This window comes from Pseudomonas sp. B40(2017) (genome assembly GCF_002112855.1).
GTDB lineage: Bacteria > Pseudomonadota > Gammaproteobacteria > Pseudomonadales > Pseudomonadaceae > Aquipseudomonas > Aquipseudomonas pharyngis.
Genome location: NZ_NEIT01000009.1, coordinates 115343 through 311272, shown reverse-complemented (window position 1 = coordinate 311272; position 195930 = coordinate 115343). Strand labels below are relative to the sequence as shown.

Below are 195930 nucleotides of genomic sequence, written 5' to 3'. Positions count from 1 at the left end.
CCGTTACCACCGCCTCCGCCACTACCTCCACCACCGCCGCCACCACCACTTCCCCCATCCTTGGCCAGAACAGTCGACACCCCGGACAGGCTGTCCGGAATCAGTACGGTAGACGCCGACAGGACTGCGCCGATGGCCATTGCGAGCACGAGCTTTTGAATGTGCATATCGTTCTCCGTCTTTGTTGTCTTGGTTGGGAACGTGGATGTGGCTTGTTGCGTGTGATCCGACCCGTTCCCGAGGTCAGTGGATACTCGAAGCCAGTTCGAAGATCGGGATGTACATCAGGATCACGATCACCCCGATCAACAGGCCGATGAAGGTCATGAGCAGCGGTTCGAACAGACGCACGAACCACTCGATCCAGCGGCTGATTTCCTCGTCGTAGAAGTCGGCGCTGCGTTCCATCATTTGCCCGAGGTTGCCGGACTGTTCACCGGCGCGCAGCAGGCGCAGGGACACGGGCGTCACCAGATGATTGAGCTCCAGCGCGGTGGACAGCGACTGCCCCTCGCGCACCCGCTCGCAGGCCTGATCGAGCCGCGCTCGCGAGGCCACGGTGAGCAGGCCGCGCACCATGCCCATGGCGGTCACCAGCGGAATCCCGCCTTGCAGCAGAATCCCCAGCGACCGGTAAAACCGCGCCAGCTCATACATGAAAATCCGCTGGTGCACGGCGGGCAGTTTCTCCACCAGCCGATCCAGCCCACGGCGAAACGCCGGTTGTTTCTGCAGCACGGCGAGGGCGATGACGATCGTCGCCAACAGGCCGAAAAACTCACCCTGATGGGCGTGCAAAAACATGCCGCTGCTCATCAGGATCTGCGACAGCCACGGCAGGTTCGAGCCCAGCCCTTCGAACACCAGGCTGAAGCGCGGCACCACGTAGCCCATCAAAAACAGCACCACACCACCGCCGACCACCAGCAACAGCAGTGGGTAGATCGAAGCGCTGACGATCTTCTGCCGCACCTCGTCCATGCGCTGGCGATAGCTCACGTAACGGCCCAGCGCATCGCCGACCGCGCCGGTCTTCTCGCTGGACTGCACCAGCGCCACGTACAAGGGCGGGAACACCGCCGACAACTGGCCCAGTGCCTGGGAGAAGGATTTGCCCTCGTACAGCAGCCGCACCAGCTCGCTCAAGGTTTTGCGGGCGGCGGGGGCGGTTTCTTTTTCGGCCAGGCTTTCCAGCGCATCGATCAGCGGCAGGCCGGCGTTGAGCAGGGTGGTCAGCTCCTGGCTGAACAGCACCAGGTTGAAGTTCTCACGCTTGCTCAGGCGCAACGAACGCCAGTGGCGCTCGGCATGCAGGCTGACCACGCGCAAGCCCTGATCCTCGGCGATGCGCCGCGCTTCGCTCTGGCCCGGCGCCTCGACGCTCAGCGATACCACCCCGGCCTTGCCCACTGCTTTGAGTTGAAATCGCATGCCGTGTGCTCCGCTTATTGCCAGTTGGTGACTTCGGCATTTTCGCCTTCGCCGCCGGGCTGGCCGTCCTTGCCCATCGAGAGCAGGTCGTACTCGCTGTTTTCGCCGGGATAGCGGTAGGTGTAGCTACGGCCCCACGGATCCTGCGGCAGTTTTTTCTGCAAGTACGGGCCGGTCCATTTGGCTTCGTCGCTCGGTGCGGTCACCAGCGCCTGCAAGCCCTGTTCGGTGGACGGGTAATGGCCGACCTCCAGCCGGTACAGATCCAGCGCCTTGCTCAGGCCTTCGATCTGCGCCTTGGCGACCTTCACTTCGGAACGCCCCAGCTGGGCGAAATATTTGGGCGCGACGATCCCGGCCAACAGGCCGAGCACCACCAGCACCACGAGCAATTCGAGCAGGGTGAAACCGCGTTGGGCACGCGGACGAAAATGCAGCTTCATGATGACCTCCCGTGAGTGGCAGCCGTGTCGCCACAAGGGCTTATGCAATTGCCATGCTCAGCCCCCGATAAATTCGGCGGTCGGGCTGAAGCCCTTGTATTACGGGCTTTTCAAGAGTCGGCACAGTGCTTGCGTACGGCTGATCAACGACGGGTCAGTGGGGCATTTCCCCCAATTTTTCGGGGCCTGTCAGGGGAGGCCCAATGATCCATTCATTCACTGCAGGACTGCTCGGCTGCGTGCTGTCGGTCGGTGCCGCGCAAGCCGATGTCTTCGTTTCCATGGACGCCAAGGGCAGCTACGTGCTGTCGAACGTCCACCGTCCCGGACGCACTTACGAGCGGGTGATCCGCGAAGCCGATGCGCCATTGGTCAGCCTTGACCGGCAACCGCAATTGATCGCCAACCAGCCCTACGCGGAGCTGGTGTCAGCGGCGGCCAGCGCCAATCACCTGCCCGAAGCCTTGCTGCACGCGGTGATCAAGTCCGAATCCAACTACAACCCCGGCGCCACCTCGCCCAAGGGCGCCGGCGGACTGATGCAATTGATGCCCGACACCGCCCGCGAGCTGGGGGTGAAAGACGTCTACGACCCCAAGGCAAACATCCAGGGCGGGGCCAAGTACCTCAAGCGCCTGATGACCCTGTTCGACAACGACATCGCCTTGGCCGTGGCCGCTTACAACGCCGGGCCTGACGCGGTGCTCAGCCGGGGCCGGGTGATCCCGCCGTTCGCCGAAACCCAGCGTTACGTCCCGAGCGTTTTGCGTCAGTACCGGCGCTTGCAGGGGCTGGCGGTTGACGAACCTTTGTAGGTCCAGCCCCGGCTTTCCCCACTATCGGGGCAAACCCAAGGGGCCCGGAAAAGTGGGGAAACGGGTGGGGAATATCCCCCGCATTCTCAAGTGACCTGTGTAACTGATTGAGATGGAAGGCAATTTTTTGTGGCATGCGGATTGCTCTCAGGGCTTTAACGAGAATCGTTCCCTGTGAGCACCCACTACGAGGTTTCCGATCATGGTTGGCATTCACCACGCTCCGCCCCTGTTGAACTGGCTGCTGTTGCTGGTCTCGATGCTCAGCGTCGAACTGGCCAGCGCCGCCGTGCGCTGCGAGCGCAATCTGGTGGCCAATGTGGTCGCCTTCGATCAACCGCTGATGTTCAACCGCCTCGGTGCGCAAAATGCCAACGGCATGATGTACGCCCTGCGCCGCGATGTGGTCGATGAGCACGATGTCTCGCTGGCCTATGGCGGCAGCGCGGTGCCGGGCAAGGTCTCGCTGCGTGCGGACAAGCGTCCACGGCCGTTGGTGCTGCGGGTCGCCGCCGGTGATTGCCTGACGATCAACCTGCAGAACCTGCTCGATTATCAGGCCAACCCGAACAAGCACTTCGAAGGGCCTGAAGGCGAGGAGGGCACCGTGAACCCCGGTGGCGCCGATGCCTTCAAGGTCGACGAGCAGGTCGCCGACCGCCATGTCGGCTTCCAGGTCAACGGCCTGCAAGCGGTGAACAGTATCGATGACATTTCCTCCTACACCGGGCGTAACGCCAACACCCTGGTGCCGCCGGGCGCGAGCCGTTCGTACGTGCTGTACGCCGAGCGCGAAGGGGCGTTTGCCGTCAGCAGCCGTGGCGCGACATTCGGTGGGGAAGGCGCGGCCGGCAACACTGCCAATGGCCTGTTCGGTCAGGTCGTGGTGGTGCCGAAATCGGGACGTACCTATCGCAACACCCTCACCGAAGAAGAAATGCGTCTGGCCACCACCGGCCGTACACCGGCCGGTCACCCCATCGTCGATTACCAGGCCCGCTACCCGCAGCGCGAACCGTGGCTGCGTGAAGGCAAGGCCGGCACGCCGATCATCAGCATGGTCGACGGCAACGAAATCATCTCCAGCGAAAGCGACGCGATCGTCATGGGCAGCAATGCCGATGGCAGTTTTGCCCCCAGCACCTATCCGCTGGAATCGGTGGGCAAACGCAACCCGGCGATCCCCAACCGCCTCGAGCCGTTTCGCGATTTCGCCTCGCAGTTCCAGGACGAAACCGCCGCCACCCAGGCATTCCCCGCCTACTGGGCCGACCCGGTCATGGCCCATGTGCTGGAGCCGACCCGCGACTCGTTCATGATCAACTACGGTTCCGGCGGCATGGGCGCCGAAGTGGTCGCCAACCGCCTCGGCGTGGGGCCGATGCACGATTGCCTGTCGTGCGCATACGAAGAATTCTTCCTCAGCTCGCACACCGTCGGTGACGTGGCGATGCTGGTGGACGTGCCAGCCAATACCGGGCTTGAGAACATCGCCCCTGGCCAGACACCGAGCGCCGATCAGGTTGGCGTCAAGGCCACCATGGCCCTGTATCCGTCGGAGCCGTCGAACGTCAACCACAGCTACATCGGTGACTTCGTCAAATTCCGCAACACCCACAATGGTCACGAGCAGCACATTTTCCACCTGCACGGCCATCAGTGGCTGTTCAACCCCAATGACGACAACTCCGATTACGTCGACGCTCAAGGCATCGGTCCGGGCGCCGGCTATACCTACGAAATCGCCAACGGTGGTTCCGGCAACCGCAACCGGGTGGCCGGCGATGCGATCTATCACTGCCACTTCTACCCGCATTTCGCACAGGGCATGTGGTCGATGTGGCGGGTGCACGATGTGTTCGAAGAAGGCACCCGGCTGGAAGTCTCGCAACAGGGCGCCGATGGTTATCACAGCGAACCTTACGCCCTGCGCAGCGGTAAACCGGCCGCCGGTGCCCGCGCCTTGCCGGATGGCGAGATCATTGCCGGCACGCCGATTCCTGCCGTCGTGCCGCTGCCCGGCAAAGCCATGGCGCCGATGCCGGGCAAAGTGGTGGTGGTGCCGAAAATCGGCGAAACCCTGGTCGCCGGCCACGATGACGACGATGAGGAAGAAGAGGGCGATGACGACGGCGAACACCACGGCGGTAACGGTGGATCGCAAGCCATCGGTTCCCTGGCACTGGTCGATCGCAGCGAAGCCAACCGCAACGCCGACGGCAGCCTGAAAAACCCAGGCTATCCGTTCTGGATCGGCGGCATGGAAAGTTCGGTAGGTCAGCGTCCGCCAACCCCACCGCTGGACATGCTCGACGCCGCCACCGCGCAATCGTTGAAAGCCAGCGGCAAAGCGCTGTGGGCCAACCTCGATCCGAATCAGTCCGGCGGCTGGGACGGCGGCTTGCAGCGTCACACCCTCGACGGGGTGTCGGCCGGAGGCGAGGCGCACACCGTGACCACCTCGCTGGACTTCTCCAAGGAAGTCACCCGCGCCAAACCGATTTACCTGCCCGAAGAGGGCACCGAAGTGGAACAGGCCGCGATGGCGTTCCACGCGAAAAAGGATCACCCAAGCTTTGCCTTACTGCCCGGCAACCAGATCGTGGCCAAGGCCTTCCGCACCAACGGCGCCTTGCCGATTGCCGGCGCGCCGTACTACGAACCGTGCATGGACGACCGGCAAAAACGCCTGACCAGCAGCGCCGGCAGCGGTGAATTCGCCAGCGGCGATCGGCTGGACGGCATGTCCTTCGTCGGCGCCTCGACCTTCACCGCCGACCGCCCGCGCATCTACAAGGCCGCCAACATTCAGTTCGACGCGGTCTACAACAAGGTCGGCTATCACTTCCCGCAAGCGAGGATTCTGGCGCTGTGGGAAGACGCCTGGCCGGTGATCACCAAGCAGCGTCCGCCAGAGCCGCTGGTAATGCGCATGAACACCTTCGACTGCGTGCAATACCAGCAAACCAACCTGGTGCCCGCCACCTACGAGATGGACGACTATCAGGTGCGCACGCCGACCGACGTGATCGGCCAGCACATTCACCTGCCGAAATGGGACCTGACGGCCGCCGACGGTTCCTCCAACGGCTGGAACTACGAGGACGGCGTGCTCTCTCCAGGCGCTGTTCAGGAACGCATTCACGCGATCCGCGAATTCAACCAGTGCGAGAGCAGCGACCCGCGCGACGGCACCCAGGCGTGCCCGAAAGCCAAGGCGCATCCGTTCTTCGGCCAGTTCGGGCGCAGTGACTGGATGGGCGCACGCACGGCCATGCAGCGCTGGTTCGTCGACCCGGTGGTCAACGCCAAGGGCGTGGATCGCGGGCTGGGCACCATCTTCACCCACGACCACCTCGGCCCATCGACTCACCAGCAGATCGGACTGTATGCCACGGTGCTGGCGGAACCGGCCGGTTCCACCTGGTTCCACGCCGAAACCGGCGAGCCTCTGTACAGCGGCGCGCGCCAGGACGGCGGGCCGACTTCGTGGCAGGCGGTGATCAACACCGGCGACCTCGACGGCGACGGCAAGAACGACAGCTTCCGTGAGTTCTTCCTCGAATACAGCGACTTCCAGCACGCCTATGAAGCCGGTGTGTACGTGGGCGCCGGCCCCAACGGCGTGCCTAATCCGCAAGCCTTCCCGGCCACCGCCGACAGCTTCCGCTACGCGATCAATCCGCCGGTGCGCAACAACGCCAGCACCCTGCTCGAAGGCGTGCTGGAAGTGCAGGGCGGTCAGGTGCCGGGTTGCCCGAGCCGGCCTTGCCCGCAAGCGATCTCCGTGGATGATCCGGGCATGTTCGTCGTCAACTATCGCAACGAGCCGCTGGCCCTGCGGGTCTACGATCCGAACAAGGTCGGCCCGGACGGCAAGCGCGGCATGCAGGCCGACGGCCTCGGCGGCGATCTGGCCTATGCCATGCAAAGCCGTACCGACCGGGCGATCCCGGCGATGAATCTGGCGCCGAACCTGGTGACGGCTGCCACCGGCCCGACCGGCGGCACCACGCTGTTCCCGCCGCACATCAACAAGGGCGGCAGCGAGCCGGGCGACCCGTTCACCCCGATGCTGCGTACCTACACCGGCGACAACGTGCGCCTGCGGGTGCATGCCGGCGGCCACGAGGAAGAGCACAACGTCACCCTGCACGGTGTGAAATGGCTGCAGAGCGGTTCCGGTTTCGGCAACAGCTCCAACTCAGGCTGGCGCGCCTCGCAGATGATCGGCATCTCCGAACAGATGGGCTTCATCGCACCGGTGTCGATGCTCTCCAGCTCTGCGGCGACCACCGGTGACTATCTGTACTCGATGGACGCTTCGATCGAAGGCTACTGGAGCGGGATCTGGGGCGTGATGCGCAACTACACGGCCAAACGCAATGACCTGTTCGCCATCCCCAACAACCCGAGTCCGGCCGGCATGCGCAACACCGTGGCGTTCGAAGGCAGCTGCCCACGGATCAGCGCCAACCCCAACGGCATCGGCACCCGGCCGACGGTGCAGCGCAACTATGAAGTGGTGGCGGCGCTGGCCAACGACATCCTCGGCAATTCGCTGGGCCTGAGCATCGGCGATTCGGCCGGGCTCGGTCAGCATGTCGGCGGGCCGCTGAATCCGGCGGGCGGCACCCTGGTGCTGAACTCGCGCACGGTGAGTATCCCGCAGGTCACGGTGACTGATCCGGAAGACGGCGAAACCATCACCATTGGTGGCCAGAGCGGGCCGCTGCATGATCCGACGGCGATCCTGTACGTGCGCAAATCCGACCTCGATCCGGTCAGCGGCAAGCTCAAACCCGGCATTCCGGTCGAACCGCTGGTGCTGCGCGCAGCGGCCGGGGACTGCATCAATATCACCCTGGAGAACCGTCTGCCGAGCGTGATGCCCGACCTGACCCAGACCGCCGTGATGCAGGGCATCGTCAAGCGCGATCGCAACAGCGGCCTGGGCTCGACCACCTTCAGCAACAACCTGATGCGGCCGTCCAGCCACGTGGGGCTGCACGCCCAACTGCTGGCCTACGACATCACCAAATCCGACGGCACCAACGTCGGCGCCAACCCGGTCCAGACCGTCCCGCCCCGGGTGGGCAGCAGCGGCGCCTACCCGACCCGTACCTATCAGTACTACGCCGGGCACCTGGAGCGTGAAGGCAAACCGGTCACGCAACTGGGGCGCAGTGTCGACAACATCAACGCCACGGCCGTGGAGTTCGGTGGCCTGAACTTCACCCCGGCGGATGTGATCAAGCAACCGCAAAAAGGTCTGGGTGGGGCGATGAGCATCCTGCCGATCGGCGCGACCTGGGTCGACGATGCGCGCAAGGTCAACGCCACGGTCACCGCACCGGGGCAGACGACTTACCGCGACTTCGCGATGGTCTGGCACAAGGCGCTGAACACTCGCTGGGCCAATGGCCGGCCGGTCGAAGGCATCGCGGCCGAGGGCTTCGGTGTGCCGACCGATCCGCAGGACAACTCGAGCATGGCGATCAACTACAAGACCGAACCTTTGTGGTACCGCTTCGGCCTCGCCCCGGATGCGCCGTTCGGTCATGCCGATGGCGCGGGTTACGGCGACATGACCAACGCGCACATGGCCTACAGCAATGCGCTGGTGGGGGGCGATCCGCAGACGCCGGTGCTGTATGCCAAACCAGGTCAGCCGTTGCGTACGCACATTCTGATGCCGAGCGGCGGCAGTCGCGGCACGACGTTCCAGCTCGACGGACACGTCTGGTCGCTCAACCCGTTCCAGGCCGAGAAGAGCGACACCGGCGGCTACCCGATGGGCACGCCGGGCGTGGGTTCGGTGCGCTTCGGTTACAACCCGATGTCGATGTACATCGGCGCTCACGAAAGCATCCTGCCGGCGGCGCACTTCAGCTTCATGATCCCGAGCGCCGGGGGCAGCAACGCGATACCGGGGGACTACCTGTTCCGCGATTACGCCGCCTATGGCAACACCTCGGGGCTGTGGGGATTGCTGCGGGTGACCAATGAGCCGGAGCCGGCGCCGCCTGCTCAGTAGGTGCCAATGCGCGACCTGTGGGAACCGGTGAACCCGCTCCCACAGGTGGGGACAGGATTTGTAGGGGAGAGCGACATGAACAGGATCATCAACATCATCGGCGTCTGCCTGCTGGCGATGGCCGGCGCGCTGCTCACGCTGAGCGAGATTGCCCTGGCGCAAACCGGCGCCGGGCAGGTGCTGACCCGCGACGGTGTGTCGATCGCCTTCGATCTGAAGCCGCTGGCCAGCGACGGCCAGCTGCGTGAGGGCGAGTTTGCCGACGTGCAGTTTCGCGTCACCGACGGCGCCTCCGGCCAGCCGTTGTCCGGTGTGGCGCCGGGGGCATGGATCGATCCGCAAGCCGTCGCCGCCGACCAGGCCCAGGGCCGTGACCAGAGCTGCAAGTCGCGGGTCGGCACGTTCCTCAAGTCCAACATCGGCGCGCGGCCGCTGCTCGACCTCAACAGCTATTTCCTGCTGGTGATGAACCGCGATGCCAGTGTTTCGGTGGTTGATCCGTCCGTCTCGGTCGGCGGCATTACCAGCACCCTGGCGCGGATCGAACTCAAGCAATCGCCGATGGACTGGGTCACGCCCAAGGACAACAAAAAGGTCTTCGTGTCGATGCCGACGGCGGGGGAAGTGGCGGTGATCGACAGCGAGCAATTCAAGGTCATCGACTCGGTGGCCGCCGGCAGCCAACCGGTGCGGGTCGCGCTGCAACCGGACGAGCGTCTGCTGTGGGTCGGCAACAACGCGAGCAAGGCTGAAGAGTCCGGGGTCACGGTGATCGACACCCAGAGCCTCAAACCGCTGAAGCACCTGGCGACCGGTCGCGGCCACCACGAAATCACGTTCAGCAAGGACAGCCGTTTCGCCTTCGTCAGCAACCGCGACGACGGCACCCTCAGCGTTATCGACATCGCCAGCCTGAGCCTGCTGCAACAGGTCAAGACCGGCTCCAGCCCGCTGTCGGTGGCCTACTCGCCGCTGTCCGGCGCGGTGTACGTGGCCGATGGCAAGGACGGCACCGTCACGGTGATCGACAGCAACAGCCGCGCCGTCCGCCGGGTGATCAAGCTGCAACAGGGCCTCGGCCCGATGGGCTTCAGCGCCGACGGCCGTTTTGGCGTGGTGCTGAACACGGTGGAAAACCGCGCCACGGTGATCGATGCGGCCAACGATTCGGCGATCCATGATCTGGAAGTCTCGGCCGAACCCTATCAAGTGGTGTTCACCCAGGCCTATGCCTACGTGCGTGGACTGGCTTCGCCGAAAGTCACCATGATCAACCTGTCTTCGCTGGGCGAAGGGCGTCAGCCGATTACCCAGGGTTTCGAAGCCGGGCCGCAGCCGCCACGGCTGGCCGGGGATCTGCCGCTGGCGTCGAGCCTCGCGGTATCGCGCGATGACAACGCGGTGTTCGTGGTCAACCCGGTGGACAACACCACCTATTTCTACGCCGAAGGCATGAACGCGCCGATGTCCGGTTACCCCAACCGCGGGCAGATCGCCCGTGCTGCGCTGGTGATCGACCGCAGCCTGCGCGAAGTGTCGCCGGGGCTCTATAGCGCCCGGGTCAAGCTGCCGGCGGCGGGGCGCTTCGACGTGGCGTTCCTGCTCAACCAGCCGAACATCATTCATTGCTTCAGCGCCCAGGTGGCGTCCGACGGCGTGCCTGAAAAACATGTGGGAGCGCCCAAAGTCGAGTTCCTGCTGGACAAGACCGCCGTGGCCCTCAACGACCCCTACGTGGTGCGCTTTCGCATCGTCCAGGGCAAACAGAAAATCCAGCGCAGCGGCGTGACCGACGTGCAGTTGCGCTACTTCCTCGCCCCGACTTCCCGGCCCCGCGAAGTGGCGGCACTGGAAGTCGCCGACGGCGTGTACGAAGCGCCGGTGACCCTCGACCGCAGCGGCGCCTGGTATCTGCATGTGCGCGCGGCCTCGCTGGGCGCCGGTTTCGACGACAAGACCTTTGCCAGTGTCCGGGTGCTGCCCGGCCAGACTCAGTGACGAGGAAACGACCATGAACCGATTTGCATCCCGTGGCCTGCTGACCCTGTGCCTGTTGGCCGTCGGTATCCAGCAGGCCAGCGCCCACTCGGCGGACGAGCATGCCGGGCACACGGCACCGGCCGCCAACAGCCAGGAGCACGCCCAGGTCAAGTTCGCCGACGTGCCGCTGCTCGACCAGAACGGCAAGACCGTGCACCTGGAACAGGATCTGGTGCACAACAAGATCGTGGTCATGAGTTTCATCTACACCAGTTGCACCACGGTCTGCCCGGTGGTCTCGTCGATCATGGGCAAGGTGCAGAAACAGCTCGGTGCCCGGGTCGGCGCGGAAGTGCAACTGGTGTCGATCAGCATCGATCCGCAGCGCGACGACCCGAAACGCTTGCAGGATTACGCCCGCACCTTCCAGAAAGGCCCGGGCTGGAGCTGGCTCACCGGTTCGCCGCAATCGATCACCGCCACACTCAAGGGCCTCGGCAGTTTCAGCGGCGACTTCAAGAATCACCAGCCGCTGATCCTCGTCGGTGACGGCAACAGTCGCCACTGGACGCGCTATTACGGCTTCACCGATCCGGCACTGCTGGCCAAGGAAGTCGAGAAACTCAGCGGCCTGCGTACCCACGCCAAACACACCGCGATTGCCATGGAGCAACAACCATGAGAACCCTGGACTGGCTCACCCTGACGGTGTGTTTCTGGATTTTCAGCGCCATGGCCCTGGCTCACGAAGGCCACGAACAACCGGCACCGGCAACGACAACGACCAGCGCTGCGCCCGCACCGGCGAAAGGCACCCATGATGCGAAAACCTGGTTCACCGACACGCCGCTGCTGGATCAGAACGGCGACGTCCAGCGTTTCTACAGCGATGCGCTGCACAACCGCGTGGTGCTGCTCAACGTGATCTTCACCAGTTGCAATGACGCCTGCCCGCTGATCACTCGCAAGCTCAAGGAAGTCCGCGAGCTGCTGGGCGACAAGGCCGACGGCATCACCTTCATTTCCCTTACCAGTGATCCGCTGCGCGACACGCCGGCGGTGCTCAAGGCTTACACCTTGAAGCAGGGCGCCGATGACCCTCACTGGCTTTTCCTTACCGGCGACAAGGCGCAGATGGAGCTGGTGCTGGGCCGCATCGGGCAGATCGTGCCGACGCCCGAACAGCACTCGACCCAGTTGATCGTCGGCGATGTGGCCAACAAACGCTGGAGCAAAATCCGTCCCGACGCCCCGGCCGCCGCCATTGCCCAGCGCTTGCAGCTGCTGACAATGCCCGTGGCCGGCCGCTGAGTCCGCGCCATGAGCCTCGGCCGCGTCCTCGCCCTGATCCTGCTCGCTGGCGTCAGCCTCGGCGCGGCGGCGTTGCCGCTGACCGATGAAGAAAGCGCCGGCAAGCGCCTGTACCGCGAAGGCCTGTCCGCCAGCGGCGAGCCGATCATGGCGCGGGTCGGCGCGGCGGATGTATTGCTGCCGGCCACCAGCCTGCCGTGTGCCAACTGCCACGGCGCCGATGGCCTCGGCCGGCCCGAAGGCGGGGTGCGTCCGCCGGAACTGAACTGGTCGCGGCTGACCAGCATTCATGGCCAGCAACAGATCAACGGCCGCAACTATCCGGCCTACACCGACAGCAGTCTGGCGCGGGTGATCCAGCAGGGTCGCGACCCCGGCAACAATCGCCTCGACCCAAGCATGCCGCGCTTCCTGCTGTCGATGAAGGATCAGCGCAACCTCACCGCGTACCTCAAGCGTCTGGCCGATGACCGCGATCCGGGGCTCGATGACCAGACCTTGCACCTGGGCACCTTGCTGCCCAGCCACGGGCCGCTGGCCGAGGAGGGCGCCACCATCGCGGCGGTGCTCAACGGCAGCGTCGCGCGGATCAATCAGGCCGGTGGCATTCACGGCCGGCAGTTGCGCCTGACCGTGGCCGATCCCGGCCCGGATCGCGCCAGTGCCGAACAGGCCCTGCAACGGCTGATCGAGGAAGAGCAAGTTTTCGCCCTGATCGCGCCGCTGGCCCCGGCGCTGGACAGCGAACTGGCGCCGCGCCTTGAGCAGTCCGGCGTGCCGCTGATCGGGGCCATGTCGTTGCTCGGCCCGGTGCAGGCCAGCCCGCAGATTTTCGAACCGCTGCCGGGGCTGCGTGAGCAACTGATCGCGCTGGCCGATTACGCCACCGCAAGCTTGCGGGTGCTGCAAGGGCCGACGCTGATTGCCTATCCCGATGACCCGGCCCAGGTGCTGGCGGCGCAGACCCTTGGCCGCTATCTGCAGGAACACGGCTGGGAAAAAGTCCATCTGCAGGCCTACGACCCGGCGGCGGACAGCTTGCCGCTGGGCTCACGCTCGGTGTTCTACCTGGGCAACGGCGGTGGGTTCAGCCGGCTGGCGGCCGGGTTGCAGAATGCCGGGCAGGTGCCATACCTGTTTGCCGCATCCAGCCAGGTGGCGGGGGATCTGCTGCAAGTGCCGGAGGGTTTTTCCCGGCGGGTGTTTCTGGCGTATCCGTTCGTGCCCAGCGACTGGACCCAGGCCGGGCGCATGGCGCTGACGCTGTTGCGTGAGCATCAAGGCCTCGGCGCCCAGCACGCGGTGCTGCAAGTCGGCGCCTACGCCTCGATGCTGTTGTTCAGCGAAGGCATGAAGCAGGCCGGCCGCGACGCCAGCCGCGAAAAACTGGTGGCGGCGCTTGAAGGCCTGCACGACTTCGACACCGGCCTGACCCCGCGCCTGAGCTTCGGCCCCGGCCGACGATTGGGCCTGAGCGGCGCGCACGTGGTCACCGTTGACTTGCCCGATCAGCGTTTTTATCTGGTCGCTCCCTACAAACCGATTATTGCCACGCCCTGACCGGAGGCCCTGATCATGAAGCTCAAAACCCTGTGTTGGCTGCTGACAGGCTGGTTGTCGGTGGGAATGGCGAACAATGAACCGGTGGCCGCCCGGGTCAACGGCGAGGCGATTTCCGAGTTTCGCCTGGAACGCTTTTTCGCCGAGTACCTGGAGGATCAGGGCCGCGCCGTGGCGAGCATCCGCAATCCCAAGGCCTATAAACAACTGCGTCAGGCCGCGCTGGACACGCTGATCGACAAGGAACTGCTCTGGCAGGAATCGCGCAAGCGCGGGGTGAAAATCGATGAGCAAGCCGTGCGTGAACAGGTCGAACAGACCCGCACCGCCATCGGCGGCACCGACAAATTCCTCCAGCGTTTGCAGGACGCCGGTTTCGATGAGGCCTCGTTCACCGAGTACACCCACCGTGAACTGGCGGCGCAGCGGATGTTTGCCGAGCTGACTAAAGTCCAGGCCCTGGACGAGCAAACGGTGCGGGCGTTTTTTGAGGAGCACCGCGCTGAAATGGGCGCGCCGGAGCAAGTGCAGGCCCGGCACATTCTGATCAAGGTTGCCGGTGATGCCGATGCCGCCACGGTTGAAGCGGCGCGACTACGCTTGATGCAGATGCGTGCGGCTATCGCAGGGGGGCAAACCTTTGCTAGCGTCGCGCAATCGGGATCGGAAGATGTCACCGCCAGCCAGGGCGGGGACCTGGGGTATTTCGCCCGTGGGCAAATGGTGCCGGCCTTCGAAACGGCAGCGTTTGCCCTCAAGCCTGGTGAACTCAGCGAAGCGGTGCGCACGCCGTTCGGCTGGCATTTGATTTTTGTCGAGAACCACAAGGAGGCGGCCGATGTCCCAGAGGAGCAAGGGCTGGAAACAGTCAGGGCGTACCTCGCCCGACAGCAACAGACCCAGGCTCGTCGTCAGGTGCTCGCGCAATTACGGGCAGAGAACAGGATCGAACGAATTGACGACGACTGAAGGTTCCCCCCCAATAGTGGGGAATGGCTTCGATGCCCATTCAGGTGCTTCCCCGTTTCTGGGGAACGGGGTACCGGGACGAGCGGGCATTTCCATTCAATTCAAGGACATGAAGACAAAAAATTACCGGCATTCAGCCTGGCATGAAGTGTGCGTTACCTCTTGTGAGGCGCACTCCAGCAGGTTCGGTTCATTGAATTTCAATTGCCGGCACTTGAGGTTTCAGGGAGTCCACCTTGGTTAACAAAGTACTGGTTGTCGAAGACGAACAGCTGCTTGCACAGAACCTTCAGGATTATCTGTCGGCGCAAGGGCTGGAAGTCCGGATTGCACATGACGGCGCAGAGGGAATCGGCCTGGCCGAGACTTTCGCCCCCGACGTGCTGGTGTTCGATTACCGCTTGCCCGATATGGAAGGGTTCGAGGTGCTCGACGCGGTCCGCCAGAACAGGACGTGTCATTTCGTGCTGATAACGGGTCACCCGACCGCTGAAGTCTGTGAGCGGGCGCGGCAACTGGGGGTCAGTCACATCCTGTTCAAACCGTTTCCACTGGCGGAACTGGCCCGAGCTGTCTGCGACCTTCTGGGGATCCAGCGCGAAGCGAAACCCGGTGCGAGCCCATCAGAAGGCTTTGTCGAACGACGCCAGAGCAGGACCGAGAGCTTCCCGTTGCAGTTGTACGATGGCAGTTGGGTGCTGGCGGACCGCCGACGAAACCGGTCGGAGGTCATGGCACCGGACGACGATCAAATGCTCACCGGGGAGTAATGGCGCGATAGACGTTCCGGCACTCGCCGAATTCGCCTCCCGCGCCGTCAGGGCCTCAAGCCCCGGGTGTTGGAGAGCAAGCCATGGATCGTCTGTCCGTTGTCGTCGAACCGCTGTCGGTCAATCCTCCGCTGGAGGCCCAGACCCCGTCACGCTTTTCCAGTGAGCAACTGGCCCAGGCCCGGGCACGGGCCAGCACTTCCGGGGAACGGGTGCTCGATGCACTGGCCGTGCTCTGCGAACTGGCGCCGATGCCGTTCATTGCCAGCCTCGGCGCCACCCTGCATTACCCGGTGCTCGACACCGACACGCTGTTTCTGGCGACCCCGGTGTTCGACCGGGTCACCCTCGCGCAATGCCTCAAACGTGAATTCATCCTGCTGCGCCATAACGACGAAGTCATCGGCGTGTTCGCCGACCCCTTCGACACCGCGCGCCTGGCCTGGATCGACGAATGCCTGCACGGCGCGCCGCTGTACCTGGTGCACGCCGACGACCTCAAGGCCTATCTGGCCCGCCACGAAGAAAGCTTCCACGCCGTCGAATCGCTCAACGCCCAGGCCGATGCCGGCAGCGAGACCGACACCCTGCAAAGCCTGTCGCTGACCAGCATCAGCGAAGACTCGAGCGTGGTGGTGAAACTGGTCAACTCGACCCTGTACGACGCGCTGAAAATGCACGCCAGCGACATCCACCTCGGCACCACCGGCCAGGGGCTGGTGATCAAGTACCGGATCGACGGCGTGCTGAACAACATCGGCAAGATCCAGGGCAGCGAGTTCGCCGAACAGGTGATCTCGCGGGTCAAGGTCATGGCCGAACTGGACATCGGCGAAAAACGCGTGCCCCAGGACGGTCGCTTCAAGATCGGCATCAGCGGCCGGCAGATCGACTTCCGCGTTTCGATCATGCCAAGCATCTTCGGTGAAGACGCGGTGCTGCGGGTGCTGGACAAACAGGACCTGGCCGACAAGGTCTGCGGCGTGCAACTGCAAGCGCTGGGCTTTGAAGACGAAACCCTGCGCCAACTGCGTCGCCTCGCCGCCGAACCCTACGGCATGGTGCTGGTGACCGGCCCCACCGGCAGCGGCAAGACCACCACGCTGTACGCGATGATCACCGAGATCAACCACGGCGTGGACAAGATCATCACCATCGAAGACCCGGTGGAATATCAGCTGCCCGGCGTGCTGCAAATCCCGGTCAACGAGAAAAAAGGCCTGACCTTCGCCCGTGGCCTGCGCTCGATCCTGCGTCACGACCCGGACAAGATCATGGTCGGCGAGATCCGCGACCCGGACACCGCGCAGATCGCCGTGCAATCGGCGCTCACCGGTCACCTGGTGTTCACCACCATCCACGCCAACAACGTGTTCGACGTGATCGGTCGTTTTACCCAAATGGAAATCGACCCCTACAGCCTGGTCTCGGCGCTCAACGCGATTCTCGCCCAGCGCCTGATCCGGCTGGTGTGCAGCAGTTGCAGCACGCCGGTCAACCCGAGCGATGAAGAACTGCGCGCTTCGGGCCTCGATCCACAGAAAGTCGATCACTACCACTTCGTCCACGGCAAGGGCTGCGGCCACTGCCGGGGCAGCGGTTATCGCGGCCGCACGGCGATTGCCGAGCTGCTGCACCTGGACGACGAACTGCGCCAGATGATCGTCGAGCGCCAACCCATCACCCAGATCAAAGCCCTGGCCTGCGCCCGCGGTTTGCGCCTGTTGCGCGAATCGGCGCTGGAGCTGGTGGAGCACGGTCGGACCACGCTGGAGGAGATCAATCGTGTCACTTTTATCGCGTGATCAATTTATCGCCGTGCTCGGCGCCAGCGGTGTCGGCCTCGGCCAGCGCCGGGGCAGCGACACCCTGTGGCTGGGCAGCGTCGGCTACATCGACGAAGGCTTTCAGAGCTACGCGGTGGCGCTGGACACCCTCGACCGTCTGCTCGGCGAACACACCCGTGCCGGTGCCGAGCTGAGCGTGGTGATCTCCGGCCACTTCAGCCGCTTCTGTCTGGTGCCGTGGAGCGAGCAGATCAGCAGCCCTGAAGAATTGCGCGGCTTCGCCCAACTGTGCTTCGAAGACCTGTTCGGCGCCCCGACCCAACCGTGGAGCCTGGTGCTGTCGGCCGAGCCCGCCGGGCATGACCGGATCGCCAGTGCCTTGCCGCAGGACCTGCTGGAACGCCTGCGCACGCTGGTTACGGGGCGCGGCCTGCGCCTGCGCTCGGTGCAGCCGTACCTGATGACCGCGTTCAACCGCTTCGACAAAAGCCTCGACGCCGGCGACTTCCTGTTCATCGTCGCCGAGCCGCAACGCAGCGTGTTGCTGCTGGCAAGGGAAGGGCGCTGGTCGTCGGTGCGTTCGGTGGGCGGCAGCGACAGCGACGCGGCACTCAGCGCGTTGATCGGTCGCGAACGGCAACTGCAAGCCTCCACCAGCGAACGCGCCTTCAACGTTTATCTGCACGCTCCGGCGCGCCTCGATGCGCAACCGAATGTGGCGGGGGTGCACCTGCGCACCCTCGAAGACGACTCGATGACCGTGCGTGACGCCTTGTACGTCATGTCCCGGGCGGTGGCCTGACATGCGTGCCTTGAACCTCGACTTCCAGCCACGTCCGCGTTCCGGCCCGTTGGGCTGGAGCCTGCTCGGCGGCGGTGTGTTGCTTGCGCTGGTGTGCTTCGGCGTGCAGCAGCACCTCGACGAGCAGGCCGAGCAGCAGCAAGGTCACTTGCAACACACCCAGCGTCAGCTCACCGGCGACAGCGGCAGCAAGACAACGCTGAGCCCGGCGGAAACCCGCGAGCAGGCGCAGAACCTCGCCGAAATGCGCAAGGTCTCGCAGCAACTGCGCCGGCCCTGGGAACGCCTGTTCGCCATGCTCGAAGCCATGCCGCGCGACGACATCGCCTTGCTGACCCTGACCCCGGATGCCCGCAAGGGCCAGGTGCGGATCAGCGCCGAAGCGCGGGATCTGCAAGCGATGCTGGATTTCCACAAACGGCTGGAGGCCAGTGACGAGCTGTCCGACGTGTCGCTGCTGAGCCACGAAATCGTCGTCAAATCGCCGGAGCAACCGGTGCAATTCAACCTGTCGGCGACCTGGGAGATAGGCGATGCGAATCCCTAGACTGATCGTTCACGAATACCTGCAAGGCCTCGGCGTTCCGGGCCTCGCCGGTCTGGCGCTGCTGCTGGTCACGCTGGCCTGGGCACTCGGCGGTTTGCTGCCGGGCTGGCAATCGCTGCAACAACTCAGCCAGCAAACCCGGGAAGCCACCGAATACCTGGCCAAGGTCGAGGACGGCAGCATCGCGCCGCCGGTGGTGCCGCAACGTCAGCTCGATGATTTTCGTAACAAGCTGCCGGCCCAACCGCAAGCCACCGTCGCCATCGATCGCATCTACGCCCTGGCCGCGCAGGAACACATCACCCTGGCGCGCGGCGAATACGCCCTCGGCGTCGATCCCAAGACCCATCTGGCGCGCTACCAGATCCTGTTGCCGGTGCGCGGCAGCTACCCGCAACTGCGCCGCTTCCTGCACGCCTTGCTCGGCCAGTTGCCGGCGGTGGTGGTGGAAGACGTCGAGTTTCAACGCAAGAAGATTGCCGACACCGACCTCAGCGGCCGGATCCGTATGACCCTCTATCTGTCGAGGTCGTGATGGACAGCAAACGCATAAGCGGCTGGTTGGCGTTCTTCGGCGTGGCGGCGGCGCTGGCCTGGTTGCCGGAATATTTCTCGCCAAGCGACGAAGCGGATTCGACCGAAGTCGCCGTGGCCAGCCCGACAAAATCCACCGCCCGTGGCGCCTTGCCCGCCAGCAGCGCCAAGGCGAATGCGGCGCCGATCAAGGACCTGAGCCCGGCCGGCGACCTGTTTGCGAGCAAATCCTGGAAGGCCGCGCCGACCCTGGCGACGGTCACCGAACAAGCGATCAACCCGACCCCGGTGGTGCAAGCCCCGAGCCTGCCACCGGTGCCGTTTCAGTTCGTCGGCAGGCTGCATGACCGCAGCGACCTGCAGGTGTTCTTGCAGGACGGCGAGAAAATCTACGTCGTGCGCAGCGGGGATGTGATCGACGACACCTGGAAGATTGCGGCGATTTCCGATGTGGAACTGAGCCTGGTCTACCTGCCTTTGCATTTGTCGCAGACCTTGTCTGTGGGGAGTACGCAATGAACAGATCCCGTTTGCTGATGAGCCTCGGCCTGTGTGCCGGGCTGGCCGCGTGCAGTTCCGCGCAGGTCGCCAACAAGGAAGCCGCCGACCTGATCGAGCAGGGCCAGTACGAGGCGGGCCTGGCCCGGATCGAGGAAGGCTTGCGGGAAAATCCGCGCGACACCGAGCTGCACCTGCTGCTCAACAGCGGCCGGGCCAAGGCGATCACCGCGCTGCTGACCTCCGGCGACACCGACCGCGCCCGCCGCGATTTCGCCTCGGCCCGCACCGCCTACAGCCGGGTGCTGACCATCGAGCCGAACAACCGCCGCGCCCAGGATGCCCTGCGCCAGCTCGACTACCTGCGCAGCATGGACGAGAAACTTGAGCTGGCCCGTGGCGACCTGCGCCGGGGAGACATCTACGGCGCCGACCGTCAGGTCAAACAGATCCTTGAACTCGACCCGAAAAACGACGGCGCGCTGGAGCTGCAAGGCAACATTCGTCTGGTGCAGAGCCGCAACGTGGTCCAGTACCCGCAACTGCGCACCCGGCTCGATCGCCCGGTGACCCTGGAGTTTCGCGACGCCAACCTCAAGACCATTTTCGAAGTGCTGTCGCAGGTCGCCGGCCTCAATTTCATCTTCGACAAGGACCTGCGTCCGGACATGAAAGCCACGATCTTCGTGCGTGACGTGCGCATCGAAGACGCCGTGCAACTGCTGCTGCAACAGAACCAGCTGCACCAGAAAGTGGTGAACGAAAACACCTTGCTGATCTTTCCGGACTCGCCGCAGAAGCTGAAGGATTATCAAGAGCTGGTGATGCGCACCTTCTACCTGACCAGCATCGACGCCAACACCGCGCTGAACATGATCAAGACCATGCTCAAGACCCGCGACGTGTTCGTCGACGAACGCCTGAACACCCTGACCATGCGCGACACCGAAGACGCCGTGCGCATGGCCGAAAAACTCCTGCAATCACAGGACCAGTCCAACCCCGAAGTGGTGCTGGAAGTGGAAGTGATGGAAGTCGCCACCCAGCGCATTCTCGACCTGGGCCTGCAATGGCCGAACACTTTCGGTGTGATCAACAGCGACGGCACAGGGGTGTCCGTTCTCGATCAACTCAAGGGCATCAACTCCAGCCGGATTTCGATTTCGCCGTCGCCGCAAGCCAAGATCAATGCGCAGGACAACGACATCAACACCCTGGCCAGCCCGGTGATCCGCGTCAGCAACCGCGAACAGGCGCGCATCCACATCGGTCAACGGGTGCCGATCATCAGCGCCACCTCGGTGCCGTCGACTCAGGGCCCGGTGATCACCGAAAGCGTCACCTACCTCGACGTCGGTCTGAAGCTCGAAGTGCAGCCGACCGTGCACCTGAACAACGAAGTGGCGATCAAGATCGCTCTGGAAGTGAGTAACGCCACACCGCTGGAGCCGACCCGCCAAGGGACGATCCCGGTGCAGGTCGATACCCGCAACGCCCAGACTTCCCTGCGCCTGCATGACGGTGAAACCCAGATCCTCGCCGGCCTGATGCGCAACGACCACGGCGCCACCGGCAACAAGATTCCGGGCCTCGGCGACATTCCGGGTCTGGGCCGGTTGTTCGGCAGCAACAAAGACACCATCGGCAAATCGGAGCTGGTGCTGTCGATCACCCCCCGGATCGTGCGCAACCTGCCGTACCAGAGCCCGTCGGACATGGAATTCCCGACCGGCACCGAAACCAGCATGCACATCCAGGCGCCGGACCGCTCGCAGAACTACTCGATGCCAGCGCCTGCCGCGCAGCCTCGTGCAGTCGGTGAATCGGCCGTGGCAACCACTCACGTCACCGTCGAGAAGCCTTGATCATGAACGCCTCCCAACGCGGTTTTACCTTGATCGAAGTCGTGGTGACGCTGGCCCTGATCGGCCTGCTGGCCGGCATGGCCGCACCGCTGACCGAGACCCTGGTACGGCGTGGCAAGGAGCAGGAACTGCGTACCGCGCTGTATCAGATTCGCGATGGCATCGACGCCTACAAGCGTGCCTTCGATGCCGGCTACATCGAGAAATCCCTGAACAGCAGCGGCTATCCGCCGAACCTGAAAGTGCTGGTCGAAGGCGTGCGCGACGTGCGCAGTGCCAAGGGTGCGAAGTTCTACTTTCTGCGCCGGATACCGCGGGATCCGCTGGTGCCGGCCAAACGTGACGACAACGGCGGTTGGGGCCTGCGGGCCTACAACAGTTCGGCCCAGAACCCGCGCGATGGCGAAGACGTGTTCGACGTCTACTCCCTCGCCAGGGGCCGTGGCCTCAACGGCATCGCTTACCGCGAGTGGTGATTCTCATGCGCCGGGAAAAGGGTTTTACCTTGCTCGAGCTGATGGTGGTGATGGCGATCATCGCGACCCTGATGACCATCGCCTTGCCGCGCTACTTCAACAGCCTCGAGGCCTCCAAAGAGACCACGTTGCACCAGAGCCTGTCGGCCATGCGCGAGGCGCTGGATCACTACTACGGCGACACCGGGCGCTATCCCGATTCCATCGAGCAACTGGTGGAGATGCGTTACCTGCGCAACGCGCCGCTGGACCCCATCACCGAGCGCAATGACCAATGGGTGTTGATCGCACCGCCGGACGGTGTGGCGGGCGGCGTCGCCGACATCAAGAGCGGAGCTACCGGGAGGGCGCGTGATGGCAGCCAGTATTCCGAGTGGTAAGCACGTGGAGCAGGGTGGGTTCACCTACCTGGGCGTGCTGTTCCTGATCGTGATCATGGGCATGGGCCTGGCCAGTGCCGGCGAGTTGTGGTCGACCGTGTCGCGCCGCGACCGCGAGAAGCAACTGCTGTGGGTCGGCACCCAGTACGCCCAGGCGCTGCGCAGCTACTACCGCAGTTCGCCGGGTCTGGCGCAGTACCCGAAAGAGCTGGTCGACCTGCTGCAGGACGAACGTTTTCCGGAAGCCCGCCACCATCTGCGTCAGCTCTATCCGGACCCGATCGGCGGCGGCGAATGGGCCCTGCAACGGGGTTTCGACGGACGCATCACCGGCATCAACAGTGCCTCCACCGAGGTGCCGTTGAAGCAGGCGGACTTCCCTTCGCAGTGGTCGGATTTCGAAGGCATGCAGCGTTATTCGGACTGGCAGTTTGTGGCCGAGAAAGCTTTTCTCGACGGCACCAACGGCCCGGCGAAGGGCCAGTCGGCCCTGCCACAGGCGTTGCAGCCATGAGCCGCCACGTGTGGTGCGCGTTGATCCTCGCGGTCGTGGCGTCTTTCGCCAGCGCCAGCGAAGAAGACGAAATGATGGGCTTCATCGTCGACGACACGATCTCGCACATCGGCCACGACTTTTACTACTCGTTCAGCGAACGCCTGCGCGACACCAGCCGGATGGATTTCAACCTGGTGGTGCGCGAGCGCCCCGACGCACGCTGGGGCAGCCTGGTGACCGTCGAATATCAACAACGCCTGGTGTATCGGCGCTTCCTGCCGCCGAACACCGTGGAACTGAAGGACGAGGCCTACGCGGCCGCCGACTCGGTTCGACTGGAGGTCGTCCGGCGCAAGCTGGAAGCCTTGTTGCAGGACACCACCGACCTTGAGAAGGACGAACTATGAACACGACAACGTTCTCACGGCGCAGCGGATTCTGGATCTCGGGGTTGTTGATCGGGCTTGCCAGCGCCGCTGCCGTCCAGGCCACCGAACTGGTCTACACGCCGGTCAACCCGTCGTTCGGCGGCAACCCGCTCAACGGCACCTGGCTGCTCAACAACGCCCAGGCGCAAAACGACCACGACGATCCGGATCTCAAGAAACGCTCGACGGTGGCCGGCACTTCGGCACTTGAACGCTTCACCAGTCAATTGCAGTCGCGGCTGCTGGGGCAACTGCTGGACAACATCTCCACCGGCAACACGGGGAGCCTGTCCACCGACGCTTTTATCGTCAACGTCGTTGATGACTCGGGGGCACTGACGATTGAAGTGACCGACCGGGCGAGCGGCGAAGTTTCCGAAATTCAGGTGAACGGCCTCAACCCATGACGGGATGACGGTTCCGGGGAGCGATGGACATGAAAAAAATAATTGCGCTAGGGCTGATGTTGGCAGCATTACAAGGGTGCAGTCTGCGCGAGCCGATGCCGGCCGAGCAGGACACCGATACCCCGACCCTGACCCCCAGGGCCTCCACTTATTACGACTTGCTGAAAATGCCGCGACCCAAGGGCCGGCTGATGGCGGTGGTGTACGGCTTCCGTGACCAGACCGGGCAGTACAAACCGACGCCGGCCAGCTCCTTTTCCACCAGCGTCACCCAGGGCGCGGCGTCGATGTTGATGGACGCTATGCAGGCCAGCGGCTGGTTTGTGGTGCTTGAGCGTGAAGGGCTGCAGAACCTGCTGACTGAACGCAAGATCATTCGGGCTTCGCAGAAGAAGCCGAATACGCCGGTGAACATTCAGGGTGAGCTGCCACCGTTGCAGGCGGCGAACATGATGCTCGAGGGCGGGATCATCGCTTACGACACCAACGTGCGCAGCGGTGGGGAAGGGGCGCGGTATCTGGGGATCGATCTGTCCCGTGAGTATCGGGTCGATCAGGTCACCGTCAACTTGCGCGCGGTGGATGTTCGCAGCGGGCAGGTGTTGGCGAATGTGATGACCAGCAAGACGATTTATTCGGTGGCGCGCAGTGCGGGGATTTTCAAGTTTATCGAGTTCAAGAAGTTGCTTGAGGCTGAGGTCGGGTATACGACCAATGAGCCGGCGCAGTTGTGTGTGCTTTCGGCGATCGAGGCGGCGGTGGGGCATATGGTGGCGCAGGGGATTGAGCGGCGGTTGTGGCAGGTGGCGGGGGATGCTTCTACGCCTTCGCAGGATGATGTTTTGAATCGGTACCTGACTCAGAACAAGATTGATCCGGATGCGGAGTGAACGTGGCGGCCTTTGGGCCGACCAGGTTCTTTGGTTGTTTTGGGTACATATCCGTTGCTGCGGTAACGGCTTCTTATGGTTTCGCCCTTACGGCGAGTCCCTTTTGGCAAACGCCCCAAAAGGAACCAAAAGGTCTGGGCCCCGGCGTTCGGCCCCTCGCTGGGGCTCGGGGTTCCTTCGCTCCGGGATTCATCCGGGGGCATCGCCTACGGTTTGCTTCGCTGCACCTCCTCTCGATGTGTTTGGCTTCGCCAAACGGTCGCTTCGCTCCCACCCCCGGATGAATCCCTCCACTCAGCCTTCCGATGGGGCCGGCACGTCAAGAGCGGTACTCGACTAACGCTCATTGTTTGGTTTGGTGAGGGCGCAGATTGTGTAGGTGGGTTTGGTTTTGATTTTTTGTTTTGAAAGCTTGAGTTCAACTCGATGGTTCAGGTCGATGTAACTCGAATGAACAACTCGGTCGGCTCCCTCTCCCCCCGGGAGAGGGCTGGGGTGAGGGCCAGCGTCCTAAAGTCTGTTTAAAAACGTGTCTGAATACACCGAACCTTCCCACAAGGTTTTCAGGTTGTCCGTCGGAAGCGCGGGCTCTAGCCTGTTTCGGTCGCTGCCAATTCAGCGATCGGGATTGGAAACCCCGACTAGAACCGAGCGCACAAGCGCTTTTCATAACGTATGCTTGCGCACCTTGAAAAGTGTGCACTCCGTTATGGCGGCTGTGCGCGGGAGACCTTCGGGTCAACCGGGTTCTCCGTTCCCCGGGTTTCCAGCCTGCGTACAGCTGCCACCCCTTCGTTCGGAAACCGAATGGGCCAGCTTCATTTCAGGATCGGAGATTCACCATGTTCAAACCAACACCCAACCCACCCGAAACCGACCCAACCTCCCCATACACCTCCGCCCACTCCAGAAAACTCCACGAAGCCGCCGAACGCGCCCTCGATCATTACCTCTGCCCCGGCGCCCACATCATGGGCAGCGTCAACGAACCCGCCCCGATGTACCTCGCCAACCCGGCCTACAACACGGAATCCCTGCTCGCCAACGCCAGTGAATCCCTGGGCTCTGCCAGCGAAATGCTCAACAACTTCGCCGCCACCCTCGACCCCGCCCACCGCAAGACCGCCCTGGGCATCGCGCAGATCCTCATGCTGGGTGAATTGGCCGTAAATCAAGCCTTGGATCACGTCGAACTGAAGGGCTGATCCAGCACATGCCCAATAAAAAACGCGGCCCAGCAATGGGTCGCGTTTTTCACATTCAAACTGGAGTCACCATGGATCCCCTGATCTCCACAATCGTTTCAGACTTCGAAAGCGAAGAGCAGGCCGCCAGCTACGACCGTTGGTTGCGTGCCAAAGTACAGGCTTCAATCGATGACCCAAGACCCAGCATTCCGAATGAGCAGGTGATGGCGGAAATGTCGGCCCTGATGGAGAACAAACGAAGAAAGCATGAGGCAAGGTAAGTGCTTTGCGTTGGCAAGGTGAAAAGTAGAAAAGCGCAATGCCGATTTTGGCTACGCTACTGCTTCCTGACGGCTAACTATTTTTTGAGGAGCGCATGGACCTTTCACCACCACTGGAAATCGACAGCGCAGCCTATGCAGAATTCTTGGTTCTGTGGGAAATGGGCTCTTTTGATAACCAGCGATTGGGGCAAGCCTTCTACAACCATTTTCGCCTCCATCGGTTAACCGATCAGGCTTTGTTACAGGGGCTGTACGAGGCAGACGGCAAGAAGGCTCGAGCCGCTATAAGTCGTATATTTCATCTCAATTAGCATCAGCCCTTTTGCGCATTGATTCCATCAAGGCGTTTATTTCCTCCATCACTTGCTCATGGGGAATACTCGGACGCGGATCATCGAGAGAGGCCTGTACTTCGGCCCGAAACCAACGGTCATAACTCGCAGCCTGCTCCTCGGGATCAAGATCCGAAACCACCGGGCACAGTGGGTCGAAAGGTATCGCTGTCGTCGCTGTCTGGATGAATTGCATGTTGGCCAAGCTCCATGGGGATCAAGTTGTCCCGGCAAATCCTAGAGCCTGCACTTCCGACGGCCAACCGCCAGAATTCGTCAGAAAACTCCCCGAATTTCTGAAAACGTTCCGTTTTCCGTAGGACGCCACTCAAGCGTCAGCGCAAAAAAAACCGCGACCTCAAGATCGCGGTTTTCCAACACCCAACACTTACTGCTGCAAAACCGTCGCCTGGTTAGCCGACCCAAACTGCTGAATGGTCGCGGTCTGCGTCATCCCGCTCTGATCCACATTGGCAATGTTCCCGGTGCCGCCCTGGGTTACATACGCCACGTTCATGGTGTCCGCCTGTTTCACGGTGATCATGTTGTCGCTGCCGTACAGCTGCGCGGTGTAGGCCTGGTTGCCGGTGCCGGATTGATCGAATTCGGCGCTGTTGCCCGAGCCGTTCGACGAGCCCTGAACCAGGTTGGTGGTGCCGCGCTGGTCGGCGATGAGGATGTTGTCGCTGCCGTTCTGGTCGAAGTACAGCTCGTTGTAGGAATCCGCCTGGCTGACCGTGGTCTTGTTGCCAGTGCCGGTCTGGTGGGTGGTCATGACCTGGCCGATGCCGTCCTGTTTGAAGCTGGCGATGTTGCCGTTGCCGGCCTGGGTGACGGTGGCGCGCTGGCTGCTGCCGAACTGTCCGCCCAGTTGCGGGCCTTTCCAGTTGCTGGCGTAGACCTTGTTGTCGTTGCCCACCGAGGTGGCGTTGAGGGTGTGGCTGTCGCCGTTCTGGTAGGTGAAGTGCACGTTGCCGTTGCCGACCTGGTAGAGCGCCAGGGTCGAGTTGACCGATTCGAACTGGTCGGCATAGATGGCGTTGGTGTTGCCGACCTGAGTGACGGCGGCCGTGTTGTTTTCGCCGAAGCTTTGGTCGACCACGGTTTCGTTGCTGTCGCCGTACTGGTTGACGGTGGCTTGGCTTGCCAGTTGCGAGTCTTGCCAGATTTCGGTGCCGTTGAGGTTGCCGAACTGGTTGATGGTGATGTTGCCGCCGGTGCCGTTGCGCTGGTCGCCGTAGGCGTAGTTGCTTTCGCCGGCCTGGTTGATGCCGATCTGGCCGCCGTTGTGCAGCACTTGTTCGGCGGTGCCGTAGTTGGCGGTGCCGTACTGGGTGATCACCGAGCTGTTGCCGGTGCCTTCGTACAGTTGCTCGATGTTGGCTTCGTTGCTGTCGCCGAACTGGAAGGTCTTGCCTTCGCTGCCGTTCTGCGAGTCTTGATAGACGAACGAGAAGTTGCCGGTGCCTTGCTGTTGTTGCAGGGCCTGGTTGCCGGCGCCGAAACCGAGGGACTGGCTGGCGTGGGCGGTGTTGAAGGCACCGGTCTGTTGTTGGGTGATGGTGCTGTTGTCTTCGAAAAGCTGTTCGGCGTAACCGGCGTTGTAGTCGCCGACCGCGTCCTGGGTGATGACGCTGGTGGCGGTGTCTTGCACGGCGGCGGCGTTGTTGCCCTGGCCCAGTTGGGTCTGCGTGGCGGTGCTGAACGGGGCCTGGGTCTGCTTCACATCAGCGATGTTGGCCGTACCGAACTGGCTCTGGGTGGAAAGGCTGTCGTCGGCCATGGCCTGGGCACTGATCATGACCAGGATGGCGGCGGTGAGGGGCGTCAGTTTGAACATGATGAACTCTCCGATGATTGCAGTGCTTAGCGATATTGCTTGACCGAAACGCTCATGCCGTTGCCCGACTGGGTCACGGCGCTTTGCAGCCCCGTGCCGGCCTGCTCGATGCTGGCGTCGTTGTTGTTGCCGTTTTGCGAAATCTGCGCACGGTTGTGGCTGCCGGTTTGCGTGATGGACGCGGCGTTGCCGGAGCCGTTTTGCGTGATCAGGGCCATCAGGTCGCTGCCTTGTTGCAGGATGTACGCCTCCTGATTGCTGCCCGACTGCACGATCCTGCCCAGCAGCGACTGACCGTTTTGCGACAGCAGCGCGAGGTTGACCTGGCCGTTCTGGTCGATCAGGGCTTGCTGGCCCACGGGAGGCGGCAGTTCGCCGAGATCGGCGCTGTTGGGCGCCAGGTCGTCGTTTTCCATCAGGTCGTCGGCGCGCACGCCCGCACTGACGCACAGGGCGAGCAGGCAAAGCAGGGCGGCGGTCGGCGTGTTCATGGCAAATATCCTCTCGGGCGTTAACCGTTGAGCGTTGCCCCGCCTGCCCGAAAGCAGGCGGGGCACTGGCTCAGAGCGTGGTCACCGACACCGTCCGCACGGTGCCCTGGGACGAACGGATAGTGGCGGTCGGGTTGGCTGATGGCACGACCAGCGTGTTGTTCAGCGTCAGCCGCCAGCGTCCGGTCACCGGTACCGTGGTGGTGCCCAGCGTTACCAGCCCGGTCGGGGTGGTGACCTGCACGGTGATGGTGTTGCCGGTGGTCACCGACGAGGTGCCGGCGAAGTCCCAGTTGAAGCGGCCGCCGGAACGGGCCTGCACGGTCGAAGTGGTGATCGTGAAGGTTTCCGCTGCTGGCCTTGGCGACACTTGCACCGTGACCGTTGCCGGCGTCGACTGGGCGTTGAAGCTGTCCCGGGCGATGTAGGTGAAGGTCGTGGTGAAAGCCGTGGTCACGGTGGCCGGTGGGGTGTAGGTGATCACCGTGCCGTCGGTGCTGACCGTGCCGCGTCCTGCCGGCGGTTGGGTCAGGCTGGCGACGCCCAGCGGCGTGTTGCCTTCCGGATCGGTGTCGTTGGCCAGGACGTTGATCGGGATCGCGACACCCAGCGTGGCGACGCTGTCGGCGACGGCGGTCGGTGGCCGGTTAGGCGCGACGGTCACCGTCACGGTCGCCGGGTTGGCCGAGGCCAGGCCTTTGCTGTCCTGCGCCTTGTAGGTGAAGGTCGTGGTCAACGGTGTCGTCACCACGGCTGGCGGGGTGTAGACCACCGAGGTGGTGCCGCTCAGCGCGACGGTACCCTGGCCGGCTGCCGGTTGAGTCAGCGCGGTAATGGTCAGCGGCACGTTGTTGTCCGGGTCGCTGTCGTTGGTCAGCAGGCTGAGGGTGATCGGCACGCCGAAGCTGGTGCTGCCGGTGTCGGCGTTGGCCAGCGGTGCCTGGTTTTCACCGGTGTCCGGTGCTGCACCGACCACCACCACCGATTCGGTGTCGCTGCCGCCGGCGGCGGATTTCACCGTGACGGTGGCTGGAGGCTGAGTCAGGTCGGCCACGGTGATTTTTTGCAGCGTGCCGGTTTTCGACAGACGTCCGTAGCCTTGGGCAACCATGTCCGGCACCGCGACTTCATCGGTCGAAGTGGCTTCGATCAACAGGCTGTGGTTGGCCCAGCTGTAGCGGGCGGTCTGGATTTTCACCACGTCGGTGAGCTTGGCCGAGACGGCAGTCGGACGGGTCGTGCCGGCCGGGTTGGTCGCGGTCACGACCACCACCGACGGCAGGGTGCCGGTACCCAGACGCTGGCCGAAGAACAGTCCGTTGTTGTCACCCAGCAGACTGGTCTGGCAAGGCGTCGGTGGTGGGCCGGGCAGCAACGCCACGGTTTCGCGGAAGCACAGGGTCGAGCTGCTGTCAGCCTTGGCGAACACCTCGGCACGCACACCGGCCGAGGTCCGGCGATAGGTGGCGCGGTCGATGGCGACTTGGGTTTGCTGACGATTGTCGAGGACCTTGCCGGCAACGGTGAACAGGTTGGTCTGAATCGAGCCGGCGCCCGACGGACCATCGATCCGCAGGAAGTTGGTGTTGAACGGGCTGCCGGTGACCGCTTCGGTGAGGTTCGGGTCGCCGACGAAGGTTTCGACGCCGCCGGTGTCCGGGTTCACTTCGGTATACGGCCCGTTGATGCTGCGCAGGAATGGGCCGATGGCGCCGTTGAGCGCTCCGCTGAAGTTGCCCGGCGCGCCGATGCCGATGTCCTTGGTGATGTTGATTGCCCGCCGGCCCGGTGTGGTGACGTTGACGGTTTCAACGCCGTACGGGTGGGTGATGGTGTAGGTGCCGGCCACGGGTACGTTCACCCGGATGCGGATCCGCGCGAAGCTTTGCTGATCGCCATCGACCGGATTTTCCGAGGCGAACGCCGCTTCGATGCCTGCGACGTAGGCGTCCACACCGAAACCGGCACCGTTGTTGGGGATCGCGGTTTCAGCCAGGAACCAGAAAGCTTCCGGTGGCCAGTTGTCGGGGAACACCATCGGCAGGCTGTCATCGAACACGCCCGGTTCCGGCAGCAGGGTGCACATGTACGCCGGCGGGGTGCTGGCCGGCACCCGGGAACTGGCGGCGCGCGACTGGCAAAGCTCCATCGACAGCTGATTGTTGTCCTGGTACCACATCGGGAATTTCCCGGTGGCGAAGGTGTAGGGGCCGGGATCGACGGCGGCCAGTTGCGCGAACGCACTGCCGGTCAGCGAGATTGTCAGCCCGAGCGCGTTGAGCGCGAAGCGTGGCCACTTGTTCATGATGCCTCCTGATGCGGATCTGGGCATGTGAGCGTTCATTGCACGATGACCACTTCTTCGGTATCGCTGCCGCCGTTGGACGACGTCACCCGAACCTTGGCCGGTGGAATCGGCGTGATCCCGGTGGCCAGGGTTTTCACCGCGCCATCACCGCCCAGCGCACCGATGGTGGCGCCGGTGCCGGAGGTGGCGGTGAGCACCGGTGGCGAGGTTTCGTCACTGGTCGAGGCCACCACGGTCAATTGCCCGGAAGTGAGGCTGTACTCGGCGCGCTGGATCACCACCAGGTCGGTCAGGGTCATGGGCAGGGTGGTCGGTGAACTGGTGGCGATCGCCAGGTGGTTGTCAGCGGTAACCTGCAGCACGGCCGGCAAGGTCGGGTTGACCGCCGATTGCGCGTACCAGCTGCCGGTGCTGTCGGCTTCTGTCATGTTCACCACGGGCGTGCTGCTGGTGATGGCGGCGGTGCCCGGCGCGGGTGGGGCTTTGACGAACACGTCTTGTTGGGCCACTGGTGCGCTTTCGCCGGGCTTGCGCGAGTAGGTGCTGCGCTCGGTGATCAGAGGCGTTGGCCGCACCACTGTCGACAACTTGCCGGACACGGCGAAGGTTGTGCTGCGCAGGTCGATGCCGCCCGGGCCTTCGATGCGTACGTAGTTGGTGTTGAACGGGCTGCCGGTCACGGCTTCGTTGAGGTTCGGATCGCCAACAAACTGTTCGGCCGCGCCGGTCAGCGGATTGGTCTCGGTGTACGGCCCGTTGACGCTGCGCAGGAACGGCCCGATGTCACCCTTGAGCGCGCCGTCGTAGGTTTGCGGGGTACCGATGCCGATGTCGCGGGTCATGTTGATGGCGCGCCGGCCGGGGGTATCGACGGTGAACACATCGACGCCGTACGGGTGAGTGATGACGTAGGTGCCGGCGGTGGGCACGTCGACCCGGATGCGGATTCGGGCGAAGCTGACCTGATCGCCTTCCACCGGTTCTTCGGCGGCGAACGCGGCTTCGATGGCGCTGACGTAAGTCAGGTCGATCCCGCGTGCTGCATCGACGACGGTGGTTTCGCCGGTGAACCAGAACGCTTCATCGGGGAAGTTGGTGGGGAACACGATCGGCTGCGCGTCATCGAACACGCCGGGGGTCGGCAGCAGCGAGCACATGTACGACGGGGCGCCGGGTGTGCTCGGCACGCGGGAGCTGAGCGCTTTGGACAGGCACAGATCCAGGGTGCGACCGTGGCTGTCCTGATACCAGCTGGCGAAACCGCCATTGGCCGGTGTGTAGGGACCCGGATCGACGGCGAACAGAGCGGCCTGGGCAATGCCCTGGGCCAAGGCGCTCACGACCAGGACGGTCGCGGTTTTGGACAGTAAAGGGTGCATGAGTTAATCCCTCTATCGAAGTACCTGCCCCGTGGGGTTGGGTCAGTTGCTGAGGGCTTTACAACTTCCATACCAACGATTGGCCAACCGGCGGCAAACGTCCGTGGCGCAAGGGTTCGAGGCTCGTCGTGGGGGAAAAGGACGCACGCCCGGATAGGGCGACTGTCCCCAGGATTGGGGATTGTGGGGGCATGAACGCCTGGCGGTTTTTCCCTGACCGGGAAATCGGCTGAGTGTGGGGCCGTTCACCCCCCGCATCCGGGCAAACACCCAACCGTGGGCTATAACCCTATAGGGACGTTTCGGGAAGTCGCCGCCATGAACATGCAGTCACAATCGCTACCGGTCGAGGAGGGCAGCCAGCGGCTGAACTCGCGCAAGCAGCCGTTCAACCTGTTGCGCTGGTTTTCATTGATCAGCATGGCGGTGATCGGCACCGTGGCCGTGGCGCTTGGGGCGGTGTCGACACGGTTCGTGATCGAAGAAAGCGTGCAGCGCGATGCCTTGCTGACCGCGCAGTTCATTCAGGCGATTGCGTCGGCGGAAGTGCGCCACGTCTCGATCCCCAATATCCGCACCATGGGCGAGTTGCTCGACCCTCGTCAGGACAACGATTTTCCCGATGTCGACCCGCAGGCCCGAGCCAGCGCCAGAGGTGAGTTTCTTGATCACATCGAGCATTTGCCGGATGTGATCCTCGCCAACATTTATGCGCCGGACCGTACCGTGATCTGGTCGACCAACCCGGCGCTGATCAACACCCGGATTCATGCCGACGAAGACCTCGACCGGGCCTTCGATGAAAAGATCCCGGTCTCGGCCAGCTATCACGACGTCGACAAGGCCCGTGAAGAACAAAAGTTCGTGGTACCGCCGGAATACATCTTCATCGAAAACTACATCCCGCTGTTCGACGCCGAGGGCAAGAACGTCACGGCGATGGTTGAAATCTATAAAGAGCCCAAGGATCTGATCGCCCGCATGGAGCGTGGGCTGACGCTGATCTGGCTGGCCACCGCGCTGGGCGGCGGGCTGATTTACCTGGGGCTGTACTGGATCGTGCGGCGGGCGGCGATTCTGCTGGCGGCCCAGCAAAAACAACTGATCGCCAACGAAACCTTTGTCGCGCTGGGCGAGATGTCCTCGGCGGTAGCCCACAGTCTGCGCAATCCGCTGGCGACCATTCGCTCCAGCGCCGAGCTGGCGTTGGAGTTCGACGCGGGGCCGGCACAGAAGAACATCAAGGACATCATCGGCCAGGTCGACCGCATGTCGAAGTGGGTGCGCGAACTGCTGCAATCGTTGCGACCGCTCAATGACGACCCGGAACCGGTGAACCTGGTGGCGGCGCTGCACGACAGCCTGACGGCGTTCGAGCAGCAGATCGCCAGGGCCGGCGTGCAGGTGGTGTTTCAACCTCAGCAGACGCCGATGGTGCTGAGCCAGCCGGTACAACTCACGCAAATCCTCAACAGCCTGCTGGCCAATGCGCTGGAGGCGATGGACAAGGGCGGCACGCTGACCATCACCCTCGAACCGAGCGACAGCCGTGGCGTGAGCGTCATGCTCAGCGACACCGGCAAAGGCATGAACGAGGAGCAGCGCAGCATGGCGTTCCGGCCGTTCTTCACCACCAAACAGGGCGGCCTCGGCGTGGGGCTGGTGCTGGTCAAACGGATCATGGAGCGCTTCGGCGGCGGCGTGAGCCTGGACAGCCGCGAAGGCGAGGGCACCACCGTTCGTCTGGCGTTTCAGCTCATTCAGTAAATTGGGGTGAACTTTCCCCCAGCAGTGGGTGTCAGGCCCCGGTCATCGGGGAGTGGGGAATGCAACAGCGCGTCCAAGTCCCTGTTACAACTGGAAATGATTTTTTGGCGAGGTAATTGCAAAACACCATCACCCCTTCCTTAGATGAGGCGGCTGATGATGGACAGAGCAACGCATGACCCCAAAAAACTCTTCCTGTTGACGCCACTGAGCGTCTTTCTGATGTTGACCCTCGGCCAGATGACCGGGGTTCGAGCGAGCCCGATCGACGACGAGAATCAGCCGGAAGCGTCCGACCCGTCGGCCTATTACGACGAGCCCGCAGACCGCGCCGGCGCCCTCAACGCCATCCTGACGATGCCCGAGGCTAACGAAGACTCCTTCGATCTGCCCGACGGGGTCAAAGGCACGCGGGACACGACGCGCACGGAAAACATCCTGCCGCCCACCGTCCAGACCAGTTTCAATTACCCCACCAACGGCAAGCCGAGCCCGCTGTACGGTGCCCAGCCGTTCACTCAGCAACTGGTGCTGTTCGAAGAGTTTGGCCCGGAAAAACTCGACCCGACCACACCGGCCGCGCCGTTGAGTTTTCCGCCAGCCGCCATCGGTCCGGCGCCGGCGCAAGACCCGAACAACATCGCCCGCAGCGCGCCTCCCGGCACGGCGCTGGATGCGTTTTTGCGTCAACCGGGGCTCACGCCATTTCCGAGTCAGTTCGCCAACGTGGTTGACCGCAACCCGTGGCAGGCGCAGATCGAACTGTTCCTCAATCGTCACATCGGTTCCTCCGCCGAAGGCCGGCCACCGGGAAAAGGCTGGGCTCATCAGCGCTGGAACGAGTTCTACCCGCAAGTCGCCTACAAGACCGTGCAGACCGGCGCGCGTCTGAACGGTGGCCTGCGTGACAGTCGGCAGATGCACGGTTATGCGGTGGGCGAGTTCGGCCCCGGCGGTCTGTACCACAACGTCGCGGGTGTGCCTGCGACCGATGGCACAGCCAAGGGTGTCGACCCACGGTTCCACCCGGCGATGCCGGTGCAGGACCACAACTCGGTGTGGACCTTCGACGGCACGCTGCCGCCGAAACTGTTGATGGTGCGCTACGGCCAACCGGTGCTGATGCGGCACTACAACGGTTTGCCGATTGATCCTTCCGCCAACCGCGGTTTCGGTCTGCACACCATCACCACCCATGAGCACAACGGCCACGCGCCAGCGGAAAGCGACGGTTATGCCAACGCGTTCTTCTTCCCCGGCCAGTTTTACGACTATCGCTGGCCGATCCAGCTCGCCGGTTACGACAGCATCAACACCAAGGCTGAAGATCCACGCGCCGCATTCCCCTGCGCACCGGGGGAAACCCTGTGGGTCAACGACCTGCAGCCTGCGAAAAAGACCTGCGACCACGGCACCATCAAGATTCGTGGCGACTGGCGCGAAACCATGAGCACCCACTGGTTCCACGACCACATGCTCGATTTCACCGCGCAGAACGTCTACAAGGGCAACGCGGCGATGATGAACTACTACAGCGCCCTGGACCGTGGCAACGAATCGGTGAACGACGGCGTCAACCTGCGTTTCCCCAGCGGCAGCGCCTTGCCGTGGGGCAACCGCGACTACGACGTCAACCTGGTGTTCGCCGACAAGGCCTGGGATCAGCAGGGCCAGTTGTGGTTCAACCCGTTCAACACCGATGGCTTCATCGGCGATCAGGTGCTGGTCAACTGGCAATGGAAACCGACCCTCGACGTGCGGGCCCGCAGTTATCGTTTCCGCCTCCTCAATGGTTCGGTGTCGCGCTACTTCAAGCTTGCGCTGGTGCGTGAAGTCAAAGGCACCAGTGGTGAGTTCCAGGGACCGAGAAACTCCGGCGTGTCGTACAGCCGCGTGCCGTTTCACATGATCGCCAACGACGGCAACATCATGGAACACAGCGTGCCGTTCGACGGCTCGATGGACCTCGATGCCGACGGCGACAAGCAGAACCACAACGCGATCCTGCCGACCCAGGGCATCGCCGAGCGGTTCGACATCATCGTCAACTTCGCGAAAAACGGCATCAAGCCGGGCGACAAGCTGTTCTTCGTCAACCTGCAAGCCCAGGACGACGGTAAAGGCCCGAAAGAAGTGATCCCGCTGGCCGACGTGCTTTCGGAGAAATACCTGGCGGTCATCAAGCAGACCAGCAAAGGCCCGCAATGGGACCGGGGCGACCCGGTAGTGGGCAAGGTCCTGCAACTCAACGTCAAGGCTTATACCGGCCAGGATCTGTCGATGAACCCGGCGGCCTACGAACCGGCCAAACCGGGCAAGGCCGAAGGCATGGTGATGATTCCGCTGAAGATTCACCGCGACAACGCTGCCGACAAGGCGCTGCTGGCCAAGGCCCTGCACCGGACCTTCATCTTCGGCCGCTCCGACGGCACCGATGAAGCGCCGTGGACGATCAAGACCGATGGCGGTTTCGGCTTCCACATGGACCCGCGCCGGTTGAATGCGTCGACCAAACTGGCCAGCGGCCCGACCGACGCCGGAGTCAGCGGCATCGGCACCCTGGAAGTGTGGAACATCAAGGCCGGCGGCACGGGCTGGAGCCATCCGGTACACGTGCACTTCGAGGAGGGGATCATCCTCAGCCGTGGCGGCAAGGCCCCGCCTGAGTGGGAAAAATGGGCGCGCAAGGACGTCTATCGCATCGGCTCCGAAGCCGACGGGCTGGACAGCGTCGAAATGGCGATCAACTTTCGCGAGTTCGCCGGGACTTACATGGAGCACTGTCACAACACCCAGCATGAGGACAACTCGATGCTGCTGCGTTGGGACCTGGAAAAACCCGGGCAACTGCAGTTGATGCCGACGCCGTTGCCGAGCTGGGATGGCGTGCGCTACGTCAACTCTGCCGCGCTGCCAACCTTCCGCACTGGCGACGGCTTCGGCCCGCAAGTGACCGTGAAACCATGAGCCGGGAGGGAGCCGACATGACCCAGCCAACGCCGCGCTCCCGCGCCCTGGGCATGCACCTGATTCTGGTGCTGGTCACCTGCCTGCTCGGCAGTCAGGTGCTCATCGCCCATCAGGCACAGCCCGAAGGCGCCAGTGAATCCGCCACCCCGTGGGGTGGCGACTATTTCCCCAACACCCTGCTGACCGACCAGGACGGTCGGCAGGTGCGCTTTTTCGATGACCTGATCAAAGACAAGGTGGTGGTGATCAACTTCATCTTCACCTCGTGCAGCGACTCCTGCCCGCTGGAAACCGCGCGCCTGCGCCAGGTGCAGAAACTGCTGGGGGACCGGGTCGGGAAAGACATCTTTTTCTACTCGATCACCATCGACCCGTTGAGCGACACCCCCGAAGTGCTCAAGGCCTATGCGCAACGCTTCAAGGTCGGCCCTGGCTGGAAATTCCTCACCGGCGAGTTCGAAGACGTCACCGAGCTGCGCAAGAAACTCGGGCTGTTTATCGAAGGCGTCGACAACGGCCGGACCAAGGATCACAACCTGAGCCTGATCGTCGGTAACCAGAGCACCGGGCGCTGGATGAAAGCCTCGCCGTTCGAGAACCCTTGGATCCTCGCCGACCAGCTCGCCAACACCTTGCAGAACTGGAAGCAGGCCAGCAGCGAAGAAAGCTATGCCGATGCCCCGCAGATTCGTCCGCCGAGCAATGGCGAAGAGCTGTTCCGCACCCGCTGCGCTTCGTGCCACAGCCTCGGCCCGCAGGACGGCGAAGGCATCGGCATGCGCAACATCGGCCCGGACCTGATCGGCGTGACCCGTCAGCGTGACCCGGCCTGGCTCAATCGCTGGATCCGCGAACCGGATCGCGTGCTGGCGGAGAAAGACCCGATCGCGCTGCAACTGTTCGAGCAATACGAGCGCATCCCGATGCCCAATCTGCGCCTGGACGAGGCCTCGGCGCAGTCGATCATCGACTTTCTGAGTGCCGAAACCGAGCGTCAGCATCCGTCGGTGCAGCCCTTGGCCGACGGGGCATTGACGCCAGTAAAACCGGGTTCTGCCAGCGAAACGGTGAGTCGTATGCAGTAGCGGCTAAATAGCATCATTGAACCGTGTGTCACGGTCATTGCCACCTACACTCATTCGAGAGGGCGGCTGTAACCGGCTCGATACCAGAACGCCAGGGCATCCCCATGCAACGACTGGAAGAACAGAAAACATCGGCACCGAACCTCGCGCTGGCGGCCATCAAGAGCTGGGGCGGGCAGTTCAATCTGCTGCGCTGGTTTTCGCTGGCGAGTTTTTTCATCATCGCGGCCGTGGCGCTGGGGCTGGGCTACATCTCCACGCGTTTCGTGGTCACCGAAAGCGTGGAGCGGGACGCGCTGCTCACGGCGCAATTCGTGCAGGCCATCGGCGATGCGGAAATGCGCCACGCCAACATCACGCCGCGGCGGACCATGGGCGAGATGCTCGACCCGCGCCAGGATCACAGCTATCCCGACGTTGATCTGCTGGCTCATGCAATGGCCCGTGCCGAGTTTCTCGATCATGTCGAACACTTGCCCGACGTGTTGCTGGCCACGGTGTATGCCCTGGATCGCACGATCATCTGGTCGACCAATCCTGAGCTGATCAACGTCAGGATCGAAGATGACGACGAACTGGACGAGTCGTTCGAAATGAAAGTGCCGGTGTCCTCCAGCTATCACAAGATCGACGATGAAAAACCCGAGCAGCGGCTGTCCCGCGAACCCAAATACCTGTTCATCGAAAACTACATCCCGATGTTCAACGCCGACAAAAGCAAAGTCATCGCCATGGTCGAGATCTACAAGGAACCGGCGGATCTGGTGGACCGCATCGACCGTGGCTTTGCATCGATCTGGGCCGCGACCATCCTCGGCGGCGCGGTGATTTACCTCGGGTTGTTCTGGATCGTGCGGCGCGCCTCGAGCCTGTTGCAGAGCCAGCAACAGCAGTTGATCAGCAACGAGACCTTTGTCGCTTTGGGCGAGATGTCTTCGGCGGTGGCCCACAGCCTGCGCAACCCGCTGGCTACCATTCGCTCCAGCGCCGAACTGGCCCAGGAAATCGCCAGCCCCGGCGCGCAGCGCAATATCGGCGACATCATCAGCCAGGTCGACCGCATGTCGCGCTGGGTGCGCGAGCTGCTGGTGTCATTGCGCCCGATGAGTGATGACGGCGAGGCGGTGGACCTGCTGGCGGCGGTCGAGGACACCCTGGGAGCATTTGACGCGCTGATCCGGCGCAATGGCGTCGAAGTGCGATTCACGCCACAGAATTGCCCGCCGGTCGTCAGCCAAAAGGTGCTGCTCACGCAAATACTCAATAGCCTGTTTGCCAACGCCCTGGAAGCGATGCCCAGAGGCGGCGTACTCAGTGTCGAGATTGAAACGGCGCAGTCCGGTCAGGTGCGCATGACCCTGAGCGATACCGGCAAAGGCATGAGCGCGCAGCAGCAACAACAGGTGTTCAAACCGTTTTTCACCACCAAGCAGGGCGGCCTCGGGGTCGGCCTGGCGCTGGTCAAAAGAATCATGGAGCGGTTTCAGGGTTCGGTCGTGCTGACCAGCCGCGAGCAGGAAGGAACCCGCGTCAGTCTCAACTTCAGAGTGGCATCGGGAGGGGAATATGGAACACAGCATTCTGCTGGTCGAGGATGACGAACTGTTGGCCGAAAATATTCAGACCTACCTGGAGCGCAAAGACTTCGAGGTGACGGTCTGCCACTCGGCCGAGGACGCGCTGGGGCAACTGGAAAGCTTCATGCCGGACATCGTCCTGACCGACAACTCGCTGCCGGGCATGAGCGGTCACGATCTGATCCAGAAGCTGCGCATCAGCGCGCCGGACCTGAAAGTGATCATGATGACCGGCTACGGCAACGTCGAAGACGCGGTGGTCGCAATGAAGGAGGGCGCCTTTCATTACGTCACCAAACCGGTTGCGCTGCCGGAACTCAAACTGCTGCTGGACAAGGCCCTGGCCACTGAGCGGATGGAGCGCACGCTGTCGTTCTACCAGGAGCGCGAGGCGCAGAAATCCGGGGTGCAGGCGCTGATCGGCGAGTCAGCGCCGATGCTGCATCTGAAGAACACCATCGCTCAGTTGCTCGACGCCGAGCGGCGCATGGCCAACGGCGATCTGCCGCCGGTGCTGGTGGAGGGCGAAACCGGTACCGGCAAGGAGCTGGTGGCCCGCGCGCTGCATTTCGACGGCGCGCGCAGCAAAGGCCCGTTCATTGAATTCAACTGCGCGTCGATTCCGGCCAACCTGGTGGAATCAGAGCTGTTCGGCCACGAAAAAGGTGCGTTCACCGATGCCAAGGACCGCCGGGTCGGGCTGGTGGAAGCCGCTGATGGCGGCACGCTGTTTCTCGATGAGATCGGTGAAATGGATCTGGTGCTCCAGGCCAAGCTGCTGAAGCTGCTGGAGGATCGCACCATTCGCCGGGTCGGTTCGGTGAAGGAGCGCAAGGTCAACCTGCGGGTGATCAGCGCCACCAATTGCAACCTTGAACAGATGGTCCAGCAGGGCAAGTTCCGCCGCGATCTGTTTTTCCGGCTGCGGATCATCTCGATCAAGGTGCCGCGTCTGTACGCCCGTGGCGAAGACATCCTGCTGCTGGCCCGGCACTTCCTCGCCAGTCACGGCAAGCGCTATGGCAAACCGAACCTGCATTTCAGCGATCAGGCCGAAGAACTGCTGCTCAGTTACACCTGGCCGGGCAACGTGCGCGAACTGCGCAACATGCTCGAACAGACCGTGCTGCTGGCGCCGAACGACACCATCGCCGCGCATCAACTGAACGTGTGCATGAGCCTGTGCGATGAGCTGCCACCGCAACATCAGCACGAGGTGCAGCACCCGCACTTCGAACCACGCCCGGCGAGCAACACCGAATCGATGAACCTGCCGGAAGTCGAGCGCGACATGGTGCGCAAGATGCTCGACAAGACCGACTGGAACGTCACCAAATCGGCGCGCCTGTTGGGCCTGAGCCGCGACATGCTGCGCTACCGCATCGAAAAGCTCGGCCTGGCGCGGCCGGACAAGCGTCAGTGGTAAACGGCGGTGCTGCTTGGATTCGGCGGGCTCAGGCATTCGAGCACGCACGTCGGATCCAGCACTTCGTCGTTGACGTAAATGCCGCGCTCGGCATCGTAGGTGCGGATAAACACCCGCACCGTCGCATCGGCCACGGTGGGCAGTTGCGAGTCATGGAATACACGGCGATCCGGGATGACGATGAAATCCTGCGGCGGTGTGTCATCGAACGGCCGGGGCGGCTGGGCCGACAGCGACGGTGGAGCAGGGTGGGCAAAGGGCTGGTCCGCCCCGTAGTAGTTGAAGTTGCTGTCCAGCGCCTGTGCCTGGGTGGCGGCGAGCAGACAGGCGGACAACAGCAGTCGATTGAACATTCCCATGGCAGCACCTGTGGAAGCGGATTTCCCCAAGGCTATTAACTATAGCTGCCCGCCATGCAGGCGTTGGTGCAGGCGTTGTCGGCTTACAAGTTCGCAACAACCTGTAGCGCGAGGCTGAACTAGACTCGGGCCGCTCAATTGTGAGCATCCCCCGGAGTGCGCCATGGAAGTGCCAAACAATAAAAACGCCGTCGAGAGCAATCGTCAGGCGTGGAATGATTCCGCCCGTCATCACCAGGACTCACCCGATTGGCAGGCCTTGCTGACCGAGGTTACGCAGGCGGATTTTTCCTGCCTCGACGACACCCTGCGCGGTTTGCTCGAGCAGGTCGGTGTCGATGGCAAAGACGTCGTGCAACCGGGTTGCAACAACGGCCGCGAAAGCCTGTCACTGTTCGCCCTCGGCGCACGGAGCGTGGTCGGTATCGATCAGTCGAGCGCGTTTCTCGAACAGGCCCGCGAACTGAACAAGCGTTCGCCGCACAACGCCGAATTCATCGATGCCGATATCCATCATTTGCCTGAATCGCTGCGCGGCCGTTTTGACGTTGCACTGATCACCATCGGCGTCCTCAACTGGATGCCCGACATTGGCGAATTCTTGCGCCACGTCGCCTCGACTCTCAAACCGGGCGGACAACTGGTGATCTACGAAACCCACCCGTTCCTGGAAATGGTCGACCCCGAGGCGGAAGACCCGTTTCGTCTTGCCAGCTCGTATTTCCGCGAAGAACCGTTCGTGCAGGAGGAGCCGATCGTCTACGTCGGCAAGGTCGAACAGCCGGCGGCGAAGTCTTACTGGTTCGCACACACCCTGGGCGCGATCTTCACCGCCGCCCTCGAGGCCGGCCTGAACATCACGCACTTCAAGGAATACCCGCACTCGAACCGGGAAGAAGTGTATGACCAGTACCAGAACCGCGAGGCGCAGATGCCGATGTGTTTTACGTGGGTGGGGGTGAAGCGCTGAGGCAGGTACAAGAGGGGGAGGCGAGAGGCGCTGTCTCTTTTTCGGTGAGTCGGATACGGGCTTGCGTCACGTATCCGATTGCTCGACACAACTCTTCGTCGTCACCTTCTGCCAGTACCTGAGAGAGGTACTCACGGATGGCATTCAGATCAACCAGCAGTGCCGTCATTTCAAAATCGGATGTGTTTTGTTCCATCGGTTTGTCTCTGTGTTTCTGCATGAATGTATTTATTCATATGATTGCGGGCAGCCAGATGGAGTCGAAACTGAATGACGCTGATTCCTGTACGAGAGTAGGAAGATTCTGCGGCGCCGTCCCGGCCGCCGCAGTTTAAACCCCTCAAGCCTGCGCAGCCGCCGTCACCACCGGCCGTCCCGGCTTGCGCAGCGGATCGAGGCGTGAGCCCTCATAGCGCGTTTCGCGGAAGAACCGCCATTTGCCGAACAGGCAATAGACGTGGGTGACGCGCCCCTGTTCGTGGTAGCCCATGCGGATGTGCAGTTTCAGCGCCGGGATGTTGTGGGTTTCGCAGACGTCCACCACCTTGTTGCAACCCTGGGCGGCCATGGCTTCCCAGAGGGCGACCTGCACGTCCACCGACAGGCTGCTGCCGAAGTAGGCGCGGATCATTTCACCGCCGAACTCGAAGAACTCGCCGGGTTTGACCGGGAAGGTGCAGCCGTAATAGTGGCGGTCGTGGTAGTCACGAGTGCTGCCCCAGATAAATCCGACCGCATGGCCGTCGGCGTCCAGGTACATGTGCCCGGTGTGGCCCTCGTCGGCCAGTTCGGCCATGGTCTGCACCCGGTCACCGAAGTGTTTGGCGAACGCGCCGGCATTCTGTGCGGTGATGTCGACCTTGCGCAGGCCGTCGTAGGGGCGCAGCTTGTGCGGCGGTACCGGGCTGACCAGGTCGCGCTCCATCCACAACAGCTCCCAATGGAAGAACACGTAGCGTTTCCACAACGTGCCGAAAGTACGGCCCAGGCCTTTTTGCTTGATACGTTCACGCAGCTTTTCAATGACGCTCATGATGCCCTCCGAGGCCGGAGCCCGGGTGTTGTGGATGACGCTGTTGTGGGTATAGATCAAGCCGGCAAGTTCATGTCAAAGCGCCAGCTTTGAAAATATTGCAAGTTGTGTAACGGTTCAGATCGCTTCGGCACCCCGCAAAAAATCCTTGTTCAGATCGGCATAGGAAACCCGTGGAACACCCGTCAGCCGCTGCTCTAGCAAGCGGCTCAGGGACTCTTCGGGTGGCAGATAGGCGTCACCGAAATCCGCCCCGAGCTGGTTCGGATGGGCGACGATTTCCAGCACGCCGTCGGTCGGCGCGGGGGCGTTGCGCAGGTCCACCGGGGTGCAGACGTAATCGACCGTGACCCCGGCCAATCCCTGCAATCGGCGGTTGAGCAACCCCTTGAACAGGCGCTTGGGCAGACTGAGGTTTTGCCCCAGGTTGCGCGCCAGGCGCACGGGCACACCTTGATGGGCGGCGAAGCGCGCGACGATCTCGCCGATCGGCCAGATGTTGTGCACGTGCTGATGCGAATCGAGGTGGCTGGGACGCACGCCGTGATCGACGCAGCGCTGCCACTGCGCCTGCAATTCTTCCTGCACCGCCTCGCGGTCTTCGCGGCTCAGCCACAGGCTGTGGCGAGGCAGGTTGAGGTCGAACACGCCGTGGCTGTCGCAGAAGGTGCGGCGCTCGACAATGGCCCGGCTCAAGGGCCGGCCGTAGGTCAGGTTGAAATGCAGGCCGATCCGGCCCTCCAGCAGCGGCAGCCGGGCCATGGCGCAGGCCGCTTCGAACGCCGGCATGTTGGCCATGGCGGTGGCGGAACTGATGACCCCGGCCTGGAACGCACCGAGGATCACCGCGTTTTCGTTCGGGCTCAGGCCGAAATCGTCAGCGTTGACTATGACTTGGCGAGGCATGTTCGCCCTCCTTGGTGGGGTTGATCACAGGTGTCGCAATGACCGCCGCTTTGGCCGCCGCACGCTTCGCCCGCCATTGTTGCAACGCAGGTTTGAGCCGGTGCCAGGCGCGCAGCCCCAGCCCCAGCAACAGACCGCTCGGGCGCCACGAGTAGAAGCTCCAGCGCCAGTGCTCCAGTTGTCCGGTCATGCGTTCGTGCAGTTGATGGCTGGAGTTTTCCAGGCTGACCCGCGAGGCATCGATCCAGCGCCAGTTGTCGTCCAGCCCCCAGCGAATCCATTCCTCCAGCAACACCCGGCCGCTGCCCAGATCGGCGTATTGCGGCAGGAAGGCGAGGTTGTAATCGTAGAGCCGGCCTTGTTCGAACAGACCGAGCCGATAGCTGATGCAACGTCCGTCCAGTTCCAGCATCACCACGCGCACCCGATCCGAAGCGGCGAGGGCGGTGAAGGCGTTTTCCATGTAGCGGCGGCTGCGGTCGCTGGCAAAGATTCCGACGCCTTCGTCACCTTTCCAGCTGACCGCTTCGACTTCGCTGATGGCCTGCAACAACGGGCCCATGCTGGTCGCGTCGGGCGTGATCCGTCGGACTTCGGCGCCGCACGCGGCAATCCGCTTGCGCGCCCGGCGCAGTTTGTAGCGCGGATCGCCCGAGACTTCCGGGCGGTCAGCCTCGCTGATCAGGTGCACCGGCACCCGGCAGCTCAAGCGACGTTCGCCGGTGGAGCTGTGGGCCATCCATTCGGTGAGCACGCTTTCGGCGCCGACCGGTTCGGTGATTTCATTGAGTTGCAGCAGGGCGTGGGGCACGCGCTGGCGAATCAGTCGCAGGGCCTGGCGCATGTCTTCGGTGTCCAGCCGTGATAACAACGCAAGGCGATCGGCCAGTGGATAACCCAGATGATGCACCACCCGAAACGGCACGCCGAACAACCGCTCACGGCTCGCCACCAGCGGCAGGCACAGGCGCAACTCGTCCGCTTCCCAACCCAGCAATACGTGCAGGCGCTCGTGCGTGTCGAGCGCCTGCTCTGCCGCACACAGCCAGTCGAGGCTGTTGAACGGCGTGTGGTCCGTCACCCGCAGGCGCAGCGCTTCATAGGCCGCCGCCGGGAAGTCGGGTGCGCACAACGAAGTGCGCCATTCGAGTCGCGCCATAGGTTCAGGTCACCGTTGCTGTGACAGGTGGACGGGAAGGTTTGCGCAGTGCCTCCAGGCGCGAGCCGCTGTAGCGGGTTTCGCGGTAGAAGCGCCAGCGGCCGAACAGTTTGTAGATGTTCATGATCCGGCCCTGTTCGGTATAGCCCATGCGCAGGTGCAGCTTGAGCGCCGGGATGTTGTGGAACTCGCAGACGTCGACCACCTTGTCGCAGCCCTGGGCGGCCATGGCTTTCCACAGTTCCAGTTGCAGGTCCACCGACAGTTCGGTGCCCCAATAAGCGCGGGTCAGTTCGCCGCCGAATTCGAAGAACTCGCCGGGTTTCACCGGGAACAGGCAGCCGTAGTAGTGCCGGTCGAAATAGTCTTGAGCGGTGCCCCAGATGAAGGCCACCGCATGGCCCTGATCGTCCAGGTGCATGTGCCCGGTGTGATGTTCCCGGGCCAGTTCGGCCATGGTGCCGACCCGGTCACCGAAGTGGCGGGCGAAGGCGCTGACGTTGCCCGGGGTGATTTTCACCACCCGCAGCGGCGGGTAAGGCTTGAGGCTGTGGGGCGGCACCGGACTGACCAGGTCGCGCTCCATCCACAGCAGTTCCTGATGAGAAAAGACGTAGTGTTTCCAGACCTTTTTCACGGTGGCAGTGAGTCCTTTCTGCCGTAGGTTTTCAGTCAGTTTGCGCAGCATGTTCATGGTCGTTGCTCCTGATGGCGAGTCATCGCGCGGCCAGGGCCCAGCGCGGCCGGACATCAACGGGGCGGTCATGAGGCGCTCCAGCTCAGGGCAAACAGGGTCTGTCCCGGCAGTTCGAAGCGCACGCGGCCGTCCTGGCAGCGAAATGGTGCGTCGCGGCTGCGGTTGTCGGCGCCGAAGTAGCGCAGCGCGCCGTTGTTCAACGGGCATTTGGCGCCCGCCAGGTCGACACGCTGCAAACGCGTGCCCTTGTTCACACCAAGCAAGCCGCGCTGATCATCGCCGGCCATCGCCAGCACATCGACTTCGAACGCATCGTTCTCCAGCCACAGCACGTTGTGCAGCCAGTGCTGCTGGATGAACTGCTGGGCCAGGCCCACCGGTTTCAACTCGAAGCGATCATCGCCCAGCACCCGCAACATGCCTTTGGGGTATTGCGGCTCATCGGCGGCCTGAAACCAGTTGAGCATCGTCAGCAAACCGTCCTGGGAGGCGTTGATCACCACCGAGGCCCACCACAGCGAGGTGAAATGGGTTTCCTGATCGTAGGGGCTCAGGCTCGAGCCGCTGGACAGGTTGGTCTGATCCAGCAGCAAGGCCTTGCGCGGCTGGCCCTTGGCATCGAGGCCGACCAGATCCGCCGCGCGGCGCACGCTGTCGCGGTACACGCGGGTGGCGAGCAGGTCGCGAATCATCCATTCGTGCCAGGCCAGCGCATCGACCTGATCGGCGGATTCACCGAGCAGGCGCCGGGCCCAGTCGATGCCACGCTTGTTCGCCGCGTTATCGGCGAACGGTCCGTTGATCAGCCGTGAACTGGCCGGCATCGCGATGCGCACACCTGCTTTGGCATTGGCCGGATCGCTGCGCACTTGCCGGGCCATGCTGGTGAAGATCGAACGGTATTGCTCGTAGCTCGAGTAATTCAGGTTGGGCTCGTCGGCGAACCCGATGTAGTGCGTGCCTTTGCCGCCCAGCGCCCGGGTGCCGGCGAGCCACGCGTCGAGGCCGCTGTTGCTTTGCACGTCGGCGCGCAGATCGGCCTGACGCTGACTGCCGGCAAGCAAGGTGATGTCCTGACGAATGCCGAACCGGTCCTGATAGACCTGACGAAACGCATCTTCGAAGTGCGGATTTTTTGCCGTCACGTCGACGAACGTGTAGTAACTGGCGGCCGTCGGTTTCAGTGCATCGAGCAACGGATGACTGGCGGGCGGCGGCATCACGTAGGGCAGGGCGATGCCCAGGTCCGGGGTGCGGCCGAGGACTTTGTCGTGCAGGATCAGGCGCGTCTGGCCGTCGTCTTCGCGCAGCGGTTTGAGCTGTTGCGGGGTCTGAGCGAACAGATTGGGCGTGCCGTCGAGCCAGAATGCCGCTTTGCCGCTGCCTTGCAGACGCAGGCGCCAGACCTGCTCGCGCTGACTGACGGGCAGCGCGAGCTGATCGAACTGCCAATAGGCGCGATAGGGTTTGAGCGACAGTGTCAGGGGATGCCCGTCGCCGACCCGCTGCGCTTGCAGGGCGCTGACCCCGCCGTGAAACTTGCCCGCCAATATCGCGTGCTCACCGGCAGCGACCTTGAAATACAGTTCATCGCCATTACGGGTTTCTGCACTGAAATGCACCTTGGCCGGGGCAAACAGCGCCACGGTGGTTTCGTCGTGTTCGACCCGGTAACTGCGGAAGCTGTAGCCGGGGATCTCCAGCTGATAACTCGCGGCGCCCGGCGCCAACGGCCAGCTCTGGCTGCCACGGGTTTCACTGGCCTTGATGAAGCGCTCGCCCTGCAATTGGCCCCGGCCGTCGAGCAGGTAAATGTGCTCTTCGTTGGCCTCCGCCTGCCACGCCGGCGCCCAGCGCACGGTCACCGTGTCGGGGCGATCCGCTTGCAGGTACAGACTGCCGTCGCGAATGTCGCCCCAACGCATAGACGCCGCGAAGGCGTCCAGCGACAGGCCGAGACCGAGCAGCAGGGCCAGGCCTTTCATGCTGCCTTCCGACGCTGCAACATCAGCCACATCGGTGTGAGGTCGCTGGGCAGAATGATCAGGGTTTGCCAAAACGCCACGCCGCTCAGCCGGCAGTACAACACCAGCATCGCCACGGTCACCGCCAGATAGGCAATCGACGAAGCCGCCGCCGCGCCGACGATGCCGTAGGCCGGAATCAGCAGCAGGTTCAGCGCAAGGTTGAGCAGCGCGCCAAGGCCCATCATCAGCGACACCGTGCCGGGGCGGTTCTTGCCGATCAGGTCCAGGCGCAGGATGCTCGCGTAACACAGGCCCAGCAGCCCCGGCAGCAAGGCCAGCAGCGCCGGATACGCCGGCTGGTAGGCGACGCCGAACAGGGTGACGATCAGCCATTCGCCGATCACGGCCATGGTCAGGCAGGCGCCGAGCATTACCGTGGCGGTCAGGCGCAGCGCAAGCGGCGTGACCTTGTCCATGCCTTCGTCCTGTTGCAGCAGGCGTTTCATCAGCGGTGTGGTCACCGCTTCCGGGACGATCAGCAGCAACTCGGCGGCGGCGCTGGCCATCGCGTAATGCCCGAGGGCGGTGCTGCCGAGCAGGGCGCCGATGAACAGGTAATCGGAACGCAGGATCACTTGCTGGAACAGCAGATCCGGGTGGCTGCGCGCACTGAAGCGCAACAGTTCGTTCTGGCTGGCGCGATCCCAATGCAGCTGCAACGGCTGCGCGCGTTTGAGCCACAGCCAGCCGACCAGCACCACCAGACTGATGCCGGCCAGCCAACTGATGAGTGCAGCTTCAAGGGCCGCTTCTTTCCACATCCAAAACAGCGCGAGAAACAGCAACAGCGGCGCCAGGGATTCCACCAGCCGCAAGGCATTGAACGCGACCACGCCGCCGGACGCATTGTGCAAGGTCAGCAGGCCGCTTTTGAGCACGGTCAACGGCACCGCCAGCAGCAACAGCCACGCCAGCAGACCGAGCTGCATCGTCACGTCCAGTTCACTGCCGAACTCGCGCACCAGTGCCACAACCAACAAGGTCAGCAGACCCGCCAGCAGACAACCGAACACCAGCACCTGCGCGAGCAACAAGCCCATCGGTCGTTGCTTGGCGGCCTGATAACCGACCGCCGAATTCAACCCGCCGCTGGTGGCGGCGCTGATCAGATCCGGCAGGGTACTGAGCAAGGCGAACAGACCCCGTTCGCTGGGCCCGAGGATCCGCGCCAGCAGCACATTCCTCAGCAGGCGCAAGGCGATCATTGCCAGTTTGGTGCCCATGCTCAGCGCCAGGTGTTTGAGGTAGTTGCCTCGGCTCATGGCCGCGCTCCACGGTAGATCCGCCACGACAGCAGTTGCGGATTGCGCGCGGTGCGCTGACTGACACCGAATCGCGGCAGGTTCAGCGGATCGCCCGTGCCGCGATAGAGGCCGGTGCCGGTGCCGAGGGCGAACGGGTAATCGTGATTGGCGATCTGTTCGCGCACCCGCTCGTCGTTGTCGCCGTTGGGGTAGCAATACACCGGCAGCGGCCGGTTGCAGCCATTGAGCAGGGCATCGCGGCTGCGGCTGATTTCTTCGCCCAGGCGCACATCGTCAAGGCCGGTGAGGATGGCGTGACTGGCGCCGTGGGGGCCGAAACGCACCAGACCGGAAGACTCCATCGCCCGCACCTGATGCCAGTCCAGTGCCTGGGGCTGCGACTCTTGCGGGCATTCGTCGGTCAGGCGTTCGAGCATCATCGGGTCGAGCGCTTTGAGCCCTTGCAGGTAATGCAACAGGGTCAGACTGCGCCGGTCCACGTCGATGTCATCCAGCAGCACCGGCACGGGATGGTGGATCGACTGCAAATATTCGATCAGGTGCATGCGCGGCTTTTCGCCGTGGCTGCCCCACAGGGTTTCGCCGATGCTTTCCCACCAGAAGCGCTGGCGGCTGCCGATGAAATCGGTGGAGAGAAAAATGCTCGCCGGCACCTGATGTTTCTGCAGCAGCGGGAAGGCGTTGGCGGCGTTGTCGCGCCAGCCGTCGTCGAAGGTCAATGCCACTTGCGGACGCTCGGTGCGCAAGGCATTGGGTTGCAGGATCTCCATCAGCGGCACGCAATCGAAATGCTTGCGCAGCCACACCAGCAAGTGTTCGAAGGCCTTGGGCCCGACGCACAGTTCGTTGCGATGCGGCAGGTCGGCGGCGCGGTCGTTGGACAGCACCCGGTGGAGCATCAGGATCACGCCGGCGCCGTGCAGCTGGTTGCGCCCCACGGACGAGTTGAGATAGAGCCAGCCGCTGGTGCGTTTAATCAGTTGCTTGATCGCCATGGCTCGATCCCTCTCAACGGTTTTGGTCAGGGTTCCACTGGGCATAACGCTGGCCGCGAAGGAACTGCCACAGGCCGATGCTCATGCCCGCCAGTGTCACCAGCAGGAATGCCGCAAGGCGGAACGGCTTGGGCAAGCGGTGTTGCGAATCCAGCAGGCCGGCAATCGCGATGGCATAGCCGACCACTTGCGCGATCAGGCTCAGGCGATAGAAACCGTGCTCGTGCCACAGCCAGAAATTGCTCAGCAGCAGCGGCAGCAACAGGATCGGCGCCAGTCGCCGGATCAACTTGTGGCTGATCAGCGCAATCGAATACAGCCCATGCTTGAACGGATTGAGCAGCTCGCTGCGTTGCGCCAGGCTTTGCAGGCCGCCGACGGTGACCCGCTGGCGCCGGCGGAATTGCTTGTCGGCTTCGTCCACGCCGTGGTCGATCACTTGCGCTTCGGGCACGTAGACGATGCGTTTGAATTTCACCGGTGCGCAGGTGCTGATGAAGAAGTCGTCGTTGACCTCCGCCGGCACGTTCTCGAACAGTTCCCGGCGCAAGGCCAGCAGCGCGCCGTCGGCGGAGACCATGCAGCCGGTACGGTTCTCGACCCGGCGCAACCAGCCCTCGTAGTGCCGATAAAGGCTGTCGCCGATGCTCAGTCCGCCACCGGTGACCGGAATCACCATGTGCCCGGCGCAGGCGCCGACCTGCGGATCGCTCATGGGCGCCAGCAGGTAGCCGAGGGTTTCCCGCGACCATTGGTTGTCAGCGTCGGTAAACACCAGAATGTCGCCCGTAGCCAGCGCCGCGCCGGCATTCAGCGTGGCGGCCTTGCCCTGGCGGGGCAGGTCGAGCACGGTGATTCGCGGGTCGACGACCTTGTGTGCACAAGCCACGGTGTCGTCAGTGGAACCGTCGCTGGCCAGAATGATTTGCAGGGTCGCCGGCTGATAATCCTGGGACAGCAGCGAGCGCAACTTGTGTTCGATGTGCCGCGCCTCGTTGTGGGCGGCGATCACGATGCTGACGTTCAGCGGCGGTGCCGGGCTGTGGCGCCACGCCGGGAACAGCGGCGCGAGCAGCGTCAGCAGCAGCGGGTAGCCGACATAGGCGTAGGCCGGGAGCAGCAGGCACATCCAGAAAATGAATTCAGCCACGGGCAGGCCTCCTGGCGTTCCAATGACACAGACTGAGAATGAAAGCGGCGCCCGCCAGGTGCAGACGCATCCAGTGCAGGCCCCACAGTTGCAGGGTCAGGCAGACGTTGTGGTGCTTGGCGCTCTGACGCACGCTGAGCACCAGCCCCGGCACCAGGGTCAGCATCACCATGATCACGGCGTGGTGGGGAAAGCCGTCGAGCAGCGCGGAGATCGCCAGGAAATCGAGAATCCAGACCAGGATCGACAGCATCGGAAACCGCAACAGGCGCAGGCTGAAACCGTGACTGCGCAGCAGTTGCAGGTGGCTGCCCTGACGCCACAGTTCCTTGCCCATCCACTCGCGCCAGTTCATTTCGTAACCCCAGTGCAGGGCCACGCTTTCATTGATCGAGAGCAGCCGCGCGCCGTGTTCGCGCAGGCGCAGGGTGAATTCCTTGTCTTCGCCGGTGCGCAGGGTTTCGTTGAAACCGCCGACCTTGTCGAACCAGCGCCGGCGCATCAACAGGTTGGAACTGGGCAGCCAGTCGACGACGTGGCTGGTGTGGGTGCTCGGGCGCAAGGTCCGGCGCTGCCAGGCAGTGGCGTACCACGGCGCGGCGGCGGGGGTGTGCAGATCGAGGCCGAAGACGTCGGCCTGGCCGCTGGCTTCGATGTCGAACAATGGGCGCAGCCAGTCTTCCGGCATTTCGATGTCGGCATCGATGAACGCCAGCCATTCCCCGGTGGCAATGGCCGTGCCGCGATTGCGCAGCGCACCGATCAGCAGGCCCGGCATCACCAGTACGTGGGCGCCGAACTGCCGGGCGATCTGCGGCCCTTCGTCACTCGATCCGTTGTCGACGACGATCAGTTCACACTCGACATCCGCCGCGTGCGCCGCTTTTTGCGCGGCCAGCAAGGTGCGACCAATGTGCCGGGCCTCGTTGTACATCGGAATGACGATACTGATCCGGCTCATGTCCTGCTCTCCGTCAGGGGTGCTTGCTCGGCTTTGAGGCGCAAGACGCTGGTCATGGCGAGCATGATCCACACGTATTTCTGATTCGGCGCGCTGAGGAACATCAGGAACAGCGTCAGCGACAGAAAACTCACCCCCAGATGGGTCATCAGATCCGCCTGTTGCCAGTCACGCCGCAACATCCACGCCTTGCGCGCCCGCATCAGGTTGTACAGACCCAGCGCGAGCATGCCGACGAACATCAGGCCGGCAGGAACCCCCAGCTCACTGAAGATTTCCAGGTAGGTGTTATGCGCCCGGCGATACAGGTCGCCGATCTTGCGGTTGGCGGAAAACGCCTTGGCGTAGCCGGTGGTGGCGTAGTGCAGCGGAAAGGTGCCGGGGCCGGAACCGAGCAGCGGGTTCTCGCGGATCATCTGGCCACCGACCACGATGTATGAGGCACGGCGACCGAGGGATTCGTCGTTGTGGCCCTTGGCGCCGGCGCTCAACACGCTGAGGGACTGGATGCGCGCGATGTAACCGGCGGGCATCGCGTAGATCGCCAGCGGAATCACGATCGCCGCGCCGAGCATGGCAAACCCCAGATGACGCGGGCGAATCCGCGCCAGTTGCGCGCGGTAGTGCCAGCAACCGATCACCAGACTCAAGGCCAGCACCACCAGCCCGGAGCGCGATTCGGTCTTGGTCATGCCGCCGAGCAACAGCAGGCAGCAACCGCCCCAGAACAGGCGATGCAACAGGTTCGGGCTGCGGATGACAAGCAATAGTCCCAGCGGAATGGCGAAGGCGATGAGCAGGGCAAAAGCATTGGGGTCTTCGAGCAGGCCGGCGGCGCGGCCCTGATCCTGGAATTTGCTGGAGAACATGGCCATGGCGCAGGTCGTGCTGACGGCCAGGGTCACCAGTCGGGCGAACAGGTCGAGGTTCAGCTCGCGGCCGATCAGCAGGGTGATGACAAACAGAATCAGGCCGACGCTGATTTCCCGCAGATGACCGAGCGACATGCCCATGTCATCGGTGTTGAGCAGGCTCAGAAAGTACAGAACCATGAAGGCGATCAGGAAGCGCCAGATATTGCTGCGCAGGCGATCCGAGGGAATCTGGTGCATCGCCAGTTGCAGCATCAGGATCACCGCCAGCGAAGCGCCGATCAGCTTGCTGCCCGACAGTGAACTGTCCTTGAAGAAACCCTCGAACGGCACCAGGGCGGCGATACCGAGCAGGCCCCAGGTCGGTTTGCGGTACAGCACTGCGAATCCGACCAGGCCGATGACTGCGCCTGGCGCCAGATAGGGCCAGGGACTGGCCAGCAGAGCGATGCAGGCCAGACCCAACAGACTGACGATCGAGAGCGGGAAAATCATGCGCGTGCCTCCCGTGCCGTGCGGATGTACAGCTGCGACCAGCGTTCGGCCAGGGCCTTGAGGTCGTAGCGATCCTGTTGCGTGCGTTTTGCGTTGTCGCGCAGTTGCCGCGCCAAGCCAGGCTCGGACAGCAAGGTGTCGAGCTGGCGGGCGAGGGCGGCGCTGTCGGTGGGGGCCGCAAGCAAACCGTTGTGGCGATGCTCCAGCACGTCGGGAATCCCGCCGACGCCGAACGCCACCACCGGCACCCCGGCCTGCATCGCTTCCAGCAGAATCATCGGCGTACCTTCGGTGCGCGAGCTGATCACCAGCGCATCGAGTTGTTGCCACCAGGGGCGCATGTCGGTCTGGTAACCCGGCAGGCGGATGCGCTGCTGCAAACCGGCGGCGTCGATCCGCGATTGCAAGTCTTCGCGTTCCGGGCCGTCGCCGAGCATCACCGCGTCGAGTTGCGGGTGCTGGTGACACAGCGGGATCAGCGCGTCGAGAAACAGATCCGGGCCTTTCTCACTGCTCAAGCGCCCGACGTAACCGGCGAGCCAGCGTGGTCCTGGGGCATCGCAAGGCAGGGCGGCCGCTGCCGGCAATCCGTTGGGGATCACCTGCAATTTTTCCGCGCGTACGCTGGCCTGACGGTGCAACACCGCGATGCTTTCGGCGACACACACCACCCGATCCACCGACGCCGTGCGGCACAGTTGCAGGCTCAGCCAGGTGTAGAACTTCTGCTTGCGGCTGCGCGGGGTGAAGCCGTGTTGGGTGATGACCAGCGGCAGGCGCAACAGCGTGGCGCCGACCCAACCGAACAACAGTCCCTTGAAATTGTGGGTATTGATTAACGGACGCTCGCTCCGGCGCTGACGCAGGTGCCGCAGCAGGGCAGCGAGCCCTGCGCAGCCTTGTGCGTCGACGCCAGCCTCGCGAAAGCGCGCGATCAGTTCCGGCGGCGCATCGAGGAACAGCACCTGGTGCTGCCCCGGTGTCGCCAGGCAATGATCGAGCAACATCCGCTCGGCCCCGTAGAAGCCGCCGCTGCTGAGCAAATGCATGATCGGCAGGGCGGCGTTCGGGGTGGAGGACGTGTTCAATTGCGCACCCAGTGCACGAAGCTCGGCACGGTCCAGTTCTTGTGCGGATTGCTCGGTTGCGCGTTCTGGTCGTTGATCACCAGCAGCACCGGCAGGCCCAGTTCGTGGCTGATTTGCGCCGGGTGTTTGAAGCGGTGGTCGAAGAACTCACGCACGTAGACCAGTGCAATCGCCAGCAGCAAACCGGTGAACAGCCCGAACGGAATGATCAGCATCGGCTTGGGGAACGCCGGTTCGGTCGGTTCGAACGGCGGGCTCAACACCCGGGCGTTGGACAGGTCATCGCTCAGCGAACGGGTGGTGCTGCTTTCGGCAAAACGCTGGGCGTAGGTCGAGAACGCGGCGTGCAGGGCATCGATCTCGGTGTCCATCTGCCGCAGCTTGCTCTGGGTTTGCTGCAGCTCGTGGATACGGTTCTTGAACTCGGCGATGCGCGCGGTTTTCTGATCGATCACCTGCTGGACCACCGCCAGATCGTTGGTGCGCTCCTGGATGCGGTTGCTCACCACCTTGAGGAACTGCTGGCGAGTGCGGGCAATCTGCTCGCGGGTCAGCAACATCGGTTCACTGCCGGGCTGGAACACTGCCAGATCGTTCATGTAGCGGCTGACCTGGGTGGTCAGTTGCTCGCCCATCTGTTTGATTTCCCGATCCTCGAACGCCACGTTGTCGACCGTGGTGGTGAAGGTGTAGGGGAAGGTGTAGTCGTTGAGTTTGCTGTTACTGGCGGCGGCCAGCGCGGTCTTCAGGTACTCGAGCCAGCGCTGGCTTTGCAGCAGGCGGTCGCGATACAGGTTCAGCGCCTGCTCTTCGGTGTTGATCGCGTTGAGGCGGAAGGTGATTTCCTCCTTCGGATCCGACGCGCCGACACTTTCCAGCAACGCCTGGCGATTGCCTTCCAATCCATCGAGGCGCACCTGATACAGGTGTTTCTTGGTTTCGTAGAACGATTGCGGCAGGTCGATCGACTGCAGCGCCTGACGGCTCACCAGATAGTTCTGCAACAGGGCAGAGACGAAGGTCGTGCCTTGATGCGGATCGGGGAAGCTGTAGATGATCGAGATCACGTTGGAGCCAGGCAGGGTCTCGATTTTCAGGCTGTCTATCGCATCCTGGGTCAGCGCATCGAGCGCGGTGTCGCGCACCGGATCGGTCTCAAGCCCCAGGGTGTTGCGCACGGGGTTGATCACGTACTGGCGCAGCGGCGAACTGATGTAGCGCTTGAACGGCTCGCTCACCAGTTTGCTGAACATGCCCGGTGAAGGCGTGTATTCGCCCTTGTCGCGCAACTCGCTGATGGTCTGACGGATCAGCGCCGGCGAACGCAGGATGTTGCTCTCGGTTTCCATGTCCGCCAGCGATGGCGGGATGAAGGTGGCGTTGTCCACGGTCAGCGACGTGGTGGCGTCGCCCTGTGAAAGTTTTTTCGACTGCACGATCACCTGAGCGGTGATATCGAAGGTCTGCTTGAGCAGCAGCGGCAGCACCAGCGCGATCACTGCAAAGATCAGGAAGACCCGTTTCACCAGTTGCTTGTTGGCGAAGAAGATCCTGAAGAACTCATGCAGGTAGTTTTCCTTTGGGTTCATGTCGGTCACCTGAGCTTCAGTTGCTGTCACTGTCTTTGTTGTCGACGCGGTAGCCGAAGCTGAAGCCCACGCCCTGGAACAGCACCACGTCGGCCAGTTGCCGGGCGAGTTCGCCGGCGCTGGCCAGTTTGGTTTTCGGCACGTACAGCATGTCGTCCGGTTGCAGGTAGGCGATTTGCGGCGCCTCGCCCGACAACGCTTTCTCGACGTCGTACCGCACCGCCTGCACCTGATTGCCGTTGCGCCGCATGATCATCACCGAATCGAGCCGCGCCTTGACGTTGGTGCCGCGGGCCAGGGTCAGTGCCTCAAGCACCGACACCGGCCGACGGATCGGGTAGGAACCCGGCTGGCCGACTTCACCCAGCACATAGATTTCGTTGCCGGCGGTGGACTTGAGCAGCACGTCCACGGTCATGCGGCCCGGCAGTTGCGCGTACTTTTTGTTGAGGAAGGCTTCGAGCTGGTTGACGGTCATGCCTTGCAGCGGCACCGCGCCGATTTCCGGGAAGCTCGCGTAGCCGTCGGTGCCGACAGTGATCTCGCGGCTCATGCCGGTGGCCGGGTGGTTGAGGGCGCTTTTCAGGTTCTGCTCGTTGGTCAGCGGGCTGATGATCTGCACCGTCAACTGATTGCGGTTGGGCTGGAACAACTGTTTGCGTTGATAGGCGCGCTGGATTTCCTGGCGCGCTTCTTCGCTGGTCAGCCCGGCGATTTTCACCGAGGTGTTGGCGCCCGGCAGTTCGATGGTGCCGTCCGGCAGCACCAACTGGTTGCCATTGAGCTGGCTGGCAGCAGTGAAGTTAAGGCCGATCTGGTCCCCCGGCTGCACGCGATAAGCGTCCGAGCCGCTGGTGCTGATGTGGAAGATCACGTCCAGCACATCCTGCGGGCGCAGGGTCTGCTCGACCTTCGGCATGTCGGTGGCCTGGGCGTTGGCCGGGGTAGCGGTGAGAATATTCACCGGCATGTTCTGGGTTTCGGAGGTGCTCGAGCAGCCTGCAAGCGGCAGCATCAGCAGCACAAGAATCCTGGCGTTCATGGCGTCATCCTTTGCGGTTGCTTACAGGTTTTTGTAGAGCCATTTAGGCATGTAGTACTTGCGTCGGTTGAACACGCTGCCGACCACTTTCGCCCCGGCCTGGGTCAAGCGCTGGACCGCCGCCTGGGCAACTTCCCAGCGAGTGTCTTCGGCGCGTACCACGAACACCACGCCGTCGACCTGGGTGCTGATGACCAGCGTGTCGGCCGCCGAATACACCGCGTCGCCGTCGATCACTACAAAGCGGTACTGGCTGCCCAGTTGATCGAGCAACGGGCTCAGACGCTCGGCGGTCAGGTGCTCCAGGGTGCGGATCGGCCGGCCGTTGGGCAGCACGTGGAATGGCAGGCTCGACACCTGCACCACGCAGTCTTGCAACAGCGGCGGGTTGTCCGGGTTGAACAACAGGTCGCGCAGGCCGCGCTCCTTGCTCAGGTTCAGTTGCTGGGTCAGGTTGCTCGCCGACTGGCTGGCGTCGACGTACAACACCTGGCCGCTGCTCATCTGCGCCAGTTGACTGGCCATGGCCAGGGCGCTGGTGGTGGTGCCGGCGCCGGGGTTGGCGGCGGTCAGGAACAGGATCCGCAGATCCAGGTCCAGCACGGTCGAGGTCAGGTTCGACTCGCTGGGGCTGGCGATGCTCAGGCTTTTGTTGGTTGAACCGTCCATTAGCTTGCTCCGTGGCCGCTGAATACTTTGAAGGGGGTTTTCAACAGAATCTTCAGATCAAGCAGTAGGCTCTGCTCGGCGATATAGCTGAGGTCCAACTCAACGCGCTGGTCGAAGTCGATATTGCTGCGTCCGGAGATCTGCCACAGGCCGGTCATGCCGGGGTAGATCGCCAGACGCGCGAGGTGACTGTCCTTGTAGCGGTAGGTGTTGAACGAGGTCGGGCGAGGGCCGACCAGGCGCATGTCGCCGGTCACTACGTTGATCAGGTTGGGCAGCTCGTCGAGGCTGGTGCGCCGCAGGAAGCCGCCAATCCCGGTGATGCGCGGGTCCTGGTCGATCTTGAAGTCGATGGCGTCGGCACCGTGCTTGTTCAGGTGGCGCAGCGACTCTTTGAGCTCTTCGGCGTTGGCGACCATGGTCCGGAACTTGTACATGCCGAACTTGCGGCCGCGATAGCCGGTGCGTTTCTGCACGAACATCACCGGGCCTTTGCTGGTGAACTTGATGGCCAGCGCCAGACCGATCAGCAGCGGCGAAATCATCAGCAGAATCATCAGGGCGCCGAGACAGGCGACCACCCGATTGGTGCGCGACAGTTGCCACGGCCGGCCACCTTCTCGACCGGTCATCCAGCCCTGGCCCTGGCGGTGAATTGCCGCGTCGAGGCGCATTCGCTGTTCCGGATCCATGCGTTTGTCACGCACCAGTTGTTGGATCGGTATACCTTTCTCAAGTCCAGTCATGGAGTCCTCCGCTGATGTTCAGCCGCGAACGGCGCGTGGGCGATAGGCAGTGGGGTAGTAATCGCGGAACCAGGCGACAAACCGCCCCAGTCCCTCATCCAGCTCTATCCGGGGCTGAAACCCGGTGGCCTGGGCCAGGTCGCTGGCCTCGGCGCAGGTATTGAGTACGTCGCCCGGTTGCAGCGGCAGCAGCTCGACCACGGCTTTCTGGCCGAGGTGTTTTTCCAGCAGGGCGAGGTAGGTTTTTAGCGCCACCGGGTGCTGGCCGCCGATGTTGAACAAGCGCCACGGCGCCATGCTGCTGGCCGGGTCGGGTTGTTCGCGGTTCCACTCGGGATTGGCCCGGGGTGCCAGCTCGATCAGGCGTGCGATGCTTTCGATGATGTCGTCGATGTAGGTGAAATCGCGCTGATGCTCGCCGTAGTTGAACAGCTTCAGTGGCGAGCCTTCGCTGATGGCCTTGGCGAACTGGATCGGCGACATGTCCGGCCGGCCCCACGGCCCGTAGACCGTGAAAAAGCGCAGCCCGGTGCAAGCGATGCCGAACAGATGGCTGTAGCTGTGGGCCATCAATTCATTGGCTTTCTTGGTCGCGGCGTACAGCGACAGCGGGTGATTGACGCCGTCCTGCACCGAATACGGTGTGCGCTGGTTGGCGCCGTACACCGAACTGGACGAGGCGTAGATAAGGTGCTCGACCGGGTACTGGCGGCAGCACTCCAGGATGTTGAGGAAACCATCGAGGTTGCTGTGCAGATAGGCCCGTGGATTTTCCAGCGAATAGCGCACCCCGGCCTGCGCCGCGAGGTGCACCACCACTTGTGGTCGTTCACTGCTGAACAGTGCTTGCAGCGCCGACGCGTCGGCCAGATCAATCGTGGCAAGCTGGAAATCTCCAGTCTGCTTGCGCACCCAGTCCACCCGATCGTGCTTGAGCTGCGGATCGTAGTAGCCGTTGAAATTGTCCAGGCCGATCACCTGATGCCCATCGCGCACCAGCCGCAGCACGCAATGAGCACCAATGAACCCGGCCGCACCGGTGACGAGGATTTTCATGGCCGCAACCCGTCAGGCGCGATGTGGCGCAGACCGATGCCGCTGTAGTGCAGGCCGGCGGCTGCGACTTGTTCCGGGTTGTAGAGGTTGCGTCCGTCGATGATGACTTTCGAGCGCAGCTTGCTGGCCAGCAGCTCGAAATCCACCACGCGGAAATTCTTCCACTCGGTGCAGATCACCAACGCGTCGGCGTCTTCCAGGGTGTCGTCGCGGGTGGCGCACAGATGCAGGTCATTACGGTAACCGTAAAGGCGCCGGCACTCGGACATCGCTTCCGGATCGTAGGCCTGCACGCTGGCGCCTTCGGCCCACAGCGCTTCCATCAGATAACGACTCGGGGCTTCGCGCATGTCATCGGTGTTCGGCTTGAACGCCAGGCCCCAGATCGCGATGGATTTGCCGGCCAGGCCTTGAGGGAATTGCGCCCTGAGTTTGCTGAACAGAATGTGCCGTTGCGCGTCATTGACGTCGGTGACGCTGCGCAGCAGTTTCAATGGCATGCCGTTGTGTTCGGCGGTGTGCAGCAGGGCGCGCAGGTCCTTGGGAAAGCACGAGCCACCGAAGCCGCAGCCCGGGTAGATGAAGTGATAGCCGATGCGTGGGTCGGAGCCGATGCCCTTGCGCACCGCTTCGATGTCGGCGCCGAGCAGTTCGGTGAGGTTGGCCAGCTCGTTCATGAAGCTGATGCGGGTGGCGAGCATGGCGTTGGCCGCGTACTTGGTCAGCTCGGCGCTGCGGTTGTCCATGAACATCAGTTTTTCGTGGTTGCGGCAGAACGGCGCGTACAGCTCGCTCATCTGTTCGCGGGCCTGTTCGTCGCGGGTGCCGACGATGATCCGGTCCGGCCGCATGCAGTCGGCGAGGGCGCTGCCTTCCTTGAGAAATTCCGGATTGGACACCACTCGCACCGCCAGACCATTTTTGCCGCGCCGCTGCAGTTCTTCTTCGGCGGTGTGCAGCACCTGATCCGCCGTGCCGACCGGCACCGTGGATTTGATGATCAGCGTGCGATCGTCTTCCATGAAGCTTGCGATCTGCCGCGCCACGTTGAGCACATGGCTGAGGTCGGCGGAGCCGTCTTCGTCGGCTGGCGTACCCACGGCGATGAAGATCAGTTCGGCATGTTCCACCGCATCGCTGGCCTGGGTACTGAATAACAAACGCCCGGCCTTGATGTTTTCTTCCAAAGTTGCCGAAAGACCCGGTTCGCTAATAGGCGGTACCGCCTGTTGCAGTTGTTTAATCTTGTTCGGGTCAATATCGACGCACAATACGCGATGTCCGACATCGGCAAGTGCGGCTGCTTGTATCAGGCCAACATAGCCCGTACCAAATACGCTCACGTCCATATTGGCGTGCCTCGTAAGACGGTGATGGAAGATTGAAAATGGAACTGTCAAAAGGGGTATAGCGCAGCGTGGGAAAAGCGTGTCAGCAAAATGACATGTTGCAAGGGTATAACACCCCCATTTTTGGGGGCGAAAGGCCATCAAGTGCTTGCTGTAGCTGGATTTGTCCCGTTCTTGACGTGTTCGAAGAAAACGATAAACGGTCGTAGGCCACGTATTTCAAGGGTTTTAACGACTTGGGTGTGTCAGATTTGAGTCAACGTTTTTTTGACGCTTTTTGATTATGTCCGACATTTCTTGCGCTTTAATGGCCCGGTGCTAGTGTCAGATTTTGACCGACAAACCCTTGACAACCTCTCGTCGGACGCACTCCGGAATTGCCATGTTTCGATATCTGAAAGAACTGCTTTTAATTATTTATCTATTGCTTTATTCCGAATATTACCTTGACCGTTTAAATGCGATGGGTATCGGTCTGGCAGTACTTCTTTTTGGCGCGATGTTTTTGACGCTGACTTTCGCATTATTACTGACAGCCTATATACGTCAGACTTTCATTCGGCATTTGTTCGCATTAACCCTGTTTGTTTCGGCGGTGTTCTTCGACGTTTACACGAGGGTCACCGCCGATTACCTGACCTATAGCAGTTTTGTCTCACTGGTGTACTCCGGCGGCTTCATCCAGGAAGCGGCGTATCAGTACCGGGGGGCGATCATCCACGGGCTGCTCAACGGGTTGTTGCTGTTGTTCGGGATCGGTCTCAAGCCCCGGCACACGATCCCGGTGCCCAACGCCTTGCGGATCGCTGCGCCGTTGTGCGGTGTGTTGCTGCTCAGCGCCGTACTGTTCGTGCGCGCCGGGGAGGGCGCGCGCGGGTTGCCGATCATGTACACGCCGCTGGCCTATCTGAACCTGTTCGGCTACGAAGCGCTGCACAACACCGTCGGTCCGCGTGAGCCGGTGACCCTGGCGCGCAATGGCCCGGCGGTCGGCCACGACATCGTGCTGATCATCGACGAGAGCATTTCCGGCAATTACCTGGATATCAACGCGCCGTTCGGCGTGCACAGCAACCTCAAGCAGGCCCGTCCCGGCGTCGAGATCTTCAATTACGGCTACGCGGCGTCCATCGCCAATTGCAGCGCCGACACCAACATCACCCTGCGCTACGGCGGCACCCGCGCCGACTACATGCGGATCAACAGCACGCTGCCGTCGATCTGGCAGTACGCGAAAAAGGCCGGCCTGCGCACGGTCTACATCGACGCTCAGCGCACCGGCGGCAACCTGCAGAACCTGATGAACGATGCCGAGAAAAAGGACATCGACGAATTCGTGCAATTCGACCAGACCAGCGTGCGCGACCGCGACATGGCTGCCGCCGCCAAGCTGATCGAACTGCTCAACGACGGTAAACCGCAGCTGGTGCTGATCAACAAGGTCGGCGCGCATTTCCCGGTTCACGACAAATACCCGGACGCCTTCATGGCCTACCGCCCGACCTTGCCCCGCGGGCAGTTCACGGAAGTCGCCGACACCGGTGAACGCACCGGCTTCAACGGCCAGCCGGATGACTGGGTGCTGTATCGCAATGCCTACAAAAACACGGTGCTGTGGAATGTCGGCGAGTTCTTTTCGCGGGTGTTTGCCCAGGCCAATCTGAACAACGCGCTGCTGATCTACACCTCCGACCACGGGCAGGACTTGCACGAACGCGGCAATCCCGGGCTCAACACTCACTGCGGCGGCGACCCGGTGGAGGAAGAAGGGCTGGTGCCGCTGGTAGTGATTCAGGGCGATCAGTTGCAGACACTCGACTGGTCGGCGCAACTGGCGGCGAACAAGGATCGCTCCAGTCACTACAACATCTTCCCGACCCTGTTGCAGTTGATGGGCTACGACCTGCCGGGAATCGAAGCGGTGTACGGCAAACCGTTGAGCGTGGCGACGGCGGATGAATTCACCTTCAACTACCGCTTCAACGCGCGGCTGGGGGCCAAACCCGAGTGGAAACACATCGACCTGAACAGCATCGTGACGCCGGGTGAAGCGCCGACGAGTGTGGCGGTGGGTCAGTAACGCGTCGGTATCCGCTATCCTTGGCCGACACGGATCGATCGGATGGCGGCATGCTCCAGGTTCAAAACGTCTTCAAAAGCTACCTCACCCCGCAAGGCCCGTTGCCGGTGCTGCAAGGCATCGACCTGACGCTCAGGCCCGGCAGCAGTCTGGCGCTGATGGGCGAGTCGGGCAGCGGCAAGAGCACGCTGCTGCACCTGATCGCCGGGCTCGACAAGGTCGACAGCGGCAGCATCAGCAGCGGTGAACATCGGCTGGACCGCATGAACGAGGCGCAACTGGCCAACTGGCGGCGCACCGAAATCGGTCTGGTGTTCCAGCAGTACAACCTGATCGGCAGCCTGCGGATCGAGGACAACCTGGCGTTTCAGGCGCGGCTCGCCGGGCGGCATGACCCGCGCTGGCAGCAGCATCTGGTGCAGCGTCTGGGGCTGGGCGAATTGCTCAAGCGCTATCCCGAACAACTCTCCGGCGGCCAGCAACAGCGGGTCGCGCTCGGTCGGGCGCTGGCGGCGCAACCGAAACTGCTGCTGGCCGACGAGCCCACCGGCAGCCTCGACGAAGCCACCAGCGACGAAGTGCTGCGACTGTTGCTGGAATTGCTCGACGACACACCCACCACCTTGCTGATGGTCACCCACAGTCAGCGCGTGGCCGCGCGGCTGGCGGAGCGCGTGGTGCTGTCCAGCGGTCGGTTGACGTGAAGGTTTTCCGTCACGCGCTGATGGCGCTGCTCAGTCACTGGCGGCGCCATCCGGTACAGTTTTTCAGTGTGCTGACCGGGTTGTGGCTGGCCACCAGCCTGTTGACCGGAGTCGAAGCCCTCAACAGTCAGGCGCGGGACAGTTACGCGCGGGCCAGCCAAATGATCGGCGGCGAACCTCAGGCCAGCCTCAGTACGCCGAACGGCGCAACGTTCCCGCAACAATGGTTCGTTGACCTGCGGCGTCTGGGCTGGCCGGTGTCGCCGGTGCTGCAAGGGCGCTTGACGCTCAAGGACCACGAAAACCAGCGCCTGCAATTGATGGGCATCGAGCCAGTGTCCTTGCCCGGCGACAGTGCAGTGGCCGGGCAGGCGATGCCGATCGAGCGGATTGTCGAATTCTTCACCCCCCCGGGCAGCACCTGGATTTCTCCCGAGACCTTGCGGGCGCTGAACCTCGCCGAGGGCGCGACCCCGGCCAGCGAAACCGGCCAGACGCTGCCGCCGCTGCGGGCGCAAACCGACATGGCCCCCGGCGTGCTGCTGGTGGACATTGGCGCCGCTCAGCGCGTGCTCGAACAACCCGAGCAACTGTCGCGTCTGCTGCTGCCGAAGGATTTTCACGCCGACGTCCCGGCCGCGTTCAAAGGCCAGTTGCAGCTCAAAAGCAGTGGCGAGGAAAACAACCTTGCGCGTCTGACCGAAAGCTTCCACCTCAACCTCAATGCGCTCGGGTTTCTCTCGTTCATTGTCGGTTTGTTCATCGTCCACGCGGCCATCGGTCTGGCGCTTGAACAACGCCGGGGATTGCTGCGCACCTTGAGGGCCTGCGGGGTCAGTGCGCGAATGTTGATCGCTTGCCTGATCGTCGAGCTCGGCGCGTTGGCGTTGATCGGCGGGCTGTTCGGCGTGGTCAGCGGTTATTGGCTGGCGAGCGTGCTGTTGCCGGATGTCGCCGCCAGCCTGCGCGGTCTGTACGGCGCGGAAGTGGCGGGGCAGTTGCGTCTGAGTCCGTGGTGGTGGTTCAGCGGCATCGGCTTGAGTCTGCTCGGTGCGTTACTGGCCGGGGCCAACAGCCTGCTGCGGGCGGCGCGGCTGCCGTTGCTGGCGGTGGCGGATCCGCAAGCCTGGCATCAGCAACATGCGCGCTGGTTGCGGCGTCAGGGTTGGGTGGCCGGCGTGTGTGCGGCGATTGCCTTGGCGGCGCTGGTGTGGGGCAACAGTCTCGCCAGCGGTTTTGTGTTGATGGCGGGGCTGTTGCTCGGCGCGGCGCTGGCGTTGCCGGTGTTGCTCAGTGCGCTGCTCAACGGTTTGCTCGGGCGTAGCCGATCGGTCCTCGGGCAGTGGTTTCTCGCCGATTGCCGCCAGCAATTGCCGGCGCTGAGCCTGGCGTTGATGGCGCTGCTGCTGGCAATGGCGGCGAACATCGGCGCCGGCAGCATGACCGCCGGTTTCCGCCAGACCTTCAACGACTGGCTCGAACAACGGCTCACCGCCGAGCTTTATCTGAATCCGAGCAACCCGGCGCAGGCACGAGAGCTGTCCACCTGGCTCAAACAGCAACCGAGCGTCACCGCGATCATGCCCAACTGGCAGGTTTCGGTGTCGCTGCAAGGCTGGCCGGCGGACGTGTTCGGCATCATCGATCATCCGCACTATCGCCAGCACTGGCCGTTGCTCGAATCTCGGGGTGATGACCCGTGGGCGGCGCTGGCCAAGGACGACGCGGTGATGCTCAGCGAACAACTGGCGCGTCGCTTGAAAGTGACGCCGGGCGATCACCTGACGATTCCCACGCCGGGCGGGTCGTGGTCGCCGCGTATCGTCGGGATCTACGCCGACTACGGCAATCCGAAGGGCCATGTGCTGGTCAACAGCAATCACCTGTTGCGCGGTTGGCCGCAGCTGACGCCGAACCGCTTCAACCTGCGCATCGACCCGCCGAACATCCCGGCGCTGCTCACGGCCTTGCAGGCGCGCTTCCAGCTCGATGACAGCCGGATCGTCGATCAGGCGCGACTCAAGGGCTGGTCGGTGCAAGTCTTCGAACGCACCTTTGCCGCGACCGCCGCGCTGAATAGCCTGACGTTGGCCGTCGCCGGCGTGGCGCTGTTCATCAGCCTGCTGACCCAGAGCCAGAGCCGCCTCGGCCAGCTCGCACCGTTGTGGGCGCTGGGTGTGACGCGGCGGCAATTGATGCTGCTCAACCTCGGGCAAACGTGGCTGTTGGCGCTGCTGACGCTGGTGCTGGCCTTGCCGTTGGGCATCGGTCTGGCGTGGTGTCTGGACGCGGTGATCAACGTGCAGGCCTTTGGCTGGCGTCTGCCGCTGCGGGTGTTTCCATGGCAGTTGCTGCAACTGATGGGGCTGGCGCTGCTGGCGACCTTGCTGGCCTCGGCGTGGCCGCTGTATTCGCTGTACCGCACGCAACCGGCGGACTTGCTGAGGACGTTTGCTCATGAGGACTAGGTTTGCGCTGGTGTTTTTGGCGTTGTTGCTCGGTGGTTGCGACAACCCCACAGCGGAGCAGAAGGGTTTCGCCGGCATGGGCGCTCAGGCGCAGGCGTTTACACCGGTGGTGCCGGGGCGGGTGTTCAGCTTCCCGGCGGATCACGGCGCCCATGACGGCTTTCGCATCGAATGGTGGTACGTGACGGCCAATCTCAAGGATGCGCAGGGCAACGATTTCGGCGTGCAGTGGACGTTATTCCGCAGCGCCCTGAACGCCTCGCCGCAGCAACCGGGCTGGGCCAACCAGACGATCTGGCTCGGGCACGCGGCAGTGACCTCGGCCAGCGTCCACCACGCCGCCGAGCGTTACGCCCGTGGCGGCGTCGGGCAGGCCGGGGTGCGTGCGGCGCCGTTCGAGGCGTGGATCGATGACTGGCGTTTCGTCAGTCAGGCGAGCGATCCGCTGGCCGACCTGCAACTCAGCGCCCGGGACAAGAACTTCAGCTACCAGCTGCGCCTGACCTCCAGCCGCCCGCTGGTGCTGCAGGGCGACAAGGGTTTCAGCCAGAAATCCGAACAGGGCCAGGCGTCGTATTACTACAGCCAGCCGTTTTTCCAGGCCAGCGGCACCCTGCAGATCGGCGGTCAGACCTACACCGTCAACGGCCCGGCCTGGCTCGACCGCGAATGGAGCAGCCAGCCGCTGACCGCCAATCAGACGGGCTGGGACTGGTTCTCCCTGCATCTGGACGGCGGCGAACACGTCATGCTGTACCGCATGCGCCAGAAGGAAGGGGCGCCGTACCTGACCGGCACGTGGATTGCCGCCGATGGCCAGACCGAAACCCTGCACGCCGAGCAGATCAAGCTGACCCCGCAAGGCACTGCGAAGGTCGCCGGCCGTTCGATGCCGGTGCGCTGGTCGATCGACATTCCGCAAAAAAACCTGCAGATCACCCTCGATGCAATCAACCCCGACGCCTGGATGAACCTGCGCATTCCGTATTGGGAAGGGCCGGTGCGCCTGAGCGGCAATCGGGGCGGGCAGGGCTATCTGGAAATGACCGGGTACTGATTCCGCGCACCATGCCTGCGAAGGAATCGATTGGAACTCTGTCCATGATGCCCCCTCTACCGAGGAACATGGCCGAGGATCCGATCCATGAGCGAGGAACTGAAATCTCCAGACCTGACGACCTGGCAGCAAATGTTTGACGATCAGACGTACTGGCAACAATCCCCGGATGCCCATTACTTCGATCTGCAGCGCATCGCTGACGATTTGCTCGGCCAAGGTGCCATCGATCTTGAGCAGTGGCAGATTCTCAGAGCCAAGGCCGATGACCTGCACAAGGACTCGCCCGCCATGAACGTCGTGCGGGAACTCGACGACCCCGAAGCCTGAGGAGGCCTGGAATGAACACTGTCCCTGATAACGAGCACCCCGACGAACCTCGTCCGCCGGGTGAAACCGAGCGCGACAACGACGCACTGCGTCCCACCGATCCCAAACAGCGGCAGAGCTCCGGGAAAGGCCCCGCCAGTGGCGAGTCCACCGCGCAGGACACCGCGCAACGATCGCGGAACAAACCCTGAAGGGCGTCTATGCTCAGTGGCACATCCGTCGCTGACCACGTTGGCGATGGGTGCTGCCATCCATCACAGGGAATGTACCGCTTATGAAGCTCCAAGCACTGACGCACGCCATAGCACTTGCCACCGTCCTTTCTACGGCCAGCCTTTCGGCGATGGCCGCCGATATCCCGCTGTCGGCCGCTGTCGAGGCCGACCGGGTCACCACCAAAGTGCTGGCGGTTGACCCGGCCAATCATCAAGTGGTCCTGGAAGGCGCGGAAGGTCGCCAGGTGCACATTCAGCTCAGCGACAAGGCGAAAAACCTCGGTAATTTGAAAGTGGGCGATCTGGTACAGATCGAAGTGACCCGCTCTGTGGCCGCTTATCTGGACACCGACGTGGATAAAGGTCTGCCAGGCTCCACCGAGCGCACCGGTGAACTGCGCAACGCCGTGGGCAGCAGCAACCCCGGTGGCGAGGCCTTCCGCCAAGTTCAGGTGCAACTGAAAATCACCAAAATTGATTTGGCGACAAACCAGGTGACCCTGGAAAACCCGTCGGGCCAGTCGAAAAACCTCAACGTCGAAAAGCCTGAGATTCAGGCCAAACTGAAAGATTTGAAAGTCGGGCAAAGCGTCGTGGTCACTTACACCGATGTATTAAAAGTGACCAGTCAGCATGAAAGTTGAGTATTGACTCTACAGAATGGCTGCTCTTGTACAAGTAATTGTATGAGAACAGTCATATGAAGTATTCGAGGTGGTGATGTCAGAAAGTTTGTCGGGAAATATCGACGAATATTTTCTTTAACTTTTCAGTACATAAATTTCATGTTGAAGCAGGACGACATATCCGCCAATTTCCATTAAAATCCTTCGCGTTCGCCCAGTGTCAGGGCTCTTTACCGGTGCATGGATTGCCAGGCCATTACACTGGGCGAACACCTCCTCGGAGTGGAGGCCAAAGAATTCAGATGCAAAAAGGGCGACTTTGAAGTCGCCCTTTTTTATTGTCTTACGATTTGGCGGGTCGCATGCCCTGTTGTAACTGAAGGCGCTTGAGCGTTTCCTGATACATGGTGGTGCGGCGGTGCTGTTTGCCGTATCCACCGATCGCGGCCACGGTGCCGGCCTGGATGTGATCCAGGTAGCGGAAGATCGTCCGCGGCGAGAGGCATTTGATGCCGTAGCCAAGGCTGCTTAAACGATCCTGCAGCGTGTATCCCGGGACCCGGTCGTCCATCGAAAAATGCAGCCCGTGAGCCTTGATCAACCGAGCATTCCACAAGGTGCAGAAGCTTTTCAGGTGAGTTTCCCGGTAGGGTTTTGGATCTCGGGACGGCAACCCGAAATGCTGTTTTGCCCGGCGGAAATAGTGTTTGAAATAACGAGAAGACAAACGCCAAGTGTCTCTAAGGACGCCTCGATCCAATTGTTCGACGCAACCGACCGCCGCTGTATCCAAAGATTGCATGCACTCATTCATCATCATCGAAAAGACAGTACTGTCAAAAACGAAAGTATCGGTGTGCAGCAAAAACAGGTAATCGGTTTCAACTTTCGCAAGTGCCAGATCAAGTGCCTTGCCATGAGCAATATGCCCCGCTTCCTTGCCGGGAGAAGGGCGCTCGATCAAGTTGATCCAGTCCAGAGACCGCAAGTAAATCAGGCTTTCATCGGCGGAATCGTTGTCCACCACCCACACTGGAATTTGATGCTCCTTGACGTATTGCTGGAGAAACTCCAGGCACATCCGGGTTATTTCCGGCGTCTTGTAATTGACCAATACAAGACTGAAGGCGGGCAGTTGTTTAGAGGTGGAATCGATCGCACTCATGGTCCGGGCTCACTTCAAGTTGAAGGGTTCTGCTGACGGCAATCAGCACACAGAACCGCTGCTTTGTGGCCCGGATGGTAGGGACGCAACCTTAGTTCAAGCTTAATTTCTAAGCGCCCGGGCCGGGCGACTTGTTACGGCTTGCGACGCAGGTGAGGCGCTTGGCGATCAAGCGCGGTTCCACGGTAAGATGCGCCGCCCTTTCAAGCTCAAGGAAGACAACGGCCCGCGCCGTTCGCCAAGGATGAAACCACTTTCCCTCTACCACCCGGCCCTTTACTGGCTGCGCGTGTGGCAAAAAAGACTGTTCCGCCACATCGCCTGGCACTGCTCGAGCAAACGCTACGCGCGGCCTGCCACGACGTCCGAGCGCTTGCCTTACCGCTACCTCAAACACACCTCAAAACTGATCCGCAAACTCGGCGACTCCGACCTCGCGCTGCAACACAACAAAGTCATCAACCTCAAACTCGCCGTCGCCGCCATCGATGGCGTCACCATCGCCCCCGGCGAATATTTCTCCTTCTGCCGCCTCGTCGGCCGCCCGACCCGCCAACGCGGCTACGTCGAAGGTATGGAACTCTCATTCGGCGAAGCCCGCACCGGCATCGGCGGCGGCATCTGCCAACTCAGCAACCTCATCCACTGGATGGCCATTCACTCACCGCTGGTCGTCATCGAACGCGCCAACCACAGCTTCGACCCCTTCCCGGACGACGGCCGCGTCCTGCCATTCGGATCCGGCGCGGCGATCTTCTACAACTACATCGACCTGGTACTGCACAACCCGACGGATCGCAGCTTTCAGCTGACGTTGAAGGTCGGGGAGACGCAGCTGGAGGGGGAGTTGTTGTGTGATCGGGAGCGGGCTTATCGGTATCACGTGTTTGAAGTGGGGCATCGGTTTGTGCGGGAGGGGGAGCGGGTGTATCGGGAGAATGAGATTTGGCGGGAGGTGAGGGAGAAGGGGCAGGTGGGGGCGTTGGTGGAGAGGGAGCGGTTGTATGGGAATCGGGTGGTGGTTAAGTATGAGGTTTTGGAGGAGATGATTGAGGGCGGATAGCGGTGATGTTGTTTTGGTCAGTTGGTTTACTCCATATATCCGAAGCGTTTATCGATACTAGCTTTCCAGATTTTTCAATATGTTCTCTAGCGCGATTTTGAACTCTTCCCAGTTTTGGCTTTTTCACAATGAGTCGGATTTTGCCAGTCTTGATTGCGGATTATAGAGATTACAAAGGAACCGTATATGCTGAATTCTGGATACCATCCGATATCGAGTATTTTGCCGCATGGGAAGATCGATTGGACAAAAGGGAAAGATGTATTTTCAATTTTAATCAGCAAAAAATAGATCTGTCCTCTTTGGATTAGAAAAATAAATAAGTTTCCTCTGGTTATAGGCCTCGTTGGTGAACTCAGTTACGAAAGTAGAGCTCGTCGATCTGCCGTCGTCGAATCGATAAATACTCTTCCCAGACTTTCGGAAAGTCTTCGTCGCGGGTGAGGGGGAAGGTCAGGTAAATGTGTTTACCACTAACGCTAATATACTGCCTCGTCCGTTTGAATGCGGGTTGCTCGTGAACTGATACACTCTCATCATAACCATCGTGGCGCTGCTGGATGCTGATCCGGTGCGGAGCAATCATTCCTCGTGAAAAGTCGATGACCCAACTGCTGTCCACTGCAGTGGTGAGGTAACCGTACACGCCACTATCGGATAAGCGAATACACGATCTAGCGTGTACGCCCTCATCATCGTTTACCAGTACGATTTGGTCGTTGAAATAATTGATGCGGCTTTGATTAGGACCTGTTAGCAGAAGACCCCAACCCTCTGCTCCCATATGGAACTCACCTGTATTGTTAAATTCTGCAATCCAGTCATTCGATAGGATGATTTTGTGTCTGCTCATATTGAGTATTTTAGTTACTTTAGTGGGTTCAAAAAAAATGGGGAATTTGTTTCTTCAAAGGAAAATGAATCTGTCTTTTTAGTTGTTTAGTTCTGTGAAGGATGGATTTGTTAACTTTGGTTGTGTTAGAGGTTGGTGATGTTGTCTGGGCCTCCACTGTTGATAAGTATATTGATCCGACGATTGAAGAGTTCAAGCTCTTCAGGAGTGTTGTAGGTCGTAACTGCTTTTTTGAGAAAGGATATTGTTGCCGAGATTGTTTGTTTATCATTGTTGTCAGCGTCTCGGATCAGATCGAATCCATCCTTCGAAAGATGGGGGTGCTTGGTTCTTAAGTAGTAATAGCAGCCGATGTTCTCAAGAAGGTCGTGTGCATCGGCTATCGTAAGTTCTACAGTGCTTAGATACGAGCTAAATGCGTTTTTCAGCACATTTGTGGAGTTATTCAGTGATTTTAAAAATACGCTCGAATCCTGCCAGTTTCTGATATGTAGCTGAGTTCCCCAGTCGGGGTCTCTCGTGAAATACTCTCCTTTGCCCCTAAAATAATCTGGGAACTCGTGTTTGCTTAGCGCAATTTCAAAGTTGCTCGTCATTGTGCGCACTTAGTTTTTCATATGAAAAGGGGGAAGATTTATTTTTGCTAAAGAAAATAAATCTATTCCCTTTGGATTAGGTTTGTCGCTACTCTTTGTATGTGAATGTGCCTCTGAAAGTGATTTCTTTGCCTCGGATTACGCGGGCTGGTGGATTGCCTTGAAAAGTGAAGTCGTATATTGCAATAAGAGTGTCTATTGTTTGATTGGTAGGCTGAATATTCTTTGATTTTATGTCTGAGGATATATCGGAGTCGTAAGAAAAGCCTTTAATTGCGCTCTCGAGAGAGTTGGTGTTTTCGACTTTGTCGGCTTCGATAAAATCATTATCTATAAAGCCAAGTGAAAACGCATTTGTGAACTCGCATCCAAGCGAGTCTCCATCTTCTGAATATGCCGGCAACATTATTTCCTGGAGTGTTGACGGCTCCCAACCAGTTTTTGCAGTCCAGATTGAGACTGTTTTTGTTTCTACCATTTTTTGTGCCTTAATTTTTGAGACCTGAAGGAAGGGAGTCAACGCCACCGTCTAGTCTTCTGCCAGCCCATTCATTGAGTCCTTGGCGGAACTCGCCATAATCTTTCGAATTGTCAATTACTTTAAGTATTTCATTGTGTGCTTTTGTAGACCCTTTGCCTCCATGATGACCAGTAGGGTTTACAAATTTCACGTCACTAATTGCGGTCCGTAGCTCATATATCTGTTCAGCACTCACGCCCCAGCGCTTAAATGTGTCAGCTCTCGAAACCATGTGCCACTCATGCATTCCTCCCGGGTATCTCAGCCGATCTTTAATGGCGTTTTTATAAGCTTCATTGGACCAAACAGTGTCGAACTCATCAGGTGTAAGCTCGTTGAACCATTTGTTGAACGCTCCATCTTTAACACTGGGGACGCTGCCTCCAGGTACCAGTTCATCCAAGGTTTTGACAGGGGCAGTGCAGTTTGGACCGCCTGGACATACTACAGGAGTAGTGTCCAAGCCTAATGGGTCAACCCAGCCCGTAGGGTTAGGTACATACCTGTAGTTGTTCAACCCACCCGCAAGCTTGATCGGATCCGGTGTCAAAAAACGCGCTGTGCTCGGATTGTAGTAGCGGTGCCGGTTGTAATGTAACCCCGTCTCGGCGTCGAAGTACTGACCCTGAAAGCGCAGCGGGTTGTCGATTTCGCTGACATCCAGTGCCGCAAGGTTGCCATAGGCGCGGTATTTTGCCGACCACATGATCTCGCCGCTGTAGTCGGTGAGTTCCTGCGGAGTGCCGAGGTGGTCGAGTTGATAGTAGAACGGCGTGGCCTTTAGTGGACCCTCGCCGTCGAGCATCGCCAAGGGGCGGAAGCTGCCGGGTTCGTAGATGTAGCTGCGATAGCGGTTGTCGGCACTTTCGGCAATCAGACGTTCGCCTTGCCACAGGAATTCGGTGGTATGGCTGTCGACGGTCTTTTCGATGCGGCGGCCGAAGGCATCGTATTTGTACGACGCCGTACTGCCTCCCGGCAGGCTTACGCCGATCAGACGATGTTGGCAGTCATACCGGTATTCAGTGACGAGTTTCTGGTTAGCGCCGCGCCGCTCGCGGATCAGGTTGCCGTAGGCGTCGTAGTCGTAGTGGCGGTCGCCCTGCATCAGCAGGCGGTTGCCTTTGACGTTGGCCAGGTTGGCAACGGGCATGTCGGTCTGACCGAGCAGGTTACCCGCCGGGTCATGGGCGAAGCTTTCGGGTGTTGCGCCACGTACGTTGATCAGTCGATCCAGCGGATCGTAGTGGTAGCTGCGATTGCCTTTACGGCTGTCGTCGATGCCGGCGAGGTTACCGTTGGCGTCGTAGTTGTAGCGACGCTGGAACAGGTTTTTGTCGCGTTGACTGACGCTGTGCGCTTGCAGGCGACCTTGTTCGTCGTATTGATATTGGCTGAGCAGCAGACCTTGCTGACGTTGCTGTTCACGACCGGCACTGAACTGGTGGGAAGTCAGGCGTGTGCCGTTGAGGTCGATACTGCTCAGATGCCCGCCAGGTTGGTGGCGATAATCGAGTGTGCTGCCATCCGGCAGGCGGCAGTGATTGAGCTGTCCGACGCTGTCGTATTCGTAACGCGTGGTGCCCCAGCCCTGATGCTCGGTGATCAGCCGATCCTGCACATCATATTCATAAGCTAGCGGCCAATGACCATCGTCCACGTTGACCAGGCGGCCAAGTGCATCGTAGTTGTAGTGAATTTCCTCGCCGTCGGGCAGGGTCTTCACCAGTAGTCGGCCAGCGGCGTCGCGCTGGTACTCGGTGACAAGTTCGCTGCCGTCGTCGCCGAATTCGGTTTTCTTCAGCAGCTTGCCGTTGAGGTCGTACTCGTAGGCAGTGCGGCGTCCGTCGAAACCGGTTTCCTGCTGGATCAGCCCGTTCGAGTAGTAATCCAGCTGATAGTGTTCGCCGCGTTCGTTTTCGATGTCGGTGAGCAGCAGGCGTGCGTTGTCATAGCGATAACGCAGTTGACTGCCGTCGGGGTTGATACGACGGCTGACCAGGTGCAGGTTATCGGCATACTCGTAACGGGTTACGCGGCCCAGTTCATCGCGTTCAGCCGTGACGCGACCGTACGGGTTGTAGGTAAACGCGCGCGTGGCACCACCGGGCAGGGTGATCTGTGCCAGACGGTTTGCAGCATCCCACTGGTAGTGGGTGATTGCACCGGTTTCAGCCTGACGTGTGATCTGCCGACCGAGCGCGTCGTAGCGATATTTGCGTTGACCGCCGTCGGGCAGGCGCTCCTCCAGCAACTGGCCGAGGTTATTCCAGCCCAGTTGATGACGGCTGCCATCAGGGTGTCTGATTTCCAGCAAACGTCCTTGGCGATCGTAGCTGTAGTGGGTCGAGTTTCCATCTGGATCAATTTGTTCGGTGATATCGCCCTGGTCGTTACGCCAGTAGATCCATTTGGCCGGGCCACGATTAACCACACGGACGTAGCCGTGGTAGTACTCGTAGGAGGTCGGCATGTCTTCCGGCGGGATGATCGCGACCAGTCGACCGGCCTCGTTGTATTGGTATTCAGTGACTGCGCCGAGTGGATCCTTTTCGGCGATTAACCTACCTTGATCGTCGTAAGCCTTGAGGTGTTCCGCGCCATCCGGATCGACCTTGGCGACGAGTCGAGCCTTGTCATCGTGGGTGTAGACCTCTTCGCTGCCATCTGCGTTGGTAACCGTGACGCTACCTTTGTCATCCCACGCGTAGTGCGCGTCCATTTGCGAGAAGCTGGCCCAGTGATGGATGCAGCGCGCTGACTTGCCTTCCTTTTCCCATTCCCAGTAGAAGCTGGCGCCACCGGCGAGTTGCCGCTCGAGAATGACGTTCTGTTCGTTGTAGGCGTAACGCTCCGACTCGCCGGCAGCGTTCGTGGCTTTGATCAGGCGTTGTTGAGCATCGTACGTGTAAGTGACCAGCGTCTGGACGGTGCTCCATGCATCTTCCAGATTGTCTGCCGGAACGAATTGCTGATAGTCGATGGCGACAATGTGTTTGCGGTCGTACCGAACCAGAAGTGCTCGACCGGCCCCGTTATCCACGCGCTTGATTCGACCGTGGATGTCACGGGTGATGTGCAGGCGATTGTCGTAGTTGTCGCTGATGGCGATCAGCGTCGCGCCTTTGCTGTTGAAGCAGAAGTGATAGAACTGCTTGCGTTCACCAGCCTGTGTGAGGATAAGTTCGGAAGGGTCGTTGCCGATGAAGATCGCGGCTTCCGAAAGGCTGTTGGTGATTGCCGGACGCTGCTCGCTCGGCATAGGAAAAGTCGTGACACGGTTTTCGTGGTCGGTCCAGATGACTTCATCGCCATTGATGTCCACCCGTTGGGCGAGGGCATGGCTCCAGCCAAAGCCGAGGCCGCAATCCATTTCCGCCGCACTGGTGCGATAGAGACGCGTCCAGGTGAAGGGCAGTAAACCGCCGAGTTCGCCGTCGGTAATAGTCAACAGTTCTTCACCCGTCACCATCGAAACCGGGCAGCCATTGGTGCAGGTTTTCTTCGCGCAGGTGGCGCTTTTGTCGTCAGGTGTCTTCGATTGATCAGGAGCGTCGTCGATCTTTTCCTTTGGCTCAAGCGAGGTTTGTTTCTGCTTTTTGTCCCGTGGAAACGAGGAGGCGTCCTTGACCTCTTGTTTCGGTGTGTCTGAAGTTTTCGGCAGCGGGCCTTTGGCTGGTTGCTCCGCTACCTGGCTCTTCGGTGCGGCTTTGCCTGGTTGGGGTTTGGGCTTGGGCGCTTCAGTGGCGGCTTCGTCGATCTTCAATGCTGCCGTTTTGGCAGGCTTCATCGGCACATTCTTGGCGCTGGCGATGATTGGTTTCGACACCTCCGCATGAGCGGGCAGGGCGTGTTTGTTGCTGAGTGTCATCAGAGTAGAAGCAAGATCATCCAGGTACTTGATCGCTTCACCCGATTTGACCGTGGACAGGACTTTCGTCCCTGCTCTTACAGCCAGTCCGGCACCACCCGTCAGGCAGATACCCACCAGTACGTTGATCAGAAACTCCGAAGCAATCGCCGTCATAACGTCGACGATGACCTGCGGCGGAAGCATGCCGACCCATGCCACAATCGCCGAGACATAGATGAACATCAGCGGCTCGTCGCTGAGGATCAGCAACCCTGAAGCGATGGACTCTTTCGACGCGGCATAGAGCTTGTCGATTTCGATGTCCGACAGATACTTTTTGAGTTTTGCGTAGTTTTTTCGCGGATTAGCGAGCAGCTCGAACAGGCTTTTGATGTCGTCCCACAGACGAAGCAGAGCTTTCTCAAAACCATCCAGTGCCCGTTTAAGCAAAATGACCGAACGCCCGGCGCGATCTGCCGCCGAGTAGCTGGCCCATTGCGGCTGAAACTTGCTCGACCATTCGCTTTGCAGCCAGCTGTCAAGTTTTCCGATAACGCCTTGATAGGAGTCATAGAGCGCTTTGACGTCGTTCTGCGAGACATTGGGAAAGAACGTGATGCGATAGGTCTGCCCCTTCTTGCAACCTTCAACCACCTTGATACCGCTTGGGCCTATCATGGTTTCGATGACCGGTCCGGTAACGTCGTCGTAGAAGGTGCCCTTGGTCACTGGCTCCAGTTTTACTGGAGTATTGCCAATAGGGACGAATCGCGCTGACTCGAACATGTGGATCAGCGTGAAATCACCCACCAGTGGGCAGGTTGCATAGGTTTCCACTGCGCCGGTTTTGGTCTTGCGTTTAGTGACACTGACTTCGTTGCCGACCTTGAAGGTCTGGTCGACATCCAGCGCCCAGCCCGTCCAGAAACCGTCAGCCCAGTCCTTGTAATCGCTCAGGCAGTTTTTGAAGTCTTTGAGAATCAGGTTCACGTCAGGTGTTTTGGCGTCCAGCACACGCAGGACCAATGTACCAATCGGGGTATTCATGACGTGACTTCCTTTGTCAGCTCAGCAGCAAGACGCTCTGCCATTTCTTCTGTATTTGGGTTTTGGCGTACGAAGCGCTCGACCTTTCTACGCAGGTTGGCTTCGGGAAATTCGAAGTACAGCTCCGGACAATCCTCTGATAGCCACTGCATCAGGTTCTCGACTACGGTGGTGTGATCCTTTTTTGCGAGGAGATCCAAGAGCGTTTGAGGCACTTCCCACCAAGGCCACTCTTTTGCAGGCTGCACTGCTCTTCGGCCCACTTCAACGCTTTTGCCATTGATCAGATATCGCTCGAATACCGGTAAAACTTCTCCGGTGGCGGGACCAAGCGCCTCAATGATCGGGTAGATATGCCGACCATCCCAAAATCGAAAAAATACTTCCGTGGCATCCGGCATACGCACTTGGGTCAGGCTACGTAAATGTTCCATTACCAGGTCTGGATCGCAGGTAGACACGGCGAGCCATCCCCAATCCAATGCGTCAGTTTCAGCAATCCACGACAAGAATTCAGCGTTCGGGGTGATTTCTGCGAGGTACGGCATCACCGGTTTCCAATCGGCGTACGGTGTTCCGCTCCAGATAGGTAGAAGTTGCGGAGCCGTATCATGCTGATAAAAGGGCTTGAGTGGCTCTGCATCGCTCGCGGCGCTGATGACCAGATACAGCCGCTCGTCTTTCTGCAACGGCTGTTGTGCCAGCCAATCCTTGGGTGTCAGTCGATTAGATGGCACAGGCACCTGCCTTGCATTTTTCGCACTCTTCGCAGAACGGCGCATTACGTTTGAGGGTGTTGATTTGTGCCGGGGTCAGGACAGCGCCAGCCTTGTCGGCATCCGCCTGCTTCAACACGCCCGGCAGCAGTGGGGCGGCGCCGGTGCCGCTGCCCGGTCCACCACCGGAGTTGATGTTGATCGCCGGCCCGCTCATGGTCACGCCGCCGCCATCGATCTTGATGAAGCTGCCACCGCCGACCAGCGTCAGTTCGGCCCCGGCTTCCAGCACCACCTTCATCCCGCTGCTGAGGTGAATTTCCTGGCCGGCGTCGATGAATTGCCCGGTGCCGATCTTGATGTGCTGGTTCACGCCCACGGTCAGGTGGTCGTTGGCCCGTGCTTCGACTTTGCGGTCTTCGTAAACCGTGTGGTGTTCTTCGGCCTTGAATTCCGTGTAGCTGTTTTTTTCCACGACGTCGTGGCGTTCGTTGCCGACGCGGATTTTCTGGTCGTGTTCGATGTTCTCGTCCCAGTCGCGCTGGGCGTGGAGGAAGATCTGTTCCTGGCCTTTCTTGTCTTCGATGCGCAGTTCGTTGAAGCCGCCGCCACCCATCGAGCTCAGGGTCTTGAAGGTGGTGCGGGTCTTGTTCGCCGGCAGGGCGTAGGGGACGGTGTTTTCCTTGTGGTACAGGCAGCCGCTGATCAGCGGCTGGTCGGGGTCGCCTTCAAGGAATGTCACCAGCACTTCCATGCCGATGCGCGGGATGGCGATGCCGCCGTACTGGGCGCCGGCCCAGGCGCTGGAGACGCGCAGCCAGCAGCTGGTCTTGTCGTCGGCCTGGCCGTCGCGGTCCCAGTGGAACTGGACTTTGACGCGGCCGTATTCGTCGCAGTGGATTTCTTCGCCTTTTGGGCCGGTAACCACGGCGCTCTGGCTGCCGAGGATGCGCGGTTTCGGGTGGCGTAGGGGCGGGCGGTTCGGCACGTCCCACGGGGTGGCCTGAAAGCGGTTGCGGTAGCCCTGATGGAAATCGTCTTTCAGCGCGGTGGTGTCGCTGGTGACCGACTCTTCCAGCACCTGCGGCTGCTTGCCTTCGTGCAGGACTTCGGTGAGCAGCCACAGGTCATTCCACTTGGCCTTCGGGTGTTCTTTGAGTGCGAGGAAATGGCCGCTGACCAGCAACGGCTGATCGCTCTTGCCTTCGGCGAGCTGGAAGTCGCTGCGATGGCGTTCGAGGGCGCGTTTGGCCAGGTGCTTGCCGCGCTCGCGGTCGACGAAACGGCCCGGGTAATCGTAGTCCTCGAGGTCGGGCAGGGCGTCGCCGCGGTTTTCGCTTTCCAGCGTCAGGCGCGGTTTTTCGAAGTCGTAGTCGCGGCGGGTGGTGCGGCTGGTGCGGGTTTCCAGGCGCAGGTCGAAGCGTTTGATCACCGGGTTGCTGGCGACCATGCCGGAGTCCTGCTGATAGGCCACCGGCGCCAGTTTCTTGAACACCGTCTGGTCATCGCCGAACACCAGTTTGTGGCCCGTGGCGCTGTGCTGGAAGTGGTAGTGAATGCCTTCTTCTTCGCACAGGCGCTGGATGAAATGCAGGTCCGATTCGTCGTACTGCACGCAGTAGATGCGATCGGGGTAGATCGAACCGGTCTGGAACGCGTAGGCGTTGCCCTGGATGCCGTGTTCTTCGAGGACCTTGCCGATGATTTTCGGCACGCTGAGGTTCTGGAAGATTCGCTGGTTGATCCGGTGCGCGAGATACGCCAGTTGCGGGCGCAGGGTCACGGAGTAGCGCGTCAGGCGCTTGCCGGAATCGCCTTGCGCGGCGCGGTAGATCAAGCCGTGAATGCCGCTGCCGTCGGGCGACAGCTGCAGGAAGGCCGGTTTGTGCAGCAGGGTTTCGAGGTCCAGCGACGGCTGCTCACTGACCAGCTCCACCTCGAACACAAAAGGCTGGCTGATGGCTTCCCGACCGGTGAGGGTAAACACCTGGAAATCGGCGGAAAGACCTTCGATGGTCAGGGCAAAGTGGGTTTCATTGGCCGGCGCGAACATCCCTTGTTCCTCGTGCTGTACAGCGGCGTTCGTCGACCGTTAACGATCGACGAACGCGAAATTCTGGAGGGGCGTAAACAACATCGACCAGCAGAGCTGGCCGATGCTTGTAACGATCAGCCGTAATTAAACGACTGGAGCACGCCAGTCATCGGAACCCGAAGTACCGGATACTTCGTGGGTCCAGGTGATTTTGCGGTAGGTGAACTGCACTTCTTCCAGGTGGGTGAAGTGGGCGTTCGATGGATCCTGGCAGTTGTGCATCTTGTTGTTGATGGCGACGATGATCGCGTCTTCCAGTTTGGTGGTGTAGTAGTGCTCTTGGGTACCTTGAGCCGAAGTGCGGTACCACTGGATAACGATTTCGCTCATGCGCTCGCCCGAGGTCAGGGCAGCTTGCAGCAGTGGCGAAGCCTTGTCGTAGACCTTGGTGATGATCACTGGCTTGTGAACGCGCTGACCGGTTGGCTGACCGGATTGCGGGTCACGCGGGATGATCACGTCGTGGCTGAAAGCCTGAACCATAACCTGGTCTTCGTGGCCTTCCTGGTAGGTGTTGCCAACGGAGTCGGCGGTGAAGGCGCCGGCAGTGATCAGGCCTTGTTTTTCGCCGGTAACCGACATGTACGCTGGTGTTGCCATGGGATGCTCTCCTTGCGGATAAAGTTAGGGTGCCCGGGAGGCGAAATCGCCCGGTGGGTGCCTGACTGTTATCAAGGAGCGTGCCAGCTTTTGCCACGTCCCCGGGAGCCGGGGACTTCACCGCTCTGCATCGCGGGTTTGAGCCTTTTTTGATCAGCCAGGTAGCTCAAAGTGCGCAAGAAGTTGCGCAGTACTGCGCAACTTCTTGCGCACTTGGCTGGAGGCCTTGAAACACATGGCCTCCAGCGGAATCGGTGAGCATTTTTACGAAACGAGTGCGCAACTTCTTGCGCAGTATGGCCAATCGCCGCTTTTCACGCGGATCGGGCAATTGCAGTGAGGCATTCCTCAATCGAACGTTGCTGGGTTTCGGCATACAGGCCCAACTCATCAATGGTCGAACGCCCCAGGGCCAACTCGAACGCCTGTCGATTGGAATGCTCGCCATAGTGTGTCTGCGCCGCGTCCCCCAGGTTCGACTGAAAAATCCCTGCCGCACTGACTGGCAGGAAATCTTCGTACACCAGCGGTTCGGCTTTCACATAGCCGTCGCGTAATAACCCTTGCAGCGAAGCATCAGCGGGACGACTCGCCGCCAGCCCTTTGTCTGTCAGGAAATACCGGAAATACGCCAATTCCTGCTCACGCATGCCCTCGAGACTGTCAGGGAATTCGCTGAAGTGCCGGGCCATCAGCGCGTTGTAGCGTGAGGCGTTGGCTTCGTTGGGGAAATCGCCCAGTTCATCGCGTGCCGCGTTCAGCAGCCGGTCGTACAACGCACGGCCCTTGGGGGTCAGCGCCGCGCCACGCTGTTCGATTTCGCCGAAGCGGGCGCTGTGGCTGCCGCGGGTTTGCGTCTGGTCGGTGAAGGTGATCGGCTCGTCCAGCGCCTTGAAACTGGTCTGACGCAACAGGATCGGATGCTGCCGACGCGGCGGGCCTTCGATCACCGCTTTGGGCGTGATGCCGTGCAGCGGCATCTGCGCCTGGACGATGTCGATGTCCAGCGTGCGTGGGGTCAGGTGGTTGATGTGCGGGCCCTTGAACGCGACGACATCGGCGATCAGGCGATGCTGGGCGCTGAGGGTCTGGTATTGCGCGGCAGTGACGGTGGCGCTGTGGTGCCAGCGAAAAGTCTCCAGCGCTTGCAGGACAAATTCCCCGGCCTCGGACTCATTCAGGCCGCCAGCAGATTCAGCCTGTTCGATCAGCCTTAGCGCCGATGGCGTAAAGATCGAACGCTTATCCAGCACCGATTGCGCGAAGGCCCGCAGCTCGGGGTCTTCAATCAATTCCAGTCGCAACAACGAAGTGAACACCCGGAACGGGCTGACCTGCAGCGCATCTTCATGCACCGCCCGGAACGCCGTGGAATGCACCGGCACCCCGGCAGGGGTGAGGTCGTAATAGCCCACCGGTTGCATGCCCATCACTGCGAACAAACGGGCGAGGGTGGCCAGTTCAGTGGCGGTGCCGACGCGGATGGCGCCGTGGCGCTCCATGTCCAGCCGTTCGATTTCGCCGGTGCTGTGCAGTTGACTGGCGACTTGCGGCTCGCGTGCCAGCACGTCGCGGTTGGTCTGTTCCACCAGTTCCATCAACGCGCCGTACAGTGGCACTTCTTCGCGGTACATGTCGGACATCGCTTTGGAGAAGCGCTGGCGGATCAGGTCGGGGCTGACGAAAGGCTGCACGGTCATGAAAAAAATTCCTGGCACGGTCACGTAAAGGATGTCGGAAAAGATCGCAGCCTTCGCCAACGCGGGCAAACGAAGAATCCTACGAACTTCATTCTGCCAACGACTGACCATTTACCTGTCCTGGCGCGAGTTTTCCCCCAGAAACTCCCGATACAGACGTGCCGTGTTCGACGGCTGTTCGACCATCGGCATATGGCCGACGCCGTCCCAGACATCGACCCGCAGATTGCTGATGCCTTTGCTCCACACCGGTACGCTGCTGACGTCGATCAACCGGTCCTTGCGGCCCCAGAGCAGCAGCGCCGGGCATTTGATGTCCGGCAGTTTCGGTTCCATCGGCGGGCTGGCGCGAAAATCCCGGAAGATCTCTTCCAGTTCGTCGCGGCATTGTTCGTAGCGCTGGGCGATCGCGTCGAGCACCAGACCGGGCACCCACGGTGGCGAGGCCATGGTCATGGCATAGAAACGTCGGAATTCTTCCCGGGAATTGATCAGAAACGGATTGTGCCCACGGGCCAGGTGGCGCTCCATGTCGCTGGGCTCGGGCGCTGTGACACCCGCCGGGTCGATCAGCGCCACCGAAGCAATGCGATCCGGGTAGGTCGCTGCCAGCCACGCGGCGATGTAGCCGCCCATGGAGTTGCCGATCACGTGGACTTTCTCGACCCCGCAGACATCGAGCAACTGGATCATACGCTTGGCCTGCACCGGAATGTCGTAGCCACCGCCGGCCTTGAAGCCGGTTTCGCCGTGGCCGGCCAGGTCCGGGATGATTACCCGGTACTGCCCGACAAAGTGCCGGGCGAAGCGCAGCCACAGGTTTTTTTCAGCGCTGTAGCCGTGCAGCATCAAAATGCTGCTCGACGCTTCATAAGGCCCGCCTTGCCAGGTCGACACGGTCATTTCGGCAATCGGCACTTCAATCTTGTGCAACCGGTACAGCCTGGCCTCCAGGGCCGCGCTCAGATCGTAGAGCCAGTGGCCGACCGCCGGGTAACTCAACCAGCTCCAGGCCACGAAAACCGCGAGGGCGACAAACAGCAAAAGCATCGTGGGTCTTCCTTGTTCAAGACAGAATGTGGTCGGCCGGTTTCAGCGCCCGGGTCAACCGGTGGTAGCTGAAACTGAAGCCGGGGAACATCGCGATCACATGACCGCTTTTGCTTTGATACCAACTGTGGCAGCCGCCGGTTTTCCAGACCGTGCGCTCCATCTCCCGGTGAATCATCTGAGTGTAGGTACGTTCTGCTTCGGGGCGAACCTCGATGCTGCGCAGACCATTGGCCTGCAAGGTGCGGATGCAGTCGAGGATGTAGTTCATCTGCGATTCGATGATGAACAGCGCCGAGGTGTGGCCGATGCCGGTGTTCGGCCCGGTGACGATAAACAGGTTGGGAAAGTCCGGCAGGCTGGTGCCGAGGTAGGCGCGCGGGTACTGCGCCCAGACATCGCGCAGTTGCACGGCGTTTTTTCCGCTGACCGGGTAGGAAATCACGCCGTCGGTGGCGTCGTAACCGGTCGACCAGACGATCAGATCGACGTCGATGTGCTGGCCATCGGTGGTGACGATGCCGGTTTCATCGAGGCCGGCGATGCCTTGCTCGCGGCTGTGCAACGTGACGTTGGGCCGGGTCAGCGCCGGGTAATAGGTGCTCGAAAGCAATACTCGTTTGCAGCCGATGGTGAAGTCCGGTGTCAGTTTTTTCCGCAACTCGGGGTCAGTCACCTGGCGTTTGAGAAACTTCAGGGCCTGGCTCTGCACCATGTGAATCGCCGGTTTCGAATATTTGAAGGCGATAACCCGGGTTTCGAACTGCCAGTAGATCATCCAGCGCAGCAGCTTGTAGGCCGGTTTCAGACCCAGCAGCCAGCGCTGGAATCGCCCGAACGTACGATCGGCACGGGGCAGCACCCAATGCGCTGTGCGCTGAAACACATGCAATTGGGCGACCTTCGGTGCAATGGCCGGAATCACCTGAGCCGCACTGGCACCGCTGCCGACAATCGCCACGCGTTTACCGTGATAGTCGTAGCTGTGATCCCAATTGTTTGTATGAAAGGTCTTGCCCTGAAAGCGATCCTGGCCGGGAAAGTGTGGGATAACCGGCTGGCTCAGCGGCCCGGTGGCATTGATCAGGAACTGCGCATAAAAAGTGCCTTTGGTGCCGGTGTGTACGGCCCAGCGTTTTTCTGCGTCGTCCCATTCGACGCGCTCGACGTTGGCCTGCAGTTCCACTCGGTCGCGCAGGCCAAACCGCTCGACCACATGGTCGGTGTAGCGGTGCAGTTCCGCCTGTTCGGCGAACATCTGCGTCCAGCGGTAAGGCGCAAACGACAGGGAATACAGCGGCGACGGCACATCCACCGCCGCGCCGGGGTAGGTGTTCTGGCACCAGGTGCCGCCGAAGAAGTCGCGGCGCTCCAGCAAGCGAAAGTCGTCGATACCGGCCTTGAGCAGGTTGACCGCCGCGCACTGGCCGCCAAAACCGCTGCCGATGATCAACACTTGATAGGTCTGCATGGGCCTCCTTCTTAGAGTCTTTTTTCCATTTTCTTCCTTTCATGTATAGCCAATCATTTGCTCGCCGTGTGGTGCTGATGACGGGGTATTCGGCCCGCTGGCCGGTGATGGCTATTTGACGTTGCCCTGATAGACTCCCAATACATCGGGTCTGCGGTCTGCGCAGTGCCGTCGAGTGGTCGAGGCCCCTATGGGAAGAACGGGAGGAAAGGGACTTTCACTGGCCAGGAGGCTCTATACATCGCGAATCCTCGGGCTGGTTCTGGGGCTTTTGTGCGTGAGCGTCGCGATGTATCCACTCGATCCGCCGGCCTGGGTCTGGGCGGTGATGCTGTTCAACGGCCTGGTCTGGCCGCACCTCGCGTATCAATGGGCGCGCCGGGCGAAGGTTCCGTACCACGCCGAACACCGTAATTTGTTGATCGACGCCTTTCTCGGTGGCTTCTGGGTCGCCGCCATGCACTTCAATCCCTTGCCCAGTGCCACGACCATTTCGATGATGGCGATGAACAACGTCGCCATCGGCGGCCTGCGTTTTCTGCTGGCCGGCGCGGCGGCGCAGTTGCTTGGCGTCGGCGTCGGGCTGGTGGTATTTGCCCCCGCGTTCGTCCCGATGACCACGTCGGCACAGCTCTTTGCCTGTCTTCCTTTGTTGATGCTGTATCCGCTGGCGCTGGGCTGGATCTGCTTTCGCCAGGCCTACACCCTCGGCTTGCATAAACGCGAATTGCTGGCCCTGAGCCGCACCGACAGCCTCACCGGTCTGCTCAATCACGGCGCCTGGAAGGATCAACTGGAAGTCGAGTTTCAACGCTGCAAACGCCAGCAGAGCGGTGCGGCGATTGCGCTGATCGACATCGACCATTTCAAGGCGATCAACGACACCTACGGCCATGTGGCCGGCGATATCGTCCTGCGCCAGCTGAGCAAGATGCTCAAGCAGAACCTGCGCATGGCCGATGTGGCGGGGCGCTACGGCGGTGACGAATTTTGCGTGATCCTGCCGGACTTGCCGCTGTTCAATGCGGTGCAGGCGATGGAAGCCTTGCGTGAGCGTTTTTCCTTTCTGGTGTACGAACAGAACCCGGCGCTGAAAGTCAGCCTGAGCATCGGTCTGGCGGCACTCGATCCGGCCCAAGGCGACGCGACACGCTGGCTCGATGACGCCGACCAGGCGCTGTACGAAGCCAAGGCCGGCGGGCGTAACCGGGTGATTTGCTGCAGCGACGACAAGCCGCGGCGCGAGGTATTCGATTCGGTTTGAACGGGTCGGGTGTCGCATCCGGGATGGAGCCTTGGGGCGATGTCAGGTACGGTTCAGTACCCGACACGAAACAAGGATTGATTCATGACGTTCAAATTCCGTCGTTCTCTGCTGGCTGGCCTGTCCCTCACTTTTGCAGCCTCCGGTGTCTTTGCCGAACCGCACAAACAAGTGCTGGCCGATGCCGAGCAATACAAGCCCGAAGCCCTGAAGTTGCTCGAGCGCCTGGTCAATATCGACTCCGGTTCAGGGTATGAGCCGGGGCTCAAGCAAGTCAGCGACATCGCCATCGACGAGCTGAAAAAGCTCGGCGCCACCATCGAGCTGGTGCCCAATACGCCGGAAAAAACCAACCACGTGCTCGCCACGCTCAAAGGCACCGGCAAGGCGAAAATCCTGCTGATGGCGCATATGGACACGGTGTTCAAGGAAGGCTCCGCCGCCGAGCGACCATTCCACATCAAGGACGGCCGCGCCTACGGGCCGGGCGTGATGGACGACAAGGGCGGGATCGTCGCCGGCATCTACGCGCTGAAAATTCTGAAGAACCTCGACTTCAAGGACTACGCGCAAATTACCTTCCTGCTCGATGCCAGCGAAGAAACCGGCTCGGACGTCGCCACCGACCTGATCAAGAAAACCGCCAAACTCCACGACGTCACCCTCAACCTTGAACCGGGCCGTCCGGCCGATGGTCTGGTGGTGTGGCGCAAGGGCAGCGCCACGGCGCTGGTCGAGGTCAAGGGCAAGGCGGCTCACGCCGGCGTCGCGCCGGAACTGGGGCGCAACGCGGCGATGGAGGCGGCGCACCAGATCCTGCAACTCGGCAAACTCGGCGACGAAGCCAGGAAAACCACCATCAACTTCACCGTGCTCAAGGCCGGTGATCGCACCAACGTGATCCCGGATCAGGCCACGGCCAAGGCTGACGTGCGGGCGGCGGTGCCGGAAGAGTTCGACCGGATCGAGAAGGATCTGGCGCGGGTGTCGCAGGACAAGTTGATCCCCGATACCGAAGTGAAGACCTCGCTGCAACGCGGCTTGCCACCGATGCCGCAGACGGCGGAGTCGGATCGGTTGATGGCGATGGCGCAAGGGATTTACGGCGAAATCGGCCGCAAGTTGACCGAAGAAGGCAGCGGCGGGGCGGCGGATGCGAGCCTGTCGGCCGGGGTAGGGACGCCGACGCTGGACGGGTTCGGGATTGTCGGCGGCAACATTCATACGCCGGAGGAATACGCGGAGGTGGAGAGCGTGGCGCCGCGGATTTATCTGTTGTCGCGGATGATTATGGAATTGGCTAAGGGGCGGTGAGCCGGTCGGTGGAGTAGCGGAGTTGGCGGGGTGTCAGGCAGATTTCTCCCTCACCCCAGCCCTCCCGAAACGTCGGACCGCCCGGAGGGAGAGGGAGCTGACCGAGGTGTCTTGCGCTATACATCGACCTGAAACACCGAGTCGATTATGGATTCAGCGCAAATCTTTCACGTCGGTGTATCTCACCAATATCCCCCAATCGGTCCCCTCTACCTCTGGGAGAGGGCTAGGGTGAGGGCCAGATATCACGCCGAACACTGCCATCAAAACTAGCCCACATATTTCCAAGACCTTTCCTACAACGTACCCTGTTGCCGCGTTTCAGTATCGACCCCTATAGTTCGGGCTCGCGGAAAACTCCGCGAACGACCTTGGCCGGTCGATACAGGAACGTACAGTTGTCCAACATATTCAGCGATGTTCGCCTGAGTTGTTGTGTTTTGGCGGCTGTGCGTGGGACACCTTCGGGTGTGCCGGTTCCTGTATCCGGTCGGCCAACCCGCGTACGGCTGCCACCCTCTTCGTTTGGCCGCGAATGGTGATAGCCCTAATTACAGGAGTTACACCAATGTCGGATCAAATAATCCCCCGTTACCTCCCCATCGACACCTACGACGCCGAATCCCCGGTGCTCTTCATCAATACCCAAAAAGAACTGAGCGACATGGCCGCGTGTGCGATGCACCGTTTTGTGGTCGTGCGCGATCTGGCGGACACCTTTTCCAGTCTCGACCTCAAGGGCATTTCCGATTGTGATCTGACGCGCATTACCAGCGCAGTGCATCTGTTGATGCGAGAGGGATGCGCCATTCTGAACGTGATTCAGACGCGGGCATTACAGCGGGAGGAAGGCTTCAAGACCGCGGTCTAGCGGTTTCGCGGCGGGCGCCATGCGAGTGGACTCGTGATGGCGTCGGGCCGCTCTGCCTCTTTGTAGCGTGGTGCGAGGTTACTCTTTGACGCTCATGTATTCCTTGGCCCAGAGGATGTATTCCTCAGGCTGGGTGTAGGTGTGGGTCAGTTCGGTGGCGCTCAGGTCGGAAGCCTGGGTGAAGATCTGGCGTTGTTCGCGCAGGCTGTCGTAGGTCGCCTTGATCGCTGCGAAGTAGGCACCGTGGCCGTCGATGGTCACGCGCACACCCAGTTCGGCCAGGCGTTTGTCGTCGCGCAGCGCCGGGTTGCCGTAGGTCACCAGCATCAGCGGGACGGTCAGGTGTTCGGCGATCTGCTCGAGCTGATCGAAGTCCTGAATACCCACCATGCAGATACCGTCGGCACCGGCGGCCTGGTACTGCTTGGTGCGGCTGATGATTTCCTGGTTCGGCAGGATGCCGGCGTTGGTCCGGGCGATGATCGCCATTTCCGAATCGACCCGGGCTTCCAGTGCCGCGCGGATCTTGCCGACGCCTTCGGCGACGGTGATCAGGTCGGTGGATTTGCGGCCGAATTGTGCTGGCAGCAGGGTGTCTTCGATGGTCAGCGCGGCGACGCCGGCGCGTTCCAGTTCAACGATGGTGCGCATCACGTTGAGGGCGTTGCCGTAGCCGTGGTCGGCGTCGGCGATCACCGGCAATTGGGCGACGCGGCCGATGCGCGTGGCCTGCTCAGCGAATTCGCTGAGGGTGATCAGGGCAAAGTCCGGAGCGCCCAGCACCTGCAACGAGGCGACCGAGCCGCCGAGAATCCCTACTTCAAAACCCAGGTCAGCGGCGATACGGGCAGACATCGGATCGAACACCGAGGCGGTGTGATAGCAGGTGTCGGAAGCCAGCAGCTGACGGAAGTTACGGCGCAAATCTTGATGAGAAAGCCTGGTCATACGAGTTCCACCAATACAAAGGAATGGAAAGGCTTGAGCAAAGGTGTCAACGCCGAAGGTGAAAAGGCTATCACGCCAATGGGTCAAGGATCATGACGAATTAACGAGGAAGTTAACCAGGAAAAACCTGTTCAGGCGCTTTCTCTCCAGGAATCTGCGCTCAGGCCGCCACCGCCTGCTGCTGTCGATTGGGCAACGGCACTGCCCGCACCGAGTTGCCCGGTTGCAATTGCAGGCGTTTGGCGGTCAGGCGGTCGATCACCAGACTGCTGCCGACCCGGCGTCCCGCCGCCACGGTGATGCGGCAGTTTTCCAGGCGCCGGTTGTGGATCAGCCACAGGGGCGCCTGATCGTCCGGCGTGCCGATGCTCAGGGTCAGTTCCAGGCTGTCGCGCACCGTGCGGATGCTGCGGATCGGCGCCTCGATGACCGGGCCGCCGTCAAATATGTCGATATAGCCTTTATGGGCAAAACCCTCGGCCTGGAGGATTTTCAGCGCCGGCTCGGTGTTGGGGTGGGCCTGGCCGATCACGGCCTGGGCCTGTTCGGTGAGCAGGCAGGTGTACAGCGGCTGGCGCGGCATCAGTTCGGCGATGAAGGCTTTATTGCCGAGCCCGGACAGGTGGTCGGCGTGGCTGAAGTCCATCTGGAAGAAGTGCCGGCCCAGACTGTCCCAGAACGGCGAACAGCCTTGCTCGTCGGCACTGCCGCGCAGTTCGGCGATCATTTTTTCGCCGAACAGGTGCGGGAATTCGGCAACAAACAGCAAACGCCCCAGCGATAGCAGACGTCCATTGCTGCCGTGGCGCTGGTCGTGGCGCAGGAACAGCGAGCACAGTTCCGATTGGCCGGTCAGTTCATTGTTGAGGAACAGCGTCGGAATCTGCCGCTGAATACCCAGGTCCGGCGCCGAGCTGACGGTCAGCCCGACCCGATAGTTGTACCACGGCTCACGCAGGCCGACGGCCCCGGCCAGGGCACTGACGCCGACCACGCGCTGTTCGTCGTCTTCAAGCACGAACAGGTAATCGGCATCGGCCCGCTCGACCTGTTCGGCGAAGGCGCGCTGTGCCCAGCGTACCCGGTGGGCCAGGCGATCTTCGTTGGCGGGCAGGGTGGTGAACCCCGGCCCGGCCTGTTGCACCAGCGTCATCAACGCTGGCAGGTCGCTGACTTGAACCGGACGGACAATCATGCTGCAACTCCTTTTGCGCGCCTGCTCGGGCACTGTCGTTGGGTAGGGGCGCGATTCACAGGGCGATTACCCGGATCGTGTGGCCAGCGCTGACATTCAACGCCGCACTGATCGCCGGCGTAAGCGCCAAGGGCTGACCGGGCTGGAAATCCAGCTCGGCAACCACTGCCCGAAAGCCATGCAGAGCATCGTTGCTCACCAGATAGCGTCCGCGAGCATCGATCAGGGGTTCTTCCTCAACCGTAACTGTCTGGCTCTGCGCGATCGAACGGATGTTGGCGGTGCGTGCATATAAGGTCGGGCCGGCATCGAACAGGTCGATGTAGCTGTTGGTTTCAAAACCTTCGCGCTCGAGGATGTCGAAGGCTTCCTGGCCGTCCGGGTGAATGCGGCCGATGCAGTCCTGCGCCGCTTGCGGCAGCATTGGCACGTAGATCGGGTATTGCGGCATCAGCTCGGCGAGAAACGTACGGCTCTGCAAGCCGCACAGGCGTTCGGCCTCGACGTAGGGCAGGTCGAAGAAATGTTTGCCCAGCGCATCCCAGAACGGTGAATGCCCTTGCTCGTCGCTGTAACCGACGATTTCGGTGATCACCGCTTCGGCAAAACGTGGCGCGTGGGCGGCGATGAACAGCAGGCGTGCCCGCGACAGCAATTCGGAAAACGGCGTGCGCACCAGCGCCGCGTCGATGTGAAAACCGCGCAGTAGCGTATGCCCGCTCAGGTCGTGACACAGCGACAGCGCCGGCACGCCGTGCTCGATGTTCAGCTCCCGCGAGGCGCTGGTGAAGTGGCGGTTGCGCAGGCTGTAAAACGGCTCGTTGAAACCTGCGGTGGCGAGAATTTCCGAACAGCCGACCAGTCGATGGCTGTCGATGTCTTCCAGCACGAAGAAGTAGTTCTCCGGGCCTTGAGCCGCCGCATCGCTGTCGAACGAGGCGCAGGACGCGGCGATTTTTTCGCCCAGGCGTTCGCTGTCGTCCGGCAGGGATGTGACGCCCACCAGGCTGTCGCGCGCCAATTGTTGCAATTGAGGCAGGTCGTTTGGCTCGACTGGACGTAAGACCAGCATGGATGCACTCCTGTATCAAAAGGTTCGGCCCATTCGCCGAACCTGACTATCACTGTCGGTTTCCACGCGTTAAAGCGGCGGTCGCCTGATTTGTTGTCAGACGCCGCTCTTTTTCTTGTCAGCCATTGCTCGGGTCAGGCAGCGCGGTACTGGCGCCGAGCTTGTTCAGGAAGAACAGGTACACCAGACCCAGTGCGATCCAGATCAGGCCGAGTTTCTGGGCATCGACGCCCATGTTGTACATGATGGCCGCGACGATGATGAAGCCGATCACCGGGCAGATCAGGTGACGGATCACCTGGCCGGATTTCTGTCGGCGCCAGTAGTAGTTGATCACCGTCAGGTGCAGCAGCATGAAGCCGCTCAGTGCGCCGAAGTTGACCAGCGAAGTCAGGGTGTCCACCGAATTGATGAACAGGTAGCAGATCACCAGCGACAGCACGGCCACCAGATAAATGCTCAGGTACGGCGTGTTGTGTTTCGGATGCACCTTGGCCAGCACTTTCGGCAACTTGCCGTCGCGGGCCATGCCGAACAGCAGGCGCGAGACCGCCGCTTGCGAAGTGATTGCCACCGCCACGCCCCAGGCCAGGGCCGTGGCCACGCCGGTCAAGGTCGCGAGCCAGCTGCCAGCGGCGATTTCGGCGATTTCATAGAACGCGGTGTCGGCGGACTTGAAGCCCATGCCCGCTGCCAGATCGGTCGCGATCCAGGTTTGCGCAACGAAAATCACACCCATCACCACCAGGGTGATCAGCGCCGCTTTGCCGACGCTGCGGCCCGGATCGCCCTTGATCTCTTCGGCAAGGGTGGAAATCGCATCGAAACCGAGGAACGACAGCACCGCAATCGACACCGCTTGCATCAGCAGGGCGAAGTTGAAGGTTTCCGGGTGATACAGCGGCGCCAGGGTCAATTGACCGTTGCCGCCACCGTTGTGCAGGGCGTTCCAGGCGTAGAACAGGAAAATTCCCAGGACAACAAGCTGCGCCAGCAGGAACACAATGTTCATGCGAGCGGTAAAGGTGATGCCACGCAGGTTGACGAAGGTCGCGCTGACCAGAAAGGCCAGAATGAAACCGACTTTCGGGATGTCCGGGTAGAGGTGGTTGAGCGCCATCGCCGCGTAGACGTAAAGCAGCGGCGGAATCAGCAGGTAATCGAGCAGCATCAGCCAGCCGGCGATGAAGCCGACGTGTTGATTCAGGCCCCGTTGCGCGTAGGAATACACCGATCCGGCAATCGGAAAGGCTCGGGCCATGCTGCCGTAGCTGAGCGCGGTGAAGACCATCGCCACCATGCCGATGATGTATGCCAGAGGCACCATCCCCGGTGCCTCGGCGTTGACGTAGCCATACACGCCGAACGGGGCGATGGGGATCATGAAGATCATCCCGTACACCACCAGATCGGTCAGTGTCAGGCTACGTTTCAACTCCTGTTTGTAGCCGAACTCTTCTATTTCCATGAAGCGCAACTCCTTGTCAGCCAATCGGTCGTTTTAGTTGTTATATCGGTCCGTCGTTTACAGCATCAGCAGTGGTTACAACATTTTTTACAGCAGTGGTGCCAGATAATTCGCCCAGCGAGCAACCGCTTCCGGGCTGCGCAGAAGGTCGTTGCGCACTTCGATCAACACCGAATCGAGGCCCCGGGCATCGCCATGCACCGGCACGGTCATGTCGCCCAGCGGGTCGATCCTGTACGGCTGGTTGCCGGCGACTTTCAGCGGATGTCGCTCCAGACCGTCGAGCATCCGTTGGGCATAGGCCCGGGCCTGACCGAACAGCACGCCGACTTCCAGCTCCCGCGGCTGGCCGTAATACACCGGGGTGAAACTGTGAATCCCTACCACCCGCACCGGTCGACCTTCGGTCAGACGTGCATCGATCAGTTGTTGCAGGCGCGTGTGAAACGGCTTGAACAGGCACTGGCGACGGTATTCGCGGGTGGCCTCGTCGAGCTCGCGGTTGCCCGGCACCTGGTAGATCTCGCTCTGCGCCGGGATGCTGTCGGGCGCATGCCGGGGGCGATTGAGGTCGATCAGCAGGCGCGAATAGTTGGCGCTCAATAGCGTGGCCCCCAATTGCTCCGACAGTTGCTCGGCCAGCGCCAGGGCGCCGATGTCCCAGGCAATGTGTTCGCGCGCCGCCGTATCAGCCAGGCCCAGATTGTTCAGGGCCTCGGGGATGTAGCGGCTGGCGTGTTCGCACACCAGAATCAGCGGGTGCGTCGAATCTTCACGGCTCAGGTTGTAGACCGGTCGGGTGTACAACCCAAGCTCAACGGATTCAGTACAGGCGTGCATAGTGCTCACAAAGATCAGCGGGCGAGAGCTGTTCCGTCAGCGCCAGTTCCTCGGTTTTAAGGGCGAAAAAAGTATCGAGCAACGCGCTTGGCAGCGCTTCGACCAGCGCTTCACTGCGACGCAGGCAATCCAGTGCCTGGGCCAGGGAGGCGGGCAGGGCAACGATGCCCCGGGCCTTGCGTTGTTCGTCGTTGAGTGAATCGGGGATTTCATCGGTGATCGCGTTCAGCGCCAGACGCTGCTCGATGCCCAGGCGTCCGGCGATCAGCAGCGCAGCCATTGCCAGATGCGGTGAGGCGGTGGCGTCCATGGCGCGGAATTCCAGGTTGTATTGCTTCGCCACGGGCTTGTTGCCCACGCTCACGGTCGGGCAGATGCGCAGCGCCGCTTCGCGATTCTGCTGGCCGAGGCAGGCGTAGGACGCGCTCCAGTGATGCGGTTGCAAACGCTCATACGACACCGGCGTCGGTGCAGTGAACGCACACAGCGCCGGCAAGTAATGCAGCACGCCCGCCGCCCAGTGCTGGCCGAGGGTCGACAGGCCATTGCTGGTGCCGGCGTCGTAGAGCATCGGCTGACCCGCCAGATCGAGCAGGCTGATGTGCAGGTGCACGCCGTTGCACACCGCGTCGGCAGCGGTTTTTGGCGCAAAGCTCAGATCCAGACCCATCTGCCGGGCGATTTCGCGGGTGATCTCGCGCACGTTCACCGCGCGATCGGCTGCCGCCACGCCGAGGGTCGGGCGGCAGGTGATTTCGTATTGGTGCTTGCCGTATTCGGGCAGGAACATTTCCGGCTCGACGCCACCGGCGCGCAAAGCGCTGAGCAGCCAGCCGCCGAATTCGGCGCCCTGGCGCTGGGCTTCGAGCGAGAACGCCAGATGTTCGGCAAACCCGGCGTGCAGGTTGAATTCGTGTTCGAACGCGGCGTTGATCTGCAGGCCAAGCTCATCGCGGTAGCGCTCGACCTCGTTGCGCAACAGCGTGCGCGGGCAGGCCGCCCATGGCCGGCCATCGGTCTCGCGGATGTCGCCATGAATGAAATCCAGCGCCGGCGCTGCGGCGTCCGGGCCGTTGCCGACGGTGACGCGGCTGGCCAGATCGGGAATCAGCCGCAGATCGCCATAAGCGCCCCACGGGCTGGTCGAAGCGATGATGTCCTGCGGCGTCAGCGCGCTGTTGGCCGGCACCCAGCCACAACCGGCGGCCTGATAGTGCTCCAGCTCATCGGTGGGAAACGAGCGGCCACGGGTGACGCCGATCAGGTCGGTGGTGACGATGGTGGTCATCGGCAACGGCGACAGGCGTTCGCTCATGGCTGCATCTCCTGCAACCGGCCGAGCACAGTGTCGGTGTCGGTGATCCAGCAGTAGCCCTTGATCGCGTTCAGGCAGGCGTCGTGGCGTGCTTCGGTCCAGGTCGCGCAGGCGTCTGCCACCAGTGTGACGAGGTAGCCACGGTCGGCGGCATCGCGCACGGCCATGTCGACGCATTGGTCGGTGACGATGCCGGCGATGATCAGGTGACGGGTTTCCAGATTGCGCAGCACGTAGTCGATGTTGGTCGAGTTAAAGACCCCGGACGAAGTCTTCGGCAGCACGATTTCGTTTTCTGCCGGGGTCAGTTCAGCGATGACCTGTGCCTGCGGGCTGCCCTTGGGCAGGTGCATGTCCGACAGCTTGTGATCCAGCGAGCGGTCGCGGCCGTCGGCGGTCAGGCTTTCGATCAGGGTGTGCAGCACGTTCTGTCGAGCGTCGCGGAAGGCCTTGAGCAGGCGGACTTGATTGGGCACCACTTGCGAGCGCGTGCGGTTGAGGAAGTACGCGGCGTCCGGGCCTTCGAGGTGCGGGTCGAACTGCGGCTCGAGCCAGGCACGCTGCATGTCGACCAGCAACAGGGCGGTGTGGTCGGTGACAAACGGCAGGTCCCGTGGCGAGCGATGGGGAAGGCTGAACATCCTTATTTATCCTCCAGCAAGTGGGTGTCGAAGTCGTTGCGCAGGGCATCGATGCCTTCCAGGCGATCGGCCAGGTCCGGGCAGCGCAAGGTCAGGCAAGCGATCAGTGCTTCAACCTGAGCCAGCGCCGGGACCATGGTGTCGAACGGCGAGGCCGACTCCACCGGGGCGCTGATGATCATGTCGGCCAGTTCGCGCAGCGGCGAGGCATAGATGTCGGTGAACAGCACGACGCGAGCATTGTTGTTTTTCGCGGCGCTGGCCACGCGCAAGGCCTGGGTCTGGTAACGGCGATAGTCGAACACCAGCACCACATCCTGACGTTGCAGGTCGAACAGGCGGTCCGGCAGTTGCGCGTTGTCTTCCAGTGCAAAGCAACCGGGACGCAGCAAGCGCAAATGATTGAGCAGGTAAGTCGCCATCAGACTGCTGAAGCGTCCGCCGAAGCAGTACACCTGGTGCCGGGTGTCGAGCAGCCAGTCGGCGAGAATGCGCACATCTTCCGGTTGGGTCAGGGCCTGGGTTTCAGCCAGTAAATTGTGGCTGTGAGCCAGATAGTGACTCCAGGCGTCGTCCTTGTTCTGATGCGAGCGCGGCTGCAACAGGGTACGCGGCGAGCGCAGGCGATGGTCCATGTCGCTGAGCAGGGCGTCCTGGAATTCGGCGTAACCACCGAAGCCGAGTTTTTTCACCAGCCGCACGATGGTCGGATCGCTGACGCCGGCATGTTCGGCCAGGCGCGCCATCGGGCCAAGCCCGTTGCGTGGATACTGATCGAGCAAGGCGCGAACGACTTTGCGCTCCGACGGCGTCAGGTCAAGGCCGGGGTCGGTGATCAGGTCTCTGAGAGGGGGCATCCGGGCTCCTGCTGGATGGGGTGTTGAATTCGCTTCACAATCCGTTAAAACAGTATTTATGTAACTGACGCTACATGTCTAGCGAATTTTTCGCCGTTTAAACCAAGCCCCAAAATGGGGCGGGAAGCCCGTAACGCAAGGGTTACACGGATGTCGATCAGTCTTGTAGTCCATTGCCCATCGTGGTGTCAGACATTGCCGCTTTCATACGCTCGAGTCGCCCAATCGACTTGCCCGAGGCCTCCCGCTTTACGGCACAATTGCCGCTCTATCCGCGATTGCGCCGATGACCGTCCTGTCTTCCAGCCGAGTGATTCCCCGTGCAGACCACCCGTTTGACATTGATCTGCCATGCCAGAACCGTCGCACAAAAATTGGCGTGTTTTCCTACGAACGAACCTGTTGAAGAAACGGCGCTGGCGTCCTGCTCGCTGGCTTCGCGCTTCGACTCAGCTTCGCGCCTGATTTGCGGCCCGGAACTGCGCACTCGCCAGACGGCGTCGTGGTTTGGCCGTGAAGCGCACATTCATCAGGCCCTGCGTGATTGCGATTGGGGACGCTGGCAAGGTCAGTCGATCAAGGATTTGCAACGGAACGAACCCGAGGCCTTGCAAGCCTGGCTCGACGATCCGCACGCCGCCCCCCATGGCGGTGAGTCGGTGGCGCAGTTGCGTGAGCGGGTCGCCGCGTGGCTGGTTTCACTGCAAGCCACCCCAGGGCACGTGGTGGCGGTTACCCATCCGTTCGTGATTCGTGCTGCATTGATGCAGGTCGTGCAGGGCGAGGCGTTTCACAGCCTTGATGTCGAGCCGCTGGCGGCGGTTGATCTGCGGTTTACCGGGCGCTGGCGGCTACGCTTGTCCGGCATGAATCTGGAAGGAGCAGAGCAATGAAGCGATTGCTGGTGATCGGCATCGGTGCCGGCAACCCGGACTACATCACGATGCAGGCGGTGAAAGCGCTGAATCGGGTGGACGTGTTTTTCCTGATGGACAAAGGCCAGAGCAAGGACAAGCTGATCGACCTGCGGCGAGAAATCTGCGAACGCTACATCACCGATCGTACGTACCGTTTCGCCGAAGCCCACAGCCCGGAGCGCGAGCGCGGCGATGTGGACTACAACGTCAGCGTCGATGATCTGAACCGCGCCAAGCAACAAACCTTCGAGCGGCTGATCAATGACGAATTGTCTGAGGGGCAGTGCGGCGGTTTTCTGGTGTGGGGCGATCCTGCGTTGTACGACAGCACGATTCGGATCCTGCAGGCGATTCTGGCCTCGGGGCGATGTGCGTTTGAATTCGAGGTCATTCCCGGCATCACCAGCGTTCAGGCCTTGGCGGCGCAACACAAGGTGCCGTTGAACACCATCGGCCGCTCGATTGAGATCACCACCGGTCGACGCCTGGCAGCGGGGCAGGTGAGTGACACCGACAGCCTGGTGGTGATGCTTGATGCTGAAGATTCCTACCACCAAGTGGCAGATCAGGAGGCAGAGATTTACTGGGGCGCCTACCTCGGCACGCCGGACGAAATCCTCATCCATGGCAAGCTCAACGACGTTGCCGATGAAATCGAGCGGGTGCGCAAGGCCGCGCGGGCCGAGCATGGCTGGATCATGGACACTTATCTGTTGCGCAAGTCTTGATCTCTCGACCAAAGCGTTCGCGATACACCGACGGCGGCACCCCGACCACGCTGCGAAACGCCACACGAAAGCTTTCCACCGAGCGATAACCGCAGCGCAAGGCGATCTGCTCGGTGTTCTGCGGCGTGCTTTCCAGCAATTCCCGGGCTCGGGCCAGACGTTCGTGTTGCAACCAGGCCTTGGGTGACTGGCCGCTGGCTTCGCTGAATTTGCGCAGGAAGGTGCGTTCGCTCATCGCCGCTTCGCTGGCCAGATCGCGCACCTCCAGCGGTTCGTGCAGGCGCTCGCGGGCCCACTGCATCACACGCGACAGATCGCTGCGCGGGGTCGGGCTGACCGGCGTCGGAATGAATTGCGCCTGACCGCCGGTACGTTGCGGCGACATCACCAGCCGTCGCGCCACCGAGTTGGCGATCTGGGTGCCGAAGTCTCGCGCCACCAGATGCAGGCAGGCGTCGATCCCCGCTGCACTGCCGGCCGAGGTAATCAATTGGCCGGAATCGACGTAAAGCACGTCCGGGTCGACATCAATGGTCGGGAAGCGCTCGGCCAGCTCCGAGGTGTAGCGCCAGTGGGTGGTAGCGCCGTGACCGTCGAGCAGGCCGCTGGCCGCCAGAACAAACACGCCTGAGCAGATCGACAGCAACCGGGCGCCGCGTGAATGGGCGTCACGCAACGCTTCAAGCAAGGCTTCCGGCACCGGCGCATTTCGGTCGCGCCAGCCGGGAATGATGATGGTCCGCGCATCCGCCAACAATTCCAGACCACCGTCCGCCAGCACCTGAATCCCGCCCATCGCGCGCATCGGCCCTTGATCGACCGCCGCAATGCAGTGCGCGTACCACGGGAAATCGAACTCCGGCCGGGCCAGGCCAAAGATCTCCACGGCGATGCCGAACTCGAATGTGCAGAGGCCGTCGTAGGCCAGAATCGCGACCAATCCAGGTGAATCAGGCATTTGGCGGAAAATTCCCGGTGAGTGTCTTGTGCGCCACTGTAGCGACAAGCGGCGGCTCGATAAAGTCTGTTCATCCCCACCGACAACGGAGTGATTCAACATGCCCAGCCTGGTTCGCGAGATTCCTGCAGCGCCTTCGGCCATTGCCCTGATGCATTTCAGCAACCGTCTGACCTTCGAAACCGATTGTTCCGACGTCTTCAGCAGCCAGCAGGCCGGCGAAGTCGACTTTGTGCTGGTGGACGTGCGCGGGCCGCTGGCCTTCGAGCGTGGACATGTCCCCGGGGCGATCAATATTCCCGGGCGTTTGCTGACGGCGGAAGGGTTGGTGGACTACTCGAAAAACACACTTTTCGTGGTTTATTGTGCCGGTCCCCACTGCAATGGTGCCAACAAGGCTGCGGTGAAGCTGGCGGCGTTGGGTTATCCGGTCAAAGAGATGATCGGCGGGGTGACCGGGTGGCTGGATGAAGGCTTTCAGTTGAGTGTCGCGACACCGCGCGTCGCCACCGCGCCGATCGCCTGCGATTGCTGATCGCCGGAGGGTTGCCGCTTCGGCGGCAGCTTTTGTCGGCTTTGTCCTACAACCCTTTGCACCGCTCTGGCGCACACTTTTCCCATGTGATGGCACTCGCCGATTTTCTGTAAGTATTTGTCGCTTAAAAACAATTTGCCCCGTGCGCGCCGCCATAGACTGCCGGCCACGTCGGTTTCTTTGTGCTGCACAGCCCAAGGCCGAACCTGACAATCGAAAGCTGCCAATAAAAGCCTCCGCACACGGGAGTAATAAATGAAAAAGCTGGTTATGTTCGGTGCCCTGGCACTGTCGATGTTGTCCCTGACCGCCGTGGCCGAAGACGCCAAACCGATCCGTATCGGTATCGAAGCCGGTTACCCGCCATTCTCGATGAAAACCCCTGACGGCAAACTGGCCGGTTTCGACGTGGACATCGGCGATGCGCTGTGTGAGCAGATGAAAGTCAAATGCACCTGGGTCGAGCAAGAGTTCGACGGCCTGATCCCGGCGCTGAAAGTGAAGAAGATCGACGCGATCCTGTCCTCGATGACCATCACTGACGACCGCAAGAAAAACGTCGATTTCACCATCAAGTACTACCACACCCCGGCGCGCTTCGTGATGAAGGCCGGTTCCGGCGTGAAAGACCCGCTGGTCGAGCTCAAAGGCAAGAAAGTCGGCGTGTTGCGTGCCAGTACCCACGACCGCTACGCCACCGAAGTGCTGGTGCCGGCCGGTATCGAGCTGGTGCGTTACGGCTCGCAGCAGGAAGCCAACCTGGACATGGTCTCCGGTCGTATCGACGCAATGCTGGCCGACTCGGTCAACCTGAGCGACGGCTTCCTGAAAACCGACGCCGGCAAAGGCTTCGAATTCGTCGGCCCGACCTACGAAGACGCCAAGTACTTCGGCGGCGGCGCCGGTATCGCAGTGCGTAAAGGCGATTCCGCGCTGGCGGAGAAATTCAACGCCGCCATCAACGAAATCCGCGCCAACGGCAAGTACAAGCAAGTGCAGGACAAGTACTTCGACTTTGACGTGTACGGCCATTAATACGCCGTAGAAAAAAGTGGCCCCGTTTGCGCGGTGGCCACTTTTTTTTCGCCCCTGATTTATCCTGTCAGCACATTTTCATTGCGGTCATTGCCCCGGCAGCGACCACAGAATTTCCGGAGTTTCCCATGCAACGCATCGATCATCTTCTGCCCTGGAGCCACCTGGGCAGCGAACGTTCCCTGAGCGTGTTCCGTTACGGCGCCGGCCCGCGCAAGGTTTACATCCAGGCCAGCCTGCACGCCGATGAACTACCGGGCATGCGCACCGCATGGGAACTGAAAAAACGCCTGGCCGAGCTGGAGGGCAACGGCCAGTTGCGAGGTGTGATCGAACTGGTGCCGGTGGCCAACCCGATCGGTCTCGATCAGCACCTGCAAGGCAGCCACATGGGGCGTTTCGAGCTGGGCAGCGGCAAGAACTTCAACCGCTCCTTCGTTGAACTCAGTGCGCCGGTGGCCGAGCGGATCGGCGATCAGTTGGGCAGCGATGCCGAAGCCAACATCACGCTGATCCGCCAGACCATGGGTCAGGTACTCGACGAACTGCCGGCCCCGGCATCGCAACTGGAAGCGCTGCACCGACTGTTGCTGCGCCACGCCTGTGAGGCCGACATCACCCTCGACCTGCATTGCGATTTCGACGCGGCGATTCATATTTACGCCTTGCCGCAACACTGGCCGCAGTGGCAATCCCTGGCCGCTCGACTGAAAGCTGGCGTGGCGCTGTTGTGTGAAGATTCCGGTGGCAACTCGTTCGATGAGTCCTGCTCCACACCGTGGCTGCGCCTGGCACGTATGTTCCCGGGCGCGGCGATTCCACCGGCCAACCTCGCCACCACCCTGGAACTGGGCAGTATGGGCGACACCCGCGTCGATCAGGCTCAGGCCAATTGCGAGGCGATCCTCGGCTTCTTGGCCGAGCAGGGCTTCATCAGCGGCGAATGGCCGAAAGCGCCGGACGAATGCTGCGAAGGCATGCCGTTCGAAGGAACCGAGTATCTGTTCGCCCCGCACCATGGCGTGGTGAGTTTCCTGCGCAATGCTGGGGAATGGGTCGAGCGCGGCGATGCGCTGTTTGAAGTGGTCGATCCGCTGAACGACCGCGTGACCACCGTGCGCGCCGGCACCAGCGGCTTGTTGTTCGCCATCGATCGCGGGCGCTACACCCAGCCGGGCATCTGGCAGGCGAAAGTGGCGGGGCGCGAGCCGATTCGGGTGGGCAAGCTGAGCAACGACTGATATCCCGTCCTCCCGATCACAGTGTTAGGCTCTGCCCCGAACCCTGCACTGTGTGAAGGAAGGCTTATGTTGAAGGTGTTTGCGCTGTTGACGCTGCTGGCGTCCACTGCCGTCCAGGCTCAGACCTCGCTGCAAAACGATCTGCCGCTCAACTACCTGGCCCAGGTGCACCCGGACGCCGAACAGCGTCCGCTGGTGATTTTCCTGCATGGCTATGGCAGCAACGAAGCAGACTTGATCGGTATGAAATTTCAGCTGCCCCAGCAGTACAACTACCTGTCGGTGCAGGCACCGATGGCGTTGGGAGAAGGGCGTTTCCAGTGGTTTCGCAAGAAAGGCGAAGGCGCCTACAACGGCGAGACCGATGATCTGAAGGTCAGCAGCCAGAAACTGCGGGCCTTTATCGCCGCTGCGGCGCAGAAATATCACGCCCAACCGGAGAAGGTGTACCTGATCGGTTTCAGCCAGGGCGCGATGATGACCTACGAGGTCGGACTGCGGCAGCCGGCGGCGGTGGGTGGCATCGCGGCGTTGAGCGGGCGGCTGTTGCCGGTGCTCAAGAGCGAGCTGAAGTCAGAGCAACAGCATCCGCCGCTGGACATCTTCATCGGCCACGGCACGGCGGATGACCGTGTGCCTTACAGCGGTGCCACCGAGGCCGATGCGTTGTTGCAGAAGCTGTCGTACAAACCGCAATTTCATGCCTATCCCGGCGTCGGCCACAGCATCAGTGCGGCCGAGCTTCGGGATTTGAACGACTGGTTGCAGCAACTCAATCCCTGAGCATCACTTTTCCTTGAGGATGGTTTTCACCAGCGCTTCGTGACCGCTCTTGTCGCTGGCCCGGGAAATCACCTGGACCAGCGCCATACGCGTGCCGGAACCGGCCAGCAATGTGGTGTTGAGGGTCTGGCCGCCGCCCTGGGTGGCGGTGCTGTCGACCTGACGCAGACCGAGGCCATTGCCTTTCTGGGTCAGGCTCTTTTCGCTGAGCTTATTGAAGTCCGGCAGGGCTTTGCGCTGGGCGTCGATGAAGTCGGACACCGTGCCGTCGAGGAACGCACTGTCGTTGTCCTTGACGTTGTTGCCTTCGGGAATCTGGTTTTCGGCGGTGATGACCACGGTCTTTGTCGTTTGGTTGGTGTACATCGTGCCCTTGGCACCGGTCGGGCCGGCGGGCAGAGGGTCGGCGACAAAGCCTTTGGGCAGGACAAAACTGAATTTGCCGTCGAGCATCGAGACTTTCTCGGTGACAGCCTTCTCTTTGGCCTTGGCTGCCTGAGCATTGATGGCGCCGAAACCGGCCACCGCCGCCAGCAACAGGACGACGGCTTTCTTGCTAAGCAATGACATTCGAATCTCCGAGGGATGGGTCGCGCTTGGGCGGCGATCATCCCATGGAGGGTGCCTGGCACTCCAGCGCGGTTTGTCCGGTCGGGTTCAGTTCGGCGATGGCGCCGGCGCCGGTTTGGCCAACAGCTGCCGAGTGACGCCGAGCATCGCCACCGAAACGGCCACCGCCACCACGAAACCGCCGAAGCCCAGGTTCGGAACGGTCAGCGCCAACACCAGACAAAACGCCGAAAACGAATACATCCCCGTCGCCGTCGCGCGCAACAACGCGGCGGTAAACGCTGGGCCACGGGTCTGTTGGGAAAACACCGCCATCACACTGCCCAACACCGGAAACACCGCGAGCAGACCGCTCCAGCGTTCGCCGACGGTGCTGGCCAGCATCGTCACCACCAGCGTGAGCGCGGCCCCGGCGATCATCCGCCAGACCAGTTTGTCCGATTTCGGCGCCGGACCCCTGACCACCGGTTGCACCTTGGGAAACAGGTACGGCGCGGAAAGTAGGGCGGTCGCAGCAGCGGCGACCGAGAAGGGTAACGACGCCGGAGTCAGCGACAGAATCAGCGCCAGCACGGCCCAGACCGATAAAGAAACTATCAATGCCAGCGGCCAGTTCGCCCGCTGCGCCACCTGCGCATAAGTGACACAAAACGCGATCATCGCAAACATGGCCGACAGCGCCGCGACCGCCGATTGCGCGGCAAACGCCGGCCCTTGCTCGATGGCGAGGAAAAACAGAATCGGCCCGACCACCACCGGCAATCCCGACAGCCACCCGGCGACGCTGGGGCCCCAGCGCTTGCCCGCGAGGGAAATCAGCAGCAGGAAACCGGGAATCAGCAGCAGTTTGAGGATCAGCACGCAGGTGTCTCCGTCGGGTCAATGAGGGCCACGTTAGCATTGTCATTAGCGGATTGCTGCATATGCATGCAATAAATGTATACAAAATCATGGGTGTGATTGCCGACTATGCTCTGGGTATCAGGGTTTACCGGAGTCGATGCCGCGATGAGCAGTACACCGAAGGTGTTGCGTGGATGCTGCGGGATAGGCTTGTGGGCGTTGTTGCTGACCCCCACCTGGGCCAGTTGGCAAGACGTGGTGCCCGGTGCGCAAATCATTGGCACCGGCGATTTCAGCATTTTCGGTTTCGACGTTTACAACGCCCGGTTGTGGAGCGCCGCGCGTCCATTGGCCGATGGTCAGCCCTTCGCCCTGGAGCTGATCTACCGGCGCAGCGTGTCCCGCGAAGATTTGGTCAAAGCCAGCGTCGACGAGATCAAACGCCTGGCAGGCTCCTCCATCAGTTCTGCGCAACTGGCGGTGTGGCAGGCCCAGATGCAGCAATCGTTCGTCGACGTGCAGGCCGGCACGCGGATCACCGGGGTGTATCTGCCGGGGCAGGGCGCGCGGTTCTTTGTTGGCCAACAGTTGCAGCACGAGATCAACGACCCGTTGTTCGCCCAGGCTTTTTTCAACATCTGGCTGGATCCACGCACGCGCAATCCCGAACTGCGCCGGCAATTGCTGGGTACTGCCCAACCTTGAACGCAGCACATCGGCGCTTGGGCCTGCCGACTGAAACGTCTAAGCTGCGCCTTTCGACTTGTTTCTGGATGTGTTTGTGAAGTTCAGCTTGCCCAAAATCGCCACGGCGCCGTTCTGCCCGCCGGAAGTGGCCGGAAGTGTCCCGGTCGATCCCAACGCCTCGTTCTTCAAACGCGTGCTGCGCTTTGCCGGCCCCGGTTTGCTGGTGTCGATCGGCTACATGGATCCGGGCAACTGGGCCACCGCCATCGAGGCCGGTTCGCGTTTCGGTTACAGCTTGCTGTTCGTGGTGTTGCTGGCGAGTCTGGCGGGCATGGTTGTGCAATGCCTGTGCTCGCGGCTGGGCATCGCCACCGGGCGCGATCTGGCGCAGCTTTCCCGCGAACGCTACAGCACTCCGACGGCGCGGCTGCAATGGGTGCTGGCGGAAATCTCGATCATCGCCACTGACCTTGCGGAAGTACTCGGCTGTGCGCTGGCATTTCACCTGTTGCTCGGCTGTTCGCTGACGTTCGGCATCGCCCTGACCGCATTCGATACGTTGCTGGTGTTGGCCCTGCAAAACCGCGGTTTCCGCCGGCTGGAAGCGATCATGCTGGTGCTGGTGGGCACTATCGGCGCGTGTTTCTTCGTTGAATTGCTGTTGATCAAACCGTACTGGCCGGACGTCGCCCAAGGCTTCAAACCCTCACTGTCGGCGATCAGCGATGCCGCGCCGTTGTACCTGGCCATCGGCATCCTTGGCGCCACGGTGATGCCGCACAACCTGTACCTGCACACCTCGATCGTGCAGACACGGCTGATCGGCAAGGATCTGGCCAGCAAGCAGGACGCGGTAAAACTGGCGCGTATCGACACCATCGGTTCGCTGGCGCTGGCGTTGTTGGTCAACGCGGCGATCCTGATTCTCGCGGCGGCCGCCTTTCATCAGTCCGGACACACCGACGTGGTCGACATCCAGGACGCCTATCACTTGCTCGATCCGCTGGTGGGCGGCGCGCTGGCCAGTGTGCTGTTCGGCGTGGCGCTGCTGGCTTCGGGGCAGAGTTCGACCTTCACCGGCACCATCGCCGGGCAAGTGATCATGGAAGGCTATCTGAACCTGCGGATCCCTTGCTGGCAGCGACGTCTGATCACCCGTGGGCTGGCGCTGATCCCGGCGTTCATTGGCGTGTGGCTGATGGGCGACGGCGCGGTGGGCAAGTTGCTGGTGTTGAGCCAAGTGGTGCTGAGCCTGCAATTGCCGTTTGCGCTGTATCCGCTGATTCGCATGACCAACGACAAACAACTGATGGGGCCGTTTGTGAATCGGTTGCCAACCAAGGTTCTCGCGTGGGGATTGTTTGTGGTGATCAGCGGCGCGAATGCGTGGCTGATTCTGCAGCTAGCGGCCTAGCGGCCAAACGCTTCGACCACAAAATCAATGAACACCCGGGTCTTGGCCGGCAGCAAGGTACGGCTCGGGTAGTACAGCGAAATCGCGCCGGCATCGCATTGCCAGTCGGGCAACAGTCGCACCAGTTCACCGCGTTCGATCTGCGCGCTGACATCGGGCAGCACCAGCATCGTCACGCCTAAGCCCAGCAGCGCAGCCTTGCGCATGGCCATCGGGTCATTCAGGACGATGTTCGGGTTGAGCAGGGCGCTGGCCTGTTCGCCGGCTTCGTTGTGCATCTGCCATTGGCGCAGGCGCCCGGTGCGCAGGCCGCGCATGACGATGCCGTGGTGATCGGCGAGATCGGCCGGATGTCGCGGCAGTGTGCGGCCCGCCAGATACGCCGGCGACGCCACCGCCAGCACTTCGGCGGACGACAATGGCCGGGCGACCACGCCGGGCGTCAGCTCGAATCCGCCACCAATCGCCACGTCGTAGCCCTCGGCGATCAAGTCCACTTGGCGGTTCTCGAAATGCCATTCCGGGCGAATCAGCGGATAACGCGCCAGAAACTCTGGCAGCAGCGGCAGCATGTGATCGATGCCGAATGTCGGCGGCAGGCTGATCTTGAGCACACCCGCCGGTTCGCCGCGCTCGGTCGCCACCGTGGCAATCGCTGCCTGCAAGGCGTCGAGGTTGCCGCCGATGCTCGCCAGAAAACCTTCACCGGCCTCAGTCAGCGACAGCTTGCGGGTCGAGCGCTGAAACAGCCGCACGCCGAGGTTGCGCTCAAGGATCGCCACGTTGCGACTGACCGCCGCCGGAGTCAGCGCCAGTAACCGAGCGGCGGCGGAGAAGCTGCCGGTCTCGGCGCTGCGGACGAAGGATTCGAGATTGGCGAGGGTTTCCATGGATTTCGACCTGATAGTGATACTTGAAGATCATTCAAGGCATTACCGGCTAATCAAGTGGGAATGGCAAGCGCAAGATTCGTTTCGAGTCTTACCCCACTTTGAGGAGAACACCATGAGCACTATCGGAATCATCGGCGCTGGCGCCATCGGTTCAGCGTTTGCCAAAGCCTTGTCGCGTCAGGGCATCCCGTTGGTCATCGCCAACAGTCGCGGGCCGGAGACCCTGGCTGAACTGGTCGCAGAACTCGGCCCGACTGCCCGTGCCGTTACCCGTGAAGAAGCGGCGGCCCAGGACATCGTGCTGGTCGCGGTGAACTGGTCGAAACTGCCGACGGCACTGGCCGGGCTGCCGGACTTCGGCGGGCGGATCGTCATCGACGCCAACAACTCGATTGAAGCGCCATCGTTCAAACCGGTGGACTTGCAGGGTCGACCTTCCAGCGAAGTGTTCGCCGAGTGGGTGCCGGGCGCGCGGGTGGTCAAGGCGTTCAACCATTTGCTGGCGCGTTTGCTGGAAGCGGATCCGGCGTCGGAGGGCGGCAAGCGTGTGTTGTTCCTGTCCGGGGATGATGCGCAGGCCAAGGCTGAAGTGGGTGCGCTGATCGATCAGCTCGGCTTCTTCGGTATCGATCTGGGCGAATTGAGCGTGGGCGCGCGGCTGTTGCAGTTCCCGGGCGGGCCGTTGCCGGTGCTGAATCTGGTGAAGTTCGCCTGACGGTCGGGCAAAAAAATACCCGGTGCGACGTGAGTCGTACCGGGTTTGTTGCCAACGGGCCATGGATGTCGTGGATCCACTGCCCGCTGTTGAACCTCTTTGCGCTTACGCGCGTTCCAGCGCCAGGGCCACGCCTTGGCCGCCGCCGATGCACAGGGTCGCGAGACCCTTTTTCGCATCACGCTTGATCATTTCGTGCAGCAACGTCACCAGCACACGGCAGCCCGACGCACCGATCGGGTGACCGAGGGCGATGGCGCCGCCGTTGACGTTGACCTTATCCAGATCCCATTGCAGATCCTTGGCCACCGCCAGCGATTGCGCGGCGAAGGCTTCGTTGGCTTCGATCAGGTCGAGTTGGCCGATGCTCCAGCCAGCCTTGTCCAGGCAGCGGCGAGTGGCGGAAACCGGGCCAATGCCCATGATCGCCGGGTCGACGCCGGCGTTGGCGTAGGCGGCGATTTTCGCCAGGACCGGCAGGCCCAGGGCCTTGGCTTTTTCGGCGCTCATCAAAATGACCGCAGCTGCGCCGTCGTTCAGCGACGAAGCGTTGCCGGCGGTGACGCTGCCGTCCTTCTTGAAGGCCGGACGCAGTTTGGCCAGGGATTCGGCGGTGGTGTCGCCGCGTGGTTGCTCGTCGACCTTGAATGCCAGCGGATCGCCTTTGCGCTGCGGGATCAGGATCGGGGTGATTTCATCGACAAAACGACCGGCCTCGATGGCTGCGGAGGCTTTCTTTTGCGACGCGGCAGCGAAGGCGTCTTGCTGTTCGCGGCTGATCTCGTATTTCTCGACCAGATTCTCGGCGGTGATGCCCATATGGTAATCGTTGAACGCATCCCACAGGCCATCGCTGATCATGGTGTCGACGATTTGTGCGTGACCCATGCGCAGACCGGTGCGCGCGCCCGGCATCACATAGTTGGCCAAGCTCATGTTTTCCTGGCCTCCGGCGATGATCACGTCCGCGTCGCCGCAACGGATCGCCTGGGCGCCGAGGTGCAGGGCCTTGAGGCCCGAACCGCAGACCTTGTTCAAAGTCATGGCCGGTACGGCGTGGGGCAGGCCGGCCTTGATCGCCGACTGGCGCGCCGGGTTCTGGCCGGCGCCGGCGGTCAGCACCTGGCCCATGATCACTTCATCGACCTGAGCACCGTCCAGGCCGGTCTGCTCAAGCAACTGGCGGATGACCGCTGCGCCCAGATCCACGGCGGAGACAGTGGCCAGCGAACCCTGGAAACTGCCGATCGCGGTACGCGTGGCGGCAACAATGACGACGTCTTGCATTTTCGAATTCCTCACTCGGCAGCGAACTGCATTTCTGGTACGTGATCCGGGACGATCAGCTTACCAGCGGTTTTGGCGACGATTTCCTCGACGCTGACGCCAGGTGCGCGTTCCTTGAGGACAAAAGCGCCATTTTCGATTTCCAGGTAGGCGAGGTCGGTCAGCACGCGCTTGATGCAACCGGCGCCGGTCAGCGGCAGGCTGCACTGGCTCAGCAACTTGGACTCACCGTCCTTGGACGCGTGGGTCATGATAACGATGATGTTGTCGGCGCCGGCCACCAGGTCCATCGCGCCGCCCATGCCCTTGACCAGTTTGCCGGGGATCATCCACGAGGCGATGTTGCCTTGCACGTCCACTTCGAAGGCGCCCAGCACGGTCAGGTCGACGTGGCCGCCGCGGATCATTGCGAAGGATTCGGCCGAGGAAAAGATCGAAGCGCCGATCCGTGCGGTCACGGTTTGTTTGCCGGCGTTGATCATGTCGGCGTCGATGGTGTCTTCAGTCGGAAAAGGGCCCATGCCGAGCAGGCCGTTTTCCGATTGCAGCATGACTTCCATGCCTTCGGGGATGTAGTTGGCGACCAGGGTCGGAATGCCGATGCCGAGGTTCACGTAGTAGCCGTCCTGCATTTCGCGGGCGACGCGTTGAGCCATTTGTTCGCGGGAAAGTGCCATGTTCTTGTTCTCCGTCAGCCTGGATTATTTGCGGATGGTGCGTTGTTCGATGCGTTTTTCGAACGTGCCGCAAATGACCCGGTCGACGTAGATGCCGGGCGTGTGGATGTGTGCCGGATCCAGCTCGCCGGGTTCGACGATTTCTTCGACTTCGACCACGGTGATCTTGCCGGCGGTGGCGGCCAGCGGGTTGAAGTTCTGCGCGGTGTGGCGGTAGATGACGTTGCCGAAGTGGTCGGCTTTCCAGCCTTTGACGATGGCGAAGTCGCCGGTGATGGATTCTTCCATCAGGTACTTGCGACCGTGGAATTCACGCACTTCCTTGCCTTCGGCGACCGGGGTGCCGACGCCAGTGGCGGTGAAGAACGCCGGAATACCGGCGCCGCCGGCGCGCATTTTTTCGGCGAGGGTGCCTTGCGGGGTCAGGACGACTTCGATGTCGCCTTTGAGCAGTTGCTCTTCGAACAGTTTGTTTTCGCCGACGTAGGAGGCGACCACCTTGCTGATCTGGCGGTCGGTCAGCAGCACGCCGAGGCCGAAGCCATCGACGCCGCAGTTGTTGGAGACGACGGTGAGGTCGCGGGTGCCCTTGCGCTTGATCTCGGCGATCAGGTTTTCCGGAATGCCGCACAGGCCGAAGCCGCCGGCGATCACGGTCATGCCGTCTTCAAGACCTGCCATGGCTTCCTCGTAGGAATACACGCGCTTGTCGAAACCTGCCATATGCACCTCTTTTATTGTTTGTCGGGCGGCTGGCTAGCCGAATGGCTGGAGTGTCGCGCTGAAGGATATATTTGTTAAGTTGATTTTTAAGGTTGATTGATTGATAAAGCTCATTAAATGTCCGCCTTGGTCGGCGGACGGATGTTCAGCTTAGTCCGTCGAGTAACACAACCATGACCATCAAGCAGATCCGCGCCTTTCTCGCCGTGGCCCAGAGCCTGAGCTTCGCCGTGGCCTGCGAGCGTCTGCACCTGTCGCAGTCGGCACTGAGCCTGACCATCAAGGCGCTGGAAGAAGGCCTGGGCGGGCGCCTGTTCAGTCGCAACACGCGCAACGTGGCGCTGACCCCGGAAGGCGAATCGCTGCTGCCGCTGGCCCGGCGCCTGATCGCCGATTGGGACAACGCCGAAGACGAAATGCGCCAGCGCTTCAGCCTGCAGCGCGGGCGGGTGACGCTGGCGGCGATGCCGTCGTTTGCCGGCAACCTGCTGCCGCCGATTCTCAAGACCTTCCGCGCGCGTTATCCGAACGTCAACGTCACGGTCAACGACGTGATCAACGAGCAAGTGCTGGAAATGGTCCGTGACCGCCAGGTCGAACTCGGCGTGGCCTTCGAGCCGATGCAGAACACCTCGCTGACGTTCACGCCGCTTTACCGTGATCGTTTCGTCGCCGTGGTGCCGCAGGATTCGCCGCTGGCTGATCGCAGTGACATTGATTGGCAGACCTTGCTGCAGGAGCCGTTCATCACCCTGCAACGACCGTCCACGGTGCGTGTGATGCTGGAAGAACACTTGCAGGCTCGAGGGATGAAACTGCCGGTGGAATTTGAAAGCCATCAACTGGCGACGGTCGGGCGGATGGTGGCGAGCGGGCTGGGCGTCAGTGCGGTGCCAGCCTTGTGTGCCGGGCAGATGCGCGAACTGGGTGCGCATTGCCTGACCTTGCACGAACCGGTGGTGGAGCGTGCGATTGGCGTGCTGACGGATCCGGGGAATGAATTGTCGGCGGCGGCGCAGGCGCTTTTTGACATTCTCAGGGCTGAGGACTTTGAGTGTCAGTGAGTCCGCTACCCCCTCACCCCAACCCTCCCGAAACGTCGGACCGCCCCCAAGGGGGCGAGGGGGAAAGGAAGCCGATCTTCATGCTTTCCGAAACCTGAGTTCGACTCGATATTTCAGGTCGGTGTAACTCGAATATTCAACTCGGTCAGTTCCCTCTCCCTCCGGGAGAGGGCTAGGGTGAGGGCGAGGATCTCAAGCCTGCCGCCAACAGCGGCAACAACGCCTCACAAGAGCCCTCAATCTTCAAATCCAGCAACTCATCCGCCCGCGTCTTCCCCAGGTTGATCGCAATCAGCGGCTTGCCCCGATCCGCAATCACCCGGCACAGGCGAAACGCCGAATACGCCATCAGCGACGAACCGACCACCAGCATCCCGGCGGCATTTTCCGCCAGCGCCATGGCCCGCGCCGCCGTCGGCTGTGCCACGTTCTCCCCAAAAAACACCACGTCCGGTTTCATCCGCTCGCCTGCGCAATGCGGGCAATGCGGCACCTGAAAGCGCGCCTCGAAAGCCGGATCGAGCAGGGTGTCTCCGTCCGGTGCCTGCACAGCATCGACGCCCGCCAAATACGGGTTCTGCGTTTCCATAAGTTGCTGAATCGAATCCCGCTCGCTGCGCTGACCGCAATCCAGACACAGCACCCGGTGCAGGCTGCCGTGCAGTTCGATGACGTCGTGACTGCCGGCCTGATCATGCAGGGTGTCGACATTTTGGGTAATCAAACCGCCGATCCGGCCGTGGCTTTGCAGACTGGCCAGCGCCTCATGGGCGGCGTTCGGCTGCGCCTGACGTACACGCGGCCAGCCGAGCATGGCCCGGGCCCAATAGCGCCGACGCGACTCCGGGGCGGCGAGGAATTCCTGGTACATCATTGGCTGCCGGCCACGGCGCACACCGTCGCTGTCGCGGTAATCCGGAATGCCCGACGGCGTACTGATGCCGGCGCCGGTCAGCACAATAAAGTCGCCATCGGCCATGATTTGTTGCAGAGAGTCGAGCGGTTCGGGGAGGGGACGGTCGAGCATGATCAGCGCTCCGCAGGCTGTAAGTGCCTTGCAGGTTAGCACCGACAGACGCCTCTTTTCAGAGGCGTCCGCTGCCCGGCGGTTACTTGCGTGCCTCCAGGATCAGGTTGAACGGCGTCTGCGTCGCCCGTCGGAAGTGTTTGAAGCCCGCTTCGGTAAATACCTTGCGCAGGCGCAACTCGCCGGCCTGCGCACCGAGGCCTAGGCCCACTTCCTGGGACAGCGAATTTGGTGTGCAGATGAACGTTGACGCTGCATAAAACAAGCGCCCGACCGGTGTGATGTTTTCGTCCAGGGTGTCGTTGGCAAACGGCTCGACCAGCAGCACCGTGCCGTCGTCTTTCAGGGATTCAAAGGCGTGTTTGGCAGCGCCGACCGGATCGCCCATGTCGTGCAGGCAGTCGAAATAGCAGATCAGGTCATAGTCATCGCCGGGGTAGCTTTTCGCCGTGCCCTGGAAGAACCGCGCGCGACTGCTGACGCCGCCTTCTTCGGCCCGTTGGGTGGCGACGGTGATCGAAGGCGCGTGATAGTCGTAGCCGACGAATCGCGAGTTGGGATAGGCCTGGGCCATGATTACCGTGGATGCACCGTGACCGCAGCCGATGTCAGCGACCTTGGCGCCTGCTTCGAGTTTGGCCACCACGCCGTCCAGCGCCGGCAGCCACTCGGCGATCAAATGCCCCTTGTAACCGGGACGAAAGAAGCGCTCGGTACCGGTGAACATGCACGGATGGTGATCGCCCCAGGGCAGGGCGCCGTTGCCGCGCATGGCTTTGACCAGTTTGTCCTTGTCATGGAAAAACGACGCCACCACGCCAAGCCCGCCGGCCACGTACACCGGCGAGTCTTCCTTGGCCAGGGCCAGCGCCTGTTCTTCCGGCAGACGGAATTTGCCGTCGAGGTGTTCCATGTAGCCGGACGCCGCATGGGCGCTCAGCCATTCGCGCACCAGTCGCGGGTTGCAGGTGGTTTTTGCAGCGAGGGATTCAGGGCTGATCGGCTGACTGTCGGCCATTGCCCGATAGAGGCCGAGTTCTTCGCCGACAATGACATTGGCCAGCATCGCCGCGCCGCCCATGTCGTTGACCAGTTTGCCCATGAATTCGTTGAGTCTGGCCTCGTCCATTTCATGTGCTCCATTGACAGGATCACAGTCCGGTGGCGTTGGGTGTCGAGGCATTCACCACCGGGCGGTGGTCGTGGAAACGGGCAGGGCGACACTGCTGTCCTGCGTCCCCCTCGACTGGGTACTGATTGAGTCTAGCCGCTGTTGGCGCCGGTGGGAGCGGGCTGCGTGGATTTCGAGGCTTGTATCGTTGTGTATCGCGACGGTGCGTGGATACACAGACCGACCATTGCAGCGTTGGCCGGACACAGCGCCGATACAAACCTGCGTTGAACTGAGCCGCCCAGCCTGCCAACGAGGTGATTTCCATGAGCGCTCCCATTCAGCTGTCCGTCGAACGGCTGCACGTCAACCAGTACACCAACGGCCTGATCGGCCCAGGCCAGACGATGCGCGGCCCGCTGGCCGACGGCGGCACGCTGGTCACGGGGACGCCGCCGGGGTGCTGGGGGCCGATGATCACGCCGTCATTCGAGGGCGGCCATGAAGTGACGCAACCGGTGTACATCGAAGGCGCCGAGGTCGGCGATGCGGTAGCGATCAAGATCAAACGCATGCAGGTCACGTCCCACGCCACGTCGTCAGGAGTGATGAGTTTTGTTGAAGGGCGATATCACGGCGATCCGTTCGTCGCCAAATACTGCAGCCAGTGCGGCACCGAACACCCGGCGAGCCATGTGGAGGGGATCGGCGAGGAGGCGATTCGCTGCAACCATTGCGGCGCCGAAGTCAGTGCGTTTCGCTTCAGCCACGGTTACGTGATCGTGTTCGACGCCGAGCATCAGGTCAGCCTGACGGTCAACCAGGACGTGGCGGATCGACTGGCCGGCAAGGCGTCGCAAATGTCCGCATTGCCGGAAATGGCGGCGCAGCACTCGATTCTGTCCCTGGCACGCGCCGACATGCCCGGCGTGGCGGCTCACATGCGGCCGTTTCTCGGCAACATCGGCACCACTCCGTCGCGGGATCTGCCGGACTCGCACAACTGCGCCGATTTCGGCCAGTACCTGATCGGCGCCCCGCACCGCTTCGGCATGACCCGCGAAGAACTGCACGCGGCCAAGACCGACGGCCACATGGACACCAACTCGATCCGCGAGGGTTGCGTGCTGATCTGTCCGGTCAAGGTGCCGGGCGCCGGGGTGTACATGGGCGACATGCACGCGCAGCAGGGCAACGGCGAAATCGCCGGCCACGCCACCGATTGCTCGGGGGAAACCGAGGTACAGGTGCATGTGATCAAGGGCCTGACTCTGGAAGGGCCGATCCTGCTGCAGAACCTCGATGATCTGCCACCGATGGCCCGGCCGATGAACGCCGAGCAACTGCGCCATGTCCGCGAACTCGGCGCCCGGTGGGGTCAGCACGACATTCAGGCCACCGGGCCGATCACCTTCATCGGCAGCGGTGAAAACCTCAACGTCGCGGTGGAGAACGGCCTGCAACGGGCCGCCGCCGTCACCGGCCTGCCATACGATGAAGTGCTCAACCGCGCGACCATCAACGGTTCGATCGACATCAGCCGTTTGCCTGGCACGGTGCGGGTAACGTTCCTGTGCCCGATGGACGTGCTCGATCGCCTCGGCATTGGCGACCTGGTCCGCGAGAAGTACGACCTCGCGTAACTCGCCGCTCACCAAGACGGCAGCGGGTCTGTATCCCACTGTGTACAGACCCGCCGCCGATACAAAACCCGCCACTTCCCGCGCATTGCCCACACAGCCGCGATACACCCTGCGGTTTAACTGAGCCTGTCAGTCGCCACGCCCGGCGACTCCTCAGCAGAGATCTTGCCCATGCAGATTCCCCACCCCACCTTGCAGGCCAGCGTCGGGCTCGGCCTGCGTCGCGGCCTGATGAAAGACCTGCAAGCCGCGCGCACCGGCGATTTCGACTTTCTGGAAGTGGCGCCGGAAAACTGGATCGGCGTCGGCGGTGCCCATGGCGCCGCGCTGCGCGGGCTGGCCGAGCGCTATCCGTTGTCCTGCCACGGGTTGTCGTTGTCGCTCGGTGGCTCGGCGCCGCTGGACGTCGGTTTTCTCCGGGAAGTGCGGACCTTTCTCGATCATCACAAAGTGCCGCTGTATAGCGAACACCTGAGCTATTGCAGCGACGACGGTCATCTCTATGACCTGCTGCCGTTGCCGTTCACCGAAGAGGCGGTGCACCACGTCGCCGCACGGATCCGCCAGGCCCAGGACATTCTCGGCCGGCGCCTGGCGGTGGAAAACGTTTCCTACTACGCCGCGCCCCGGCAGGACATGGACGAAGTGACCTTCACCAACGCCGTGTTGCGCGAGGCCGATTGCGATCTGCTGCTGGACGTCAACAACGTCTACGTCAACTCGATCAACCACGGTTTCGATCCGCAGACGTTCCTGGCCGCCATCGAGCCGGGCCGGGTGGTCGGGATGCACGTGGCTGGGCACTTTGACGAGTCCGACACGCTGAAGATCGACACCCATGGCGCCTCGGTCAAACCGGTGGTCTGGTCGTTGCTGGCCGACGCTTATGCCCGATTCGGCGCACAGCCGACGTTGCTGGAGCGGGATTTCAATTTCCCGGCGTTCTCTGAACTGGTGGCCGAGCTGCAAACCATTCGCCGTCTGCAAATCGAAGGAGGACCGCGTGGATAATCTTCTGCTGCAACAACAGGCGTTGACCCGCTACCTGCGCGATCCAGAGCATGAAATGCCGCCGGCCGACATGAACGCGGCGCGGGTCAATGTCTATCGCGATCTGGTGTTCAACAACGTCTCGCAACTGCTGAGCGGTACGTTTCCGGTGCTGATCCGGATCATCGGCCAGGAACGCTGGCGCACATTGATTCGTGGCTTTCTGCGGGACTATCGGGCGCAGACGCCGAAATTCGGCGAGATCGCCGAGGAGTTTGTCGGTTACCTCGCCTCGGAACCGGCCGTGTTGAGCGAGGGTGACTGGCCGGCGTTCCTGGTGGAGCTGGCGCATTACGAGTGGGTGGAAATGGTGTTGCAGCAGTCCGACGCCGAGCCCTTGCCTGCGAGTGATCCGGCGCAGTTGCTGGAGCGGCCGTTGCAGGTTTCGGCACTCGCCTGGCCGTTGGCGTACACCTGGCCGGTGCAGATGCTCGGGCCTGACCATCAACCGTCTACACCACCGGCCCAGCCAACGTTGTTGCTGGTAAGGCGTGCGGTAGATTTCAGTGTGAAGTTTTCCGAGCTGAGCCCGTTGGCCTGGCGGTTGTTGCAGCGCATTGGCGAGTTCCCTGCGCTGAACGGTCGTGAACAACTGGAAGGGCTGGCGATGGAGGCGGGTTTGCCGGTAACGGCATCGTTCATGGACAGTGGTTTGGCGTTGTTGCGGCAGATGCATGAGGACGGTGTGTTAGGCATTACCTGATCTCACAAACACGACAAATCACATGTGGGAGCGAGCCTGCTCGCGATGACGGTCTGCCAGCCAATGAAGAAGTTGTCTGGACTGACGCCATCGCGAGCAGGCTCGCTCCCACAGGAATTTATGTTTGCTTTAGGTGTGCAGGGGCAGCTTCAGTTCAGCACACAACCCGCCACCGTCACGATTGCTCAGCGTCAGCGAACCGCCCAGCGCCAGCGCCAGTTGCTGGGCAATCGCCAGCCCCAGCCCGGTGCCGCCGGTGCTGCGGTTGCGTGAGTTTTCCACGCGGTAGAACGGCTCCATCACCTGGGCCAGCTCTTCTTCGGCGATGCCCGGGCCGCGATCCATGACCTTGATCGAGAGGCTGCTCTTGTCGCGTTGAATCAGCAGCTCGGCAGCGCCGGCGAACTTCAGCGCGTTGTCGGTCAGGTTGACCAGCACCCGGCGCAAGGCGTGGGGGCGGGTGTCGATGACCGCCTCACTCTTGCCGCTCAATTGCACTTCCTTGCCCATGTCCTGATAGTCGAACACCAGGCTGTCGAGGAACGAATCCAGATTGGTTCGTCGGCTTTCCTCGGTCGAGCCGTGGATGCTGCGGGCATAGGCCACACCTTCGCGCACCAGATGTTCCATCTCGCCGAGGTCGTTCCACAGTTTGTCTTTCTCGGCCGAATCGTCCATGAACTCCGCCCGCAGTTTCATGCGGGTGATCGGGGTTTGCAGGTCGTGGGAGATTGCCGCGAGCAGTTGCATGCGCTCTTTCAGGTACGCGGCGATGCGCGCCTGCATCGAGTTGAAGGCGCGGGCGGCGTAGGCCACTTCGTTCGGGCCTTTTTCGTCGAGGTTGATCGGGTGGGCGTTGGGGTCGAGGGTTTCCACGGCGTTGGCGAGGCGGGTGAGGGGGCGGATGGCGATGCGCACCGCCAGCCAGGTGCAGGCAAGCATCAGCGCCAGTTGCCCGAGCAATACCACCGGCAGCCATGGCGACAGCGGCACCATCGACGGGCGCACATCGATGGTCACCGGGCTGCCGTCGCTCAGGCGCAGGTGGCCCTGAAAGTGTTTTTTCGGGCCGGGAATATCGGTGAACGTCAGCGGATAGGCCTCGCCAATTGCATCGGTAATCGAGGTGACGGCAATCGGTACGTCCTGCGGATCCAGCGGTGTGCCCGGTTCGCCTTCGCTCAGCAGATAGCCGTAATTCTTGCGAGCCAGGCGTTTGAGCCACATCGGGCGCTCTTCGGCGGGCAGGCGGTCGAGGATGGCAATCGAGGTCGAGACGTCGGTTTCGAGGTTGCCGAGCATGGTGTTCTTCGCGCTTTCGTAGCGCTCGTAATATTGCGCGCCGAACGACAGCGCCTGAGCGAGGATCAGGCCGATCAGGAAAATCAGCGACAAGCGGGAGGCGAGGGTGCGCGGCCAGCGCAGGGCGACATTCATGCGGGGGCTCCGAGGACTTCGACCGGCAGCGAGAACACATAGCCTTCGCTGCGCACGGTCTTGATGTAGGCCGGTTCGCGGGCGTCATCCAGCAGGCGCTGGCGCAGACGGCTGACCAGCAGATCGATGGATCGGTCGAACAGATCGGCGTCGCGGCCCTGGGTCAGATTCAGCAATTGATCGCGGCTCAGCACCCGTTGCGGATGGTCGAGGAAAACCCGCAACAAACGGTACTCCGCGCCACTGAGCGCGACCATGGTGCCGTCCTTGTCCAGCAGATGCCGGGCGGAGGTGTCGAGCTGCCAGCGACCGAATGCCAGCAGCCGGCCGCTTTCGGTGACCACCAGATTCGGCGGCAGCATCCGGGTGCGGCGCAGCACGGCATTGATCCGCGCCAGCAGTTCGCGGGCGGCGAAGGGTTTGGTCAGGTAGTCGTCGGCGCCCATTTCCAGACCGAGGATGCGGTCGGTTTCATCATTGCGCGCGGTGAGCATCAGGATCGGCGTGGCCTTGTGTTTGCCCGAGCGCAATTCGCGGCACAGCAGCAGGCCGTCGTCGCCGGGCATCATGATGTCGAGCACGATCAGGTCGACGGTGTTGGCTTCCAGAAAACTGCGCATCTGCCGGCCATCGGCAACCACCGTGGTGCGCAGGCCGTTTTTCTTCAGGTAATTGCCGACCAGTTCGCGAATCTCGCGGTCGTCGTCGACGATCAGGATGTGATCGACATGTTCCATGGGGCCAAACCTCAATCAAAGGGGATTGCCGGGCAGTCTATCGAGCCTGCGCGAGGCCGCCTGCCTGCCTTTGTATTGCAGTGTATCCAGCGCTGTGACGGATACACGCCGACGCAAAAAGCGGATTTTTACAGGGTTTTGTATCGCTGTGTATCCCGGGCGCGCGCGGATACGTAGCGATTTATACACGGCATTTGCCGACACATGCGCGATACCTCGCGAGCTTTAAATGAGCTCCATCGAGGCACACACAGAACGCCTCGGCCCACTCAACGATTCAACCATTGAAGCCCCGAGGAAAACGCCATGAACACCAAGACCAAATCGATCGCTGCCGCTTGCCTGTTTGCCGCTCTGAACATCTGCACCCTGTCGGCCCGCGCCGAAGCCGATGTCACCCCGCAAACCTACTCCTACGGCAGCCACCTGGACATCCAGAAAGTGGTGTCGCTGAAACAGGACAACTCGATGACCTGCGGCATCGTCGACGCCCGCCTGACCTACCTCGACTCGGCCGGCAAGACCCAGGTGCTCGACTACCGCAAATTCGCCGACGGCTGCAACGAAGACAACTGATTACCTACCTCTATAAAAGGAACATCGCCATGAACAACGTATCGCGCTATCTGACCGCTGTTGCCTTCTCCCTCGCCGGCGTCGCGGCCCACGCCAACGCTGCCGTCGAACAGAACAGCTGTGGCAGCAGCACCTGCTTCCAACTGGCTCCGGTGGCCAAGCCGGGCAGCGAAGGTTTGATCGCCGCCGACGGCGCCAGCCGCACACCACAAGGCCAAACACTGGCTGCCGACGGCTCCAGCCGCACGCCACAGGGCCAGACACTGGCCGCCGACGGCTCCAGCCGTACGCCGCAAGGCCAGACGCTGGCCGAGAACGGTGCCAGCCGTACGCCGCAAAGCCAATGGCTGGATAACCAGACGGCTTGAGGATTGAAGGGGGGCTGCCCGTAACGGTCAGCCCCCGATCCAGTCGACAGACCACCCCTCATTCAAAAGGTGAACCTCATGTTTCTCATCGCTTTCCTGGGCGGTCTGTTGACTGTCCTCAGTCCGTGCATTCTGCCGGTGGTGCCGTTTCTGTTCGCCGGAGCCGACCGCACCCGTTCTTCGATCCTGCTGACTCTCGGCGGCATGGCCCTGACCTTTGCCCTGATCTCCAGCCTGGCGGTGGTCAGCAGCGAGTGGGTGATCGAGGCCAGCAACACCGGTCGCCACATTGCGCTGGCGGTAATGGTGCTGTTTGCGCTGTCGCTGATTTCCGCGCGCATCGGTGACTGGCTGGCGCGGCCCTTTGTGCTGCTGGGCAATCGCCTCGACCCCGACGCCCGGAAAAAGACCGGGCCCATGGCGTCGATCATGATCGGTGTCGCCACCGGTCTGCTGTGGGCGCCGTGCGCCGGTCCGATCCTCGGCGTGATCCTCACCGGTGCCATGCTGCAAGGCGCCAACGCCCAAACCAGCCTGTTGCTGCTGGCCTACGGCGCGGGCAGCGCGCTGTCGCTGGGAACGCTGATCTTCGCCGGTCGCGGTCTGGTCAACCGACTGAAACCGTCGATTCCTTTCACTGGCTGGTTCCGCCGCGGCGCGGGTGTTGCGGTGCTGGCGACGGCGGCGGTGATCGCCACCGGTACCGACAACGTGCTGCTGGCCAATACCTCGTCCCAAGGCGTGGCATCGGTCGAGAAAAGCGTGCTGGAGAACGTGCCGAAAGTGGTGGACTACTTCGTCAGCAAAGTCCGTGCAGACTCGACTGAAGACGAGGCGGGCAAAGGCGCGATGCCGTCGCTGTCCGGTGCGGTGCAATGGCTGAACTCGCCGGAACTGACAGCCGAGTCCCTGCGCGGCAAAGTGGTGCTGGTGGACTTCTGGACGTATGACTGCATCAACTGCCAGCACACCCTGCCGTACGTCAAAGAGTGGGAGAAGAAGTACGGCAAGGACGGCCTGGTGGTGATCGGTGTGCACACCCCGGAATACGGCTATGAGCGGATCATCGACAACGTCAAGGATCAGGTGAAGAAGCTCGGCATCACCTACCCGGTAGCCATCGACAACAACTACGCGATCTGGCGCAACTTCGATAACCAGTACTGGCCGGCGCATTATCTGGTCGACGCCAAGGGGCAGGTGCGTTACACCCACTTTGGCGAAGGCAGTTACCAGGCGCAGGAGCAGATGATTCAGCAGCTGCTCAAAGAGGCCAAGGCGCCTGCTGCGTAAACCGCGAAACTCAATGGCTCACAGGTCGCGCACCATGAGCCATTGTTCGTTACCCCAGGCGTGAAAACGCTCCAGCACCGTCCAGCCGCGTTTGGCGTAATAGTCCTGTTTGCTCTGGGTGTGCAGATAGAAACGCGGCAGGCCCCGTTTTTTCGCCTCCTCAGCAATTCCCTCGATCAGCCTTGCTGCCAGACCCTGACCGCGTGATTCGGGGCTGACCAGCACACAGGCCAGCCACGGTCCGAGATCCGGTCGAAGGGCCAGATCCGCCCGGGCCAGTGCCGCACCGCCCAGCAGTCGATCCCCGTCCAGCGCAATCAGGCAACGCCAGTCGCCATTGGTCTGGCCCTCGGCAAATTCGCGCTGCCATTCGGCCAAAGGTTGCTCGGCATATTCGTAGTGAAACTGGCGGTGGATCCACGCCGCGTAAGTGTCGCTGTGCTGCAGGTGATCGGCGAGCCATTCGAGGCGCAAGGACATGATCGAATTCCGTTCCGGTGAGGGCCTGCATGAGAGCCGATCAGCCGGTGCGCTGGCAACCCCCCGACAGTGTTTCGGGGCCTTTACAAAATCCCGCCATTCATCGGCCAATGCCCGGTTTTACGGGCTCTCCGGACGATTGGCAGGGACGCCGGACAGCGCCCGCGCGATAGTGGGCGAGCAGGGCCGCCAACGGCTCTGCCATCCATAAAAAGAATGCGAGGTTGCCATGCCGAAGTTCGTGATTGAACGCGAGATTCCAGGAGCCGGAAAGCTATCGGAGCAAGAACTCAAGGCCGTATCGCAAACGTCCTGCAACGTGCTGCGTGAACTCGGGCCAGAGGTGCAGTGGCTGCAGAGTTATGTGACTGCCGACAAGATCTATTGCGTGTACATCGCACCCAACGAGGAACTGGTGCGCGAACACGCAAGGCAAGGGGGATTTCCGGCCAACAGCGTGTCCCGGGTGACGAGCATCATCGACCCGACGACCGCCGAGTGACGCTTGACCCTTCTGCCGTGGAGCACCCATTCATGAGTACCCCCATTGATCTCACTGCCCTGAAGGAACGCCAGAAAGTCGCCTGGGCCAGTGGCGACTACGCCGTGATCGGCACCACGCTGCAAATCGTCGGCGAAACCCTCGCCGAAGCCTGCGACCTGCGCTGCGATGAAGAAGTGCTGGATGTCGCCGCCGGCAACGGCAATGCCACGCTCGCGGCGGCACGCCGTGGTTGTCTGGTGACGTCCACCGACTATGTCGCGGCGTTGCTGGAACGCGGCCAGGACCGGGCGCGCGCCGAGCATCTGGAGGTGACCTTTCAGGTCGCCGATGCCGAAGCGCTGCCGTTTGCCGATTCCAGTTTCGATGTGGTGCTGTCGACCTTCGGCGTGATGTTCGCCCCGGATCAGGCGAAAGCGGCCAAGGAGCTGGCGCGGGTCTGTCGCCGGGGCGGACGGATCGGCCTGGCCAACTGGACGCCGGAAGGCTTCGTCGGCCAGATGTTCAAGACCCTCGGCCGCTACCTACCACCGCCACCCGTTGCGCAACCGCCCTCGAACTGGGGCGCGGAAGCCTGGCTGCATTCGCATTTCGACGATCGCCAGTTTCAGTTGCAGGTGACTCGGCGCCACTTCAACTTCCGCTATCGCTCGGCGGCGCATTTCATTGATGTGTTTCGCCACTGGTACGGCCCGGTACACAAGGCGTTCGCGGCGTTGCCGCCGGAGAGCGGGCAGGCGCTGGAAACAGACCTGACGCTACTGATCGACGGGCTGAACCGCGCGGGGGCGGAATCGATGGTGGTGCCGAGCGAGTATCTGGAGGTGGTCATCACTAAACGCTGAGCGTCATGCAAAACAACTGTGGGAGCGAGCAGGTTCGCTCCCACAGGGATCCCGACAGGGCTTCTATTTCAGATGCGCGCTGTCAAACCACTCCAGCGCGGTGCGCCAGATGCAGATGCCGAGGAAGTATGCCGACGCCAGCAACCACAAGCCCATCACCAGCGGGTTGATCACCGGGTGATTCAGCACCAGCGACAGGCTGCACAACAGCCAGATCGCCGTCACCGCAATGTTGATCGGCATGAACCGGCGTACCCGAAACGGGTGCAGGAACTTCATGCGGGTCACGGTCAGCAGCGCCAGGCCAATCACCGTCAGGAAGGTGAGCCACGGCCCCGGATCGATGATGTACAGACACAACGCAACCACGTTCCAGGCGGCGGGGAAACCGACGAAATAGTTGTCCTTGCTCTTCATGTTGACGTTGCAGAAGCAGAACAACGACGACACCAGAATCAGCGACACGGTCAGCAGCAGGGTGTAGTCGGGCAGGGGAATGTAGCGATAGATGAACAGCGCCGGGATGAACACGTAGGTCAGGTAGTCGATCACCAGATCGAGGATCGATCCGTCGAAACTCGGCAGCACCGACTGCACGTTGACCTTGCGCGCCAGCGCTCCGTCGAGGCCGTCGACGATCAGCGCCACGCCCAGCCACATCAGGCAGTGGATCGGCTGGTTTTCCAGCAGGGCAAGGGTGGCCAGGAAGGCGGTGACCACGCCGGTCGCGGTGAAACCATGGGCGCCCCAGGCCTTGAGCCTGGCGATGTGGACGGTCGATATCACGAAGGCGTTCTCCAGAAAATGCAGCAAGCCGCGTAAACCCTTGGGCAGCAAGGGTGGCGACCAACCGGGTCGGGTTGCAGCTATCGACCGGTCGGGCCGGGTCAAGGTTCACCCATTCTTGAAGATTAGCTGGCCCTGAAAAAAATTCCCCGACAGGGCCGGGGCATTTTTATGTGACATCGGTAACCGTCAGAGCGCGGCTTCCGGGTTGCGGCCGAACACCCGGTTGTATTCAGCCTTGGCGGTCTGCTCGGTGAACTCGCCTGACCACTTCGACACCACCACTGTGGCCACGCTGTTGCCGATGGTGTTGCAGGTGGCGATGGCCATCGACATGAAGCGGTAGACGCCGAACAACAGCGCCAGACCTTCCACCGGCAGGACGCCAATCGCTGTGACGGTCGCGGCAAACACCACGAAGCTGCCACCGGATACCGCCGCCGCGCCTTTGGAGGTCACCAGCATGATCGCGATGGTTCCCAGTTGTTGCTCCCAGCTCATCGGCACACCGTAGGCATTGGCGATGAACAGTACGCACAACGACATGTAAATGGACGTGCCGTCGAGGTTGAAGGCATAACCGGTGGGCAGTACCAGGCCGACGCTCTGTTTCGAGCAGCCGAACTTCTCGAGTTTTTGCAGCAGACGCGGCAGGGCGCTTTCCGATGAAGCGGTGCCGAGTACGATGAAAATCTCATCCTTGATGTACTTGAGGAACCGCCACAGGCTGAACCCGGAAATACGGCAGACCGCACCCAGTACGACAAAGATGAAAAACGCCACGCCGACGTAAAACATCAGCACCAGATTGGCCAGTGACATCAGCACCGCCGAGCCGTTGCTGCCAACCGCGTACGCCACCGAACCGAACGCACCGAGCGGGGCGAACTTCATGATCAGGTTGATGAACTCGAAGAAGCACTCCGAGACCCGGCTCAGACCATCCTCGATCACGCTGCGGCGTTCCGGTTTCAGCGCCAACAGGGCGAAGCCGAACAGCACCGAAATCACCAGCACTTGCAGCAATTGGCCGCCGGCAAAGGCGCCGACGAAGTTGTCCGGGAAAATCCCGTAGATGAAGTCCATGGTCGACGCCGGGGCATGGCCCTTGGCGACGGCGGCACTGGCGGCTGCGGCAGTGGCGCTGCTCGGGTGAGCGTCGTGCATGCCGGAGCCGATATTCAGCAGGTTGCCCCAGAGCAGGCCGATGGCCAGAGCGATGGTCGATACCACTTCAAAGTAGATCAACGCACGCAGGCCGACTTTGCCCACGCGTTTGATGTCGCCGGCCGAGGCGATGCCGTGGACCACGGTGAAAAACACCAGCGGGGCGACAGCGGTCTTGATCAGCTTGAGGAAGATGTCGCCGAGAATCTTGAAGCTGGCCGCCAGTTCCGGTGCGAGGAAGCCGAAGGCAATCCCCAGCAGCATGGCGGCGATCACCTGAAAGGTCAGGTCTTTGTACAGCGGTTTCTTGTCGGGGGTGGTCATGTCTGCGGTCTCGTTGTTGTTATTGGCGAGCGATGGGCAGAGGGCTCGCGCGCGGCGAGCCCGGTGAGGATCAGCGTTTGACCGAACCCTCACGCGCCAGGGCGATGTCGACCATCTGCGGTGCAAGGCCGATGTAGTTGGCCGGATCGGTCAGGCGCTTGAGTTCCTCGACATCCAGTTGCGCGGTGGCCTCACCCTGGGCCAGCAGCGCGTCGAGCAGGCTGGTGCCCTGATCGTTGGCCATGCGGCAGGCGGCGTAGACCACGTCATGCGCAACCTGACGACCGAGTGCCGGCGCCAGCCCCATCATTACGGCTTCGGCGACGATCAGGCCCTGGGTCATGTCGAGGTTTTTACGCATGCGCTCGGTGCGCACTTCGAGGCCAGCGAGCATGAATTTCGCCTGACCCAGCGAGGCAGCGCTGAGCGCGAAGGCTTCCGGGATGGCGATCCATTCGGCTTGCCATGGGCCGGTGGAGCGCTCGAAGTCCTGAATCATCGCGTCGAGCATCAGACCCGCCTGCTGGCGTACGCCTTTGGCAGCGGCATACATTAGCTCGCAGGAAATCGGATTGCGCTTTTGCGGCATGGTGCTGCTGGCGCCACGGCCCTTGACGAAGGGTTCGTACACTTCGCCCAGTTCGCTGGTCATCATCATCATGACGTCGAGGGCAATCTTGCCCAGCGAGCCGGTGACCAGACCGAGGAAGTTCAGGGTCTCCGCCAGACCATCGCGGGCGACGTGCCAGGTGGCTTGCGGCACGCCCAGACCCAGTTCGGCCATCAGCGCTTCCTGCACTTCCAGGCCTTTGTCGCCAAGGGAGGCGAGGGTGCCCGCCGCACCGGCGAACTGGCCGATTTCCACCCGTGGACGCAGCTCCACCAGACGTTCGGCGTGGCGGTCGAACATGCTCAGCCACACCGCGCACTTGTAGCCGAAGGTGATCGGCAGCGCGTGTTGCAAATGCGTGCGGCCGGCCATCGGCGCGTCGCGATAGCGCTTGGCAAGGTCGGCGAGCAAGCCGCGCACCGCTTGAATGTCGCGTTCGACGATGGCCAGCGCAGCGCGGACTTGCAGGACGACCGCAGTGTCCATGATGTCCTGGGTGGTCGCGCCCCAGTGCACGTAACGGCCGGCTTCACCGCAGGTTTTCGACAGTTGCTCCACCAGCGGCAGGATCGGGTAGCCGACGATTTCGGTCTCGTGCTGCATCAGTGCCAGATCGAGCGAGGCATAGGTTGCCAGCTCGGCAATCTGCTCGGCGGCAGCCGCCGGGATCACGCCGCAGCGCGCTTCGGCCCGGGCCAGGGCGACTTCCACTTCGATGTAGCGTTCGATCAGGGCTTGGTCGGAAAACACGCTGCGCATCTCGGCGGTGCCGAACATGTCGCGGAACAGGGCGGAGTCGAAGACAGTGCTGGACATGAGGGAATCCTGAATATGTTTGTTATTGATCGGACATATATATTATGTCCGTACATAATTCTTGCGCCCTCGCTGATACACTGTCAACTCGCTTAACCATCGGGACTGATGAAAGGTATGAACACGCGCTATGCGGTCGTTGCAAAAGATTTGATGGAGGGCATCTCCAGCGGTCGCTATCCGCTCGGATCGTTGCTGCCGACCGAGTTCGAACTGTGCGAGCTGTACGACGTGAGCCGGCACACTGTGCGGGCGGCCATTACGCAGTTGCAGAATCAGGGGCTGGTCTCGCGGCGCAAGCGGGTCGGCACCCGCGTCGAGTCGATCTCGCCCAAGGGCGGGTACTCGCAGTCGCTGGCCTCGGTGTCCGACCTGGTGCACCTGGCGGAAACCCAGATGCGCAGCATTCAGAACGTCTCCCGTTTTGTCGCCGACATTGCCCAGGCCCGACGCCTGGGCATGGAGCCGGGGGAGCATTATTTTTGCGTGTCGAGCATTCGCGTCGACGAGGAGAACCGGCGGGCGCCGCTGTGCTGGACCGACGTCTACGCGCAGGAAACCTATGCCGAAGTCATCGAGCTGGCTGAACAGCATCCGGACGAACTGATCGCCGCCCTGATCGAGCGCCATTTCGGCCGGCACATCGACGTAGTCGACCAGCAGGTGCGCGCGGTGTTGCTGAGTCCGGAGATCGCCAAAAGCCTCAACGCCGAAGCCGGGTCGCCGGGGCTGAACATCATTCGCCAGTACCGTGACGAGGACGGCGCCCTGATGGTGGTATCGGAAACCACGCACCCCGAAGACCGCTTCACGCTGGTGACACAGATGCGCCGGGAAAAGAGTCCGGGTTGATGCCCGGCGTCAGCCCAACGGTGCTGGCACATCGCATCAGGAGGACTATCGTTGCCTGACGCAGTCATACCCCTTTGCCTGAGGACGACGTCATGAACACCAGCGATCTGCTCGAACAACTGCTGCGGGGCCAGACCTCGGCGGGACAACAAGGTGGCGCGTCGGCCGGCGGGGGAGCGGGTGGGCTTGGCGGGTTGCTCGGCGGTCTGCTGGGCGGCGGCAGTGGCGGCGGTTCTGCTGCCGGAGGGCTGGGCGGCCTGGGCGGGCTGCTCGGCGGATTGCTCGGCGGTGCCGGGGCACTGGGTGGCGGTACGCAGCGTCGTTCCGGCGGCACCAACTACGCGGCGCTGGCTTCGCTGGGCATGATGGCTTTCCAGGCGTATCAAGCCTGGCAACGCAGCCAGGCGTCCGCCGCGCCGCAGCAAACGCCGCAAACCGCAGACCTGCTGTCCGGCCCGCAAGTCGAAGAGCACAGCCACGCCGTCCTGCGGGCGTTGATCGCGGCGGCCAAGGCTGACGGGCGGATCGACGAGTCGGAAAAACACCTGATCAGCAGCGAAATCGGCAGGCACACCGACGACCCGAACCTGCAGCAATGGCTCGACGACGAGGTCGCCAAACCGCTGGATCCCACCGAAGTGGCGCAGGCGGCGCAGAACGATCCGGCCATGGCCGCCGAGATGTACCTGGCCAGTGTGATGCTGGTGGACGATCAGCAGGACGCCGAGCGCAATTATCTGGATGAACTGGCGGCGGCGTTGCAGATCGACCCCGAGTTGCAGGTTCACCTCGAACAGCAGGCCAAAGGCACGGCCTGACCCTCTCACCTCACAGCCTTCGACCGTTCCGTTCAAGCAAGGAGCGAGCCGAAGGCTCCGTCCGTCAGGGCAATTTTCAAGCCGATTGAATTTTTGACGCGCCAAGCCTCTCTGCTGCATTAGAGGCGAGTGACTGAGCGTCCTGCCAATCGATCGAGAATATTGCCATGACTGTCCTGACTCACCTGCAAGCTGCCCCCGCCCCATCGCGTCCGCTCGATTCTCTGGGTGGGTTGCGGCGTATCCATGAAGCACTTTTATCCGATGAACATCCGCAGCCGCTGGCGCGCGCCTTTCTGGAAGATCACCTGCTGCAAGCCGCGCAGTTGGAGGATGAGCTGCCATCGGACCCCGCGCAGTGGCATGCCTGGGTGGCCGAGCACTGTGCCGATGTCGCCCGGCAATACGCCGACTACCTGCAACAACGCAAGGCTGGAGGCTCGCGGCAGTTCTTCAGTTGCAAGGCTCATGCGCTGTATTTCCTGCAAGCGGTGGCGCCGACCAAACTGGTCGATGGCGCCTGGCTCTACGGCTTGCTCGGACAGTGGCGCGATCCGCGTTTCAGCAGCCTGATCAGCACTTATCTGGAAGAACTGGGCGAGGGCAATCCGGCGCAGAACCACGTCGTGATCTACCGCCAGCTGCTCGCCGAACAGGGCCTCGAGCCCAGCAGTCCACTGCCCGACGAACGCTATCTGCAAGGCGCGCTGCAATTGGCCCTGGGTGCCGGCGGCATGGATTTTTTGCCGGAGGTGATCGGTTACAACCTTGGCTACGAACAACTGCCCTTACACCTGTTGATCAGCAGTTACGAGCTCAGTGAACTGGGGATCGATCCTTACTACTTCACTCTGCACGTGACCATCGACAATGCCAGCACCGGTCATGCGCAAAAAGCCGTTCAGGCCGTTCTGGATCTGCTGCCTCTGGAGGCTGATCGCCGCGATTTCCTGCGCCGGGTATCGCTGGGCTATCGGCTCAATGACCTGGGGCAGGGCAGCCGCGCAATCATCGAGGGCTTCGATCTGGAGCGCGAACTGTTGGCGATGCTTGAACGCAAGTGTCCGTTCGCTCAACACATGCACTCCGACTATTGCCGCTTCGAAGGCAAGACCGTCAATCAGTGGCTGGCCGATCCGCAGCAGCTGTCCGGATTCCTGCAGGCCATGCAGGACAAGGGCTGGATCAAGCGCCACGAAGATCCACAGAACAGCCGCTTCTGGCAATTGATCGATGGCGATGGCGCGGCGATGTTCGGCGTGTTCAGCGCCTATGAAAAACAACTGGTGCACGACTGGATTGCCGGTGACTGGATTTCTGCGGACAAAGCCGTCGCGTTCCGCCGCCGCCCCTCAGTCCCTGCGCCGATCGAGGTGCCCGAACAGGACCCCGATGTGCAGCGCCTGAATGCGGCACTGCAAGGGCAGGACGCTCACAGCAAGTTCGCAACGTTGATCCCCTGGCTCGCGCCGGCCCGGCACGCGCATCCGGCCGGGCTGCTTGCCACTCGCCAATTCATCCAACTCAAATCCGGCCTGCGTTAAGGAAATCATCAATGAATCAGGAAGAACAACTGTCTGCCAACGATCTGGTGCTGCTGCAACTGGGGCGGCGCCTGCAGGCCGACGGCTATCGTTTCATCACCCCGACGCCGCTGACCCATCAACGGATCAACCAGCGCGACGAAGGGCAGGCCGCCGATAGTCTGCGGGATGTGTTCGGATGGTCGCGCCCGTTCGAACCGGGCCTGCTGTCTGCCGATGAACAGCGACAATTGCTGGACGCTCAGGTGATTGACGCGTTCGACGGGCGCTTGAAGAGCCGGGTGCGCTGGTCGAGCCTGGATGACATGCTGTTCGTGCATTCCGGGTTTCCCACGGAAGCCGCCGATTCGGTGTTTTTCGGCCCGGATACCTATCGCTTTGCCCAACTGATCCACAGCCATTTGCAGCAGAACTTTGCGCCTATTCACCGGGCGGTGGACATCGGTTGTGGCGCCGGCGTTGGCGCAATCCTGATTGGCCGTGCCCGGCGCGAAGCGCAAGTGCTGGCGGTGGATATCAACCCCGCTGCGCTGCGCCTGACCACGATCAACGCGGCGCTGGCCGAAGTGGCCAACGTCGAGGTGCGCGCCAGTGATGTACTGCAAGGCGTCGATGGTGAATTCGACCTGATCGTCGCCAACCCGCCGTACATGGCCGATCCGGCCGGACGAGCTTACCGCCATGGCGGTGGGACGCTGGGGGCGGGGCTGTCGTTGCGCATCGTCGAACAGGCGCTCAATCACCTGACCCCCGGTGGTTCGCTGCTGCTGTACACCGGCGTGGCGATGGTCGATGGCCGCGACCCTTTCCTCGACACGGTATTGCCACGGCTGGATGAAAAACGGTTCGGCTGGACCTACCGTGAACTCGATCCCGATGTATTCGGCGAAGAGTTGCTCAATCCCGGCTATCAGCGCGTCGACCGGATTGCCGTGGTCGCGCTGACGGTGACTCGAACAGGTTGAAACAAGGCAGGTGCAGGATGAGCAGGAATCTCGACGACTACAACCGGATGCGTGACTTCTCGGCGACCTCGGAACCGGCAGCCGACCACCGGCGGGGCAAGAAGCCCGGCGGTGAGCAGGCTTTGCAATTCTGCATCCAGAAGCATGACGCTTCGCACCTGCATTATGACTTTCGCCTGGAACTCGACGGCGCGCTCAAGAGCTGGGCGGTGCCCAAGGGGCCGTCGCTGGATCCCAAGGTCAAGCGGTTGGCGGTGCATGTCGAAGATCACCCGCTGGACTACGCGACGTTCGAGGGCAGCATTCCCGAAGGGCATTACGGTGCCGGCGATGTGATCGTCTGGGATCGCGGCGTGTGGATTCCGCTGGAAGACCCGGAGAAAGCCTACGCCAAGGGCAAGCTCAAATTCGAACTGCGCGGCGAGAAGCTCGCCGGGGTTTGGAACTTGGTGCGCACCCACATGCCGGGCAAGAAAGAGCAGTGGTTTCTGATCAAGCATCAGGACAGCGCCGCACGCCCGCAAAGCGATTACGACGTGCTGGTCGCCGAGCCCGACAGTGTGCTCAGCGAGCGCACGATCGTCGACAAACCCCGGCTCAGTGCGAAGCAGGTCAAACCACTTAAAGGCCCGGCGAAAGCACCGCGCAAGCCAGCTTCCGGCAAACTCACTGGCGCCCACAAGGCGAGTATCCCGGCGCAGTTGAAACCTCAACTGGCGACTCTGGTGGAGAGCGCGCCGGAAGGGGATTGGCAATACGAAATCAAGTTCGACGGCTATCGGATCATGGCGCGTATCGATCAGGACGAGGTGCAGTTGTTCACCCGCAATGGCCATGACTGGACGCACAAATTGCCGAAACAGGCGCAAGCCCTGGCGGCGCTGGGCCTGGAGTCGGCGTGGCTGGATGGTGAGATGGTGGTCGCCGACGCGGACGGCGTGCCGGACTTTCAGGCCCTGCAAAACGCGTTCGATTCGGGACGCAGCGAAAACATCGTCTATTACCTGTTTGATCTGCCGTATCTGAACGGCGTCGACCTGCGCGAGGTGCCGGTGGAGGAACGGCGCGCAGCGCTGGCCACTGTTCTGAAAACCCATCAAGACCCGCTGCTGCGTTTCTCCGAAGCGTTCGACGAAACCCCGCAGGCCTTGCTCAACAGCGCCTGCCAGATGCGCATGGAAGGCCTGATCGGTAAACGCCTCGGCTCGTCTTACGTGTCGCGCCGCAGTAGCGACTGGATCAAGCTCAAGTGCAAGCATCGCCAGGAATTCGTGATCGTCGGCTATACCGATCCGAAAGGCGCGCGCAGTTCGTTCGGCGCGTTGCTGCTGGGTCTGCATGATCGTGACAGCGGCGAGTTGCGGTACGCCGGCAAGGTCGGCACCGGATTCAATGAAACCACCCTCAAGAGCATCCTCGCGCAGTTGAAACCGTTGCGAGTGAAAAAACCGGCAGTGGCCAACCCGCCCACAGGGTTCGAAGCCAAGGGTGTGCACTGGCTCAAGCCGAGTCTGCTGGCGGAAGTGGCCTTCGCCGAAATGACCCAGGACGGCTCGGTGCGTCACGCCGTGTTCCATGGCTTGCGCGACGACAAACCGGCCAAGGACATCACCGAGGAGCGCGCCAAACCTATGAAGACTTCAAAGACTGAATCTACCGCGCCGTCGCAATCCGGCCTGGCCGACGGCAAGGTGCGGATCACTCATCCCGATCGGGTGATCGATGCCAGCAGTGGCACCACCAAAATGCAGCTGGCCGAGTATTACGCCAGCGTCGCCGAATGGATTCTGCCGCAGCTCAAGGATCGCCCGGTGGCGCTGGTGCGCGCCCCGGATGGTATCGCCGGTGAGCTGTTCTTCCAGAAAAACGCCGAGAACCTGGCGATCCCCGGCATCCGCACGCTCGACAAGGAACTGACCGGCCAGCCGGTGATGCTGATCAACAACGCCGAAGCCTTGATCGGCGCGGTGCAGATGAGCACGGTCGAACTGCACACCTGGAACGCTACCACCACCGATCTGGACAAGCCCGACCGCTTTGTCCTCGACCTCGACCCGGACCCGGCGCTGCCGTGGAAAAGCATGGTCGAAGCCACAGCACTGACCCTGACCGTGCTGGATGAGCTGGGCCTCAAGGCGTTTCTCAAGACCAGCGGCGGCAAGGGCATTCATCTGGTGGTGCCGCTGACCCGCAAGCATGGCTGGGACGAGGTCAAGGATTTCAGCCACGCCATCGTCACGCACATGGCGAAATTGTTGCCGGAGCGTTTTTCTGCGGTGTCCGGGCCGAAAAATCGCGTAGGGCGGATCTTCATCGATTACCTGCGCAACGGCTTGGGCGCCACCACCATTTGCGCCTACGCGGCGCGTACCCGTGAAGGGTTGCCGGTGTCGGTGCCGCTGTTTCGGGAGGAGGTCGGCGAGATCAAAGGTGCCGATCAATGGACCGTGCACAACGTTCACGAACGGCTGGCGGACGTGGGCGATGAACCTTGGGCGGATCTGAAGAAAACCCGGCAGAGCATCACAGCGGAGATGCGCAAGCGGGTGGGCATGAAGAAATGATCAGGTGTCGCGCAGCAAGTCGTGGGCGTTGAGCAGATCGAACGCGACTTGCGGATTGTTTTCCAGGCCACGGCGGATGGCGGCCGGGATGGTTTTTCGGGTTTTGCGGCAGAGCCCTGGAAGCTCTTCGACCTCGATTTCGATGCCGCCTCGCACAGTCCGCACTTCACCGAACTTCGGCGCGATCAGCACACGAATACCTAGCTGATCGAACATCTTGCCTTGCAGCCGCTGGAGGTCGGCGAGGTCTTTGAGGTTTTCCAGTCGCTCGAGCAGACGCTTTTCTTCCTCGCGGGTCAGCAACAGGATGCGCACATCCGCGCCGGGCGTTTCCAGCAGCGGATCACGCCCGCAGATGCACAGACCCGGCGGGCAAGGGGAGCGGAGTGAGGCGGAAATCGTCATGGCCTCCATCATAGAGGCCGTTCGACGGTTTTGCCCATGGTCGTTCGCCAGCCGTCCATCGGCAGGGCGTAACGGTGGCAAGTCCGTCAGCCACCATCATCATCGAACGTGCCGTGGTTACTGCGACAGACCTTCGTACTGAACCAGGATGGCGTTGGCCAGCTCTTCATCGCTGGCGTTCAGGCCAGGATTGTCCTGACGCACCTGCTGCAGTACCGATTCCAGGTACACGCCACGGATCGTTCCGCCGCTGGCGACGAATGCCGACAAGTCGTCACGGGCCGGAATCACCATTTTGTGATCCTTGAACGTGGAATACAGCGAGGCGGAAACGCCGGCCGAAGTGGCGACATCCCCCGCATCCACGCGGGCGAAAGCCGAACCGAAAGGCAGGCACAGCATAAGAGACGAAACCAGTAGTAAACGACGCATGACGGTGTTCCTCCAGCAGCGTAAAGCGAAAAGGAAGTACCACATAATGTGAGAGGTGTCGGCGGGCACGGGAGTTCCGTAAGTCGGCTCAGGCGGTAGGGGGCGGAATGAGAACCGTCGCACAGTGCGGCATTTTTACCGGATGTAACGACACACGCTGAGACGCTCTAACGCAGCGGGTTCATGGAAATAGGCTTAACTGAAGCGTTGAACGGCGCCGCGTGGCGCGACCTGGGAGGAAATCACGGTGTCGATCAAACTGCGTTTGGTGTTGCTGATTGCGACCGGCCTGCTGACGGCGCTGATCGTGAGCCTGGTCAGTTACGTCGGCAATCAGCGGATGGCTTCGGCGGTCAGTGACAACGCGGTCAGCATGAGCGCGCTGCGCAACCACATGGAAGCCGACATGATGCACGACGCCCTGCGCGCGGACGTGTATTCGGCGATGCTGGTGGGGCTGGGCAAAAGCACCAGTTCGGCGGACGAGGTGCGCAGTTCGGTCGAAGAGCATGCGACGCATTTTCGCGAAGTGCTGGGTGAAAACCTCAAGCTGCCGGTCAATCCGACGATCAAGTCCGCGCTGGAACAGATCAAGCCCAGCCTCGACACCTACATCAGCGCCGGCGAGCAGATCGTCGGTCTTGCACTGGAAAATCCGGACAGCGCCCAGCAGCAACTGGGGACCTTCAATACCGCGTTCAGCCAGCTCGAAGAACAGATGGCTGCTCTCAGCGAGCTGATCGAAACCAATACCCGACACACCAGCGAAGGCACCGAGGCGGCGATCCACAATGCCAATATCGCCCTCGGCATTGTCCTGGTCGCCAGTCTGTTGCTGCTGTTGGCCCAGGGCCGGTGGGTGATCCTGAGCATCATGGGTCCGCTGAAATCCGCCAGCCGCATCGCCGAAAGCATTGCTCACGGCAACCTCAGCGAGCCGATCGCCGAACCGTCCGGCAAGGACGAAGCCAGTGCGCTGATCCGCACGCTGGCCACGATGCAGCGCGACCTGCGGGACATGATCGACGTGGTGCGACGCAACGCCCACGGCGTCAGCGGCATGAGTGAGCAACTGAGCCACGGCTGCCATCAGGTGGCCGACAGCAGTCAGCAGCAAAGCACCGCCGCCGGCACCATGGCCGCCGCCGCGAGCCAGATGACCGCCAGCATCGAGGAAATCACCCGGCACGCCGAGCGTGCACTGGACATGGCCAGCCAGGCCGAGTCACTGGCGAAGAACGGCGGACAGGTGATCCATCAGGTGGTCAGCGACATGGACGACATCGCCCGTTCCGCCCAGCAATCGGCGCAGGTGATCCGCACCCTGGATCAGGAGTCCGAAGGCATTTTCAACATCATCCAGGTGATCAAGAGCATCGCCGACCAGACCAACCTGCTGGCGCTCAACGCAGCCATCGAGGCAGCCCGGGCGGGCGAGCAGGGCAGGGGCTTTGCGGTGGTGGCCGATGAGGTGCGCAGTCTGGCTGCGCGCACCAGTGCGTCAACTCAGGAAATCGCCGCGATGGTCGCGCGCATCCAGAACAGCACCCGCGAGGCCGTCAGCAGCATGGAGGCGGGCGTCGCCCAGGTCGACAAAGGCATGGCGGTCACCGCCGACGTCGAGCGCGCCATCCGCGAAATCCTCGACGCCACCCTGAGCACCACGCAACTGGTCAACGACATCACCCGCACCATCGGCGAACAGAGCCAGGCCAGCAACGAAATTGCCCATCAGGTGGAGATGATCGCGGGCATGTCGGAGGGCAACAGCAAGGTCATCGGCGAGACGGCCAATACCACGGACGAACTGTCGAGTCTGGCGGGGCGGCTGGCGCAGTCGGTGGATCGGTTCAGGTTATAGGAGCGGACTCTGCCGCCTCTTCGACGGCAGAGCTCATGCATCAGAACTTGTACGCCTGACGCCCCACCAGCAACCACTTGCCAGCCTGCTTCTGCCAGATCTGGAAGTTCTCGATTTCCGTCGGCACGACTTCGGTGCCTTTGAGGGCCTGCGCCGAAAAGTGATGGCGTACCAGCGCAGTATCTCCGGAAAGCGTGATGGTCTGATTTTGCATCTCCAGGGTCTTGAACGCGCTCTTGCCGGTTTCGATATCGGCGATGAAGGCTTTCTTGTCCTGGATCTTGCCGCTGGAGTGGCCGTAGGTGAGGTTGTCGGCGGTCAGGGCGTTCAGTTCGGCGATGTCCTTGTGCAGCATCGCCTGGGTCAGGTGATCGACGGCCTGGGCGACGTCCTGTTCCGCCGGGGCGGCGGCGACGTAGCCGCTGAAAACACAGAAAAGACCGAGCAGCACTTTGCTTTTGTTCATGAGAATTCCTTGTTGTTGTAGGTTTCGGAACGACTGGATCATTTGTCAGTCGTCGTACAACTTATCAGGAAGAGGACCGCGTTTGAAAGCGCTTGAGGAACCAATCGAAAACTATCCGGTCGCGAACAGACGCGCGGGTTTGCCATGACGTGATATTCTTCGCGCCACTTGTTTTGACCCAATTCAGTCTGGTGTGCTTTTCGGCGGGCCAGGCAGAACCCCTGTCGCTCAAGTAGCTGAAGCCAATAATGATAAGAAGTCAGTTCAGAAGGGACATATAACTGAGGTCGACACTGCCTGTCGGTCTTGTGTGCCCACCCGTCAAAATTGAAGTGTGCCGGAACCCGCGACGCTGGCCTGAGTGTCGCGAAAGAGGGGACCTCATACGTACAACAGCGGCGGGCGGAAGGCGTTTTATCATAGGTGCAACGGATGTTTAAAAAAGTGAACACAGCCTTGCTGGGGCTGGCTTTGGCGATGGGGATGTCTTCCGCCAATGCCGAGGAAGCAAAGAAAGTCGACGTCCTGCTGATCGGCGGCGGCATCATGAGCACCACCCTGGGTGTGTGGATCAATGAGCTGGAACCGACCTGGTCGATGGAAATGGTCGAGCGCCTCGATGGCGTCGCCCTGGAAAGCTCCAACGGCTGGAACAACGCCGGTACCGGTCACTCGGCGCTCGCCGAGCTGAACTACACCCCGGAAGACGACAAGGGCAATGTCACCATCCCCAAAGCCGTCGAGATCAACGAAGCGTTCCAGGTCTCCCGTCAGTTCTGGGCCTGGCAGGTTCGTCAAGGCGTCCTGAAGGACCCTCGTTCGTTCATCAACACCACTCCGCACATGAGCTTCGTGTGGGGCGATGACAACATCAAGTTCCTGAAAAAGCGCTATGAAGCCCTGCAAGCGAGCCCGCTGTTCGCCGGCATGCAGTACTCCGAAGATCCGGCTGTGATCAAGAAGTGGGTTCCGCTGATGATGGAAGGGCGTGACCCGAACCAGAAAATCGCGGCCACCTGGAGCCCGCTGGGTACCGACATGAACTTCGGCGAAATCACCCGCCAGTTCGCCGGTTACCTGCAGACCAAGCCTAACTTCAACTTGAAGCTGTCGAGCGAAGTGCAAGACATCACCAAGAATGCAGATGGCACCTGGCGCGTCAGCTACAAGAATCTGAAAGACGGCACCAAGACTGAAACCGACGCCAAGTTCGTGTTCATCGGTGCCGGCGGCGGTGCCCTGCACCTGCTGCAGAAGTCCGGTATTGAAGAAGCCAAGGAATACGCTGGCTTCCCGGTAGGCGGCTCGTTCCTGGTGACCGATAACCCGGCCATCGCCGAACAGCACCTGGCCAAGGCCTACGGTAAAGCTTCGGTTGGCGCGCCTCCGATGTCCGTTCCGCACCTGGACACCCGTGTCCTGGACGGCAAGCGCGTCATCCTGTTTGGCCCGTTCGCGACCTTCAGCACCAAGTTCCTGAAAGAAGGTTCGTACCTGGACCTGCTGACCAGCACCACCACCCACAACATCTGGCCTATGACCCGGGTCGGCATCAAGGAATACCCGCTGGTCGAGTACCTGGCCGGTCAACTGATGCTGTCGGATGAAGACCGTCTGAACGCGCTGAAGGAATACTTCCCGAACGCCAAAGCCGAAGACTGGCGCCTGTGGCAAGCCGGCCAACGCGTGCAAATCATCAAGCGTGATGAAGCCGCTGGCGGCGTGCTGAAACTGGGCACCGAAATCGTTGCTTCCAAAGACGGCTCCATCGCCGGTCTGCTGGGCGCATCCCCAGGCGCATCGACCGCTGCACCGATCATGCTGAGCGTGCTGCAGAAAGTCTTCAAAGACAAAGTCGCCAGCCCTGAGTGGCAAGCCAAGCTGCACCAGATCGTTCCAAGCTACGGCACCCAGCTGAACAACGATCCAGCCAAAGTGGCTGAAGAGTGGGCTTACACCGCCAAGATCCTGCAACTGCCAACCCCTCCGGTGATTGGCCAGGTTGCAGCTCCAGCGGCGGACGCCTCGGCTGAAAAAGCCCCGGCTCCGAAAGAAAGCGCTGCACGTGACATGGCTCTGTAACTAGACGCCTGACACACGAAGCCCACTGAACCGGTGACGGTCAGTGGGCTTTTTTGTGTCCGGGTTTCAGGCCTTGGCTGCCGCCAGATAAGCTCCCAACCGCCGTCCCATCTCTTCGCCCAACGCCTGCAACCCACTCAACGGCCGCACCATCACCTCGAACTCGACGATCTTGCCCTGTTCATCGAAACGAATCATGTCGATGCCCTTGAGCTCTTTCGCTCCGACTTTGGCGCTGAATTCCAGCACCACATTCAAACCGTCGGCCGTCGCCAGTTCACGGTGGTATTTGAAGTCTTCAAACACTTCGAACACGGTATTGAGGATCATCGCGACCACCGGCGCACCCGGGTAAGGCGTGTGGGCCATGGGCGAGCGGAAAACCGCTTTGGGATCGAGCAGTTCTGGCAGGGCCTTGAGGTTGCCGGTGCGGATCATCTCGTGCCAGCGGTTCAGGGATTCGGCGGCTTTGGGGTGCAGGTTCAGGTCGGACATGGTTTCACTCCTGTATTTTTTGTTGTTTTTGGCGCGGCGCCCATGACTCTAGATCAAAGCGGCGCAATGGAAACCCTCGGTCCCGATCTGAATATCGACACATGCGTCAGCCCGATCCATCTGATCCGCTTTTTCCTGTCGAATCTGCATCTGTAACCATCTCAGCCACAGGCCCAAAATGGCCCTGCCGTTCGGCCATACGCGACGCGCTTCATTCCGAAGCGCTCGGTGCGCCGGACATTGAGTATTCAGGAGGCCTTCATGGCTAAGATGGCGATTTTCCTCGGCGGCTTTCTTGTGTTGACCATCATGATTGGCGTTCTTGCCACGATTTCTCCGGTCTGACTATCCGACGTCGAGTTGCGGCATACAGCGCTTTTCGACGTTTTCGGGTGGAACCTGATCAAGGCGCCCCGAACAACATCGTCCAGTAAACCCCTTCATCACTGCGCGCCTCACTGGCAAACCCGGCGCCGACCTGGGTGAACATCGGGTTCATCAGGTTGGCGCAGTGCCCGGGGCTGGCCAGCCAGCCGGCCATGGCCTTGCCCGGTGAGCTTTGCCCGGCGGCGATGTTTTCGCCGATCTGCCGGCCACGGTAGCCGGCCGCACGGGCGCGATCTGCCGGGCCGTCGCCGTCCGGGTCGCGGTGAGCGAAGTAGTTGCCGTAGGCCATGGCCTTGCTGTGCCCCTGGGCGGCGGCGCCGAGCGCCGGATTCCAGCTCAAGGGCCGGGCGGCGGCGAAGCGCTGGCGACCGCACATGCGCGGTCGGGCACGGGCGGCGTTGACCTCTGCCAGCAGGGCCTTGCCGACGCTGCGGGTGTCGCCGACGCGGCTGTCGAGCACTGGCCGGGCCAGCACCACTTGCCATTCGCTGCGGGCGCGGCTGATGCCGATGTCGGCGTATTGACCGTCGAGCAACGCGCCGCAGTAATCGTCTTGCAGCATTTCGAACGCCTCTTCGGCGTCCTGCGCGCCGACAATCCGGATGCTGCGCACCGCCACGGCTGCGTAGCCGGAATCTTTCAATCGTTCGCGCAATCCACCGCCGTAGCCGTAGCCATAGCCGACCGGCAACGCCAGGTTCGACTTCAGTGTCAGCGGCGCCAGCCGTTGGGCCGGGCGTCGGTCACATCGTTGCGGATGGGCGCGGTAGTCGTTGATGGCGGCCACCAGTTGTCGCTCGGCGCCGGCGTGGGCAGAGGGGGCGAGCAGGGGAGAAAGGATCAACAGGCACAGCGAAACGAAGCGAGACGAACGAACGGCGTGGCGCATGGGACGCAAAGCTCTGAACAAAGACAAGGCTGAAGGAAAGTGAACCGCAGAACGCGGCGCGGGTAGGACTGGCGTTTTTGCACTTGGTTCACGAGGCGACGCCGGGTTTCTACGGCTGCCGACGAAGTGCTCAGCGATTCAACACATCCTGCATCCATTGCAGATATTGCGGCCGTTCGGAAATCGAATTGTGCGCCGCGTCCGCCACCACTTTGAGCGTGGCCACACCGTCGGGAAAACTGTGCAGCAAGCGCTCGGTGCTGGCCCGTGGAATCACCTCGTCATCGCTCGCCGCCAGCAGCAGCGTCGGCACGCGGATATGCGCCGCGTACTGGCCCGACCGGAAACGATCCTTGAGCAACCACTGCACCGGCACCCACGGGTATTGACGGGCGGCGATTTCCTCGAGGCTGTTATAGGGCGTGACCAGAATCAGCCGTTCCACCGGCCGCTGGCTGGCCAGCCGCACCGCGACGCCGGAACCGAGGCTGCGCCCCAGCAGCGCGACCTGCGGGTGACTGGCATACACCTGATCGAACAACGCCAGCGCATCCTCGGCGATCGCTTCTTCTGAGGGCGAACCGCCGCTGCCGCCAAATCCCCGGTAATGCAGCAAATACAATGAATAGTCAGGAAATGCCTCGGAAAACTCCGGCAGATTGCGCGAAACGTCCTCGGCATTGCCGCCGAAATAGATCAGTGCTCTGGCCCCGACGCGCTCGCGCGCAGTCACGCGGATCTCGGCGTCGGGCATGGCCAGCGTCAACCGTGACTCCGGTGAATCGAGGCTGGCGGGCTGCGGAAAATAAATCAGCGCCCGCTGAAACACGAACAGCGCCGCGCACAGGATCAGGTACACGGCGAGGATCAATGCGACGAGTGACAACAGGGTTCTGGACATTCGACTAACGTTAACCGGGCGCGCAGGTTGGCTGTCGCAGTGTAGTCCAACGGTTTTGCGGGCTGCATCAAAACACAAGGTGCAACAGATCCACGGGGCAAGGGCGCCAGTATGAACCACACTGAGGGATATTCCCGCCGCCGGTTGCTGACGCTGGCAGCCGGGGTGTCAGCGGTTTTCACCTTTGACCGGGCGCTGGCCGCCATTACGTCGCCGAACGCCACAGGAGCCCAGACCATGCAGACCCGCGCCATCCCTTCGAGCTCCGAGCCACTGCCGCTGGTGGGGTTGGGCACTTATCGTGGTTTCGACGTCGCCCCTGGCGATCCGGTCTACAAGCAATTGCCGGCGGTGCTCGGCGAGCTGTTCAAAAAGGGCGGCACGGTGATCGACAGCTCGCCCATGTATGGCCGCGCCGAGGAAACCACCGGTGAATTACTGTCGATCCACGAACCGCGCTCGCCGGCATTTCTGGCGACCAAGGTCTGGACCCGTGGTCGCGAGGAGGGCATCGCGCAGATGGAGCAGTCGTTCAGCCTGCTGCGCACCGAGCGCATCGACCTGATGCAGATCCACAACCTGCTCGACTGGCAAACCCACCTGCCGACCCTGCGCGAATGGAAAGAGCAGGGCCGCATCCGCTACATCGGCATCACCCACTACACGCCGTCGGCGTATGAGGAGGTGGAAGCGGTGCTCAAGGCCGAGTCGCTGGATTTCCTGCAAATCAACTACGCGCTCGATGATCGCGGGGTCGAGAAGCGCATCCTGCCGCTGTGCCGCGAACGCGGGGTGGCGGTGATCTGCAACCGGCCGTTCGGCGGCGGCGACCTGCTCGCGCGGCTCAAGGGCAAACCGCTGCCGGGTTGGGCAGCTCAGGTGGGGGCGAAGAGCTGGCCGCAACTGGCACTGAAATTTCTGCTGGCGCATCCGGCGGTGACCTGCGTGATTCCCGGCACCAGCAACCCGCTGTACATGGCCGACAACGCCGGCGCCGGGTTCGGGCTGATGCTGACCGATGCGCAGCGTCAGCAGTTGATTGCGCTGGTGGACTAGACGGTTTCAGCCTTGATAGCGCAGCGCCGCCAGCAACAATGCAAAAGCCGGCGCTGTCTGGCGCCGGCTCGGGTAGTAGAGGTGATATCCGGAAAACACCGGGCACCAATCCTCCAGTACTTGTATCAGGCGACCTTCAGCCAGACAGGGGGCGACGATGTTCTCCGGGATGTAACTCAGGCCGAAACCGTCGAGTGCGGCGTCCAGTAATGGATAGACGCCGTTGAGGGTGACCTGTCCGCAGACTCGCACCTTCAGGCGTTCGCCATCCTTCTCGAACTCCCAGGCGTATAGACCGCCGTTGGTAGGCAGGCGCAAGTTATTGCAAGCGTGGTCGGTCAGATCACGCGGGGTTTTCGGTACGGCGCGTCTGGCGAAATAGGCGGGCGAGCCGACCACCGCCATGCGCATGTCCGGGCCGATACGAGTGGCGATCATGCCTTGTGCGACATCCTCGCCCAGCCGTACGCCGGCATCGAAACCCTGACCTGCGATGTCGACGAAACTGTAGTCGCAGCTGACTTCGACGGAGATGTCCGGGTATTGCATAAGAAATTCTTTGAGGACCGGTCGCAACAGCCAGTTCAGCGAGTGATCGGTGGCGCTGAGACGGATCTTGCCGGCGGGCGTTTCCCGCAGGTTGCTGAGGGCGGCCAGTTCCGATTCGATCTCTTCGAAGCGCGGGCCGATGGTTTGCAGCAAGTGCTCACCAGCCTCGGTGGGAGAGACACTACGGGTGGTGCGGATCAGCAGGCGCAGGCCCAGCCGGGTTTCAAGGCTGCGGATCGTATGACTGAGCGCCGACTGCGAAACGCCAAGTTTGGCAGCTGCTTTGGTGAAACTGCGCTCACGCGCCACGGCGAGGAAAGCGAGCAGATCACTGGCATTTTCCCGAAGCATTAATGAGTGCCCTGCATAAGTTTTTTTGAATTCTAGTCGATTATCTGAAGAGTCGGGCTGGTTAAAGTGGAGGCTGTCCCTTTTCTGGAGAGCCTCAACATGAATCCGATCGCCGCTTCGGCGCTGACCCTTTCCCTGCTGGCGGGCGAAGTCCAGGCCAGCGAAACATCTCGCGTGACCGTTACTCCCAACGGCTCACAACCGTCGGCCAAAGGCCCGAGCGACTGGTTTACCGGGACGGTACGGGTCGATGCGCCGTTCAAGGGCAGCGATGCGGCGCGGATCAGCGGCGCCACCGTGACCTTTGAGCCGGGAGCGCGTACGGCGTGGCACACCCATCCGTTGGGGCAAACGCTGATTGTTACCGCTGGGTCAGGCTTCGTGCAGGAATGGGGGCAGCCGGTGCGGGTGATTCGGCCAGGCGACACCGTGTGGATCGCGCCCGACGTGAAGCATTGGCACGGTGCGGCGCCGACCACGGCCATGACGCATATCGCCATTGCTGAAATGCTGGATGGCAAAGTGGTGGACTGGATGGAGCAGGTGGGAGAGTCGGAGTATCCCGACGTCCGATAATCAACAAGTCGCCCACGGTGAGACCGAACGTCTTCACCGTGGGGCCAGTCCACAAATCAAATCATCTCCGGCAGTGACGCGAGAATCTTGTCCAAGGTAATCGGGTATTCCCGCACCCGCGCGCCCGTGGCGTTATAGATCGCATTCGCCACCGCCGCACTCACGCCGCAAATCCCCAGTTCACCCACCCCCTTGGCTTTCATCGGCGATGAAATCGGGTCGGTTTCATCGAGGAAAATCACCTCCTGATGCGGGATGTCGGCGTGCACCGGCACTTCGTAACCGGCCAGGTCATGGTTGACGAAAAAGCCGTGGCGCTGGTCCACCGCGAGCTCTTCCATCAACGCGGCCCCGACGCCCATGGTCATGGCGCCGATCACCTGGCTGCGGGCCGATTTCGGATTGAGAATCCGCCCGGCGGCGCAGACCGCGAGCATGCGCCGCACGCGAACTTCGCCGGTGGCGGAATCGACCGCGACTTCGACAAAGTGCGCGCCGAAGGTCGATTGCTGATATTGCTTGGCGAGGTCGGCGAATTCGATGCTGTCCTCGACTTCGATCGCGGTGTGTTGCGCGGCCTCACGTAACGGCACGTTCTGGTTGCCCAGCCGCACGTGGCCGTCGACAAACTGCGCTTCACCCGCGTTCATGCCCAGTTTGGTCGCGATCGCTCCGCGCAGCTTCATGCACGCCGCGTAAACCCCGGCGGTCGAGCAGTTGGCGCCGAACTGGCCGCCGGAGCCCGCCGACACCGGGAAATTCGAATCGCCGAGTCGCACCACCACATCGTCCAGGCTGACCCCCATCATTTCCGCTGCAGTCTGACCAATGATCGTATAGCTGCCGGTGCCAATGTCGGTCATGTCGGTTTCAACGGTGATCTTGCCGTCGCGCTCCAGTCGTACCCGTGCGCCGGACTTCACCAGCAGGTTGTTGCGAATCGCCGCCGCAACGCCCATGCCGATCAGCCAGCGACCTTCGCGACGGGTGCCAGGCGCCGCATTGCGCTTATCCCAGCCAAAATGCTCGGCGCCGGTTTGCAGGCATTCGATCAGACGCCGCTGGGAGAACGGCCGCTCGGTTTTCACCGGATCGACCTGCGTGTCGTTGAGGATGCGGAACTGGATCGGATCGAGTTTGAGCTGTTCCGCCATCTCGTCCATGGCGATCTCCAGCGCCATCAGCCCCGGCGTTTCACCCGGTGCACGCATGGCGTTGCCTTCCGGCAGATCCAGCGGCGCCAGGCGCATGGTCACCAGGCGATTTTCTGCAGCGTAGAGCAACTGACTCGGCTGCGCCGCGACTTCGACCTTGCCGTCGGCGAGGTTGCCCGACCAGCCTTCATGGGCGATGGCGGTGAGTTTGCCGTCAGCCGTGGTGCCCATGCGAATCCGCTGAATGGTAGCCGGACGGTGGGTGGTGTTGTTGGCGATCTGCGGGCGGGCGAGGGCGACCTTCACGGGCCGGTTCGCCAGACGTGCGCCAAGGGCGGCGAGGATCGCGTCGGCACGAATGAACAGCTTGCCGCCGAAACCGCCGCCAATGTACGGCGAGATCAGCCGCACGTTTTCCTCGGGCAGGCCGAGGGTGGTGGCGATGTCGCCGACGCTCCAGGCGATCATCTGGTTGGAGGTCCAGAGCGTCACGTGATCGCCTTTCCAGGCGGCGAGTGTCGCGTGGGGCTCCATCATCGCGTGGGACTGATCCGGCGTGGTGTAGGTCTGGTCGAACTGCACGGGCGCGGCGGCAAAAGCGCTGGCGAAATCGCCGTGTGTGACGTCCGGCAATTCGTCTTTCGGCTCCACGCCCTGATCGCGCACGCTGGCCAGATCAAATTGACCTTTGTCGGCCGCGTACTCGACGTTGACCAACTGCGCGGCAGCCCGCGCCTGTTCGAAGGTTTCGGCGACCACCAACGCTACTGCCTGGTGATAGTGCTGCACTTGCGGCCCGGCCAGCAGGTGCGCGGCGTTGTATTGGCCTTTGCCGAGCTTGCCGGCATTGGCGGCGGTGACGATGGTCAGCACGCCCGGCGCGGCGCGGGCGGCCTCCAGATCGATGCGGGTGATGCGACCCTTGGCAATGGCCGAACCGACCATCACGCCATAGGCCTGATTCTTGACCGCCTCATGTTGCTCGTAGGCGTAAGGCGCCTGGCCGCTGGTCTTCAGCGGGCCTTCGATGCGGTCGGTGGGTTTGCCGATGACGTTCAACTGATCAATCGGGTTGGTCGTGGCGGGCGTGTCGAATTTCATGCTTCGTCCCTCGCTTGGGCCAGCACCGAGGCAATCGTGCGCTCGACCAATGTCACTTTGAACTGGTTGTCAGAAGTAGGCGTGGCGCCGGCGAGCAGGCGCGCGCTGACGGCTTTCGCGCCTTGCGGCAGCAGCGCTTCCGCCGCTTCGACTCGCCAGGGTTTCGGCGCGATGCCACCGACGGCGATGCGGCCGCTGCCATCCTTCTGCAGGATCAGGCCGACGGAAACCAGGGCGAAGGCGTACGACGAGCGGTCGCGCACCTTGTGATAGACATGGGTGCCGCCCACCGGCGCGGGCAGGGTGACGGCGGTAATCAGCTCGCCCGGCGTCAGACTGGTTTCGACATTCGGCGTGGTGCCGGGCAGTTGGTGGAAGTCCGCGATGGCGATGCGCCGCGTGCTGCCGTCGGCCTTGAGCGTTTCGACCTGGGCATCCAGCGCCCGCATCGCAATCGCCATGTCACTCGGATGGGTCGCAATGCAGGCGTCGCTGACGCCGATAATGCCGAGTTGTCGACTGACACCACCAATCGCCGCGCAACCGCTGCCGGGATTGCGTTTGTTGCAGGCCTGATTGGTGTCGTAGAAATACGGGCAGCGCGTGCGCTGGAGCAGATTGCCGGCGGTAGTCGCCATGTTGCGCAACTGGCCCGATGCGCCGGCGAGCAAGGCGCGGGACAGCAGCGCGTAGTCTTTCCGGACGCGGCTGTCGGCGGCCAGATCGGTATTGCGCACCAGTGCGCCGATGCGCAAGCCGCCGTCGTCGGTGGCTTCGATCTGGTCGAGGCCCAGGTGATTGACGTCAATCAGCTGCTGCGGCGTTTCGATGTCGAGCTTCATCAGGTCCAGCAGGTTGGTGCCGCCGGCGATGAAACGCGCACCTTCGATTTTCGCCGCTTGAGCGGCGGCTGCGGCAGGGGAGTCGGCGCGGCTGTAATTGAACGCTCTCATGCTGGCACCTCCGCGACTTCGCTGATGGCTTCGATGATGTTCGAATAGGCGCCGCATCGGCAGATGTTGCCGCTCATGCGTTCCTGCAATTCGCTGGCGATCAGTTGCGGCGCTTCGGTGAGGCTGGCGCTGGCGTGGCTGGGGATGCCGTCACGGATTTCCTGGAGCACGGCGACCGCCGAGCAGATCTGCCCCGGCGTGCAGTAGCCGCATTGATAGCCGTCATGCTTGATGAACGCGGCCTGCATCGGGTGCAGGTGGTCCGGCATGCCGAGGCCTTCGATGGTGGTGACTTTGGCGCCGTCCTGCATTACCGCCAGGGTCAGGCAGGAATTGATTCGCCGGCCATCGACGATCACCGTGCAGGCGCCGCACTGGCCGTGGTCGCAGCCCTTTTTGCTGCCAGTCAGCTGCAGGTGTTCGCGCAGGGCGTCGAGCAGGGTGGTGCGAGTATCAACCTCCAGCGCCTGTGGCTTGCCGTTGACTTCGATGGTTACTTTGGCCATGGCCGGTTGCTCCAGGCTGGCCGCGTAGGCCTTGAGGCTGATGAAAGGGGGCATCGCGAACGCGGTTGCGGTCACGGCACCGAGAATCAGGAAACGGCGTCGGGAGATCGCCATTGGCGGATGGTCGTTCATTGGCTTGGCTTCCTCTATCAGGTCGGCAGGGTGTGAAAGACCCGCACGGGTACGCTGGCGTGGTTGCCAGTCTCGCTCTGTTCTAGGAGTGACCACGCTGGAGAGGAAAAGGTTTTCTTTGATTTGCGCATGGCTTCATGCGCGCGGTTCATGAATCGACAGAAGGAACGCGGGTGCCTTGCCTGTGAGTCAGATCGCTCTCACAACCGAGACACCCGCGATTCTCAATGTGCGCCGACCACCATGGACGTAAACGGCGCCACATACGCCTGCAACGTCACCAGACCGCCGACCAGGATTGCCAGCACGATGGAATGGAAGAACACGTAACGCAGGATTTCCCCTTCATGCCCGTACCAGCGAGTCGCGGTCGAGGCGACCACGATCGACTGCGCGTCGACCATTTTGCCCATCACTCCGCCGGAGCTGTTGGCCGCCGCCATCAGGACCGGGCTGATGCCCAGCTGCTCCGACGTCACCCGTTGCAGGCCGCCGAACAGCACGTTGGACGCGGTATCCGACCCGGTCAGCGCTACGCCAAGCCAGCCGAGCAAGGTGCCGAACATCGGGTAGAAAATCCCCGTGGCAGCAAATGCCAGGCCCATGGTCGCGTCCAGCCCCGAGTAGCGGGTCAGGAATCCCAGCGCCAGCATCGCGGCAATCGTAATCAGCGAGAAGCGCACCACCCACAGTGTGCGAAGGTACTGTTTGATCAGTTGCGGGATCGAGTAGCCCATCAGCAATCCACCGACAATCGCCGCGAGCAGGATGCCGCTGCCGGTGGCAGTGAACCAGGTGAACTTGTACACCGCCTCTTCAGCTTTCGGCGCAGCGACCACCGGTGGGACTTTTTCGATCTGCAGATGCAGGGAGCTGAAAGTCACGGCCGGGGCGAACACCGGATTGGCCTCGCGCAGCGGTTTGCCCTGCGGATCAAGCCTGGCCGATTGGGTAACGGGATCAATCGCCGGACGAGTGTCGAACATGCTCTTGAAACCCTGGGTGCCCCAGGCAAACACGAACACCGTGAGGATGATCCACGGCATCCACGCGCGCATCACTGCCGGGCGCGCCTGATCGCTGAATGCGGCGCTGGCCGTGACCTTTTCTTCTTCGACCTTCGAGTCGTCATGCCGCCCCGACAGCGCGGCCGAGGTGTGGACGGTTGCCGGTTTCCAGACCTTGAGGAACAACGTCAGGCAGGCCATGGAAATCAGCGCGGCGATCACATCCACCAGCATCGGCCCGTGGTAGTTCGAAACCAGAAACTGCGGGATGGCGAAACTGACGCCCGCCACCAGAATCGCCGGCCATACCTCCAGCATCTTTCGCCACCCGGCGAAGGCCCAGATCAGCCAGAACGGCACCAGCACCGAAAAGAACGGCAACTGCCGTCCCACCATCATCGAGAGCTCCATTTCATCCAGCCCGGTGACCTTGGCCAGCGTAATGATCGGTGTGCCCAGTGCGCCGAAGGCCACCGGCGCGGTGTTGGCGATCAGCGCCAGACCGGACGCTGCCAGTGGCGAAAAACCAAGACCGATCAAAATGGCGCCGGTCACCGCCACCGGCGTGCCGAATCCGGCGGCACCTTCAAAGAAGGCACCAAAACAGAAGGCGATCAGCAGCAATTGCAGGCGCCGGTCGTCGGTGATGCGGGCGAGCGAATCCTGCAACACCTTGAACGAGCCGTTCTCGGTGGTCAGGCGATGCAGAAAAATGATGTTGAGCACGATCCAGCCAATCGGCAGCAGCCCGTTGGCCGCCCCGAACAGCGCCGCCGAACCGGCCATGTTGGCGGGCATGCCGAAGGCGAAGATCGAGATCAGCAGCGCCGAGGCCAGCGCCAGCAGTGCGGCCAGATGCGCCTTCACATGAAAGAAGGCCAGCGCCGCCAGCATCACCACCACTGGAACGGCGGCCATGATCGTGGAAATCACCGGATTGCCGAACGGGTCATAGACTTGTTGCCAGACCATGTCGCACCTCTACTTGTTGTTTTTGAGGGGCAGATCCTTTGCGCGTTGCAAGCAGTATAGGTGGCATTTGGCCGCCGCTCGGGCGAGGCGGGCGAGGCGATCAACGGTCATCGGCGGTCGGTGAATCATCGTCGTTTTCCCCGGTCGTATCTGCGGCAGCGCACACCGCGCCTCTTCGGTGCGGGCAGCGCTGCCGTTTCCGTCGTCAAGACCTTGGTTTTAGGGAAATTCTGAATGATGCGTGCAACAAGCCTGCTGCTGACCGTTTCCGCCGCTGTACTGCTGGGCGGCTGTGTGGCGGATTTCGATGATGACCATCGCCATGGCCGGCATTACGACCGCGATCATGGCCGTTATTACGATCACGACCGGCGCTGGGACGACCGCGATGACGACCGCCGCGACGGGCGTCGTTATCACCGCGACCGGGATGATGACTGACTGAAACGAAGAGGGCGTTCCCTTGCGGGAACGCCCTCTGGCATTAAAAATGAGCGCTCGCCCGGACGCTGGATCGCGCAGGCACTGAGGCCTCGATGTCCAGCAAATGGGTGGCGAGAATGTCGCTCAGAAAACGGAACTGATCGTTGAGGCCGACCACTTCATTGCTGAAATGATTGCTGGCGGCGGGCATCAACAGATCTTCGAAGGCTTCGTCGAACACCAGCGCTTGTGTCTTGCGCGACACGGCGTGCTGATCGTAGTAGTTGCTGCCGAAGACCGGGAAACTCACGGCGAGGGTGACGGTATTGATCATGATGTGAACTCCTCGTGCTGTGTGTTTCGGATGGGTTAATCGTGCCTTTGGCGAGCAACATGCGGAAGGCAATCGTCGCGATGGTGAATATCGACGCCATTGATGGTTGGACCGGCGCGGCCCTGACCAGCGGATAAACGGCGCACCGCACGCACCTATACTCATGTCATCTCTCTCCGGATTCTTCAGGTCTTGCGACCAAAGAACAGATAAGGACCGCCACCGTGAACCTGCGTGCGCTGCTCGTCGCCGCACTGGTGTTGCTGGCCGGCTGCGCCACCACGGCGCGGGCCCCGGTGACCGCGCCGGCGGTGGTGGTTTCGCCGGCGACCTGGCAGCAGATCGACCGGGAAATCGTCAGCGCCTCGAAACAGGCCACCGAGCAGGTCAAGGTGTTCGCCCGTGGCTCGATGGAACATTGGCGCATTCGGGTCTATGAGCAAACTGAAGAAAATTTCATCCCGTGGTTCAGCAGTTACTGGACCCAGGAATGGCTGTCGATGAAGGTCAGCTGGTACACGATCAGTGCCAGCGGCGAGCAGGATGCCTCGGCCAAGCGTCTGGCGGCCTATCTGCTGGAGCAATATCAGGAACGCGTGCTGGCGCCGGTGGCGGTGGAGATCGACCCGGACGCGATCCTCGGCCAGTCCACCGCGTTCTACGCGCAACTGATGGCGCAGCAGATGCCGGTCATCGCCCAGCGCCACGGCGTGCCCGTTGCCCAGCTCAACGGGCGATTGCAGAAAATCCCTGCCATCGCCCTTGGCCCGCCGCCGGCGAGGGATGCTTCGCTGTATCAGGTTGTCAGCACTGAACCGTTGAACACGCTGCCGGCCTACGCGGCGCTGATCGACAAGATTCACACCGACGGCGGCTCCAAAGGCGTGACCTCGACTGAGTCGGCCATGGCGCCGGTGGCCAAGCGTGCCAGCCAGCGCATGGAGGCGGAAATGGCCCCGCGCGGCGCGGCCAGTGCGGTGGCGGCAGCGGCAGGCAAACTGGCCGGGGCGCTGATTTCGGTCGGCGTGGCGGGCGTGCGCGCAATCATTCAGGCCAACGACCGCCCGGACAGCGAAGCGCTGATCCGCAGCAGCCTGGGCAACACCTTCGACAAGGCCTGGCTGAAACTGGTGCAGAACCCGACCACCGGCGTGATGGCCGGCACGCTGCACATGGCGGCGCAGGTCGAGGGCAATCTGGGCGGGCGGGACGAGCCGTCGGTCGGGTTGGGCGTCAACCGTGTCGAATGGCGGCCGCCCGAGTCGACTACTCAGCAGATCGAACCCACCCTGCAAGGAGAATGATCATGGCTTACATCGATGTTTTCGTGGCGCCCGTGCCGAATGCCAACCGCGAACAGTACAAAAAACACTGCGAAATCGCCGCGAAGCTGTTCAAGGAATACGGCGCGCTGGAGGTGATTCAGGGCTGGGGCGATGACGTGCCGGACGGCAAGGTCACCTCATTCCCGATGGCCGTAAAACTCAAGGAAGGCGAAGTCGTATCGGCCGGTTGGCTGGTCTGGCCGGACAAGGCCACCCGCGACGCCGGCATGGCAAAAATGATGGAGGACCCGCGCATGCAACCGGACGTCAACCCGATGCCGTTCGATGGGCAGCGGATGATCTTCGGTGGCTTCAAGGACATTCTCGAGTCCTGAGATCAACGCAAATCCCATGTGGGAGCCAGCCTGCTGGCGATGGCGGCTGTACCGCAAAAGTCTGTAAGGACTGATCTACCGCTATCGCCAGCAGGCTGGCTCCCACAGGTTTGTGTTCACTCTGCAGATGGAGTAATCCGGCAACTTTTGCGTTGACGGATTTCTTCGTCCGTCGGCCGCTCGCGGACGAATTCGAAACGCGGCTCACCTTCGCTGTAATGCACCAGCCAGCCCCATTCCAGTTCGCTCTCATCCTGCCCGGGATTCGGCGGTCGGGCCCACCAGGGTTCTTTGCTGAGGATCTCGCGCATGACGTCCTCCGGTTGATGGCAATCGTTGAACTATAAACCCCGTGCCGAGAGTCGCCAGAAACGGGCGTGTAGAATCCAGGGATCTCGACGAACGAAGGAGCGGGGCCATGGCGGACGAAACGCGCGGGGATCAACCGGTCAAGCGGCTGTTCTTCGCCCTGGACTGCCCGCCGGCACAGCGCAAGGCGATTGCCCAGTGGCGCAGCGAACTGGGTTTGCGTACCGGCAAACCGGTGCCGGCCGATAATTTCCACCTGACGTTGCTGTTTCTCGGCGCGGTGCCGTTGGCGCAGATTGGCGAAGTCTGCGAGGCGGCGGCGAAGGTGCGAACACCGGGGGAGGCGCTGAGGATTTCGCTGGATCGGTTGCAGGTCTGGCGGCGTGCCGGGGTATTGTCGCTGGCGCCGGAGCAGGCGCCGCAGGCATTGCTGCGACTGGTGTATGCGCTGGAGCAGGCGATGTTGCCATTCGGGTTTGAAGAGGCGACGCGGGAGTATCGTCCGCACCTGACGCTGGCCCGCGACTATCGGGCGCCGGAACCGGAATCCGCCACTGCGCCAGAGTTTTTCCTGCGTGCTGAGCGTTTTGCGTTGTTCGAATCCCACAAGGGTCGTTATCGCTCGCTGGCCGATTGGCCACTGATCTGAGCCAACAAAAAAAGGCGCCCGAGGGCGCCTGAATTCACCTGAACCGAGGAAGCCAGGTGAGGCCGTTCAGAGCAGGGGGCAGCGGTGGTAAGGCGCTGCGTGAACGGAAATCGATGTGTGTTTATTTGCCGAGTTTCACGCGGGTCCAGCCCCGGGTCATGATCCGTTGCGTGGCAATCGGTTGATCCGGCACCGCATACAGCGTGGCCATCACCGCTTGCGGCGGGTACGAGCCCGGGTCGTTGCGGATCGCTTCGTCCACCAGCGGCGTCGCGGCTTCGTTGGCGTTGCTGTAACCGATGCTGTTGGTGACTTCGGCGATGATGTCCGGGCGCATCAGGAAGTTCATGAACAGGTAGGCGTTCTCGACGTTGGCGGCATCGCGAGGGATGGCGACCATGTCGTAGAAACTGCCGGCGCCTTCCTTGGGAATGCTGTAGTCGATCTCGACCTTGTTGCCCGATTCCACCGCGCGGGCCTTGGCCTGCAACACGTCACCCGAATAGCCGACCGCTACGCAGATGTTGCCGTTGGCCAGATCGGAGATGTACTTGGACGAATGGAAATACGCCACCGACGGCCGGATCTTCATGAACAGCGCTTCGGCTTCGGCGATGTGCTTCACGTCCTTGTCGTTCACCGGATAACCCAGGTAGTGCAGGGCGGCCGGGAGCATTTCGGTTGGCGAGTCGAGGAAACTGATGCCGCAGGCCTTCAGCTTCTCGGCGTTCTCCGGTTTGAACAGCAGGTCCCAGGAATTGGTCGGCGCATTCTTGCCGAGCACTTCGCGGACCTTGTCCGGGTTGAAGCCGATGCCGATCGAACCCCACATGTACGGGAACGCGTGGGCGTTGTCCGGATCACTGGCGGAGGCGTTTTTCAGCAGCACCGGGTTGAGGTTTTTCCAGTTTGGCAGCTTCGATTTGTCCAGAGTCTGATAGACCCCGGCCTTGATCTGCTTGGCCAGGAAACTGTTGGACGGTACCACGATGTCGTAGCCGGATTTACCCGCGAGCAGACGTGCCTCGAGGGTTTCATTGCTGTCGAACACGTCGTAGGTCACGCGGATGCCGGTCTCGTCCTCGAACTTCTTGACGGTGTCCGGGGCGATGTAATCCGACCAGTTGTAAACGCGCAGCACCTTGTCGTTGGCCTGGGCGCCTGTGGCGATTGCGCCCAATAAGGACAGTGTCAGCAGAGTCCTGCCAAACATTTTCATCGGTGAAACTCCATTCTTTTTATTCAAAAGCTTTTAAGCCAAAGCGCAAAGCCGTAAAACGCGACGGCCCTAGGCCGTCGCTGCCACTCGTTGAGGTTGCGGTTGCTGCCACGATTCGTTGGCGGTCTGATCCATCGCTTCCTGAATCGCCCGCTTGCGGTTGGCTTCTGCCTTGCGGCCGAAGTACCAGACCAGGAAGGTCACCAGCGACACTGCCAGCAGAATCAGGCTGGCCACGGCGTTGATCTCGGGCTTCACACCCAGGCGCACGGCCGAGAACACTTCCATCGGCAGGGTCGTCGACCCCGGGCCTGACACGAAGCTCGCCAACACCAGATCGTCCAGCGACAGGGCGAACGACATCATGCCGCCCGCTGCCAGCGACGGCGCGATCATCGGGATGGTGATCAGGAAAAACACCTTGAACGGTTTCGCGCCCAGATCCATCGCCGCTTCTTCGATCGACAGGTCTAGCTCGCGCAAGCGGGCGGAGACTACCACCGCCACATAAGCGGCACAAAACGTGGTGTGGGCGATCCAGATGGTGACGATGCCGCGCTCTTGCGGCCAGCCGATCAGTTGCGCCATCGCCACGAACAGCAGCAACAGCGACAGACCGGTGATCACCTCAGGCATCACCAGCGGCGCGGTGACCAGACCACCGAACAGCGTGCGACCCTTGAAGCGCGTTACACGAGTCAGCACGAAGGCGGCGAGGGTGCCCAGCGCTACGGCGGCAATCGCGGTGTAGCAGGCGATTTCCAGCGAGCGCACCACCGAGCCCATCAATTGGGTGTTGTCGAGCAGCCCGACATACCACTTCACCGACCAGCCGCCCCAGACCGTCACCAGTTTCGAGGCGTTGAACGAGTAGATCACCAGAATCAGCATCGGCAGATAAATGAACGTCAGGCCGAAGATCAACATGAACTTTGCAAAACCGAAGCGTTTCATCCCCGTGCCTCCATCTCTTTGGCCTGGCTGCGGTTGAACAGCAGAATCGGCACAATCAGGATCAACAGCATCACCACCGCCAGAGCAGATGCCACTGGCCAGTCGCGGTTATTGAAGAACTCTTGCCACAGCACGCGACCAATCATCAGGGTCTCCGGGCCGCCCAGCAGTTCCGGGATCACGAACTCGCCCACTACCGGAATGAACACCAGCATGCAGCCGGCGATGATGCCGTTCTTGGCCAGCGGCACGGTGATTTTCCAGAAGTTGTTGAAGTTACTCGAACCCAGATCCTGCGCGGCTTCCAGCAGGCTGCCGTCGTGTTTCACCAGGTTGGCGTAGAGCGGCAGCACCATGAACGGCAGATACGCATACACGACCCCAATGTAAACGGCGGTGTTGGTGTTGAGGATCTCGATCGGGTGATCGGTGAGCCCGGTCCACATCAGGAACGCGTTGAGCAGACCGTTGTTGCTGAGGATGCCCATCCACGCGTAAACGCGGATCAGGATCGCGGTCCAGGTCGGCATCATGATCAACAGCAGCAGGACGTTTTGCGTTTCCTTGCCGGTCTTGGTGATCGCGTAGGCCATCGGGAAACCGATTACCAGGCACATCAGCGTACTGAGCAGCGCCACCTTCAACGATCCGAGGTAGGCCGACAGGTACAGCTCGTCTTCGCCGAGCAGGGTGTAGTTGCCGATGTTCAGCAGCAGCTGGAATTTCTGTTCGGCGTAGGTGTAGATCTCCGAGTACGGCGGGATCGACAGCGCGGCTTCCGAAAAGCTGATCTTCATCACCAGGAAGAACGGCAGCATGAAGAACAGGAACAGCCAGATAAACGGGATGCCGATGACGAATTTTCGCCCGCTGGGCACCAGGCGCAGGAATTGCTGATTGAAGGTTCTCATGAGCGCAGTACCACGCCGCTGTCGTCTTCCCACCAGACGTAGACCTTGTCGTCCCAGGTCGGCCGCGCGCCACGGCGTTCGGCGTTGGCCATGAACGACTGGACGATCTTGCCGCTCGGCAATTCGACGTAGAACACCGAGTGGCCGCCGAGGTAGGCGATGTCATGCACCTTGCCTTCGGACCAGTTGTAGCGGGTCTCGGGCTTGATCGTGCTGACGAGCATTTTTTCCGGACGGATCGCGTAGGTGATCGACTTGTCCTGCACCGAAGTGCTGACGCCATGACCGACGTAGATCTTTTGCTGCAAGTCCGGGCTGTGAATGATCGCGTGACCTTCGAGGTCCTCGACCACGGTGCCGTCAAAGGCGTTCACGTTGCCGATGAATTCGCAGACCATGCGGCTGACCGGCGCTTCATAGATGTCGACCGGGCTGCCGATCTGGGCGATCCAGCCCAGGTGCATGATCGCGATGCGCTCGGCCATGGTCATGGCCTCTTCCTGGTCGTGGGTCACCATCACGCAGGTCACGCCGACGCGCTCGATGATTTCCACCAGTTCCAGCTGCATCTGCGAACGCAGTTTTTTATCCAGCGCGCCCATCGGTTCGTCGAGCAGCAACAGCTTCGGCCGCTTGGCCAGGGAGCGGGCGAGGGCCACGCGCTGACGCTGGCCGCCGGACAGTTGATGCGGACGACGTTTGGCGTATTGGGTCATGTGCACGAGGCGCAGCATTTCTTCGACGCGGGCGTCGATTTCGCTGGCCGGCAAACGGTCCTGCTTGAGGCCGAAGGCGATGTTCTGCGCCACGGTCATGTGCGGGAACAGGGCGTAGGACTGGAACATCATGTTGATCGGCCGCTCGTACGGCGGCATGTCGGTGATGTCGACACCGTCGAGCAGAATGCGTCCTTCAGTCGGCCGTTCGAAACCGGCGAGCATGCGCAGCAGGGTTGATTTGCCGGAGCCGGAGCCGCCGAGCAGGGCGAAGATTTCGCCCTGATGGATCTCCAGGGACACATCGTCCACCGCCGTGGTTTCGTCGAACTTCTTGGTAACTCGATCGACCTTCACCAGAACCTTTTTCGGTTGCTGATGACCTTCAAGAGCCTTCCTGTAAGTGCTGGAGGCGTTTGCCATGTGAAACTCCCAACAGGTTTCAGTCGCCGGGCCAACGCGGCCTGGCTTAAGAGTGGATTGCAGACCCGCACCGTGCGGGTTGTTCGGCGCCGCCGTCCTGGCTGCCGGGTGGTGCTTTTTGTTTTCGCGGTGTGTTGCTGATCGCGGATGACGGATGCGCAAGCGCGCAGCCGCCGACCCCGCGGGGGCAGTAAATGGTTTTGCAATCGTTGGGTGGCGTCAGCGCTGGTTGCGTCGCGCCGCACGCTGGCGGCAGGCATCGCCGAACGCCTGGAAAATCCGCAGGTAATTCGGGTTGTCCAGCACTTGCCATTCCGGGTGCCATTGCACGCCGAGGGCGAAGGTCGGGCTGCGCTCCACCGAGACCGCCTCGATCAGGCCATCCGGCGCCACGGCTTCGGCGCGCAGGCCGGGCGCGAGGCGGTCGATGCCCTGACTGTGAATCGAGTTGACCTGGAATTCACCCGGCAGCTCCAGCGCTTCGAACACGCCACCCGGCAATGCCTTCACGGCGTGGGCCGGGGCGTATTGCACGGCGACGTCCGGGCTGTCGGCTTCGCGGTGATCGAGCATGCCCGGCAGTTCATGCACCTTCTGGTGCAGGCTGCCGCCGAACGCCACGTTCATTTCCTGGAAGCCGCGGCAAATGCCGAGTACCGGAACGCCCGCCGCGATGGCTGCACGTAATAGAGGAAGGGTAGTGGCATCCCGCGCCGGATCGTGATCCGTGCCGGGAGCGCTGTCCGGACCCTGATAGTGGAAGGGTTCCACATTGGACGGCGAGCCGGTCAGCAACAGACCGTCGAGCTGACCCAGCAGGTCTTCGATTTCAGTCAGTTGGCCAAGGGAAGGAATGACGACGGGCAACCCCAGCGCCGCAACGCTGACAGCGCGAACGTACTTGTCGCCGCTGATGTGATAGGGGTGCAGGCCAATCTGTTTGACGCACGCAGTAACGCCGATCAATGGCTTGAATGCCATTTTTATTCACCTCGAAGTTTGACACTTGAACGAGCTTTTCCGGAGCTTAGCGTCGTTGATTTTAATTAACAACTCCCATGTAAAAAATTCTAAACGCCGTTTATCAAATCTTCATGATTCACGGGCCTCTGGCGCCGTCATTGGCACGTGAGTGTTAAAAAAAGCCCGAAAAATAAACGCTGAGCGGCCCTGTGTTCGCTATTGACTTCACTTTGCCGTTCGGGTTGACTGGCTCCGCGAAACAGCAGTGAACATAATAATTAACAGCTAAATAGGTGCATCATGTCGGTCCCTCTGCGTGCCGTTCAACTCAACGAAGCAAACGCATTCCTTAAGAAACATCCTGAGGTTTTGTACGTCGACCTTCTGATTGCAGACATGAACGGTGTGGTGCGCGGCAAGCGCATCGAGCGCACCAGTCTTCACAAGGTTTACGAGAAAGGCATCAACCTGCCGGCCTCGCTCTTTGCCCTCGATATCAATGGCTCCACGGTGGAAAGCACCGGCCTGGGCCTGGACATCGGCGACGCCGACCGCATCTGCTACCCGATCCCCGGCACCCTGAGCATCGAGCCCTGGCAGAAGCGTCCGACCGCGCAACTGCTGATGACCATGCACGAACTGGAAGGCGAGCCGTTCTTTGCCGACCCGCGTGAAGTGTTGGCCAACGTGGTGCGCAAGTTCGACGCATTGGGCCTGACCATCTGCGCCGCGTTCGAACTCGAGTTCTACCTGATCGACCAGGACAACGTGAACGGCCGTCCGCAGTCGCCGCGTTCGCCGGTGTCGGGCAAGCGTCCGGTGTCGACCCAGGTCTACCTGATCGACGACCTCGACGAATACGTCGACTGCCTGCAAGACATCCTCGAAGGCGCGAAGGAGCAGGGCATTCCTGCCGACGCCATCGTCAAGGAAAGCGCCCCGGCGCAATTTGAAGTCAACCTGCATCACGTGTCCGACCCGATCAAGGCGTGCGACTACGCCGTCCTGCTCAAGCGCCTGGTGAAGAACATCGCCTACGACCACGAGATGGACACCACCTTCATGGCCAAGCCGTATCCGGGCCAGGCGGGCAACGGTCTGCACGTGCACATTTCGATCCTGGACAAAGAAGGCAACAACATCTTCGCCAGCGAGGATCCCGAGCAGAACGCCGCGCTACGCCACGCGATCGGCGGTGTGCTGGAGACCCTGCCTGCGCAAATGGCTTTCCTCTGCCCGAACGTCAACTCGTACCGCCGCTTCGGCGCGCAGTTCTACGTGCCGAACTCGCCGAGCTGGGGCATCGACAACCGCACCGTGGCCGTCCGCGTGCCGACCGGTTCGCCGGATGCCGTGCGCATCGAGCACCGTGTCGCCGGTGCCGACGCCAACCCGTACCTGCTGATGGCTTCCGTTTTGGCCGGTATCCACCACGGCCTGACCAACAAAATCGAGCCGGGCGCTCCGGTCGAAGGCAACAGCTACGAGCAGAACGAACAGAGCCTGCCGAACAACCTGCGCGACGCCCTGCGTGAGCTGGACGACAGCGAAGTCATGGCCCGCTACATCGACCCGATGTACATCGACGTGTTCGTCGCGTGCAAGGAAAGCGAGCTGGCCGAGTTCGAGAACTCGATCTCTGACCTTGAGTACAACTGGTATCTGCATACGGTGTGAGGCCTTCAAAAGCCCCTCACCCTAACCCTCTCCCGGAGGGAGAGGGGACTGACCCGGGGATGCTCGGGAAATCCGTCGACCTGAACGATTTTTACCGAATCCATATTCGACTCGGTCGTTCACGTCGGTGCATCTCCCGAGACACTTCGGTCGGTCCCCTCTTCCTCTGGGAGAGGGTGAGGGCAGCCATCTCATGCCGAACACACACACCCAGACTCCCCCAAATTCCCCCGCGTCGAGCCACCACCATGACAACGACCCGCAACGACTGGGAACAACGCTTCCAGTCCCTGACCCTCGAATCCCGTGCCTTCATCAACGGCGAATACCGCCCGGCCATCAGCGGCGAAACCTTCGAATGCCTGAGCCCCGTCGACGGCCGTTTCCTGGCCTCCGTCGCCAGCACCGATGAAGCCGATGCCAACCTCGCCGTCGAAGCCGCGCGCCAATCCTTCAATTCCGGCGTGTGGGCAAACAAGGCCCCGGCCGAGCGCAAGCGCATCCTGATTCGCTTCGCCGATCTGATCCTGCAACACCAGGAAGAACTGGCGCTGCTCGAAACCCTCGACATGGGCAAACCGATCAGCGACTCGATGAGCATCGACATCCCGGCGACCGCCAACGCGATCCGCTGGAGCGCCGAAGCGATCGACAAGATTTACGACGAAGTCGCCGCCACCCCGCACGATCAACTCGGCCTGGTCACCCGCGAGCCGTCCGGCGTGGTCGCCGCCATCGTGCCGTGGAACTTTCCGCTGATCATGGCCAGCTGGAAATTCGCCCCGGCGCTGGCGGCGGGTAACTCGTTCATCCTCAAGCCTTCGGAAAAATCCCCGCTGACCGCGATCCGCATCGCCCAATTGGCGCTGGATGCCGGCATTCCGAAAGGCGTGTTCAACGTCCTGCCAGGCTTCGGCCACACCGTCGGCAAGGCGCTGGCGCTGCACATGGACGTCGACGTGCTGGCGTTCACCGGCTCCACGGCGATTGCCAAGCAACTGATGATTTATGCCGGCCAAAGCAACATGAAACGCGTCTGGCTCGAAGCAGGGGGCAAGAGCCCGAACGTGGTGTTTGCCGACGCACCGGACTTGCGCGCGGCAGCACAAGCGGCGGCCGGCGCCATTGCGTTCAACCAGGGCGAAGTCTGCACCGCCGGCTCGCGCCTGCTGGTGGAGCGTTCGATCCGCGAGCAATTCATCCCGCTGCTGGTGGAAGCGCTGCAAGCGTGGAAACCGGGTCACGCCCTGGATCCGGCCACCACCGTCGGTGCCGTGGTCGATCAGCGTCAGCTGGACAACGTGCTGCGCTACATCAGCATCGGTCGGGAGCAGGGCGCCGAGCTGATCGCCGGCGGCCGCCGCACCCTCGAAGAAACCGGCGGCACCTACATCGAGCCGACGATTTTCGACGGCGTGACCAACGCCATGACCATCGCCAAGGAAGAAATCTTCGGCCCGGTGCTGTCGCTGATCACCTTCGACACCGTTGAAGAAGCGCTGCACATCGCCAACGACAGCATCTTCGGCCTCGCCGCCGGGGTCTGGACCAGCAACCTGAGCAAGGCCCACACCTTCGCCCGTGGCCTGCGCGCCGGCAGCGTGTGGGTCAACCAGTACGACGGCGGCGACATGACTGCGCCATTCGGTGGCTTCAAGCAGTCGGGCAACGGTCGCGACAAATCGCTGCACGCGTTCGACAAGTACACCGAGCTGAAAGCGACCTGGATCAAGCTCTAATTCTATTTACAACGGTGGACGCCGGTTTTTCCGGCGTCCCTCGGAGAACAATAATGAAACAACAACACGTCAACAGTTATTACGCCGCCACCCGCAACGAAGTCATCGACTTCCCGACGCTTGAAGAGTCGGTGGAGTGCGATGTCTGCATCATCGGCGCCGGCTATACCGGGCTGTCCTCGGCGCTGTTCCTGACCGAAGCCGGCTACAAGGTGACGGTGCTGGAAGCGGCGAAAGTCGGCTATGGCGCCAGCGGTCGCAACGGCGGCCAACTGGTCAACTCCTACAGCCGCGACGTCGACGTGATCGAAGAGCGTTACGGCGACAAGACCGCCGAAATCCTCGGCAGCATGATCTTCGAAGGCGCCGACATCATCCGTTCGCGCATCAAGGAATACGACATCAAGTGCGACTACCGCCCGGGCGGTATTTTCGCGGCGATGAACAGCAAGCAGCTCAAGGGCTTGGCCGAGCAAAAACGTAGCTGGGAACGTTATGGCAATAAAAACCTGAAGATGCTCGACGCTGCGGACATCCGCCGCGAAGTCGGTTCCGACGCCTACGTCGGCGGTCTGCTGGACATGCAGGGCGGTCACATCCACCCGCTGAACCTGGCTCTCGGTGAAGCCGCCGCCATCGTGCGTCTGGGCGGCAAGATCTACGAGCAGTCCGCTGCGGTGGAAATCAAGTACGGCGAGCCCAACGTCGTGCGCACCGCCAAAGGCCAGGTCCGCGCCAAGTACCTGCTGATCGCCGGCAACGCCTACCTGCCGCAAGGCCTCGACAACCGCGTGACGGCCAAGAGCATGCCGTGCGGCTCGCAGATCTGCGTCACCGAACCGTTGACCGAGAAACAGGCGCGCAGCCTGATCACCAACAACTACTGCGTCGAAGACTGCAACTACCTGCTCGACTACTACCGTCTGACCGCCGACAACCGTCTGCTCTACGGCGGCGGCGTGGTCTACGGCGCCCGTGAACCGGATGACATCGAAACCCTGATCCGCCCGAAGATCCTCAAAACCTTCCCGCAGCTCAAGGACGTGAAAATCGACTACCGCTGGACCGGCAACTTCCTGCTGACCATGTCACGCATGCCGCAATTCGGCCGCATCGAGAAAAACGCCTACTACATGCAGGGCTACAGCGGCCACGGCGTCACCTGCTCGCACCTGGCCGGCAAACTGATCTCGGAAATGATCCGCGGCGACGCCGAACGCTTCGACGCCTTCGCCTCCCTGCCACACATGCCGATGATCGGCGGCCGCACCTTCTCCGCGCCGCTGACCGCCCTCGGCGCCGTGTACTACTCGCTGCGCGACCGTTTCGGCATCTGATTAACCTCGCCGGTGGCGCCCCCAAAAAGGGCGTCGCCGGCTTTTTCATGTGCCGTCCATCGAACCTGCTGAGCAACACCGACAAACGTGATTTAATAGCCGCCTTTCACGGTTCCGGGACACGGGAGCAACGTGATCCGCGCGCCTTGCGCGGCACCCGCCACCCACCCCCATCGCCCTTAAGTCGTTCTCACATAAGGCTGTCATGGATACGGGTTCTCGACTCAAACTAGTACGCGAAAGCTACAAACTCTCCCAGCGCGAGCTGGCCCGGCGTAGCGGCGTGACCAATGCCACCATCTCCCTGATCGAACAGAATCGTGTCAGTCCTTCCGTCAGCTCACTGAAAAAGCTGCTCGAAGGCATCCCGATGTCCCTGGCCGACTTCTTCACCTTCGACCAGCCCCCCCGCGAACACCAATACGTCTTCCGCGCCAACGAACAACCCGACCTCGGCCGCCACGGCCTGCGCCTGCTGCTCATCGGCGCCTCGGTCCCCAGCCGCCAGATGCGCTTGCTGCGCGAGCAATACGCGCCGGGCGCGAGTTCCGGGGAAGAGCCGATTGTTCACGCGGAAGGTGAGGAGTGTGGGTTGGTGACCCGTGGCACCGTGGAGTTGACGGTGGATGGGCAGGTGAGCGTGTTGAGTGCGGGGGATGGGTATTACTTTCCGACGACGCTGCCGCACAAGTTCCGGAATATCGGGGCGGATGAGGCAGAGATTATTAGTGCGAATACGCCGGCGAATTTTTGAGGAAGCTACTGCTGTGACTGCATTTTGATGCTACATTTCTTCACGTTCTGCGTAGTGTTTTGTAATGATGATCCGAAAGGTTTAAGTTTAAAAAGAACGGCTTTTTCGCCGCGTTTAAACTGAGGGTTAGTGATGTTTTTTTTAACATCTTCTTTTTTTATGTTCAAGGCGAGCTGTCTAAAGCATGACTTGCTTTGGATCGATAGATTATTGAAAGCATATTTTTAATGAATAGTAAAACTGGTGTTGAGTTGGAGTTGGCGTCCGACAGGGTTCGAGATGACTTGGTTGATGCTGGGGTGGGGAAAGGATTGACTCGCGCCAATGCTGCTCTTAAGTGTGTGGATCTTTTCGCTGGCGCGGGTGGGTTCTCCCTCGCTGCCCGAAAGGCAAATATTCACGTGGTAGCTGCAGTTGAGTTAAATAAGTATGCTTGTGAAACATATCGTACAAACTTAGTCGATAATTGTGAAGAAGAGAGTGATCGCCCAGTTCTCTATTCGCAAAATATTCTTGATTTAGAACCGGCTGATCTAAGTCGCGCTCACTTCTCGAATGGCGATGGTTGCGATATCGTTTTGGGAGGGCCTCCATGTCAAGGCTTTTCCGTTCATAGGATAAATGACGCTGGTGTTGATGATCCTCGTAATGAGTTGATTCTCAGATACTTTGAGTATGTTCGGGTTTTGGCGCCGAAAATTTTCTTAATGGAAAATGTTCCTGGAATTCTTTGGCCTAGGCATCAGAAGTTTTTAGATGCCTTTGTACAGGAAAGCGAAGACGCGGGTTATAGAATTTTAGGGCCGATTAGAATAGACGCTAGGAACTATGGTGTGCCTCAGCGTCGTGTTCGTGTTTTTATACTAGGTGTACGAAAAGACGTGGAGTTTGACGACGCGGTGTGGCCACCAAAAAATACTCACGGAGATGCAAAAGCTGTTGCCTTAGATTCAAGTCTTAAGCCGTGGTTAGCTGCTTCAGAAGTTTTTAAAAAACCTTTTATACCTAATGATGAAAATAATATTCATATGAATCATTCGGAAAAATTAATTGAGGTCTTCCGAGCTACTCCTATTAACGGAAGTCGGCGCGATTCGAATAGAGTATTACCGTGCCACAAGGGGCACTCTGGTCATAATGACGTGTATGGTCGTATAAATTTGAGTGAGCCAGGGCCGACAATGACTACTGCATGTATAAATCCCTCAAAAGGTAGATTTGTACATCCAACTGAACATCACGGATTGACAATAAGGCAAGCCGCTAGGTTTCAAACATTCCCAGATGATTTTGTCTTTAAAGGGGGATTGACCGCCGCTGGTGTACAAATAGGGAATGCAGTGCCGGTGAATCTTGGAGAGGTATTGTTAAAGGCTGTCTCTCAGGGACTTAAAATAGACAACTAAGAATATATGCTGAGGTTTAAGTCATGGTTGACGCCGTATCCTTCAGAACTAGGGCTCGTACAATTGATCATTTAGGGCGAGAGCAAATTGCGGATTGCCCAACAGCGGTATCCGAACTTTGGAAGAACGCATACGATGCCTATGCGACTACTATAGGTCTTCATATTTATGACGGGCATCTACCCATGGTTACATTGGTGGATGATGGTCATGGAATGAGTCGGGATGAGTTCGTTGAAAAGTGGCTCGTGATTGGTACAGAGTCTAAAGCTACTGGGAAAATTGCTGACGAAGACGATCGTAATGGCCTAAGCGTTAGACCAAAGCAGGGGCAGAAAGGTATTGGGCGTCTATCATCTGCTTTTTTGGGGCCATTGCTCTTAGTGGTTTCCAAACGCAAGCATCATTTTTTTACTGCGGCACTTATTGATTGGCGATTATTTGAAAATCCGTTTTTATATTTGCAGGATATCGAAGTTCCGGTAATCGAGTTTGAGAGGAAAGAGGAAATTTTTGGTTTTCTCCCATCAATGTTCGAGTCGTTACGTGGCAATCTGTTTGGGGACGGAAAAGATCGAGCTCGCGATACAAGAATCGTTGATGCATGGAATGAGTTTGATAAGTTGGAAGCTGCTGAGGGGAAAAGATCTACTCGCTCTTCTATGGAAGAAGTAGCGGCCAATGCTAATTTTGAATTGAATCATTTTGAACAGTGGCCGTTATGGCGAGATGAGACGACGCATGGCACCATACTGCTAATAGCAGACATCGTTTTTGATTTAGAAGCACAACTCGAGTCAAGAGTTGCTCCTGAGGACATGGATGCTGCGGCACAAGCAAAAGAGAGGCTTTTTCAAACGTTATCAAATTTCACAGATCCTTATTCTGATGCAAAAAACTGTGCTGAAGGATTTACAGCTGAAGAGTTTTCCTATTCTGTAACTGCCTGGGAGGGGGCGCTTCGTCGTTCAGTGATTTCTAATCAACGTGAGTTTGATGTCAGTAACCTGGAAGAGCTAGAACATGTCGTTGAGGGTACGGTAAACGAGTTTGGTGTCTTCACAGGGCGAGTTAAAGCGTTCGGTCGTTGGCTAGATGGTGATGTTGTTATTTCACCAAAGAGCGAAGTGTCAATAAGAAGTAACTCAAAGGTAGGTTCGTTTCACTTGCGGTTGGGAACATTTCAACAAATGCCCGGCTCCTCATCTCACCCTCCAGAAATACATAGAAAGCTGATTGAGCAATCATCCAAGTACGGTGGGGTGATGGTTTACCGAAATGGTCTTCGGGTTATGCCATATGGTAGAGAGGATAGTGATTTTTTTGAGATTGAAAAGCGTAGATCGTTGCATGCTGGACGCCACTTTTGGTCAAATCGAAGAACATTTGGACGCGTAGCCCTGACGCGCGAAGGAAATCCAAATTTAAAAGACAAGGCTGGTAGAGAAGGCCTGATTGATAATAAGGCAGTAAAGGTTTTTCGAGATTTAGTAGAAAATATCCTGATTAAAACAGCATACAATTATTTTGGTACAGACTCAGATCTTCAGAAAAAATTTCTTCCGGGAATTCAGGAGTCTCGTGCAAAAGAGAAGGCGGAAGAACAGCGCAATAAAGCACGAGCATCCCGACGAAAACGCTTTAGGGGCGCTCTGAAAAAGAACTCGCCAGTACTGAAGTTGCACTGTGAACAACTTGACGATTTGATTGTCAGGGTGCGAACGGCAGCGTTGACTTCTGAGCAGGAAGTGATCAGTTTGCGGGATCAGCTTTTAAATCTAAAAGATCGATCCAAAGAATTTTCCTTAGGTGAAGCCCCAAGAAGCCTTGGGCTACTCGAACAGGAGTATGAGGACTACCGCTATAATCAGCGGCGATCTACCGAAATGCTTGCATCACTAGATCAGTCTTTAACATCTGCACTTGCAGTGCTGAAACCTAAAGCTCCGAGAGATATAGCGTATTCCGATTTAAATAGTCACGCATCGTTTCTACAAGTTAGGTTGCGTAGATGGCATAAGGAGGCTAGGGATTTACTGGATGCAGAGCAGCAGAGGATTGCGGATCTCTATGAAGAAAGCAGTAAACGCTATCACGCTCTCACATTGCCTTTACTAGAAGATATTGAGAATGACAGAGTAACCCTTGCGGATGCTCTCGAACGCTTGGCTGTAGAACGAGATAAAGTGGACTTTGAAAACTCTGAGGTATTTGAGCCTTATATTTCAGCCATGAGAAGTCTCCAGGAAAATATAGATCTAGAGACTCTGGCAACTTATGGCATGGACGCTGTGGACGATATGAGGGAGGAGTTGGATAGGCTCCATTCTCTTGCGCAGTTAGGTATAACTGTTGAAATAATCGGTCATGAAGTTGAAGGGTTGGAGCTTTCAATTAGTGAAGGGTTGGAGAATTTTCCACCGACGGTCAAGGGGTTAAAGGCATACTCCGAAGTAAAAGTTGCACATGAAATGCTTGCGGATCGGTTGCGGTTTTTGTCACCACTAAAGCTTTCGGGGTCTAATCTTAAAGCCTCGATTAGCGGTCAAGAGATTATGCAGTATGTCTTAAAGTTCTTCGGTTCAGGTCTTGAAGAAAAAGAAATTCAAGTTGAGGCTACTTCGCGGTTTAATTCATTTAGTGTTTATGAACAATCCGCGAGAATTTTTCCAGTTTTTATTAACCTAATCAATAATGCTATTTATTGGGTAGGTCAGCGCAGTAATGGCGAGCCGAGAGTGTTGTTGGATATCGTCGATGGAAAAGTGGTAGTTGGTGATAGTGGGGCAGGCGTGGATGATGAGGATCAGAAGCATCTCTTTTCATTGTTTTTCACACGCAAAGTACGTGGCGGACGAGGCGTTGGACTATATTTGTGTCGCGCCAATTTGGCTGCTGGCGGGCACACTATTCAATATGCTGTGGAAGAAAAGTTCAAAATACTTCCAGGTGCTAATTTTGTAATGGATTTCAAAGGTGCCGTGTATGCATGAGGCAAATATCGAAGTTGATAATAAGTATGGTGATCTCATAGAAGAGGTTTTCATAAAGCCTATTCGTACCGTCATGGTAGTGGATGATGAGTTTCCTACAGTCGACGCACTGCTTCAAAAGGAACTTGGGGGGGTGGGTAATTGGGTCTCCACCAATGTTGAGCGAGCTTGCAAAATTATACAGTCTTGCAGGGCCGATACTCGCCGTTGGGTGGTTGATATTCACGATGGTCAGAACTCTTTTGCAATTGAGGGTGAAGGTGAGGGCGCATCCCACTTTCATCACTCTGATTTAATGATTTTAGATTACCACTTGGATAGAGACCAGCCTGAGGATGGCGGAAATGCTGTTTCTATTCTTCGCCGGCTCGCCGACAATGATCATTTTAATCTTGTCATAGTATATACAAAAGGTTATGGGCTGGCCGGTGGTCAGATATCTAGAGTTGTGAATGAGATAGCGATTGGCCTTTCCTCATTCGATACCCGATTGGCTCAACACGAAAGGGCTTCCGCACAAGTGCGAGAGTTGTTGGAGGGGTGGGAGGACTCTAATCAAGGTGTTGCTGATCGAATTCTTAGTTTTATAGATGATAATTTGTATTTGAAAATTAAGTCTATTAAAGATAGTAAAATTGATTGGGTGGAAGTTGGTGAATGGCCCGAGCTGGAAGCATTCAAGGAGTTTGTTCGGAACGGACCTCCGGAGGCTGTGGATAAATTTTGTGGTATTTTGAAGTTCTCTGTTAGCTGTAAGCAGGAAAGTCTTAAATGTAAGCTGGCACAGAAGGATTTTGGAAAGTTAGACTGGGATTTTGAAGGAGTAACTGGTGTAAATTGGATTCGCACGGATCGCTTGTTTGTCACGGTAGTTAGTAAGTCCGAAGATCCGGCGACCTTGCCAAGTAAACTGCTGTCTTCACTTGTACGTTGGAATCCAGAACCACACAGATTACTGATGTCGAAAATGCGTGCAGAACTCGACGAGCGTGGTGTTTTAGCTGAAGGTACAGTTTTAGATAACCAGTATCTGCAGGCCGGATGGTTGCAGGAGTACCTCACAGAGGATGTCTATGAACGGCAGTGGAAAGTTCATAGTACAATTAGTCGGCACTGGGAAGGTCTAGGCGACTCTATACGTCTTGGAGTAACAGGTTTTGCTGACAGACTTGCGGAGTACTTGATAGCAGAGGGGCGTGCAGAGGTCGTAAAACAGTGGTACCCGAGATTAAGTGAGCAAGATGTTAAAAGTTATTTAAATAGTTACGTAAGTAGTAAGGTGGGTGTGGAGGGTGCCTATTTAACCACTGGGCACGTTATACGTCTAGATAAATGCACAGGCGACGGATGTTTTTGGCTGTGCCTTTCTCCCGCATGTGATTTGGTTCCTGGTCAAAAAAGTTCTGGTTGGCCAAAACGATTGGGAGATCACACTCCTTTTATTGCTGTTGAATTGTTTCCTGTCAAAGAGAGTGATGCTTTAAAGAATGCTTTTGCAGGTAATCATCTTTTCCTAAAAGTTGAAAGTAAGATTTTATGTTTCAGTTTTACTCCGCCGTTGAGTATAAAAGAGGATCCTCTGGGCGAAAAAATATCGAATCCTAAGTGGGAGCAGATGTTTGCTGGCGATCAAGGACGGTTTTCTCCAGGAACACAAAATATTACCATTACTCGGGCTGATGGAGGGAACGGCGAATTGGCGTTTAAGAAGCAATCTGCGCAAGTCGTTTCCCATTTGCGATATGAATATGCATTGAATTTGCTAAATCGGCTCGGATCTAATCTATCAAGGGTTGGGCTTGATTTTATAGGGTATAGTGGTGCCGTGATCCCTATTTCACAAACAGAGTTGTCTAGCGGTGTGGTTAATCAGCCCTCTGCGAATCAACCTGAATGATTTAGTTTTATGTCTGTACGAAATGGGCTGAGACCATCCGAATTCGGATGGTCTCTAACAGATTCTTGCTTTGTCTTTTTACTTTAAATTCATAATGCAAAAGCACATGGTGGTACTTTTGCCTTCTTTTTTGCGCGCTAAATTTATGCGGTTTCTTGTAGTTAATATAGTTTTAGGAGGCTTTTATCCTCCGCCTCTCTATTTCCCGGAGCACATCACTTACATCCTGCAACATGATCCTAGCGATAGTGGTGACAGTGTTGATGTCATGCTGGGCGTGGTCTTTGAGGTGAATGCAGGTCATGAAGTCCAGGTATTTGAGGGCAGCGTTTAGTCTTTCACTGATCCAGGCATGTAGATCGCGCAGCGGAGCGTCGGCGTCGATGAATAGGACGGGATGGTCGGTGGCGGGGTGGGACATTGGGGCGTAGTTGCACAGCGTTGACTTACTTGTCATGGGTAAAAATCCTTAGCTCAGAAAATTAATAACCACCGCTCGCTGCGAAACGAGTTAGGTGGCAGTTATGCGCGGGTTCGCAGACCGAGGAGCTAAGACCCGGCAGACCCGAAGGTCTCCCACGCACAACCGCCATGAAAATGAAGTACAGGCAAGTAGCCGGGCCGCATTGTGCCGGGTGTGGACTTAGCTCGCTAGGGCTGCGAAACCCTATCGCCAAATTCGTTCAGCGACAGACCCACTCTAGGCATCGATCCCACTGTCGCAATCAGCCTGTAGGACGTGTAATCACCACGTGTGGCCAGCGATTTTGCTCGCGGTCGGTGGCGTAGCCCGCGTAAATCAAAGGCTGCGGTGTATCAGGGAAAAATGACTTGCCAGGTTTGAGCCCGCTTCGCAGCCCCGCAAGAACAAGCTCCCTCACCACGCGGAGCGATTTCCTACGGCGTTTTCAGATCAAAAAAACCACACATTCCAGTCCCGGAACTTTTCCCAAAACCGATGCCAATTTGATGGCGTGTCGCGACGCTCATTCATCGGCTCAAGCAGTGCCAGGCTGGTTCCTGGTCAACCATGGAAGTGTGTGATGAGACTATTACTCGCAATGTTGTTGATGTTCAGCGGCTACAGCTTTGCCAGTTGCGGCAACATTGATGACCACGATCAGCGTGCCTATTGCAATGCAAGGGAGAGCGGCAGCAGTTGCGGCAATATCGATAATCACGATCTGCGGGCAGCGTGTAACGCGGAGATGGGCGGCAGTTCCTGCGGCAACATTGACGACCACGACCAGCGCGCCTACTGCAATGCCAAACAGAGCGGCAGCAGTTGCGGCAACATCGATGATCATGACCTGCGTGCGCGATGCAACGCGGAGCAGGCTGGCAGTTCCTGCGGCAATATCGATGACCACGACCAGCGCGCCTACTGCAATGCCACAACGGGCGGCAGCAGTTGCGGAAATATCGACAACCATGATTTGCGTACGCGGTGTGAGGCCATGAAGCGCTGATCTGGTTTTGATTGCTTCACTCAGTGCCAGGCTGTTTCCCGGCATGCTCAAGGAAGTGTGAGATGAAACTGATTCTTGCGATGTTGTTGCTGTTCAGCGGTTACGTTTCCGCCAGTTGCTCCAGCATCAGTGATCACGACAAACGCAGTTATTGCCAGGCCAGGGAGGAAGGCAGCAGCTGTTCTTCCATCGGCGACCACGATTTGCGTTCGGCCTGCGAAGCGGAAAAAGGCAGTTCGTGCTCAAGCATTGGCGACCATGACCAACGCGCTTATTGCGAAGCCAAAAAGGGCAGCAGTTGTTCCTCCATCGGCGATCACGACCTGCGCGCGGCCTGTGAGGCGGAAAAAGGCAGTTCATGTTCGAGCATTGGTGATCATGACCAACGTGCGTTTTGTGAAGCGAAGAAGGGCAGTAGTTGTTCTTCAATCGGCGATCATGATCTGCGCAGTCAGTGTGAAGCCATGAAACGCTGAATCCACCCGCCATCTAGAACCAAAAGGGACACCCATCGGTGTCCCTTTTTCATGCGCGCTTGAACGCTGTTATTTCGCCTTCCAATGCCCACCCCCGTTCTCGCAATCAATCCGCGCCTGCGCCAGATGCTCCACATCGTAGTAATACGTGGTCACTTGCGCACTGTCCGGAATGTTCAGGGCCTTGGCATTTTTGTCCTTGCTGGTGGAGTGCGGGTTGGCCAGGGATTCCTGAGTGAGTGTGGCAATACACGAGGCCTGATAGTGGTCGGCGCAGTGTTCGACTTTGGTTTTGCTGCTGTTGAGCATGTCCTTGCTTTCGTTGCTGCATGACCAGTCGATGGCGTTGACCGGCATGCCTTCGTATTCATAGCAGATGCGCGTCTCGACGGCGGGCACTGAGGGGCTGGAGGAGCGGGTCTTGACTTCGCAGCCCTCGGCCATGACGCAGGTTGGGACAACGCTGAAAGTGGCGATCAGGAGGAACAGTCGGATGTTCATCGTGGAACTCTCCCATGGCCCCGTGTTAGGTCGTGAGCGGGGCGCTTATGGTTTCGAGATGGGGCGGGCGCGGGAGGTTCCATCAGGATTTTGATTTGCGCCTGGCGCACAGAGTGAGAAACAATCGGACACACCTAGCACCCAAGGATTGGAGCAGTGCTCATGATTCACATCGGCAGCCGCAACAACGCCCCCACGCCGCAGCACAAAACCCAGGACATCTACATCTTCAGCATCGACCTGTCTCGCCCGGCGACGCCGTTCTGTTTCGAGCAATCGATTGGCGGCGGGCATGTCGAGCAGGGCGGTGCGCGGTGGTTGGCGCTGGATGAGCTGGATGGCTGGCCCGGTGAATGGCGTGAGCATTTGAAGAAGGCCGGATGTGCCTGGGTGGCCGAGTTGCTGGACGCGCGTTCGGGGGAGAGTCAGGCTGATCTGGTCTCGCTGATCCTTCAGCGCTACGCCGAGCCGGCGCAGCCAGCCGGACGTTTGCAGGCGATTGGGCGCTGGTTCAAGCGTCACTTCTATATTGGCGGCCGGTACGGCGTCTGACCCGAGGAAAAGCCCATGACTCAGACACTGGAACGCGCCATCGCGATTGCCGCCACGGCCCACGCGGGGCAGGTGGACAAGGGCGGTGCGCCGTATATTTTGCATCCGCTGAAGGTCATGTTGCGCATGAGCAGCCTGGAAGAGCGCATCGTCGCGGTGCTGCACGATGTGGTCGAGGACTGCGGCATCAGCCTGGAGGATTTGCGCAAGGAAGGCTTCAGCGAAGCGGTTTTGTCCGCCATCGAATCGGTGACCAAAGTGCCCGGTGAATCCTACGAGGACTTTGTCGAGCGCGCGGCACAGAACCCGATCGGGCGGGTGGTGAAGCTGGCGGATCTGGAAGAGAACAGCGACCTGTCGCGGATTGACTCGCCGAGCTGGGAGGATCTGGAGCGGATCGAAAAATATCGGCGGGCGATTGGACGGCTGCGCGCCTGACCTAACTGAAAAGCACCTTGAATAGCCAGGAAGGCGACCATGAAATCCATTCTGTGTTTGTTGATTGCTGCCGGCTTCGGTGCACTGTTGCAATTCGAAGGCGTGCCCCACGGTTTGCTGTTGGGCTCGATTCTTGTGACGGCACTGGTCGTTACCAAATTCAAATTCGCGCCAGCGACGCCCTATGGTCTGGGCTACATCCAGGTCACGCTGGGCATCGCCACCGGGTTGATGTTCGAAGCGTGGGACAGCGCGACTGTTTCGACGATGTTGCCAAGCCTCGGCGTGTTGCTGCTGTGCCTGGCAGTGCAAGTGGCGCTGGCCGCGTGGTGGCTGTCGCGCGGGGCGGGGTGGAATCGCACGGATGCACTGCTGGCGGTGTATCCGGGCGCGCTGGCGGCGGTGTTCGATTTGCTGGAATCGCATCAGGCGTCGAGCAAGGTGATCATCGTGCACTTGATGCGGCTGCTGCTGATAACGGTGCTGGTGAGTTTGCTGATTCCCGGAACGGCACCAGTTGCGGTGGCCGAGGTCGATCCGCTGTCGACGGGCATGGCGTTGACCGTGCTGGCAGTGATCGGTTTGAGCGTGGTGGTCGGGCGTTTGCTGCTGGCCGTTGGCGTGCCGGCGCCGTTCATGCTGACGGCAATCATCATCACCGCCGCGTTCGTGAAATCAGGATGGCTGCAGGGCTTTCACATGCCGGACTGGAGCCTGAATCTGGCGGCGCTGATTCTCGGTGTGCGGATCGGCTCCCGTTTTCAGGGTCTCGGCCTCGCGGAACTGGGACGTCATGGCCGCACGGCGCTGGTGTCGGTGGGTTTGATGATTCTGGTCGCGGCGATTTTTGCATTGGCAGCGGCACGGTTGCTGGGCAGCGATGGGTTGTCGCTGTGGCTCGCCTACATGCCGGGGGCCATCGAAACCATTGCGATTGTGGCGTTCGCCGGCGGGCTGAATGTGGTGTTTATCCTCACTCACCATCTGGCGCGAATGGTGGTGTTGCACTTTGCACCGGCGTTGCTGGTGCAGGTTCGGCGGGTGCGGGAGGACGCTTGAATACGGGCATTGCGCCCCGTGAACTACACTCCCAGATTACCCCGCCCCCCAGGCAACCCCGCCGCGTCGGAGGTCATCATGTTCCGTCATTCACTGTTCATCGCAGCGTGCCTGTGCGCCACACAGGCCAGCGCTGAATCCGTCGTCCCGCTCAAGGGCCAGACTTCCCAGCAAACCCAGATCGACATCAACGATTGCCATTCCATCGCGTCCACCTCAACCACGTCGACACCCCAGGCCGGTGGTCGGCTGAAGGGCGCTGCCGTGGGTGCGGCGGCCGGCGCTACTGCCGCTGAAGTGCGCGGGCGTCAGCACGACGAGTTTTACGAAGCCGTGGACGATGACCGCAAGCAGGATTACCGCCAGAACCGCGCCAAAGAGACGGCTGCGGCGGGTGCGGTGGTTGGCGGTGCGCGGCAGCGGCAGGATCGGCGCGAGCAGCGGCGGACCGATGCTTCAGCCAGTTCAAGCGCCTACGCCGGTTGCCTGCAGGGGCGGGGTTATCAGGTCACGCCCTGACGGCTTTCCCGGTGCGCGACGAGCAGGTGCATCATCACGCCGCTGTAGAGCGTCACCAGAATGAACAACCCCATGCGCACCGCGAACGCGGTGTAGACGTCCTTGCCCGCCGCGCTGTCCTCAACGGACTGACCGAGCAGGATGATCATGGTGATCAGGGTGTTGAGCCAGAACCCCGGCGTGAGCTGCGTCGGGTGCAGTCGATAGAGTTTGCGCGCCACCAACAGCCCGAACAGCAGCATCCACAGAAAGAACATCCACAGGTGCACGAAAAGGCTTAACGCGCACCAGAACAGCACCGCCAGCAACCCGCCCAATAAGGTCGAGCCGAGCAATTCGCGCCCGGCGTGGTGGGTGCGGGTGGTGGTGCTCTGCTGGCCGAGGCTGACGGCTTTGAGGATGATCGGCAGGTAGCTGGCCGGGTCGATCAGCACCAGCAGGAAGGTCGGCAGCACGATCAATGTTGCGCGCATCGCTACGCGAGGCAGGTCTTCGGCGGGCAGGGCGGGAGCGGGTCGTGGCGCGGGGCTGTTGGCCGGTTCCGGGAACAGGACATGGCTCAGGCCAACGATGACGACGGCCAGCAACAAGCCTTTGACCAGCGCGCCGATCACCGCCATTGCCAGTTCGAATGAGGCAAAACCGGCGGCGGAGATCATGGTCATGCCGATCACCAGAAACGTCATGATCAGCACATTGCCGCCGCGCAAGCCGTAGGTGAACACCAGAAACAGACCGACACCGATCAGCAGCACGCCGCACACCGGGTAATAACGCAGCAACGGCACCAGCAACAGCCCGAGACTGGTGGTGAACGCCGCGACCAATGTCAGCACCAGCGCCATTTTGACTGGCAATGGCCGGGGCATGCTGGCCAGCAGCAACACCGCGAGCACCGGCGACAAAAACGACAGCGGCAAGGCGAGGCCGTAACTGGCGGCGGTACACAACGCCGTGCCGCAAGCCAGGCGCAAGGCACGTTGCGCCGGAACGCTGCGCTCAGTAGGCATACGATAGCCAGCTCATCAACCAGACAAACATCCGCCCGAGTGGATTGAGCAGATTGCCCTCGCTCGGAAACGCCATGACTTCCGCCTGCCCGCCCGCGCGAATCGAACGACTCTCGAACAGGCGCTTTTTCGCCTCTTCGCTGAACTCGATGATCACCGGAAAACGCTGGGCCGGACGCAGCCAGTCGCGGCTGTTCTGGATCGTCGGCAGGGTGCCGGGCGGCGGTGTCTGGCCGACGCTGACGCCATAACCGACGCTGCGCACCCGGCCATCGAGGACTTCGCCGGGCAGGGCGTCGAGGATGATCGACACCGGCGTGCCGGGCTTGATCCGGCCGAGGTTGTTCTCGGTGAGGTCGGCGCTGACCCACACGTCCTGGATCGTGATCAGCGTCATCACCGGACTGCCGGCAGCGGCGAACTGGCCGACATCGGTGCGCAGGTCGGTGATCAGGCCCGCCGAACGCGCACCAATGCGGGTGTTGGCCAGATCGAGTTCGGCCTTGGCCAGCGTGGCGGCGGCGCTGAGCAGTTTGGCGTTGGTGTCGGTGTTGCCGCCTTCCTGCTCCTGGGCGCGCAGTACTTCGGCCCGAGCGGCGGCGACCTGACTGACAGCGGCCTCGTGATTGGCCCGGGACACTTCCAGCAGCCGAACCGAAACCGTGCCCGGATCTTCTTTGTACAAGCCTTCCAGCCGTCGATTGTCCTGGCGCGTTTTGAGTTCATTGGCTTGCGCGGCCCGCAACGACGCCTGTGCCGAAGCGATGCCCGCGGTGCTGGCGCCGACCGTGCGCCGGGTGTTTTCCAGATCGGCGCGGGCCCGGTCGACGGCGATTTGCAGCGGCTGCGGATCGAGCTCGAAGAGGATGTCGCCGGCCTGCACGTCCTGATTGTTGCGCACGTTGACCTTGATCACCCGGCCCGCGACTTCCGCTGCCACCGGGATCACGAATGCGCCGACCCGCGCCTGTTGGGTGTAGGGCGTAAAACGGTCGGCCAGCAGATACCAGACCAGGCTCAGCACAATCACCAGCAGCACCCAGCGGATGCCTTTTTTCGCCGGATCCGGCGGCGCTTCATCACTCATGGCGGTCTACCTGCGAGGGAATCGGATAGGTCGGTTGCGGCGGCGGGGCGCTCAGCAGATCGCCCCAGTCGGTTCGTTGCTGCATCTGCTGCCGGGTCGCTGGATCAATCTGCGGCCCGGCGCTTTGCCAGCCACCGCCGACGGCACGGTACAGGGCGATCAGATTGCTCACGGCGTTACCGCGGCTGACCAGATAGTTGTCCTGTAGCTCCAGCAACGCACGTTGGGCATCGAGCACTCGCTGAAAGTCTGAATAACCTTCGCGATATTGAGTGTTGGCCAGCACCAGCGAACGTCGCGCCGCGCCTTCGGCCTCGCCGAGAATGCGTTCGCGCTCCAGCGCTTTGGTCAGGCCGCTGGCGGCGTCGTCGGCCTCGCGGGCAGCCTGGCGGACCTTGTCGCGATAGGCTTCGATCAGTTGCTGCAAGCGCGCATCCTGTACGCGGATGTTGTTGTGGATGCGGCCGTAATCGAACAGGTTCCAGCGCAGGCTCGGGCCGCCGATCAGGTCGAGGCTGCGCGGGGTGCTGCCGAGGGTGTCGCTGGACCAGACGATGCTGCCGAGCAGGGTCAGCGAGGGATACAGATCGGTTTCAGCCACGCCGACCAGCGCCGATTGCGCGGCCACGTTCAGCTCTGCCGCGCGCACATCGGGACGGCGCAGCAGCAGGTTGGCCGGGACGTCCTGCAACACGGCGCGATCCACCAGCGGAATCAGCCCCGGTTGTTCCGCCAGAAACGCCGCGCCACCGGGCGGCTGGCCGACCAGCACCGCCAGTGCATTGCGGGTGCGCAGCAACTGGTCTTCGAACGCCGGAATGCTGCTCAGGGTGCCGAGGTATTGGGTTCTGGCCTGTTGCAGGTCGAGTTCGGCGGTCTGGCCGCTGCGAAAGAGTTTTTCGGTGATCTCGAAATTGCGTTTTTGTTGAGCGGCGTTTTCCCGAGCGACCCGCAGCCGGGCTTCGGTGGTGCGCAGGGCAAAGTAGGTGTCGGCCACTTGAGCGCGTAATAGAACGAGGGCGTCTTCGTAGTTGGCCTGGGCGGCGAAGTAGCTGGCGTCGGCGGACTCGATGGCGCGGCTGAAGCGACCCCAGAAATCCAGTTCCCAGCCGACATCGAATGCGGCGCTGTGCTGCCAGAAGTGCAAGTCCTGCGGGTTGTTGCCGCCGGACTGACGGCGGTCGATGTACAGGCTGTCGGCGCTGGCCTGTTGCAGCTGCGGGTAGCGGCCGCTGTCGGCGATGCCCAGTTGCGCGCGGGCTTCGAGGACCCGCAGGCCGGCGATTTTCAGGCTGCTATTGCGGGCTTCGGCGTCGCTGATCAAACGGTCGAGGATCGGATCGGCAAACACCTGCCACCACTGGCGCAGATCCGGCACGGTGCCGCGTTCGCTGGCCTGCTCGAGCGCCGGACTTTGCCACTGCTTGCTCCAGTCCTGCGCCGGTGGCTGGAAATCCGGGCCCAGCCGCAGGCAGCCGCCAAGGCTCAGCGCACCGAGCAACAGCAGGTGGCCGGGACGGAGCAGCAGGGCTGGCGTTGCAGGCATACCGGGAGGCCCCAGCGGGAAATGTCACTGGAGCATAGACCGCAGATTGCGGGTTGTTCGAAGCAATCAACTGCTACGCTTTTTCAGGCGAACGCCACCGAACCCCGCCCCGGATAAAAAGGTAGGAAGCCATGGACACTGCTCAAGAACCGCTTGCCCCCACCAGCGCCAGTTGGCGTTTCAAGGTCGGCGTGGCAATCATCTGCCTGATGCTCGGTTCGTGGCTGATGGTGCCGATTGCCGCCGCCCTCGACGTGCCGGGCTCGAAAGTCGCGGCGCTGACCGGGGTGCTGTTCATCAGTAATAAAGTGCTGTTGCTGCTGGTGATCGCGGTCATGGGCAAGGCCGGGTTCGCCGAACTCAAGCGCACGATCGGCCACTACATTTCCGGCGTGATTCCGACCCCGGTGGCCGAAGTCAGCCCGATGCGCCATAAGATCGGCGTGGTGATGTTCTGCCTGCCGCTGCTGTCGTCCTTCCTGGAACCTTATTTCGACAACTTCTTCCCGGGCGTACGGCCCAATCTCTGGCAGTTGCAGGCGCTCGGCGACTTGATGTTCGTCGGCAGCTTCTTCGTGCTGGGCGGCAATTTCTGGGACAAGGTGCATGCGTTGTTCGTGCGCAAAGCGCGGGTGGTGGTGGTGGAATGAAAACAGGGGGCATAAGCCCCCTTTGTCATTTGAGGTGGGCGGCGAAGCCCTCGCTGCCTGGCGCAATGTCGTCCTTTAAGGTCAGCGACGGAATCTCGTAATCACCGCCATTCTGCTGCCGATACGCGATCGGCCGCGTGCTCCACAGTTCATCGAGCCGCGTGCCCAGCGCCTCACAGGTCTGGGCAAACCGGGCTTCATCCATCCGGCTGGTGCGGTACACCACGAAGGGCGGCATCACGTCAAAACCAGGGTAGTAGAGGATTCCGTGCTGGATGGGGAACAGCACGTCGTCGATCGGGCCGTTGATCCCGCGCGGGCTGTAGTGTGATTCCCAGCCTCCGGTGGTGACCATCAGCATGGCCCGCTTGCCTTTCAGGTGGCCTTCACCGTAGCGGTCGCCCCAGCGAGCATCGGAATGCTCGCCCACGCCGTAGGCAAATCCGTAGGCATACACGCGCTCGACCCAGCCCTTGAGAATCGCCGGCATGGAGAACCACCACAGCGGGAATTGCAGGATCAGTGCGTCGGCCCATTGCAGTTTTTCCTGCTCGCGGGCGATGTCGGCGGCTTGTCGGCCCTGCTCGAAAGCAAGTTTCGAATCGAGGGAGGCATGAAACGGCCGGCTCGTGTCGCGACCGGGACTGTCATCGGCGTCGAGGGTGGTTTTCCAGTTCATCGCATAGAGGTCGGAGACCTGCACGGTATGGCCGGCGGCTTGCAGGCGCTGGACGGTGAAGTCTTTGAGCGAGCCGTTGAGTGAGGTCGCTTCGGGATGGGCATAGACCAGAAGTACATTCATGTTGAAGCTCCGTTGCTGTGTGACAGCAGGATCGACGTTTGCCGGGTATATTGGAAATGAATGTCTGATATGTCTGGTATAGCCATGAATAATTTGAGACGGCTGGATATCAACCTGCTGCTGACCCTCGATGTGTTGCTCGCGGAGCACAACGTCACCCGTGCCGCCCAGCGGCTGAACCTGTCGCAGCCGTCGGTAAGCGTGCATCTGGCCAAGTTGCGGGACATCTTCGGCGATCCGCTGTTGCTGCCCGGCCCACGAGGCATGCGTCCGACGGCGCGGGCGGATGAGCTGCGCGAGCCGTTGCGGGACGCACTGGAGGCGCTGGAACGAGCGGTGGCGCCGGCCAGGCCGTTCGACCCGGCGCAAGCGACGAATACCTGGAAAATCGCGGCAACGGACTACGGCGGGTCGACCATTGTCCTGCCGGGCCTGAACGGTTTGCGCAGGCAGGCACCGGGCACACGGCTGGCGGTGATCGACCTGATGCCCAGAGAAATGGTCAAGCAGGCGGAGCAGGGGGTGTTCGATCTGGCATTGCACATCACCGAAGACGCGCCACTGGAGTTGTATCAGCGCCGGCTGTTCACCGAGCGTTATGTGTTGGCCGGACGAGTCGGGCATCCGGGCCTGAACGCCAGACCGACTCGCGAACAGTTCTGCGCGCTGGAACACGTCATGGTGTCGCGCGAGGGCGGGGGCTTTTTCGGGGTGACGGACAAGGCGCTGGCCGAAGTGGGCCTGTCGAGAAAAGTCGTGCTGTCGGTGCCGCACTTTCTGTTGGTGATGTCGGTGCTCGCCAGCACTGATCTGGTGGCGATGCTGCCGTCACGCCTGGTGCGTGACAACCCTGCACTGCAAGTGGTCGCTGCGCCGCTGGAGGTGCCGGGCTACGAGATGGCGATGTTCTGGGGCGAACGATCCCATCGTGATCCAGCGCACAGATGGTTGCGCGAACACTTGGCGGCGTCGGTGTGAATCAAGCGTGGCCGAGCGCAATGGCAAACGACACGACGACCATGCAGGCGAAAGCGAAATTGAGGTTCATGGGGTGTTCATCCTGGTCCTTTTGAAAGTGGGGCCATTCTGCCGGGGGCGGGTCGAAAGAAAAAATTCGGCTTTGTGATTCCAATGATCGAAGCCATTGATACCAGCGTTGTGTTTGCCGGTTTGCTTGGCTAAGCTCGCGAAAACCTGCAATGACAAGCACAAACAGGCAAAACCATGCACGATCATTCCGCTTCCGAGCTTCCCTCCCTGCGTCGGCAGAAAATCCTTCTCATCCTGGAACGTGACGGCAAGGTCATGGCGTCCGAGTTGAGCCAGCATTTTGCGGTGTCCGAAGACACCATCCGCCGCGATCTCGCCGAGCTGGACAACGCCGGACTGGTGCAGCGAGTGCACGGCGGCGCGCTGCCGCGGCCCAAGGACACCGGCAAGGATTACTTCACCCGACTGGACGAGATCGACGAGGTGAAGATTCGTCTGGCGCAATTGGCGGCGCAGCAGGTGCGGAACGGGCAGACGGTGATGTTCGACTCCGGTTCCACCTCGTTGCAGGTGGCGCGTTCGTTGCCCAGGGACATCAGCCTCACGGCGGTCACGGCCTCACCGATGACGGCGATTGCGTTGTCCGAATATCCGGGCATCAAAGTGATTCTGGCGGGCGGTCAGTTGAACCCGAAAACGATGTCGGCTGGCGGTCACGAGGCGCTGCGGCTGCTGTCGGGGATCAAGGCGGATCTGGCGATCACCGGGGTCTGCGCGATTCATCCGGAGGTGGGCATCACCTCGCTGCATTTCGATGAAGTGCCGGTCAAGCAGGCGCTGCTCGACTGTGCGGCGCGGGTGATTGCCGTGACCACGGCGGACAAGCTCGGTGCGGTAGAACCGTTTGTGGTGGCGCCGTGCGAGCGCTTGCACACGCTGATCACCGAACGGCATGTGGCGTCTGGGAATATTGAGGACTACCGGCGGTTGGGGATTGAGGTGGAGCAGTTGCCTGACTGAGGTTTTGCAGTGAGGCCGGTGGCCTCATCGCCAGCAGGCTGGCTCCCACAGTGAATGTGCGTCGTACACAAAATCTGTGGGAGCCAGCCTGCTGGCGATAGGGCCAGACCTATCAGCGCAGTTTTTCCAGCATCTGGTAGTACCACATGCCCGCCGCCAGCATCGGATTCCCCAGCAGATCCCCCATCGGCACGCGAATGTGCGAGCACGCGGCAAACGTGTCGAACTGCTGCATCTGCCCGGTGATCGCCCGGCTCATGATTTCGCCCATGATGTGGGTCGTGGCGATGCCGTGGCCGGAGTAGCCCTGGCAATACCAGACGTTGTCCGAAAGCTTGCCCAGTTGCGGAATGCGGTTGATGACGATGCCCATCGCGCAGCTCCACTGGTAGTCGATCTTCACCCCTTTGAGCGCCGGGAAGGTCTGTTCGATGCACGGCCGCAGTTCGCCGGCGATGTCCCGTGAGTCCTTGCCGCTGTAGTTGGCGCCACCGCCGAACAGCAGGCGACCGTCGGCGGTGAGGCGGTAGTAGTCGAGGACGAAGCGGCAGTCGTAAACGGCGAGGTCTTCAGGGTTGATCTGTTTGGCCAGATCGCCCAATGGTTCGGTGGTGACAATGCCGCCCATGGCCGGGAAAATCTTGCCCTTGAGCTGGCCCGGTTCGAGTTTGTGGTAAACGTCGCCGGCCAGCAGCACCTGATTGGCGTCGATCCGGCCGTGGGCGGTGCGCACGGCAGGGCTGGCGCCGTGAATGATCTCCAGCACTTCGCTGTTTTCGAAGATCAGCGCGCCGAGGCTTTGCGCCGCTCGCGCCTCGCCGATGCACAGGTTGAGCGGGTGCAGGTGCATGTTGCGGGTGTTCTTGATGGCGCCGTGGTAGAGATCGCTTTGCAGCAGATCACGGACCTGGCTGCGGTCGAGCAGACTGACCTCATCGCCCATGCCTCGGCGCACGGCTTCGTCGTAGTCGCTGCGCAAACCGGCCATATGGCTTGGCTTGTATGCCGCATGCAAATGGCCGTGCTTGAGGTCGCAATCGATCGCATATTTCTCGACCCGTTGTTTGATGATTTCGTGCCCGCGCCAGCGCAGGTGCCAGATGAAATCGTCGACCTCATCGCCCAATGTGTTGCGCATCTGTTTGCGCATCGCGCCGTCGCCGGACAGGCTGCCCGTGACCTGCCCACCGTTGCGCCCGGTGGCGCCCCAGCCGATCTTGTGGCTTTCGACGATGGCGACTTTCAGGCCTTTTTCGGCCAGTTCCACGGCCGTGGCAACGCCGGTGAAACCGCCGCTGATGATCACCACATCGACCTGGTGCCGGCCTTGCAGGGTCGGGTAGTCGGTGTCGCGGTTGAGGGTCGCGGTGTAGTAGGAATTGCTGCGTTCAGTCATTTTTAGTTCCACACAAAATTCGGGAGGCAGAGTGCAATCCTTGTGGGAGCCAGCCTGCTGGCGATGAGGGCCTGTCAGACACATGGATGGTGAAGGACACACCGCTATCGCCAGCAGGCTGGCTCCCACAGGGTTCAGTGGGAGGCGTCAGGCCTCTGTGAGGTACCAGCGCCAGTCCTGCTCACCCACTTCAGCCATGAACTGCCGGTATTCCGCACGTTTCACTGCCAGATACACCCCGAGAAATTCCTGCCCCAAGGCATCCCGCGCCCACACCGAATTTTCCAGCGCCGTAAGCGAGGTCAGCCAGTCGGTCGGCAGCAATTCTTTCGCCTGCGCGTAACCGTTGCCTTCCACCGGTTCACCCGGATCGATGTCTTCTTTTACTCCGCGATGAATGCCCGCCAGAATCGCCGCCGCTGCCAGATACGGGTTGGCATCGGCGCCGCAGATGCGGTGTTCGATGTGCCGTGTGTTGGCCGGGCCGCCGGGCACGCGCAGGCTGACGGTACGGTTGTCGACGCCCCAGGTCGGCGCCAGTGGCGCGTAGCTGTTGGCCTGGAAACGGCGGTAGGAGTTGGCGTTGGGGCAGAACAGCAGCAGCGAATCGAGCAACGACGCGAGCATCCCGCCAATCGCCGTGCGCAGCAGCGGGGTGCCCGCTGGATCTTCGGAGGCGAACAGATTGCGTCCCTCGGCATCGGCGAGGCTGACGTGCATGTGCATGCCGGTACCCGCCAGATGATCGAACGGCTTGGCCATGAAGGTCGCCTGCATGCCGTGCTTGTGCGCTACGGCTTTGACCAGCCGTTTGTAGCGCACGGCCTGGTCCATTGCTTCCAGCGCATCGCCGTGTTCGAGGGTGATTTCCACCTGGCCCGGCGCGTATTCCGAGATTGCCGTACGCGCCGGAATGCCGTGCAGTTTACAGGCGCTGTAGAGGTCGGCAAGGAACGGTTCGATCTGCTCCAGCTCACGCAAACCGTAGACCTGCGTGTGTCGCGGTCGCCCACCGTCGGCATCCAGCGCCGGTTGCGGACGGCCGTTGTGATCGCGTTTGGCGTCGAGCAGATAGAACTCCAGCTCGCAGGCCATCACCGGGTGGTAGCCCTCGGCTTTCAGGCGGTCGATGACTTTGATCAACAGGTGGCGCGGGTCGGCGATGCTCGCCGGCATGCCTTGTTCCGGGTGCATGCTGACCTGCACCGCCGCAGTCGGAATCTGCCGCCACGGCAGGCGCACCAGACTGCCTTCCAATGGGTAGGCGCGGCAGTCGATGTCGCCGACGTCCCACACCAGGCCTGAGTTTTCCACGTCTTCGCCATGCACAGTCAGACCGAGGATGGTGCTCGGCAGCGGGCGGCCGCTTTCGTACACGGCGAGCAGTTCTTCGCGGTGCAACAGCTTGCCGCGCGGCACGCCGTTAGCGTCGAGGATGAACAGCTCGATCATGTCGATTTCGGGGTTCTGCTCGAGAAAGTGACGGGCGTCTTCAATGGCTGCGAATTTCATAATCAATCACTCACGATGGCGCCGCACAGGCGCGCAGATTCGGGCCGGACGCAGCTCGGCAAAAGGCGCGGGCGTCCTGGCAGGGATATCGAAAAAAGGGGGGGAGCTGTCGCGGTTTTTTATCGGCGCGATCAGACAGGCAGGCAGATATCCGGCGGGCGTGCGGAGTGACGCAGCTTGGAACGGCTCAGGGCCATGGGGAGATTGACGATGCGATTCATGCGCGGCCCCTGTGAAGGAGGGCGCACAGTGCAGAGACGTTCAACGATTCTGATTGTTGTGGTGACGTGCTCATGACGCGTGTTTCCGTTGGCGGAAAACGTCGGCGGCGGGAGTGTCCCGCCAGGCCGGTGTGGCTGGATAGTAAGGGGGAATCCCCGGATAAGTAAACGCCTGTTTCCGCAGGCGTTGGCGTGCACCCCGGTTCAACGCAGCAGATAAAACCCCAGCCCGACGAGGGCGCAAACGATCAACACCTCGATTACCCCGCGCTTGAAAAAGAACAGGGCGACGGCGGCAGCCAGGGCCAGCAGGATCGAGAAAATGTCCGGTTGCCCGGCGAATCCATTGGGCCAGAACACGTGCCAGGCAAAGAAACACGCCAGATTGAGGATCACCCCGACCACCGCCGCCGTGATCGCGGTCAGCGGCGCGGTGAACTTCAGTTCATTGTGCGTCGACTCCACCAACGGCCCGCCGGCGAGGATGAACAGGAACGAGGGCAGAAAAGTGAACCAGGTCACCAGCGTCGCGGCCAAGGCTCCGGCGGCGAACGCGTGTTCCGGGCCGAACGTCGGTTGCACGTAAGCGCCGACGAACCCGACAAACGCCACGACCATGATCAGCGGTCCCGGCGTGGTTTCGCCCAGGGCCAGGCCGTCTATCATCTGCGTTGGCGTCAGCCAGCCGTAATGCCCGACCGCGCCCTGATACACGTAGGGCAGCACGGCGTAGGCGCCGCCGAACGTCAGCAGCGCCGCTTTGGTGAAGAACCAGCCCATCTGCGTGAAGGTGCCGTCCCAGCCGAACAACGCGGTCAGCAACGCCATGGGCAGACACCATAGCAACGCACCGATCAGCGCCAGACGCAGCAGCCTTGGCAAGTTGAACTGCGCATGTTCGGGCGGCGGTGTGTCGTCATCGATCAGCGCCGGGCCGAAGGATTTTTCGCCGCCGCGATGGCCGCCGTTGCTGAACCGCTGCGGCGCCCAGCGTCCGCCGAAATAACCGATCAATGCCGCGCCGAGCACGATCAGCGGGAACGGCAGGTTGAAGGCAAAAATCGCCACGAACGCTGCCCCGGCGATCGCCCATAACCAACTGTTCTTCAACGCTCGCGAACCGATGCGATGGGCCGCGTGCAGCACAATCGCGGTCACCGCCGGTTTGATTCCGTAAAACACCCCGGCTACCGCCGGCACATCGCCGAACGCGATGTAGACCCACGACAGAGCGATCAGAATCAGCAGCGAAGGCAATACAAACAGCACTCCGGCCAATATGCCGCCAGGGGTTCGGTGCAGCAGCCAGCCGATGTAAGTCGCCAATTGTTGGGCCTCGGGGCCTGGCAGCAACATGCAGTAGTTGAGCGCATGCAGGAAACGTCGCTCCGAGATCCAACGCCGGCGCTCCACCAGTTCCTGATGCATGATCGCGATCTGCCCGGCGGGGCCGCCGAAGCCGATGCAGCCGAGTTTGAGCCAGAACGGCCAGGCCTGGCGCAGGGTGATGGGTTGAGGACGGGGCAAGTCTTTTGGCGTTTGGCTCAAGTGTGGCTCCCGAGTTGAGTTGTGGTGGAGCGGCTATCTAATCAGGCTTTTGTTAAGGAGTGGTATCGAGATTGCAGCCCTCACCCCAGCCCTCTCCCGGAGGGAGAGGGGGCCGACCGAGGTGTCTTGCGTCATACATCGACCTGAAGAATCGAGTCGATTATGGATTCAGCACACCGCCCTCAGACTGGCATCCGGATTCAACACTATGCGTTCAGTTCAGTTCAGTTCAGTATTCGGATTCGGCAAACTGCCCTCAGACTGGCATCCGGATTCAGTCCTATGCGTTCAGACCGGCATCCGGATTCAACGCTATAGGTTCAGGTCGGCGTAGTACTGCAATATCCCCGGGTCGGTTCCCTCTCCCTCTGGGAGAGGGGTAGGGTGAGGGCTTTCGGTCTTCAGGCATGCGCCAGACTCCAGCGAAACGCCGCATCCTGATCACTCTCCCGCGCCTCGACCCAATGCGAACCGTCAGGCGTAGTCTCACGCTTCCAGAACGGCGCACGGGTCTTCAGCACATCCATGATGAACGCACAGGCCTCGAACGCCGCATGCCGATGCTTGCTGCTGACGCCAACGAACACGATCGGTTCGGTCACTGACAGCGCGCCGACCCGATGCACAATCTCCACCGCCAATAGCGGCCAACGCTCGCGGGCCTGTTCGGCGATCTGCTCCAGAGCCTTCTCGGTCATGCCCGGATAATGCTCCAGAAACAGCTCGGTCACCGACTGCCCGACGTTCAGATCCCGCACATAACCAATGAAATTCACCACCGCGCCCACCCGTGGATTGCGCGCATGCAGATTGGCAATCAACTGACCGGCATCGAAGCCTTTACGCTGGACTCGAACACCCATGTTTCAACCCCCCGTGACCGGCGGGAAAAACGCAATCTCGTCGAAATCCTCGATTGCCTGATCCGGCTGACACAGTTCCTGATTCACCGCGCACATCAGGTTGCCGGCGCCGAGCACTTCACGCCAGACATCGCCGCGCTGCATCAGCATCTGCCGCACGTCCTCGACACAGGCGAGGGTGTCGCTGGCCGGAATCTTTTCACCGCCCAGATTGAGCCGGTCACGGTAGCTGGCGAAGTAGTTGATCAGAATCATTGCGGGTTCTCCCATTGAAAGTGGCCGGAGCGGCCGCCCTGTTTGCTGAGCAGGCGGATGTCGCCGATAACCATCGCCCGGTCCACCGCTTTGCACATGTCGTAGATCGTCAGCGCGGCGACGCTGGCGGCGGTCAGGGCTTCGAGTTCAACGCCGGTCTGGCCGGTGAGGCGGCAGGTGCTGGTGATCTGCACACGGTCCGGTTCACAGGCCTTGAGCTCGACGTGGATAGAGCTGAGCAACAGCGCATGACACAGCGGAATCAACTCGTGGGTGCGCTTGGCCGCCTGAATCCCGGCGATCCGCGCGACGGCGAACACGTCGCCCTTGGGGTGGCCGTTGGACTGGATCATTTGCAGGGTTTCCGGGCGCATCTGCACCCAGGCTTGCGCGGTGGCTTCGCGGCGGGTGGCGGCTTTGTCGCTGACATCGACCATGTTGGCGCGGCCCTGATCGTCGAGGTGGGTGAGGGTGTTACTCATGCGGAGGGCTCCTGGATCGGGCTGTAGATTCGCGGGGCGTTGCGGTGCGGGACGTGGATCAGGTTCAAGCGGTGCTTGAGCGCCCAGCGCACGGTCAGCGCGGTGGGGGCAGACAGGCTGACGAGGGTGCCGAGGCGGGCGCGCACGGCTTTGTGGATCAGTTCCAGGCTGCAACGGCTGGTGACCACGACGAAGCCCTGAAGCGCATCGAGACCTTCGAACTGCAAGGCGCCGATCAGCTTGTCGAGGGCGTTGTGGCGGCCAATGTCTTCACGGCACAGCAGCGCTTGGCCGTCGGCGTCGAAGTACAGCGCTGCATGCAGGGCGCCGCTGCTGCGGGCCAGTTGCTGGGCCTGCTCGATGCGCTGGCGGATGCCGTTGAAATGCGCGGCGGGTGGCAACGGTGTCGGCGTCAGGATTTCCAGTTGCGGCAGCGCCTGCTCAAGGGCTTCCACACCGCAGAGGCCACAACCGCTGGTGCCCGCCATTTGCCGGCGGTGATCCTTCAGGGCCCAGAACGCGCGGCTGGAAATCTGCACGTCGGCCTGGCAGGCCTGGTCGAAATGGGTCAGGCGAATGTCGTGGATATCGTCGAGGCGGTTGACGATGGCGTTGCTGAGGCTGAAGCCGCGAATGAAGTCTTCGATGTTGCCCGGCGAGACCATCATCACCGCCTGATTCAGGCCGTTGTAGCTGATGGCCAGGGCGATTTCCGCCGCCAGTGCCGCGTGGGACACCGGTGCGTCGTCGAGGTATTCGCGGTAGGCCACTTGCGCCGGTTGTGGCGCGGGAGCGTTGGCGTCGCCCGGTTCGATGAGTTGTTCAACTTGGCACAGCATCCTGAAAATCCCCGAAGCGCTGAAGTGGGTTCAGGCTACGGGGCAGGGAAAAGTGCGTCCAATCGCTTGTTCCGATGCAGTGATTGGATTGGTCGATGACCCTGTGCGGAAACAGTGAGCATTCACTTTTGAAGTGGATGTTGGCTGTTCGGGCCTCATCGCGAGCAGGCTCGCTCCCACAAAAGATTGCATTCCAATGTGGGAGCGAGCCTGCTCGCGATGGCGGTCTTATATTCAACAATGTCTATTCGGCAGGCGCCTCGATCCCGAACATCTTGCGCGCCTCGGCAAAACACTTCTCGGCAATCGCCGAGCGCGGTTCGGTCTTGCGCATCACCAGCCCCAGCGGCGCGAGCACACTGGCATCCGGCAGGTTGATGAAAGCCAGGTGTTCGATCGGCTCTTCCAGTCCGCTATCAAGCGGCATGATCGAGCAGCAGAAACCCTGGTGAATCGCCTGCAGCAATTGATAGGTCGAATCGCTTTCCAGGATCGGCTGCGGATTGAGCCCGCGACTGCGGAAGCTTAGGTCGATGGATTTGCGGTAGTGCATGCCGGTGGTGATCATCCCCAGCGGCAGTTCGGCGGCGTCTTCCCAGCTCATTTCCGGGCCTTCGAAATGGAAGTGGCGGGTGTCGTAGAGCAGGCCGACGCGGGTTTCGCCAATCTCGAAGAACTCGAAATAGTTCGGGTTGACGTGGTCCAGATAACACACACCCAGGTCCAGCTGATTGTTGCCCAGGCCCTCGATGATCTCGTCCGAACTCAGCGACGACAGGCTGTATTTCAGCTCCGGATAAGTCCCGGACAAACCCTGAATGTAATTGACCGGATTGAAGTTGCTCAGCGGCACCAGCCCCAGCCGCAGGCTACCCACCAGTTGCCCCCGGCAGGCAGCGGCTTCGGCAAACAACCCGTCGTGGGCCGCCAGCAGCGTGCGGGCCCAGGCCAGTACGCGCTCGCCGGCCTGGGTGAAACCTTCGAAGCGCTGGCCGCGATTGACCAGCACCAGATCCAGCTCGTCTTCCAGATTGCGCAGGCGCATCGACAGGGTCGGCTGGGTGATGTGGCAGCGCGCGGCGGCCTGGCCGAAGTGGCGGGTTTCGTCCAGCGCGATCAGGAACTTGAGTTGTTTGATGTCCACGACGGCACCTGCTCGATAAGGAATTTTGATTGAGTATTGACGCAGATGCGTACAGCGCACGGAAAGCGCAGGGAACGACGATCCCACTGATGGTTTTTTTCGTCCAATCGGCAGTGTTTAAGAGCCTATCGAGGGTTTCGATGACCCCCGGTTTCATTGGGCCGGACAGCGGTCGAGGGGCTGAAAAAAATCACCGATAGAGCAGGTCGATAGTGTGGTTGGCCAGAGTGATTAGACAGTCCTTACAGACGGCACTTAGGCTCGTCTCCATTGAATTGACGACGGCCGGAGAGTGCCATGAGTGTGAAATCGGATGCCTTGTTCGTTCCCCTGAATATTGCCGTGCTGACGGTCAGCGATACCCGCGATTACGCCAGCGACACCTCCGGCCAGTTGCTGGTCAGCCGCCTGCTGGAGGCCGGCCACACCTTGAGCGAACGCAACCTGCTCAAGGACGACCTGTACAAGATCCGCGCCCAGGTCGCGCAGTGGATCGCCGACGACGGCATTCAAGTGGTGCTGATCACCGGCGGCACCGGGTTCACCGGGCGTGACAGCACCCCGGAAGCCGTGGCTTGCCTGCTGGACAAGCAGATCGACGGTTTCGGCGAACTGTTCCGCGCCATCTCGATTCTCGACATCGGCACCTCGACCGTACAAAGCCGTGCGCTGGCTGGCCTGTCCAACGGCACGCTGGTGTGCTGCCTGCCGGGTTCCACCGGCGCTTGCCGCACCGCGTGGGAAGGCATCCTCGCCGAACAACTGGATAACCGTCATCGCCCGTGCAATTTCGTCCCGCACCTCAAACCGGTGCAAGCCTGCGGGCCGCGCGGATGAGCAAGCCGGGATTGATGCCGGTCGAGGACGCTCTCGACCAACTGCTGGCGATGGCTGATGAACAACGCCTGCCGGACAGCGAATCGGTGCCGCTCAATGACGCGCGCGGGCGCGTGCTGGCCAGCGATCTGGTCGCCACCCTCGACTTGCCGCCGTGGCCGAACAGCGCCATGGACGGTTATGCCTTGAACCTCGCCGACCTGCATCGCCAGCCGTTGAGCGTGTCACAGCGGGTCTACGCCGGGATGGCGCCGGACGCCTTGCTATCCGGCACCTGCGCACGGATTTTCACCGGTGCGCCGTTGCCCATGGGCGCCAATTGCGTGGAGATGCAGGAAAACGTCGAGGTGCTTGAGGACGGCCGCGTCCGTTTCCTGCAACCGCTGAAGGTCGGCCAGAACATCCGTCCCCAGGGCCAGGAGAACCGCGTCGGCGACACCTTGCTGCGCGCCGGCAAACGCCTCGGCCCGTTCGAGCTGGCCGTCGCCGCAGGGCAGGGCATGACCCATTTGCCGGTGGTGCGTCGTCCGCGCGTGGCGTTGCTGTCGACCGGGGATGAACTGGTGGAACCGGGCCAGCCCTTGCGTCCCGGTAGCATCTACAACAGCAACCGCACCTTGCTCGACCACTGGTTGCGTGAACTGGGTTGCGAAGTGATCGACGCCGGGATTCTGCCCGATCGTCCGGCGCAGACCCGGCTCAAACTCGAGCAACTGCAAGTGGCAGCCGATCTGATTCTGACCACCGGCGGCGTATCTGCCGGTGATGCCGATTGCCTCGGCCAGGTGCTGCGCGACAACGGCAAACCGCTGCTGTGGAAACTCGCGATCAAACCCGGCAAACCGCTGACGGTCGGCCATTTCGGCACAGTGCCGGTGATCGGTCTGCCGGGCAATCCGACCTCGGCACTGGTGACCTTCGGCCTGCTGGCGCGCCCGTATCTGCTGCGCATTCAAGGCGTGGAAGAGGTGATGCCGCTGAGCTTCACGGTCAACGCCGGTTTCGACTGGCCGAAACCCGGCAGCCGTCGGGAGTATCTGCGGGTGCGTCTGGAGGGCGGGCAGGCGGCGCTGTATCCGAACCAGAGTTCCGGGGTGCTGCTCGGTGCGACCTGGGCCGATGGACTGGTGGAAATCCCCGAGAACAGCACCTTGCAGATTGGCGACCCGCTGCGTTTCATTCCGTTCAGCGAGCTGTTCTGAGCGCGATCAAAAGGTGTAGACCACTTGTCCGGCCAACGAGGTCTGCAACCGGCGCTCGACAATCGGGCTGTCGGCCGCTTCGTGGCTCAGGTACTGCACCGCCAGCACGGTCGACACGCTCCATTGTTCATCCAGCGGCAACGACCAGGTCAGATCCGCGCCGCGACTGACCAGGCCACCTCGGGCGTTGTAGGCCCGGAACTGGCTGCGCGAGGCCTGGGCATCGCTGACGCCGTACCAGGTGCGCATGTAGTTGCTGTCGCCGAACTGGCTGTTGAGGCCGCCGGTGACTTTGCCGAAACGTCCTTCGTAGAGCGGAGCGCTGATGCTCAGCTTGAGGCGGTTCCACGATGAGCCGGTGTCATGGTCATCGTCATCCTTTTCCAGCGCATGCTCGAAACTCGCGCCGAGGATGATCGGGCCCATGTGGTACGTGCCGTCGAGCCCGATCACCGGGCGAGACTTGATCGAACCCATGCCGTTGAGCTCGTCCGAGCCTTTGAATCCGGTCTTGCGATCCTTGCGCACGTCGCTGGCGCCGACGTAGACGCTGAGGCCGAAATCCTCTTCGTCGAAGCCCCAGCCGAGGCCTCGGCTGCTGTCGAGAAACACGCCGTAAGGGCTGACGATTTCGACACCCACCAACGGCGCCACCACCCGCTCATCACTGCCGCTGTAACGCGGCGCACTGGCGGCACCGGCGCGCAGGGTGGCGTGCCAGTCTTCGGCGCGCAGCGAATCGCCCGGCAGCAGCAGGCAGAGGGAAGTCAGGGACAGCGAAAATGTGCGTAACGAAACCGGCATGGGGCACCCGAAGGGAAATTGGATGCGCCCATGCTAGTGAGGGGGCGGCCGGCAATCTTTGGCAGCTTTGTCGGGAAACTGTCAAAGACTGTGAAGGCGGTTATCGGGTCAATTTCAGTCGTTCGTGCCATTGGGCGATGGATTCTTCCGGGTAGACCTTGAATTGCTGGTCCCTGGCGCTCGCCTGCACTTCGACCCACGGGGCTTTCGAGCCGAGCATCAGGTGGGTGTGTTCCGGCGGCACCGGCAACGGCGTGTCGATCGCCGAGGCGAACGGGTGGATCAGCTCCGGCCATTCCGGGCTGAACAGCCACAGGCCGCTGCCGCACTGCGAGCAGAAGTGCCGCTCGGCGCTGCTGCGGTGGGCGCGGGCGTCGCCTGCGTCTTTCATTTTTGCGTGGTAGATCGTGATGTGTTTGCGCCCGCGTACCTTGAGACTGGCCGCATCGCCGCCGAGGTTGATCGCATAGCCGCCACCGCCCTGGGTCTTGCGGCAGATCGAGCAGTAGCAGCGCTGATAAGGGTAGGGGTGGGTGCTGTCGAGGGTGAATGAAACCGCGCCGCAGTGGCAGGAGCCTTCGAGGTGCATGAGTGGCCCTCCGGTGGTTTTTGTCGGTGCGGTTCAGCCTAGAAGAGATGGGGTGAGTGTGCTGCCGCCATCGCGAGCAGGCTCGCTCCCACATAGGGAGCGCATTTCAAGTGTGGGAGCGAGCCTGCTCGCGATGAACGAAAACGCGGTCTACGGCTTGGCTACCCGCCACAGATACCACGCCGCCACCGTGCGAAACGGACTCCACGCCAACCCGATCTCGATCATCTGCTTGCGCGTCGGCTGCACCTCCAGCCCCTTCAACCGCCGATACCCCTCGCGAACCCCAAAGTCATCCGCCGGCAGAATATCCAGCCGCTCCAGGCTGTAGATCAGCAACATCTCTACAGTCCAGCGGCCAACCCCGCGCAGGCTGACCAAGCGATCGATCAGCGCCTCATCCTCCATCGCCAGCGCGGTCGGGTAATCCGGCACCACACCGTCCAGGGTCGCCTGGGCAATCCCCTGAATCGTCGCAATCTTGCCCGCCGAAAACCCGCAACTGCGCAGTCGGTCGAAGTCCGTCGCCAGAATCTGCTCCGGACGCGGAAACGACTGCCCGGGAAACAACCCCACCAGCCGCCCGACAATTGCATCGCCAGCCCTGGCGTGCAGTTGCTGATAGGCAATCGCCCGCACCAGCGACTCATAAGGATCGCGCGCCGGGTGCGGCTGGTGCAGGCAGGGGCCGACCGCAG

General features: G+C 61.2%; 183 protein-coding genes and 2 pseudogenes (1 of these 185 running past the window's edge). 89 read left to right on the top strand and 96 right to left on the bottom strand.

The features are described from left to right. Positions 1–243: 243 nt before the first annotated feature. Together CAF76_RS25605 and gspG are read right to left on the bottom strand one after the other, a co-directional pair. Positions 244–1431, bottom strand: a complete 1188-nt coding sequence (locus CAF76_RS25605; protein ID WP_085648777.1) for a type II secretion system F family protein — start codon at positions 1429–1431, stop codon at positions 244–246. Positions 1432–1445: 14 nt separating this feature from the next. Then, complete coding sequence (gspG, locus tag CAF76_RS25600; protein ID WP_085648778.1) at positions 1446–1874, bottom strand: type II secretion system major pseudopilin GspG; 429 nt, start codon at positions 1872–1874, stop codon at positions 1446–1448. A gap of 203 nt (positions 1875–2077) precedes the next feature. Here gspG and CAF76_RS25595 point away from each other — a divergent pair, with 203 nt between their 5' ends. The 23 genes from CAF76_RS25595 to CAF76_RS28915 all read left to right on the top strand — a co-directional run bounded on the left by CAF76_RS25595 (position 2078) and on the right by CAF76_RS28915 (position 26208). Continuing rightward, positions 2078–2689, top strand: a complete 612-nt coding sequence (locus CAF76_RS25595; protein WP_085648779.1) for a lytic transglycosylase domain-containing protein — start codon at positions 2078–2080, stop codon at positions 2687–2689. Between the two features lie 202 nt (positions 2690–2891). Beyond that, complete coding sequence (gene mnxG, locus CAF76_RS25590; protein ID WP_085648780.1) at positions 2892–8726, top strand: manganese-oxidizing multicopper oxidase MnxG; 5835 nt, start codon at positions 2892–2894, stop codon at positions 8724–8726. A gap of 75 nt (positions 8727–8801) precedes the next feature. Further along, a complete protein-coding gene (locus tag CAF76_RS25585) occupies positions 8802–10724 on the top strand; it encodes a YncE family protein (protein ID WP_085648781.1) in 1923 nt (640 codons plus the stop codon). A gap of 13 nt (positions 10725–10737) precedes the next feature. Next, a complete protein-coding gene (locus tag CAF76_RS25580; RefSeq protein ID WP_007956112.1) occupies positions 10738–11388 on the top strand; it encodes an SCO family protein in 651 nt (216 codons plus the stop codon). After that, positions 11385–12017: an SCO family protein gene (locus tag CAF76_RS25575; RefSeq protein WP_085648782.1), complete on the top strand. Its 633-nt coding sequence runs from the start codon at positions 11385–11387 to the stop codon at positions 12015–12017. Before CAF76_RS25580 ends, CAF76_RS25575 begins: the two co-directional genes overlap by 4 nt. Positions 12018–12026: 9 nt before the next feature. Then, the gene (locus CAF76_RS25570) at positions 12027–13577 is read left to right on the top strand and encodes an ABC transporter substrate-binding protein (protein ID WP_085648783.1); all 1551 of its coding nucleotides are present in this window, start codon (positions 12027–12029) and stop codon (positions 13575–13577) included. A gap of 15 nt (positions 13578–13592) precedes the next feature. After that, entirely contained in the window at positions 13593–14546 is a 954-nt protein-coding gene (locus CAF76_RS25565) for a peptidylprolyl isomerase (protein WP_085648784.1), read from the top strand. Positions 14547–14782: 236 nt separating this feature from the next. Further along, the gene (locus CAF76_RS25560; protein WP_039769033.1) at positions 14783–15316 is read left to right on the top strand and encodes a response regulator; all 534 of its coding nucleotides are present in this window, start codon (positions 14783–14785) and stop codon (positions 15314–15316) included. Between the two features lie 83 nt (positions 15317–15399). Then, positions 15400–17121: a GspE/PulE family protein gene (locus CAF76_RS25555; RefSeq protein ID WP_085648785.1), complete on the top strand. Its 1722-nt coding sequence runs from the start codon at positions 15400–15402 to the stop codon at positions 17119–17121. Then, positions 17102–17905, top strand: coding sequence for a hypothetical protein (locus tag CAF76_RS25550; protein ID WP_085648786.1), 804 nt, complete (start codon positions 17102–17104; stop codon positions 17903–17905). Before CAF76_RS25555 ends, CAF76_RS25550 begins: the two co-directional genes overlap by 20 nt. Position 17906: 1 nt before the next feature. Then, complete coding sequence (locus CAF76_RS25545; RefSeq protein ID WP_085648787.1) at positions 17907–18452, top strand: PilN domain-containing protein; 546 nt, start codon at positions 17907–17909, stop codon at positions 18450–18452. Continuing rightward, a complete protein-coding gene (locus CAF76_RS25540) occupies positions 18439–18987 on the top strand; it encodes a GspMb/PilO family protein (protein ID WP_074687733.1) in 549 nt (182 codons plus the stop codon). Before CAF76_RS25545 ends, CAF76_RS25540 begins: the two co-directional genes overlap by 14 nt. After that, positions 18987–19505, top strand: a complete 519-nt coding sequence (locus tag CAF76_RS25535) for a hypothetical protein (protein ID WP_085648788.1) — start codon at positions 18987–18989, stop codon at positions 19503–19505. The genes CAF76_RS25540 and CAF76_RS25535 overlap by 1 nt, the downstream gene beginning before the upstream one ends. Beyond that, the gene (locus CAF76_RS25530) at positions 19502–21349 is read left to right on the top strand and encodes a secretin N-terminal domain-containing protein (RefSeq protein WP_085648789.1); all 1848 of its coding nucleotides are present in this window, start codon (positions 19502–19504) and stop codon (positions 21347–21349) included. The genes CAF76_RS25535 and CAF76_RS25530 overlap by 4 nt, the downstream gene beginning before the upstream one ends. Positions 21350–21351: 2 nt before the next feature. After that, positions 21352–21825 carry a type II secretion system protein gene (locus CAF76_RS25525; protein WP_064378909.1) on the top strand — a complete coding sequence of 158 codons (474 nt, stop codon included), beginning with the start codon at positions 21352–21354 and terminating at the stop codon, positions 21823–21825. A 5-nt stretch (positions 21826–21830) separates the two neighbouring features. Continuing rightward, entirely contained in the window at positions 21831–22205 is a 375-nt protein-coding gene (locus CAF76_RS25520) for a type II secretion system protein (protein ID WP_011333435.1), read from the top strand. Next, on the top strand, positions 22180–22719 hold the full coding sequence (locus tag CAF76_RS25515) for a type II secretion system protein (RefSeq protein ID WP_007956138.1): 540 nt from the start codon (positions 22180–22182) through the stop codon (positions 22717–22719). The genes CAF76_RS25520 and CAF76_RS25515 overlap by 26 nt, the downstream gene beginning before the upstream one ends. Next, the gene (gene csgE / locus CAF76_RS25510) at positions 22716–23108 is read left to right on the top strand and encodes a curli production assembly/transport protein CsgE (protein WP_064595167.1); all 393 of its coding nucleotides are present in this window, start codon (positions 22716–22718) and stop codon (positions 23106–23108) included. Before CAF76_RS25515 ends, csgE begins: the two co-directional genes overlap by 4 nt. Next, positions 23105–23536 carry a curli assembly protein CsgF gene (locus CAF76_RS25505; protein WP_007956141.1) on the top strand — a complete coding sequence of 144 codons (432 nt, stop codon included), beginning with the start codon at positions 23105–23107 and terminating at the stop codon, positions 23534–23536. The genes csgE and CAF76_RS25505 overlap by 4 nt, the downstream gene beginning before the upstream one ends. A 29-nt stretch (positions 23537–23565) precedes the next feature. Further along, positions 23566–24426, top strand: a complete 861-nt coding sequence (locus CAF76_RS25500) for a CsgG/HfaB family protein (RefSeq protein ID WP_064378912.1) — start codon at positions 23566–23568, stop codon at positions 24424–24426. 842 nt (positions 24427–25268) lie between these two features. Next, entirely contained in the window at positions 25269–25631 is a 363-nt protein-coding gene (locus tag CAF76_RS25490) for a DUF6124 family protein (protein ID WP_085648791.1), read from the top strand. A 71-nt stretch (positions 25632–25702) separates the two neighbouring features. Next, positions 25703–25894, top strand: coding sequence for an antitoxin (locus CAF76_RS25485; protein ID WP_085648792.1), 192 nt, complete (start codon positions 25703–25705; stop codon positions 25892–25894). Positions 25895–25989: 95 nt separating this feature from the next. Continuing rightward, positions 25990–26208, top strand: coding sequence for a hypothetical protein (locus CAF76_RS28915; RefSeq protein ID WP_085648793.1), 219 nt, complete (start codon positions 25990–25992; stop codon positions 26206–26208). Here the strand turns inward: CAF76_RS28915 and CAF76_RS25475 are convergent. From CAF76_RS25475 to CAF76_RS25455, 5 genes are all read right to left on the bottom strand, one after another. Further along, a complete protein-coding gene (locus CAF76_RS25475; RefSeq protein WP_085648794.1) occupies positions 26201–26425 on the bottom strand; it encodes an antitoxin in 225 nt (74 codons plus the stop codon). The genes CAF76_RS28915 and CAF76_RS25475 overlap by 8 nt on opposite strands. Positions 26426–26617: 192 nt before the next feature. After that, positions 26618–28069, bottom strand: a complete 1452-nt coding sequence (locus CAF76_RS25470; RefSeq protein WP_085648795.1) for a curlin — start codon at positions 28067–28069, stop codon at positions 26618–26620. A 26-nt stretch (positions 28070–28095) separates the two neighbouring features. Beyond that, the gene (locus CAF76_RS25465; RefSeq protein WP_064595177.1) at positions 28096–28560 is read right to left on the bottom strand and encodes a curlin; all 465 of its coding nucleotides are present in this window, start codon (positions 28558–28560) and stop codon (positions 28096–28098) included. A gap of 70 nt (positions 28561–28630) precedes the next feature. After that, on the bottom strand, positions 28631–30865 hold the full coding sequence (locus CAF76_RS25460; RefSeq protein WP_085648796.1) for an Ig-like domain-containing protein: 2235 nt from the start codon (positions 30863–30865) through the stop codon (positions 28631–28633). Positions 30866–30900: 35 nt separating this feature from the next. Then, entirely contained in the window at positions 30901–32247 is a 1347-nt protein-coding gene (locus tag CAF76_RS25455; RefSeq protein ID WP_085648797.1) for a hypothetical protein, read from the bottom strand. Between the two features lie 318 nt (positions 32248–32565). Here CAF76_RS25455 and CAF76_RS25450 point away from each other — a divergent pair, with 318 nt between their 5' ends. The 5 genes from CAF76_RS25450 (at position 32566) to CAF76_RS25430 (ending at position 41072) form a co-directional block, all read left to right on the top strand. Further along, positions 32566–34014, top strand: coding sequence for an ATP-binding protein (locus CAF76_RS25450; RefSeq protein ID WP_085648798.1), 1449 nt, complete (start codon positions 32566–32568; stop codon positions 34012–34014). 159 nt (positions 34015–34173) lie between these two features. Continuing rightward, positions 34174–36981 carry a multicopper oxidase domain-containing protein gene (locus tag CAF76_RS25445; protein ID WP_085648956.1) on the top strand — a complete coding sequence of 936 codons (2808 nt, stop codon included), beginning with the start codon at positions 34174–34176 and terminating at the stop codon, positions 36979–36981. A 17-nt stretch (positions 36982–36998) separates the two neighbouring features. Further along, the gene (locus tag CAF76_RS25440) at positions 36999–38069 is read left to right on the top strand and encodes an SCO family protein (RefSeq protein ID WP_371857920.1); all 1071 of its coding nucleotides are present in this window, start codon (positions 36999–37001) and stop codon (positions 38067–38069) included. A gap of 104 nt (positions 38070–38173) precedes the next feature. Next, positions 38174–39667: a HAMP domain-containing sensor histidine kinase gene (locus tag CAF76_RS25435; protein WP_085648800.1), complete on the top strand. Its 1494-nt coding sequence runs from the start codon at positions 38174–38176 to the stop codon at positions 39665–39667. Continuing rightward, on the top strand, positions 39636–41072 hold the full coding sequence (locus CAF76_RS25430; RefSeq protein WP_064595188.1) for a sigma-54 dependent transcriptional regulator: 1437 nt from the start codon (positions 39636–39638) through the stop codon (positions 41070–41072). Before CAF76_RS25435 ends, CAF76_RS25430 begins: the two co-directional genes overlap by 32 nt. On the opposite strand, the gene CAF76_RS25425 is transcribed toward CAF76_RS25430, so the two are convergent. After that, complete coding sequence (locus CAF76_RS25425) at positions 41063–41431, bottom strand: hypothetical protein (RefSeq protein WP_085648801.1); 369 nt, start codon at positions 41429–41431, stop codon at positions 41063–41065. The two genes, CAF76_RS25430 and CAF76_RS25425, sit on opposite strands and share 10 nt — an antisense overlap. 163 nt (positions 41432–41594) lie before the next feature. On the opposite strand from CAF76_RS25425, the gene CAF76_RS25420 reads away from it, so the two are divergent. Continuing rightward, positions 41595–42401 carry a bifunctional 2-polyprenyl-6-hydroxyphenol methylase/3-demethylubiquinol 3-O-methyltransferase UbiG gene (locus CAF76_RS25420; RefSeq protein WP_085648802.1) on the top strand — a complete coding sequence of 269 codons (807 nt, stop codon included), beginning with the start codon at positions 41595–41597 and terminating at the stop codon, positions 42399–42401. Between the two features lie 55 nt (positions 42402–42456). Here the strand turns inward: CAF76_RS25420 and CAF76_RS28910 are convergent. The 18 genes and pseudogenes from CAF76_RS28910 to CAF76_RS25335 all read right to left on the bottom strand — a co-directional run. After that, positions 42457–42597, bottom strand: a pseudogene (locus CAF76_RS28910) (transcriptional regulator); the annotation flags it as partial. 144 nt (positions 42598–42741) lie between these two features. Further along, positions 42742–43434 (bottom strand): GNAT family N-acetyltransferase, encoded by a 693-nt coding sequence (locus CAF76_RS25415; RefSeq protein WP_085648957.1) that lies wholly within the window; start codon positions 43432–43434, stop codon positions 42742–42744. A 117-nt stretch (positions 43435–43551) separates the two neighbouring features. Continuing rightward, entirely contained in the window at positions 43552–44340 is a 789-nt protein-coding gene (locus tag CAF76_RS25410) for a ChbG/HpnK family deacetylase (protein WP_085648803.1), read from the bottom strand. Further along, positions 44312–45499 carry a GNAT family N-acetyltransferase gene (locus tag CAF76_RS25405; protein ID WP_085648804.1) on the bottom strand — a complete coding sequence of 396 codons (1188 nt, stop codon included), beginning with the start codon at positions 45497–45499 and terminating at the stop codon, positions 44312–44314. Before CAF76_RS25405 ends, CAF76_RS25410 begins: the two co-directional genes overlap by 29 nt. 4 nt (positions 45500–45503) lie before the next feature. Continuing rightward, positions 45504–46193, bottom strand: coding sequence for a GNAT family N-acetyltransferase (locus tag CAF76_RS25400; protein ID WP_085648805.1), 690 nt, complete (start codon positions 46191–46193; stop codon positions 45504–45506). 68 nt (positions 46194–46261) lie between these two features. Next, on the bottom strand, positions 46262–48181 hold the full coding sequence (locus tag CAF76_RS25395; RefSeq protein WP_085648806.1) for a hypothetical protein: 1920 nt from the start codon (positions 48179–48181) through the stop codon (positions 46262–46264). Continuing rightward, on the bottom strand, positions 48178–49485 hold the full coding sequence (locus CAF76_RS25390) for a lipopolysaccharide biosynthesis protein (RefSeq protein WP_085648807.1): 1308 nt from the start codon (positions 49483–49485) through the stop codon (positions 48178–48180). The genes CAF76_RS25395 and CAF76_RS25390 overlap by 4 nt, the downstream gene beginning before the upstream one ends. Then, positions 49482–50483 carry a polysaccharide deacetylase family protein gene (locus CAF76_RS25385; protein ID WP_085648808.1) on the bottom strand — a complete coding sequence of 334 codons (1002 nt, stop codon included), beginning with the start codon at positions 50481–50483 and terminating at the stop codon, positions 49482–49484. Before CAF76_RS25385 ends, CAF76_RS25390 begins: the two co-directional genes overlap by 4 nt. A gap of 13 nt (positions 50484–50496) precedes the next feature. Continuing rightward, on the bottom strand, positions 50497–51633 hold the full coding sequence (locus CAF76_RS25380) for a glycosyltransferase (RefSeq protein WP_085648809.1): 1137 nt from the start codon (positions 51631–51633) through the stop codon (positions 50497–50499). Then, positions 51626–52594: a glycosyltransferase gene (locus CAF76_RS25375; RefSeq protein WP_085648810.1), complete on the bottom strand. Its 969-nt coding sequence runs from the start codon at positions 52592–52594 to the stop codon at positions 51626–51628. The genes CAF76_RS25380 and CAF76_RS25375 overlap by 8 nt, the downstream gene beginning before the upstream one ends. Then, complete coding sequence (locus tag CAF76_RS25370; protein ID WP_085648811.1) at positions 52591–53961, bottom strand: O-antigen ligase; 1371 nt, start codon at positions 53959–53961, stop codon at positions 52591–52593. Before CAF76_RS25370 ends, CAF76_RS25375 begins: the two co-directional genes overlap by 4 nt. Next, complete coding sequence (locus CAF76_RS25365) at positions 53958–55010, bottom strand: glycosyltransferase family 4 protein (protein ID WP_371857922.1); 1053 nt, start codon at positions 55008–55010, stop codon at positions 53958–53960. The genes CAF76_RS25370 and CAF76_RS25365 overlap by 4 nt, the downstream gene beginning before the upstream one ends. 35 nt (positions 55011–55045) lie before the next feature. Then, complete coding sequence (locus CAF76_RS25360) at positions 55046–56638, bottom strand: Wzz/FepE/Etk N-terminal domain-containing protein (protein ID WP_085648813.1); 1593 nt, start codon at positions 56636–56638, stop codon at positions 55046–55048. A gap of 16 nt (positions 56639–56654) precedes the next feature. Then, a complete protein-coding gene (locus CAF76_RS25355; protein ID WP_085648814.1) occupies positions 56655–57680 on the bottom strand; it encodes a polysaccharide biosynthesis/export family protein in 1026 nt (341 codons plus the stop codon). Positions 57681–57701: 21 nt separating this feature from the next. Further along, positions 57702–58349: a CpsD/CapB family tyrosine-protein kinase gene (locus CAF76_RS25350; protein ID WP_039767764.1), complete on the bottom strand. Its 648-nt coding sequence runs from the start codon at positions 58347–58349 to the stop codon at positions 57702–57704. Further along, positions 58349–59095, bottom strand: coding sequence for a sugar transferase (locus CAF76_RS25345; protein WP_039767766.1), 747 nt, complete (start codon positions 59093–59095; stop codon positions 58349–58351). Before CAF76_RS25345 ends, CAF76_RS25350 begins: the two co-directional genes overlap by 1 nt. A gap of 18 nt (positions 59096–59113) precedes the next feature. Then, positions 59114–60151, bottom strand: coding sequence for an NAD-dependent epimerase (locus CAF76_RS25340; RefSeq protein ID WP_085648815.1), 1038 nt, complete (start codon positions 60149–60151; stop codon positions 59114–59116). Next, positions 60148–61500, bottom strand: a complete 1353-nt coding sequence (locus CAF76_RS25335) for a UDP-glucose/GDP-mannose dehydrogenase family protein (protein WP_085648816.1) — start codon at positions 61498–61500, stop codon at positions 60148–60150. Before CAF76_RS25335 ends, CAF76_RS25340 begins: the two co-directional genes overlap by 4 nt. A gap of 382 nt (positions 61501–61882) precedes the next feature. Between CAF76_RS25335 and CAF76_RS25330 the strand changes: the two genes are divergently transcribed. The 7 genes from CAF76_RS25330 to CAF76_RS25300 all read left to right on the top strand — a co-directional run bounded on the left by CAF76_RS25330 (position 61883) and on the right by CAF76_RS25300 (position 68998). Then, positions 61883–63580, top strand: coding sequence for a sulfatase-like hydrolase/transferase (locus tag CAF76_RS25330; RefSeq protein WP_039767772.1), 1698 nt, complete (start codon positions 61883–61885; stop codon positions 63578–63580). A 50-nt stretch (positions 63581–63630) separates the two neighbouring features. Beyond that, positions 63631–64284 carry an ABC transporter ATP-binding protein gene (locus tag CAF76_RS25325; RefSeq protein WP_074687758.1) on the top strand — a complete coding sequence of 218 codons (654 nt, stop codon included), beginning with the start codon at positions 63631–63633 and terminating at the stop codon, positions 64282–64284. Continuing rightward, positions 64281–66752 carry an ABC transporter permease gene (locus CAF76_RS25320; RefSeq protein ID WP_085648817.1) on the top strand — a complete coding sequence of 824 codons (2472 nt, stop codon included), beginning with the start codon at positions 64281–64283 and terminating at the stop codon, positions 66750–66752. Before CAF76_RS25325 ends, CAF76_RS25320 begins: the two co-directional genes overlap by 4 nt. Next, complete coding sequence (locus CAF76_RS25315) at positions 66742–67809, top strand: lipocalin-like domain-containing protein (protein ID WP_085648818.1); 1068 nt, start codon at positions 66742–66744, stop codon at positions 67807–67809. The genes CAF76_RS25320 and CAF76_RS25315 overlap by 11 nt, the downstream gene beginning before the upstream one ends. A gap of 87 nt (positions 67810–67896) precedes the next feature. Continuing rightward, on the top strand, positions 67897–68139 hold the full coding sequence (locus CAF76_RS25310) for a hypothetical protein (RefSeq protein WP_085648819.1): 243 nt from the start codon (positions 67897–67899) through the stop codon (positions 68137–68139). Positions 68140–68150: 11 nt separating this feature from the next. Continuing rightward, the gene (locus CAF76_RS25305) at positions 68151–68330 is read left to right on the top strand and encodes a hypothetical protein (protein WP_085648820.1); all 180 of its coding nucleotides are present in this window, start codon (positions 68151–68153) and stop codon (positions 68328–68330) included. A gap of 83 nt (positions 68331–68413) precedes the next feature. Then, positions 68414–68998: a hypothetical protein gene (locus tag CAF76_RS25300; protein ID WP_085648821.1), complete on the top strand. Its 585-nt coding sequence runs from the start codon at positions 68414–68416 to the stop codon at positions 68996–68998. A 325-nt stretch (positions 68999–69323) separates the two neighbouring features. Here the strand turns inward: CAF76_RS25300 and CAF76_RS25295 are convergent, their stop codons facing one another. Then, entirely contained in the window at positions 69324–70145 is an 822-nt protein-coding gene (locus CAF76_RS25295; protein WP_064595252.1) for a glycosyltransferase family 2 protein, read from the bottom strand. 244 nt (positions 70146–70389) lie between these two features. Between CAF76_RS25295 and CAF76_RS25290 the strand changes: the two genes are divergently transcribed. Further along, positions 70390–71208, top strand: coding sequence for a VanW family protein (locus CAF76_RS25290; RefSeq protein ID WP_085648822.1), 819 nt, complete (start codon positions 70390–70392; stop codon positions 71206–71208). A gap of 355 nt (positions 71209–71563) precedes the next feature. Here the strand turns inward: CAF76_RS25290 and CAF76_RS25285 are convergent, their stop codons facing one another. The 10 genes from CAF76_RS25285 to CAF76_RS25240 all read right to left on the bottom strand — a co-directional run bounded on the left by CAF76_RS25285 (position 71564) and on the right by CAF76_RS25240 (position 85709). After that, positions 71564–72061 carry a hypothetical protein gene (locus CAF76_RS25285; RefSeq protein ID WP_085648823.1) on the bottom strand — a complete coding sequence of 166 codons (498 nt, stop codon included), beginning with the start codon at positions 72059–72061 and terminating at the stop codon, positions 71564–71566. Between the two features lie 125 nt (positions 72062–72186). Beyond that, complete coding sequence (locus tag CAF76_RS25280) at positions 72187–72657, bottom strand: hypothetical protein (RefSeq protein ID WP_085648824.1); 471 nt, start codon at positions 72655–72657, stop codon at positions 72187–72189. Positions 72658–72745: 88 nt separating this feature from the next. Next, positions 72746–73183, bottom strand: coding sequence for an immunity 22 family protein (locus tag CAF76_RS25275; protein WP_256579663.1), 438 nt, complete (start codon positions 73181–73183; stop codon positions 72746–72748). Beyond that, complete coding sequence (locus CAF76_RS25270) at positions 73146–78077, bottom strand: RHS repeat-associated core domain-containing protein (protein ID WP_256579661.1); 4932 nt, start codon at positions 78075–78077, stop codon at positions 73146–73148. Before CAF76_RS25270 ends, CAF76_RS25275 begins: the two co-directional genes overlap by 38 nt. Beyond that, entirely contained in the window at positions 78074–78814 is a 741-nt protein-coding gene (locus tag CAF76_RS25265) for a DUF4123 domain-containing protein (protein ID WP_085648826.1), read from the bottom strand. Before CAF76_RS25265 ends, CAF76_RS25270 begins: the two co-directional genes overlap by 4 nt. Next, positions 78804–80846, bottom strand: a complete 2043-nt coding sequence (gene tssI, locus CAF76_RS25260) for a type VI secretion system tip protein TssI/VgrG (protein ID WP_085648827.1) — start codon at positions 80844–80846, stop codon at positions 78804–78806. The genes CAF76_RS25265 and tssI overlap by 11 nt, the downstream gene beginning before the upstream one ends. A 126-nt stretch (positions 80847–80972) precedes the next feature. After that, a complete protein-coding gene (locus CAF76_RS25255; RefSeq protein ID WP_039767797.1) occupies positions 80973–81488 on the bottom strand; it encodes an Hcp family type VI secretion system effector in 516 nt (171 codons plus the stop codon). A 314-nt stretch (positions 81489–81802) separates the two neighbouring features. Then, a complete protein-coding gene (locus CAF76_RS25250; RefSeq protein WP_085648828.1) occupies positions 81803–83188 on the bottom strand; it encodes a VOC family protein in 1386 nt (461 codons plus the stop codon). Positions 83189–83299: 111 nt separating this feature from the next. Then, entirely contained in the window at positions 83300–84238 is a 939-nt protein-coding gene (locus CAF76_RS25245) for an alpha/beta fold hydrolase (RefSeq protein ID WP_039767801.1), read from the bottom strand. A gap of 16 nt (positions 84239–84254) precedes the next feature. Further along, positions 84255–85709, bottom strand: coding sequence for an NAD(P)/FAD-dependent oxidoreductase (locus CAF76_RS25240; RefSeq protein ID WP_085648829.1), 1455 nt, complete (start codon positions 85707–85709; stop codon positions 84255–84257). Positions 85710–85899: 190 nt separating this feature from the next. On the opposite strand from CAF76_RS25240, the gene CAF76_RS25235 reads away from it, so the two are divergent. From CAF76_RS25235 to CAF76_RS25225, 3 genes are all read left to right on the top strand, one after another. Next, the gene (locus CAF76_RS25235) at positions 85900–86973 is read left to right on the top strand and encodes a diguanylate cyclase (protein WP_085648830.1); all 1074 of its coding nucleotides are present in this window, start codon (positions 85900–85902) and stop codon (positions 86971–86973) included. A gap of 84 nt (positions 86974–87057) precedes the next feature. Beyond that, a complete protein-coding gene (locus CAF76_RS25230) occupies positions 87058–88287 on the top strand; it encodes a M20/M25/M40 family metallo-hydrolase (protein ID WP_064595273.1) in 1230 nt (409 codons plus the stop codon). Between the two features lie 568 nt (positions 88288–88855). After that, positions 88856–89158, top strand: a complete 303-nt coding sequence (locus CAF76_RS25225) for a hypothetical protein (protein ID WP_085648831.1) — start codon at positions 88856–88858, stop codon at positions 89156–89158. A 78-nt stretch (positions 89159–89236) separates the two neighbouring features. Here the strand turns inward: CAF76_RS25225 and CAF76_RS25220 are convergent, their stop codons facing one another. From CAF76_RS25220 to CAF76_RS25185, 8 genes are all read right to left on the bottom strand, one after another. Then, positions 89237–90106 carry an oxaloacetate decarboxylase gene (locus CAF76_RS25220; protein WP_007956238.1) on the bottom strand — a complete coding sequence of 290 codons (870 nt, stop codon included), beginning with the start codon at positions 90104–90106 and terminating at the stop codon, positions 89237–89239. A 160-nt stretch (positions 90107–90266) separates the two neighbouring features. Beyond that, a complete protein-coding gene (gene astA, locus CAF76_RS25215) occupies positions 90267–91301 on the bottom strand; it encodes an arginine N-succinyltransferase (protein ID WP_064595277.1) in 1035 nt (344 codons plus the stop codon). Positions 91302–91356: 55 nt separating this feature from the next. Then, positions 91357–92373, bottom strand: a complete 1017-nt coding sequence (locus tag CAF76_RS25210; protein WP_085648832.1) for an arginine N-succinyltransferase — start codon at positions 92371–92373, stop codon at positions 91357–91359. Positions 92374–92491: 118 nt separating this feature from the next. After that, the gene (locus tag CAF76_RS25205) at positions 92492–93841 is read right to left on the bottom strand and encodes an APC family permease (RefSeq protein ID WP_011333496.1); all 1350 of its coding nucleotides are present in this window, start codon (positions 93839–93841) and stop codon (positions 92492–92494) included. A gap of 87 nt (positions 93842–93928) precedes the next feature. Next, complete coding sequence (locus CAF76_RS25200; RefSeq protein WP_085648833.1) at positions 93929–94681, bottom strand: N-formylglutamate amidohydrolase; 753 nt, start codon at positions 94679–94681, stop codon at positions 93929–93931. Further along, entirely contained in the window at positions 94665–95996 is a 1332-nt protein-coding gene (locus tag CAF76_RS25195) for a glutamine synthetase (RefSeq protein ID WP_085648834.1), read from the bottom strand. The genes CAF76_RS25200 and CAF76_RS25195 overlap by 17 nt, the downstream gene beginning before the upstream one ends. Beyond that, positions 95993–96637, bottom strand: a complete 645-nt coding sequence (locus CAF76_RS25190; protein WP_064595287.1) for an isochorismatase family cysteine hydrolase — start codon at positions 96635–96637, stop codon at positions 95993–95995. The genes CAF76_RS25195 and CAF76_RS25190 overlap by 4 nt, the downstream gene beginning before the upstream one ends. A gap of 2 nt (positions 96638–96639) precedes the next feature. Further along, positions 96640–97494: a MurR/RpiR family transcriptional regulator gene (locus tag CAF76_RS25185; protein ID WP_007956246.1), complete on the bottom strand. Its 855-nt coding sequence runs from the start codon at positions 97492–97494 to the stop codon at positions 96640–96642. Between the two features lie 320 nt (positions 97495–97814). Here CAF76_RS25185 and CAF76_RS25180 point away from each other — a divergent pair, with 320 nt between their 5' ends. Both CAF76_RS25180 and cobF read left to right on the top strand, forming a co-directional pair. Then, positions 97815–98387 carry a histidine phosphatase family protein gene (locus tag CAF76_RS25180; RefSeq protein ID WP_085648835.1) on the top strand — a complete coding sequence of 191 codons (573 nt, stop codon included), beginning with the start codon at positions 97815–97817 and terminating at the stop codon, positions 98385–98387. Beyond that, positions 98384–99139, top strand: a complete 756-nt coding sequence (gene cobF, locus CAF76_RS25175) for a precorrin-6A synthase (deacetylating) (protein WP_085648836.1) — start codon at positions 98384–98386, stop codon at positions 99137–99139. The genes CAF76_RS25180 and cobF overlap by 4 nt, the downstream gene beginning before the upstream one ends. Here cobF and ftrA read toward each other — a convergent pair. Further along, positions 99108–100097 (bottom strand): transcriptional regulator FtrA, encoded by a 990-nt coding sequence (ftrA, locus tag CAF76_RS25170; protein ID WP_085648837.1) that lies wholly within the window; start codon positions 100095–100097, stop codon positions 99108–99110. The two genes, cobF and ftrA, sit on opposite strands and share 32 nt — an antisense overlap. A 100-nt stretch (positions 100098–100197) precedes the next feature. Between ftrA and CAF76_RS25165 the strand changes: the two genes are divergently transcribed. The 4 genes from CAF76_RS25165 to CAF76_RS25150 all read left to right on the top strand — a co-directional run bounded on the left by CAF76_RS25165 (position 100198) and on the right by CAF76_RS25150 (position 103691). Next, positions 100198–100632, top strand: a complete 435-nt coding sequence (locus CAF76_RS25165; RefSeq protein ID WP_085648838.1) for a rhodanese-like domain-containing protein — start codon at positions 100198–100200, stop codon at positions 100630–100632. 255 nt (positions 100633–100887) lie between these two features. After that, a complete protein-coding gene (locus CAF76_RS25160; RefSeq protein ID WP_085648839.1) occupies positions 100888–101667 on the top strand; it encodes an ABC transporter substrate-binding protein in 780 nt (259 codons plus the stop codon). 128 nt (positions 101668–101795) lie between these two features. Further along, on the top strand, positions 101796–102908 hold the full coding sequence (locus tag CAF76_RS25155; protein WP_085648840.1) for a succinylglutamate desuccinylase/aspartoacylase family protein: 1113 nt from the start codon (positions 101796–101798) through the stop codon (positions 102906–102908). A gap of 66 nt (positions 102909–102974) precedes the next feature. Continuing rightward, on the top strand, positions 102975–103691 hold the full coding sequence (locus tag CAF76_RS25150) for an alpha/beta hydrolase (RefSeq protein ID WP_085648841.1): 717 nt from the start codon (positions 102975–102977) through the stop codon (positions 103689–103691). A 3-nt stretch (positions 103692–103694) separates the two neighbouring features. Here CAF76_RS25150 and CAF76_RS25145 read toward each other — a convergent pair whose 3' ends face one another. Both CAF76_RS25145 and CAF76_RS25140 read right to left on the bottom strand, forming a co-directional pair. Next, a complete protein-coding gene (locus tag CAF76_RS25145) occupies positions 103695–104261 on the bottom strand; it encodes a hypothetical protein (RefSeq protein ID WP_085648842.1) in 567 nt (188 codons plus the stop codon). An 87-nt stretch (positions 104262–104348) separates the two neighbouring features. Next, positions 104349–105122, bottom strand: coding sequence for a hypothetical protein (locus tag CAF76_RS25140; protein ID WP_064595311.1), 774 nt, complete (start codon positions 105120–105122; stop codon positions 104349–104351). Positions 105123–105269: 147 nt separating this feature from the next. On the opposite strand from CAF76_RS25140, the gene CAF76_RS25135 reads away from it, so the two are divergent. Together CAF76_RS25135 and CAF76_RS25130 are read left to right on the top strand one after the other, a co-directional pair. Further along, positions 105270–105809, top strand: coding sequence for a chalcone isomerase family protein (locus CAF76_RS25135; RefSeq protein WP_064595315.1), 540 nt, complete (start codon positions 105270–105272; stop codon positions 105807–105809). A 76-nt stretch (positions 105810–105885) separates the two neighbouring features. Further along, a complete protein-coding gene (locus CAF76_RS25130) occupies positions 105886–107205 on the top strand; it encodes an Nramp family divalent metal transporter (RefSeq protein ID WP_007956264.1) in 1320 nt (439 codons plus the stop codon). Here the strand turns inward: CAF76_RS25130 and CAF76_RS25125 are convergent. After that, positions 107202–108095, bottom strand: a complete 894-nt coding sequence (locus CAF76_RS25125; protein ID WP_064595319.1) for a LysR family transcriptional regulator — start codon at positions 108093–108095, stop codon at positions 107202–107204. The two genes, CAF76_RS25130 and CAF76_RS25125, sit on opposite strands and share 4 nt — an antisense overlap. Before the next feature lie 115 nt (positions 108096–108210). Between CAF76_RS25125 and CAF76_RS25120 the strand changes: the two genes are divergently transcribed. Beyond that, a complete protein-coding gene (locus CAF76_RS25120) occupies positions 108211–108813 on the top strand; it encodes an NADPH-dependent F420 reductase (RefSeq protein ID WP_085648843.1) in 603 nt (200 codons plus the stop codon). Between the two features lie 105 nt (positions 108814–108918). Here CAF76_RS25120 and CAF76_RS25115 read toward each other — a convergent pair whose 3' ends face one another. From CAF76_RS25115 to CAF76_RS25105, 3 genes are read right to left on the bottom strand one after another with little or no spacing between them, the layout of a single operon-like run. Continuing rightward, on the bottom strand, positions 108919–110100 hold the full coding sequence (locus tag CAF76_RS25115; RefSeq protein ID WP_085648844.1) for an acetyl-CoA C-acetyltransferase: 1182 nt from the start codon (positions 110098–110100) through the stop codon (positions 108919–108921). Between the two features lie 11 nt (positions 110101–110111). Continuing rightward, positions 110112–110777, bottom strand: a complete 666-nt coding sequence (locus tag CAF76_RS25110; protein WP_085648845.1) for a CoA transferase subunit B — start codon at positions 110775–110777, stop codon at positions 110112–110114. A 24-nt stretch (positions 110778–110801) separates the two neighbouring features. Continuing rightward, entirely contained in the window at positions 110802–111500 is a 699-nt protein-coding gene (locus CAF76_RS25105) for a CoA transferase subunit A (protein ID WP_007956274.1), read from the bottom strand. A gap of 173 nt (positions 111501–111673) precedes the next feature. On the opposite strand from CAF76_RS25105, the gene CAF76_RS25100 reads away from it, so the two are divergent. Then, on the top strand, positions 111674–112564 hold the full coding sequence (locus CAF76_RS25100) for a LysR family transcriptional regulator (RefSeq protein ID WP_085648846.1): 891 nt from the start codon (positions 111674–111676) through the stop codon (positions 112562–112564). A gap of 172 nt (positions 112565–112736) precedes the next feature. Here CAF76_RS25100 and CAF76_RS25095 read toward each other — a convergent pair whose 3' ends face one another. Continuing rightward, positions 112737–113591, bottom strand: a complete 855-nt coding sequence (locus CAF76_RS25095; RefSeq protein WP_085648847.1) for an NAD-dependent protein deacetylase — start codon at positions 113589–113591, stop codon at positions 112737–112739. Positions 113592–113673: 82 nt separating this feature from the next. After that, positions 113674–114720: a class I SAM-dependent methyltransferase gene (locus CAF76_RS25090; RefSeq protein ID WP_085648848.1), complete on the bottom strand. Its 1047-nt coding sequence runs from the start codon at positions 114718–114720 to the stop codon at positions 113674–113676. Between the two features lie 308 nt (positions 114721–115028). Between CAF76_RS25090 and CAF76_RS25085 the strand changes: the two genes are divergently transcribed. From CAF76_RS25085 to CAF76_RS25075, 3 genes are all read left to right on the top strand, one after another. Beyond that, positions 115029–116345 carry an acetamidase/formamidase family protein gene (locus CAF76_RS25085; RefSeq protein ID WP_143491846.1) on the top strand — a complete coding sequence of 439 codons (1317 nt, stop codon included), beginning with the start codon at positions 115029–115031 and terminating at the stop codon, positions 116343–116345. Between the two features lie 171 nt (positions 116346–116516). Beyond that, on the top strand, positions 116517–117356 hold the full coding sequence (locus CAF76_RS25080) for a DUF692 domain-containing protein (protein WP_085648850.1): 840 nt from the start codon (positions 116517–116519) through the stop codon (positions 117354–117356). Further along, positions 117349–118098 carry a DUF2063 domain-containing protein gene (locus CAF76_RS25075; RefSeq protein WP_085648851.1) on the top strand — a complete coding sequence of 250 codons (750 nt, stop codon included), beginning with the start codon at positions 117349–117351 and terminating at the stop codon, positions 118096–118098. The genes CAF76_RS25080 and CAF76_RS25075 overlap by 8 nt, the downstream gene beginning before the upstream one ends. A 129-nt stretch (positions 118099–118227) precedes the next feature. Here the strand turns inward: CAF76_RS25075 and CAF76_RS25070 are convergent, their stop codons facing one another. Continuing rightward, positions 118228–119535, bottom strand: coding sequence for an ATP-binding protein (locus CAF76_RS25070; protein WP_064595335.1), 1308 nt, complete (start codon positions 119533–119535; stop codon positions 118228–118230). Further along, complete coding sequence (locus CAF76_RS25065; protein WP_011333526.1) at positions 119532–120272, bottom strand: response regulator; 741 nt, start codon at positions 120270–120272, stop codon at positions 119532–119534. Before CAF76_RS25065 ends, CAF76_RS25070 begins: the two co-directional genes overlap by 4 nt. Positions 120273–120578: 306 nt before the next feature. Here CAF76_RS25065 and CAF76_RS25060 point away from each other — a divergent pair, with 306 nt between their 5' ends. The 3 genes from CAF76_RS25060 (at position 120579) to CAF76_RS25050 (ending at position 122509) form a co-directional block, all read left to right on the top strand. Further along, positions 120579–120848: a DUF2790 domain-containing protein gene (locus tag CAF76_RS25060; protein WP_007956290.1), complete on the top strand. Its 270-nt coding sequence runs from the start codon at positions 120579–120581 to the stop codon at positions 120846–120848. A gap of 29 nt (positions 120849–120877) precedes the next feature. Next, positions 120878–121216 (top strand): hypothetical protein, encoded by a 339-nt coding sequence (locus CAF76_RS25055; RefSeq protein ID WP_085648852.1) that lies wholly within the window; start codon positions 120878–120880, stop codon positions 121214–121216. A gap of 78 nt (positions 121217–121294) precedes the next feature. Next, positions 121295–122509, top strand: a complete 1215-nt coding sequence (locus CAF76_RS25050; RefSeq protein ID WP_085648853.1) for a cytochrome c biogenesis protein DipZ — start codon at positions 121295–121297, stop codon at positions 122507–122509. 18 nt (positions 122510–122527) lie between these two features. Here CAF76_RS25050 and CAF76_RS25045 read toward each other — a convergent pair whose 3' ends face one another. Next, a complete protein-coding gene (locus CAF76_RS25045) occupies positions 122528–122989 on the bottom strand; it encodes a GNAT family N-acetyltransferase (protein ID WP_085613546.1) in 462 nt (153 codons plus the stop codon). A 229-nt stretch (positions 122990–123218) separates the two neighbouring features. Between CAF76_RS25045 and CAF76_RS25040 the strand changes: the two genes are divergently transcribed. Continuing rightward, entirely contained in the window at positions 123219–123491 is a 273-nt protein-coding gene (locus CAF76_RS25040) for a DUF4242 domain-containing protein (RefSeq protein WP_064595343.1), read from the top strand. A 32-nt stretch (positions 123492–123523) separates the two neighbouring features. Next, positions 123524–124336: a class I SAM-dependent methyltransferase gene (locus tag CAF76_RS25035; RefSeq protein ID WP_085648854.1), complete on the top strand. Its 813-nt coding sequence runs from the start codon at positions 123524–123526 to the stop codon at positions 124334–124336. Positions 124337–124399: 63 nt separating this feature from the next. Here CAF76_RS25035 and pcsA read toward each other — a convergent pair whose 3' ends face one another. From pcsA to CAF76_RS25020, 3 genes are all read right to left on the bottom strand, one after another. Then, positions 124400–125122: a phosphatidylcholine synthase gene (pcsA, locus tag CAF76_RS25030; RefSeq protein WP_039767868.1), complete on the bottom strand. Its 723-nt coding sequence runs from the start codon at positions 125120–125122 to the stop codon at positions 124400–124402. 189 nt (positions 125123–125311) lie between these two features. Beyond that, positions 125312–126613, bottom strand: a complete 1302-nt coding sequence (locus tag CAF76_RS25025) for a cation:dicarboxylate symporter family transporter (RefSeq protein ID WP_085648855.1) — start codon at positions 126611–126613, stop codon at positions 125312–125314. A 70-nt stretch (positions 126614–126683) separates the two neighbouring features. Next, complete coding sequence (locus tag CAF76_RS25020; RefSeq protein ID WP_085648856.1) at positions 126684–128039, bottom strand: adenylosuccinate lyase family protein; 1356 nt, start codon at positions 128037–128039, stop codon at positions 126684–126686. Between the two features lie 117 nt (positions 128040–128156). On the opposite strand from CAF76_RS25020, the gene CAF76_RS25015 reads away from it, so the two are divergent. The 5 genes from CAF76_RS25015 to ligD all read left to right on the top strand — a co-directional run bounded on the left by CAF76_RS25015 (position 128157) and on the right by ligD (position 134782). Further along, positions 128157–128891 (top strand): GntR family transcriptional regulator, encoded by a 735-nt coding sequence (locus tag CAF76_RS25015; RefSeq protein WP_064595351.1) that lies wholly within the window; start codon positions 128157–128159, stop codon positions 128889–128891. 92 nt (positions 128892–128983) lie between these two features. Beyond that, positions 128984–129709 (top strand): tellurite resistance TerB family protein, encoded by a 726-nt coding sequence (locus tag CAF76_RS25010; RefSeq protein ID WP_085648857.1) that lies wholly within the window; start codon positions 128984–128986, stop codon positions 129707–129709. Between the two features lie 167 nt (positions 129710–129876). Continuing rightward, on the top strand, positions 129877–131253 hold the full coding sequence (locus CAF76_RS25005) for an iron-containing redox enzyme family protein (RefSeq protein WP_085648858.1): 1377 nt from the start codon (positions 129877–129879) through the stop codon (positions 131251–131253). A gap of 11 nt (positions 131254–131264) precedes the next feature. Further along, positions 131265–132218, top strand: a complete 954-nt coding sequence (locus tag CAF76_RS25000) for a methyltransferase (protein WP_085648859.1) — start codon at positions 131265–131267, stop codon at positions 132216–132218. 17 nt (positions 132219–132235) lie between these two features. Continuing rightward, the gene (gene ligD, locus CAF76_RS24995) at positions 132236–134782 is read left to right on the top strand and encodes a DNA ligase D (RefSeq protein WP_085648860.1); all 2547 of its coding nucleotides are present in this window, start codon (positions 132236–132238) and stop codon (positions 134780–134782) included. Here the strand turns inward: ligD and CAF76_RS24990 are convergent, their stop codons facing one another. Further along, a complete protein-coding gene (locus tag CAF76_RS24990; RefSeq protein ID WP_178076198.1) occupies positions 134783–135187 on the bottom strand; it encodes a hypothetical protein in 405 nt (134 codons plus the stop codon). It abuts the gene before it with no gap. 117 nt (positions 135188–135304) lie between these two features. Further along, entirely contained in the window at positions 135305–135619 is a 315-nt protein-coding gene (locus CAF76_RS24985) for a DUF2388 domain-containing protein (RefSeq protein ID WP_011333537.1), read from the bottom strand. 247 nt (positions 135620–135866) lie between these two features. On the opposite strand from CAF76_RS24985, the pseudogene CAF76_RS29160 reads away from it, so the two are divergent. Both CAF76_RS29160 and CAF76_RS29155 read left to right on the top strand, forming a co-directional pair. Beyond that, positions 135867–136625 (top strand): annotated as a pseudogene (locus CAF76_RS29160) (MCP four helix bundle domain-containing protein); the annotation flags it as partial. Then, a complete protein-coding gene (locus CAF76_RS29155; RefSeq protein WP_371857921.1) occupies positions 136617–137480 on the top strand; it encodes a methyl-accepting chemotaxis protein in 864 nt (287 codons plus the stop codon). The pseudogene CAF76_RS29160 and the gene CAF76_RS29155, both read left to right, overlap by 9 nt. 40 nt (positions 137481–137520) lie before the next feature. On the opposite strand, the gene CAF76_RS24975 is transcribed toward CAF76_RS29155, so the two are convergent. Next, positions 137521–137946: a nuclear transport factor 2 family protein gene (locus CAF76_RS24975; RefSeq protein ID WP_085613009.1), complete on the bottom strand. Its 426-nt coding sequence runs from the start codon at positions 137944–137946 to the stop codon at positions 137521–137523. A gap of 432 nt (positions 137947–138378) precedes the next feature. On the opposite strand from CAF76_RS24975, the gene mqo reads away from it, so the two are divergent. Further along, the gene (gene mqo / locus CAF76_RS24970) at positions 138379–140028 is read left to right on the top strand and encodes a malate dehydrogenase (quinone) (protein WP_064595368.1); all 1650 of its coding nucleotides are present in this window, start codon (positions 138379–138381) and stop codon (positions 140026–140028) included. Positions 140029–140094: 66 nt separating this feature from the next. On the opposite strand, the gene CAF76_RS24965 is transcribed toward mqo, so the two are convergent. From CAF76_RS24965 to CAF76_RS24950, 3 genes are all read right to left on the bottom strand, one after another. Next, positions 140095–140523: a nuclear transport factor 2 family protein gene (locus CAF76_RS24965; RefSeq protein ID WP_085648863.1), complete on the bottom strand. Its 429-nt coding sequence runs from the start codon at positions 140521–140523 to the stop codon at positions 140095–140097. A gap of 403 nt (positions 140524–140926) precedes the next feature. Next, on the bottom strand, positions 140927–141799 hold the full coding sequence (locus tag CAF76_RS24955; protein ID WP_085648864.1) for a CAP domain-containing protein: 873 nt from the start codon (positions 141797–141799) through the stop codon (positions 140927–140929). A gap of 130 nt (positions 141800–141929) precedes the next feature. Then, a complete protein-coding gene (locus CAF76_RS24950) occupies positions 141930–142700 on the bottom strand; it encodes an alpha/beta hydrolase (protein WP_085648865.1) in 771 nt (256 codons plus the stop codon). A gap of 111 nt (positions 142701–142811) precedes the next feature. On the opposite strand from CAF76_RS24950, the gene CAF76_RS24945 reads away from it, so the two are divergent. Beyond that, entirely contained in the window at positions 142812–143756 is a 945-nt protein-coding gene (locus CAF76_RS24945; RefSeq protein WP_085648866.1) for an aldo/keto reductase, read from the top strand. Positions 143757–143762: 6 nt separating this feature from the next. Here the strand turns inward: CAF76_RS24945 and CAF76_RS24940 are convergent, their stop codons facing one another. Next, positions 143763–144656, bottom strand: a complete 894-nt coding sequence (locus CAF76_RS24940) for a LysR family transcriptional regulator (protein WP_085648867.1) — start codon at positions 144654–144656, stop codon at positions 143763–143765. A gap of 99 nt (positions 144657–144755) precedes the next feature. Between CAF76_RS24940 and CAF76_RS24935 the strand changes: the two genes are divergently transcribed. Beyond that, complete coding sequence (locus CAF76_RS24935; protein WP_064595382.1) at positions 144756–145232, top strand: cupin domain-containing protein; 477 nt, start codon at positions 144756–144758, stop codon at positions 145230–145232. Between the two features lie 56 nt (positions 145233–145288). On the opposite strand, the gene paoC is transcribed toward CAF76_RS24935, so the two are convergent. The 4 genes from paoC to CAF76_RS24915 all read right to left on the bottom strand — a co-directional run bounded on the left by paoC (position 145289) and on the right by CAF76_RS24915 (position 151057). Then, positions 145289–147487 (bottom strand): aldehyde oxidoreductase molybdenum-binding subunit PaoC, encoded by a 2199-nt coding sequence (gene paoC / locus CAF76_RS24930; protein ID WP_085648868.1) that lies wholly within the window; start codon positions 147485–147487, stop codon positions 145289–145291. Then, positions 147484–148440, bottom strand: a complete 957-nt coding sequence (locus CAF76_RS24925; RefSeq protein ID WP_085648869.1) for a xanthine dehydrogenase family protein subunit M — start codon at positions 148438–148440, stop codon at positions 147484–147486. Before CAF76_RS24925 ends, paoC begins: the two co-directional genes overlap by 4 nt. Further along, complete coding sequence (paoA, locus tag CAF76_RS24920) at positions 148437–149060, bottom strand: aldehyde dehydrogenase iron-sulfur subunit PaoA (RefSeq protein WP_064600752.1); 624 nt, start codon at positions 149058–149060, stop codon at positions 148437–148439. The genes CAF76_RS24925 and paoA overlap by 4 nt, the downstream gene beginning before the upstream one ends. Positions 149061–149302: 242 nt before the next feature. After that, the gene (locus CAF76_RS24915; protein ID WP_085648870.1) at positions 149303–151057 is read right to left on the bottom strand and encodes an L-lactate permease; all 1755 of its coding nucleotides are present in this window, start codon (positions 151055–151057) and stop codon (positions 149303–149305) included. 234 nt (positions 151058–151291) lie between these two features. Here CAF76_RS24915 and CAF76_RS24910 point away from each other — a divergent pair, with 234 nt between their 5' ends. Then, a complete protein-coding gene (locus tag CAF76_RS24910; RefSeq protein WP_064382340.1) occupies positions 151292–151498 on the top strand; it encodes a hypothetical protein in 207 nt (68 codons plus the stop codon). 43 nt (positions 151499–151541) lie between these two features. Here CAF76_RS24910 and CAF76_RS24905 read toward each other — a convergent pair whose 3' ends face one another. Beyond that, positions 151542–151814, bottom strand: coding sequence for a hypothetical protein (locus CAF76_RS24905; protein ID WP_039770930.1), 273 nt, complete (start codon positions 151812–151814; stop codon positions 151542–151544). A 224-nt stretch (positions 151815–152038) separates the two neighbouring features. On the opposite strand from CAF76_RS24905, the gene CAF76_RS24900 reads away from it, so the two are divergent. Both CAF76_RS24900 and CAF76_RS24895 read left to right on the top strand, forming a co-directional pair. Then, the gene (locus CAF76_RS24900) at positions 152039–153118 is read left to right on the top strand and encodes a hypothetical protein (RefSeq protein ID WP_039770928.1); all 1080 of its coding nucleotides are present in this window, start codon (positions 152039–152041) and stop codon (positions 153116–153118) included. A gap of 2 nt (positions 153119–153120) precedes the next feature. Further along, positions 153121–153474, top strand: a complete 354-nt coding sequence (locus CAF76_RS24895) for a DUF1428 domain-containing protein (RefSeq protein WP_085648871.1) — start codon at positions 153121–153123, stop codon at positions 153472–153474. A 116-nt stretch (positions 153475–153590) separates the two neighbouring features. Here CAF76_RS24895 and CAF76_RS24890 read toward each other — a convergent pair whose 3' ends face one another. Continuing rightward, on the bottom strand, positions 153591–153785 hold the full coding sequence (locus CAF76_RS24890) for a hypothetical protein (RefSeq protein WP_085648872.1): 195 nt from the start codon (positions 153783–153785) through the stop codon (positions 153591–153593). A 107-nt stretch (positions 153786–153892) separates the two neighbouring features. Between CAF76_RS24890 and thpR the strand changes: the two genes are divergently transcribed. Beyond that, positions 153893–154432, top strand: coding sequence for an RNA 2',3'-cyclic phosphodiesterase (gene thpR, locus CAF76_RS24885; protein WP_085648873.1), 540 nt, complete (start codon positions 153893–153895; stop codon positions 154430–154432). 121 nt (positions 154433–154553) lie between these two features. Here the strand turns inward: thpR and CAF76_RS24880 are convergent, their stop codons facing one another. From CAF76_RS24880 to CAF76_RS24860, 5 genes are all read right to left on the bottom strand, one after another. Then, entirely contained in the window at positions 154554–155651 is a 1098-nt protein-coding gene (locus CAF76_RS24880) for a polyamine ABC transporter substrate-binding protein (protein WP_007957121.1), read from the bottom strand. Between the two features lie 69 nt (positions 155652–155720). Next, on the bottom strand, positions 155721–156605 hold the full coding sequence (locus CAF76_RS24875; RefSeq protein WP_007957119.1) for an ABC transporter permease subunit: 885 nt from the start codon (positions 156603–156605) through the stop codon (positions 155721–155723). After that, a complete protein-coding gene (locus CAF76_RS24870; RefSeq protein WP_064595393.1) occupies positions 156602–157516 on the bottom strand; it encodes an ABC transporter permease subunit in 915 nt (304 codons plus the stop codon). Before CAF76_RS24870 ends, CAF76_RS24875 begins: the two co-directional genes overlap by 4 nt. Next, positions 157513–158655: a polyamine ABC transporter ATP-binding protein gene (potA, locus tag CAF76_RS24865; RefSeq protein WP_007957110.1), complete on the bottom strand. Its 1143-nt coding sequence runs from the start codon at positions 158653–158655 to the stop codon at positions 157513–157515. The genes CAF76_RS24870 and potA overlap by 4 nt, the downstream gene beginning before the upstream one ends. Before the next feature lie 219 nt (positions 158656–158874). After that, entirely contained in the window at positions 158875–159636 is a 762-nt protein-coding gene (locus CAF76_RS24860; protein ID WP_085648874.1) for a gamma-glutamyl-gamma-aminobutyrate hydrolase family protein, read from the bottom strand. A 282-nt stretch (positions 159637–159918) separates the two neighbouring features. Between CAF76_RS24860 and CAF76_RS24855 the strand changes: the two genes are divergently transcribed. The 7 genes from CAF76_RS24855 to CAF76_RS28595 all read left to right on the top strand — a co-directional run bounded on the left by CAF76_RS24855 (position 159919) and on the right by CAF76_RS28595 (position 171421). Further along, positions 159919–161295 (top strand): glutamine synthetase family protein, encoded by a 1377-nt coding sequence (locus tag CAF76_RS24855; RefSeq protein ID WP_085648875.1) that lies wholly within the window; start codon positions 159919–159921, stop codon positions 161293–161295. A 248-nt stretch (positions 161296–161543) separates the two neighbouring features. Then, the gene (locus tag CAF76_RS24850; protein WP_064595397.1) at positions 161544–163034 is read left to right on the top strand and encodes an aldehyde dehydrogenase; all 1491 of its coding nucleotides are present in this window, start codon (positions 161544–161546) and stop codon (positions 163032–163034) included. 53 nt (positions 163035–163087) lie between these two features. Then, positions 163088–164371: an FAD-binding oxidoreductase gene (locus CAF76_RS24845; protein WP_085648876.1), complete on the top strand. Its 1284-nt coding sequence runs from the start codon at positions 163088–163090 to the stop codon at positions 164369–164371. A gap of 205 nt (positions 164372–164576) precedes the next feature. Next, positions 164577–165125: a cupin domain-containing protein gene (locus CAF76_RS24840; protein WP_011333561.1), complete on the top strand. Its 549-nt coding sequence runs from the start codon at positions 164577–164579 to the stop codon at positions 165123–165125. A 227-nt stretch (positions 165126–165352) separates the two neighbouring features. Continuing rightward, positions 165353–166531, top strand: coding sequence for a DNA cytosine methyltransferase (locus CAF76_RS24835; protein WP_085648877.1), 1179 nt, complete (start codon positions 165353–165355; stop codon positions 166529–166531). Between the two features lie 23 nt (positions 166532–166554). Then, positions 166555–169524: an ATP-binding protein gene (locus CAF76_RS24830; protein ID WP_085648878.1), complete on the top strand. Its 2970-nt coding sequence runs from the start codon at positions 166555–166557 to the stop codon at positions 169522–169524. Beyond that, positions 169517–171421 (top strand): response regulator receiver domain, encoded by a 1905-nt coding sequence (locus tag CAF76_RS28595; RefSeq protein WP_143491845.1) that lies wholly within the window; start codon positions 169517–169519, stop codon positions 171419–171421. Before CAF76_RS24830 ends, CAF76_RS28595 begins: the two co-directional genes overlap by 8 nt. 172 nt (positions 171422–171593) lie before the next feature. Here the strand turns inward: CAF76_RS28595 and CAF76_RS24825 are convergent, their stop codons facing one another. Further along, a complete protein-coding gene (locus CAF76_RS24825; RefSeq protein ID WP_085648879.1) occupies positions 171594–171878 on the bottom strand; it encodes a fructose-bisphosphate aldolase in 285 nt (94 codons plus the stop codon). A gap of 586 nt (positions 171879–172464) precedes the next feature. On the opposite strand from CAF76_RS24825, the gene CAF76_RS28905 reads away from it, so the two are divergent. After that, positions 172465–172890, top strand: coding sequence for a hypothetical protein (locus CAF76_RS28905; protein WP_085648880.1), 426 nt, complete (start codon positions 172465–172467; stop codon positions 172888–172890). Positions 172891–173132: 242 nt separating this feature from the next. On the opposite strand, the gene CAF76_RS29150 is transcribed toward CAF76_RS28905, so the two are convergent. Then, positions 173133–173210, bottom strand: coding sequence for a VPDSG-CTERM sorting domain-containing protein (locus tag CAF76_RS29150; RefSeq protein WP_143491847.1), 78 nt, complete (start codon positions 173208–173210; stop codon positions 173133–173135). A 225-nt stretch (positions 173211–173435) separates the two neighbouring features. Beyond that, positions 173436–173867: a hypothetical protein gene (locus tag CAF76_RS24810; RefSeq protein ID WP_085648881.1), complete on the bottom strand. Its 432-nt coding sequence runs from the start codon at positions 173865–173867 to the stop codon at positions 173436–173438. A 162-nt stretch (positions 173868–174029) separates the two neighbouring features. Between CAF76_RS24810 and CAF76_RS24805 the strand changes: the two genes are divergently transcribed. The 4 genes from CAF76_RS24805 (at position 174030) to CAF76_RS24790 (ending at position 176435) form a co-directional block, all read left to right on the top strand. Further along, on the top strand, positions 174030–174419 hold the full coding sequence (locus tag CAF76_RS24805; protein ID WP_085648958.1) for a hypothetical protein: 390 nt from the start codon (positions 174030–174032) through the stop codon (positions 174417–174419). 15 nt (positions 174420–174434) lie between these two features. After that, positions 174435–174857, top strand: coding sequence for an HD domain-containing protein (locus CAF76_RS24800; RefSeq protein ID WP_085648882.1), 423 nt, complete (start codon positions 174435–174437; stop codon positions 174855–174857). Between the two features lie 39 nt (positions 174858–174896). Then, complete coding sequence (locus tag CAF76_RS24795) at positions 174897–175916, top strand: AbrB family transcriptional regulator (RefSeq protein ID WP_085648883.1); 1020 nt, start codon at positions 174897–174899, stop codon at positions 175914–175916. Positions 175917–175994: 78 nt separating this feature from the next. Further along, positions 175995–176435 (top strand): YMGG-like glycine zipper-containing protein, encoded by a 441-nt coding sequence (locus tag CAF76_RS24790; protein WP_085648884.1) that lies wholly within the window; start codon positions 175995–175997, stop codon positions 176433–176435. Here CAF76_RS24790 and CAF76_RS24785 read toward each other — a convergent pair. Genes CAF76_RS24785 through CAF76_RS24775 form a run of 3 tightly spaced genes read right to left on the bottom strand, consistent with a single transcriptional unit; the run spans position 176420 to position 180078 of the window. Beyond that, positions 176420–177445 (bottom strand): DUF2955 domain-containing protein, encoded by a 1026-nt coding sequence (locus tag CAF76_RS24785; RefSeq protein WP_085648885.1) that lies wholly within the window; start codon positions 177443–177445, stop codon positions 176420–176422. The genes CAF76_RS24790 and CAF76_RS24785 overlap by 16 nt on opposite strands. Next, positions 177435–178532: an HlyD family secretion protein gene (locus CAF76_RS24780; RefSeq protein WP_085648886.1), complete on the bottom strand. Its 1098-nt coding sequence runs from the start codon at positions 178530–178532 to the stop codon at positions 177435–177437. Before CAF76_RS24780 ends, CAF76_RS24785 begins: the two co-directional genes overlap by 11 nt. Then, entirely contained in the window at positions 178525–180078 is a 1554-nt protein-coding gene (locus tag CAF76_RS24775) for an efflux transporter outer membrane subunit (RefSeq protein WP_085648887.1), read from the bottom strand. The genes CAF76_RS24780 and CAF76_RS24775 overlap by 8 nt, the downstream gene beginning before the upstream one ends. Positions 180079–180209: 131 nt before the next feature. Between CAF76_RS24775 and CAF76_RS24770 the strand changes: the two genes are divergently transcribed. Beyond that, the gene (locus CAF76_RS24770; protein WP_085648888.1) at positions 180210–180728 is read left to right on the top strand and encodes a transporter suffix domain-containing protein; all 519 of its coding nucleotides are present in this window, start codon (positions 180210–180212) and stop codon (positions 180726–180728) included. A gap of 25 nt (positions 180729–180753) precedes the next feature. Here the strand turns inward: CAF76_RS24770 and CAF76_RS24765 are convergent, their stop codons facing one another. Beyond that, positions 180754–181530: an NAD(P)H-dependent oxidoreductase gene (locus CAF76_RS24765; RefSeq protein ID WP_064595425.1), complete on the bottom strand. Its 777-nt coding sequence runs from the start codon at positions 181528–181530 to the stop codon at positions 180754–180756. A gap of 84 nt (positions 181531–181614) precedes the next feature. Between CAF76_RS24765 and CAF76_RS24760 the strand changes: the two genes are divergently transcribed. Beyond that, a complete protein-coding gene (locus CAF76_RS24760; RefSeq protein ID WP_178076196.1) occupies positions 181615–182508 on the top strand; it encodes a LysR family transcriptional regulator in 894 nt (297 codons plus the stop codon). A gap of 246 nt (positions 182509–182754) precedes the next feature. Beyond that, entirely contained in the window at positions 182755–183540 is a 786-nt protein-coding gene (locus tag CAF76_RS24755; protein ID WP_085648890.1) for a DeoR/GlpR family DNA-binding transcription regulator, read from the top strand. 112 nt (positions 183541–183652) lie between these two features. Here CAF76_RS24755 and CAF76_RS24750 read toward each other — a convergent pair whose 3' ends face one another. The 8 genes from CAF76_RS24750 to CAF76_RS24715 all read right to left on the bottom strand — a co-directional run bounded on the left by CAF76_RS24750 (position 183653) and on the right by CAF76_RS24715 (position 191800). Next, positions 183653–184936 carry an FAD-binding oxidoreductase gene (locus tag CAF76_RS24750; protein WP_085648891.1) on the bottom strand — a complete coding sequence of 428 codons (1284 nt, stop codon included), beginning with the start codon at positions 184934–184936 and terminating at the stop codon, positions 183653–183655. A gap of 147 nt (positions 184937–185083) precedes the next feature. Next, the gene (locus CAF76_RS24745) at positions 185084–186448 is read right to left on the bottom strand and encodes a glutamine synthetase family protein (protein ID WP_085648892.1); all 1365 of its coding nucleotides are present in this window, start codon (positions 186446–186448) and stop codon (positions 185084–185086) included. Positions 186449–186873: 425 nt separating this feature from the next. After that, positions 186874–188217 (bottom strand): chromate efflux transporter, encoded by a 1344-nt coding sequence (gene chrA, locus CAF76_RS24740; RefSeq protein WP_085648893.1) that lies wholly within the window; start codon positions 188215–188217, stop codon positions 186874–186876. Positions 188218–188618: 401 nt separating this feature from the next. Continuing rightward, positions 188619–189080 (bottom strand): molybdopterin synthase catalytic subunit MoaE, encoded by a 462-nt coding sequence (gene moaE, locus CAF76_RS24735; protein WP_085648894.1) that lies wholly within the window; start codon positions 189078–189080, stop codon positions 188619–188621. 3 nt (positions 189081–189083) lie between these two features. Continuing rightward, positions 189084–189335 (bottom strand): MoaD/ThiS family protein, encoded by a 252-nt coding sequence (locus CAF76_RS24730; RefSeq protein ID WP_007957033.1) that lies wholly within the window; start codon positions 189333–189335, stop codon positions 189084–189086. Further along, a complete protein-coding gene (moaC, locus tag CAF76_RS24725; RefSeq protein WP_039770876.1) occupies positions 189332–189817 on the bottom strand; it encodes a cyclic pyranopterin monophosphate synthase MoaC in 486 nt (161 codons plus the stop codon). The genes CAF76_RS24730 and moaC overlap by 4 nt, the downstream gene beginning before the upstream one ends. Further along, on the bottom strand, positions 189814–190656 hold the full coding sequence (fdhD, locus tag CAF76_RS24720; protein ID WP_085648895.1) for a formate dehydrogenase accessory sulfurtransferase FdhD: 843 nt from the start codon (positions 190654–190656) through the stop codon (positions 189814–189816). The genes moaC and fdhD overlap by 4 nt, the downstream gene beginning before the upstream one ends. A 244-nt stretch (positions 190657–190900) precedes the next feature. Next, entirely contained in the window at positions 190901–191800 is a 900-nt protein-coding gene (locus CAF76_RS24715) for a LysR family transcriptional regulator (RefSeq protein WP_085648896.1), read from the bottom strand. Positions 191801–192097: 297 nt separating this feature from the next. Here CAF76_RS24715 and moaB point away from each other — a divergent pair, with 297 nt between their 5' ends. Further along, entirely contained in the window at positions 192098–192637 is a 540-nt protein-coding gene (moaB, locus tag CAF76_RS24710; protein WP_039770868.1) for a molybdenum cofactor biosynthesis protein B, read from the top strand. After that, positions 192634–193839 carry a gephyrin-like molybdotransferase Glp gene (gene glp / locus CAF76_RS24705; RefSeq protein WP_085648897.1) on the top strand — a complete coding sequence of 402 codons (1206 nt, stop codon included), beginning with the start codon at positions 192634–192636 and terminating at the stop codon, positions 193837–193839. Before moaB ends, glp begins: the two co-directional genes overlap by 4 nt. Before the next feature lie 6 nt (positions 193840–193845). Here the strand turns inward: glp and CAF76_RS24700 are convergent, their stop codons facing one another. The 3 genes from CAF76_RS24700 to CAF76_RS24690 form a co-directional block, all read right to left on the bottom strand. Next, complete coding sequence (locus tag CAF76_RS24700) at positions 193846–194643, bottom strand: MipA/OmpV family protein (RefSeq protein ID WP_085648898.1); 798 nt, start codon at positions 194641–194643, stop codon at positions 193846–193848. A 100-nt stretch (positions 194644–194743) separates the two neighbouring features. Continuing rightward, a complete protein-coding gene (locus CAF76_RS24695; RefSeq protein WP_085648899.1) occupies positions 194744–195232 on the bottom strand; it encodes a GFA family protein in 489 nt (162 codons plus the stop codon). A 150-nt stretch (positions 195233–195382) separates the two neighbouring features. Continuing rightward, positions 195383–195930, bottom strand: partial view of a DNA-3-methyladenine glycosylase gene (locus CAF76_RS24690; RefSeq protein WP_085648900.1) — the 3' portion only. 70 nt of this gene lie beyond the right edge of the window; the window shows 548 of its 618 coding nt (coding positions 71–618); the start codon falls outside the window, past its right edge — the gene reads right to left on this strand; it ends in the stop codon at positions 195383–195385.

Coding starts and splice junctions, on each gene's coding strand:
- ftrA (WP_085648837.1), bottom strand. CDS start 100,097: ATGCCTGATTCACCTGGATTGGTCGCGATTCTGGCCTACGACGGCCTC.
- CAF76_RS24975 (WP_085613009.1), bottom strand. CDS start 137,946: ATGAACAAAAGCAAAGTGCTGCTCGGTCTTTTCTGTGTTTTCAGCGGC.
- ligD (WP_085648860.1), top strand. CDS start 132,236: ATGAGCAGGAATCTCGACGACTACAACCGGATGCGTGACTTCTCGGCG.
- CAF76_RS24880 (WP_007957121.1), bottom strand. CDS start 155,651: ATGAAAATGTTTGGCAGGACTCTGCTGACACTGTCCTTATTGGGCGCA.
- CAF76_RS25050 (WP_085648853.1), top strand. CDS start 121,295: ATGTTTCTCATCGCTTTCCTGGGCGGTCTGTTGACTGTCCTCAGTCCG.
- CAF76_RS24870 (WP_064595393.1), bottom strand. CDS start 157,516: ATGAGAACCTTCAATCAGCAATTCCTGCGCCTGGTGCCCAGCGGGCGA.
- CAF76_RS24935 (WP_064595382.1), top strand. CDS start 144,756: ATGAATCCGATCGCCGCTTCGGCGCTGACCCTTTCCCTGCTGGCGGGC.
- CAF76_RS25490 (WP_085648791.1), top strand. CDS start 25,269: ATGTTCAAACCAACACCCAACCCACCCGAAACCGACCCAACCTCCCCA.
- CAF76_RS25425 (WP_085648801.1), bottom strand. CDS start 41,431: ATGGGAATGTTCAATCGACTGCTGTTGTCCGCCTGTCTGCTCGCCGCC.
- CAF76_RS24790 (WP_085648884.1), top strand. CDS start 175,995: ATGTTCCGTCATTCACTGTTCATCGCAGCGTGCCTGTGCGCCACACAG.
- CAF76_RS25395 (WP_085648806.1), bottom strand. CDS start 48,181: ATGAAAGGCCTGGCCCTGCTGCTCGGTCTCGGCCTGTCGCTGGACGCC.
- CAF76_RS25160 (WP_085648839.1), top strand. CDS start 100,888: ATGAAAAAGCTGGTTATGTTCGGTGCCCTGGCACTGTCGATGTTGTCC.
- CAF76_RS25010 (WP_085648857.1), top strand. CDS start 128,984: ATGAACACCAGCGATCTGCTCGAACAACTGCTGCGGGGCCAGACCTCG.
- CAF76_RS25085 (WP_143491846.1), top strand. CDS start 115,029: ATGAGCGCTCCCATTCAGCTGTCCGTCGAACGGCTGCACGTCAACCAG.
- CAF76_RS25325 (WP_074687758.1), top strand. CDS start 63,631: ATGCTCCAGGTTCAAAACGTCTTCAAAAGCTACCTCACCCCGCAAGGC.
- CAF76_RS25430 (WP_064595188.1), top strand. CDS start 39,636: ATGGAACACAGCATTCTGCTGGTCGAGGATGACGAACTGTTGGCCGAA.
- CAF76_RS24910 (WP_064382340.1), top strand. CDS start 151,292: ATGATGCGTGCAACAAGCCTGCTGCTGACCGTTTCCGCCGCTGTACTG.
- CAF76_RS25345 (WP_039767766.1), bottom strand. CDS start 59,095: ATGACTGGACTTGAGAAAGGTATACCGATCCAACAACTGGTGCGTGAC.
- CAF76_RS25455 (WP_085648797.1), bottom strand. CDS start 32,247: ATGCACCCTTTACTGTCCAAAACCGCGACCGTCCTGGTCGTGAGCGCC.
- CAF76_RS25405 (WP_085648804.1), bottom strand. CDS start 45,499: ATGGCGCGACTCGAATGGCGCACTTCGTTGTGCGCACCCGACTTCCCG.
- CAF76_RS25530 (WP_085648789.1), top strand. CDS start 19,502: ATGAACAGATCCCGTTTGCTGATGAGCCTCGGCCTGTGTGCCGGGCTG.
- CAF76_RS24845 (WP_085648876.1), top strand. CDS start 163,088: ATGAAACAACAACACGTCAACAGTTATTACGCCGCCACCCGCAACGAA.
- cobF (WP_085648836.1), top strand. CDS start 98,384: ATGAAGCGATTGCTGGTGATCGGCATCGGTGCCGGCAACCCGGACTAC.
- CAF76_RS25460 (WP_085648796.1), bottom strand. CDS start 30,865: ATGAACAAGTGGCCACGCTTCGCGCTCAACGCGCTCGGGCTGACAATC.
- CAF76_RS25415 (WP_085648957.1), bottom strand. CDS start 43,434: ATGAGCGTCATTGAAAAGCTGCGTGAACGTATCAAGCAAAAAGGCCTG.
- CAF76_RS25435 (WP_085648800.1), top strand. CDS start 38,174: ATGCAACGACTGGAAGAACAGAAAACATCGGCACCGAACCTCGCGCTG.
- CAF76_RS25100 (WP_085648846.1), top strand. CDS start 111,674: ATGACCATCAAGCAGATCCGCGCCTTTCTCGCCGTGGCCCAGAGCCTG.
- CAF76_RS24850 (WP_064595397.1), top strand. CDS start 161,544: ATGACAACGACCCGCAACGACTGGGAACAACGCTTCCAGTCCCTGACC.
- CAF76_RS24745 (WP_085648892.1), bottom strand. CDS start 186,448: ATGAAATTCGCAGCCATTGAAGACGCCCGTCACTTTCTCGAGCAGAAC.
- CAF76_RS25335 (WP_085648816.1), bottom strand. CDS start 61,500: ATGGACGTGAGCGTATTTGGTACGGGCTATGTTGGCCTGATACAAGCA.
- CAF76_RS25465 (WP_064595177.1), bottom strand. CDS start 28,560: ATGAACACGCCGACCGCCGCCCTGCTTTGCCTGCTCGCCCTGTGCGTC.
- CAF76_RS25115 (WP_085648844.1), bottom strand. CDS start 110,100: ATGCAAGACGTCGTCATTGTTGCCGCCACGCGTACCGCGATCGGCAGT.
- CAF76_RS25245 (WP_039767801.1), bottom strand. CDS start 84,238: ATGCTTTTGCTGTTTGTCGCCCTCGCGGTTTTCGTGGCCTGGAGCTGG.
- CAF76_RS29155 (WP_371857921.1), top strand. CDS start 136,617: ATGCAGCGCGACCTGCGGGACATGATCGACGTGGTGCGACGCAACGCC.
- CAF76_RS25565 (WP_085648784.1), top strand. CDS start 13,593: ATGAAGCTCAAAACCCTGTGTTGGCTGCTGACAGGCTGGTTGTCGGTG.
- CAF76_RS25440 (WP_371857920.1), top strand. CDS start 36,999: ATGACCCAGCCAACGCCGCGCTCCCGCGCCCTGGGCATGCACCTGATT.
- CAF76_RS25290 (WP_085648822.1), top strand. CDS start 70,390: ATGAAACCACTTTCCCTCTACCACCCGGCCCTTTACTGGCTGCGCGTG.
- CAF76_RS24955 (WP_085648864.1), bottom strand. CDS start 141,799: ATGCGCCACGCCGTTCGTTCGTCTCGCTTCGTTTCGCTGTGCCTGTTG.
- CAF76_RS25165 (WP_085648838.1), top strand. CDS start 100,198: ATGCCCAGCCTGGTTCGCGAGATTCCTGCAGCGCCTTCGGCCATTGCC.
- CAF76_RS25020 (WP_085648856.1), bottom strand. CDS start 128,039: ATGTCCAGCACTGTCTTCGACTCCGCCCTGTTCCGCGACATGTTCGGC.
- CAF76_RS25575 (WP_085648782.1), top strand. CDS start 11,385: ATGAGAACCCTGGACTGGCTCACCCTGACGGTGTGTTTCTGGATTTTC.
- CAF76_RS24895 (WP_085648871.1), top strand. CDS start 153,121: ATGGCTTACATCGATGTTTTCGTGGCGCCCGTGCCGAATGCCAACCGC.
- thpR (WP_085648873.1), top strand. CDS start 153,893: ATGGCGGACGAAACGCGCGGGGATCAACCGGTCAAGCGGCTGTTCTTC.
- CAF76_RS28915 (WP_085648793.1), top strand. CDS start 25,990: ATGGACCTTTCACCACCACTGGAAATCGACAGCGCAGCCTATGCAGAA.
- CAF76_RS25605 (WP_085648777.1), bottom strand. CDS start 1,431: ATGCGATTTCAACTCAAAGCAGTGGGCAAGGCCGGGGTGGTATCGCTG.
- CAF76_RS25475 (WP_085648794.1), bottom strand. CDS start 26,425: ATGCAATTCATCCAGACAGCGACGACAGCGATACCTTTCGACCCACTG.
- CAF76_RS25500 (WP_064378912.1), top strand. CDS start 23,566: ATGAAAAAAATAATTGCGCTAGGGCTGATGTTGGCAGCATTACAAGGG.
- CAF76_RS25370 (WP_085648811.1), bottom strand. CDS start 53,961: ATGATTTTCCCGCTCTCGATCGTCAGTCTGTTGGGTCTGGCCTGCATC.
- CAF76_RS25225 (WP_085648831.1), top strand. CDS start 88,856: ATGTCGGATCAAATAATCCCCCGTTACCTCCCCATCGACACCTACGAC.
- CAF76_RS25470 (WP_085648795.1), bottom strand. CDS start 28,069: ATGTTCAAACTGACGCCCCTCACCGCCGCCATCCTGGTCATGATCAGT.
- CAF76_RS25025 (WP_085648855.1), bottom strand. CDS start 126,613: ATGACCACCCCCGACAAGAAACCGCTGTACAAAGACCTGACCTTTCAG.
- CAF76_RS25525 (WP_064378909.1), top strand. CDS start 21,352: ATGAACGCCTCCCAACGCGGTTTTACCTTGATCGAAGTCGTGGTGACG.
- CAF76_RS25285 (WP_085648823.1), bottom strand. CDS start 72,061: ATGAGCAGACACAAAATCATCCTATCGAATGACTGGATTGCAGAATTT.
- CAF76_RS25350 (WP_039767764.1), bottom strand. CDS start 58,349: ATGGACGGTTCAACCAACAAAAGCCTGAGCATCGCCAGCCCCAGCGAG.
- CAF76_RS25385 (WP_085648808.1), bottom strand. CDS start 50,483: ATGGCGATCAAGCAACTGATTAAACGCACCAGCGGCTGGCTCTATCTC.
- mnxG (WP_085648780.1), top strand. CDS start 2,892: ATGGTTGGCATTCACCACGCTCCGCCCCTGTTGAACTGGCTGCTGTTG.
- gspG (WP_085648778.1), bottom strand. CDS start 1,874: ATGAAGCTGCATTTTCGTCCGCGTGCCCAACGCGGTTTCACCCTGCTC.
- CAF76_RS25505 (WP_007956141.1), top strand. CDS start 23,105: ATGAACACGACAACGTTCTCACGGCGCAGCGGATTCTGGATCTCGGGG.
- mqo (WP_064595368.1), top strand. CDS start 138,379: ATGTTTAAAAAAGTGAACACAGCCTTGCTGGGGCTGGCTTTGGCGATG.
- CAF76_RS25540 (WP_074687733.1), top strand. CDS start 18,439: ATGCGAATCCCTAGACTGATCGTTCACGAATACCTGCAAGGCCTCGGC.
- CAF76_RS24795 (WP_085648883.1), top strand. CDS start 174,897: ATGAAATCCATTCTGTGTTTGTTGATTGCTGCCGGCTTCGGTGCACTG.
- CAF76_RS28595 (WP_143491845.1), top strand. CDS start 169,517: ATGCATGAGGCAAATATCGAAGTTGATAATAAGTATGGTGATCTCATA.
- CAF76_RS25545 (WP_085648787.1), top strand. CDS start 17,907: ATGCGTGCCTTGAACCTCGACTTCCAGCCACGTCCGCGTTCCGGCCCG.
- CAF76_RS25420 (WP_085648802.1), top strand. CDS start 41,595: ATGGAAGTGCCAAACAATAAAAACGCCGTCGAGAGCAATCGTCAGGCG.
- CAF76_RS25045 (WP_085613546.1), bottom strand. CDS start 122,989: ATGTCCTTGCGCCTCGAATGGCTCGCCGATCACCTGCAGCACAGCGAC.
- CAF76_RS25235 (WP_085648830.1), top strand. CDS start 85,900: ATGGGAAGAACGGGAGGAAAGGGACTTTCACTGGCCAGGAGGCTCTAT.
- CAF76_RS25355 (WP_085648814.1), bottom strand. CDS start 57,680: ATGAACGCCAGGATTCTTGTGCTGCTGATGCTGCCGCTTGCAGGCTGC.
- CAF76_RS25375 (WP_085648810.1), bottom strand. CDS start 52,594: ATGAGCCGGATCAGTATCGTCATTCCGATGTACAACGAGGCCCGGCAC.
- CAF76_RS25060 (WP_007956290.1), top strand. CDS start 120,579: ATGAACACCAAGACCAAATCGATCGCTGCCGCTTGCCTGTTTGCCGCT.
- CAF76_RS25110 (WP_085648845.1), bottom strand. CDS start 110,777: ATGGCACTTTCCCGCGAACAAATGGCTCAACGCGTCGCCCGCGAAATG.
- CAF76_RS24940 (WP_085648867.1), bottom strand. CDS start 144,656: ATGCTTCGGGAAAATGCCAGTGATCTGCTCGCTTTCCTCGCCGTGGCG.
- CAF76_RS25270 (WP_256579661.1), bottom strand. CDS start 78,077: ATGAATACCCCGATTGGTACATTGGTCCTGCGTGTGCTGGACGCCAAA.
- CAF76_RS25095 (WP_085648847.1), bottom strand. CDS start 113,591: ATGCTCGACCGTCCCCTCCCCGAACCGCTCGACTCTCTGCAACAAATC.
- potA (WP_007957110.1), bottom strand. CDS start 158,655: ATGGCAAACGCCTCCAGCACTTACAGGAAGGCTCTTGAAGGTCATCAG.
- CAF76_RS25000 (WP_085648859.1), top strand. CDS start 131,265: ATGAATCAGGAAGAACAACTGTCTGCCAACGATCTGGTGCTGCTGCAA.
- CAF76_RS25155 (WP_085648840.1), top strand. CDS start 101,796: ATGCAACGCATCGATCATCTTCTGCCCTGGAGCCACCTGGGCAGCGAA.
- CAF76_RS25410 (WP_085648803.1), bottom strand. CDS start 44,340: ATGCCTCGCCAAGTCATAGTCAACGCTGACGATTTCGGCCTGAGCCCG.
- CAF76_RS25250 (WP_085648828.1), bottom strand. CDS start 83,188: ATGACCGTGCAGCCTTTCGTCAGCCCCGACCTGATCCGCCAGCGCTTC.
- CAF76_RS24750 (WP_085648891.1), bottom strand. CDS start 184,936: ATGACTGAACGCAGCAATTCCTACTACACCGCGACCCTCAACCGCGAC.
- CAF76_RS24835 (WP_085648877.1), top strand. CDS start 165,353: ATGAATAGTAAAACTGGTGTTGAGTTGGAGTTGGCGTCCGACAGGGTT.
- moaB (WP_039770868.1), top strand. CDS start 192,098: ATGAGTGTGAAATCGGATGCCTTGTTCGTTCCCCTGAATATTGCCGTG.
- CAF76_RS25445 (WP_085648956.1), top strand. CDS start 34,174: ATGGACAGAGCAACGCATGACCCCAAAAAACTCTTCCTGTTGACGCCA.
- CAF76_RS25255 (WP_039767797.1), bottom strand. CDS start 81,488: ATGGCAACACCAGCGTACATGTCGGTTACCGGCGAAAAACAAGGCCTG.
- CAF76_RS25305 (WP_085648820.1), top strand. CDS start 68,151: ATGAACACTGTCCCTGATAACGAGCACCCCGACGAACCTCGTCCGCCG.
- CAF76_RS25340 (WP_085648815.1), bottom strand. CDS start 60,151: ATGAAAATCCTCGTCACCGGTGCGGCCGGGTTCATTGGTGCTCATTGC.
- CAF76_RS24700 (WP_085648898.1), bottom strand. CDS start 194,643: ATGCCGGTTTCGTTACGCACATTTTCGCTGTCCCTGACTTCCCTCTGC.
- CAF76_RS25515 (WP_007956138.1), top strand. CDS start 22,180: ATGGCAGCCAGTATTCCGAGTGGTAAGCACGTGGAGCAGGGTGGGTTC.
- CAF76_RS25520 (WP_011333435.1), top strand. CDS start 21,831: ATGCGCCGGGAAAAGGGTTTTACCTTGCTCGAGCTGATGGTGGTGATG.
- CAF76_RS25295 (WP_064595252.1), bottom strand. CDS start 70,145: ATGAGTGCGATCGATTCCACCTCTAAACAACTGCCCGCCTTCAGTCTT.
- paoC (WP_085648868.1), bottom strand. CDS start 147,487: ATGAAATTCGACACGCCCGCCACGACCAACCCGATTGATCAGTTGAAC.
- CAF76_RS24855 (WP_085648875.1), top strand. CDS start 159,919: ATGTCGGTCCCTCTGCGTGCCGTTCAACTCAACGAAGCAAACGCATTC.
- CAF76_RS25040 (WP_064595343.1), top strand. CDS start 123,219: ATGCCGAAGTTCGTGATTGAACGCGAGATTCCAGGAGCCGGAAAGCTA.
- CAF76_RS25090 (WP_085648848.1), bottom strand. CDS start 114,720: ATGGACGAGGCCAGACTCAACGAATTCATGGGCAAACTGGTCAACGAC.
- CAF76_RS25195 (WP_085648834.1), bottom strand. CDS start 95,996: ATGAGCGAACGCCTGTCGCCGTTGCCGATGACCACCATCGTCACCACC.
- CAF76_RS25005 (WP_085648858.1), top strand. CDS start 129,877: ATGACTGTCCTGACTCACCTGCAAGCTGCCCCCGCCCCATCGCGTCCG.
- CAF76_RS25580 (WP_007956112.1), top strand. CDS start 10,738: ATGAACCGATTTGCATCCCGTGGCCTGCTGACCCTGTGCCTGTTGGCC.
- moaC (WP_039770876.1), bottom strand. CDS start 189,817: ATGAGTAACACCCTCACCCACCTCGACGATCAGGGCCGCGCCAACATG.
- glp (WP_085648897.1), top strand. CDS start 192,634: ATGAGCAAGCCGGGATTGATGCCGGTCGAGGACGCTCTCGACCAACTG.
- CAF76_RS24760 (WP_178076196.1), top strand. CDS start 181,615: ATGAATAATTTGAGACGGCTGGATATCAACCTGCTGCTGACCCTCGAT.
- CAF76_RS24840 (WP_011333561.1), top strand. CDS start 164,577: ATGGATACGGGTTCTCGACTCAAACTAGTACGCGAAAGCTACAAACTC.
- CAF76_RS24905 (WP_039770930.1), bottom strand. CDS start 151,814: ATGATCAATACCGTCACCCTCGCCGTGAGTTTCCCGGTCTTCGGCAGC.
- CAF76_RS24965 (WP_085648863.1), bottom strand. CDS start 140,523: ATGTCCGACCTGAACCTGCACCCCAAAGCCGCCGAATCCCTGAACCGC.
- CAF76_RS25230 (WP_064595273.1), top strand. CDS start 87,058: ATGACGTTCAAATTCCGTCGTTCTCTGCTGGCTGGCCTGTCCCTCACT.
- CAF76_RS25570 (WP_085648783.1), top strand. CDS start 12,027: ATGAGCCTCGGCCGCGTCCTCGCCCTGATCCTGCTCGCTGGCGTCAGC.
- CAF76_RS25190 (WP_064595287.1), bottom strand. CDS start 96,637: ATGTTCAGCCTTCCCCATCGCTCGCCACGGGACCTGCCGTTTGTCACC.
- CAF76_RS25145 (WP_085648842.1), bottom strand. CDS start 104,261: ATGTCATTGCTTAGCAAGAAAGCCGTCGTCCTGTTGCTGGCGGCGGTG.
- CAF76_RS25055 (WP_085648852.1), top strand. CDS start 120,878: ATGAACAACGTATCGCGCTATCTGACCGCTGTTGCCTTCTCCCTCGCC.
- CAF76_RS25125 (WP_064595319.1), bottom strand. CDS start 108,095: ATGGAAACCCTCGCCAATCTCGAATCCTTCGTCCGCAGCGCCGAGACC.
- CAF76_RS25150 (WP_085648841.1), top strand. CDS start 102,975: ATGTTGAAGGTGTTTGCGCTGTTGACGCTGCTGGCGTCCACTGCCGTC.
- CAF76_RS25200 (WP_085648833.1), bottom strand. CDS start 94,681: ATGCACGCCTGTACTGAATCCGTTGAGCTTGGGTTGTACACCCGACCG.
- CAF76_RS24830 (WP_085648878.1), top strand. CDS start 166,555: ATGGTTGACGCCGTATCCTTCAGAACTAGGGCTCGTACAATTGATCAT.
- astA (WP_064595277.1), bottom strand. CDS start 91,301: ATGATTGTCCGTCCGGTTCAAGTCAGCGACCTGCCAGCGTTGATGACG.
- CAF76_RS24770 (WP_085648888.1), top strand. CDS start 180,210: ATGGACACTGCTCAAGAACCGCTTGCCCCCACCAGCGCCAGTTGGCGT.
- CAF76_RS25105 (WP_007956274.1), bottom strand. CDS start 111,500: ATGGCAGGTTTCGACAAGCGCGTGTATTCCTACGAGGAAGCCATGGCA.
- CAF76_RS24890 (WP_085648872.1), bottom strand. CDS start 153,785: ATGCGCGAGATCCTCAGCAAAGAACCCTGGTGGGCCCGACCGCCGAAT.
- CAF76_RS25390 (WP_085648807.1), bottom strand. CDS start 49,485: ATGAGCCGAGGCAACTACCTCAAACACCTGGCGCTGAGCATGGGCACC.
- CAF76_RS24765 (WP_064595425.1), bottom strand. CDS start 181,530: ATGAATGTACTTCTGGTCTATGCCCATCCCGAAGCGACCTCACTCAAC.
- CAF76_RS28905 (WP_085648880.1), top strand. CDS start 172,465: ATGAGACTATTACTCGCAATGTTGTTGATGTTCAGCGGCTACAGCTTT.
- CAF76_RS25310 (WP_085648819.1), top strand. CDS start 67,897: ATGAGCGAGGAACTGAAATCTCCAGACCTGACGACCTGGCAGCAAATG.
- CAF76_RS24780 (WP_085648886.1), bottom strand. CDS start 178,532: ATGAGTGATGAAGCGCCGCCGGATCCGGCGAAAAAAGGCATCCGCTGG.
- CAF76_RS25070 (WP_064595335.1), bottom strand. CDS start 119,535: ATGAATGTCGCCCTGCGCTGGCCGCGCACCCTCGCCTCCCGCTTGTCG.
- CAF76_RS25240 (WP_085648829.1), bottom strand. CDS start 85,709: ATGCAGACCTATCAAGTGTTGATCATCGGCAGCGGTTTTGGCGGCCAG.
- CAF76_RS24915 (WP_085648870.1), bottom strand. CDS start 151,057: ATGGTCTGGCAACAAGTCTATGACCCGTTCGGCAATCCGGTGATTTCC.
- CAF76_RS24730 (WP_007957033.1), bottom strand. CDS start 189,335: ATGATTCTGATCAACTACTTCGCCAGCTACCGTGACCGGCTCAATCTG.
- CAF76_RS25360 (WP_085648813.1), bottom strand. CDS start 56,638: ATGAACCCAAAGGAAAACTACCTGCATGAGTTCTTCAGGATCTTCTTC.
- CAF76_RS25450 (WP_085648798.1), top strand. CDS start 32,566: ATGAACATGCAGTCACAATCGCTACCGGTCGAGGAGGGCAGCCAGCGG.
- CAF76_RS25535 (WP_085648788.1), top strand. CDS start 18,987: ATGGACAGCAAACGCATAAGCGGCTGGTTGGCGTTCTTCGGCGTGGCG.
- CAF76_RS25205 (WP_011333496.1), bottom strand. CDS start 93,841: ATGGAAATAGAAGAGTTCGGCTACAAACAGGAGTTGAAACGTAGCCTG.
- CAF76_RS25330 (WP_039767772.1), top strand. CDS start 61,883: ATGTTTCGATATCTGAAAGAACTGCTTTTAATTATTTATCTATTGCTT.
- moaE (WP_085648894.1), bottom strand. CDS start 189,080: ATGGGTGTTCGAGTCCAGCGTAAAGGCTTCGATGCCGGTCAGTTGATT.
- CAF76_RS25315 (WP_085648818.1), top strand. CDS start 66,742: ATGAGGACTAGGTTTGCGCTGGTGTTTTTGGCGTTGTTGCTCGGTGGT.
- CAF76_RS24875 (WP_007957119.1), bottom strand. CDS start 156,605: ATGAAACGCTTCGGTTTTGCAAAGTTCATGTTGATCTTCGGCCTGACG.
- CAF76_RS25595 (WP_085648779.1), top strand. CDS start 2,078: ATGATCCATTCATTCACTGCAGGACTGCTCGGCTGCGTGCTGTCGGTC.
- CAF76_RS25555 (WP_085648785.1), top strand. CDS start 15,400: ATGGATCGTCTGTCCGTTGTCGTCGAACCGCTGTCGGTCAATCCTCCG.
- CAF76_RS25080 (WP_085648850.1), top strand. CDS start 116,517: ATGCAGATTCCCCACCCCACCTTGCAGGCCAGCGTCGGGCTCGGCCTG.
- CAF76_RS24800 (WP_085648882.1), top strand. CDS start 174,435: ATGACTCAGACACTGGAACGCGCCATCGCGATTGCCGCCACGGCCCAC.
- CAF76_RS25485 (WP_085648792.1), top strand. CDS start 25,703: ATGGATCCCCTGATCTCCACAATCGTTTCAGACTTCGAAAGCGAAGAG.
- CAF76_RS25015 (WP_064595351.1), top strand. CDS start 128,157: ATGAACACGCGCTATGCGGTCGTTGCAAAAGATTTGATGGAGGGCATC.
- CAF76_RS25300 (WP_085648821.1), top strand. CDS start 68,414: ATGAAGCTCCAAGCACTGACGCACGCCATAGCACTTGCCACCGTCCTT.
- CAF76_RS25035 (WP_085648854.1), top strand. CDS start 123,524: ATGAGTACCCCCATTGATCTCACTGCCCTGAAGGAACGCCAGAAAGTC.
- CAF76_RS24985 (WP_011333537.1), bottom strand. CDS start 135,619: ATGCGTCGTTTACTACTGGTTTCGTCTCTTATGCTGTGCCTGCCTTTC.
- CAF76_RS24990 (WP_178076198.1), bottom strand. CDS start 135,187: ATGACGATTTCCGCCTCACTCCGCTCCCCTTGCCCGCCGGGTCTGTGC.
- CAF76_RS25400 (WP_085648805.1), bottom strand. CDS start 46,193: ATGAACATGCTGCGCAAACTGACTGAAAACCTACGGCAGAAAGGACTC.
- CAF76_RS25135 (WP_064595315.1), top strand. CDS start 105,270: ATGAGCAGTACACCGAAGGTGTTGCGTGGATGCTGCGGGATAGGCTTG.
- CAF76_RS24805 (WP_085648958.1), top strand. CDS start 174,030: ATGATTCACATCGGCAGCCGCAACAACGCCCCCACGCCGCAGCACAAA.
- CAF76_RS25585 (WP_085648781.1), top strand. CDS start 8,802: ATGAACAGGATCATCAACATCATCGGCGTCTGCCTGCTGGCGATGGCC.
- CAF76_RS24945 (WP_085648866.1), top strand. CDS start 142,812: ATGAACCACACTGAGGGATATTCCCGCCGCCGGTTGCTGACGCTGGCA.
- CAF76_RS24925 (WP_085648869.1), bottom strand. CDS start 148,440: ATGAGAGCGTTCAATTACAGCCGCGCCGACTCCCCTGCCGCAGCCGCC.
- CAF76_RS25210 (WP_085648832.1), bottom strand. CDS start 92,373: ATGCTGGTCTTACGTCCAGTCGAGCCAAACGACCTGCCTCAATTGCAA.
- CAF76_RS24755 (WP_085648890.1), top strand. CDS start 182,755: ATGCACGATCATTCCGCTTCCGAGCTTCCCTCCCTGCGTCGGCAGAAA.
- CAF76_RS24860 (WP_085648874.1), bottom strand. CDS start 159,636: ATGGCATTCAAGCCATTGATCGGCGTTACTGCGTGCGTCAAACAGATT.
- CAF76_RS25185 (WP_007956246.1), bottom strand. CDS start 97,494: ATGCCCCCTCTCAGAGACCTGATCACCGACCCCGGCCTTGACCTGACG.
- CAF76_RS25365 (WP_371857922.1), bottom strand. CDS start 55,010: ATGCATTTGCTCAGCAGCGGCGGCTTCTACGGGGCCGAGCGGATGTTG.
- CAF76_RS24785 (WP_085648885.1), bottom strand. CDS start 177,445: ATGCCTACTGAGCGCAGCGTTCCGGCGCAACGTGCCTTGCGCCTGGCT.
- CAF76_RS24695 (WP_085648899.1), bottom strand. CDS start 195,232: ATGCACCTCGAAGGCTCCTGCCACTGCGGCGCGGTTTCATTCACCCTC.
- paoA (WP_064600752.1), bottom strand. CDS start 149,060: ATGGCGATCTCCCGACGCCGTTTCCTGATTCTCGGTGCCGTGACCGCA.
- csgE (WP_064595167.1), top strand. CDS start 22,716: ATGAGCCGCCACGTGTGGTGCGCGTTGATCCTCGCGGTCGTGGCGTCT.
- CAF76_RS24825 (WP_085648879.1), bottom strand. CDS start 171,878: ATGACAAGTAAGTCAACGCTGTGCAACTACGCCCCAATGTCCCACCCC.
- CAF76_RS25280 (WP_085648824.1), bottom strand. CDS start 72,657: ATGACGAGCAACTTTGAAATTGCGCTAAGCAAACACGAGTTCCCAGAT.
- fdhD (WP_085648895.1), bottom strand. CDS start 190,656: ATGCTGTGCCAAGTTGAACAACTCATCGAACCGGGCGACGCCAACGCT.
- CAF76_RS24775 (WP_085648887.1), bottom strand. CDS start 180,078: ATGCCTGCAACGCCAGCCCTGCTGCTCCGTCCCGGCCACCTGCTGTTG.
- CAF76_RS25220 (WP_007956238.1), bottom strand. CDS start 90,106: ATGACCAGGCTTTCTCATCAAGATTTGCGCCGTAACTTCCGTCAGCTG.
- CAF76_RS25065 (WP_011333526.1), bottom strand. CDS start 120,272: ATGGAACATGTCGATCACATCCTGATCGTCGACGACGACCGCGAGATT.
- CAF76_RS25120 (WP_085648843.1), top strand. CDS start 108,211: ATGAGCACTATCGGAATCATCGGCGCTGGCGCCATCGGTTCAGCGTTT.
- CAF76_RS24950 (WP_085648865.1), bottom strand. CDS start 142,700: ATGTCCAGAACCCTGTTGTCACTCGTCGCATTGATCCTCGCCGTGTAC.
- CAF76_RS24810 (WP_085648881.1), bottom strand. CDS start 173,867: ATGAACATCCGACTGTTCCTCCTGATCGCCACTTTCAGCGTTGTCCCA.
- tssI (WP_085648827.1), bottom strand. CDS start 80,846: ATGTTCGCGCCGGCCAATGAAACCCACTTTGCCCTGACCATCGAAGGT.